This is a genomic window from Thalassotalea montiporae, from assembly GCF_053485855.1.
The window spans coordinates 403,700-634,385 of the sequence record NZ_JBQRUO010000002.1; the positions used below are offsets into that span (position 1 = coordinate 403,700).

Here is a 230,686-nt window from a genome sequence, read left to right on the forward strand (position 1 = left end):
CGAAAAGCCCGTTAGCTCCGGCCCATAAATGGCGAATACTGGTAAGATCATAAACAAGCCCAGCATGCGCAGGCCAAAGACGGTAGCTAATGAAAAAGCCGCCTTTTTTTCAAGAGAATTTAATCCAGAAGCACTCATAAATCTGTTAGCGAAAGTTGGCAGGTAAAAGGGTTAATAAGGCGGCAGATTCTAGCACGGGGTTAGCTTCCAAACCACCTCAGGATACAGCTTGTTACCTTCTTGATAAGTCATCCATACGGATGGCCTATCAACAACAGATTTATGCAAGTGAAGATAAATCTAAGCAAAGATAAATCGAGTGTTAATTTGATAAAAACTTCGGTGGCTGACGGTGCTTGGTTGCTTGCTCATAAGCAAATGCCGCTTCGATCAACACGGGTTCCGTTAATTGCGTGCTGAACATAGATAAACCAACCGGTAAGCCACTAACATACCCCATAGGCAACGTGATATGCGGATAGCCAGACACAGCAGCAGGCGAAGTAGCAGAGCCAGAGAAGTTATCGCCGTTGATCAAATCTGTTTTCCACGCTGGCCCAGTTGTTGGCGCAATTAATAAATCGAGCTGGTTATCGCCAAGCAATTTATCAATACCTTGACTTTGGCTCATTTTTTTCGCATGTGCTAACGCATCAAGGTAGGCTTTATCGGTTAAATCACCTTTGCTCTGCGCACTGATAAAAATTTCTTGACCAAAATACGGCATGGCTCGGTCGCTATGTTGCTCGTTATATGCAATAAGCTCAGCTAGCGTCTTAGGTAGGCTTTTGTCAGTACCCGCAAGGTATTTGTTTATACCCTCTTTAAATTCATATAGCAGCACTTCATATTCTTGCGCTCCCCAACTTACCCCGTCATCAAAGGCAAGGTCATCCACGATAATTGCGCCCTGCTGCTGTAACTGCTCAATAGCCTCTGCTAGCAGCTGGTCAACGTCACGGTGATAACCACTTAACTGCCGCAATACACCAATGCGCTTGCCCTTTAAACCATCGGCTTTTAATGCACCGCTCAGCGCCGTTGGTTGCACTACCCTACCATTGCTAGCTTGATAATTAGCTTCAGTAGGGGCTGGGTCTTGCTCGTCATAAACACTAATAGCCGATAAAGTGATAACGGCATCGGTTAGGTTACGTGCCATCGGCCCGGCGGTGTCTTGACTAAACGCAATGGGAATAATGCCATGGCGACTAACCGTGCCTATGGTCGGTTTAATACCCACTAACCCGTTGATTGCCGCAGGACATGTAATTGAGCCGTCAGTTTCTGTGCCGATTGCCACCGTTGCCAGATTGGCAGCAATCGCCGCGCCCGAGCCAGAACTTGAACCACAGGGATTACGTGTTAAATCGTAAGGGTTCTTGGTTTGACCATACAAGCCCGTCCAGCCACTAGTTGATTTATCACTGCGAAAGTTAGCCCATTCACTTAAATTTGTTTTACCCAGAATAATCGCCCCTGCGCGCTTTAATTGACTGACGAGGAAGGCATCTTGCGCAGGGAAGTTATTTGCGAGAGCAATCGAACCTGCGGTATTAGCCATGCCATCTGTAGTGTCAATATTGTCTTTGAGCAAAACAGGAATACCATGTAAAACACCTTTTAGTCCTTTGGTTTTAACACTGAGATCGTAAGCTTTCGCTTGTGCGATGGCATTCGCGTTAAGCTGCACTACGCTGTTAATTGTTGGCCCGCTATCATCTATCGCTTCAATGCGCGCTAAGTAAAAGCGCACTAAAGCCTCACTTGTCAGCTCACCTGATTGCATTTTTTGATGGAGCTCAGGAATGGTTGCATGTTCAGTAAACGTTGCGAGATCAAGAGAATTGGGCGCTTCGGCAAGTGCCAAATTACTGAGAACTACCAAACTTACAGCAATGGGTTTTAGGCTAAAACGTTTGACAGAATGAAATAGTGAGATCATGTTATTGCTTGTTATTGTTATAAATTTGTTAACTACGTTTATAACGAGGCGCTCAATAAATGTCTAGTCTGTATCGCTATTGTAGCAAGTAATGCAACAAGTATTGCGGCAAGTAATGAAGCAAGGCATCACCTAAAAAATTCCCCTACACCGCAAGTTTTACATAGATTTCAGGTCAACATTGGCGTCTTTGTATGCAATAATGTGCGATTAAATTTTGGTTGTGGATTGGTTAATGCAAAACATTGAAGTAAGAGGCGCACGTACTCATAATCTCAAGAACATCAATTTAGAAATTCCTCGCGACAAACTCATTGTTATTACTGGCTTGTCAGGCTCAGGAAAATCGTCGCTAGCGTTTGATACCTTGTATGCCGAAGGTCAGCGTCGTTATGTTGAATCGCTATCAGCATATGCACGTCAATTCCTATCGTTAATGGAAAAACCTGATGTTGATCATATTGAAGGCTTGTCACCCGCAATTTCAATTGAGCAAAAATCCACTTCCCACAACCCGCGCTCGACGGTAGGCACGATCACCGAAATATACGACTACCTGCGTTTGCTTTATGCCCGCGTTGGCGAGCCACGTTGTCCAACGCATCACGAGCCACTGGCGGCCCAAACTGTGTCGCAAATGGTTGATAAAGTATTGGCGTTAGACGAAGGCACGAAAGTGATGATCCTCGCGCCTGTGCTTCAAAACCGTAAAGGTGAGCACGTTAAGTTATTGGATAACCTAGCGGCACAAGGCTACATTCGCGCCCGAATTGACGGTGAAGTTTGTGATCTTTCTGATCCACCAACGCTAGAACTACACAAAAAACACACCATCGAAGTAGTGGTTGATCGCTTAAAAGTGCGTGACGATATTCAACTGCGCTTGTCTGAATCATTTGAAACCGCATTAGAGCTGACTGCAGGCACAGCAAAAGTCGCCTTTATGGACGAGCCTGAGCGTGAAGAGCTCTTGTTCTCTGCGAACTTTGCCTGTCCACACTGTGGCTACAGTATGCAAGAACTAGAGCCACGCCTGTTTTCGTTCAATAACCCAGCCGGTGCTTGTCAAACTTGTGATGGTTTGGGCATTCAGCAGTTTTTTGACCCGAATCGAGTGATCACTAACCCTGAGCTAAGCCTTGCTGGTGGTGCGATTCGCGGCTGGGACAAACGTAACTTCTATTACTTCCAAATGCTACAAGCGCTGGCCGATCATTACCAATTTACGGTCGATACACCATTTGAAGAGCTACCAGAAAAAATTCGCAAGCTCGTGCTATACGGCAGTGGCAAAGAAAGCATTGAATTTAAATACATGAATGATCGCGGTGATATTGTTGTGCGCAATCACCCGTTCGAAGGTATTTTAAATAACATGCAGCGCCGCTACAAAGAAACTGAATCGAATGCAGTGCGCGAAGAGTTGGCGAAGTACCTTAACAGCCAACATTGTGGCGACTGTGGCGGCTCTCGTTTACGTCTTGAAGCGCGTAATGTTTTTGTTGGTGAACAGCCACTACAACATATTGCAGAGCTTTCCACTGCTGACGCCCTCGCCTTTTTCCAACAGCTTAATTTAACGGGTCAAAAAGGCGCAATTGCCGAAAAAATCTTAAAAGAAATTAATGACCGTTTAGGCTTCCTCGTTAACGTTGGCTTGAACTACCTAAACTTGTCGCGCAGTGCCGATACCCTATCTGGGGGTGAAGCCCAGCGTATTCGTTTAGCTAGCCAAATTGGTGCCGGCTTAGTGGGTGTTATGTACGTACTCGATGAACCTTCTATTGGTTTGCACCAGCGTGACAATGAACGCTTGCTAGGCACACTTACTCACCTGCGTGATTTAGGGAATACCGTAATTGTCGTCGAGCATGATGAAGACGCTATTCGCGAAGCGGATCATGTGATTGATATTGGCCCAGGTGCTGGTGTTCATGGTGGTGAAGTGATTGCCTCTGGCACACTCGAAGATATCGTAAATAGTGAGCACTCATTAACGGGTAAATACCTATCAGGTAAAGAGCTTATTGAAGTACCGAAAAAGCGTACCAAGTTCGATAAAAAGGCAGTGGTAGAACTTAAAGGTGCCAGTGGTAACAACCTAAAAGACGTTGATTTAACCATTCCTGTTGGCCTGATGACTTGTATTACCGGCGTATCGGGTTCAGGGAAATCAACGCTGATCAACGATACCTTATACAAAATCGCTCACACTGAACTAAACAATGCGACCACACAAGAGCCATCTCCTTATAAATCGATTGAAGGCTTAGATCAACTGGATAAAGTAATTGATATCGACCAAAGCCCAATTGGTCGCACGCCACGTTCGAACCCAGCAACCTACACAGGCATATTTACCGCGGTACGCGATATTTTTGCCGCCACGCAAGAGTCGCGCTCACGCGGTTACAAGCCAGGTCGCTTTAGCTTTAACGTTAAAGGTGGCCGCTGTGAAGCTTGTCAGGGTGACGGTGTGATTAAAGTTGAAATGCACTTCTTGCCAGATGTTTACGTGCCTTGTGACGAATGTAAAGGTAAGCGCTATAACCGCGAAACCTTGGAAGTGAAATACAAAGGGAAGAACATCAACGAAGTCTTGGATATGACGATTGAAGACGCGCTAGAGTTCTTTAACGCTATTCCTGCGGTTAAGCGCAAGCTGCAAACGCTAATGGATGTCGGTTTGAGCTACATTACTCTTGGGCAGTCAGCAACAACTCTTTCTGGTGGTGAGGCACAGCGAGTTAAACTGGCCAAAGAGCTATCGAAACGCGATACAGGGAAAACCTTGTATATTCTGGATGAGCCAACCACAGGCTTACATTTCCACGATATCAAACAGTTACTGCAAGTTATTCATCGATTGCGTGATCACGGCAATACCATCGTTGTGATTGAACATAACTTGGATGTGATTAAAACCGCAGACTGGATTGTTGACCTTGGCCCAGAAGGTGGCTCAGGTGGAGGTGAAATCTTAGTTACAGGCAGCCCAGAGCAAGTAGCTGAGCATGCACAATCGCACACTGCACGCTTCCTCAAGCCTTTGTTATAAAACAAATATACCCCTTCCTAAAGCAAACGCTGGCAGTTGGCTAATCGCTAGCCAGCGTTGTTTTTATCCAGTAGGATAAGCTAAGCCTCATCACTAATTAACAAGAGTGCATAATGACCTTAGCTTGGCAAAATCGACTTATTTACTTACTCGCCTTCTGTAGCGGCTTTTCCATCATGGGTGTGGAATTACTCGGCGGCCGCATTCTGGCTCCTTTTTTTGGCAGTAGTGTGCATATTTGGGGCAGTATTATTACTGTTTTTATGCTGAGCCTGTCGATTGGTTATTTATATGGCGGTAAGCTTTCCACCCAGAATGCTAACCTGACTCGCTATGGCATGATTTTTATTGTTGCCGGTGTATTAGTGCTTCCTATCGCCCTTTGGGCAAACCCCATTATGGAAACGATATTTGTCGCGATTGAAGACAGCCGCTATGGCTCGTTAGCAGCCGCAAGTGCCTTATTCCTGTTACCGACCATAGTGCTTGGAATGATTTCTCCTTACTCCGTACGTTTGCTGGTCACCAGTAAAGAGCAAAGCGGGCAAGTTGCTGGCATTTTATATTTTGTGAGCACTTTAGGCTCTGCCATGGGCACCATTTTTACCTCTTTCTATTTTGTCCTTTGGTTTGAAGTTAACACTATTATTGTCAGCTACAGCGCACTGCTCGTGGTATTAGGGGCAACGGCCATCACTTTTCAAAAATTGGCGAGTCAAACACAACTAGCGACAACAGAGGAAGTGGCTCATGAGAACTAATGTATACCTGCTCGCCACTTTGCTAGCCTTTAGTTTGTTTACAACCAGTGCTTTAGCTAAAGTTATTCATCAAGAACGGTCTATGTATCGCAATATTTTAGTGGAAGACACTGGAAATTTGCGCTGCTTAAAGTTCAATGTAAAAAGTAAGAAAACCAACCAAAGCTGCTTTTTAAAATCAGATCCTAATCGCTTAGTGTTCAATTACACCAAGTTAATGTTCTCAGGCATGATAGTGAATCCCAACCCTAGCCGCGTTTTAATTGTTGGCTTGGGTGGCGGCACCATGTCAAACACCCTGCACCAATTGCTGCCTGATGCGGAAATAGAAAATATTGAAATTGACCCAGCAGTGATCAAGGTTGCTCGCCAATATTTCAGCTTTTTTGAAAACGATAAAGTCACCAGTAAAGTGGTAGATGGGCGCATTTTTATTAAACGCGCACTACTGAAAAAACAGCATTACGACTGGATTATTCTTGACGCGTTTAACGGTGATTACATTCCCGAGCACTTAATGACCAAAGAATTCTTAGAAGAAACTAAAAAGTTATTGTCGAGTAACGGCGTATTAACCGCTAACACCTTTTCGATTAGCGATTTATACGAATATGAATCTTCCACTTATCAATCGGTTTTTGGCGACTTTTACCAGGTAAAAAGTAAGCGCCAAGAAAACCGAATTATTCTCGCAACGAAAAACGACCTACCGAGCAAAGCACAATTAAAAACAAATTTGGCGGCATTGCACGACCGTTTGCGCCCATATGATGTCAATATTCTCAAAGTATTTAACAGTTTTACCGACAAACAAGACTGGCCGGAAAACGCTCCGATACTGACAGATCAATTCTCGCCAGCGAATTTGTTGAATCAATAAAACGAGAAATTTATGTTTGCCAGTGAGGAGCAATAAGCTGCCAAACCAGCTGCTGGTGTTGATGAACTGGCAGCTCGCCGCACTCAGCTAACGGCCCAAAGCTAAAGTAGGGGCTCTTCATCGCTTGTTGAAGTTGCTCGCAAACATAAACATCTTCCTGCATAAAATCACCTGAGCCTAGCGGGTGCTTATCGCCTTGCTGGGTACTGTTCGCTTTCACCTTTCGCTGCCAATAAGCATACGACTTTGCCGCTTGTGACATAAATGCTAGCGACGAAGTGTTTTTTACTTTTGTTCGAATATTCACACGGGTTTTATCAGCCGCTAGGGGCACTGTATGAAACACAGACCAAGACGACTCTGTTTCTGCCAAGCCTACCCCGGGAAACAGCATAGGCACCCAAGTGCCCAGTTTAGGATCGGTTTTATCCATAAGCAGCGGCAAGGGGGCGTTAGTACTAATATCTTGCTGATAATCAGCGCTAAGTGGCTCCCAAAAATGAAAATGATGATCGGCAAAACCAAATTGCGCCCGTTTGTGATCATACATACTCAAGGTACCTGAATGCAGGTGAGCTAGATGGTAGTGGTCGATATAATTCTCCACTACAATTTTCCAATTGGCATTAATGTCTTGGCCAACAAAATCATCCGGTGATTCTATTAATGGCTCGACATCATAAGGTGCAAGCTGCTCCGCCATTGGCGCAAACCAATCGGCAAGCTCAATTGCATCTGGCTTGGCATGTACCCAAATCATGCCACGCCAAACACCGACTTTTGCGAGCTTTAAGCCGTAGCAGCTTTTCTCTAGCTGACTAAATTGGCGTTTATGCTCAGGCAACCCTAATAAGTTGCCCGCGAGATCATAGCTCCAGTTATGATAAGGGCACACAATCTTCACGCCGATATTACCTTTACCATCCAGTAACCGCGTACCGCGATGGCGACATGCATTGTGATAAGCACTTAACCGATTGTCTTGTCCTTTAATCACCAGAATATCCGCCAAGCCCGCCTTGGCGGTTAGATAGTCGCCCGGCGCTAATAGATCCTCCACTAAGCCTGCATACTGCCAATGTTCAGTAAATATATGGCGTTGCTCTAACTGGAAAAACTGTTCGCTGGTATACGCCTCTACGGGCAATATGGCATTAAGCATGCTCCCTCCTTACCACTGTGTTTACCAATATGGTGTGTGCGGATAAATAAAGCAGCTAGCCGCCACCAGAGCCCAAATCAGCATGGTAAACCAGTACATGCCCGGCTCATGCTCACGACGGTAGGCTTGCCAGATATAAGCTTGGCCACGCACCAAATCAATTAACAGCCAAATGACTAAGGCAAAGCCTAACCAATACGACCAAGGTAGTAAGTTCAACATTGAACTGCTCTCCCGAAAGTAAATTTTGAATTAAACATGTTTGCTCCTTCGTTGCTCTTGCTCGCACTTATGATTTGGCATATTTACTGCTCTGTATTTATCGCTCGTCATAGTTGAGCGTGCCGTCTAAATCTCTGTCTAAGGCGATCTGCCAGCCTTTACCCGGCACATGGCAAGTAAAGGTTAGGGAGTTGTTTGGCATCACAGCTAAGGCAAGTAAGTCTTCACTGCTGATCAGGGCGTCATTACCACTATCACTGCGATACATTGCTTCACTTGGAAGGTAGAAATAGCCGCGAGTTTGCTGCGCAATACTGCCTTGGGCAATTAAGTCACATTCGGTCACTTCACCACCTAGTAGTTTTGAGACAAAAGGAGTTTGCGCTCGTTGCTCAAATAGCTCAACGCGCTGCGCTGTCGCTTCACCAGTTGTGTGATTAACCGTAACTTGTTGGCCAACGATTGGGGCTAAATCGTTATCGAATTCCATCATGTAATCCACTAGCCCTTGTCGCGTCACTTCGTCTGGAATACCGATTTCACCCGCATTAAAATGACAGCCAAAGCGTGCGTCTGCCCCTTCTGGACAGCCGATTTCACCGTTATCAAATACGCCACCTTTAAGGAAATTCAGTAATTGATCGGTAGCGCCATCGTGTAAAAAGCCAAAACCACGAATTTGCTCACCTTGATGCTGCTTGGTATGCGATGGTAAGAAACCTTCGCGATCCGGCAAACCAAACATGCCAACACGGGTATATAAGTTGCGTAATTGTGGCACTTTAAAAATCTGAATTTCGCCGCCGTGAGCAATTTCACCTCGGCTGCCATAAAAGCCTTGGGCGTGGTCAACACCATGACAGCCTTCACAGTTAACACCATCAACTGAATCACCATTAAGTGGTGTATCTGTTGCTGCACCATCAGCACGGCGTTCACCGTGGAAAAAGTTAGCGCCTTGCTGCGCTGAAGCCGACAAGTCATTGTCTAGTGTGCGGATAGGGTTTGGCGGCAATGCCACACCCAGCATAAAGTCCGCAAATTTATCCATATCTTGCTCAAGCGCGATAACATCTGACGATTTCTCTGCTGCCTCAGCCGATGCTGGTAATTCAATGTCTAAACCGAGCAAGCCTTCAAACGCGACAATAAAGTTTTTGAACGACTGTTTTTCATCTAGCGTTTGATTGTGATCGTCACCAAAGTAGCCCACTGAACGATCACCTCGCCAATGCATATGGCCATGATGCTGCATGCCCCGCATGGTCTGTGTGCCCATTGGCCCTTTCATTGAGGCAAAAGTGCGTTTGTCACCATCTCCGTTAATCAGCTCCAATAGCTGACAACTTTCTTCGTCAGGGCCGACCAACAAACAACCGAGCTCAGAAAGGTTGTCTGTAGGGAATGGTTGTGGATTGCGAGCATTTCCAGCGTCAGGGTTACCTAAATTCCAGCTTAAGTGGTCGGTATCCCCAAAAATATGACAGCTTGCACACGAGGCTTCGCCGTTAGACGATGAACGTTGGCCGTCATAAAGCATAAAACGTCCTGCTGAAAAGCTTTCTGGCTCTAGCGTTGCTAACGCGATACGCTGCAATTCTTGGTGAGAATCTCGTTCAATGCGAACTAGGCTGTTATCAAATCGGGTGTAAACATAAAGCGCACTATGCTGGTGCGACAGCAGCAAGCCTGCTGGGCCACCGCTAACGTCTATATGCTTTTCATTGGCTGCTATCGCCGAATATTCTTGCTCGACACTGCCTTTACCATCCCAATATTTATCTTGTTCAAGTTGTGCCGCTGGAAAAACCGCGACTTTATTAGAGCCAATAACAGCATTGTATAGCCATTGCCCATCGTGGCTAACGGCTAGTTGAGTAGGAGTTGAAAGCGTATAAGCTTTTAACTCACCGTTCCCTTTTAGGTCGGCATAATCAATATGAGTGTTTAGCGGCCTAACGCTAACTTGTTGCCCTTCTGCCGCAAGCGGCGAAATCACCGAAATTTGACTGCGCGCAATATTGCCTTGCACGGTTGAGCCAGTATATTCACCTGCCCCTTCAAACCGTGTGGCGTTATTAGCCTCAGTATTGCTGACATATACCTGCCCACTTATCGGATTAACCGCCAAATTAAATAAAGTCGTTCCGACATGTGAATAACTCGCAGTTTCGGTTAATGACTCAGTATCAATGGCGAATACATCGGTATCTGGCAGTGCAAAACGAATACCGTTAGAAAAGTTACGCCCTTTGCTATCACGCCATTGGCCAGAAGCTTGGTCATACTTAACAATCATGCTGGTCCAAGGTTGTGGCTTACCTTCGCGGTTTGTACCCGGTGCTGTGCGCCCGCCGGGTAAGTAGCCGTCAGCCAAGCCATTTGGGCTAGAGATTTGGTCAAGCACTTGGCAAGGATAAGCGCCATACTCATCGTCTTCATAACCGTAACAAAGCACCGCCTCATGCACCGCCGTGGTTTGGTTACCAGAATTAAACACACCAGCATAAACCGTTTGCTCATCAGGTGTGACCGCGAGGCCTCGCAAAGTATCACCAAACACAGAAACAATTTTTAGTGGTTTGCCTCCTAAGCTTACACCTAGATTTTGCGTATCAAATACCCAAATATCGCCGCGCCCGACACCAGCGGTATGCAACTGAGCATCGCCAGCCCCTTCGACATCTGCTAACGCTGGATTCATTCGTTGCTGGCCACGGTGAGCAGTGGTAATAAACGCCTTTTGCCTAGCAATCACAATATCTTTAGGCTCATCACCAACAAGCAAGGTGCGCACAACCTTGGCAGGCGCGGCGGTTAAATCAATAATGCTGATGGAATCAGAAACATGATTCACCACCCAAGCCTGATTATTGGTGATCGCCACCGCGACAGGTTCAACGCCAACCGGCACAGATTCCGAAAAGCTCAATGCCCCTTGCTGATCAACATCGAAAATATCTAAGCTGTTGTTCGCGGTATTGGTGATGATGACACGGCGACCATCTGCCGTCTCGGCAATCGGCCTCACAGGTGCCGACTCAAAGCTGATAAAGCGCCCCTTTACACTTGGCGGCGTAATTTGAGGTGGCACCTGATCTGTTGGTGGCACAGGTTGCGGTGACGGTGATGGCTGAGGCATAACCACTTCATCTGAATGTGAACCATTACCACCACAGCCTGCTAACGCAACCACACTCATTGCACTAAAAGCAAACCCTATACTTCTGATAGCACTTTTCATTTGAGCCGATCCTTCCCATAAATTTTCAAACTGACAATTTATAAGATAACCAGCCGAATATTAAATTGTCAACGTGACAATTTAAATTTTCTTGATATAGTTCGATAAACACCCAAGCTCCAAAGCAACTAACCGCTATTCACGCAGGAGAAATATGGCTAGACCAAGCATGGCTGGCCAGCGCCGCGAAGAAATTCTTGATGCGCTGGAACTTTGTATTCTGGAAAAAGGCATACAAGCCACATCGTTAGAAAACATTGCTGAAAAGGCACAAATGAAGCGCACCATATTGCGGCATTATATTGGCAATCGCGATCAGATTATCATTGCCTTAAGTGAACGTTGGGCTCAGAAATACCAGCAAGAATGGCAAGAACTAATGCTCTGGTTACCGCCCAATAATCGCAGCGAAGCCTTACTTGATGCCCTATTTACCGTACATTCCAAGGAAATGGTCAACAATGCTGTGATCGGTGAAGCAATTTTTTCCGAAGCCAAACGACTGCCAGAGATTAAGGCGCACCAAGTGGCCATTATGGCTGAGTTTATTAGCCACGCTTACGCGACCTTCCAACAAGACTACCCAAACACAGCCCCAGACAAAATTGAGCTTGTCGCCCACGCCCTATACGCCAACTACTTGATGAGTGAATCACTGATCCCACTTAAAATGGTAGATGAAATTCATAAACTAAAACAAGCCTCTAGATTGCTTTGTCAAGTTTTGGAGACAAACTAGCCAATTTACAATTAGAAAAATCATTTATTTTCATTTTGACAATTTAAATTCAAATATTTAAGCTATGCTCATCTTTTAGCCTGGAGGGGATCATTACGTGGGCTTAGCAAATTCTTTAATTACCACGGCAATCATTACTGGTTTGGTATGGGCAGTTGCCATTTATCAGCCAAGTGCCAATGCCATTGAAAGTAAATCGTCAAATCTTGTGCTTGAGCAAGCAGCTGAAAAGCCGCCAAAGCAACAGACTTCAATCAAGGTTATAAAGCCAATAGCAGTCAGTTCAAGTAAGCAACAAAGCGAAAAAACAAAGGCACTGAATAACACGCCAGAAGTTATTCAAATTAGTGGCATTAGCATGCGCCTATCATTAGATAACACCGCACCTTTATGGCAAGCATTTGAACAAGCCACCGAGCTCCATAACCAATTGTCTAAACAGCCAAAACAGCTTTATGTCAGCTATGGTAATTTTGATAACGACTTTGACACAGCGACAGTCACCATAGGCTACAACGCAGCATTACTTAACTCAGCTTCAAAACTGCTTACGGTTTCACTCAGCCAATATAAAACTCTGCTGGTACGCAGCAATTACCGCAATGACGAGCTAAAAACAGGCTGGCAGAAAATTAACTATAACGCGGCACTAGACAGTGTTTTAGAAATTCACCAGCTTGACGGCCAAGGCCAATCGGTAGCGACTGAGCTACTGGTGGCCTATCGATAACAGCTTATCGAGAGCTATTTACCTAGAGTAAACACGAGGAAGATGTAATGGATTGGTTAACACAGATTTGGTCAGTTGATGATGTTTGGTGGCTAGAAACTTGGATTGATGACTGGTTTTTAGTAATTGCGCTGGCGTTCTTTGTGATTGAATTGCTTCGCTATGCTGTAAAAAAACAAGTTACCCGAAATTTATTGGGCGACAGCCTTGCTAACTTTGTCACTTTGGCTGCTTTTATTACCATAGTCGCGATTGTCGCAGCCGCTTATGTTGGCGTATTTTTCTACGCTTATGAATTTAGGCTCGTCGATTTGCCGATTTCCCTATGGACCATACTGTGCTGCATTGTACTTGCCGATCTTGCCTACTATTGGGAGCACCGATTCCTGCATATGAATGGCTTTGGTTGGGCAACTCATACCGTGCACCACAGCTCACCGCATTTTAATATTTCGGTCGCTTATCGCCATGGCCCAATGGACTGGTTTTTCCCATTGTTTTTCTATTTGCCGCTAGCGTTAATGGGCTTTCATCCATTTGTGATCTTTTTAGCGGAAGTGGTGGTGCAGGTTTATCAAACCTTGCTACATACAGAAACAGTGAAGAAGTTGCCACGCCCGATTGAAGCGATTTTCAATACGCCATCGCACCACCGTGTACACCATGCCACTAACAAAGAGTATTTAGATAAGAACTATGCCGGCATATTGATTATTTGGGACAAAATGTTTGGCACCTTTGCCGAAGAAAAAACGACGGTGCGCTACGGTGTTTTCCCAAGAATTAATAGTGTCAATCCAGTCAAAGTCTTCTTTAGCGGCTATATGACTTTATCGAAGCGATTGTGGCAAGCGCCATCTTGGGGATATCGTTGGAATTTACTGGTGAAGTCGCCAACATGGGCATGGCAGCAGGAGCAAGCCACTAAACCCAAAGCTTAAGTTGGCTCCTTTAAACTGAATAAATCTAACTTGCTTTGTCAGAGTTGATAAGATGCTGCCAACTCTGACTGTCACATGTGTGCCAAACTCGGCCGTTCAACAACTAATGATCTTAAATTTAATTACGATAGGTGATGTTCAACCGACTCATTTCAAGGCAGAGTCTTGTTGGGTAAGAAAGCCTGTTGCAGCTTGATGTGGCAATTAGAGCAAGCTAATTGCTGCCCCATATAAATAGCACTTCATCTAATTTACACCGTTACATTTTTAATTTGGGGATTTCTTCTCCGTATACCCACTTATCAAAGAAAGATGTAAGAGAAGTTGCAGTTGTTTTCTCGAAAGAAGATTTTAGATCTTGGGTAGTTACTGAACCATCTTTGTGTTTAACCGTATACTCTTTAAGAGCTTTCCAAAATAACTCTTCCCCTAATTTTTCTCTAAGCATATAGAATATGATTGCGCCTTTGCTGTATGCCATTGTGTGATTAATCTCTTGTTCTCTAATCACTTTACTGAATGCAACAGGGGCAATACGATTTTCATTTACAGCTATTTCTACACGTTTTACGGCTACGCTTATTTCGTTTTTATAAGCGGTATCACCAAACAAATGTTGTTTGTAAGCTGCTACTAAAAATACGACTAATCCTTCATTTAACCAGAAATGTGAAAAATTTGAGCTAGTGACACTATTACCCCACCATTCATGTGCTAGTTCATGAGCAATAAACCAATTTTCATTTTTGTTCTTCAAAACAGTGTGAACAAACTTTTCACCCACCAAGCTAAAACCAGAAGCTTCTTGTGCCATATAGCCATCTACAACAACATAACGATAACCATGTTCATTAAGCGAAAATCCAGCTTTACTCTCAAAAAAACTCAACATATCAGCAACATCTTTAAAGGCTAATTTTAACAAAGGCGAAGTTAAGTCAGATTTTTCAGCTCTTCTATACAAAACAGAAATATCAGTTCTACTGGAATCCAATAGTAAAGTTTCAAAAAAACCCAGAGCAAAACCAAAAGTATATATCGGAATTGGAATATCCTGCTTCCAATGAGAAATGGTTGTCTTTTGGCCAGTCTCGTAGCGAGATATTAACTGTCCATTACCCACTGATTCCAAACCTGTTTCATGTTCTAATAAAAGTTCAAATGTTGCTTTATCTGATATATCACCATGAGAAATAAGCCAATTCTTTGTATGATATACAGTAAACAGGTGATCTTCATAAAACTTCATACCTCTCTCTGGTGCAGCGGTATATTCAACTTTTAAAGAGTAGGCTTTACCTGATTTTAAATTATCTTCAAACTGAACTATTAATTGCTCATTTATTAAATCGTAGTTAATAGCCTTTCCACCAAATCGGACAGATTTCACTTGTTTATATTTAGAAGAAAACTTTAACTGACGCAGGTTTTGAATCACTGGGACGAATTTTATTGTAACAGCGGCAGACAAAGATTTGCTTTCAAAGTTAGGTTCAATTTCTGCTCGGTAATGCACGTAATCTACTTCTGAAACCTTAACTTCATCAACCTTTGCATGCCCTATATTTGGTATTGTTAGGATGAAGAAGCACAGAATTGATAGATGAATGAACTTCATATTCAACTTACCCTTTATGGCGTTTAAGCCAGTTTTTTACTGGTATTAACCATTCTTTTCTTGGCTTAAAAAACGCTCCATGTTCTTTACCAGTCGATATTGAAATTTCTTCGAAAGAACTAACAGTATCATCTCTTCTTGCGACTACATCGCTACATGAACCAACTGAATCTGAGGTTTCGTAGACTGAAAATAAGTGTCCATAAATTGCTATTTCTTTTCTCTTAGCTAAACCGCTTGTACATGCAGCTAAAATAACAAAATTAATATTTTTGTTTTTTAGATAACTTGATGTAATTGCCGTAATAAACCCACCACGGGAAAAACCAACCAAAGAAATATTTTTCGCTGGCACACCGTTTTCGATTAATTTATTCACTTGTGCTGCTAACTTCTCTGCATATTTAAAAGGGTGAGTTTTAGCTGGTCGGTGAGTAGCAATTAGGTGGTAGCTAGAATCGGTTAGTTGCGCCTTAACGGCTGGAAAGTCATATTGTCCCCAACGCTCATGAATAGGGGTTGGGTTTTCGCCTTCCACAATATAGCCATGAGAATAAAATACGTACCTTGCATTCTTATCTATAACCTCAGGAAATGCATAATTTTCGTTTGCGAAAGCTGAACTACTAAATGTTAAAACTCCAAGTAGAAGTAATAATAATTTCATATAGATATCCCTATACTTAACGTTCAAAATGATGCAAACCCTACACTAATAACATTCCTGATATCAAACGGTTTTATACCAACACGTAAATTGTCGCTGCCGTTATTTGAATGTCCGCTTGTAGAGTTGAGTCAATAACATCAACTGACTGTGACCACCGTCGTTTGATCGCTCATAGCAGACGTTGGGTGCATCAACTGCTAATCTTGTTTAAACTGGCGAGTGAAAGTGAAACCTTGCCTTGGACTTGTTGAAACACTAGCCGCGGTTAACAGTTTATTTCCTATTTTTCTTGTTGCTTGTGTTTTCCTTTCTTACCAACCATTTTTCGAGCGTCGTTTCTTTACCACGGAAAAATTGCACATAAGTCCACAGCGAAAAGCCTTCAATCAGTTGAGCAATAACAACTGCAATGACAAACAATATGCCAAGTACCTCCATGAAAAACTCCTTTTAGCACTAAAATACATACTTGTTAGATACCCAATTCTGATTAACTTTCCAAGCCAAGTATTACTTACCAAGCCCCAACGAAAGGCGCTCCATAATGGCGAGTAGTTGCAGCGCATCAGGGCTATTGCTGCTCATTAACCCTTTCACTGTACCCAGTTGATCCGCTTGGCTGCGATGTTGGCCTAACTTGGCTTTGGCTTCAACACGGTCGATATCAATACGAAAACCGATAATACCTTTTGCGAGTTTTTGCTGATAATCCAATGGCATGGTGGGTTGAGGATCAGCGCTCTTTGCTTTTTCAGTTAATGCTTGTTCATTTAACTCTTGCTCATGTAGCTCTTGTTCGAGCAATAACGCAGGCTGATATTTTTGAACTAGTTGCTGAACGGCATCAATTGTTTGCGCTTCATCAAGCCAGTGTAGGCTGCCGTGAACATGCACTGCCACATAATTCCATGTGGGTACGGCCGGCATACCTTGATACCAAGTCGGATCAATATAGTCGTGTGGGCCATGGAATATCGCCAGTACATCAGAATTTTCAGCCACTTTTTTATGATGATTATTACGCGCGATATGGCCAATCAAGCAGTTTTTCGCTTGATCGTAAATCAGTGGCACATGCGTGGCATCTAGGCTTGGCGAAACAACCGTTGCAAAGCTGTAACGGTTAATAATATCGGCAATTTGTGCTGGCTCTTTAATTCGCCATTTTTCTGGGACGTGCATACAGCTCCTAATCCGTTAGTTATGTTAGATAAAACCTCTAATCACTAAAGCTAACGGATAAGGCACTGATTGTTAATTTATTTTCAGCAGAAACTTAATGAATAACAAATCGGCTACATTAGGGAAGTAGCTTTACAATTTTCTACGTTATTACTTTTTCCGTCCGAGTGATAAACGCTTTTTATTACCTGAATCGTTCCCTGTATCGCTCACTTCCTTGCCAGTTTTTTTAGTGCCTTTAGCGTTAGGGTTATCGATACGGTAGGTTTTGCTTTTATTTGGTTTTTCGGCACGAGCTTTTCTCGGCTGTTCACTCTCGCGAGCAGGTTTAGCTGATTGATTATCTCGATTACCATTGTATTTAGCACTGCGCTTGTCGTTTTTGCGATTTGAATTCGCTACTGAGTGGTTCTCGCGACGTTTTTCATTGTCTCGCTTGTTATGTGGCTTATTTTGCGACTTGTTTTGTGGCTTTTTAGCCGCTTCATCATTTTTCGCATGGCGAGCGTTTGAACGACTTTTATCATTTCTTTTGTTGTCATTTTCTGCCTGCTCAGCTTTAAGTGACGTTTTGCGTGAGTCTTTTACTGCGCTATTAATTTGCGTTAATTCGTCTTTGGTTAAGTTACGCCACTGCCCTGGCTTTAAGCCAGTTAAATCAACATTCATAATACGCACGCGCTTTAGCTTAGTCACTTCATAGCCAAGGTATTCACACATACGGCGAATTTGTCGGTTTAGGCCTTGAGTTAACGTGATTTTGAACACGAAACGACTGACAGGTTCAACGCGACAGGGGTTAGTGATCGTCCCTAGTATAGGCACACCGCGTGACATGCGCTCAACAAAGCGTTCACTGATCGGCTTATCTACGGTGACGATATATTCTTTATCATGAGCATTTTCGGCACGAAGAATTTTATTAACGATATCACCGTCACTGGTTAGAAAAATCAGCCCTTCCGAGGGTTTATCTAAACGGCCAATCGGGAAAATACGCTCTTTATGACCAATGGCATCAACAATATTACCGCGCACTTGGCGCTCAGTCGTACATATCACACCTATTGGCTTGTGATAAGCAATATAGATTCGATCCGATTTATTCTCGGCGCTGGCTGCAATAGGCTTGCCATCGACCTCCACTTGGTCGCCATCTTGCACTTTTGTGCCAAGCTCAGGCAACTTGCCATTAATCGTCACCCGCTGGCGTTCAATTAATTTATCTGCTTCACGGCGCGAGCAAAAACCCGATTCACTAATAAATTTATTAAGGCGCTTTCCGGTGCTAGCGTTTTGAGCAGGCTGTTGAGCTGGTTTGTGCGTTGGCAAGGTGAGGTTCTCTGAGCAGTTAACTTGGCGGCGATCATAGCCTAAATTGACCAAAAACGCTGTAGCTAATCTACAGCAAGCTAGTAACCAAAAACGTGGTGGCGAAGGCGTTTGACAAAAAGCATCGGTTATTTAGACATTTACCAAAAAAAGCAGTATGTTATTTCAGCAAAATAAGCACAGCACACACGTTTTAGTGCTGTGCTAAAACTAGCTGTCGATAAGGGAATATCCGCAATATCATGTTCACAATCAAGTTCAATATTAGCTGTTTTACTTGGCTGCTCATCACAATAACTCTGGTGTTCTCTGTTAGCACACCAGCAGAAGAAAGCGTGTATCGCTACCACTCGAAAGATGGCGTATTGTCTTTTTCTGACATCGAGCCAATAGATACCTACTATGAAACCGTGAAATTTGGTTGCTACGCCTGTGGCGTTTATTCTGAAATTGACTGGTTAGAAACAAAGCTTTATCCCGACAGCTATCGCAAAGAAATTGAAGGTATGGCCGATTATTACCAAGTAGACGCCAACCTAGTGCGTGCCATTATTCATGCCGAATCGCACTTTCGCAAAGATGTTATCTCCAAACAAGGTGCACAGGGGCTTATGCAGTTAATGCCAGCAACAGCGCGCGAACTTGGAGTAGTCAATCCTTTTGATCCTCAGCAAAATATTCGTGGTGGCGTAAAACACCTCGCCAAATTAATGAAGAAATACTATGGCAATATTCGACTAGTTGCGGCAGCTTATAATGCAGGTGAGGGATCCGTTCGAAAATACCAAGGCATTCCCCCTTTCCCCGAAACTCAAGTCTATATCGAGCGGGTTGAAATCCTACATAAACGCTATAGCAAAATCATTTAGGCGCTAAAACACAGCGCCTAACTAAAGCACTTAACCAAAGCGCTTAACTAAGGCGTTTAAAAACTGATCTCTTCATTATTAATGACTGATAGCAAGAATGGCGTAAAGCCGACCATGCCAATAATCATCAATATTGTTAACACTAATAAAACAGAACTTGTCGCTATCTTCCAGTAGCTATGCCTAATTGCCTGTGAGTGTTTTTCTGTTGCAAAGAAGTACAGCTGTAAAACGGCTAACGGCAGTAAATAACATCCAAACGTCCAAAGCGAGAAAAACAAATCACCGAAAGCAGGCTTGGTACCTAATAGATTTCCCGTAATTAAATAGCTAAACGTGCCAACTCTTAATGTCCATTGGGCATTTGAGACAACAAATAAACGCAACGCCCATTTTCGGTGTGTTTTGATGTCTTTGTTAATCGCATTACGCACCGCAAAATAGGCAAATAACAAAATTAAAAAACCATTAATCGTAGTGCCAATACCCGATGAGTCTATCGGATCAGGATCTCGAATCCAGACTAAGTAAAAGCCTGAAATTGCCAAACAAAATACCGTTATTAAATACACATAGCCGTTAATTTTATGAAATCGAGGAAAGGTACTACGCAATTTAGGTATAAGCTGTAATATGCCGCCAAAAGCAACAATACCTGCACCTATTGCGTGTGCAGCGAAGGCAAGGTTACCGGAGAAATCTCCAACGTGATAAGGCTTAGCCCCCATCGCCTCCCAGCGATTCCAGATTTCCATATTGTCGTTAATCACTGAAAAGCCGTAAAACGCAAATATGTAGTAGAAGAAAAACCATTGGCCCAAAAGAATGCTGATAAACCAAAAAACTGACGAGTATTTTAAAGCTCGATCGGCAATTTTGTCAGGCGACACTTTTGTCACATTATTGGTGTCGGTAAGTTTTATTGAAGAGCTTGAATCGTGACTGCGCGTATTTTCCATTATTAAGTTCTCTTTTTCTAACGTCATTCAAGCGAATAATGGAAAAAAAAGCCGCAGATATCGTCCAAATAGGCCTATTTGCACGTTTTATTGCAAGAAAATTAGGCTATTTCAGAGGAATATATGAATTTTGTCGAATAAATCATCACTTCTATTTAAAGCACTAAGTAGAGTAATTCAACCAGAGAGATGATGGATACTTAGAAATAGTTAGCCAGAGATAATAACAATAGTGCCATTGATATTATCTCTGGCCTATCTAGTGCTTATTTTCTTGTAGGAGGTTTCGGTATTCCGATGGGCTATGTCCGACTATTTTTTTAAAGGCATTATTAAATGTTGATTTCGAGTTGAAGCCGACATCAAACGCAATGCTCGTCACCAATTTCTTGCGATCATGTAAGGCTTTTTTCGCCTCTTCAATGCGATAACTATTCACAAATTGGAAAAAATTCGTTTGTAAATGCTGCGACAGCGTTTCAGAAATATGATTTTCTGTTTCAGTGATGGCTTGAGACAACATATTCAATGACAAGTCTTCTTGTAAAAACAATTTTTCCTCGTTCATTGCGTGCGCTAATTTAGCCGCTATCAATTGCATTTTGTCAGGGCTAAGAATGGCTGTTCTTTTTTGGCTGACGCGAGGTACGCCTTTATCTGCTGTCGTAAGCACTTTTTGTGCTAACGCTTTTTGAATAAAAATAGCGAGAGCGATGACTTCCAGCACGGGTAAAACAATGCCACTGCCAAACCAGCGCCAGCCAAGTGCGTTTAAACAGAACTCAACAGCAAAAGCCAACCAAGTGATTCCCCAAATAATGAGAATGGTTTTAAACCAGTTTACAGAGCGTTGTTCAATATCAGAAAAGCGCTCTTGCAACTGCTGGCAGTGAGCATTGTGTAGGCGAAAAGCAAAACCTAAGAAAGTAAGTGTGAATGCAATAAAAACTAACGCGCTAAACAAACAGGTTAACAATGCAATTTTCCATTGTTCAGGGTCACGTGTTAGCGGATTGGCTAATGCCAACTTATCTTCTGAACTAATCAAAAAGATAAACGGCATCATCGCGGCTAATACGAGCACTGGCCCCGAGATGGCCAAAGCCCACAAACGTTTGTCGGCCGCTTTTTCAGGCGACATTGTAGCGTGGGCATAGAAATAAAGGGCTGGCCCTAACAATACTCTAAACGGCAATTGCGCGCCTGCCAGCGCCGGCGCATAAACATAAGCACCTGAATAAATAAAAAGCTCACCTGCTAAATGTGTTAACAACAGCAGCAACAAGCCTTTTAAAAAAACCGTCTGCCTATCATTTGGCCTTTTAAAAACATCCAGCAATGCCAGAATTGTCATTCCCACCATGCAGGAATACAAAATTGTCGGGAAAAGTTGGACCATAGTAAACTTCGCGTGACTTGGCAGTATGACCTTACGTTTAATTAGCTACATGTTTTACCTGAATAGCAAAAATGTCAAATGCTGGGTAAGCGAACTTATTCGCTAGGCACGAAGCACCAATTAATACTAAGAAACTTGTTAGCTACCCTTTTCACTTATCACCCAACTATTCAAGCATTAGCTTACTTGCTTTTGTTATTGGGGGATATCTTGGTTAAGCCACGATTCGGGCAAAATGTGTAGTTATTGTCTTGATTACTTTTCTTTCCCTGACCAACTACCCAGCGGAATGTAAGGCAATGATTGGGGTCATCAAGCTCGATTATTTCAATTTTCGTTGGTCGACGTGATGGATAAGTACGCACTTCACCTTGCCGCCAATAACCCAGCGGGAACTTACTTCCTAATCCGTCGTATTTTCTACCCCCCCACTTTTGTCGTTTATCATAAATTCTCACCAGTCCATCTTTTGAGTCATTGATGGTAAAAAACGATATAACTTCACCGCGATGTGGAATAGTAAAGGTTCTTCGGTAATAGGAAATTTCACTACCCGCCCACTTTATTTGAGTATTATTTTCTGCGGTTTTAAATGGCCCTGAAATATAGAAGTTACTACAAGGCCTGCCATCATATGGGGCGCAAGTTGTCGTGGATACGGGTTTTAGCGTTAATTGATGAGTCCCGTCCCATTTCGCTCCGGTAAAAAGCTCCACAGGAATAAAACGCTTTTGTTGTGAATCGTTAGCACAGGCAGTCTGAATCGACACAGCTAATAAAAAGAGTAATAAATAAATTTGTTGAGAGGGCTTCATCACATTCCTTTTTAATTAGATACTCAATTAAGTCGCTATTTAAAAAGCAAAGGTTTAAATCTGGGAGAGTTTGCTCGCTATGAATTGTGCGTGTGTAGATGCGATCAACTTATCAGTTGTTATATAGAAAAGTTCACTGCAGGTGATGAACTTTTCAATGCCCGAAGTTTTTAAGTATTTATTTATCGAACGACTACATAAATCGCTTAGTTTTACTGGTCGCTTGAGCATTGGCTGGATCATCTGGCCAATAATGTTTTGGGTATCTGCCTTTCATTTCTTTTTGCACTTGCTGGTAACTTCCTTGCCAAAATCCAGCAAGATCTTGGGTCACTTGTAGTGGCCGGCCGGCTGGCGATAACAATTCCAATGTTAAATTTATACCTTTACCTTGAGCACTATTACCGACCTGCGGGGATGCTGATAGCCCATACAATTCTTGCATGGGCAGCGATACTATCGGTGACTTTCCAGCTAGCTCACTCTTTGCACCACTTGGGTAACGAATAGGGCATTTGCGCCCAGTTGGGCCAATAAAAACCGTTGGTGCCTTTTGTTCCAGCGCTTGCTGCTGCGGATAATCCAATACTGAATGCAGCATAGTGGCGAAGTCTAATGCCAATAATTCTGATTTTTTCTTAATATCACCGACATATGGGTCAAACCAATCGGCTAAATTTGCCATCAACCAATCATTGTCCATTACAGGTAAAGCGAGTTCTGGCTGGTTAAGCGCCAGCCAACAAATACGTGAGCGCAGGTTTTCAACGTCATCAGAAAGTTTTAACCAAGTAAGTCCTTTTTTCGCCAGTTGCTGATGCCACATATCGACAACCAAAGCCGCTGTAAGCCCTGCATTACTTGGCTGCTCTGCAAGCACAATCGCGCCTAAATAACGTTTTTTGCTCGCAGTGATCGCATCTTTTTGTTCGTCATAGGTCAGGGAATCTTGTTCGTTAATTGCTAGCACTTGCCACGTTTCCAATGCCGCTAAACTCACTGGTGCAGCCAGCGATATGCGCTGCTGATTGCCTAATTTGATGGTACTGGCTGCAACAATCAAAGACTCTTCATTGAGTGGGTCGGTGTCAGCCAGCGATAAGCCTTTACCTGCTGAAGAAAGATAACTTGCCTGCTGACCTCGCTTTTTCGCAATACGCTCTGGATAAGCCAACGCCAAGAGTAAACCACAATAATCACGGCTGATATTGGCTTGCCAGTTACTATCAAAATGCCAACCTAGCTGACGGGCAAGCTGTTTAGCCTGCTGCACTATACGAGCAATAGCACCACTAGCCTTACCCGCTTTTTCTCTACTAATTACCATATCAACGCGAATGCCGATGTCAGCATTATCTCGACTAGCTTCTCGACTTAAAATATCACGCTCTTCGAGCAGTGCTGCCAGCAAACACCCAAGATTCAGTATTTTCGCGTCGTCTACCTGTGCTGCAATATGTTGTGCGGCCACCAGCATATGAGCAAACCTAGGATGGCAGCTAAGCTTAGCGACTTGTTGGCCATGCTTGGTGAGCTTGTGCTGCTCATCAACAATTTTGAGCTTAGCTAATGATTGCCAGCCTTGGCTGGTAAGCACCTCATTTGGCTGGTCAAGCAAGGGTAAGTCAGCCAAGGAGGACACTCCCCACCTTGCCGCTTCCATTAATACGGGTAGTAAATCAGTTTGTAATATGGCTGGCGTTGCTTGCTCTGGACGGCGCTGAAAATCTTCTTCACCGTACAAGCGAATACAATGGCCTGGTGCTAGTCGCCCTGCTCGTCCAGCCCGTTGAATCGCCGATGCTTTACTTATCGCTTGTTGGCTAAGCTGATTGGTCATGGTATGCACGTCATAACGTGCAACTTTTTCAAAACCGGCATCAATGACTAAGGTAATACCATCGATAGTTAAACTGGTTTCGGCGATATTCGTCGCTAACACAATTTTTCGTTGCCCTTGCACTGCTTTCATTGCCCGTTGCTGCTCTGCCAGTGATTGCTCACCAAAAAGCGGCGCTATCCTTAGGTCATCTGGCAGATCATTTGACTGGTCAGTTAGCTGCTCAGTTAATTGCTCTGCTAAATAGCGAATATCTGCCACACCAGGTAAAAACACCAAGGTTGAGCCACTATGATTAACAGCAAATTGTCGTATCACTTTTAACGCATGTTCACGCCAAAAAAATTGATTGGGCACCGCCAAATACTGTGAATCAACAGGGTAACTTCGACCTTCAGAATGCAAACTAAACGCATCAGGTAGTTGTGTGAGCAGTTCCTCTGTTGCCAACGTTGCCGACATTAATACTAAGGTTAAATCATCTCGCAGCCCTTGCTGACAATCTCGCGCTAGGGCAAAAGCAACATCGCCTTGTACTGAGCGCTCATGAAATTCATCAAACAAAATAAGGCTCGCCTCAGAGAGCTCAGGATCTTCCTGCAACAGCTGAGTTAGTATCCCCTCAGTAATCACTTCCAGTTTAGTCTTCGAAGACACCTTGCTGTCGTTTCTTAAGCGATAGCCAACGGTTTGGCCGACGGGCTCACCTAACTGGCTCGCCAGATAGGTAGCAATATTCTTGGCGGCAACACGTCTTGGCTGTAACAAGTAGATCGTTTTTTCTGCTTTTGCAGTGTCAAGTAACCACAGCGGCAGTACCGTGGATTTTCCGGCGCCCGGTGGAGCCGACAGCACTAGGGTTTGTTGTGTTGCTAATGCAGATAAAAAATCCGCTTTGATCTGTTCGATAGGAAATGAAGACAAGGGTTTGCTCTACTTACTTAAATTTTCGGGGCACACGTTACTTAGGCATCGCTGCTTGGGCATAGCTGCTTAGGCATAGCTATTTGGCCATTTTTACCGATTAAAACCACAACACTCGAGTGCCGATCTTTGTGACTAAACACCTACTCATTGTAACCATTTGTCACTCAAGCAGTTGATCTATGACAAAAAATGACCAACTTCTCCATTTTTCATCAAGGGTTGCCCTGTTATAATCCAATCAAAGGCTTATTTATTGCGTTCATATACTGTAGTTTACAGCTAAGCGATCCTACTCACAGCAATACACATTAGCGATGAAAAAGCGCGGCTCATTGATGCCAAATATTGTAACGATTCCCTGAAATTAAGGAAGCTAAACCCCATGTTTTATAGCTTTACAGCCATATTATTTACTGGCTTTTGCTATCTTCTACCACTAGTTGTTCGGCCTATCAGCGCCAGGCAAGCTAGCTTCGCTCGCACTGGGGGCTTGAATAATCAGAGCTTTTTGTTGGCAAATTTTGCTAATAAGCAGACGAGAATAAATTGGGAACTAGGTAAGAAAAACAGCTTCAGAGTGCAACGTCTTAAACCTAGCGCTTTGCTAATCACTTGCTTCATACTAAGTTTTATCGTGTTTAGCATGAGCAATACAGCACATGCAGAGCAAGCTTTCACAGAGCATGCAATTCCGGAGCAAACAGTAGCTAGCAGCAACTTAGATGCCCACCAAATTCGCAAACTTACCGAAGAATTAAAATATTTAGATGAAGTGCTGACCGCTTCAGTACTGACCTATATTTTTACGGGCGAACCCAAATGGTTGGAACGTTACCAAGCGCATGAACCAAAGCTAAACGCATTGCTTGAAGCACTTGCAACCAATCGAAATAGTGCAAATGCTGATTTTATCAACCAGATTGACACAGCCAATAAGCGTCTATTAGCAACCGAAACCATTGCTATCAAACTAAGCCAGCAAGGGCAGCGCGACCAGGCAATGAAGCTACTTAGTGACGATGTTTACTTAAACAGCAAAGAGCGCTACATCAGTGCGACATCGGCATTGTTGTCGAGTTTGAAAAGTCATGCGCATCACCGCCCTTTACCTAAAATCATTCACACACCTGGGCCAATTGAGCTTTCATCAACAGAGCAAGCATGGCTTGAAAGCAACACTATAACGGTTGGTGTGGAGCATTGGCCGCCGATTATTTTTGAACGAGCCAATGGCGAAATTGGTGGCGTTGCGGGCGGCTTGTTGACCCAAATTTCAAAACGCACAGGCTTAAAGTTTGAAATTGTATCAGGTCAGTGGAATGAGCTGCTTCAACAAGTTCAACAAGGCAACATTGATCTATTACCAGACACTTATGTCACTGAATCTCGTGCAAAGTTTGGCTTATTTTCGCAGCCTTATTATCAAATGCAGGAAAAGCTCTTTGTTTTAAAAGCAAATAAGCACCTGCGTACCCTTGAAGACATCCAAAATAGCACCGTTGCCATCCCCAAAGGTTACACGTCAATAGAGCAACTAAAAGCACGTTTTCCAGACGTTACCGTGCTCGAAACAGAAAGTATTGACGATTCAATCAATGCCGTCATCAATGGTCAGGCTGATGCCTTATTAGATGCAGAGGTCGTCGTTAAAAGTCGTATTAAAAGCGCTAAGCTAACCTCGTTAGTGATGATTGACGAGCATGTGATTCCACCTGAATCGCTACACTTTTTTATTGCCAAGCAAAACCCAGAGTTGCTGAATATCATCAACAAAGGACTAGAAACCATCAACGTTGATAGCTTAGTCAGTGCCAATAAAGACTTACTTGATGCCAGCGATGTTACTAAAATTCAAAAGCTTACCCAAAGTTCACAAACAGAAATTTACTACCTAGCCGCCGGCCTTGTGCTTGTGCTGATTTTATTTGGACTGGGCATCAGTATGGTGCTCTCAACCAACAACGAAGAAAAGCTTGCAGAGCGGTTTGGCTCAAAACGTTTTCAACACACGTTGTTAATTGGGCTTGTTGGCCTAGCGATTATTTTAGTGTCTTTAGCCTTTGTTATTATTAACAACGCAGAAAACAAGATTAACCAAGTGTTGAGCTACAACATGACAAATATCATGAGCTCAACGCACAACCGCTTAACCAACTGGGTAGATGGCGAGTTTTCAACACTTAATGAATTAGTTAAAGAGCCGGAATTAATTAACACTGTTGAGCAGTTATTGCTGGTGCGTCGTGAAGCCACAGCGCTCAACAACGCCCAAGCACAACAAGCACTTGGTCAATTTATTAATGAACGCCTGCCTAACATGGCACAGCAAGGCTACTTTGTAATTTCACCCGACATGATAAACCTTGCCAGTAGCGAGGAAGCGCAAATTGGCATCCAAAACTTAGCCAGCCGCGCCCATCGGCAGCTATTCAATAGTGTGCTCGCTGGAGACAGCAAATTTATCCCGCCTATCACTTCACAGGCAGGAAGTAATCAAGCACCTGATTTAGCGACAAGCGAACAAACTCAGCTCATCTTTGCAGTGCCAATTTATGATAAGGATGCTCATATTATTGCGATTTTAGCGGTCACTAGCGCTCCAGATGAGCAGTTTTCACGCATTTTCTCTACTGGTTTTGTTGGCAAAAGTGGCCAAAGCTACGCCTTTAATAGCCAAGGGCAATTGCTTTCGCAAATTCGCTTTGAAAATCAATTAAAAACACTTGGCTTAGTTGCTGCCGATCAATCAGCTATTTTGAACATGCGCCTGAGCAATCCAGGCAAAAACTTACTCAAACACTCCTTTACGCCAGAAGAGCAAGCAAACTGGCCATTAACGACAATGGCTGATAGCGCCACGCGAGGTTTTACTAATACCAACCTTGAGGGCTATAACGGATTTTTAGGGGTGAAAGTGGTTGGCTCTTGGCTGTGGGACGACAAGCTCAACATTGGCATTGCTGCTGAAGTAGATTTTGACGAGACGGTCGAAATATTGGTTGTTTTCAGGTACACCATTCTCGGCATCATCTGCGTTGCTTTAGCCCTGATATTTGGCTGTACTTTGTTCACTTTAAAACTCGGAACGCGCGCAACACAGGCGCTAACCCGCTCACATACTGAGCTTGAATGTATTGTTGCCGAGCGAACTCGCGAGCTGCAAAGTAGTATTGACCGAACCCGCACGATTATCAGCAATGCCTCTGACGCCATTATCATCGTTGATGACCAAGGCATTATTGACAGTTTTGGGCCTTCCGCAGAGCAAATGTTTGGTTACAGCAAAGAAGAAATGATCGGTCAGCCGGTGAAGCTGTTGATGGAAAAACCATTCAATCAAATTGAACGCTCGGCAATGGCCAATGGTCATGTTGTTGAGCAAAAAGGCATTCGCTCAGACGGTTCAATTTTTGACATTGGTATTTCTGTTAGTGATTTTACCTTTGACGATGATCATTTCTATACGGGTGCTGTACGTGATATTACGGTACGCAAAGAAGCGCAACGGGCGCTTGAGGAAGCGAAAAACTCGGCAGTTGAAGCAACCAAAGCGAAAAGTGACTTTTTGGCAAATATGAGTCATGAAATTCGCACGCCAATGAACGCGATTATTGGCATGAGCTATTTAACGCTGCAAACCCAGTTAACCGATAAACAGCAAGACTATCTCAACAAAATTCACAGTTCAGCCGACGCTTTGCTTGGCATTATTAACGATATTCTCGATTTTTCGAAAATTGAAGCTGGCAAGCTAACGCTAGAACATGTGCCATTTAATTTAACTGAAACCCTTGATCATGTCGTTGAAGTTATTGCGCTGAAAAGCCAACAAAAAGGCATTGAATTACTGATTGATCTACCAGCTAATTTACCGACCTGTCTAGTTGGCGATTCACTAAGGCTTGGGCAAATTCTGGTTAATTTAGCGACTAACGCGGTCAAGTTTACCGATCACGGTGAAATCATCATCAAGGTTGAGGCGATTGAAGAAGCTGATCAAGAGCTCACCTTGCAATTCTCTGTCAGTGATACCGGCATAGGTTTGACCGAAGCACATATGCAAAACCTATTTAAGTCATTTAGCCAAGCCGATGCCTCTACGACGCGCAAATATGGTGGTACTGGGCTAGGACTGACTATCTGTAAAACGCTCACTGAGATGATGGGCGGTAAAATATGGGTAGAAAGTGAATACCAAAAAGGCAGCACCTTTAGCTTCACCGCTCGCTTAGGAAAAGCTGGCCAAGCAATTAGCAATCCGCAACTGGCAATTGCTGATGCAGCCGACATCAAAATATTGATCGTCGATGACAGTGTTGCGGCTCGTGAGATTTTACACACGATTGCTCAAAGTATTGGCTTTACCAGTGTTATTGCTGAGTCAGCCGATCATGCATTACAGCAAATTGAAAATGCACAGGCTAAGCAAAGTACGTTTGACATTGTACTGACCGATTGGCGCATGCCACACAAAAATGGGTCGACATTGATCAAAGAAATTTTGGCGCTTGGCCTGCCTACGCCACCTAAATTTATTATGCTCACCGCTTATGATCGCGACGATATGATCGCCGCATCAAAAGGTTTGCCTATCAGCGCGTATCTAACCAAGCCAATTACCGCCTCAACACTACTTGATGCTAATTTAAAAGCGCTAGGGCGAAGTGATAAAGTGACCCGTCGAAAAAATACCGCCAAGCTAGATGTGAGCTCGACAGAAGCCATTCAAGGCGCCAATATCCTGCTGGTTGAAGACAACGAAATTAACCAACAAATTGCTGTTGAGCTACTCGAAATGGCTCATTTCAATGTTGATATCGCTGAAGATGGTCAGCAAGCCGTTACCAAAGTATTTAACAATTACGCGAATGCAGAAGCTGAAACACGCTTCGACGCCGTGTTAATGGACATTCAAATGCCCGTGATGGATGGTTATCAGGCAACAGCCGAAATACGCGAAAAAATCAGCGTAGATGAGCTCCCAATAATCGCCATGACCGCTAATGCCATGGCAGGTGATCGCGAACGCTGCTTGCAAGCAGGTATGAACGACCACCTGACAAAACCTATTTCACCGAGTGAAGTATTTAACACCCTAGCAGAATGGATCAGCCCCAAACAACACCTCGGCAAGCCCGCTATTCAAATTGATGAAACAACAAACACACAGCATAATTTGCCAGCAATCCCACTGTTAGATACGCACACTGCACTTGCGCGTATCGCCGGTAATGTGCCTTTATACTTGAGTTTGCTGGATAAATTTGTCCACAACCACGGCCAATCTTTGGTCGCAATTAGTGACTTAATCGAACAAGGCGATAACGAGCAAGCAACCCGTATGGCTCATACGCTAAAAGGTGTAGCTGCGAGCATAGGGGCTGAAGAGTTTTCAGCGAATGTCGCTAGGCTCGAACAGGCACTTGTAAACGAGCAAAACGCGACACAACTCATCGAAGAATTACACCAACAGTTGCTAGCGATTGTTGGCGCCATCAATTCAGTTGAATTACCAAACGAATTGCGACAAGAAGATAGCCAAGTATCAACTGAATTAGACGGCGAAGCATTAGATAAACTGCATACTCAGTTATGCAGTGAAATTGCCGACTTTGACGCCGAGGCACAAGAAACGTGGCGCGCAATGCGTAAACAATTAAATAGTCATTTAGCACCCGATGTAGATGCTTGCCTTTCCAATGCCTTAAATGAATATGACTTTGAACAGGCTGAGCAGTATTTACCTGCTATAGAACAAACCATTAGGTCGTTAAACACAGTTGATCTTAAAGGCTGACATCAGAGCCTGACATTAAAGGCTAACCCAGACTCAAAGCGCTTTAGGTATAAAGCGCTTCACTTAGCTTTCTGTCTATGATACTCAACCTAATACTACTGCGGCTAACAACAGGCATTCCCTTGTAATTGGCTAATTCTCTTAACTGGCTATTTTTAGAAAGTAGAACACATCTAAAGCACGGATTGCTCACCACATTTTAATCGCTCACTAATAACTTACTCATAGCTTACTAATTACACCATCACAGCTCATTCATATCTTGGCCATAGTTCGGTAGTAGCTCGGTCATGCGACCGTAACAGCATAGTCACGACAATGTCACCGCATGGTCACAAATTTGTCAGATTGGCACTCTAGCGTATTGGCTTGAAATTTAAGCAGCTCCTTTCAAATACAAAAACAATACCTACAAAACAATACGGAAATCTGATAATGCATAACAAACAGAAACTTAATCTAAAAGCTTCGCTACTTAGCGCAGCACTATTATTAGCGCTAACAGGCTGTGACGGCGACGACGGTGCAACAGGCGCAAATGGTCCACAAGGTGCTCAAGGCCCTGCAGGTCAAGATGGTACAAATGGCCAAGATGCGCCAACACGCATAAGTACAAAGCTAGTAGCTCGTGGCGTCCTTAACGCTGAATCACCTGAGGGAGCTGCAGAAATCGTTCAATATCATCAGGCAAGCGGCATGATTTACGCCATTAATAGCTCTGGCGATACCGCAACTGTTGAACTCCTCGATTTAAATGGTGCTGATCCAGCTGCATTAACAGCTGATGCCGAAGGTGTTATCAACAATACCAATTTGACCATCGCCACGACGTTGTCGTTATCAGAAAACACCCCAGGTGATGCCAACAGCATCAGCATTTCACAATCATTAAACCTGCTCGCTGTTGCCATGGCAGCAGACGAAGTGGACAAAAATGGTTACATTGCATTTTACGATATTAGCGGCGCTGCACCGAGCTTTGTTAAAAATGTCGAAGTCGGCGTATTACCTGATATGGTGACTTTTACCCCTGATGGCAGCAAAGTCATTGTCGCCAATGAAGGTGAACCAAGTGGCGATTACACCACAGATCCTGAAGGTTCAATTTCAATCATCAATATTGCTGATGGCGTTGTTAGTGACACTTCAGTTTCACTGACATTTACAAGCTTTAATAACCAGCAGGCCATGCTGGAAAGCCAAGGGATGATGTTCCCTAACCCAAGTGGCCGCACTATCAATGGCCAACTGATTAACACCACAGTGGCGATGGATTTAGAGCCAGAATACGTTGCCGTGAGCAGTGATTCGAAAACCGCCTTTGTTAGCTTGCAAGAAAACAATGGCCTTGTCATTGTCGATTTAGACGCCATGGAAATTAGTGGTATTACCGGCTTAGGTTTTAAAGACTGGAGCCAGTTATCGCTTGATGCCTCTGACAAAGATGGCGGCGTCAACTTTAAACAGTACAACAATCTATACGGCATGTACCAACCAGACACTATCGCCACTTTCGAGTGGAACGGCGCAACATTTGTCGTTACCGCTAATGAAGGTGATGGCCGTGAATATTTCTTTGATGTTGCCGACGAAGCTGCTTGCAGTGCCGCAGGTGGCCTAGATTACGACGAGGATGATGGCTGTTTAAGCTATACCGATGAATCACGTGCTGAAGACTTAAGCTTGGATGCCAACGCATTTGCTGACATCAATAATGATGATAACGATTTAGGGCGTTTAAAAGTCAGTATCGAGCGCGGTGATACCGACAATGATGGTGACTTTGAGCAGTTATTTACCTATGGCGCTCGTTCATTTTCAATTTGGGATGCACAAGGTAATTTAGTATTCGACTCGGGTGACGACATGGAGCGTATTACTGCCGCTATTTATGGGCCAGCCTTTAACAATGAAGAAGATGAAAACGAAGGTGACACGCGCTCTGATGCGAAAGGCCCTGAGCCGGAAGCATTAGCCGTTGGTAAAGTGGGTGAGCGTACCTTTGCATTTATTGGCTTAGAGCGCATGGGCGGCGTTATGGTTTACGATGTTACCAACCCATTTAATGTTACCTTTGTTGATTACTTCAATAATCGAGGTGTCGTAGAAGGTGCAGATATTACCGGAGATCTTGCGCCAGAGGGGATGGCATTTATCCCAGCAACCGATAGTGCGCCGGCAAAGCTTATTGTTGGTCATGAAATTTCCGGCTCAGTAAGTGTTTGGGAGATTACCGAACAGTAATACCTGCGGAGTAAAGTACGATTACTTTCTGTCTATAAATACTTTCGAGCCACAAAATCGGCTAACATCAAGTGAATTGATTATAAACTTGGTGGTGCCTTTAAGGTATAAGCTCCCCTGTGGCTCGTTATTTTTATGCACTCGACCTTTGCTCGGCTGATCGCCAAGCGTTAGTAGCAATTCAACATAGCCTCCTGCCAACTTTGGCAAAATCAGTAACATCTTCGGCATCAGCCAAGCAATATAAAGTACCTCGTCTAACCAAGCCTGAAAACCTGCATTTAACACTTACCTTTCTCAGTCAAGCATCACAGGCACAGCTCTCAGCAATAAATAAAGCGGCAAGACAAGCAGCCTATATCGTTGCAAATGAAACACAGCCAACATTCCAGCTCATTGCGGATCATCTGGCAGTTTTTCCCAATGCTAAGGTGCTTTATGTTGGCCTTGCCCATACACCACAATGGCTGCAATATCTTGAACAAGCATTAACTAAAACGGCAGAAAATAACGATGTAAAACTCGTTGAACGAGCTTTTACACCACATATTACGCTGAGCCGAAAAGTAAGCTTTTTACCAAGCGAGATAGGCTTAACGTTTTCGTCTCCCCTCACACTAAACATAACCAGTTTTAGCTTGTATCGCTCAGATTCCACTCCAAACGGTGTTTGCTACCAAGCCATAGAACGCTTTAGCTTAACTTGAGCTCTTCATGTTGAGAGCCTATTAGAAAATCAACTGCGCCAACCAGTTAACCATATGATTTTTAAAACATATAAAAACTTGTAACTTGGCAAAAATCTGCTTACTTGGCAAAGCGAGTAAAGCCTGTTACTTATATGTTCCGGCAAAAAATGGATTCGGTATGATGAATAGGCAGCTCCATTCTCATTATGACATCACCAAAAAAGATAATATTTTGTTGGTCGATGCCAAACGCATCTTCGATGAAGATAGTATTGAGCAATATCATCAAGACATGCTCGATTTGACCTTGGAAATGAAGCACCAACCTTGGGCATCGTTAATCTGCTATGAAGGCAGTGGTGTTTTTACACCAGAAGTTGAACAGCACATTATCGACATCACTAAATTTCGTGTTAAGAACAATATGGTGGCCAACGCGACAGTGCTGCTCAATACCGCACATGCCGATATTCAACAAATGCAGCTACGTCGTATCTACAATAGCTGCCAACTACCATTCTTTGTTTTTAGCGACAGAGACAGCGCCGAAGCTTGGCTACAAGACTACTTGAAGGAACAAACGCAAGTCGTCTAACTCATCATTGCTACCTCACTACCGTCCCTTAGAAAGTTGTAGTTAGTTCAAAAAAATAGGCTAGACATCAAAATGATGTCTAGCCTAATAATGATTTTCAAAGGCGACTAAACTACAGCCGTAATTTAGCCTTATTCAAAATGCTAACGTATCAGCGTCGCGATGGTCTCAATGGAAATACCGGTTGCACCAACTGCCCAGCATTCATTCGCCTTACCGTTATATGCCGCTGCAATATCAAAGTGCAACCAGCCTTTACCCTGATTTGGCACAAAGCGACTCAAAAAGCCTGCTGCATTGCTTGCACCGCCAGGGCCACCGCCAGGGATAGGGCGACTATTGGCGGTATCGGCAAATGCTGACGGACATTTACTTTGATGCCATTGCTCAAGTGGCAATTGCCAAATTGGCTCATTCACTTGTTTCGCCGCTGCTATTGCTTGATCTGCCGCTTGCTGATCTAAGGCAAATAACGCAGTGTAATCACCACCGGTTGCACTAACCGCAGCTCCCGTTAACGTTGCTGCATCAATGATAAGTGGCGCACCAGTCTCGCCGGCCGCTAACAGGCCGTCTGCTAGCACAATTCGCCCTTCGGCATCTGTGTTAGCGACTTCCATGGTTACGCCGTTTTTGTAGCGAATCACATCGCCAAGTTTATAAGCATGACCACTGATCATGTTTTCTGCGCAGCACAAAAATAGTTTTACTCGTTTTTCTAAGCCACTTTCAATCGCTAGTGCTAATGCGCCCGCAACAACGGCTGCCCCGCCCATATCGCATTTCATGTCGAACATGCCAGCGTTTGATTTAATTGAATAGCCACCGCTATCAAAAGTGATCCCTTTACCGACTAAACAAGCAGCAACAGGAGCGTTTGCATCTCCGCTTGGGTTGTAATCCACTTCTAATAAGCACGGCGGATTGATACTCGCTTTACCAACGTTGTATATGCCGAGCCAACCCTGTTCAACTAACGCTTCGCCCGATGTCACCACAGTCGTGATTTTGTCACCCGCGAGCTCTGATAGGTAGTTAATTGTTTTTTCTGCAATTGACGCTGGGTATAGCTCTGCAGGTGTTTGATTGGTTAAGTCTCTCGCCCATGCATAAACCGCGAGCTTTTTCGCGAGCTCTGCTTGTTGATCACCACAAAAATCAACACTGGTAAGCTTACCAACACTGGTAAAACCAAGCGCAACCGCCCACTGTTGTTCGGCCGACCAGTTGTCGCCTACAAAGTTAATATGTTTAACACCTAAACCATCAAGTTTACGGCCTGCTCGTTGTAAATCGCGCAGTGGATATAAACTGTCAGGTTCAACATAGAGATGAACTTGCTCATCAATTATTTGAACTAGGTTGTTGCTTTGCCAGCCTGCTGAAGGGGCTTCATTGGAAAGAAAAATAGAAGTTATGGTCGTCATTGCTAACCTCAAAAATGTCATTGTTATAACAATATTATATTCTGAAAATGAAGAGTATTGGCGAATTGGGCGTTAATTATTGATTAGCATACGATAACTTAGTGTTAAGAGATAAAAACACTTCCTCAATGCTAACTGAGGTATCTAATGGCTTAAAAAGCCAACCTAAAACAAAAACTAGTGTTCAGCTAGCACAGCAGCTCTAGCTGCAGCTAAGTCGCGCCAAAAACCATCAACTTGCATTTGATGCGCTTGATAAAACTGTTTACTAACAGGGATATGTACATATTTATCAATTAAGGCTTCGCCAGCCGCTTCCACCTGCTGCTCTAAGCTAAGCCTAGCAAGTGCATGCTGCCCTGATGCCTGTTCCACCACATAGGCATCAAGCCGCCCTGCCGCAACCATTTTTAAGCCATTATCCAAGCTGTAATCATAAGCCGATAGCAGCTTCATGTCGGCCAACATCTGATAGGCAATATACTCCCGAGGCGCACTAATGCCATGCCCTGCTTGCCGTTGATATTCACTTAGACGAAAAGGCTGATCTTTTTTGACAAAAAATGGGTAACGAAGGCGCATCAAATACAAGGCTGGTTTATCTTGCTCTGCTCCTTTGGGAAACACCATCAAGTCAGCGCGCTCAGCGTTGTAAATAACGGCCATAGCGGCATCTACGCGATTATCGATAAGCTTAGCTAAACAACGCGCCCAGCTTTTACGTTGGATTTCAATCAATAAACTATTGTTCGCGGCACTCCTGCGAACAAGCTCAATCACTTTGCCATCGGATCGCATGCTATTGTCTTTATCGAAATAGGGGATATAAAGTTGATCGTCAATACAGACACGCATACTTGTTGGTTGCGCATGGCTGGGTAACGTAGTTAAAAGCAGTAAAACTATGGAAAAGCAGAGGGGATAAAATAAAGTACCAATGATGTTAGCTATCACTCTATACCTCCCATTTTGTCCGCTTGCTGATTAGCTATTTTGTTGTATGAGCTTTTTATTTACTGCCTTATCCGTAAAGACTTTGATAAATACACACTAACGCTTAGGTTGTTTTTTTAATGCTGCACGAGCACTGGCAATACCTTGTTTCGCAAATTCCGCCATTTGTTCAGCGCTGTGTTTAGGTAAGGCTTTTGACGCATCAAACCAAACTAACTCAGGGGGCTTAGTTTGTTCTTCGTGCTGACCAAGCACTGCTTGAATAAACTCAGGTACACTTGGTGGAAACTTCCCCCCTTGCGTGCGAAAGAAGTTAAGTGCATTTCTTAAATTCGACTCATCAATACGATCACGAATGCTGTACAACCCTTTGGTAAGCTCAGCTTTGTAGCGATTAGTTTTCTCGGTATCTCTCAAGCCAGAGAACTGATACATACCGTCAATCGCTTCAACCACTTTGTTGATTTTGATCTGTAAGTCGGCAGGCACATCGGCACTACCACGCTGAGCTAAGTTATGATTAGCATTGCCCTGCTGTTGGTATTGCTGCCTAAAATCAGACATCGCCGAAGACATATTTTGCGGCGACTTAGTCTGTAGCGAATAGTTTTGTAGCGAACTGCCTTGCGACGGGTAGTTTGGTCTTAACATTTGTTGCGTATTTTGTTTGTTTTGTATAGTGCGCTTATTCATTGACTATAACCCTTCCAAATCAATATCGTCAGCCCAAGAAGTATCGCTATGATCAACTTTCTGATAACCACTGCGAGGTTTGTAATTTTGTTTTTGCTGATCTTTGACTTCGTTTTGGCGCCATGTATTTACAAACACTGAAAAACCATTTTCTAGTTGATAGCTGTTTTTAAGTGGAATTTGCTTTTCATAAGACTTGCGAATAAAGCAATTCCAAACAAAGTCTAAGGAAGCTTGCAGGCCATTAGAGTCAACCTTATAAACGAATTCCGGTGGCATCTTGTCAATGTACCCAAGCCAAGCTTCCACCGCTTGTTCGCGCTTCTCGGCTGTTTGATTATAGGTTTGCTGATAACGCCTATTACCATGTGCTAAGTTCATTTGTACTTTGTTAGCGTACGCAATAAAACGTTTTTTGATCAGATCCATACGTGCCGGAGGCTGTTCACCGTTCGCGTCCATTGATGAGGCAAACGTATGCCATATCTCAAAGAAGTGGTTTTGATCGTATCCGTGTTTGGCCACTAACTTAGCAACTGACTCGGCAATAAATTCTTGGTTCACATCTGACCATAATCGCTTGCTCGCAGGCTCTACTTGCTGACCATTGACAAACGCCTGTGCTTGCTGGCTCACCGAATGATTGGCTGGCGCTGGCGTTTCAACGGGAATGTCGTTTACCGTAAACCAATAAGTATTACTTTGATCTTGCTTTTGCAGAATTAAGCCAAGCTCTTTCATCCGGTACAGAGTACGAAGTAATTTGCCTTTTTCAATGAAGGGAAATAAATCGACTAACCCTTGCTCGGTAATTTTTAGCCAGTAAGTATTGTTGATAAGGTGCTGATTAAGCGTTTGATTATAATGTAGAAGCTCTCGAAATTTTTGCAGAATAACAGCAATTTCCATGCTGTTATATCTGACGGCTTCTTCACTATAAAAATGCTGTAACATCAACTTTCCTGACCAATAATTTTAGCCAAGATTATATCTTATTTTCTATCGCCATGGGGTGAAAAAAACACAAGGGCGTTCAACCATTGGCTAAACACTACCTATCAAGCAAGCTATGACTTAGTAGCCACTGGAAAATGTCTTCGTCATACGGTTCATAGCGCGGATCATAAGTCGCTTCTTGGCTCCCCCCGACAAGCGCCGATAAATCGTAAACGGCATGGTGAATATGATGTCTCGCCTGAAGAACTAGCGATAGCTTGGGAATAACCCTAGGCTGACATAAATCGACAATCGCATTGTAAGCACGAATAGAGCGAACAAACGGCGTGATTTGATCACCCGTGCCGTGGAACAGCCACACAGGAACCTGTTCAATATTACAGAAGTCATCAGGTAAGTCTTCAATCTCGGTGGCTAAGCCAGATGCAATAGGCGCAATAGCGGCAATTTTTTCAGGAAAATCGACAGCGTAAGCTGAACTTAAATAACCACCGCTACTCCAACCCGTTAAATACACGCGATTAACGTCAATATCGTAGGTGTGGATCGCATAATCGACAAAAGCATCAAGGCGGTCTTTAAAGCCTACGCCTGGAATAGTGCCCAAATGCGGTGCCACAACAACGAATGGTAAGTCATTGTTCCACTCTCGGTCATCAATAAGTCGAGGCACACCGTAGTTTTCCAAAACAGCGTCAAGTGAGGTAACCGGATCTGTGTCTGTCGTAAATTCCAAATTGCCACCACTGCCATGCAGATAAATTAATAGCGGCGGCTTTTGCTGAACTTGTTCACCATAGTTTGTAGGTAAATGTTCAAAATAACCGAAATTTGCGGCCGTTGTGCCAAGTGGTCTGCGTGTTAAGTGCTGAGCGCTGTTGTCAATTACGCGAATAACGCGTGCCTGCTCAATTGCCGCTTGTCCATCGCTATCAGTGACAGCATAACGCACTAGATAGTCACCAACACGACTGGTATCAACATCACCGGTAATGACGATTTGCTCAGAAATGTCACCATCTTGCTCATCTGCCGCCAGTGCACCTTCTTCAAGATAAAATTCGCCCACTGAAAAAACTTGAGTACGCTCACCAAGTAATGAAATAACCGGGCGATCGGGGTTTTCGCTAAAGTCAGGAAGGGGGGCATCCCACCACACCTCGACAGGTGGCGGTATCTCGACCAGGCAATCATCAATGTTGCGCTCACAGGGGCGCACTTGCGAACCGCCGCAGCTGCTCAACAGCAAAGTTACTATCAGCACAGTTATTGCACCTAATAACCTTTTTAATGAAGCTTGCTCTGGCAAACTTGTTTTGGCTAACACCATCATTTTTACAACCTTATTATTTTTGTTTGAGGCTAGTAAAAAATAGCAGTCGCGCTGATTTAGCGACAGGATAGGTTGACTAGCGGCTTGTTTATAGTGATTAACGGCAAAGTCGTTGTATAGCCAGCTCACCACTCTAGCGCGGTTGTTGGAGTCTTTCTATTGAACAACAAACAACATACAATCAAGGCTGCAATCACATCAGAATTTAACCAGCGGAATAAAAACTGAGCCGTATCATGCAGTTGTCATTAAAAAAAGCCACGCTTATCAAACGCTACAAGCGCTTTCTTGCCGATGTTACCTTGGCTGATGGCAGCGAAACCACGCTTCACGTTGCCAACACAGGAGCCATGACAGGCTGTGCAGAGCCAGGTGACAGTGTTTGGTACAGTACCTCTGACAACCCAAAACGCAAATATCCCTTTAGTTGGGAACTAACCGAAACTCAGCAAGCAGGCGATTTTATTTGTGTTAATACCGCCCGCGCTAATCAATTGGCAGAGCAAGCCATTAACGCAGGGTTAATTCCAGAGCTTGCGGGCTACCAAACGCTCCAAAGAGAAGTAAAGTACGGTGAAGAAAATAGCAAAATTGATATTTTGCTGTCACAAGGGCAACAAGCTGATGCCTACGTTGAAGTGAAAAGTGTCACCCTATTAGATGCCCAAGCTTATACACATTCAGAAAAACAAGGACATGGCTATTTTCCTGATGCAGTAACAACACGTGGACAAAAGCATTTACGCGAACTGATGCATATTGCCGCGCAAGGACAACGAGCTGTGCTACTCTTTGCGGTATTACATTCCGGAATCACCAGTTTCGCCGCCGCTGCCCATATTGACCCAACGTATGCGCAGCTACTCAATGAAGCCATTGCTGCAGGGGTTGAAGTGCTGGTTTATAAAGCCGAAATTTCACCTGAGGGTATGGTTTTAAAACACCCACTTACGATAAGAAAGCTCTAGTCGCGATAAACGCCAATGACTGACAAACTAATATGTCAATGAACTAGCGATCTATTGGGGCAAAAACATAATATTTAGCGCCTGCATAGTTAACCATTAGACCAGCCAGCACGCCTCCAGCAAAGGCAATAGGCAACCAAGTTAGCTGGTTGAGCCAATAAAAGCTGGCGATGTTAACACAGCCAGCAAGGTGCGCACTTGCGAAAGCCTTAAGCCACTGAGCAAATTTTGGCGCGTTCCGCGCTATTGATGTAGGCTCACAAAAGGTAAATTGGCGATTACCCCACCAAACAAATGTTGCAGCTACCCAGAAAGCCAATACCCTCGCCAGCAGCTCGATATCTAATATTTTAGTCAATATTAAGTAGTTGTTTTCAGTTAAGGCCGCGTTTACAAAACGGCTCTCTAAAAAGCTTCTCTCTACAAAAGTAAAGTCTAACAAACTGTAAAAACAAAAGAATGCGGCGACATCGATGAGAAAACCGGCAGCACCTACCGAGCAAAAACGTATAAACACTACTTCCTCCAAGCATCAGCAAAAACACGATTTAAAATAAACGCACAGCGCACAAGTGAAGCCCGTTTATTGTCTGTGATATCCAGTCTAAAAAATGTCACCCTCAGTTGTTGTCTACCTGCGTGACATTTTTTCGACATAACCACCGCTAGAATGCCGATAAATTCTTGAAAAGGTGTCGATATGAAGCTTACCAATTTCGTTAGTCCCGCTTTAGTTAGCAGCAAAGAACCCAATTCCCCCACGCTCAGCATTATTGTACCCGTGTATAACGAGCAAGAGGTGTTAGAGCTGTTTCATTACCAAGTGGCCAAAGTGCTGGCTAGCATGACAATTGGCGCCATTGAACTTGTCTATGTAAACGACGGCAGCACCGATAATAGCTGGCCGCTACTTAAACAGCTTGAAAGCTATCACTGTGATATCAAGCTAGTAAATTTGAGCCGAAACTTTGGCAAAGAGGCAGCTGTTACCGCCGGATTGGAGCATGCCAGTGGTCTCGCAGTGATTTTATTAGATGCCGATCTGCAAGATCCGCCTGAGTTGATCCCAGAAATGATCGCGGCTTGGCAAGCTGGTGCTGATGTCGTTAATATGAAGCGCTCTGAACGCCAAGGAGAATCCGCATTTAAGCGCGCGAGCGCCTTTGTTTTCTATCGCTTTTTTGATTGGTTGTCCGATGTTCCAATCGAAAAAGATGTCGGCGACTTTCGATTGTTAAGCCGCCGCGTGGTAGATCATATCAATCAATTGCCAGAACGAACGCGTTACATGAAAGGCATCATGTCATGGCCAGGCTTCAAACAAACGACTCTAACCTTTGTTCGCCCTGAACGCGCAGCAGGGGAAACTAAATGGTCATTTGTCCAATTAGTTCGACTAGCTTTGTCGGGTATCACGGCTTTTAGTGTTAAGCCTTTAAAACTCGCTACTTGGGGGGGCGGGCTCATATCGTTAAGTGCCTTTGTATATGGACTATGGATAGCATTAAAAACCTTATTCTTTGGTGAAGCTGTCGCCGGTTACCCCAGCTTAATGTTGATTCAATTGTTTTTAGGGGGCGTGCAACTATTAGCCATTGGCATTTTAGGTGAGTACGTTGGCAGAATATTCACCGAAACCAAACAGCGTCCAATATACATTGCGATGGATGTTCAAACAGCGCCGATGAAAACCATGGAGTTAAAACATCATGGTTAACGCGAAAAATCTCCCACAATTAGCTTTAAGCTGTGCTTTGGCATTGCTAGTAGTGCGATTGATATCTCTGGGTATGTATCCGTTGTTCGATACCACGGAAGCGCGCTATGGTGAAATGGCACGTTTGATGGTTGAAACTGGCAATTGGGTGACGCCGCTGTTTGACTACAACGTACCATTTTGGGGCAAGCCACCGGGACATACTTGGATAAGTGCAGTATCGATGGCAACGATCGGTATTAATGAATTCGCTGCCAGATTACCTCATTTTGTTTGTGGCTTACTAACCCTGTGGCTGACCTACCGATTTGTTTGCACAATCGGGTCAAGCAGGGCTGCAAAACACTCAGTATTGGTATTGGCCACCAGCCTTGGCTTTATTGTTGCTACCGGAATGGTGATGACTGACACCGCCTTATTGCTGTCACTAACGCTAGTGATGACAAGCTACTGGTATTGTTTTCAAGGCATTAATAACAAACTTCACGGCCATTTGTTTTTCGTTGGTATTGCTTTGGGCATGCTTATTAAAGGGCCGGTAGCGGTTGTTATTGCGGGCATAGCATTGTTTTCTTGGTTCATGAGCGCTTGGCTAGTTGGCCAACCCCAGTGGCGCCACGCACTAACTTGCCTGCCTTGGCACTCAGGTATTGGATTGTGCTTATTGCTGACACTGCCTTGGTATGTAATGGCTGAAGCAGCAACGCCAGGCTTTCTTGAATACTTTATTATTGGTGAGCATTTTCAACGTTTTCTGGTGGCTGGCTGGCAAGGAGATCTGTATGGCAGTGCCCACGATGAGATCAAAGGCACAATTTGGCTATTTTGGTTAGCTTGCGCCTTCCCTTGGTCATTTTGGCTAGTTAAGCATTGGCTCACTGCATTAATACAAAAGGTGAGAAATACTGTAAATTACGATTCGACTGCACATCATAGCGAGAGCATCACGTCAGCCAACACTACACAATTAAACTATTTTATTTGCTGGATGTTAGCGCCAATGTGGTTATTTACCCTAGCTGGTAACATTCTTCCTGCTTATGTTTTGCCTGGGTTTTCTGCCATGGCTGTTTATTTTGCCTTGAGCCTTCCAATTAGCCGCGCTCAACTATACTTGGCCATAGCATCTAGTACTGTCGTCATATTGGTCTTGGTTGCGTTAAGTAATGATCTGCTAATCAAATCAAGCGATAAACTTTTATGGCAAAGCGATGTCAATAAAGAGCATACGGTTTACTACTGGCAAAAGCGTCCTTTTTCTGCACAATTTTATTCGCTTGGGCAAGCAGTAAAACTCGATGAACAAGCCCAGCTAATCAGTTTGCTGGCGCATAGCGCCCCTTTTTATTTGGTCGTACGTGAGAAAGATTATGCGAAACTATCAACCGTTATCTCGGGAGAATGCCAGCAAGCAACGCAATACCCCAACAAGGCACTGTATTTATGTAATTAGTGTCATGATTATCTAATGTCGTATGCAACGAATATCGTTTGTTAGTAGATTTAAGCCGCTAAATTTGCACTATTAATACACCAGGTATGCCAATGAATAATAACGTTAAGGCGACAACTTGCTCGAAAAAGAGCAAAGTCATTCATTTACTTGTCGTTGAAGATTGCCAGCAGGTCGCAGGTGTTTTATTCGATTATTTCGAATCAACGCCAGATGATATCCACTATGAGATCGATTATGCAGCAACTGGCACGCTTGGGCTGAAGTTGGCTCAAGAGCATCACTTTGATTGTATTATCTTGGATATCATGCTACCTGGTGTAGATGGTCTAACGGTCTGCAAAACCTTGCGTGAAGCAGGAAATAGCGCTCCGATCGTTATGCTGACCGCGCGTGATACGAATAGCGACACGCTAGATGGGCTGACATCGGGTGCCGATGATTACATCGTTAAACCGTTTGATTTGGAGCTTTTAGAAGCTCGAATCCACGCCGTATTGCGGCGCAGCGCACAACACTCGTATAGCCATACGTTATCTGCCAATTCAATTAAAATAGACACCAAAACCTTACAAGTATGGCGCTATGACTGTGAGGTTAAGCTCAACCCTAGCTGCTTTAAAATTTTAAAATTGCTGGTTGAGCGCTTCCCCAATGCGGTATCAAAACAGCAAATAGAAGAGACGCTTTGGCCTAACGCTATGCCTGAGCAGGATGTTTTGCGAAAGCATATTTATCAATTACGTCAAAAATTAGATAAACCGTTCGAGTCCGAACTTTTGAAAACCATTCCAAAGCTAGGGTACCGCATCGCCAATGAAGAAAGTTAAGCCGCCTTTAATACCACTTAAAACACAAATTATTCGCGCCTATTTGCTTGGTACTGGACTGCTGTTGGCATTTTACACCTTAATGTTTTATCAACTGACTATCCACACCGAAAGCACCACAGGGTTAAACCGTTTGGCACTTATCGCTCCCCACCATTTTGCCCGTTTTGAGCAAGGAGAACAGGGTAAAATAGTTATAGACCCTTTACTGTCGATATACGACCGCTACGAATTGCTGCCAACTGCGTTGCAAAAAACCTTTTCGCCAGAATGGCGCGGCCAAGAAAACTGGGTAACAGAGCAAGACGAAAGCGATTTTGGTGTATTGACCAGTGAACAAGTTATCAACGACCAATTAACAACACTTTACGCGGTTGAAGACCTGGGCGCCTACGAGTGGAGCGAAGGCCTCGACTTTAATTTATTCCAATTACTATTATTCGCATTAGGCTCAATAATCTGCGTAATTGCCGTTTTTTTGATGATCAAAGCTGCTCAGCGCATTGCCTCACCACTAGCATCGCTAGTAGAGCAGCTAGAACAGTCACTCGACACTGACTTTTCGCCCATTTTAATTGAGCCAGATGCAGCCAAGCAGGGAAAGGTTAGTCAAGCACTGCCGCTTGAAGTCGACCGCACTTTAGCGGCTATCAACCAATATCGCGACCGCATTAAACAACTGGTCGAAAGAGAAAAAACCTTTACCCGTTATGTTAGCCATGAACTGCGCACTCCCATGACAGTTATTACTGGCAGTCTGAGTATCTTGCGTAGGCTGTCAAACGACATTGTCGATAAGCAAACTGCTAGAATTAAACATGCAGTCACTAACATGGAACAGTTAACTGCTACTTTTTTATTGCTGGCGCGTGACCAAGCCACGAGTAAGAGTTTATTTGTGAATGAAGAGTACCTGACATCAATGATTGAAATGGTCAGTGAAACTGCAAAACAAAATCAGGTCACATTAACGTCACAGTTAAAAGCTCCATTCGCGTTAGATGTTGAACCTCAGCTGTTCTCAGCGGTAATCCAAAATTTACTAAACAACGCCATCAATTGCTCGGTTGATGGTAGCGTCAGTTTATTTGTCAGCGACCAATATATAGATGTTATTGACACAGGCGTCGGTTTAGATGCAAAACCAAGAGGCTACGAAGGCTTTGGCATAGGTTTGCAGCTCGTAAACGACATTTGCCAAAAATATCGATGGCAGTTTTTGTTACAAAACAACGCTAAGCAAGGCTGTACCGCGACAGTTAAATTGTGCAATAGTGATCAGTAAAGTGATTCAACAATTGATAATCGTGCGCTTTGATCCAGATCCCATCCTATGGGAACCAAGTACACAAAAAGATTGACTAAACCTAGTAAATATTGCTAAAAGAGCTTGCTTGTTGAGAAATGGACAGCAACTAAGTGTAACTTAATGGATTAACTTATTGAATTTATTGCTTTACCTTATTTATTCGTAACTTTCTCTTGAAAACCATAGCTCGAAGCACAATATAGCCTTGATAGTAAAATGGTGACTAGGTCGTAAGACCTGATTTTGGCAATTGAAGTCAGATGGCTTAGCAAGTGAGTAACATTACTCCCCATACTGGACTAGTAGCATTAGGAGATTCAGCATGCCAGACAAACAAAAAGCATTAGGCATTCTCGCGTTAGCTGGCGTAGCGCCATACCAGGAAAAAGCTGGTGAAGAGTACATGAACGCTGACCAGCTAGAGCATTTTAAAAAGATTTTAGAAGCTTGGCGTAACCAATTGCGTGAAGAAGTTGATCGCACAGTAACTCACATGCAAGACGAAGCAGCAAACTTTCCTGATCCAGTTGACCGTGCAGCGCAAGAAGAAGAGTTCAGCTTAGAATTACGTACCCGTGACCGCGAGCGTAAACTGATCAAGAAAATCGAGAAAACACTACAGCTAATCGAAGAAGACGATTTTGGTTTCTGTAATTCATGTGGCATTGAAATTGGTATTCGCCGCTTAGAAGCGCGCCCTACTGCCGATTTATGCATTGAATGTAAAACGCTAGCAGAAATCAAAGAACGCCAAATGGCGGGCTAACGCGCTAAGCGAGCTACCAACAATCGATGGCGTTTTCGCTAATACAGCGGCCAAGTACCCAATATCGCGGCCGCTTTGCTCCCTCTCCCTCTGGTTTACTTCATTTTGGTTCTTTATTAACGGCGCTGGCTAGCTATTTAGACGCTAAGGCCAACAATGGCCTGTGGTTAGTGCGCATTGAAGATATTGATCCACCACGTGAACAAGCAGGTGCAGCCGACGAAATACTGCGTACCCTTGAAGACTATGGTCTGCATTGGGATGAACAAGTACGTTATCAAAGCCAGCAATCTGCCCTTTATGAACAAGTATTAAGTGAACTTGCAACGCATAACTTAACCTATGCCTGTGCCTGTACTCGTGCGCAAATAAAGGCTAGCGGCGGTATTTATAGCGGTCACTGCCAACACTTACACTTGCCTTATCCTGCACATGCCGTTCGCATTCGCAATCAATGTAAAGCAGACAACTACCAAGATTTAATTCAAGGTAAGGTGCAATGCGACCCAGCACTTGCTGGTGAAGACTTTATTATCAAGCGCAAAGACGGCTTGTACGCCTACCAATTGGCTGTGGTCAGTGACGACATCGATCAGGGCATTACCCATATAGTACGCGGCTGTGATTTGCTTGAGCCAACCGCTCGACAGCTTACGCTTTATCAAACCTTTGGTGTCGCTGCGCCGCAATATGCGCATGTGCCGCTGATCACTACACATGATGGCTATAAGCTAAGTAAGCAAAATAAGGCGCCAGCAATTGATCGCAAAGCGCCACAAGCCAGTATCATCAGTGCGTTAGACTTTTTAGGCCAGCAGCCCCCAGCGCAGCTAAACGATGGTACACCAGAAGAAATACTCGCGTGGGCAGTCGAACACTGGCAATTAACGAATGTGCCTAAACAAGCAAGCATCGCATTGCCTGCATAGCATTCATTGTATTAGAACTTTTATTCTAATTGCCGATAGTTTTCATTCTCTTTTGTTGGTGGCTAGGTTAAAATTGCGCCGTTTTGAGACTTGCGTCTTAGACGTTCTTTGTATTCCGAGGTTGTTATTATTAAACGCGTTATCAATTTGTGTAAAAAAGTACTGAGTCGAGACAAAGCTAAGCAAGAAAGTGCTAGTGCGGCTGATCAGTCATTTCCTATTGTCATTGCTCGTGACCAGCACACAGTGTCACGTAAATTTATTAGCGATAATGCGCTAAAGGTACTCTATCGCCTGAAAAAAGGGGGTTATGACGCCTACCTTGTCGGCGGTGGTGTGCGTGACATGTTGCTCGGCATCGAGCCCAAAGATTTTGATATCGCCACGAACGCAACACCAGAGCAAATTAAAGCGTTATTTCGCAATTGTCGCTTAATTGGTAGACGCTTTCGCTTAGCTCATATTGTTTTTGGCCGCGATATTATCGAAGTTGCCACTTTCCGTGGTCACCACGACAGCGCGAGTGACAAGCAAAAAGAGTGTAAGAAAACATCCAAGCAAAGTGCTGATGGTATGCTTCTTCGCGACAATATTTACGGCTCGATTGATGAAGATGCCGAGCGTCGCGACTTTACCATCAATGCCCTGTACTACAGCGTAGAAAACTTCAACATTTACGATTTTGCTGGTGGTGTTGCGGATATTGAACAGCGTTTAATTCGTTTAATTGGCGACCCTGAAACACGCTACCGCGAAGACCCTGTGCGAATGCTGCGCGCAGTGCGTTTTGCCACTAAATTAGATATGGAAATTGGCGAAGAAACGGCTCAGCCCATTAAGCCTCTGGCTAATTTGCTGCTCAATATTCCACCAGCACGTATGTTTGAAGAGTTCCTAAAGCTATTTGTTTCAGGCAAAGCATTAGCGAATTTTCACATGCTTAGAGACTACGGACTTTTTGAGTACCTATTCCCAATTGTTGAACAAAGCTTAATAGCTGAACAAGCGCAGGCTGAAGACCATATGTCGCGCTTTATTCAACTAGCAATGAGCAACACAGATCAGCGCATTAATACCAACCAAAGAGTAACGCCAGCATTTTTACTCGCTGCCTTCTTATGGTACCCATTGTCTCGCCAAGTCACACAGTTGAGACAAACAACGCAATTAACGCCGCAAGACGCATTTTTCGCTGCGCTACACGAAGTAATGTCGGAGCAGCAACGCAGCATTGCCGTGCCGAAACGCTTCCAAGCGCCAATGAAAGATATTTGGATACTGCAAGACAAGCTTGCTCGTCGTGAAGGCAAGCGCGCTTACAAAGCGTTTGAGCACCCTAAATTTAGAGCCGGTTATGACTTCTTGCTATTGCGCGGTGAAATTGAAGGCGGTGAAACAGCCCAGCTCGCCAAATGGTGGACCGATTTCCAAGAAGCGTCACCAGAATCACAACAAATGATGATTAAGTCGGTTGCTGGCAGCCGCCCGGCACGCCGTTCCGTGCGAAAACGCCGCAAGCCGCGTAAAGCAAGTGCTGGCAAGGCTGAATAGGCATGGCAACCGCGTATATTGGTTTAGGCAGTAACCTTGCAGAGCCCGCAAAGCAAATTCAACAAGCGGTTGATGCGATCAGCACAATAGAGCGCTCGCGTATTGCTGCACTTTCAAGCCTATTCTTTAGTCGTCCTATGGGCCCTCAAGACCAGCCAGATTATATGAACGCAGTGCTGGCACTTGATACAGAGCTGACGCCAATTGAATTACTGGATGCACTACAGGCGATAGAAAAGCAAGCCGGTCGCGTGCGTAAAGGCGATCGCTGGGGTCCGCGTATTCTCGACTTGGATATCATCTTATTCGACCAACAAATTATTAATAATGAGCGCTTAATCATTCCGCATTACGGTATGAAAGAGCGCGAATTTGTACTACGCCCTTTGGCAGAAATTGCCCCTCAACTTGTGTTACCTGATGGTGATCTCGTTAGTGAATTAAGTAAAGCGATTGCAACTAACGGGTTAAAAATTTATGGTAAGTTGCAACTTAACTAGCTGAGCAAGCTAGTGTTAACCGTTAGCTATGCTAGTGGTTTGATTGACTAAGGTGCAACGTCACTTACTCGGAAAAAATTATGGCTAAAATTACAACATCTAAGCTATTAAAAATGAAACAAAATGGTGAGAAAATTTCCACCATCACCGCCTACGATGCCAGCTTTGCTAAGCTTTTCGATCAAGCGGGTATTCACGCTATTCTTATTGGTGATTCACTCGGAATGGTATTACAAGGTAACGACGATACCTTGCCTGTAACCGTCGAAGATATGGCTTACCACACACGCTGTGTTAAAGCTGGCGTTGAAAACACGCTGATTATTAGTGACTTGTCATTTATGAGCTATGCCACCAAAGAACAAGCTTTTGAAAACGCTACTAAGTTAATGCAAGCGGGCGCTTCAATTGTCAAAATGGAAGGCGGTAGCTGGTTGGTTGATACCATTAAAGGCTTAGTAGAGCGCGGTATTCCAGTATGTGGTCACTTAGGCCTTACACCGCAGTCAGTGAATGTATTTGGTGGCTTTAAAGTACAAGGGCGTGAACAAGCGCAAGCACAGGCTATGATTAAAGAAGCTAAAGCATTGGAAGCGGCAGGCATTCAATTACTCGTACTTGAGTGCATTCCAGAAAGCCTCGGCAAAGCGATTAGTGAAGCGGTCAGTATTCCAACCATCGGCATTGGCGCAGGTCGCCATACTGATGGCCAAATCTTAGTAATGCACGACGCATTAGGTATTTCGTGCAGCTACATGCCAAAATTCTCACGCAACTTCCTCAAAGATACAGGCGATATTAAGCAAGCTATCGAACTTTATATCGATGAAGTGGCAAATGGTAACTTCCCTGGCGAAGACCACATTTTTAGCTAGGTAAGGGCAGAGTTTCAATGCAAGTTGTTAGTGATATTCAGTCGTTACGCACGCAAATAAAAGCGTGGCAAAAACAAGGTTTAACCATTGGTTTTGTGCCGACCATGGGTAATTTACACCAAGGCCACTTAGCCTTAGTTAAAGCAGCCAAGCAACGCGCCGACAAAGTAGTGGCGAGTATTTTTGTCAATCCAATGCAATTTGGTGCGGGGGAAGATATCGATAATTACCCGCGCACGATGGAAGCCGATCAAGAGAAACTAACGGCAGAAGGCACAGATCTACTCTTTACACCAACACCTGATATTGTCTATCCGAAAGGATTAGATAAGCAAAGCTATGTTGAAGTATTACAAGTGTCTGACGGTTACTGCGGTGAAAGTCGCCCTGGCCATTTTCGCGGCGTAGCAACGGTTGTCTGTAAACTCTTTAACTTAGTACAGCCTGACATTGCTTGCTTTGGCTTAAAAGACTATCAGCAAGTGCAAGTGATTCAGACCATGGTTGAAGACTTGAACATGCCGATTGACATTGTGCCAGTCCCAACCAAACGCGAAGACAGTGGCCTTGCCATGAGCTCTCGCAACGGCTACCTAACGGCAGAAGAAAAAGCTAATGCGCCTGCGCTTTACCAAAACATGCAGTGGCTTGCCGAGCAAATTCAAAATAACGACGACTTTATTGGCCTAGCCAAACAAGCCGAAGCGAAAATCAATGCCGCCGGCATGCAAGTTGACTACCTCAATATTGTTCATGCCCGCACCCTGCAACCTGCCAGCGAAGACGATAACGAGCTTGTTATTTTAGCTGCTGCATACTGCGGTAAAGCCAGATTGATTGATAATTTGCAGGTCACCATTAGCAAGTGATGTAGCAAGTAATATAACAAATCATATAGCAAGTAATGAATCATCAAACCTCATTGTTTTGATGCCGACTTGTTACTTGATAACCACAAATTATTAAATTATCACCAAAGCGTTAGTGTTCGTAAAAACGAAACTAACGCTTTTCTTCTTTCACTCGGTAAAGTTGAAAGCTCCCATCAATCCACGAATGGGTTTTGGCAGTGTGAAAGGCATAACCATTTAATGCATTTTCATACATTGGCACCAGCAATAACTGATTGGCAAAGCTAGGGTGCGATGTTTGGATACGATAGGCGCCATTTTCTTTCACCAACTGCTGTGGTTCAAAGCTGGTTTCATTGGTGATACCCATGCCCAAAAAGAATTTGGTAAGCGTGCTTGGCTGATCTGGATAAACAGCTAAGCTCAACAACTCAACTTTATCGTCTTTCCTAATAGTACCTACCCATAACCCATAGATACCCTGCTCAGGTAGCGCTAACAGTTTGTCGATGGTTTCTCGATATTTACTCCAATATTCACGAATAGTTGAGCGATTTTTCTGATAACTTAGTTGATATGCTCTGGAAACCATAGGCTCTCCCGCTCGGCTTTTAGTTTGTTCGAACACCATAACGTTCGACGAATCCTCGTATTCTGGCGCTAAGCTGAGGTAATCAATATAGTCCGTACCTTCAGTATCAAACGTGATAAGGCATCGCAGTTGGTCACAGTGTATATTTTGCTCACTAAAATCCCGTTGTTTTCCATGCTGAAAGGCACTTGGAATGTTCATTTTGAAGATCTTGTGATTGCCGTTCTCGTTTAACTGCAGCAAGACAAATTCATGCTCGCTAATGCCTTCATATAACCCCGGCTTTAGCGACACATCTTTTGCCATCACATAACCTATTGATACGGCCTGAAGTAAAAGTGATAACAAAATTGCTATTTTTCTCAATGAAAACTCCTTTAATGAATTGAGTAACCTAAGTTCAAACACCTTACGCTAACTAATTCACAATAGAAAATAAACGTTAGCATGTCTCTAATTGTGTAATTAACGACAAATATTTATCGTTTTTCGATAACTTATTATTGAAAAATAAATTTTTAATGTCTACATTATCACCAAAAGGAGGTTTCTATGATTGCATTTCAAAAGCTTTGCCAGCTAAATCAAGGCAAGATAATGGGCTTTACTATTTTTATGGGCATTATGACCCTAATGAGCTTGGTTGGAGGCATTGCCATTATCAGTAAAAAAGGAGTGGCAGAGTTTGCTAGCGATCCAGTTTTCTTTAATCTTATGATCACCGTTCCCACTTCATTTGTTTTCCTCTTGTTGGTGCACAAAATCTTCAACTTATACATTCAAGGGGAGTTTTTTACCGCTAACGTACTTAACGTATTTAAAACCATCGCTAAGCTAGCCATTTCATATGGGCTTATTATCAAGCCTGGCATAATGATCACAACGGAATACTTAGTACTCGCTAATCAAGGTGAAGATTTTAGCTTTACAACGCTTTATCTTGGCTCTGCGGATTTTGTGGTCGCCGTTATTGGCTATTGCCTGCACCTTGCCGCTGCCGTTACCAAAATTTCACGAGAGTTAGAAGAAGAGCAGGAGTTAACCATTTAATTATGCCTGTTATTGTTAATTTAGACGTAGTGCTTGCGCAGCGGAAAATGAAGCTAAATGACCTAGCGGCGGCGATTGGCATTACCCCGCAAAATTTGAGCGTGCTAAAAGCTGGGCGCGCCAAGGCAATCCGCTTTAGTACGCTAGAAGCCATATGTCAGCACTTAAACTGCCAACCGGGCGATATTCTTGCTTTTGAAGAAGACTCTAGCTCACCCAGTCATGTGGAAAAGGAAGCCTAATGTTAAGCTTTGATTTTACCTATCAAGAACACCAAATTCGTTATACCGTTGATTTTATGGGCCGTGAAAAGGTTTATTTAAATGAGGACCTGATTGCAAAGCCAACACAGTGGTTTAAGTCCGTTAACTCACTAACCATTAACATTAATAACGAAACGCTGAATTTGCATCGTACTATTTCATCATGGAGCAGTGGTGAATATCAAATTACGCTGACCAACAATAAGCGAATTATCGAAAAACAAAGTCAATTTTTCTTCGATAAGCGATTGGGGGATCATGATGAAAAACTTATTTTCAAAGGTCACGAAAGCCAATGGGTAGAAGAAATTAAACCACCGCAGCGCACGCTAAAACTCGCGTTCTTGTTTTATATGCTAAGTGTTTTGTACTCATTAACCGAAGGGATCTTTGAGCAGAACTGGGCTTTACCTCTCATATTAGCTGCAGGAGGGATAATTCTTGGCTATTCAGTCTTTGATTTTATCCGAAGCGCGATCAGTGCTTTATTCTCGTAAGATAAAGGCCGTGAAAATATAGCAGCTTTCAAAGCGCAAAATTAAGCTAAGTATTTATGCTACTAAAAAGCCGCGAATAAACGCGGCTTTTTGATATCAATGAGGTATTAAGTACTAATTGAATTAATCTAATTCGAGTTGCTAATTTTTGCCAATAGCTCTGGCAAAAATTTAATACTACTTTGTGCAACTTCTACTTGCTCAGTAAGCACATCATGCAATATCTCTTCCGTAGTCAACGGGTTTGCCAGTACTACACGGAATACGAGCACTTTCTCACCACCGTATTTTTGAACTTCAATACGCGTACGCGAAACGAACGACTTACCCGCTTCACGTTGTGTTTTTTGAATATGCTTGGTGAGTTTATCAATGACTTTGTTTATCGCTTGATTGGTTTCAACGTCAGCACCCGCCATAAACGCTTGCACTTGAGATGGCACATAACGATAAGTAAGCAAACACAGCTCAGGCTCTGTCACTAATTCAAATTCGCTGTGTTCACGAATGATCTTGGCAAAGTACTTTGCTTTTTCAATCGCTTGATTGATCAAAAGCTCATAACCCGGGCGACTAATAATATGCAAGCTGGCATAAACTAACATTGCCATACCCGGGCGTGAACCCTCTAACGTATGACTACCTAAGTCTTTTGAGCCTTTACGCAGAATATATTCAGCATGATGCTCAATGGCCGCGACCGATGATGGGTTTTTAAAGACCACTAAGCCAGCGCCCATTGGCACATACATTTGCTTATGAGCATCAATCGTTACTGAGTCGGCTTGCTCTATACCCGCAAGTAAATCACGGTATTTGTTCGACAGTAGAGTTGCTCCGCCCCAAGCCGCGTCGACGTGGAAGTGACACTTAAATTGCTGAGCAATTGCGGCCATATCAGCGAGTGGGTCAATATTGCCGGTTTCCGTAGTACCCGCAACACCAACAATGCTTAGCACACGAATATTTTTGTCAGTTAGCTCCTGACATTTCGCCGCCAATTGCTGGCAGTCAATGCGATTGTATTCATCGGTTGGAATCGCGATCACGCTATCTTGGCCCAAGCCCAGTACATCTGCAGACTTCTTCAACGAGTAGTGACCGCGATCAGATACTAAGATTGCTAAACCATCGTAACCATAGTGCTTAAGTGCATTAAATAAGCCTTCACGGGCAACGCCTTTAAAGTCGCCATCAGCTTTTAGCATGTTATTGCGGGCAACCCACAAGGCCGTCAGGTTTGCTACTGTACCACCAGAGCAAAACGCGCCGAGTGAGTGATTGGCGCTGTGCATCCACGACTGATAAAAGTCATCAGAATCGAGATACACTAGGCGATGCATCATGCCTAAAACTTGGCGCTCTAATGGCGTGAAGGCCTTGGAGGTTTCAATTTTTACCAAGTTTTGGTTCAAACCTACCATCAGCTTTGATAATGGCAACAAGAAATGCGGCAAAGCTGAGGTCATATGACCAATAAAGCTTGGGCTTGAAGTATGAACCGAGCGCGACACTAGCTTATCAAGCAAGTGATGGGTGTGATCAGATACAAATGCTGGTTGCTCAGGAATACTAGAGCCTGCAAAGTCCTTTTCGATCTCGGTGAGTGCTTGCTCCGTAGCAACGATATGATTACCTAAAAAGCCCGCCAGATTTTCTGAGATCTCTTTCTCAATTCGACCTAAAGTCGAGTCTGGGGCTTCAGGAATTGTAAAGATACGGTGCATCGACTCTAATGATACTTCCGCCGCGCGTTTACCTGCCGTCATACATTACCGTTAAATAAAGCTTTTCTATGTTCAAAACGAATGCGGCAGTTTAATCAAAATCGTCGAAAATGTCTCGTTTCTTTGTGTTATTGCCACCATAGCGTTGAGCTACGAGGGTGTTACGAAGGCGCTACCCGATATAGATCAGGCAGGCTTGAGAAAGGGTAATTAAAACAAATGCTTTAGTTAGTACATCTTTTTTGATGGTGTTAGACATTGAGTTCTCCTTGCATTGAACAAGGAGTCCATCAATATTTACGCCAACTCTATAACTCTATGGTTATATTGGCTTTTTATGAAAAAGCTAAAATATAAACAAACAGTATTAGTATTTTTAACAAGTAAAATTAGTGAAAATCACTAGCTTATGGTTAATTGCCAACATTGCTGACCGCTGTTAATAAACTTAGCTTCAAATGGTGTAATTGGCGTATCGCCCTCGGCTAATTTGATCTCAGTGATCTGCCCTTCTCGGCCAGCCAGCTTAGCTGCGATTAAAAACTCTTCCAAATACAGGCGCCAGTTACTGCGTAGCTCAATGGTTTCGCCAATTTGGATTATGCTAGGAAAGACTGCTGCACCATGCCAGCGACGCTGAATATGTTTAGCTTTAGGCCAAGGATTTGGGTACAAAATATTGTGCTTGGCGATCGGCCAGTTTGCTTTTGCCACTAAACGGTAAAAGTCATTCAGGTCGGCGCGAATAATTTCAAAGTTAGTCACGCCAGCTAAATCTACCGGAAAGTGTTCTTCGACATTGCGGTTTACGCGGTGCGCAGACTTATCCACGCCAATAACTATCGCGTTAGGGTTTTGCTTGGCAAGTAAACGGGTACTTTGCCCAACGCCGCAGCAGGCATCAAGAATAACATCACCCCCCCATGCTCTCACTTTCGCATCAAGCGCTTCAAAAGCGGTCAGGGTGTGCTGTTGAAAAGGTTTCTCAAAGCGGTGCGATAAGTGCTTTTGCACTATCTGCGCTAGCTTTTCGTGTACCCCATCTTGATTAGTAACAATCGCTTTGGAGTCGCCACTAAGCGCATCATTTTGGTTATTTTGATCAGGCATAATTTGCTCAGACATTAGCTTGTTCGCCATTAACTTCTTAGGCATTAGCTTCTTAGGCCAATGCCTTTGCGAATCAAGTACATCGCCGTTGACCATAATCCAACGATGAAAACACCCAACACTGCGAAAGCAACGGTTAGGTCAATATCGCTAATGCCTAAAAAGCCGTAGCGAAACGCATTAACCATATACACAATAGGGTTCAGTTGCGAAACACCTTGCCAGAATTCAGGCAACAAGCTTATTGAGTAAAACACGCCGCCTAAGTAAGTTAACGGTGTTAAAACAAAAGTTGGAATAATTGAAATATCATCAAAGCTGCCGGCAAATACTGCGTTGATTAAGCCACCAAGGGCAAACACCGCAGAAGTTAACGCCACTGTGATAATAATCACGGCAAAGTTATGAATTTGAATGTTAGTAAAGAACATAGCAATACAAGTGACAATAGCGCCCACTAAAATACCACGCGCCATACCGCCGCCAACATAGCCAGCAACAATCACCCAGTTTGGCACTGGTGCCACCAACATTTCTTCGACATTTCGCTGCCATTTTGCGCTAAAAAACGACGAGGCCACATTTGAGTAGGAGTTTGTAATCACACTCATCATGATCAGACCCGGCACAATAAACGACATATAATCAAAGCCGCCCATTTCACCAATACGTGAGCCAATCAGCGAGCCAAATATAACGAAATATAAGCTAATCGTGATCGCCGGTGGTACTAAGGTTTGCACCCAAATTCGCATAAAACGATGCACTTCTTTGTGCATAATACTTTTTAATGCAATAAAGTTGGTAGTTGAGCTCATCTGTTTCTCCTTATGCCTCTGCTTCGTTATTAGCAACGAGTCGCACGAAAAGCTCTTCTAATCGGTTTGACTTATTACGCATACTTAATACTTGTACGCCCTGCTCTGAAAGCTGGGCAAATACGCCGTTTAGCCCTTGTGTTTTTTTAACGTCCACTTCAAGCGTATGGTCATCAATGACACGATAGGTAAAATCTTGCAGGCTAGGTTTAACGCTATTGGCTGGCAAATCTAAGACAAAAGTTTCAATATCTAAGGTTGCCAATAACTGCTTCATGCTAGTATTTTCAACAATCTGACCACTGTCGATAATGGCAATATTGCGACACAGCATTTCAGCTTCTTCTAAGTAGTGAGTGGTCAAAATAATGGTGATTCCCTGAGCGTTCAGCTCGCGCAGAAACTCCCACATTGAGCGACGTAGCTCAATATCGACACCTGCCGTTGGCTCGTCCAGAATAAGCACTTTTGGCTCATGCATTAAGGCACGAGCGATCATTAAACGGCGCTTCATACCACCCGAGAGCATACGGGCAGCGTTGTCACGCTTTTCCCATAAATCCAGTTGCTTTAGGTACTTTTCCGCACGCTCTACTGCCACACTGCGCTCAACCCCATAATAACCCGCTTGGTTGACCAGAATACGCATTAAAGATTCAAACTGGTTAAAGTTAAATTCCTGTGGCACTAAGCCGATAAAGCTTTTCGCTTTTTCTAACTCTTTATCAATATCGTGGCCAAACACTTTAACGGTGCCAGAGGTTTTATTCACTAACGATGTGATCACGCCGATTGAAGTGGATTTACCCGCTCCATTAGGGCCAAGCAAGGCAAAAAAGTCGCCCTGTTCAACCGACAAGCTAATACCTTTTAGGGCGTGAAAGTCGCCTTTATATATTTTTTGTAAATCTTTGATTTCTAATGCGGGGGTCATGAACGCAACCTTAACTTTAACTATGGAGAGCTTAACGTTATCGAACTAGTAATTATGAGGTCAAAGCTGTGCTTTTCAACTCAGCTAATACCGAAATTAGTGCGAAAATTAGCGCTAAAAAAAGCTCGCCGTAGCGAGCTTTTATCACGTTTGGTTAGCTGTAACGCTAAGTTACTTACCAGCGCGAGAGACGTATTCGCCGCTACGGGTATCACACTTAACCACTTCGCCAATTTGTACAAATAATGGTACGCGTACAACAGCGCCTGTGCTTAACGTAGCTGGTTTACCACCAGTACCCGCTGTGTCACCTTTTAAGCCAGGATCTGTTTCAGTCACTTCTAACTCAACGAAGTTAGGTGGCGCAACTGAAATAGGGTTGCCATTCCAGAAAGTGATCGTACAAATGTCACCTTCTACTAACCATTTCGCATTGTCGCCAATCGCTTTTTCGTCAGCAGCAACTTGCTCAAAAGTTTCGTTATTCATAAAATGCCAGAATTCGCCGTCGGCATATAAATAACCAAGATCTGAATCCATTACATCAGCACCTTCAACAGATTCACCTGACTTGAAGGTTTTCTCTAGTACTTTACCAGAGATTAATTTACGGATTTTAACGCGGTTAAATGCTTGGCCTTTACCTGGTTTAACGATTTCGTTTTCAAGAATGTTACAAGGCTCGCCGTCGATCATTAATTTCAGACCAGCTTTAAATTGGTTTGTACTAAAAGAAGCCATAAATACTCGCTTAACTTTCGAGAGATTAGATTAACAAATGCCGCAGATAATAACTCAAATTCAACCAGATTTGCACACTTCTTGGCAAAAAGAGTTGGCTGATGTCGTAACCGATCCCCGTGAGCTACTTGAGTTGTTAGCCATAGACCCTGAGCAATATCTTGAACACTTTAACGCCCGTAAGTTATTTCCCGTGCGTGTGCCAAGGCCATTTATCTCGCGGATGCAACTGGGCGATATTAACGACCCGCTGTTAAAGCAAGTGATGCCAGTAAGTGATGAGTTTATTGAACTTGACGGCTTTGTCAGTGATCCGCTCGGCGAGCATGAAACGGCTGCCGAAGGGTTACTGCATAAATACAAACATCGGGTGTTGATGATTGTTAAAAGTGGCTGCGCGGTAAATTGTCGCTACTGCTTTCGTCGCCATTTTCCATACCAAGATAACAGCCCGAATAAAGCCCGCTGGCAACAAGCACTGGACTATATTGCCGAGCGCAATGAAATAAACGAAGTGATTTTTAGCGGTGGCGATCCATTAATGGCTAACGATCAACATTTGCAATGGCTAGTTGAGCAAATATCGGCAATTGCGCATGTCACCAGATTGCGTATACACACCCGCCTACCTGTGGTGATCCCAGCGCGTATCACCGACAGCTTAGTTAACATGCTCTCCAACACTCGCCTTAAAGCCACTATGGTATTTCATATTAATCACCCGAATGAAATCGACCAAGAGGTTGAACAAGCTATTGAAAAACTGCGTGCTGAACGCATTCCGTTGTTTAACCAAAACGTCTTGCTCAAAGGGATCAATGATGACGCGCGCACATTAGCTCAATTGAGTGAGCGCCTGTTTGATAGCGGCATTCAACCTTATTACTTGTTTTTGTTAGACAAAGTAAAAGGTGCAACGCATTTTGATATTAGCGAAGCGCGTGCCATTAGCATTGTAAATGAATTAATGACCATATTGCCGGGCTACCTAATGCCCAAACTGGTACGGGAAATTGCGGGCGAACCTAACAAAACCCCGATTAATTTGCGATAATAACGCCAACTATTCCCACTACTTCATTTGTTATGTCTGACGCTGTAAACCAACAACTGATTGATAATATTTCGATTATTTTAAAGAAATCTTTGGCTGCTGACGCCACCCTTGCGCAACTGCGCGAAGAGAAAAAAGCGGGCTTTTCAGCAATTTTCACTGCAGATGCAGGCTTTAAGTCATCTGCAAATACCTTCCAACCTTATGTCGAAGAAGTCGCTGACGACCTTTTGCAATGGCAACAATCGCAAAATAAAGAGTTACTGGTCGCGCTGGTAAAGAAAATTGAACAACTTTTTACCGTGCTGGCAAACTTCGAACAATCTTACACATAGTCGTTCTTACACATACAGGTTATTGGCAAACGAGCTGATCTCGGCCAGCTCGTTTTGCTTGATACAAGCGTTGATCTGCCACATTAATAAGCTCATTTAGCGATTCAGCTTTTTCATCAGCAAAGCAAGTGCCGGCACTCACCGTGATGGATGCTTGCTCAGGCGCACTATAGCTCACTAGGCAAGATTGAATCTCCTTATAAATACTGCGCACACCCTCACGGCAACAAATAGTTTCATCAAGACCATCAATTAATACCGCAAATTCTTCCCCGCCATACCGATAAACCACCGCTCCGTTTGGCATGGTTTGACTAAATACCTGCGCCCCATCTCGCAAGACCTTGTCGCCAGCAACGTGACCAAACTTATCGTTAAATACCTTAAAATGATCAATATCGATAAACATCAAGGCAAAGTTTTGATTGTGTAGTGTAAATTTTTGCCATAACTTGCGAATATCAGCATCAAAACTTCGTCGATTCTGAATGCCAGTTAGGCCGTCTTCTAATGAAGCTTGCAATAATTGTTGATTAACGCGCGTAAGCTTTTCAGTTTGCAGTTCTACCTGCAACGCCAACTCTTTATTTAAGTGGAAATCGCGTAACTTTTTATAAGCCAAAAACATGACTAGAAATAGTAATGTAAGTGCTGCAAATAAATAGCGCTCTTCAACTGTTTTATTTCGATTCAACTCTGCCTGATAGGCTTTTTGTTGCTGCACAACCTCAAGTTTTTGCTGCAATTGAAGTGCTTCAGACTCTGCCAGCATAGTATTTAACTCAGTATTAAACCGATTGCGCTCTAGCGCCTGATAAGCTTGCTCAGCAGCAATTGCTTTTTCTGGCTGCTCGAGTGCTGCTTCAATTAGTGCATTGAGAATGAATAGTGAAGCGAGCGATGACTGGTAATCTAGTTCATCCGCGAGTTTTAAGCCCTCGCGCAAATAAAGCTGCGCTTGCAAGGCATCGCCACGCCAATACCAGGCTTTTGCCAGCACCTGCAAGTTACCAACTAGCGCTTTATTGTGATCACTTGCTCGACTATGGCTTACCCCTTGCTCAGCGTAAGCTTGTGCCTTAATAGGCAGTTTCATTAACAAGTAAACCTCAGCAATGTTGTGCAACGCCGCAGCTAAGTTATAACTTTCTTCTTTTTGCTGGTAATAGGACAGCGAAGCCTGTAAACGAGCCAACGCATCCGGAAAATTTCCGGCGTATTTCAGTGCAACACCTAAATCAGCCTGTGCTCTTGCTAAGTCATTGTCATGACCATGCTTTTGATAATACGTCACTGCGCTTTCAAGCATAGCGATCGCTTGGTCGAAGCGACGCAACGAAATATACAAGCCCGCAATATTTGCCCGAACATCGACAGCATCGTATTCAGAGCCATGCTTTAAATACAGAGGCTCTGCTTTTAGATAACTAGCGAGTGCCGCTTGTGAATGCCCTTGGGCGCTTTGTGCCAACGCTACATTATTGAGCACATTTGCCTGCTGCACTTTGTTGCCCGACTGTTCATAGTAAGCCAGCGCTTGCTGGTAGTAGATCAAGGCATTATTAAGATCGCCTTGGTAATAATAAATAATACCGAGCAGTTTCTCGGTTGCAGCCTGTGGCTCGGCAAGTTGGTGCTGCTGGGTATGCAGGTAGGTAATTTGCCCTTGCAGAAGCGCATTGCTAAGCTCACTTTGCCTAAAATAATACATGGTGAAGGCATTAAGTGCTTCGAAGCGTTGCTGAGGAGATAACGACGGTTGCGCTAGCAATTGCTCAAATTGTGCTAACTGATCCGCTTTGTCGAGTTGTTGAATGCTTGCCAATCGTCCTTGAAAATCGAAGGCAAATACCTGAAAAGAAACAAGGGAAAAACATAAGAATAATGATAAAAACTGCATTGTTTGCCAATAAATGAAAGTGCAACACAGTTTATATATCATTCTATCAAAAAATAATTAACTACTTTTAAGTAGTTGTTTATTAATTATTTGTTGTTGACTGATTAGGTTTTCTGAAGTTGTGCGGCAAACGTTTTGTTAAACCAGTCTTCCAACATACGCTTTTCATACCCTAGCGACTCGGTGCTCGAACGCGTTTTGATATGGTGTAAAAAGTTCATATCTTTAAGCGAAACCTGCTCAGCAGCCAGTGCTTGCTGGTTTGCATCAAGCAATTGGTAATCAAAGTCTATCTTAGGAAAATGAATTTGACGCACAATGCGAATTTGTTGAGTTCGGCCAAATTCTACATTGCCAGCTAAATCCAAATTGGTCACGTTTAATTTAAGCTCAAACCCTTCTGGTAATTTAGCGGCGAGCTTAGTCACAAATGTTTCAAGCTCTTTAAACGTGCGCTGCTTAAACCGTTCACGGGATTCATTGGCCGGTCGAATATCGCGATAGTCGTCAGGATTCGTCCATTCAACTTTTGCCGTACCCGCATGAGCAGAAGTCATACTGGCTGAGACTAACAAGGCAAATAAGCTATAAGTGATAGATTTCATGTGCTGTACTCCTATATATAAAACTGAAGAGCATGGCTCAAGTTAGAATTTACTAACAATTTCTTTATCAAACCAATCTTCAAGCATTTGTTTTTCATAAGCAAATGGCTTCATACGATGACTCTGATGCTGACTGCCAGCCAAAAAAGCTTTCCCTTTAACTTGCGCTTGCTGCTCAGCAATTATCTGGCCACTTGCATTTTTCAATTGGTAGCTAAACGCCATATTAGGATAGTCGATATCTTTGATAATTCGTACTTGTTGGCCTCTGACAAAAGTAATTCGCCCCGCCAAATCAACTTGAGTAACATCCATATTCAATTGATAGCCCTTTGGTAGCGACTGAGATAGCTCCTTTAAATACGCTGAGATTTCTTTAAAGAAACGTTGCTGAAAATTCCGCTTAGTTTCGGTAGTTGAGCGCAAATCACGGTACTTTTCAGCATTAGTCCAATTGACTTCTACCTTATTGGGCTGCGCTGAAAAGGCCAATGATGAAAAACTTAACGTCGTACCGACTATTGCTGCCATCACAACTAATTTTGTATGTTTCATTTTTCTACCTACTGCTCTGTTGTATTAATTGTGACCAATAAAAAAGCCGCTGGTTCAGCGGCTTTACAATTAATAACAAAGATTTATTCAGATTCTGAAGGCATAAAGGTTTCAGCATACCATTGGTCAATCATTTGCTTTTCATAACCTAAGGTTTTGTCTTTATAAATATTGGCCGTTGTGGCAATAAAGTCAGGCTTTTTCAAATACGCACCACCCGCTTTAATCACCTGACCAGCTTCATCATATAGCTTGTAAGTAAACTTCATACGTGGGAAGTAAGTGCTAGAAATAAAGCGACGTCGTTGTGTTTTGCTGTCAACATTCACATAGCCAGCTAAATCTAGGTCTCTAACAACTATTTTAAGTGTTTGCGAATCAGGCAGCGACTTCGCGAGTTCACCAAAATTACGCTCTAGGTCCGCAAAGGTCGTTGCTCTAAATTGTTCACGACTATTACCACCGGGGTGAATATCACGATAGTTATCAGGCTCGCGCCATTCTACTTCTACTGATGCCGCCAATAACTGACTAGACATGGTTGAGAACAAAATTGCCATCACCATCGCGGCACGAGTACAACGCTGAAAACATGAAGTGAACACAGGGATAAATTGCATCATAGTAAATATAAACGACTGATAAATTGTTATTTCATGCTGAGAAACGATGAAAGAACTGAGTTGACGACGGTAACGGCACGTTGCTCTCGCTGCGCAGGGCTAAAATCTTGATGAACAAAGCCTTGCACTGCACCGCGCCAGATACGCTGATTAGTAATATTATCTTCAATATAGATAAGAAAACTGCCTTTTTCCAAACGTTCAGCACTGCTCAAACCAGGTAATACACCAAACTCTTCACTGATTTTGCTATCAGGGAGGTCTTGCTGTAATGCTAAGCCATAAACAACTGTAAACTCACCTTGTCCATTATCACTTGGCTGATAGCCTGCGGCTAGTAGCGCTTGATTAATAGCTTTACTGTAGCTCTCGTAAATGCTGGCCTGCTCTGCTTGACTAAACGAAGCATTAATAAATTTGGGCGACAACGAAAACTTAGCGCCCTTTGCATAGCTGATGGGCATATCTCGAACTGATGAAATCGCGAGTTGAGATTGCCTAACTTGATCTTTATCTGTTGGCTGAACTGTCTGCACGCAAGCGGAAACAAGTAAAGTACAAAAAAGCATAAGTGGGTAGCACAATTTATTCATATAACTTCACCAACCCTTTAGTAAAGGCTATCGCACAGCGGAATAATAAAAAGCACTAGCGGATTAGCATTGATCACACTGGCATTTGCTGCTTAATTAATGCGCGGCATTGTACTGATAATCGTCAAGATTTTCATATTATTTTTGCAACATTATGTACGATTAATGACTCATGCTAGCAATAAGTTAATTAGTTGGTTTTGAAACGTTAAGTTGTGATTTACATCAAATGTCTATGGTCAAGCTCGTTGTATGTACAAAAAAGGATTGAAAGGAAAGCAATTGAAATAAATGTCAGGCCGCCAAAACAAGTATTAATAGTATCGAAGACATTGGTTTGTGAGCGAAGTAACAATGCCGCAATCTAAATTTCAGGCACAAATTTTTGGTAATAAAAAACCCGCCGAAGCGGGCTTTATTAATTAGGTTTTGGCACATTTTGCGCAGGATAAGACGTTTAGTACAAGGCGTTATGAGCGGCGCATACGCTTGTTTGTATGTAATCGAAGTAACAACGCCATAATCAAGATCACAGGCACAAATTCAAGGCAATAAAAAACCCGCCGAAGCGGGCTTTATCAAATAGGTTTTAGCACATTTTGCGCAGGATAAAACGTTTAGTACAAGGCGTTATGAGCGTCGCATACGTTTGTTTGTATGTGAGCGAAATAACAACGCTGTAATCAACGTTTTAGACCAGCAAAATTACATCATGCCAGGCATTCCGCCCATACCACCCATACCGCCCATATCAGGCATAGCAGGAGCAGCTGCATCTTTTTGCGGAGCGTCAGTAACCATAGCTTCAGTCGTTAGCATTAAGCCTGCAACAGAAGCGGCGAATTGCAATGCAGAGCGCGTTACTTTCGCTGGGTCTAGAATACCCATTTCTAACATGTCGCCGTATGAGCCGTTACCAGCGTTGTAACCGAAGTTACCTTCGCCGTTGCGTACTTCGTTAAGTACGACAGACGCTTCGTCACCGCAGTTAGCAACGATTTGACGTAATGGTGATTCCATTGCGCGAATTGCTACATTGATACCGTGGTTTTGGTCTTCGTTGTCGCCTTTAAGTTCTTTGATCTTGTCAGCAACACGTACTAGCGCAACACCACCACCAGCAACTACACCTTCTTCAACTGCAGCGCGAGTTGCGTGAAGTGCGTCGTCAACGCGGTCTTTCTTCTCTTTCATTTCAACTTCAGTTGCAGCACCCACTTTGATCACTGCTACACCGCCAGCCAGCTTTGCTAGGCGTTCTTGAAGTTTTTCTTTGTCGTAATCTGAAGTTGTTTCTTCGATTTGACCGCGAATTTGTGCAACACGACCTTGGATGTCTGCTTCTTCGCCGATACCGTCGATGATGGTTGTGTTGTCTTTCGAGATCACAACTTTCTTCGCTTGACCTAAGTCTTCTAGAGTCGCTTTTTCAAGCTCCATACCGATTTCTTCAGAAATCACAGTACCAGCTGTTAAGATTGCGATGTCTTGAAGCATTGCTTTACGACGATCACCAAAACCAGGTGCTTTAACCGCTGCTACTTTAACGATGCCGCGCATGTTGTTAACTACAAGTGTTGCTAACGCTTCACCTTCAACATCTTCAGCAATGATAAGTAGTGGCTTACCAGCTTTTGCAACGCCTTCTAATGTTGTTAGCAATTCACGGATGTTTGATACTTTTTTATCAACTAATAAAATGAATGGGTTTTCTAATTCAACCGCACCACTTTCTTGGTTGTTGATGAAGTAAGGTGATAGGTAACCGCGATCGAATTGCATACCTTCAACCACGTCTAATTCGTTTTCTAACGATTGACCTTCTTCAACCGTGATAACGCCTTCAGTGCCTACTTTGTCCATTGCCGTAGCAATGATTTCACCAACGCTAGTGTCAGCGTTTGCAGAAATAGTACCTACTTGCTCGATCGCTTTATTATCAGCACATGGAGTAGAAATCGCTTTTAACTCTTCTACAGCTGCAGCAACCGCTTTGTCGATACCGCGCTTAAGATCCATTGGGTTCATACCCGCAGCGATTGATTTTAAGCCTTCGTTAACGATTGATTGCGCAAGCACTGTTGCAGTTGTTGTACCGTCACCAGCTTCGTCATTTGCTTTAGACGCTACTTCTTTGACCATTTGAGCGCCCATGTTCTCGAACTTGTCTTCAAGTTCGATTTCTTTTGCCACAGAAACACCATCTTTAGTGATTGATGGGCCGCCAAATGACTTGTCTAATACTACGTTACGGCCCTTTGGACCTAAGGTAACTTTTACCGCATCTGCTAAAACGTTAACACCGTTAAGCATCTTAGCGCGAGCGTCATTACCGAATAATACGTCTTTTGCCATGATATTAATTCCTATCTTTTATCGTCTTATCGCCCTTGGTTGCTGCATGTTGTGCTACAGCAGATATGGCAATAGTTTATTCACCACTCATTGCTGCATGTTGTGCTACAGCAAGCGCGGTAATAATTCGTTAACTTTGCTCGTTATTCTACGATGGCTAAGATGTCGCCTTCGCTAAGAATAAGTACTTCTTCACCGTCGATTTTTTCAGTTTTTACGCCGTAACCTTCGCTAAAGATAACTTGATCGCCAACTTTAACGTCTAAAGCACGCACTTCACCGTTTTCAAGGATGCGGCCGTTGCCAACAGCAACAACTTCACCACGCGTTGATTTCTCAGCAGCGCTACCCGTTAATACGATACCGCCAGCAGATTTCGACTCTACTTCTTTACGTTTGATGATTACGCGATCGTGTAATGGACGAATGCTCATGAATGTTCTCTCCTGAGAATAGTGTTTATGTAAATTGTTGAAGAATTAAATAGGGCCGTATTTTGCCAATACAACCCTGGTAATTAAATTTTTTAGTCCTTGCGCTCAAACTCGCCTTCAATGGTGTTACCTTGCTCAACGTTACCTGTTTTAGTTCGCGCTTTGTCAAAAGGATCAGTGTGTTGTTCAAAGCCATGTGGTTGGCCTGAAGCATGATGGCTTTGCTGGCGATAGGTAAAGCTTGCACCGCCCATACCTTGCATTCCCTGAACAGTTTGCGTTGCTAGGTGCTGCTGCACACTTGCCACTAAACCACTACGCACTTGTGGAATAAGCAGAGATAGGCCAAAGGCGTCAGTCACAAAGCCAGGGGTGACTAACAATACGCCGGCAACTAGTAGCAATAAGCCAGCAACAATTTCTTGTGATGGCTCTTCACCCACCGCCATTTTAGTCTGCAAGTTTTGAATAGTCGCGATTCCTTGCGCTTTAACATTCTTTGCCCCCAACCAGGCAGTGATAACCACTATCGCCACTGTTGGCCATGCGCCAATCAGTGAGCCCACTTGCATTAACACTGCAATTTCAATGATGGGAACAATAACAAAAAGAATAAATAAAACTCGGAACATATATACTCGTGCTAATTCAAAGTGCTTGTTTCAGTTGGAATTAAAAGCGATTTAGGCAAGGCATTGATGATAAAGAATGGTGTCTCATAGTTAGCATCAATAACGCAGCATAAATCGCTTTTAAACCAACCCTTCTCTACCTAATAACAATGGGGGCGCTTCACAGGAACTCAATCTCTGTGTTGCACCTTATTGAAAGGGAATACCATTACTGCCAAGCTGCGCCTTGATATTGAGCCCCTGTGAAAGCGCTGAAATCATGCATCTTGAAATAGCACGAGTATTCATACCTTTTAAATTAGATGAAACTTATATGAGGGTTGTCGGGTCATTTTCAACCACACGATATACTTGTAGGCAACATTGCTTAGCTTTCGACTTGTTGAGCGGTGCATTGTTGGCCTAAACATGGTAAAAATAGCCCACTATTTTTGCCCGCACTAAATGCTGAAAACTAATGTATCAAGTCGTATTGTGTAATTGCCCAAGCCGTATCGTTGCCGAGCAAATCGCAGAGCAACTCATCACTGAGCAACTCGCTGCTTGTGTGAATCTGATGCCAGGTATCACCTCAGTTTATCAGTGGCAGGGTAATATTGAACAAGAGGATGAAGTGATGCTGCTCATAAAAACGTCAGCAGAGTTCTTTGAAGAGCTGTCGGCTCGTATCGAAACACTTCACCCTTACGAAGTACCGGAAGTTATTGCCCTAGATATCCAGCAAGGCAATAACGCATATTTAGACTGGATTGCAGGTTCGTTAAAGTAGTTTATGAAACAGTTCGCTTTACTCATACTGACATGGTTTGTGCTTTCACTAGCACCAACTTATGTTAACGCACAAGACAGTATTTTTGACACTTCATCGTCTAGCTTATTTAGCAGTGACAATGAATTCCTAAAAGTTGACGAAGCTTTTGTCTTTGACTTTCATCAAAACAAAGACAAGTTACTCGTTAGTTTTAACGTTAAAGAAGGCTACTACTTATATCGCCACCAATTTCGCTTCACTAGCGAAGGGGCAACGCTAGCAGAAGTTGAATTACCTGCTGGTAAAGAGCACGAAGACGAATTCTTTGGCGTTCAACAAATTTTCAATAAAGACGTAGAGTTTACGCTGCCAATTATTGAAGCAGCCGACGGCTCAAGTGTCACCATTCGCTACCAAGGCTGTGCGGAAAAGGGCCTTTGCTACCCACCAACCACCAAAACGGTTGATTTAAATGAGGTTAAAGCGAGCGATACCAGCAACGTATTAGCGGCGTTAAATAGCTCAGCCAATAATGTGCCAGCCGAGCAAGCGACTTCAACGTCAGCAACTGGCGCAAGCAGCGAGCAGTTTGAATTATTATCACTGTTGCAAAACGAAAGCTTGCTAGTGACTTTAATCGCCTTCTTTACGGGTGGTTTACTGTTGTCATTCACCCCTTGTGTTTTCCCTATGTACCCAATTTTAACGGGTATTATTGTTGGCCAAGGCGATAACTTATCAACGAAACGCGCCTTTAGCCTATCGTTTTTCTATGTGCAAGGTATGGCGATTACCTACACGATTTTAGGTGTTGTTGTAGCCCTCGCTGGCGCCCAATTCCAAGCCATGTTCCAACACCCCGCGGTATTAATTGTCTTGAGTGTGCTATTCGTATTCTTGGCACTTTCTATGTTCGGCATGTTTAACCTAGCGCTACCTGCAAGCTGGCAGAACAAGCTAAACGAAATGAGCAACAAGCAAGAAGGTGGTTCATACACAGGCGTAACGTCAATGGGCGCAATCTCAGGTTTAGTGGCTTCACCTTGTACCACTGCACCATTAACTGGCGCCTTAATCTATATCTCGCAAACTGGCGATATCGTCTTAGGTGCAGCAGCGCTATACGCGCTAAGTATTGGTATGGGCTTACCATTGTTAGTATTAGGTAGCTCTGGTGGTAAATTACTACCAAAAGCCGGCGCTTGGATGAACATCATCAAGAACATCTTTGGTATATTGCTACTAGCTGTGCCAATTTTCTTATTGGAGCGCTTCTTACCGGTAAGCATTTCTGGTGCGCTATGGTCGCTACTTATTCTAGGTGCCGCAACTTACTTCTATGTAGCGAATCAAAATACCAATAAAAACTTCTGGTATGGTGCGCGTAGCTTAGTGATTTTCTTAGCGCTATTCGTAGGAGCAAACCAGCTTTACAAGCAAGTATTCCCACAACCAGCCGTTGCTGCCAGCAGCCATGAATCTGATGTTAAACACTTTGTTCGCGTGGCAAACCTTGCAGAATTAGAAACGACGATTGCTGAGGCAAATCAGCGCGGTGAAACCGTCATGCTAGATTTGTACGCTGATTGGTGTATCGCTTGTAAAGAATTTGAAGAGTACACATTCCCGAAACCAGAAGTGCAGAAAGCGTTAGCCGATACACTTTTGGTTCAAATTGATTTAACGGATACAGGCGCTGATAGCTCAGTGGAATTAATGGAACACTTTGATGTGTTCGGCTTACCTTCGATTCTGTTCTTTGATAAGCAAGGTGATGAAGTTAGCAACAAGCGTGTAACCGGTTTTATGGGCGCACCTGAATTTGCTGCTCATGTGAATTCAACATTTAATTAGTTTGAAAGTAACTTAAACGATTAATCGTTTAAAGCTTAATAATTCAAGTAATGAAAAACGCCGAGTTATTGCTAACTCGGCGTTTTTGTTTTGATGCAGACTAATGTCCTTAGGCTTAATTAAGCGAGTGTAGCTGTTAGGCTGCACCTGCCAAATTATATTTGCCACGCTATAACTGCCAATCTATACCTGCCACTGAATGGGCGTTTTACCCTGATTAACTAACAATTGATTCGCTTGTGAAAAATGACGGCAACCAAAAAAACCGCGGTGCGCTGATAGTGGCGATGGGTGCGGTGCTTTAAGCACATAATGCTTGCTGCTATCGATGGTTTTGCCTTTTTTCTGGGCATGTGAGCCCCACAGCAGAAACACAATCCCTTGCCCATGATCACTTAACGTTTGAATCACGCGATCAGTAAATTGTTCCCAGCCTAAGTGTTTATGCGAGTGTGCTTGCCCAGCTTCGACTGTCAGCACAGTATTAAGCAGCAGCACCCCCTGCTCTGCCCAAGGTTGCAGATAGCCATGACTAGGGATCTCGAAACCATCGATATCGGTAGCCAGCTCTTTGTACATATTCACCAACGACGGTGGCGGCTTGATCCCCGGCTTAACCGAAAAACATAGGCCATGTGCTTGATCAGGGCCGTGGTAAGGATCTTGCCCTAAAATGACCACTTTAATATGGTCAAACGCTGGAGTGCGAAACGCGTTAAAGACTTCGTCTTTCGGTGGATAAATAGTAATTCCTTCAGCACGACGCTGTTCAACATAGGCTAGGGTTTCTTGAAAGTAAGGCTGTTGCTTTTCTGCGGCGAGCAGATCAGACCAAGTTGTCATAGGTGTATTCTTATTTTGAAATTAATGCTGCTTTGCTTGGGTTTTCCAGTAACCATCAACTAAGCGCTCAGCCAAAAAGGATTTTAATTCAACTTCAGGCACAGGTTTGGAAAAGTAGTAGCCCTGAATAATATCACAGTCGTTCATGGTTAAACTACGCAGCTGGGCACCACTTTCAACGCCCTCGGCCACAACAGTAAGGCCAAGGTTTTTTACCATCGCAATGGTCGACATAATAATTTGATAATCAGAATGATTTTCTAACATGCCAAAAATAAAGCTTTTATCGATTTTAATGACATCGACAGGCATTTTTTTCAAATAGGCAAGTGAAGAATAACCTGTACCAAAATCGTCGATAGCGAAACTGAAGCCTATTTTTTTCAGACTGTTCATCACCCCAATCGCAGTATCAATATCAGAAACGAGCGTTTGCTCAGTCAATTCTAATTCGAAATGTTTCGCAGATAGGTTAAAGCGGCGCATTAGTTGGCGTAAATAATCACTCAAATGCGGGTCTAAAAACTGCATCGCAGATAAATTAATGGCAACACGCACATCAATCAGCCCATGCTCTAAAAATTCACTCACCAGTTCAAAGCAGCGACGCATCACCCAATAACCTAACTCAATCATGTATTCTGAGTTTTCTAGGATGGGAATGAATTCGTCTGGTGGAATCATTCCCCTTTCTGGATGGTGCCAGCGTAGTAGCGCTTCAAAACCAATCAGCTTCTTATCTTTCGCACTGAGTTGAGGTTGAAGGCTCAAACTAAACTGTTGCTTCAATAAGGCTTGGCGCACTTCGCCTTCAAGTTCAACGCGCTGTGCAACTCTCGTGAACATCTCAGGTTTGTATATATGGTATTGCGAGCCGCCACTTTTCTTCGCTTCGTACATGGCAATATCGGCAAAGCTTACTAAGTCTTCCGCTCGTATTGCTTCGTTATCGCTATAAACAATACCAATACTGGTTGAAACATAGAAAACACCAGAACCGACCTTAATGGGTAATTTAAAACGACCAAGTATTTCTTTTGCCACCGAAACCGCTTGCTCTATAGAAGCAATTTGCGGCAAGACAATAACAAACTCATCACCACCAAAACGACATGCCAGATCTGCTTTGTTAATACTGGTGCGAATACGATTGGCTGCTTCTTCAAGTAAACGATCACCTTCACCATGACCATGGCTATCATTGACCTTTTTGAAATCATCTAAATCAAGGAAAAGTACACCGATACCTTCACTACTGCGATGTAAACTGGCCACCAGCTTATGCAGCTGAAGATTCAACATATTGCGATTAGGAAGGCCAGTAAGCAGATCATACATCGCAATATTCTCAAGCTCTTGCGTTTTTTGCTCGACTTCCATATTCAATTGCTCAAGCTCAAAACTTAAGTCTTGTGCAGCATTGGCTACAATATCTAGCTCGTCCACAAAAAAGCTACGTCGCTTTAACGGTACTTTCCTGAACTCATTAAATTCTCTTCGCGACAGCATTGGCAGTGCATTAGCAAGGTTAATAAGACGGCGTGCAAATGGGCTTGTCACGAAGAAGACCAAGAGTGCCAACGTAATAAAGATAAATAGCTCAGTCACTAAGAAATAATTGCGATAATTCTCATTTTTTTGTTTAAAGTCACTGACATCATCAATAAGCACTAAAAAATATTCGCGTGTCGACGTTGTCGCGAGCGGCATAAAATTTAACAAATAATGTGAATGGTTTTGACTAAGCTGAATGCCTTCATCCATCACCTGCGCGAGTGGAAGTTGCTCTGGATGCTGGGCAAACAATTTTTTAAGTTGCGCTTGATTTGAAGCCGAAATAAAAGACACTTGTTGCAAAGACAGGGTTTGGCCAGACGGCAAGCTGATCACCGCAACGTTACTATTCAAACTTTGATGCAGCGAAAAGATAATGTCGATTAACGATGCCGACATTGTGACCACCGCGATTTTGCCATTTTCGTTGATCACCGGAACGCTAGTAAAAAGCTGACAATCAACTTGGCAGTCTATAGTACTAAGCGGCTCTTGCATTCGTAATACTTCGTTAGCGTGCTCGCGAACAAGCCTTGGCGTGATCTCTGGTGATAACCAAAGGGTTTGCAAATTTTCGTCAATCAACCATAGATTTTCTACGTTTAAATGTAATTGTAAAGCATAGAACTGCTCAGCAACCGCATTCGTTAACGCATCAAAGTTTGGTCTTTCATTAACACCAACAATATCAGAGAAAGACTCTACCCAAATACGAAGTTGGTTATCGAGGCGTGCTTTCTCAACACTAAACTGCGCACTGCCCAAGTTCAGCTTGTCACGCTGAAATTGAGTAAATTCTTGTTCCAGCCGCCACAAAGAAAGGCTTGAAAAGCCGGCACTCACCAGCAGCAAGGTACCAACAATTAATGCCAGTAGTTTTAATGGAACACTAATAAACGTGCGATTCATTTTAGAACCAATACATCAGTTGAGCAGACCAAAGTTGCCAGTGCTTGTCGTTGTTTATCGCGGTATTAGGCACAACGACAGGGGTTAACCGAGCCGTTCCCTCAAACCAGTGGTGTTCTAATTGCAACTCTAAGTGTTCAGCTAGGCGTATCGACAGCCCCACCACAGTATCATGCTGATAGCCAAAATAATGAGGTATTTGTCCACCCGTATTTGCCGTCAACTGGTTTCCTCTTCGATCATCTTTATTCGCATAAAAGCGCTCTAACCTCACTAATAAGCGCGTATTTTCATTGAGTAAGTAGCGAGATTGAACAAAGAATCCTTGTCCGAAATTATCTTGTCGAAAGTTTTCACTATAGAATCCTTCCAGTAAAAACCGCTCTTGCATAATTTCGCCGCTAAATTCCCACAATTCACCTTCATAACGGCCATTGAGTAAATAACGCTGCAAAATAATGGTCGCATCACGAAAGCTATCGCTTTGACCTTGATCGTAAGTAAACTCGCTGTCGAGTGCGGCGATACCAAAGCGCCATTGACTATTTTGAGGCTGCCAGAAAATGCTACCTTGATAATCAAGGTCATGATTCATTCGCCCCGTCGCCAGCTCGCTTAAAATAATTTCAGTCTGTTTATCCGAGATACTTGATGTGCCATAACTGAGGTTAAAGTCAAAATCGCCCCAAGTTGCATGGTTTTGTTTATAGGAAAGTGCTACGCCGTCACCACCTACAGCAATATCGCGAAAACCATCAAAGTAAATAGCCTGTGGCAACACAATGCTCGGTCTGGTCATAGGTACATCGCGCGTACTTGAATAGAGCCAGTGATAATTTTTATAGCGCCCTAAATAAAGGTTTAATTGGCTTTCTGGCGTCTGAAATACTGACCAATCAAATAGGGCATAATCAATTCTGCCACCTTCTGCTAGTCGGTTGCCTGCGTTCAAATAAACAGCTTGGCCTGCAAATCTGAGTTGCTCATTTATTTGGTAGGAAATATTGAAACCAATTTCGGTTAATTCTGCTGACACATCTTGATCATCATTAACAAAATCACTACCCTGCGATTTTGCGATGCCTTGAGCGATAAACCCATGAAATTGCACATTTTGTTGTTCATCAGCCCAACTGTTTGCAGTTACTAAGGCTAGGCTTAGCGCCAACATCTTTCGGGCTTTAATTAATGATTTCAATAACATGCAAGCCTCCTTGTTCTGCAATGTTTTCGCCATAGCCAATGGCGCCTGGTGTATTTTTTACCTCAGCGAGTAAGGTTTCGAGATCTTTCACTACAATTGGCGCACTCCCAACGCCGGAAAAGATCATCTTGTTCCAAATTCTGTCTAACTGATAAGGAAATATCTTTAATATTTCTTTTGAGAATCGCTGGTGAACTGGATTATTGCTGGCGAGCACAAATACCACGATCGGCTGACCATCAGGCCAACGAGTGATACGCTTTGAAAAAATCCTTCTAAGCTCAAGCTTAGACAGCTTAGTGTGTTCAACTGATGGATTCACCACAGCTGAAACGTCTGCTGCTAACGAAGAAGCAGAAAATAAAGCGAGGAAAACAACGAGGATAAATAACTTGTTAATAACAACGTCCTTGTGTACTTCACTATTTTAACGGGATAGCAAAAACGCTACACGTACTGCTCCACAATTGGTTGATAATCAAACAATTAAATGCGAGCAATTAAGCTAATTGTAGTTAATTTACACGACCGCGCAAAGCGTTTTGTATACTTCAGTGATTAGACCAGTATTTTGCTGCTATATTCGGCGAAATCACTATAATGTGACGAAAATTAATTTTTAAGGTGATTTTTTGTTCAACCCTGTTTTCATCTTAAATGCTTTGTGACAATATCAACACATAGCAACAATTTACGGCAAATTTAAGAAAGATGAATGCAAAATTTAATATTTTGGTACTAAACGGCCCTAATTTGAACATGCTAGGTAAGCGTGAGCCCGATGTGTACGGCCATGAAACGCTAGCAGAAATTATGGCAAGTTTAACCCAAGCAGCCGAACAAAAAGACATTAACCTTACGCACTTTCAGTCAAATGCTGAAGGTGACTTGATTGATAGAATTCACCAGTCATTCGAAAAAATTGATTTCATCATTATTAACCCTGCAGCTTATACCCATACAAGTGTTGCGCTGCGCGATGCGCTTTTATCAGTGAGTATTCCTTTTATTGAAGTACACCTGTCAAATGTCCATCAGCGTGAAGTATTTAGACACCACTCTTACTTTTCCGATATTGCCGTTGGTGTGATATGTGGATTGGGTAGCCAGGGATATTTTTATGCGCTTGAAAGCGCGAATAAACAATTACTTAAGTCAGCATCAAATTAACTACTTAGGCGCTGGCGATACACAAGAATCCACACGCGACAACAAGGTGTAAACATGGATATTAGAAAAATCAAAAAACTGATCGAACTCGTTGAAGAATCAGGTATTAATGAAATTGAAATTTCTGAAGGCGAAGAATCTATTCGCATTAACAAAGGCGGCACTATGGTGGCAGCCCCAGTTATGCAAGCTGCGCCAATGGCAGCGCCTGCGCCAGTAGCACCAGCTGCTGCACCAGCTGCTGCACCAGCCACGGCGCCTGCAGAAGCTGCAAGTGCACCGGCGGCTCTTTCTGGTCACATCGTACGCTCACCTATGGTAGGTACTTTCTATGCTTCTCCATCACCAGATGCACCGTCATTTGTTGAAGTAGGCCAACATGTTAACGCTGGCGATACGCTATGTATTGTTGAAGCAATGAAAATGATGAACCAAATTGAAGCAGATAAGTCTGGTGTCATTAAAGAGATCTTAGCGCAGAACGAAGACGCTATTGAATTTGACCAACCGCTATTCATCATTGAATAAGCCCAACCATTAAGGGTAATTTCATGTTAGAAAAAGTTGTTATCGCCAACCGAGGAGAAATTGCACTGCGTATTTTGCGTGCGTGTAAAGAACTCGGTATTAAAACGGTAGCGGTGCATTCAACAGCAGATCGTAATCTAAAGCACGTTCTACTCGCTGATGAAACCATTTGTATTGGTAAAGCACCTGCAACTGAAAGCTACTTAGATATTCCAAGCATTATCACGGCCGCAGAAGTCACCAACGCCGTAGCAATTCACCCAGGCTATGGTTTCTTGGCGGAAAACGCTGACTTTGCCGAGCAGGTTGAACAATCAGGCTTCACCTTTATTGGCCCGAAAGCAGAAAGCATTCGCATCATGGGTGATAAAGTGGCCGCCATTCGCGCCATGAAAGCTGCTGGCGTCCCTTGCGTACCAGGTTCCGATGGCCCATTAACTGACGATAATGAAGCTAACCTTGCTCATGGTAAACGCATCGGTTACCCAGTGATCATCAAAGCCTCTGGTGGTGGTGGTGGCCGTGGTATGCGTGTAGTTCGCGAAGAATCTGAACTACTTGATGCCATTCAATTAACCAAAACTGAAGCACGCCAAGCATTCAACAACGACATGGTTTACATGGAGAAATTCCTTGAAAACCCACGTCACGTTGAAATTCAAGTGATCGCTGATGGCCAAGGCAATGCGATTCATTTAGGTGAGCGTGACTGTTCAATGCAGCGTCGCCACCAGAAGGTTGTCGAAGAAGCACCTGCACCTGGTATTACGCCAGAAATGCGCGCCAAAATTGGTGAACGTTGCTGCAATGCTTGTATCGAAATTGATTACCGCGGTGCAGGTACATTCGAATTCCTATACGAAAATGGCGAGTTCTACTTTATTGAAATGAATACCCGTATTCAGGTAGAGCACCCTGTAACTGAAATGATCACAGGTGTTGACTTGATCAAAGAGCAACTGCGCGTTGCTGCAGGTCAGCCGCTTTCATACACCCAAGACGATATCAAAATTGCGGGTCATGCAATTGAATGTCGTATCAATGCTGAAGACCCACGCACTTTTATTCCTTCACCGGGTAAAATCACTCGCTTCCACCCGCCAGGTGGCTTAGGCGTTCGTTGGGACTCTCACATTTACGCTGACTATTCAGTGCCGCCACATTACGATTCGATGGTCGGCAAATTGATCACTTATGGTGACAACCGCGCTGTGGCAATTGCTCGTATGCGCAATGCATTAAACGAGTTAGTGGTAGATGGCATTAAAACTAACATTGCACTTCACCAAGACATTTTAAGTGATGAAGGCTTCGTTAATGGCGGTGCGAATATTCACTACCTTGAGAAGAAATTGGCTGAGCAAGAATAACGCTCATTCATTGTTTCTCAATAAAAAAACGCTAACTTAGGTTAGCGTTTTTTGTTAATGAAGCGCAGGGTAATATTACGTATACTGCTTGCCTACCCAGAATGAGTGCCAAGAATGCCTGAAGTAACCACTGTGCAACTTATGCAAGAACAATTAGAAAAGCCAATCCCGCCAGCAGATGACGACTGTTGTGGTGGCGGTGCCTGTTGCCCTTGTGTTTGGGATGAGTACTACGAAAAGTTACAAAAGTGGCGTATTCAGCAGGCTCAGCTTAGAGCAAAAGAAACCGAAGGCTAAACCTCCTCGCTTATACTTATATGATCATGTAGTCCTTTTCAGTGTCATTAAGTAAGTATTTACTTTATCTCAAACGACAACCTAGACTGGACATTATTATTTGGTTCCACTACCGATTGGCAATGAATAATACGTTCTGCGTTTACCCCTAATGTTGCAATTAAATGCTCGGTAAACAGATCCAGTCGGGACTCTCCCAATGCCAATAATTGCGTTTTTTGCTCACCGCTTAATGTTGCTTCGTCCTCAACTGCAATATCATGTTTAATCACTTTCGGGCAAATCACAACCTGCGCATCTTTTTGCTGTGTTAGCACGGCAGCAAGTTGTTTCGCGTATGCTAGCTGAGGGGCTAATAACTCCGATTGCCCTGCTTGATAGGGCAAATCCTCCATTGAGATTTCAAATAAGCTATCACTAGCTAGCATAGCGACAGTGATGATATTAGCGTAAGGCAAAAAGGTTTGAATCATATAATTCTTCGCCCCTTGTTTTAACGCTTTTTCCGTGATTAAGGAAATCAAGCCGCCGATACCTAAATTCGGCTGATTAATATCACCGGTTAATGGAAAAGTCAGTTCAATATTTCCTTGGCTATCGGTTAACTGGCTGATGGCGGCATTGATTGGGATAATACTACCACTCGCTTTACTCTTTTCTTCGTTAGAACCTTGTTTATTAGGTGCTTGCGCCAGCTCCATCGCTTTAAGCAAGGTCGTCACTTCGCCGTCGATTTGTTGATCTTTTAAATTAAATGCGAAGTCGGCAGTGAGCTGCCCTTGGGTAATTCTATGATCGATTGCATCCACTACATAAGGTGAATATTGCGCCAAATTAACCGCTGACATCTTGCCTTTTACGTTTAAATCGCCGTGTTCAGTGAATGGGTAAATATCACCCGCAATTTCAATGCTCGAACGTTTACCCAACTGACTATTTAACAAAAATGAGCTAGCGGATTGCGGCTGGCTTGAATCTATATTTTTTAACCAAAGTTCGTTTAAGGTTAAACGCTGAATAACGGGTTCGCTGGGCGTGTAATCAAACATAATAATCGCACCTTCACCTGTAACAGCAATATGCCCAATACGAATCGCAGGGCTCTTATCTTGGTTAGAAGCTTGCTCACGGATAACGGTTTGCTCATCGTCAGACGGATGCTCAGCAACAGTTGACGACTGATCAACGTCAACCTGCTCACTCTGCGCAGCCTGCCCACTACTTATTTGAGCTTCTTGGGCTTTTGCTTCTGTTTGCTCTGGTTTGCTTGGTTTGCTTGATTTATTTGGCTCAGCTAGCACCCAGTTTTCCGCCGCCAAGACATTACTTTTGTAAACCGAGGCTTGGGTTAAGTTAATGGCGATATCCGCAATATTTACTTCTTCTGGGGTTAACGCTATCGCCGTAATATCGAGCATCTCAAAAATAGCTAAAGCATTAGGTTGCGCGGCGTTTAATTCAATGGAATGTAACTTTTGCGCCTGAGAGATAATGCCGTCAGTCAGGCTTAGTGAGGCAAGCTGAAATGATTGTTCAGGCAACACAGCTTTAGCATCGCTAGCGATTATTGATGCTATCGTCGCTAGAGTGTCGCCATTGGTTAGCTGCCAGTCGAGCTCCTCGATAGCCAGCTGGGCTAACACTTCCCCAGTTAGGTTATTGATATCGAATACATTGCTATCAGTGCTATCAGCTTCTAGCTGTACAACATTGAGTTCGTCAGTAGAGATAGCTAGATCTATCTTGCCTAGCTTTAGCGTGGAGTTTTCAAGAGCGACCGGCTCACTGACAGGTACAGCGATATGCAAATCGTTAGCCGCGAGTTGACTTGTTAAGTCAACAAATTGCCAGTTGGTTTGTGTCTGCTCACTGGACTTATTGAGTTTGGCCTGTGCCGTGAATTCAACTTGCCCTGACAATTGCAATTCCTGAGGCAACCACTCACTAAAATCATCGAGTTGAGCAGCAAGTTGCAACTTGTTAAGGGTTAATTGCGTGTTATCTGCACTATGAACTAGGGCGATACTCAGGTTCACAGGCTGCTGGTTTAACTGACTTTCTAATTGCAGTTTTAAGGCGATTTCTTGGTCATGCTTATTTGCGTTTGGCTTAACAGTAACTTCTGATAACACCAGTTTGTTGATGTGCCAGTTGTGTTGACGCTTAGCTTGTAGCGTAAAAGTGAAATCTTCCAGCATTAGACTGTCGCCGCGCATCAGCCAAGGTTGGCTATTCTCACCACTTGATGCAGATTCTGATTCATCACTGTCGCCTGCCGCTTGTGGCTGCCAACCTGCAAACGAGAGTTCTTGCTCAATCAGCTCGCTTTGCACACCAATGCCATTTAAATCGACAGATTCAATATGGATCTCGCCACTAAAAAGCCGCCAAGCATCTAGGTTTAACCCTAAGTGCTGCAATGACAGCAATAATTGAGCATTAGCTGCTGTTTCTTCATCATTGGTAGGCTGATGATTAAGAGAAAGTTGCTCAACTTCGATGGAAAAAGTAAACGGATTAAACCTTAACTGTTTGATCTCAAGCTCAAGGTATTGCTCAGCCAGCTCTTTATTAGCAAAGTAAGTTACCAGTGGTGCACTGGCATACATGAGTAACAGCAGAAAGACAATGAAAGTTATACCTAGGGTTGACCACTTATTAACGATTTTCATTGCGTTCCTGCTACTAATCAATACTGTGAATAATAGTTAGCTAGCCAAGGGCTAACTAACTCTTAATCAATAGCTTAGCGCAAAAACCAAGCAGATTAAAATTTCTGCGCAGGCAATCAGGCGGTAGCCTTAAGCCATTGCCAGTACTTGCTTCACCAGCTTGCCAATACCGTCAGCGGCCTCTGAGATATTACCCGCTAGCATATAGGCAGGCGTACTCACCACTTTATTAGCTTCATCAACCACAAACTCAGACACTGGGCATTCAATATGTTCGCCACCAAGCGCGGTAACGCCTGCTGCAGTATCTAGATCAGTGCCAATTGTCGCTTTTGCGCCTTGACCATAAACCATAGGGATCATTGCCGGCGAAATACAGATATAACCGGCTGGCTTACCTACCTTTGCAAAGCTTTGACAAGCAGCTAACACATCGCTATTCATTGAAGCTTCACCGCCATTAATGGCAAAATCACATAAATTTTTCGCTGCGCCAAAGCCGCCCGGTAATAGCAAGGCATCAAAGTCGTCAGCATTCAGCTCCGTCACAGGCTTAATTTCGCCACGGGCAATGCGGGCAGCTTCAACAAGCACATTACGAGACTCTTGCTCAGCAACTTCGCCAGTTAAATGATTAACCACGTGCATTTGCGTGACATCAGGGGCAAAACACTGGTACTGGGCACCATTTTGCTCAACCGATAACATGGTGATCACCGCCTCGTGAATTTCACTGCCGTCAAATACGCCACAGCCGCTTAAAATAATTGCTATTTTTTTCATTGTTGTTTCCTTATTCATTGATCTAAGCCATTCAGTTCAGTCAGGCTTAGTTACTATTGCTGAGCCGTTTTATCCACAACATTTCTTTCACCAAGAAAGCGCGGCAGTTGCACAAGCAAGACGACAAGCACTGATAACCACATCAGCAAACTAAACGGCATCGCAGAGCCATCATAAAAGAAGGCTAAAATTGGCCCCGCTAAACCGCCAATACCAAAACGTAATACGCCAATCACTGCCGTGGCAGTGCCTGATTGTTCAGCAAATTTTTGCAGAATAATGGCATCTGCATTAACCGCTATCATGGAAATACTGCCCATCAATGGCAATACAGACGCGATTGTATAGGCAATGGGCAATTGCCAGTAGTTAACTATCACTAAGCTGCTTGATGAAACCACCGCCACTAATAGCCCATAGCCAAGCATAGTGCGCGAGCCTTTGCGCACGACTAAACGAGTGTTAATAAAGTGCGCTGTCATTAAGGCAGCAACAGTCGCAGCGAACAGCACACTAAAGGTAAACTCACTGACTTGAAATACCGTCATATAAACAAATGGCACCGCAGTGATATAAGCGAAAAATGCCAGTGATATCATCATAGAGGCTATCAGCTCTAAGCGTGCTGGCTTATTGCCTAAGACAATTTTATAACGGCCTAGAAAACTAGGAGTTGTGGTCTGCGGCGCGGCTTGCTGCTCACTTTCCTTATTTTTTGTGGGCTCTGCGCGATTAGGTAATTGTTTAAAGGCAAACAGTAAGATCAAACAGGCATAAAAGGCGAGTGCGAAGAAGATCGCCTGCCAACTGTGCAACGCCAAAATCACACTACCAATACTGGGCGCAATCATCGGGGCGAGCATCATAATCATACTGACATAGGATAGGCCTTTAGCTGTGTTTTTCTGATAGATCTCACGAATGGTGCCCGGCACGACAACAGTGGCCGCGCTGCTGATAAAGGCCTGCACAAAACGAATGCCGGTAAAAGCTTCAATGCTGGCGGCAAATGGCAGCGCCAAGGTGGCCAGCATAAAGCCAATGAGGCCTATCATCACTAGGTTACGGCGTGGATATTTATCAGCCAAGGGGCCAAAAAACAATAAACCACACGCATAGCCAACTAAATAGATACTCAGCGTATTTTGTACGCTCGGCATGGTAGTAGCTAACTCATCCGCAATTTGCGGCATTGCAGGCAAATATAAATCAATTGCCAAGGGAGATAGCGCCATAATTGATGCCAGCAAAGGCAATAGGATTTTCTTCGAAATAGTGAAGGGATCTTTGGTCACAGTGCTCTCAAATTTATTTTTTTGATTTAAAGCTTATGGGCTTAATGGTGCTGATGTTGAGCAACTAATTGCCCCAAGGTTTTAATGGCTTGCTCGATATCTTGGTGCCACTGCACGCCAAAGCTAATGCGCATATAGTGCTGATATTTACCCGACGGCGAAAAAATCCCACCCGGTGCAAAACTTACCCCTTGAGCAATCGCTTCATGAAAAAAGTCACCAGTATTCACATGTGAACGACATCGCACCCAAAGCACACTGCCTCCTTGCGGCTTAGCAATACATACTTCGCAGGGAAAATACTCGGCGATTAACGCCCGCATACGCTCACAATTGTAGATCAGCTTTTTGCGCAGCACGGTCAAATGGCGATCATATTCACCCGACAGCAGATATTCGGTTAGTGTCCACTGCTGCAACATTGGGGTTGAACAGGATTGAGCGCGCTTGATCCGTTTCGCTTGTTCTTCAAAACGTCCCGGAATTAACCAACCAATTCGGTAGCCTGGTGCTGCCGTTTTCGAAAACGAAGAGCAAGTCAGCACCAACCCTTTTTCAGAATAAAGCTGGGCTGGCTTTGGCCGCTCGCCATCAAAATGCAAATCACCATAGGTATCATCTTCAATTAACGGCACATCGTAGCGCTCTAATAGCTCGACCATTTGCTGGCGGCGACTATCAGGCATCAGTGAACCCAAGGGGTTATTGATCGCCGTTGAAAATAGGCAAGCTTTTACCGGGTATTGATTGAGCGTTTTTTCCAGCTCGTCGAGGCACAAGCCATCTTCTGTGCAGGTGTACACTTCCAGCGCTTTCATCCCTAAGCTTTCAATCAGTTCGATTAAGCCAAAGAAACAGGGCGATTCAATGGCAATCACATCACCTTTTTCAGCAACACATTGCAGTGCGATCGACAAGGCTTCCTGACAGCCATTGGTGATCAGCATATCCTGATAATTGACCGCAGCCCCCAATTCTTGATAACGAAATGCCAACTGCATTCGCAATTTAGGGTCGCCATTCACCGGCCCATAACTCACCGCTTTTTCTGCCACTTTGCTGAGCACTGAGCGCATTAACCTCGCTAGTGCTTTATCTGGTGGATGAGTATTCACGGGATTTGAAATGCCTAGCGCTACCGTATTGGGTAAATGAACGGCATCATGCACTTGCTCAATTAAGCTACGACAATTGACTTCCACAGGCTTACTGCCCATCCATTTACTGCGGGTCGGTTGCAAGGTACGGACTTGCTCGGCTTGCAAGTAATAGCCCGACTGCGGGCGAGCACAAACCCGCCCCTGTTTTTCTAACTCTAAATACGCTTGCTTAACCGTAGGTACGCTAATTTCGAGCTGCTTACTCAGCTTGCGTAAACTTGGCAGCTTGTCACCTGCACGCAATAAGCCCTGCTGCTGTTGATCATCAATAAACTCAATAATTTGCTGATAGAGAAAATCAGACGACTGACGGTTAAGTAATTTCATCGCAAACTGTATAGGTTACATTTTCATTTTTCTGTATATGTTATTAAAACAAACACTCGCTACACTGTCTATCAAGCAATTTACTTTAGACATTACCTTTAAACACTTTTTTAGGCATTGTTTTCGACACTGTTTCTGGCAGCACATCTAAAATAAGGTCAGTGGAGTGAATAACAGTCAGTCGCGTATTTAAGAAATAATATTCAACACCCAATTGTGATAGGACATTCGATGAACAACACCATGCTTTACATCCTAACCGTGCTGATTTGGGGCAGCACTTGGATAGCCATTAATTACCAATTAGGCGAAGTCGCGCCTGAAGCCTCGGTCGCATATCGTTTTGGTTTAGCCGCGACTGTTTTGTTTATCTATTGTTGGCTGCGAAAGTTGCCGCTGGCAATGAATGCTAAGCAGCATATGTGGTTAGCACTTTTTGGCATGGCGTTATTTGGCTGCAACTACTTTTTTCTCTATCAAGCACAGCAACACATTAACTCAGCGCTAACCTGTATAGCCTTTTCAACCTTGCTGCTGTTCAACATTATTAATGCCCGTATTTGGTATAAAACCCCCGTGAATTCACAAGTGGTTATCGGCGGTGCTCTAGGATTGATCGGCATTGTGATTTTGTTCTGGCCACAAGTGAATATCTTGAGTTTTACCGATATGACGTTATACGGCCTAGTGCTGTGCCTAATTGGCACCGCATCGGCATCAACCGGCAATATGATTTCGATTCGCAATCAAAACCATAAAATGCCAGTGGTTCAATCTAATGCGTGGGGCATGCTGTACGGCACTATTTTTATGAGTGTGTTAGCACTGGCACAGGGTAAGTCGTTTACCTTTGAGTGGTCTGCACCCTATATCGGCTCACTGTTATTTTTATCCATTTTTGGCTCTGTGATCGCCTTTGGCTGCTACTTGTCGTTGATGACGCGTATTGGCCCGCATAAAACTTCGTATGCCAATATTCTGTTTCCTGCGGTCGCCGTGGCTATTTCAACTGTGGTTGAAGGGTTTGTCTGGGATCAATACACGGTATTTGGCTTTATCGCCATTATGGTGGGTAACTTTGTCATGCTCTCAAAACCACGGGCGTTAAAGCGCGATAAAATGATAGTTAGTAATGACAAGGCTAGCAGCGAAAAGCATGGCACCATAAAACATGGCGCAGAAAAACCAAACAACATCGACACAGACGAAGTAACCGCTAACTAATCACTTTCATTAACACCAGTTTTGGCAACACAAAACGACTAGTTCAATCTATTTTTGTTGCCGCCGGCATGGCACTCCTTCCTGCCATGCCGTTTTTCTTTCCTTATTCGTTCTGAACCACCAAGCCCGATTCAGTTTAAATTTTGCACAATGCTTTTCGCTGTGCTATCAATATACGAAACTAGTCGTAAGTTGATACTCGTAAAACTTTATACTTTAAGCTCGACTTAAAAATAACAACAAAAACAAGGAAGAACGTAATGCATACTGTCAACAAAGCATTTCCTGTCATCTCACATAAAATGGTTAAGTTTAGTAGTTACCTAATGCTGGCGATACTTTGTGCGATATTGGGTACTATTTCGCTTTTATCACTGTCTGTTCGCGCAACAGAGATCAGCGCCTTAAACCCAATTGAAGAGCTGACCATTTCTTCTGAGTTAGTCGACGCCCCTGTTATTTACAACGTTACCCTACCCGCCAGTTATCAAACTAAATCTGACAAGCGTTATGTACTGTTATTTGATATTCACCCGCGCAGCCAGCCAATGCACGCAGGCATGCACGACTGGATGAGTCATAACGGTGCTTGGCCTTGGCTGGAAACCATTATTGTAACGCCAAAAAATTACAACGAAGCCTTTGCCGCTGTTTATGCTGAGTATGTGGAAGGAAAAAGCACCAAATTATTAGATTACTTTACTCAAGATTTACTGCCCAATATCGTCAAAAACTACCGACTTAATGGCTTTAAAATATTCAGCGGTTTTACCGGTAATGCCGCTGTTGGCTTAGGCTTGCTACTGGATAAACCTGATTTATTTAATGCTTATATTCTTGCCAGCCCGACACTCAAAAATCACCCGCTTAAGCTGGCAGAAAAAGTAGCGACACAGTTTAGTAAGTTATCCAACAAACCTCGCTACGTATCACTTTCGATGAGTGATAGCAGCTACGACAAGTCACACCTTGCGGCTTTTGAACAAGTCACCGCGCAGATGAAAATGCTAGCACCTGAGCATACCGAAGTCAGCGTTCGACGCTTTGACGGCAACTACTATATGACCCAGCCCGTGCTAGCAACTAGCTATGCCATTGAAGAAATATTTAACGATGTGCATCAAGCATTAACACCTGATTCTGCTATCGCCAAACAAGGCGCTGATGCCATTCTTGCCCACTATCAGTTTTTATCCAACGAAAAATACGGCTTTGAAGTCTCAGCGCTTAACTCATTAAAAGCACTCGCGAAGTCTAAGCTGGCCAATGAGCCTGAAAGTGCCATCGCAATTTTGCAAAAAGCCGTTAAGCAATATCCTGAATCCGCTTTTGCCCACGAAGCACTAGCCGCCAGCTACTTTCAATTGAAAGACTATAAACAGGCAGTGGCAAAACAAAAACTTGCGGTCGAGCACGCTAAAGATCTAGTGCCTTATTGGCAGCGCACCTATCAAGAAAAACTCAGCAAGTATCAGCAAACGCTTAACAATCACGCTGCGGAATAAAACGAAATGGGTGAGTGGGCATGACACTCACCTTCTTTCTCTAAAAAGTGAAGAACACAAAAACTGCAACTAGACGCAGAATACTGACTTGTCATCGTTTATCAGCAGCACACTTCCTCAATATTTTATAGCTTATTATTCAGCCAGTTAGATTATTGATACAAGGAAGAAGGTAAAAATCGTTATGTTGAAATTATTTAAGAAGACACGTCACATAACATTCGCAATAAATGTCGCTATAGTGTCTTTTTCATTACTAACTACAAGCGCATGGGCAGGCGAAACGGGAGATTTCGTTGAAAAACTGAGAGCCCACTATCAACCCACCAGATCAATTAACGCTTTTTCATTTAGCTACCATTTCTTAAACAAACAGTATCGATCTTATGATTATTGGGACCATCTAGCACCGAATCGTGTTTTGTCGGTCAGGATGGTCGAAGTGGATATGGCGAAAAAGCACTTTTACGACAATGACATTCTGTATTCTCCCGGCGGTCAAATACTTGATAGAGCGCAGTACCAAAACGATACCGAAAGTTATTACTACGAAAAAAACGGTAACTTTTTAGGCAAGCGGTATTTAAACAGAGGTATGGGGAATTTTGATCGCTTTATGAGTTTTATGGCAATGAATATCGACTTTCTGGCTGTAAGGCCGTTACTAGATGAAACTGATGTTAGCGGTAAAGTTACCCTTGCTCATGATAATCAATCAAATACAACTACCCTCACCCATGCAATTTCGGACAACAGCATTATTGACTATCAATTTAGTAACGCGCCTTTACAGCTGCTAAAACTAAACAATAAATCAAGGCAAGCGATCTACGTCTACGATGATTACCAAACAACCAGAGGTCTAACCTTCGCACGCTCGGTAAACAAGTTCTACAACGGCGATACCGTGCCTGCCTATATCAGTTTTAATGATAGATTCGATATCATCGAACAAGTCGATGCTTCCAAACTCAAACTTCCTGCAGGATATGGCCCTGAAGTTCAATGGGGTGACGGGGTGCTAGCGGCTACCGAAATAGCTAAAAATCTGTTTCTGGTAAGTGACTCTTCTGCATGGCGCAACAGCTTATTTAAAGTCAATGGCGATAAAATCATGGTCTTTGGCGCAAGTGGCTCGCCAGCACAAGCAAAGAAAATCATTGCACTTATTCGTGAGCAATTCCCCGAAAAAACAATTAATGCCATCCACGTTACTCATCCTCAGAAATCTGATATCGCTGGCCTTAATGTTTATGCGGAGCAAGGTATCGAGATATTGGCAGATAACTATACCATTGCGGCTATCAAAGCCTTTCCAGGCTTTGCAGACAATATCGATTCATTCAAATTCCGTACGATTGAGCATGAACAAGTTATTGATGGTGCTAGTTTTTATATTCTCGAAAGTATGCACGCTAAACGACAAAGCTTTGTGCACTTCAAAGAAAGTGAAATTATCTTCCAAGCAGACTTTCTTAATATCGCATTTGATAACACCATCCCGAAAGTGATACCAAATTACACCAGAACCTTTATTGATTTTGTCCGTAGCAAACAACTGAAACTAAAACGAATTGTCGGCAACTACAAAAACAACAATATTTCAGTCGAAGTGATGAATAAAACCTATAACGCCATGATGTAGACTTTGCCCTAATTAATGATAAGCCTGAGCTTTATCCCGTGAACATAGTCGACTAACTATGTTCACTGTTTATTGAAAGGTTTTATTAAAAGGGAATAGATAGAAAGCTCAGCATAAAAACACCATTGCTTTACAGTGTATTCGCTTGATAAGCCTTATTCATAACCGCCAGTGAAATATTTCTATTCCGGTTTTGCGCTACAATGCGCGTAACCTTGAGCTTCGAGTCTCGCACGAAATCAATAAATTGTTTGCTGTAGCTCGGTAGGATATTGGCAATGGTATTATCGCGAGCGATTTCAAGAAAATCTGACTGATAAATCGTTCCGCTTTCTGCAAAGTAGGCAAAGCTTTGGCGTTTTGAACGAGCGCTCTCAAGCACATAAAATTGCACACCATTGATCACCTGCTCATGGCTGATAGGTTCAAAAGAAAAGCTGTCAATCTTATCCGTAAAGCGCGGATAGGCTTTTATTGCCGCAATCGTATACTCATCAGCATATATTTTCGCCCCTTGTTCAACAAAAGGTAGAAGCCCTGCGATATGTTCACGGTAGGGGTGAGTGACATAAACACCACCAATTTGCTTGCTCGGGAATTGTTGCTTGATAGTTTTCAAAACGGATTCAGACAGGCGACTACTTCTTGGTGCGCCAAACACCATAATTTCACTGCCGTTTACCTTGAATAACGTATTGTGTTTTTGTGAAGCGTCGGTAACTAGGTAAAGATTTTCGGCAATTGTGGAAGCAGCTAAAGTTAAATCTTGCTCATCAGGTTCGATGCGATAACCATTGGGCAGTGTGAGCTTCCCAGGTGTTATCTGCTCAATCACCTCAAACTTCTCAATTCGGGTAATAAAGCTGGGAATCGCATCGCCGTTGTAATGCTTAATCAATGAATGTGCGAAGTGGTAGCCATTGCTTGTTCGGTAATCGCCATAGAGAAAAATGCGCTTTCTCGCTTTGTTATTGATGGATTCCAAACGCAGTGGCGTGAGATTAAACACATACTCTATTTCATTACCTTGAGCACCCTCAGCCTGTCGATGCACTAAGGTCACTTTTCCAGCTGCTTTGTCTGACTGAATGTCGATGGTCTCACTAATATCCTGACTAACACTAATTGCTTGAAGCAAAGGCCTAACCGCCAAGAAATCGAGATTCATTAAAGTTAAGTTTTTATAGCGTGAGAAACTATTCATGCGCTGCGCGATAGCACTTTTACCCAAGGGGATACCATTGCGTTCATAACGCAAACTCTCGCTATCATTTTGAAAGTGCACTTCATCTAAATACAAGCCACCAGTAAGGTGGTGCACAACATTTTGATAGTAGTGCTGCTTTTCCATATCAATATCTGTGACTTTAAACGCTTTGTAGCGGCTAGGCGCTTGATAGTCCCATGACTGGTATGGGTCACTGCGCCCAAAGTAGCTGTGAGTTAGTGAAAATGCGTTAATTGATGAAGTTTGCTGGTAGTGCTTTTGCAGTAGCTCAATAAATGCCTTTGCTTCACTCGCGTATGCACTTGAAGTCACTCCTAGGTAAAGCAGCGCAAGCAGTATGAATGTGATTATTCTCAAAATAAATTCCCTTTTAAATTCAGTGAAATTAGTTTTTCAAATCCTTGACTGCTAACTAAGGTAAAAAAGTGAAAGTGTTAATTAAATTTTATTATTAATGCGAAACCCCACATGCTCAGTTACCGATTTAAGCTCGATTGAATAATCTTACCGGCCAGCTCTTTTGTCAGCTTTGCCGCAACTTGCGCTGTAATGCCGTCGATATCGCGATTAGGATTAAATTCCACGACATCAGCGCCGACAAGTGGCGCATCAATTTGATGGATAAGGTTAATCACTTCACGTGTCGTTAAGCCGCCCGGTTCTCGGTGCGATACGCCCGGTGCAAAAGCTGGGTCAATACCATCAATATCTAGCGATAGATATACAGGTGTTTCAAATGACAATGGCTTAGCCAGCGGCCAGTGGCGCATTTCATACATTTCTACCGAAAACTTTTGTGCTTGTGCAATCTGGTGAGCATTTAACGTGCGAATACCTACCTGTACCAAACGCTGACATAGCCCGTCCTCCATTACCCGTGCAAACGGGCAAGCATTCGAATACGGATTGCCTTTAAAGCTGTCGTATAAATCTGAATGGGCATCAATATGCAGTATGGTCAGCGCAGGAAAATACTGAGCGTAGGCTTTTAACAGCGGATAGGAAACACTGTGATCGCCACCGAGCGACAAGCATAAATTGCCTACAGCAAGCTGTGCTAATGCTGCCTGCTCGATATCGTGATTAAACCCATATGGCATCGACTTGTCTGCTGAAAAACTTACATCGTCCGCAATTTGCCACTGGGGGTTATCGGCAAGATTGACCCCAAGCTCAGTGCCCTTGTTAAGCGAGCCATGCGCCAGCACGTTTTTGATCACGGCTGGCGCTTTGGCTGGGCCTCGTTCAAACGATGAATTATCGTCAAACGGAACACCCAGCAATGCTAGCGAATGAAACTCGCTTAACAAGCTCTCAGCTTGCATCAGCTTATTCATGACCAATCGGTGAGCCCGGCGGCAGCACAATGCTTGATGCCGGAGTGACGCGCTTGCCTTGCGCTAAGCTAAAGTCGATTTGCTCAGCCAATAAAGTAAACTGCGCTTTCATACCTTGGTGTTTACGTGATTTACGGTTGTCATCTAACCAGTCACCTAAATCTTTTAGCGCGATATAAAGCTCTGCTCTAACTTCCGTCACCACTTTATCGCTATGCCACAGGGTAAGTAAGTGCTCAACTACTTGTTGGTTAACGCGCTGCTGAACAAGCAAGCCTAGGCCCTTTTCACTGTTTTGTTTAATGGTGCTTTCTAGCAGCATATCTAACAGTTTTTCCACTGATGGAATATCTTTGCCCATTAGCGATTGCTGTTGTAATCGCGCTAAACGCTCGGCATTTAACAACAGCCCAACCGTATGTTTCGCTGCCGCTTCTGCGGCGCTGACCGGATCAAAAGTTAGCCCAGTATTGGCTTTAAAACTTTCACGATTACGCTGATAGCCGTAGGCTTTCGGTGGAATTAAACCGATTAATTCATCACTAAGAGTGAGCGTTTTCGGTGTTAAGGTCGCCAGTAAGGCATCTAGCGCTTGGTATTGGCTATCACCGGCCACGGCTGAAACGCCAACCACTTCACCTTGACCTTTAACTTCGTAGCTGTAATCAACGCCAGCCACTAGTTTTACTGCCGCTTCCACTTGATAGCGATGGAAGTTATAGATTGGCACTAATACCTGCTCGATTTCCGACAGCGGCGTACCATTGGCAATTGAGTTAATACCAAAATCTTGCAATGCTTTTTCACGCACCGCTAATACACGCGTCAACTCAGTAGCGGCGTTTTTGCCGTTATCCCATAAATGCCCTGTCGCATGACCGCCAGATTTTGGTCTAGCATCGGGATCCGACATATATTGCAAGCCTTGGCTTTTCGCCTGAGCAATCAAACCCGCAAGTGCTTCATCTTCAAGTTCAGGGGCAATATCACTGTAGCCATAGGCGATCACGTATTTGTCCCACGCGCCTATATCTGTGTCGTACGCGTTGGATAAATCAATTTCACCGTTATTAAGTGTGATGTATGGGTGTGGGTAATCCATCACCGAGGCGCGATTATTAACACTTGCGGCGAAGTTATGGGCAATACCTAATGTATGACCGACTTCGTGAGCGGATAACTGGCGAATACGTGCTAATGCCATTTCCTGCTGCTTGCTGGTATCCGTTTGTTCGCCACTCTCTTCGTTCATATCGAATGGTGAAGTTAAACCAAGGGCAATCAAGTAGTCTTGGCGAACACGCAATGAGCCTAAGGTAACATGACCTTTGATAATTTCACCTGTACGCGGGTCAATAACCGACGCGCCATAGCTCCAACCGCGTGTCGCACGATGTACCCACTGGATCACGTTGTAACGCACATCCATAGGATCAGCATCTGCTGGTAACATTTTCACCTGAAACGCATCTTGGTAGCCAATCGCTTCAAACGCTTGATTCCACCATCGCGCACCGTCTAACAAGGCACTTTTTACTGGCTCTGGTACACCAGCATCTAGGTAATAAACAATCGGTTCGACTGCCGGTGAAACAGCTGCCTCAGGATTTTGCTTTGCTAAACGATGACGCGGAATAACACGTTGAATCAGTGGTTCATCAATTTTAGTGGCGTAGTCGGCATGGCTAATTGCCCAGTAGCCGCTGTAAGGGTGGAATGCACGTTGTTGGTAGTTATCGTCTGGCAGTTCAATTAAAGAATGATGGAAGTTAACGGTTACCGCTGAGTTTTCTGGCGTCACTGATTTTAAGTAAGTTCCTGCGCCCGAACCTTTAAATGTGATAGTTGCTTCAAATTCGGTATTTTTAGGAAAAGCTTTGGTGCGCTTCGCGTACAAGCCACTGCGCGTAGCATCTACTTTAAAGCTACCTTGTTTGCGCTGTTTTAAACGTTCACCGACACCGTGAATATCGGAAAGTAGAAACGGCGTGTAATCCACCACAACTTTGCCATTTTTGCTCGCTTTAGCCACTTTAAAGCCCCAAATAATTGAGCTGGCAAAGGCTTCATCAATGGCTTGGCGCTCAAGCTCATTATCGCTATTCGCGCGGTAGTAAGTATTAAGTTGGCGCAAAAACACCTTGTCACCAACACGCTCAAACTGCACTAAACGAGTACCACCAAGTTGACCGCGATCTAAGCCTATATCGTTAGAGCCAATGCCGTGTGGCATACTGCTTTGAAATAAAAACGGCTGCTCAAAGTTGTCAATTTCTAGGTAAACCTTGCCGCTATTTTCATCGTGATAAAACGAAAAGTAGCCTGACTGGTATTGCTTGTCTTTGCTAAATTCTGCGAAGTCAGCAGGCTCTGCCCACGCGCTGGAAAGCCAGCTTAGGCAAAGTAAAAGCACGGTTAACAGACGATTTAATTTCATCCTAATTCCTTATTATTTTTACTAAAAACGGTCACAAAATTGAGTTATAATCGGCTAAAAGTTAGAGTGAAAACTTTCAATAAATTGATCACCCGTGCCAATAGCGAAATGCATGACTTAACTAGCTTTTTGGCAACCGAGAAATTTTGCTCTTCCTAAAATATACAGTTGGTGAAAGCGGATCAAATAGAAATCGACCAGCCAACAATAACTTGCCATCAACCACAAGCAATTAGGTAACCCTATGCAACGACTAGCGCCAGCATTACGCGAAGACGACGTACCTTTAGACTTAATCTCGTTAATTAAAACCATTCTTGCCGCCACCAAAGAAATTTCATTCCGCGTCAGCCAAGCACAGTTAGGTGGCTTAATGGGTTCGACTTTGGATGAAAACATTCAAGGTGAAGTACAGAAAAAGTTAGACGTGGTTTCTAACGAATTAATTAAAGATATTTTGCTGGAATCGGGCTTTGTTCGCGCCATTTCGTCAGAGGAAGAAGATACCTCAGTGGCTGGCGACCCTAACGGCAAGTTCTTAGTGTCGTTTGACCCACTCGATGGCAGTTCAAATATTGATATTAACTCGCTGATTGGCACGATTTTCTCAATCCACGAAGCCATTCCTGAGCTAGCGGCTGACGATCCTAAGCAATTCCAGCAGCCTGGCCACAAACAAGTCTGTGCCGGTTATGTACTTTATGGCCCATCAACCATGTTGGTCATGACCACAGGTAAAGGCACACATTTTTACGTACTCGACAGAACCCACGGCGGCTACTTGTTGGTTGAGCGCAATGTACAAGTACCTGCCGACACCCGCGAGTTCGCGATTAATATGTCGAACCAACGTTTCTGGCAAGCACCAATGCAAAACTATATTAGTGATTTAGTTGCTGGTAGTGATGGCCCGCGTGGTGTGAACTTCAATATGCGCTGGATTGCCGCTATGGTTGGCGATATTCACCGTGTACTGACGCGTGGCGGTATTTTCACTTACCCTGCTGATAACAAAAATCCAGAAAAGCCTTACAAGTTACGCTTAATGTATGAAGCGAACCCGATGAGCTATTTAGTTGAACAAGCGGGTGGATTAGCGATGACCAGTGAAGGGCCGATAATGGATATTGAGCCAAATGATATTCACCAACGTGTGGAAGTGATCATGGGTTCTAAAAACGAAGTTGAGAAATGCTTAAGCTACTATAACTAGTTAGCGATACACTGTTTTAAAACGCTATAAAAGCTCATTCATAGCTTGGTAAATGCCGCATGAAATTCGAGGTTACTCGAATAAGACTGCGGCTTTTTTTTATCCACCAAAAACTGCTAGAATACGCGCCAATTAATGTTATTCGCTTGGAGAATTATCAATGCCAGCTTACGCGGTCGGACACAAGGTGCCAGATTCTGATTCAGTTTGTTCAGCAATCGCCCTATCGTACCTAAAAAACCAAATTGGTGAAGACGTAAAACCAGCACGTTTAGGCGAGCTATCACCAGAAACTTTATTTATCTTAGACAAGTTTGGTTTTGAGCAACCTGAATTAAAAATGACGTTTGCTGATACTGACGGCATTTACGTAGTTGATCATTCAGATCGCATCCAAGGCCCAGACGATATCGACGACACCACAGTTTTAGGTATTATCGACCACCACAAACTAGGTGATATCACGACATCAACACCACTTGAGTGTTGGATTCGCCCAGTAGGTTGTACTAATACCATTATTAAAATGATGTACGATTTCCACAGTGTTGAAATTCCAAAAGACATCGCTGGCGCTATGATGTGTGCAATCTTATCTGACACCGTGATCTTCAAATCACCAACCTGTACCACTGCCGATATCAAGTGTGTTGAAGCACTCGCGGAAATCGCAGGTGTAGAAGACTACAAAGCACTTGGCATGGAAATGTTTGAAGTAAAATCAGCGGTTGCTGGCACGCCAGTACGTGACCTAGTGATGCGTGACTTTAAAGACTTCAACATGCACGGTAACAAAGTAGGTATCGGTCAGTTAGAGCTGATCAACTTAGGCCTAGTTGACGACATGAAAGCTGACTTACAAGTCGATATCGCGGCATTAAAAGCCGAAGGTGACTACCACAGCGTATTGTTGGTATTGACCGACATTATGAAAGAAGGCTCAGAAGTACTCGTTGTCAGCAACAACGACGACTTAACAGAAAAAGCCTACGGCGCTGCATCTATTGACGGTAAAGTGTGGATCGACGGCATTATGAGCCGTAAGAAGCAAGTCGTACCGCCACTACAAGATTCATTAGCTTAATCTTCAAGCTTCTCTAAATGCTTAAAACCCAGCGTTAACGCTGGGTTTTTTATTCCTTGCATTTAAACCCTGCTATAAATGAATCAATATCGACGCTTGGTCTTTTTTGGTCATTTTTGAGACCACTAGCTTAAACGAATTATCTATCATCCGCTCAATTTCACCCGCAGGTACAGAGCCATCTAAAATCACCGTATTCCACAGCGCGCGATTCATATGGTAGCCGGGGATCACGCTAGGAAATATATCACGCAGCATAACCGCTTCTTCGGGGTCACATTTTAAGTTCATGCAGTAATGACCCTCTAGCTTACCGTCAGTGCCTTTTTCGTTGCCCTTACCCAAGGATAAGGTGGCGAACATCTTGCCTTTTACTTTGTAAACTTCAACATCTTCGCCAAATGGAAAATCTTTAATTGTTTCAGGCTTAGCAAGTAAATATGCCCTTACTTCTTGCTCGTTCATCTTTAAATCCTAATTAGAATAACAACTTAGTTGTAAGCGCTAGTATAAACAGCACGCTTAGAAAAGTGATCTTTGTCATGCTTTTCTACACTCGTTTACATTTCGACAAAGCTACGACATCAGTCGCACACACTCTTTTGCTAAAAATACAGTCAAGCAAAACGGAATTGCTTTTATGGTGACAGCAGTATGACCTTGTCTACTCATTAGCGCATTGCAGTAGCAATACAGTAACAAGGAACACCAAGTTTTAAAAACGGAACAATGTGAATACTTAGCTAGCGCTTGGTATCAAATGCTTAGCCATTGTCTTGGCTAACAATATTAGTTTAGGAGAGAACAATGAAACATAAATTACTCGCTGGTATCGCCGTAAGCGCCATTGTTGCAGGCTCATATGCGCCAGCTAGCTTCGCACAGACATATAAATTTGTCGCCACTGACGGTTCGCATGAAACCCGCCTATGCGTTAGAACAGGTAATAACGACGTAAAAGGTGTTAAAAGCACATTGCGTAAAATGGGCATTCATGATCGCAAGGTAAACATCAATACGATTCGCTGTAACGACTTAGCACCCGCCAAGTTTGCTTATAAGTATCAAGCAGATAACACGTTCAACTTTTTGAACAAATACAGTATTGGTAAGAACAAGGTTAATGCATCTGTAACCATTCGCGACGTTGCTAAAACAAATCAAGAGCCAAAAATCATCTATGTCTCTGCGGCTAACTAGCCTGTGATATTGCTAAATATCGCACGCCATTGCCATTCAAAAAGTAATTGCAACAAACAGAATAATCAGACAAGTAGCTATTTGCTGCTTGTCGCTTATTCTCTCACCTCCCATTCGAATAACCTCAAATAAAACCAATTATCGCGGTGAAAAATCATTGCACCATACTGGTAGCCATGACAGCATAGCTCGCTAACTATTCGTATCTGCAAAACACCTCATGACTGCAAAAACAATCGTTTATTTAGCCAGTGCTGCAATTTTACTTATTGGCTCAGCTTTTCAACCCGCTTACGCACTTGGCAAACTTGGTCACCAGCTAGTGTGCGATCTCGCTTACCAAGCATTAACCCCCGACGCTAAAAGCCAAGTTGACAATTTACTCGCTAGCCTTAATAAAACAGAGCGAAAGCGCATTAATCAATACAACTTTGCCAAGAAAAATAGCCCTATCACTTTAGGTAAAGCCTGCACATGGCCTGACGCCATTAAAAAGCTTGATCATTACGATAAATATAAGCCGTGGCATTACGTTAACCTTGGCCGTGATGAGCAAGAGTTAACCCACAGCACTTGCCAAAAAGACTGCATTACTCAAGCTATTCCTTATCATGCCAAGCAAGTCACACAAGGTAAAAATGTTAAACAGCGCGCTGAAGCACTGATGTTTTTAGGCCATTGGCTGGGGGATATTCATCAGCCACTGCACGTCAGTTTTGCAAGCGACTGGGGTGGGAATAAAACGAAAATTGAAGCCCAAGGCGTGAAATGTTCAAGCATGCATTGGTTATGGGATGAGTGCTTATTGACTCGCCAGACAAAACACAAAAAGTTAGCAGAGCAATACCAACAAATGTTCAGCCTACTGGCTAAGCAACTTACAAAAACACCAAGTGCTGATATGGTTAAGTGGCAAAACGCCTCAGTGATTGATTGGGCGAACGAATCTTTTGCCATCGCGCGTTCGCCAGCAACTATGTATTGCCAGTCTAACTCAAGCCATAACTGCCAAGAGCGTAATTTGCCAGTGAAGCTGACCAGCAAAGAGTTAGATCTCATGTCACAGCAAATTAACCTTCGTATGTTGATGGCAAGTGTTCGACTTGCCCACCAGCTCAACGCAAGCTTCAACTAAGACAAACTATACTAAGCGCCGCGATACTTTTTACAACGACATTTAGCTCAGCGACACTTTGCTCGAAAAGCGTTGAGCTTTCATACTGTTAGCTAGTGAGCTGATTTTTAGCCGCTATCCACTGCGACATATATTGGGTACTTTTGTGGCTGTGATGGTTTAGCATTAAGCCGATGAAGTTCTTTTGGCGATGCATTGTTAGCTGATTGACGATGCACGTTAGCTGCTCGCTAAATTGTTCAACAAACGGCTGGCTAGTAAACAGTAGCTTGCGATTTCGCTCAGCAAGTTCACTGGCAATTTGCCACTGTTCTTCATTTTGATAAAGCACAATAGCTGCTTGTGCTATTTCGTTGACGTCATCAGAGACTACCCCAGGCCAAGCTAAATCAGTAGTCATTCCCTCTGCGCCAATTGCGGTAGTAACTGACGGTGTACTGCACAGCATAGCATCGCTTAACTTGCCTTTAATACCAGCACCAAAGCGCAGTGGTGCCAAGCACACTTTAGCTTTCGCCATTACCTCAAAAGCATCTTCTGCCCAACCTTTGACTAGAAAACCGGATTTTTCACAATGTAAATCAGTCGCTTTTTTCGGCGGATAAGCACCGTAAATATGCAGCTCAGCTTGCGGCAACGCCTTACGAATTTGCGGCCAAATTTGCTGCTTAAGCCACAGCACAGAATCCCAATTAGGTGCATGGCGAAAATTTCCTATGGCAATAAAATTATCACGCTGAGCATAGGGCAAGCTGGGTTTTGCTAATGCCTCCTCATCATATAGAAACGGCAAGTAACAAAGGTGTGAGGCAGGCACTTGGTAATGCTCAACCAATAGCGCTATTTCCACTGGCGAAATCATAATGGTTAAATCACAGCGATAAATGGCCGCGACTTCGCGAATCGCAAGCTCTGTATTTAGCTCCGTATTTTCAAGATGGCCATCTTTTTTATAAGCTTGATGACGAGCGTTGCGCAGGCTCTGCAAGTCTTCTGTGTCGAGAATTTGCAATGCATTAGGACAGTTTTTGGCAACGCGCCAACCAAATTGCTCTTCCACCATATATCTGTCATACATCACTGCATCAGGCGCTAACTCGCTGACAAAGGCATCAAAGCTATCGCAATTCAGTGTGATTTCCTGCGTAGCAACATCGAGCGCTGCCAAGTCAATCATATGATCACTTTTATTTGCCGCGCTAACAAAAGTTACTTGGTAATCCAACGTTTGAAATAAACGAATAAGCTGAACCATGCGGCTGCCAGCGGCAGAAGAGTTAGGCTCAGGCCAAACCCAACCAATAATAAGCAAAGATTTCATAGAAAATAGCGGAAAAGGAGAATCTAGCTATTTTACGATAGGTACATGGTCTATCGCCACAGTTTAAAAGCTTACTCATATCGCAAAGTAAACCGGATATACCTAATTTTTTATAAAAAAAGCCAGCAAGTGATGCTGGCTTTAAGTAACAAGAACTGGCAGAAAATTACTGAGCTGCTGCTTCCGCTTGCTCACCTACTTCTGGTGCTGGCTCTGGTTTTTGAATTTCTAATAATTCAATTTCGAAATTCAATACTGAGTTACCAGGAATGCGTGGTGGGTTACCCATAGGGCCGTAAGCAAGATCTGAAGGAATGGTGAACTTGTACTTCGCACCTACCGACATTAACTGAACGCCTTCAGTCCAACCGCGAATTACGCGATTTAGTGGGAATACCGCAGGCTGGCCTCGATCTACTGAGCTATCGAATTTCTCACCGTTAATCAAAGTACCTGTGTAGTGTACTTTTACAGTGTCAGTTGCGGTTGGCTTTTCGCCCTCAGCTGGGGTAATGATCTCGTACTGAATACCAGATTCAGTGGTCATCACACCTTCGCGCTTAGCATTTTCATCAAGGTACTTTTGACCTTCTGCTAACGCATCTTCTGCTTGCTTAGCAATTTGCGCTTGCTGCTTTTCTTTCATTTGCTGATCAAGCGACATTAATAAAGCTTGAATTTCTTCTTGTGGTAATTGTGATTTGCCTTCTAAGCTTTCTACAAAACCTTTTACGATCAGCTCTTTATCTAACGCTAAACCTAACTTCTCATGTTCTGCTAGGTTACGCTCCATGTACATACCAATTGACGCGCCTAAACCATAAGCTTGCTTGTCAATTTCTGCTTCCAATACTGGCGCTTGCGCTACAACAGGCTCTTCTTTTTTAGCTTCCTGACAGCCAAATACAGACACCATCGCAATTGCAACCAAAGTCGGTTTAAACAATTTCATTTAATACTCCAAAGTTGAACATAACAAAGACCACGGTGATTTTTATTATTTTTGTTCAATCGCGTGAAAAAACACTTATACTAACGGCTATTGTGGTCAGAAAAAAGTATTAAATATTGATGTCGCTTAATCGATTGTTTTCACTCTGTAAAATTGCCGTTTTGCCATGGTTTTTAAGCGCTTGTCAACCGAGTGATTCACAACCAATTGAACGCTGGCGACACGCTGCTGAAGGTGCGAGAGCAGCCGATATTTCCAATGATGGAAAATTAAGTGTTGTGTCATCAATTCATCATGGCATCAGCGTTTGGGATATCGATAAAAATGCGCTGAAATTTACTTGGTCACAACAACAAGACAACGCCGATAACTTAGTACTGGCTATCGATATTGCCGACAACAACTCACATGTGGTCACCGCCAACAGCGAGGCTTTCTCGCTGTGGAACGCAGAAACTGGTGAATCAGAAGGCTTTTATCAAGTCAGTGAATCACGCATTCGCGATATCGCTATTGCTAACAACGGTAATTATCTACTTATTGGTAAGTCCAACGGCAAAGTGGCTCACGTCACAATGGCAAATGGGCGACGCCTCGAGTTCTTAGGTCATAGCGAGAAAATCAATACTGTTGATATGCTGCCCAATGGCCGCGTTGCCATCTCTGGTGGTAACGATTTTGTCGCCTACGTTTGGGACACCCAGTCAGGGCAAGTGATCTACCAATTTAACCATCCTAGCCGTGTCACTAAAGTCGCGCTTGACCCACAAGGTCGTTATGCCTTTACCGCGGATAGCAAAAAAGATGCGCATATTTGGAACTTAAAAACTGGCAAACTGGTTAACAGCTTAAAATATACCAATCGCCAAGAGGTGTTTAGCTCAGTGCGATTCTCACCCGACGGCACACAACTGCTCACCGGCGCTCCAACGCGTAAAGTCAGTCTGTGGAATATTGGCACTGGACAACGTATCGCCAGTTGGCGCGTAACGCCACGTGAAGACATTCGCCCTGCCGGCGCCGTTGTTTACAGCGCCGCTTTTCGCGATAATAACCACTTTATTACCGAAAGCTCGTCTGGATTTGCCGAATTATGGCCTCTACCCCAATAACCGCTGATAATCCCAGCGATACAAATCAAGCAATAAGTACGTTAGAACAACGTATTGAAACCTTGGAAGCAAAAAACGCTTTTCAGGAAGATTTAATCGAACAATTAAATCGAGAAATTACTATTCATCAGGCGACATTGGCTGAAATGAAAGAGCATTTGCACCTCGTGGCACAACGCGTAAAAGACATGGCGCCAAGTAATGTAATGAAAGCGGAAGATGAGCCACCGCCGCCACATTATTAATGGAACACGCGAGCGATTTGTCACAATAAGTGTTTAGTAAGCCAGCGATCGTGCTGGCTTTTTATTAGCTGATACTAGGGCGTGTTGATCTTTCGAGGTTGAATTTTGTTCATGCTAAACGCTTTCTGATCGCGGCGCTCGCTTTGTCGCATAGTCGTTCTATGTAAAAAGCGAGCAACAATGAGCAGGAAGCGTTTAGGTGAACCCGCAGGGCAGCGTCTGTTTGAATTTTCTACTGTGTTGGCACTTATTTATGGAGAATGACTACACTGCACAAGTGCCGCCTTGTATAAAACCCAAACAGACTGCTGCAAAAACAACCCTGAAAGATCAACACGCCCTAGTGGCCGCTACTCGGGTTTAAATATACCTATCATTTGCTCGCTCTCGCGCACTTGCTTCTCAACATGCGCTTCAGGCTGAGTCATTTGCTCACCACAGCTCACACAGGTCACTTTTTCAATACCATTTTCTTTGGTGAGTGCCATGGTATCCATCGCCTTACAGCTCGGGCAAACTGCGCCCGCAATAAATCGTTTTTTCACATTCGTTCTCTTTATTGTGCTTCTTACTAAACTTCTTACCTTACTTAGCCAGCATTTTAACTTGAAAGCCACTAGGGGTAAAAGCGACAATAGCGCCAATTTTATAAAGTAGTACTAATTGGAACGCGCACTTGATCACTGCCCAAGACTTAGATGTTTACCGAGGCTCAAAAGCCTTAATTACCAATGCCACCTTTACCGTGCACGCCAAGCACAAAGTTGGCTTAGTTGGCGCCAACGGTTGCGGTAAATCATCACTATTTTCTGTTTTTCTCGGTGGCCTAGCACCTGATAAAGGTGAGCTCAAAATGCCCGCCAAATGGCGTATAGCCACGGTAAAACAAGAAACACCAGCGCTTGATTCTAGCGCACTTGATTATGTGATTGATGGCGACACCGAATATCGCACCATTGAAGCAGAGCTTGAAAAGGCGCGACAAGCAGAAAACGGCACCTTAGAAGCCACCTTGCTAAACCAATTAGAAACCATTGATGGCTACAGCTTGCCAGCACGTGCTGGTGAACTTTTGCATGGGTTAGGCTTTAGCCAAGCCGAACTTTCGCAGCCAGTTAAAAGCTTTTCTGGTGGTTGGCGCATGCGCTTGAATTTAGCGCAAGCGCTGATTAGCCGAGCCGACTTATTGCTGCTGGATGAGCCAACCAACCACTTAGATCTTGATGCGGTTATTTGGTTACAGCGCTGGTTAAAACGCTTTGATGGCACCCTAGTGTTAATTTCTCACGATCGCGACTTTCTTGATGATGTTGTCGGTCAAATTCTGCATATTGAGCGCCAAAGTGCCAAACTGTACTCTGGCAACTACACCGCGTTTGAGCGACAGCGCGCTGAACATTTAGCGCAGCAAGATGCCGCTTACCAAAAACAGCAACGCGAAGTCGCGCACTTAACCAAGTTTGTTGACCGTTTCCGCGCAAAAGCGAGTAAAGCAAAGCAAGCGCAAAGCCGTTTGAAGCGATTACAAAAGCTACCTGATTTAGCGCCTGCTCATGTTGATAGTCAGTTTACTTTTAGTTTCGAGCAACCTGAGCATTTGCCTTATCCACTGCTGTCCATTACCGATACCGACTGTGGTTATGGCGAAACCCGAATTCTAGCGCAAGCCAATATCACCCTAGTTCCTGGCACACGTTTGGGGTTATTGGGGCGAAATGGCGCGGGTAAATCAACGTTAATCAAATCGTTAGCCGGTGAGCTTGCCTTGTTGAGCGGCGAGCGTTTTTGTGCACAAGACTTAAATATTGGCTATTTCTCTCAACATCAGCTAGAGCAACTTCATGGCAACTCGACAGCGCTTGAACATATATTGCGTGATGCACCGCATTTTGGGGAGTTAGATGCTCGCAACTATTTAGGGCGTTTCGGTTTTAGCGGCGATCAAGCATTAGCACAAGCCAGTACGATGTCAGGTGGGGAAAAAGCACGACTAGTACTCGCACTGATTGTATTGGCAAAACCACAACTTCTGCTGTTGGATGAACCGACAAACCATTTAGATTTAGAGATGCGCCAAGCCTTAGTGATGGCGCTACAAGATTTCCAAGGGGCGATAATCCTTATTGCCCATGATCGCTATTTACTAGAATCCTGTGTTGACGAATTTTTATTGGTCGGGCAAGGCAAAGTCACTAGCTTTGACGGAGATATCGACGATTACCAGCAATGGTTAAATGACGATAAAAAACTCAGCAAAGCACAATCAGCAGAGCCCAAAGAAGCCCAAAATTCAGGTGTAGATAAAAAACAGCAACGCCAGCAACAAGCTGAGTTGCGAAAACAAGCTGCGCCACTAAAAAAGCAAGTCGATAAACTCAACAAACAAATGGAGAAATGGCAAACAGAACTCGACGAGGTTGAGGCCATTCTTGCCGATGGTGAAATTTATCAATCAGACGATAAAGCCAAATTATCTAGCCTGCTTAAACAGCAAGCGAGCTTGAGCGAGCAAATCAGCGAAGCTGAGATGGAATGGCTTGATTTAGAAGAAAAAATTGACGCGATCATGAATCCAATCGGATAAGATAATTATAAAGCGATGATCTGTAACGTGAATTCTAGTAGTTTTACGCACTTTTAATGCACTTTGCTAAACTATCAATAACACGTTCATTTACGACAAGAGAGTTATTATGAACAAACTTACCCTTGCTAGCCTAACCTTGGCGTTATCTTTAAGCTCGTTATCTGGCGTCGCCGCCGATTTAAAATCTGGCATTTATGAACTTAACCGCGGCCAATTTAAAGCCGCGATGGCAGAGTTTCAACCTCTGTTAGAAGAAGGCTACGCTCCTGCCCAGTACCAAGTGGCTATGATGTATAAGAATGGCTGGGGAATGCGTAAGAGCCTGCAAAAGTCTTATGAATTATTGTCACTTGCTGCCGATCAAAACTACCCTGATGCTCAGTTTGAACTCGCCTTGATGTATACCGAAGGCGAACCGGTCGAAAAAAATTCGAAAAAAGCGTTTGAGCTGACTAAAAAAGCAGCAGAAAAAGGCCTTGCCAGCGCACAATTTAATTTGGGCGTAATGTATGCAGAAGGCACTGGAACCTATCGCGACAATCGCAAAGCGGTGCGCGAATACGAAAAAGCCGCCAAACAAAATTACGCGTTGGCTCAGTTCAATCTTGCCTTAATGCACTTTGAAGGCAAAGGCACAGAGAAAGACATTATTCAGTCATACATTTGGAATACCATAGCGTCACGCAATGGCTATCAACCCGCCGAAAGCAGCCGCGTGCTAGATGAGCGAAAGCTTCCTGTTGAAGAAATTAAAAAAGCACGAGAAGAAGCTGACAGTCTCTACCGAAACTTGCTTGCTCAAGCCGAAATCAGAGCAAAGAACAGTCAATAATTAGTCAACTTTAACTGGCATTATTGATCTATATCACTATGCCGTTTTGCTCCTTATTTACAATGGTCGTCAGTAACAAATAAGGAGCATGTCATGGACATTCTAAAATCTTTCTTTAACGATCCTGTATTCTGGTTCTCGTTTGGTGGCTTGACTATCGTATTGGCTATTTGTGCTTACTACGTTTACTTCTTTATGAAGAACATTGCTGAAGACAAGTAGCACCAATTAATTTTATCAGCCGAAACATAGAGTTATTTATTGTCTTCATGGTTGGTTAACAAGCATAAATTTCACGTACAATTTTTAAACATTTTCTGCGCTAGCTTTGCTATAATGGAGCATAACTCAGATAATATGGTGTCGTCGTTATGATCTCTGTTAACCAACAATCTACTTCTCTCAGTTTTATTGAGCAGCAACGCCAACGTCAAGACGAAGAGCGCGAGCAACTTTCTTCTGCACGACGTATCAATCGTGCTGCCGATGACCCTGCTGGTCTACAAATATCTGAACGTCTTACTTCTCAAATTAATGCGAGCAGTCAGCTTAGCGTCAACGCTCAAGATCAAATCAATTTAAATAACGTTCAAGAAGCCAGCCTTACAGCTATCTCTGACAGCCTACAACGCGCCAATGAGCTTTCAGTTCAATCTGGCAGTGCTTTCAACGATCCAAATGCTATTCAAGGCGAATTAGATCAGTTAACGGAACAAGTAAACGCTATTGCAGGCGAAGCATTAGGCGATCCAAACTTCTTATCTGGTTTAGATGCAAACGACCCAGCGGCAACACAAGCAGCACTTGAAACCGCATTTGAAAGTGTTAGTCAGCAAGCAACAGCACTAGGTGCAGACAGCAATAGCTTGGGCAGCCAAGTGAGTACCTATGAAACCTCTGTGGTAAACGTTAGTGCATCACGCTCACGTATCCAAGACACAGACTTCGCTTCTGCCAGTTCAGAACAAGAACAAGCTGAAGCTCAGTTGCAAGCTGCCATTATTACGCGCCGTGAAGAAGACTCTCGTCGTGGTTTGTTAGTGAATCAGTTGGTTTAGTTCAATTGCCTGTAAAGCAGATGCCTTAATACAAACACAACAGTTCTATCTCAGACTAATATCCGTATAATCAAGCCTACCCTATGAGTGTCATGGGGTAGGCTTTTTCTTTTCATAACTTATTTTCAAAAATACAGCCAAAATGATAATCAACAGCTCATTTAAACCAGCGTGGTGGCTTAGCAACGCTCATTTGCAAACTATTTTGGCTAAATATTTTCGCAAACATCAGCGTATCGCACTGCACAAATCAAGCCTTGAAACGCCCGACGATGACTTTATCGATTTAGCGTGGACAGAATTGCCCGAGCGAAATAGTGCAAAACCGATTGTGGTTGTATTGCATGGCCTTGAAGGGTCAGCGGATAGCCATTATGCGAAAGGCATGTTAACCGCAATTAAGAATGCGGGTTGGATAGGTGTGCTGATGCATTTTCGCGGCTGCAGTGGGCGCCCTAATCGCCATGGACGTTCTTATCACTCAGGTGATACTCGTGATATCAACTTTTTATCTAATTGGCTGCAAAATCTTTACCCACAGGCGCCAAAAGCAGCCGTTGGCTTTTCATTAGGCGGGAATGTGTTAACCCGTTACTTAGCCGAGCACCAAGATCACCCTTATCAAGCTGCAACAGTTATCTGTGCGCCACTAGATTTAACCAGTTGCAGCCGTCGTATTGCCAAAGGTAGTTCACGTATCTATCAGAAGTACTTGGTCGATATGTTAAAGGCCAGCACCTTAGTTAAAGTTGAACAGCAATTGTTACCTGAAATCAATCCAAGCCGACTGGAAAAAGTCAAAGAGCTATGGGATTTTGATCATATGGTTACCGCTCCCGTAAATGGTTTTGCAAGCGCTGAAGACTACTATCAACGTGCCAGTGGTAAGCCCGTGATGGCCAAAATTAATGTTCCTTGTTTATTTATTCATGCCGCTGACGATCCGTTTTTAGATCATCAGCATATCGTGCCAGACCAACCACTGCCTGAGCATATAGATTTTGAGATTAGTGAAAAAGGTGGGCATGTCGGTTTTATTGCGGGCAAAAACCCGTTAAACCCAATTTATTGGTTAGAACAACGCGCACCTGCCTATTTGAGTCAGTTTTTATGATTATTCCCCATCAAGAAATACAGCCCGAGACATTAACAAAGCTAATCCAAGAATTTGTACTGCGAGAAGGTACCGATTACGGTTTAGAAGATGTTGAACTCACGCAAAAAATTGCGCAAGTAAAGCAACAATTAGCGAGCGGAGAAGCCGTGATCGTCTATTCAGAGCTCTATGAAACGGTCAATATCATCCCTCATACGGAAGTTGAGCAATATTTGTCAGCATCAGAGTAAAGCACTTTTGCCAATCAGTATGAGAGCTATTCAAGCGTCAGCTGCATATGACGTTCGGTAAAGTGGTTTGAGAATACCGCCAGCTTGTTACCTGCTTGCTCAACTAAGCTCACCTTGCGCGGCAGATAGCAGGCTTTATTAAAGTGTGCTGTCACTTTTTGATAAGACTTGTCAGTATTCACTAGCGCCCAATGCATCTGATACATACCGTGTATCACACAAGCATGCATTCCTAACATTTTAGCCAGCCAAGGTTGCAAATGAATGGGGTTATAGTCGCCTGATAGCTTGGCATATTTGCGCGCTAACACTGGCGTCAGTGGTTGATAAGCCACCGCTGAAAGTGCATTCGCTACATCGAACTGCCGCCTTCTTTCACCCCGTTGATAATCTTTAAATTTATCTAACAACTGATGTTCGCTAACAAGACAAACATTGTTGTTTTGCAGCATCTCAATTCGAATACGGTAAACCAAGCCTTTGTCGCTTGCCTGGCTGCCTATTAGGCTCAATATCAAGTCAAACGGCTGTTGCCAACTTACTGGCTGTTGTTCCTCAAAACTAGCACTGATATGGATCAAGCCAAGCAGACCACTCGGTAGCTTAGCCTGCAATAACAACTGCCCAAGATAGCGATAGCTTTCTATAAACAAGTAGCTTATTGGTAAGGTTTGGCAATTAAAGAGTTGCTTAAAGCTTTGTTGGCGTGAATTATCAGCTGCTAATCCATTAAGTCGAATGGCGAGCGGCGCAAAGCTATTACTCGGCAAGTAAGCAGATAAATCACTTTGCTGATTAACGAGCTTGTTATTCGCCAGTTCACAGCTGCTAACATGTTTTTTTAGTTGTGCTCGGCTTATCAATAAATTGCCGAGTAATCTCGTTAGCAACCGAAACTTCGGTGCCGGTGTCTGAAGTAATGGCGTCATGATAAATTTTATTATTGTTATTTTTTAATTGAAGCCGTGACCATCTGATCACATAGAGACATCCTGTCTATATCATCTTTAGTTTCATTAAAGTGGCATACCGTAAGTCCTATACCTCACCACTCATTGACGTCCTGTCTCTCTAGCGTCCACCAGTGCGGCATATCGTATGTCCTATACTTCGCCACTCATTGACGTCCTGTCACCGTGGCATACCGTATGTCCTATACATAAAAGCCAACATTACGTTGGCTTTTAGAACATTTATTAGCCACTTGAGCTATTATTGCCCAGAAGTGATTGTAATTTCACCTATTTTATTATTTTCAATGTCTTCTTCAGTAAAGCGAAGTGGTCTTAATTGCGGCTGCTGAGAATACAGCATGGTTTGATCTAAATTATGATCCGCCCCAAACGCATGCGACTGCGAATAACTTAACAAGCCACGAGCCACTGGTCCTTCATCAGTAAAGTTCACCACTGTCATCCAGCTACTACCATAATTAATATGGTAGCCTTCACCTTCGACACTCATCATGGTATTTGGCAGTGTTGGGTATGTATGGCGTGGCAATAAGGTGCCATTATTGCTGGTAGCAGCTCTAAAGACATTAAAACCACCTTCAATATTATGCGCCCCAGCCCATGGAATTTTCACGCCGGTTGCTTGCCCATCCGGTGTACTGCGCTCAACAAACTGAACCGTACCTAGCACCTCATCCAATGCTATGCCTGCTGATTCTACCGTCATAATTGCCCGTGCAAACTGAGTTAACACCTCAGGGGTTGCAGCCAATGTATTTGGTGTTGTGATAGGATTAGCCGGATCGAAATCATTTTGCCATTGCGGCGCTAGATTAAATTGAAAAGCAAACTCACGGAATAAGTGACCAGCACTACTGTTAAGATTCATTGTGCCATCCCATTGCGCCAAGGCACTGCAGCCTGCGCTAATATCGACATTTTGGCCATCAACATTAACAGGTGTGTTGCCCTGATTTTGGCACATTGCTAATAAGTCACTGAGTACTGCTTCACCCAAATAATTGCGATTACCGAGCAGTGCTTGTTCCACTTCTTCAGGCGTAAACAAACCATCACTGCCAGCCGCGTCTGCCAACAATTTATGCGCCATACGTGAACGCAAAGATTGTTGATTATCCACTTGCCCATAAAGCGGCGAAACACCAGTAATTGGGGCTTGTGCATTCGTTAGCCAAAAGCTGTCGTTAGAGTTTTGCACATAGTCAGTGCCTGAATATTTCGGTGCTTGTTCATAAGGAACCGGTCGGTCAAAATCAAACGCCGAAATAAAGGCTGGCAAAATGGTAAAGCCAGCTTGTTGTTTAGCACCGATCAATAACGGATTGGTTGTTAACTCAGTTATCGCAGTGGCGGTTAAAAACGGTACGGTTGAATCATCAATGTAAAATACATTACCTTCACGATCTGCCGCCATGGTATTGTTAAAAATAACACCGTCATGATCTCTAAACGCTTGCTTAAATTCGTCCATATTAGTGGCAAGGTTCATCGCCAGCCAGTGATCAACGATATCTAAATTGGCGGTATTGGCATCTTTAATTGCGTATGCATCGCCATCTGGTCCCCATTCAAAAGCGCCGGGCACAACAACCATAGGCCCTTGATGAGTTGAGTAACTGTTTTTCGCTAGTTGAATGGTTTGCCCCGGTGCCACTGCCACATCAATCACTAATTCGCGGCGAGTAATCGGGCGATTTACCCCATCAACAACTTGTGACAACTGACTAGGGTCGCCATCGTTTAATGTTAACTGATACAAGACAAAATGCTCAGCGGTAGAAAACGTATGTGTCCAAGCAACATTTTCATTAAAACCAATATTCACAACCCCTGGCACGCCCATCAGCGAGCCACCCATGACATTCATATAGCCAGGGATAGTCGAGTGAAATTGCCAGAATCTGAGATTGCCTGTATGAGGAAAATGAGGGTTTGCCAAAACCATACCTTTACCGTTCGCGGTTTTGTCTTTACCTAGCCCCCAGCCATTTGAGCCAAGTTCTTGCTCGTTTATCTCTGGCATCGTCACTTTCGGGTTAACTTGAAAAGGCAGCTCTACAGCAGCTGCTTTCGCCGCTTTACTCCCTTTTGGAAAGGGTAAAAATGATTCACCTTCAGGCGCGGCAGCAAACATTGCGCCTAAGAAGTTCGCAGCACCAGGTAAATGCGCGATCCCCAAGGAGTAAGTTAACATGTCAAGGTCACTGATTGGCTGTACCCACGGCTGGCCAGCGCACGCAGGGTCAATATTATCTGTGCCAGTATCTGCAAGATACTTGTTGTAACCTTGCGCATAGCCTGACAGCATCGCCTGCGAATTAGCCGACATGCCGCGAATACTATTTTGAGCGATATTTCGAATATCTAGAGTAAGGAAACCAAAATCACTAATTAAGTGCTCGGAATCGCCAGATCCAGGCACCATATCAGGGCCATAATATTTAGCGCGCTCAGAGTTATATTTAAGAATTTGATCCGCCAGAATGCAGATGTTATCTCTGGCAAACGCATAACCAACACCATAAGCCAAGCTCTCTAAGCTATCGGCTTTAACATGTGGCACACCAAAGTCTGTCCAACGAATATTAGCGCTAAGCTGACCGTCAGGTGCAAATGCAGGTACGACATCAACTGGCATTGGCGGCTGTGGAATTTCTGGCGTCGGCGGTTCAAAACTTGGTTGACTATTATATTTAAAATCGCCATTTCCACAGGCGCTCAATAAAATTGAAAAAGACAGTAATGAGATGGGTTTAAGCAGCCTGAGCTTACCCAAACCTTTTACAGGTGAGTTTAGTGATATCAAAGTACGTTCCTCTTTTGCTTATGCCTTGTTGTATGTCTTTGTATATATTTATTTTTTTAGATTGATGCAGACATTTCCACAAATGCCATACATGAATTATTTTGTAGCATAGCGAATTGAATTGCTCAAATAAGCATCACTAATAGCTAACTATTCGCCTTCTGAACGAAAGTTGTCATCAAAACAGCTATGAAAAATAAGAGGTTCTTTAAAAAACGCCCAAAACTCTGGGCTAACTATAATTCGAAAGATAAATAATGTGGCTTATTGGATTTACTTCAAAAGGCAAATGGCGCTAATTAATTTATTTGAACTAGATTGCCATTAAGTTGCAGCTCTTCACCTGTTTTATCACTTTCGCTATGAATCCCCTATACTGGTTGAATAATCTTAGCAAGGAGTGCTTTTACGTTGCCAAGCCAAACAACACTCTCTAAAAAACTAAGAAAACGCGCTCAAATTGAACTGTTCATTGCTCTCTTTTTAGTGTCGGGGTTAACACTATTAACCTTAATATCGGAAATTGAAGCCTTTGAATTGTTATTTGAATTTACTCGAGCGCATGAAGATTGGGATCTCGACGAAATATTGCTCTTTGTGTTTTATTTGGGCGCAGTCGGCAGTATCTATACATTCAGACGTATGCAAGACATCAAAAAGCTGAATCGAGAAATAACAAATCTTGCTTTTTTCGACGGAGTAACTCATTTACCAAATCGCGCCCTTGCGACAGACAGGCTTGCGGTATTACTGAAAAACTATGAAAAGACCAGTAATAAGTTGGCAGTTGCCTTTGTTGATTTTGATAATTTTAAAGTCATCAACGACACGTATGGCCATGCTTTAGGGGATTCATTACTAAAACAAGTTGGTAACCGATTACGTCGATGTGTTGGGGCTGATGATACGGTTGGCCGACTAGGGGGAGATGAATTCTTACTGCTCATCAATTATAAGGAATTGGCTCAGTTAGAGGCTATCACCAATAAATTGTGCCAAGTGCAGCAACAGCCCTATTTGCTCGATTTAAATGAAGTCAAAGTGACATTTAGCATTGGTATCGCGCTTTACCCAAAAGATGCAACATGCCAAGCTGAGTTGCTAAAAGCTGCTGACTCTGCAATGTATCATGCGAAAAAGCTAAGAAAGGGAGACATTACCTTCTACGATGAGCAAATACTTGAACAACTAACACAACGCTATAACATAGAAACAGGCTTAAAAAGGGCAATTGGTCAGCATGAGTTTCATATTCAATACCAACCTCAAGCTAGCCTGAAAACAGGTAAGTTAATAGGTTATGAAGCATTATTGCGTTGGCAAACAGCTGGACAGTTTATTTCGCCCGATGACTTTATTCATGTTGCCGAAGAATCTGGCCAAATTGAGCAAATCGGCCTATGGGTGCTAAAGCAAGCACTATCTGAAATGCAGCCTATACTCGCTAGTGACCAATCGTTATCAATAAACCTTTCTCCGCGCCAGTTTCACCAAAATAATCTAGTTCCCGTCATTAGTAACTTACTCAACAAGCTGCACTTTCCAGCCAATCAGCTTGAGCTTGAAATTACAGAATCCGCTATAGTGAGCAACTTTGAAAGAGCGATAGCCCAAATATCTGAGCTTAAAAAGCTTGGTATTAAAATTGCCATCGACGACTTTGGCACTGGATACTCTTCTTTAATTCGCTTACGCGAGCTGCAGGCTGACCGTCTAAAAATAGACAAACACTTTATCAATCAACTCAATAAATCCGACAAAGACAAGCAACTGGTCGAATATATTTTAATGCTAGCGAAAAACATGGACCTTAGTGTTGTTGCAGAAGGTGTTGAAACGCAAGTTCAATTAAGCAAGCTACGAGAACTAGGCTGCGATGCAATACAAGGTTATGTATACGCTCACCCAATGCCAATTGAAAAGGTGTTAAAAAGCGAACATAGTGTTTTATTTTGCCCGCTTGCTGAAGCTAAACATGGTTAATAGGTAGTGAAGAATGAGAACTTTGCGCTTCGCTAAATTAACCTCAGGTTTAGTTAAGAAATAGTGAATAACAAATTAATTCCGATAGTTATGTTCATCATTACCTTCTGGCGAGAAATTTTTGCTGACATCAAGGTAAGTTTGCGCGTCAGTAGCTGGTCTATTGCAAGTAAATTTAAAGCTGGTAGCAGTAAAAATAGCCGCTAGAGGCACATTAGTTATCCAGAGCTGAGGTTAAATTACTTTGTTTGGTATTCGAATAATAAATTAAAGGTGACGGGGACCGCATTACTTATATTGCTAAGACCTGCGATTGTTCTGAGCTTTTCAACACCTGCCGCCAAATTGTATTGGTTGGCATTCATTATTAATGGCTTTACCGTGTTAACGACAAAACGGTTTCTCGCAAGCTTAATCAGCTGTACTTTCATCGTCACTGCTTGCTTGTTGCCATGAAGGTGAATATGCCCAGATAACGGTAAGTACTTCACTTGCCCAGCTGGCAAAGCTTCAATAAAGCGAATATCAACCTCACCGATAAAGTCTGCGCTAGTAAAAGTATCAAGCTTGAATAAATACTTCTGCATGCGTTCATCGCGGATAGGGATGTCAGTATTGACACTTGCTAGACTGACCTTAAAGCTTACTTGCCCTTGTTTATTGATATCGCCAGTCAGATTTTCAAAGCTGTGAACTTCTGCGACTTCGCTATTTTTCGTGGTAACAAAACTTAGCTGAGACTCGCTACTGTTGAGCTGCCAGCCGGCAAACACCGGCAGCGAGAACAGCAAACTCAAGCAATGAACTAATACAGTGAGAATAAGTAAACGTCGCATAACTCTTCCTTGGATTTAATTATCGCTATTGCTTGGATATATGACTTGCTCTAGCTACACAATAGCGACCGTTAAAACTCGCGATCTGCGCGATGTGGTTTAATGATCTGTTGCCAAGGAAACTCACCAGCCCCCAAGCTTAAAAAGTCAGGATTCATTAATGAGTGGCGTTCATTGTAGCTAAGTGACTGAAATTCGCTGTCAATAATAGTGCCACCCGCTTGCTCCAAAATACACTGGCTGGCACCTGTGTCCCACTCACCTGTAGGCCCAATTCGCAAATAGCAGTCGGCGCCGCCTTCAGCAATTAAGCAATTTTTTAATGAGCAGCTACCAAGGGCAATATACTCAAAGTCAAAATCAGTATTTAAATATTGCCCCATCAAGCTTAATTCTTGGCGGCGGCTAATCGCTACTTTAACGGGGCGTTTTTCATCGTAACGAGCAACGTGAATTTGCTTGCTCGACTGACCATTATCTTTGAACGCCCCCACACCTTTTTCGGCATAATAAGTTAAATGATGATCCGGCGCATGAATTACCCCAATCACTGGCCAGCCATTTTCCACTAGCGCTATATTTACCGCAAAGTCGCCACTGCCAATAATAAACTCACCGGTGCCATCAATCGGATCAAGTAACCAATAGCGCTGCCATTTGCCACGTTGCTCCAACGGCAGTGGGCCGACTTCTTCAGAAATAATGGGAATATCCGGCGTTAAACGCTGAAGCTCTGCCATGATCGTTTCATTGGCAGCCAGGTCAGCACTAGTGACTGGGCTGTCATCAGCTTTGATCTCTGACGTAAAATTTCGCTGTCGATAAAATGACATGACTTGCTCGCCCGCCAATTTTGCAGTGTCGATAGCAATTTTTAACAGTGGGCTTAGCGAGTGTGATTCGGTCATTTTAACTCCTGTTGCTGCGCTAATTGGTCACACACTAGCATCAATGCGGCAATCGAGCGAGCTTCATTAAAGTCAGGTTGGCTTAACAGGTTTTGGTAGTCGGCAATTGGCCAAGGCACCACTTCCAAAGGCTCTGGCTCGTCACCTTCTAATTGAGAAGGGTATAAACCTGTAGCGAGATAGATTTTCATATGAGCATTAAAAAACGCGGGCGCCATGGCAACATCGTGAATATGCTGTAACTGCTCAGTTGCGTAGCCGACTTCTTCCTGCAATTCGCGATTAGCTGCTTGCTCGCCTGTTTCACCCGGATCAATTAGGCCTTTAGGAAAGCCCAATTCATAACTGTGGGTGCCAGCGCAATATTCTCGCACGAGTAACATAGTCTCTTGATCAAGCATAGGTACCACCATCACAGCTCCTCGGCCACTACCCGCCATGCGCTCATATTCACGCGTTTGCCCATTGCTAAAGGCAAGATCAATTTGCTCAATCGCAAAAAAGCGACTTTTGGCCACCATGCGGCTATCGGTAATTTGAGGTAAGCGGTTTTTCAACGTAGTCACACCTAATAAGCGAAGCTCAGAGAAAGTTGGTTATGTAGACAAACTATTATCGTTATAATGCCATAATAAGATGTTTTCTTGGAATAAATCTATGCTGGATTGGTCAGAAATTTCCACTGTGCTGCTCGATATGGACGGTACGATTTTGGATCTTCACTACGACAATCGCTTTTGGTTAGAACATTTGCCAATGCGCTACGGTGAAAGTGTTGGCATTTCAACTGAAGCTGCGCGCGAAAAACTTACCGCACATTACCAAAAAGTTCACGGCACTATTGCTTGGTATTGCCTTGATTATTGGGCTGAACAAACCCAACTGCCGATTACCGAATTAAAACGTGAACTAATGCATTTAATTGCCTTGCGACAAGATGCCGATGAGTTTTTACAAGCGTTAAGAATCAGTGGTCGTCGGGTGGTGATGGTGACTAACGCGCACCCGGGTAGTTTGTCGTTAAAAATTGAGCGAACTCAGCTCGATAAGTACTTTGACAAGCTTTACTCAACCCATGAGTTTGGTGTTAGTAAAGAGTCACAGTCGCTTTGGCAACAACTGCATGCCGTGGAAAAATTTGATTGCCAAAAAACGCTTTTCGTCGACGACAGCTTGCCGATTTTAGATTCGGCAAAAACGTTTGGTATTAAGCACTTGCTGGCGGTCGCAAACCCTGACAGTCAACAACCTGCGCGTGAAATCACGGGTTACCCAGCAATTACAGATTATCGCGTGATGACTGCAGAAATATTAGCGACAGCTCCTAAAATTTAAGTTCGTAGCGCCCTTGGGCGTCAGGGTTACCAATAAATGGCAGCGTGTCGCGCAGCTGTGCCGGAAAGTTATTACCCGGCGTTAGGTAACCTTGACCACTAACGCGGCCATCTAAGCCAAGCAACGCGGTGTACTGTAAACCCAGTCGATTATCTGGCAAAATTTTCACAGCCAACTTCCCTTGCTGGCAAGAAATTTCGCCCTTAAAGCTCCCTAACTCAATACTTTGTTCAAACGCGTTAACTGCAGCGCGTTGCCACGTTAATCGCCCTTTCGCACTAACACACTGATTACCAGCTAAGGTTAGCTCATCAATGGCAAGCTCAGCTTGACCAAAAGCATCAAGTTCGATTGGCAGTGGCAGTAATGGCGCAATTTCGCCTGCAGGCATTTGCACGCTAAAATCGCTGATTTCTACCTTGTCTTGGCTTAAAGAAAGGTATCCTTGTCCTTCAGGTCCATCGCTTAAACGGCTGCCGAATTTCACCTCTGCCGCAAGTGATAACGCTAATAACGACCACGGCGACACGTCGGCACTAATTTGATTAACTGTTACCCCTTGGTAGCGAACCGCACTAATCTGCGGAGACCAAATAGTTTCGCTTACTTCACCTAGGGCTAACCCTTTCGGAAGTTTACTATGCTCCACGAGTAGTGCTGCCGGTGTTAAGGCAATAACAAAAACAAGGTAGGCTGCAACAAGTACAGCGGCCAATGCTATTTTGATTTTTAACGTCATATGTCTCGTGGTCTATCGTTGGCGTGTTAATTCTCGATGGTCGTTAACAGCTCAATGTTTTACGAATTATTTTTTACTGCTTTAGGTTAATGCTTGAAGTTTAAAGGCTTAGCGTTTATCGACTAAGCGTTAAGCGGCGAATTTTTACCGTACCTGCGCTATTACCAGTTGTCACATCAATATTACTCACCACTAAGCCGTGTTGTTGGGTCAAAGCATTCAACAAGCGAAGCAATTGTTCAAACGGGATTTCATCAATCCACACTTGCACCCCTTGATCACCTTGCGGCTGCATACGAGCAATTGAGATTTGATATTGGCCAGCAACGCGATTCACTAACCCCGAAAGGCTGCCACCTCGGCTTGGTTGGCGAACACTTGCGGTACTGCTATTTATTTTTGCGGTATTGGTTTTAACGTATTGATAAAGCTCTTGTGTGCGGGCGAGCTTTTTCTCTGCTTTGTCAGCACCTTGATGAATCGGCTGCCATACCCCTTGAAACAGGATAAATACTAAGAGCACACCTGCCATCGCCAAAATCAATTGCTGCTCTCTGCTTTGTAGTTGTTGCCACCACTGTTTCATTACGACTCCTTAATACTAAAGGAACCGGTGACACGGTTACCCTGATTGTTCTGAGCGCCCTGCGTAACGGCTAGGCGAGACTTTTCAAGCGCACTTTTAAACTTATCAAATGCTTGGTAGCTATTTGCCTCTGCTTGCAGTCGTAATTCATTGCGTTTGCCGTCATAACGTAATGAGCTCGTTTGCAGTTCAGGAACTGACGCAAATGCGCTTTCTAATTTGGCAAGCATTGGCAGAAAATCTCCTTCGCTGGCACTGCCACTTGCCTCAGCGATTTTGCGTTTTAACTGCGATCGAATAGTCGCGATACGCACGCGTTTGGTATTTGGAAAAGCTTGCTTATAGGTTGCAATAATCTCTTGTTCCAACTGCTCAGTAGACTGATTCAATTGATACCATTGACTGCCCTTAACACCAAGCTGCAACAATAAAGTAAAGGCAGCAAGTGAAGCCGCAACTGCCCAGTATTTAATTGCTGGTGAGCGTTGAGTTTTAACCGCAAAGTCACCTTGTAACAAGTTAATATCGCGCTGTTGTTGAGCGGCAAACAAGGCCAAAGGTAATTCTGCCGGCGCTTCTTCACATGCTATGCTTACTGGCAATGATGGAATTGGCGAATAGTTCACAAAACTTGGCATTGGGTCTAGCTGCTGCCAATGTTGCGTCATAAACTGCCACTGGCTTTCATCTAAGCTCGCTCCTTGCCATGCGCCTTGACGCACTATCAGTTGCCCTTGATGCGCAATAACACTCCATTTATCCACCACAAGTGGCATAAGTAAAGTTTCTGGCACCATCACACGACAGGTAATGCTAGCGTCGCTCAATTGTGCTTGCCAACGTTGGATAAGCTGACGCTCAATAATAGCGACATGGCAGTTATGCTCGCTACCTGCTGGTGCTCGCTCGGCAAAGGCGAAAAATAGTTCATCAACGTCTTGCGCAAGCTCGTCTTCGAGCATGTAAGGTACCGCTTGGCGCATTGCTTTTGCATTTTTAGCTGGCACAGTTAACGCTTTCAATAATACATCGCTGCCCGGTGCAATCGCGATAACTTGGCGTTGACGCGCTTTGTCGCTAATCGTAGCTAGTGCCTGTGCATCCGGTAATTCGCCGCTCGCAATGATTTCTTGCTGGCCAGTCGACCAGACCAACCAAGCAATAGGCTGCTCAGGTTTGCTGGCGAGACGAATGTATAATATTTCGCTCATTTAAAAACGTCCTATGGTGCGACTCACAACGTTTACTTTTTCGTTGTCAATCACTTGCAAGATTGAAGTTAAGTTAAAATAACTGCTATTGAATTCAGCACTGGCCTTTAGTGTAAAGTATTCACTATCAACAACAAACTGTTGTTTTAGTGGCTCGCTGATATTGAGCTGGGTTACTTCTGGTAAGTTGTAAAATTCGGCTAATTCGTCAAAACCTTTTTCATCACGGGCACGAATAATATTGTTTGCTTCGTCTTGGCTGATATCGAGCATTGCAGACAATAAAATTGCCTGTTCATCGGTTAAGGTATTGATATTAATTTTGTGGCTTTCATTTTGCGGTAAAACACAAACATAAGGCGAAATTGCCGCGATAATCGCTGGCGTAAAGTGCTCAATCACACGTAATTCACTGACACTGGCAAGGTAATGGTTAGCGGCAAAATATGGATATTCGCGTCCAGCATAATCATTATCTTCAGCACCACCACTGCTCACTAGGCGGTCATCTTCATCGAGCCAATCGGTTAAGGCATCTGCCATGTATTCCGCTTCAAAATCACCAACCCCTTCAATATTTAATTTAACTAATAAGCGTTCTAGGGTTTGTCGCTGAGGTGATTTATTTTCTCCGTCGCCAGCATTGTCAGTGCCTTCACTGCGCAGCGCGTTCAAATTCAAGCATGCGTGTAAGTCATAAATCGCACCAGTTATTTGGCCATTATCAACTGGATAAGTGTTTTCGCCACGCGCCCATTGCTGGCTTAAATGGGTGACGTCTTCATCTTGCTCGTTATCAAGCTGTAATACCCGTTTTGCCAATGCTTCGGCACTCATCGCATACCAGTATGCCTGCTGATTAAACTGAATATTGGCGCTACGCTGCAACTGCACTTGTAGGCGGGCGCTCATTTCCGTTGCCAAAATAGCGGCTAGTGCAACAACCAACAACACAGTGATCAACGCAACACCACGGGCGTTAACTAAGGGATTCTTGCTAAGTGAATGTTTAGGTAAGGAATTGTTAGCCATTGGCGTCTCCTCCCCCTTCTTCGTTTTCGCCATTTTGTGCTTCATCACCAGCAATAAGGAACTGGCGGCGAATCTCACCTAAGTCTTGTGTTTGAATAATAACTGCCATGGCTTGTGGAAGACTGTCGCCGTTAATTTCTTTTTGCCATTTTCCCGCTTGGTAAAACTCAAATTTAACATCATCAACTTGCGTGATCAGCGGCCTAACTTTCGGCTCCTTGCCAACCACAGGATCAACAAAAGTAAAGTGTAACCGGTTAAGCGTGTTATCACTGAGTTGATAAGCCACCGACTGCAAATCACTGCGAGGTAATAGTAAATTAGGGTTTGCCCAACCAGAGCGAATAAAAGCTAAGGCATTGGTTTCAGAGAAAAAGCCTTGATCGTCTAAATGAATAAAACGGCTACTAGGTGCTTCGCCATTGATGCGCATTGTGCGGCGAGTCAGTTGCAGCATGTCGCGTTCAATCACAATAAACGCGCGGTTAAGTTCATTAATACGCTCATTCTTAATGCGTGACTGTTCGTCGCTGCGAAATACAGTATCAAATATGGTAAAACTGGCTAGACTCACCATCGCAAAAATCGCCATGGCAATGAGCACTTCAATTAGCGTAAAACCTTGCGCTTGGTAAGCCTTGTTGCGCCTATTCAATTGAGTTGATAACTGCACTGAACGCGATTTCATTATTTGGCCGTCCTTGCCAAAAAGGTGGTTAGCTCGGAAAGTGGCTGTTCATCACTGGCTTGCTGGCGCACTTCAATCGTTACTTGGCGCAAATTAGCATCTTGAGTACGAACAACTTTCTGCTGCCAATACCAAGTGGCTCCAGCCATTTCCACTTGCCCTTTGCGATTGTTGCGCGGCGGCCAAGTTTGCGTATCTAAACTAGCTGCAGTCAATTGATTAGCAGCCACCCAATTGGCCACCGTTTTCTGCTCAAGACGAGATAAGTTGTCAAAGTTACTTTGTGCTGCGCCTAAAAGCGCAACACAGGCAATGGCAAAGACCGCCATGGCAAGCATCACTTCAATCAGGGTAAAGCCACGTTTGCTTGCTGGTCGCTTTCGGAAAAACGCTGACTTATCGAAACGCATAGCTAGCATTACCTATCCTGCCCGTTGATTGGGCCTTCAATCATCAGCGGCGTATGGTATAGCCCTGTCACCTTGTACTCGATGTCAGAGTCGGCAAATTCATCAAGAAAATAAAACGACACACTAAATGGCGTGATATCGCCACCCGATAGCATCAGCACTTGTGGCTGTGGTGGCAGGTCTTCACCTTCTTTAAAGTCATCTTGCTCCGCTAACACTAACTGCAATTCGGTTAACAACGAAGGTTCGACTGGCAGTTCATCAAGCGTGAGTGACAGCCCCATGTTTTCAGGTAATTCTACAGGTACTAGGGCTTCCGTATCGCTCAGCTCAACCCATTGCTTACCATCGAATGCCAAAAACTGATAGCTTTGTTCTTCAATATACAGGCCAAGCTCAATGTTGTTTAGCATGCCATATTCACTGGCTAACTCGAACATACCAGCAAAACGCTGGCTTTCTTTTGCTAACTGTTTATCGCTTTGATTACCACGAAAAGTGAATTGAATTGCTGAGGCAAGAATACCCACCACCACAATCACCATCATCATTTCAATTAGCGTAAAGCCAGTTGAGCGTGATGAAGGAGTACGATTTAACATGATGATGGCAAGCTATGACTGATAAGTTGATAATACTAAACAAATTGAGTTTGCAAGCACTAAGCTAACCTTTTAAGCCTAGTGCTTGTTGGCGCTGATGGTTATTGAAAGTCTGTTAAGTTCCAGTTACCAATATCGTCATCTGTGCCTGCTTCACCGTCAGGCCCCATTGAGAAAATATCAATTTTACCGTTTTCACCTGGGTTCAATAGCTGGTACTCGTTCCCCCAAGGATCACTTGGTAGACGCGTGATGTAACCTTCTTCTGGGAAGCGGCGCGGTAACGGTTCAACGTCTGTTTGGGTAACTAAGGCTTCTAGGCCTTGTTCGGTTGTTGGATAGTTGTAGTTATCCATTTTGTACATTTTCAAGTTAGTTTCTAGTGACGTAATGTCGGCAACGGCTTTTTGCACATTAGCGCGATCTTGGCTGCCAATAATGTTCGGTACGACCATAGTGGCAATAAGGCCGATAATAACGATAACCACCATGACTTCTAGAATAGTAAAACCCGCGTGTTTGCTTGTTTTTGTGGCACGAATTTGTGATTGTTTTGCTGAATGCATATCTAATTTCCTACTAACGTATTTAGCTGTAATATCGGCTGTAATATCGCCATTACAATAAAGAGTACAACGCCTGCCATGGTGACCATCAATGCAGGCTCAAACGCCTTGATAGAAATATTCATCAAGGCTTCAAATTCTCTGTCTTGGTTGTCAGCGGCGCGGCCAAGCATTTGCTCTAGCTCACCACTTTTTTCACCACTGGCTATCATATGAAGCATCATTGGCGGAAAAAGTTTCGTTTGCTCAAGCGAAACTCGCAAACTGGTACCTTCACGCACCATGTCAGCTGACTCTTTGATTTTTTGTTTAATATACAGATTGTCTAGCACTTCGCCCGCTATACGCATACTTTCCAGTAGCGGCACAGCGCTGGCAGTTAAAATGCTTAGCGTTCGTGCAAAGCGCGCTGTATTAAGACCGCGAGATACTTTTCCGATCATTGGCAGAGCAATTAGTCGCTGATGAAAACCAAAACGAAATTTCGGCTTTTTCAACAATTGACTAAACCCTAGCATCATCAACGAGAACATCAGTAATATGGCTAAACCATAGTTACTCAGAAAATCACTGGCGCTGATCAAAAACTGTGTGGTGCCAGGTAAACCTTGCCCCATACGTTCGAACTGCCCCACGATTTTGGGCACAACCACGGTTAACAATACCGCGACCACGGCAATGGCAACAAAGGTCATAATCACCGGATAAACTAAGGCTTGAGTCATTTGCGAGCGCAATTGCTGACGCTGCTCGGTGTAATCGGCAAGGCGATTTAACACGTTGTCTAAATGACCTGACTTTTCACCCGCTGCGACCATAGCGCGATAAAGATGTGAGAATACTTGCGGAAACTCTGCCATGCTCTCAGCGAGGCTATAGCCTTCGGTTACCTTAGTGCGCACCGCCATAATCATGCTTTTCTGACGGTTTTTCTCGCTCTGTTCGGCAACCGCCATTAACGATTCTTCTAGCGGTAGGCCAGATTCGACGAGGGTTGCTAGCTGGCGAGTCAATAAGGCTAAATCGGCTGCAGAAACTTTGTCTCTGCGGTTTGTTTTACCTTCACTGCGATCTGATTTTTTACCAAGACTGGCATTAATCTCGATTGGCATTAAGCCTTGTTCGCGCAACAAACTGCGGGCATGGCGCGGGGTATCTCCCTCAATCACGCCTTTAACGTTTTTCCCTTTAGCATTTACGGCTAAATAATCGAATGCGGCCATAAATAAATTCCGTTAATCTTCACGCGTCACGCGCAGCACTTCTTCTAACGTGGTAATGCCCGCTAACACTTTGTCGAAGCCGTCGCGGCGAATACTTGGTGTGCTTTGGCGAATGTATTTTTCAATCACCTGCTCACCTTGACCGTTGTGAATAAGTTCACGCACTTTGTCATCAACAAACAACAATTCGTGAATACCAGTACGGCCTTTGTAACCTTTAAAATTACACTCACTACAACCCACGGCGCGATAAATTTGGGTTTGTTTGTCGCTGATACCCAGTAAATTGCATTCTTCGTCATCTGCCAAATGAGCTTCTTTACAATGTGGGCAAAGCGTTCGTACCAGTCGCTGTGCTAACACCCCAAGTAAACTTGAAGATAATAAGAAAGGCTCAACCCCCATATCTTCCATACGAGTAATGGCACCCGCAGCGGTATTTGTGTGCAACGTCGATAGCACTAAGTGACCGGTTAAACTGGCTTGCACGCCAATTTGTGCGGTTTCTAAATCACGAATTTCACCAACCATCACCACATCAGGGTCTTGACGAAGAATTGCGCGTAAACCACGGGCAAAGGTCATATCAACCTTAGTGTTCACTTGGGTTTGACCAATACCTTCAATGGCATATTCAATGGGATCTTCAACCGTTAATACATTGCGTTGATGGTTATCAATTTGGCTAAGGCCTGCATACAGGGTGGTTGATTTACCGGAGCCAGTTGGACCGGTCACCAAAATAATGCCGTGCGGTTTGTCAATTAGCTCGGCAAAACGCTGTCGGTTTAGATCTGTCATGCCCAAGTCTTGTAGGTCAAGACGGGCGGCATTTTTGTCTAATAAACGCAGTACAACGCGCTCACCATGACCCGTTGGCATAGTCGAAACTCGCACATCAACGGCACGGCCAGCAATACGCAGGGAAATACGACCATCTTGCGGAATGCGCTTCTCAGCAATATCGAGTTTCGCCATGACTTTGATACGCGACACTAATAGCGACGCCAGTTTGCGGTTTGGCTTTAGCACCTCACGCAATACGCCATCGATACGAAAGCGAATTTGCAATACTTGCTCAAAGGTTTCAATGTGAATATCAGACGCGTTTTCTTTGATCGCTTCACTCAGCATAGCGTTGATTAGTTTGATAATCGGCGCGTCGTCTTCGTTTTCGAGCAGGTCTTCGGTTTCGGTCATTTCATCGGCAAGCGAGTATAAATCGACTTCGTTGCCAATATCTTCCATCATCTGTTTCGCTTCAGATGAGTCGCGCTGATACGCTTCGGTTAATAGCTGCTCAAAGTCTTCAGGAGATTGAACAATCACCTCATAGGGCTCAGCTAAAAAGCGGCGCACTTCCATTAACACTTCAGGTTCAGTGCTGGCAATGCAGTACAGTTGGTAACCTTGCTCAGCGCTCACCAACAAAGCGTGATGGCGCTTGGCAAAACCAAACGGCAATTGCTTAGTACTCACAGCAAGTGCAGTCTCGTCACTTATTTCAGTACTCATGTCAGCACTCATTCCTGCACCTAGCTCGTCAGTTGCGTCACTAGACGATGATTCAAGCGTTTGCGACATAGCTAGTTAACACCACCATCAGAGCCATTTTCAGACTCGTTTTTGTCTTGTTCACGCTGCTTCATATATTCTTCGTAGCTTGGCGGCAGTGATAATTGATCATTCCACTCAGGCAAAATAGGTAGCTTACTGCCGTCCATTAAGCTCAAGCCTTCCTCTTGCTTGCGAATTTCGTCGGCACGAATGTAGTTGTATTTCGCTTTGGTCACTTCATTCATCAAGGTACCATCGCGAATAATGGTTGGGCGTAAAAATACCATCAAGTTGCGCTTGCGCACCGTATTACTGGTTGATTTAAACAAGTGACCCAGCACTGGAATATCGCCAAGCAGCGGTACTTTTTGTTCGCTTTCTTGCACATCTTCGTCAATCAAGCCCCCTAAAATCACGGTGTCGCCATTATCTGCCATGATCGTGGTTTTAATTTCACGCTTGTTGATCGAGATATCAACGCCGGTTGCACCACTAACTGATGAGACTTCTTGCTCAATTGTTAGTTGCACACCGGAGCCTTCATTGACCTGCGGCGTAACTTTTAGCTTAATCCCAACTTCTTGGCGCTCAACCGTTTGGAATGGGTTTGAGTTGTTATTACCGGTTGTGGAGCCAGTAATGATCGGCACTTCCTGACCAACAATGAAAAAGGCTTCTTCATTATCTAGTGTGGTAATACTTGGTGTTGCCAAAATATTGGAGTTAGTATCAGCACTCACCGCTTGCACAATAGCGCCCCAATTGTCATCAACCACACCAAACATCATACCGTTAACTGAGCCCAATAGTTGCGCTAGTAAGGTGTAATCGCCATCGGTATCTGGGTTAGTCGTGGTCACTGGGTTGCCGTTACCATCAATGGTGGTCACAGTCGTGCCATCTTCGCCACGGGCATTAATTGCCGCAGCGCCAGCTGCACTAATTGGCACAGGGCCATTGGTAAACTGAGTAAAGCCGGCATTTTCGTGATACCACTGCACGCCTAAATTAACACCGTCACTTTCAAACACTTCCACGATAATCGCTTCAACCAGCACTTGCGCTCTGCGCACATCAAGTTGGCGAATGACTGCTTCAAGTGAACGCAACATATCTGGCTGAGCAGTAATCACTAAGGTGTTAGTATCTTCATGAGCGTCAATGCTGACATTGCGTTTTTGGCTACGCGATTTAGTGGTTTTCGCGCTATTTTCTTCCGCTTCAATTGATTTACTAACCCCTTCAAGCACATCAACTAACTCTTCTGCCTTGGCATATTTCAGGTAGTAAACACGGGTATTACCACTGGTTTCTAACTCACTGTCCAAGCGTGAAACCAATTTTGTAATGCGCTCACGCGCTTGTGATTCACCACTGACAATTACACTGTTAGTGCGATCATCAGCGACAATTTTAGGAATAAGGAAGGTTGGCGTACCTGCTTTAGCACCTGCTTTAGGTTTATTCATCGCTTCGATGATACGAACCATTTCACCCGCAGATGCATATTTAAGTTTAATAATTTGTACGTCTTGGTCGCCTGCGCGGTCAACACGTTCAATAATTTTTACTAAACGATTCACAACCGCAGCAGAACCGGTGATCATTATCACGTTGGCAGGGTCATAGTTGGTCACATTACCGCCACCAGCTTGGTCTGAGAGTTGACGAAGCAATGGTACAAGCTCACGTACCGTGACGTTTTTAACTTCAACAATGCGGGTAACCATTTCGTCACCGACAAATTCACCAGCGCCGCCAACGACAGGAATTGCTGAAGTTTTCGCATCTTTATTACGGATAACTTTAATAATGTTGTTATCCATTTTAACCGCCGAGAAGCCATACACTTCCAAAACATTGAGGAAGAATTGGTAATACTGCTCTTCGGTTAATAAATCGTAGCTTCGTACATTAATTTTACCGCGCACATTTGGGTCAACAATCATGGTTTTTTGGAGATTGCGGCCCACAATATTAACGAACTCATCAATATTGGTGTCTTTAAAATTCGGTGAAAACTGCGCAGCAAAAGCGGTACTGCTCATCGGCGCTTGGCTAAGCGCCAATGCCATCGCTAAAGGGGTAAATACACGCTTCAATTTGTTTAGCTTATATTTGTTTGACTGAGTGGCTTGTTGCCATAGTGAACGACGGTTATTTTTATTTCTTAATATCATGGTGCAATGCTAAACAGTATTTCTGTTAACTCCCCGTTGCGATCAACTAATAATGCCAGATCACTGGTTTCTCGTAATAACTTTAATGCTTGTGCTGACTCACTTGGTATCGATAAATCCAAGCCATTCATTTGCACGGCGACATCGCCAGATTTCAATCCAGACGCCCTAAAAAATGCGGGATCTTTACCAGGCATCAAGCGATAGCCTTGTATTTTTCCTTGCGCGCGCTTGGGTGATATTTTCAAATAATCACTCAATTTACCTGGATTTGAAGCAATATCCGTTTTTAATGCTTTCATCGCTTTGCTCAGCTCAGCATTATTACGCTGATCTACCGCTTGCCCTCGCTTGACTGTACTTCGATTAGGGCGACTTTTAGTTGATGACGCGCGGTTTTTATCACGATTAGATGAAGCTTTGATGACACTTGGCTTTGGCTGCTTGTTATAGTCAAAACCGTCTAACATCAAGGTTTCGACACGACCAGATTGCTTTAATATCACCCGATCAGCGTACACTTGATGAAGCTGTGCTCGTGTATTAATTATCTTATCGCCAACACCATAAGTTTGCTGCTTGCCATTATGCTCAATAATGGCTGCGGCTTTTTTAGGGTCACTAGCTGCGACCACCCCAGACAGCGTTAAGTTCAATTTAGTTTCGGGTGCATCTTGCACTTCTGGCAGTGTTTCAACGACTTGTTCAGTGTTGTATTGGCCAAAAATGTTCAGAGAGATAAAGCGTTCAACATTAAATCGAGACGATGAAGACGAGCTTTGGGAAGACGGTGAGTCTTGAATAGATATTGTCGGTGTTTGCTCAATAGGCACAAGTTGCCACGTAATTTGCGCCAGCAAATAAGCGATATAAAGAAGAATAATGAGGCTTATCGCTTTTGCGATCTGCACTTGCGGTAGTTTATTGAAATACTCGCTAAATGACACCAAGTTGTCAGGCAACTGCATGGTAAAACATATTATTTTAGTTCCATATTAGCAGTGATGATACTTGAGCAAAGGCAAAGCAACAAGAGAGCCTAGACACTTTTATTGTATATACGAGTAAATATCATTCTTATTACAGTAAAATTCGTAGTTATATGTAACCTAGCGCTGATATTTTGTTATTCAAGCCCCCTACTTCGTAGCTAAAAATTAGATTTTGTGGTAAATTTCAACCAATTTTTTCGGTAAATATTTGTGTCTTTTATGGCCGCTAAACAGCAAACTTCATCGCAATCTGGTGCAACGCGATTAGACAAATGGTTATGGGCTGCACGCTTTTATAAAACCCGTGCTATCGCTAAGCAAATGATCGACGGTGGTAAAGTGTATTACAACGGCCAGCGTACCAAGTCAGGTAAAGCCGTAGCCGTTGGCGATCGCGTTAAAGTTCGCCAAGGGTTCGATGAAAAAGAAGTCATTATTGTTGAGCTCGCAGATAAGCGCCGCGATGCAACTTTTGCACAAACGCTATATCAAGAAACAGATGCGAGTATCGAAACTCGCGAGCGCAACACCCTTGCCAGAAAGCAAGGTGCTTACTTTAGCCCAGCAACAGAGACAAAACCGGATAAGAAACAACGCCGACAAATCCGTCAATTCAAAGAAAGGATATAAAAGCTCATGCCCAATCAAGATGTGTTAAATCGCTATTTATTTGACGATAAGCATGCGCGCGGTGAATTAGTGCAAATTCACCAAGCTTACCAAGACATTCTTGCCAATCACCAATACCCTGATGGAGTAAAAACATTACTGGGTGAATTGTTAGCGGCAACGTGTCTATTAACCGCCACCTTAAAGTTTGAAGGTGAAATTGCTGTGCAGTTACAAGGTAGCAGCGATGCGCCAATCAACTATATGGCAATCAATGGTAACGACCAGCAAGAAATGCGCGGCGTTGCCAAACTGCAAGCTGAAACAAATGCGACTTCGTTACAAGAGCTTATTGGCAAAGGCATTATGGTGATCACTATTCGCCCAAATAAAGGTGAACCTTACCAAGGTGTCGTGCCACTAGAGCAGCCAACGCTCGCCGAGTGTTTAGCGCACTATTTTGAAACTTCAGATCAAATACCAACCACAGTATGGTTATTTACTGATTTAGCGGCGAAAAAAGCGGCAGGTAGCCTAGTGCAATTGCTGCCAGACAGTGAAGATAAAGCTAAGCAGCACGAAGATTACGAACACCTTTGTCATTTAACCAGCACGATTAAAGCAGAGGAAATCTTTAATTTACCAGCACAAGACTTACTGCACCGCCTTTACCACGAAGAGCAAGTGCGTATTTTCGAACCACAGCAAGTGACTTACCGCTGCTCATGCTCACAAGAGAAGTGTTTAAACGCTATTACTCAACTAGGCACGAGCGAAATTAAAAGCATTATCGCTGAACAAGGTAGTGTGAGCATGACTTGTGACTATTGTTTAACCACTTATGCCTTTGATGAGCAGCAACTTTCACCCTACATAAGTGAAGTAAAACACTAGTTAATCATTAATTTAAACTCAGGGCGCTAATAAGCGCCCTTTTTTATTGCTCACGCCTTATATTTACTGCACTTATAGCGAACATAAATTTATATCAATTTACCTTTTTGTCGTTTTATTACATAAAAAAACTGCTGATTAAGGCACTTAATGTAATAAAAGATGAAAACTTTCATTCACAATAATTTTTTCCTTTTTTTTTAGCCGACTATCACCTATTATCGATGGCCTCAGAGCGACTCTGAGCAACCCCATAACCTAATTGCTTTACACTGGAGAAATAAAGCCATGGCTGCTTTGCAAGACAAGATTGATCTATCTCAATACGGTATCACTGATGTTGCGGAGATTGTTTACAATCCTTCTTATGAGTTTTTATTTGAAGAAGAAACAAAAGCAGAGCTCTCAGGTTATGACAAAGGCGTTGTCACTGAGTCAGGTGCCGTAGCGGTAGATACGGGTATTTTCACTGGCCGCTCACCAAAAGATAAGTACATTGTGCGCGACGATACTACACGCGATACCGTGTGGTGGGCTGACCAAGGTAAGAACGACAACAAGCCGATGACTACTGAAACGTGGAACTCATTAAAAGGCTTAGTGACCACGCAATTATCTGGCAAGCGTTTATTTGTTGTTGATACTTTCTGTGGTGCCAACGAAGACACGCGTTTAAAAGTGCGCTTCATTACCGAAGTTGCGTGGCAAGCACACTTTGTGAAAAACATGTTTATCCGCCCAACTGACGAGCAACTTGCCGATTACGAACCAGATTTTGTGGTTATGAATGGTGCTAAAACCACTAACCCTAACTGGCAAGAGCAAGGATTAAATTCAGAAAATTTCGTTGCCTTTAACTTAACTGAAAAAATGCAGTTAATTGGCGGCACTTGGTACGGCGGCGAAATGAAAAAAGGTATGTTCTCAATGATGAACTACCTATTACCACTGAAAGGCATTGCCTCTATGCACTGTAGTGCTAACGTCGGCAAAGATGGCGATGTTGCGGTATTCTTCGGCCTATCAGGTACAGGTAAAACAACACTTTCAACTGATCCTAAGCGCGAGCTAATCGGTGACGATGAGCACGGTTGGGATGACAACGGCGTATTTAACTTTGAAGGTGGTTGTTACGCAAAAACCATCAACCTAAGCAAAGAAAACGAACCAGACATTTACAATGCCATTCGCCGTGACGCATTACTTGAAAACGTAACGGTAGATGAAAACGGTAAAATTGATTACGACGATAACTCAAAAACTGAGAACACGCGTGTTTCTTACCCAATCCATCACATTGATAACATTGTTAAGCCAGTGTCTCGTGCCGGCCATGCCAAGAAAGTTATTTTCTTAACGGCTGATGCGTTTGGTGTACTACCACCAGTTGCGAAATTAACGCCAGAGCAAACAGAATACTACTTCCTGTCTGGTTTCACGGCGAAGTTAGCAGGTACTGAGCGCGGTATTACTGAGCCAACACCAACTTTCTCAAGCTGTTTTGGTGCGGCGTTCTTAAGCTTACACCCAACGCAATACGCTGACGTTTTGCGCAAGCGTATGGAAGCGGTAGGCGCAGAAGCTTACCTTGTTAACACAGGTTGGAATGGCACAGGTAAACGTATTTCAATTAAAGATACTCGTGCGATTATTGATGCCATTCTTGACGGCTCAATTGAAGATGCAGAAATGGTTGAGCTACCGCTATTTAACTTAAGCGTACCAACAGCATTGCACGACTGTGATAGCAACATTTTAGACCCACGCAACACTTATGCTGATGCAGCTGATTGGGAAGTAAAAGCAAAAGACTTAGCGGGTCGTTTTGTTAACAACTTTGACAAGTTCACTGATACTGAACACGGTCAATCGCTAGTTGCTTCTGGTCCTCAGCTTTAGTAAGCACTCGTACATAGTAAAACACAGAAAGGCCGCTAGCGTTAGCGGCCTTTTTTATTGTTGAACAACAGAGGTTATTGAACTTTCACCTTTAGCATCACATGCCTGCTAAATAGAAAACTTCAACTGGCAAGTCGCAAATCGAAAACCGTAAATTACAGCCAGATATTTTAAGTAACCTCAGGTTTGGATAAGAAATAGTGAATAACAAATTAATTCAGATAGTTATGCTCATCATTATCTTCTGGCGAGAAATTTTTGCAGATATCAAGGCAAATTTGCGCGTCAATAGCTGGCCTATTGCAAGTAAATTTAACGCAGGTAGCAGTAAAAATAGCCGCTAGAAGCACATTAGTTATCCAGAGCTGAGGTTAAGTAAATACACCTCTTACCTGTTTGCTATTATCGCTAATTATCAACTAAAGTTTACTTGTTCAAAGCATAATTTAAAGGAGTAAATATGCTCTACATATTGCTAATAAAGTTCACCTTGTTTCTTTTACTTTGTGCATGGCTAACCAAACGAAATAATGTTGCGGTAAAAACTTGGAGCGACGAGCAACTTATCAGTGGCTTACCCCATTACCTAAAATTGAAAAAACAAACCCGTCCGCATCGCTTAACCACGCGCTTTCTAGATGTTGATAAGCGTATTAGCCAGATAAAATCAGAAACAGCTCAGCGATTTTCACCGACTTCAATCAAGATGTCGCAGCTGAATTTAGCAAGCCGAAAAGCGCTAGTCCGCCGTTTGCTGAATAAACGCCAACAGGCCAAGCTCAATGGCAATTCGTTTGCGCATAAGTTGCTTGAGCAGCAAATTGAAAAGGTAGTTTTTCGTCATAGCTAGCCGCCCAAACATCACAGTTCCTAAATCTTGATTCCCATATGATCAATGGCTGCGCTACTGGGCTATTTCTCGGTCTGACTTCTTCTCTACTTCGATTTATGACTAAGAGGGAGCAAGACTTTCGCCTGTAAGCCACCGGTATCACGATTTATTAACTGCACCTTGCCGCCGTGAGTATCAACAATCCGTTTAATAATCGCTAAACCAAGGCCACTGCCTTCTGTACCGCGTGCTTTATCGCCTTGAGTAAATGGCTGAAATAAGCGTTCCATATCAGCCTCAGGAATACCAGCACCTTCGTCACAGACACTGATATGAGCGTAGTGTTTGCCTTCAACGCCTGTGCAAACTTGAATATTGCCATGAGTATAGCGAATCGCATTTTGAATTAAATTAGCCACCGCCCGTTTTATTGCAACATAACGGAGCGGTAGTTGCGGCACTTCACCCGCCATAAAGGTCACTTGTCGATCACTAGGTGTTTCAGCGTGAACCACGTCATCCACTAAAACATTCAGATCGGTGAGTTCCGCTTTGTCTTTACTGTCGTGGCGAATGTAATCAATGAATTGATCGATTATGGCGTTCATATCATCAATATCACCTTCGATGCCGTCTTTCAGATAATCGTCCTGCTCTGACATCATTTCCGCACTCAAACGAATACGTGTTAGCGGTGTGCGTAAGTCGTGCGAAATACCCGCCATCAGTAAGTTACGATCGTCTTCTAACTGTTTGATGCCCTTCGACATATGATTAAATGCCTGAGTTACCGCCATTATTTCAGTGGTACCTTCTTCTTCCAAAGGCTCTGGAAAGTCACCCCGACCGACATCTTCAGCCGCGTGTTGCAACGCACGCAATGGTCTATTCAAGTTGCGCACAAACAACCAGCCAGCAGCAACCGATAACACACCTAAAATGACAAGGAAAAAGAATAAAGGCACAAAATTAGATTGCTCTAAACCAGTAAAGGGAATCTTTACCCATAAACTTGGGGCTTGTGGGGGGCGAATCCAAAATAAGTATTCATCACCTTGGGTGATGCGAACTTCTGCTGGGCCATCAAGTAACTCTGACATTTGCGCAGAACGAAATTCTAAGTACACCGCATCAGCAAGGCCAAGGCGCATCGCATCTTTTTCTCGATACACACCGATGCCAGTCTCTCGCTGAAAGGCCTCGGCCATGGCCGGACTGAGTTCGGAGTCTTTAATATCAATAAATACCACGCGAATTTGCTTGGCAAGTAATTCATTCACTTGCTGGAAATTGGGTTGAATAATGTAGAGTGTTATCGATACATACGACACCACTTGATTAATCAACAACAAAAAGCCAATAAGTAAAACCGTTTGCCCAAAAGCACTGCGCGGCAATATTTTCATATAGAGAGTATCAACTAGTTGTCAAAGCATAGTTAAAGCAAGGCGAAAACTGGAGTGCAAAAGAAGCCTAAGCAGCTTCTTGTCCATCTGGCACGAATACGTAGCCTAAGCCCCAAACCGTCTGAATATAGCGAGGTTTTGCTGGATCTTCCTCTAACATGCGACGCAGGCGACTCACTTGCACATCAATACTACGCTCTAACGCTGAATAGTCTCGACCACGTGCCAAATTCATTAACTTGTCACGAGAAAGCGGCTCACGTGGGTGAGTAACTAGCGCTTTTAATACCGCGAATTCACCACTGGTCAGCGGCATATTAATGTCGCCTTTGACCATTTCTCGCGTTGCCAGATTTAACGTATATTCACCGAACGAAATGACATTTTCTTCCAATGACGGAGCACCTGGCGCTTCTTGAATTTTTCGACGTAAAACCGCTTTAATACGTGCTAACAATTCACGAGGGTTAAACGGCTTAGGCATATAATCGTCTGCTCCCAGCTCTAAACCTATAATGCGATCAACTTCGTCGCCTTTTGCCGTTAGCATCACAATTGGGATGTTATTCCCATTTTGGCGTAAACGACGACAGATAGATAAACCATCTTCACCTGGCAGCATTAAATCCAACACTAATAAATGGAAGTTCTCACGCTCAAGCAGGCGATCCATTTGCTCAGAGTTTGCGGCTGAACGCACTACAAACCCTTGTTCAACCAAATAGCGTTCTAGCAGCGCGCGTAAACGCATATCGTCATCAACTACCAGTATTTTTTGAGTTTCCTGTCCCATAGTTTTGGCCTCAATAGCTGTCGTAATAGCTTCACTATAAGTGATATTGATCGGTGTGAAAAACGGAGAATGTTACAAAGTATTAAGTTTTAGCTATATCTAGGCAAAACAAATATAACTAAAAGTAATTAATGTGAAACATTTAAGCCATTAAGTGATAAGCACTGATAACTCAACACCAACAACGTAGAGAATTTGCAATTAAAAGTCTTTAGAAAATATGGGGCTTGAAGTAGGGTATATTTGGAATGCGCTGTTAATTTTTAAAATACCAATTGGCCTAATTTCTTTTAAAACAAAAAACCTACAACGCAATGAGCAGCGCAATCATCTGAGCGATTATTTAATATATTTGATCGCCTGCTCGGTGACACATTTAGTAAAACTTTTTTGTCGTTGTTCTCGCGATAATCGACTAATCGCATTTTCAACAAGTGCCATTCGTTTTTCGCGATCAGCATCACTTAGCTTCGCAAATTGATCGTGAAAGCAGCCAACTAAGCCGAAATTAAGGGCAGTGTCAGATTGTGCATTTTCACCCTGCAAACAGGTGCTGAGCTTTTCCGCCAGTAAGCCCTTGTCCATCTGCTCGATTATCTGGCCCAATTGGTAGGGAACAGGATCAATTTTGCGCTTGAGGTTACAACCAAAAAACATATCAGCCACAGCAACCTTTGGAATAAGCGCTTGGTGTTTGGGTGCAAATTCTTTCATTAACCACGCTTTGTGCTCTTCAGTCATTTCAGATTGTGCATAGCCATTGTTTGCAAATAATAATGCTGAGCAAGAGATAAAAATTTTAAACGAACGAAAAGCCATAGAAAACAATACCTAAGATTGAAGTAAGCAGGTGTAAGTATAACGAATAAAGTGCAGTATTGGATGTGCTAATTTATTATGACTTTTGTAATGAATAGGCGGTATTATTCCCTGCCATCGTCACCCAATAGCCATCCCTCCTCACCGAAGTATCTGTATAATCTGAGCTATGAATTAAACTGCCAAACCACAAGTTGGTTATTCGCGGGCATATCAATATTAATCACTAATTTCATTCCTGCCTGTTTGGCAAGATCATCAACGGCTTCAAAATCGCGAATAGCACTTTGCGAGTCCCTTTCTTTTAACCAAATGTCGAATTCGGCGTTACTTTCACTGGAGTAATTGCCAGCAAAGTTGAATGGCCCGTAGGCAATAAATAAAGTGCCAGACTTGACCGATACCGACATATTCGCGAAACATGCAATCACGTGCTGCCAGCTCATAATGTGTAAGGTATTTGCCGTATAGATTACGTCAAATGAGTTTTTAGGCCAGTGCAAAGCATCGGCAACATCTAGCTCAATTGGTGAAAGCATGTTCCCACTACCGTGAGCTTTGATGTTGGCCGTTAATGGCGGAAGGTTAGGTGCTATATCGCTGCACTGCCAGCTAAGCTGAGGTAATTGTCCGCTAAAATAACAGGCATGCTGACCACTTAAGCTACCAATTTCGAGTAATGATTGTTTGTCAGCTAAATAAGGCTTTATCGTTTGCCATATAACGGCTTTGTTGCGTTCACAGCTTGGGGCAAAATTCTGCCACGCTTGCTCTAATTCGTTCATTTTGAATCTATTTAATTGTGACTATTAGTATTCACTAGTGTTAAGTAAGGTATTTTAGCGGATAGCTCCTGAACTTAAACGATAATCAACCATTTCCAAGCCGCAAAGGCGGCTAGCCCAGCAACCACGGTAAGCAACATATTTTTGCGCCAAAAGCTAATAACAACAGCAACGATTGCGCCAACGATATAGGGGTTTTCAATACTGGCGTAGAACTCCCCTTTCGGCAGAAAAACAGCAGGAAAAATAATCGCTGTTAATACTGCAATAGGAACATAGTTAAGTGCCCGCTTAAGCTTGTCAGGGAATTCAATGTTATCTGCTACCGCAAACAGCACGTAACGAATACCAAAAGTAACAACAAACATACCAAAAATCAGTAAAACTTCGTTCATTTGTTCGCTCCTTCACTGAAGTCAGCATCTGATTGTTCGTCGGGTTGCGTTCCACCCTGTTTAGCTTCTAAATACATCGCCACCAAAATGGCGACTACCGCAGAGAACAATAGTCCTGTTTTATGTGGCCAGTCATAAGTAATTAACGACAAAACGCCCGCGGTTAAGGCACATGCTAACGTTGCACGATTGTGCAAACAGGGCACCACGATACCAATAAAGGCCACCACCATGGCCATATCTAAGCCCCAATTCGCCATGTCTGGAATACTTTGACCGATAAACAAACCCACCAAGGTACATACTTGCCAATTAATATACATAAACAGCGCAGCACCAAAATAATACCAATGGAAGTTGGCTTGTTTACCGTGGTCAGTTAAGTAATTACTGGCTACCGCAAAGCTCTCGTCTGTTAGCAGGAATGCCATAGGAGCGCGAATTGCTTGAGAATAAGGTTTTACATGCGGCAGTAAATTTGCCGAATACAACAGATGGCGGAAGTTAACAAAAAAAGTCGTCAGCACGATCACCGGCCAAGCAGCACCGCCAGCCAGTAACCCCACAGCGATAAACTGTGACGAGCCAGCAAAAACAAATACTGACATGGCTATCACAGCCCAAGCAGAAAGCTCAGTGCTTTGGCCAAGCGCACCGTAAATAATGCCAAACGGGATCGCCGCCAAAATCAGCGGAGCGCAGTCTTTCATGCCGAGGGTGAATAATTTTGAGCGGGTATATTGCACAAGCCTTGCTGCAGATTTGATAAGTCCTATCAATTACATAGGGGTTAACAATTGTTATTCAACCACATACATAATTAATGTTCGTGATATTGCCTATAAACAAGCTACCCCAATGTTTACAATTAACAGCAGGGTAACTTGCTTCGAGAATGCTGTTGGCTTTGACTAATGAACGCTAGCCTATGACCGTTGGCCGTTGAGACAGGCCGAAACAGCTTATTCCGATGCTGGAATAAGATGCACATCTCGTTGTGGGTATGGAATTGTAATACCCGCTTCATCAAAGGCTATTTTTATTGCCTCGTGGCTGTCAAAAAACACGGGCCAGTAATCATCCGACTTCACCCATGGGCGCACTAAAAAGTTCACTGAACTGTCGGCATGGGCAGAAACAAAAATATCAACCACAGGATCTTTCAGCACGCGAGGGTCTTTATCCATTACTTCCTGTAAAACTGCTTTGGCTTTTCTAACATCGTCGTCGTAGCTAATGCCAAAAGTCATATCGACACGGCGAGTTTCTTCGACAAAAACGTTTTTCACACAACCGTTAGACAACAAGCCGTTAGGAATAATCACTCGCTGATTATCTAGGGTGCGCAATATAGTGTTAAATATTTGAATTTCGACAACATGGCCAACATAGCCTTGGGCATCAATCACATCGCCTGCTTTAAATGGACGGAAGAAGAGAATTAGAATACCGCCTGCAAAATTTGCCAAACTACCTTGCAATGCTAACCCTATTGCTAACCCCGCAGCACCTAGCATAGCAATAAGCGACGCCGTTTCTACACCAATCATAGAGGCGAAAATAATCACTAATACCGCTTTGAAGGTAATATTAAAAATACTGACAAGGAATTGATGCAGAGTGACTTCCACCTGCTTTTTGGTCATCGCGACATCAAGTAATTTGACAATACGGCCAATGATCCAAGAACCGATAATCCAAACTATTATCGCCAGTACTAGCTTAGTACCAAAGGTAATCCCCATTTCGCCAATCAGCTGCATATAGTGCTCAACCTGATTCACGTCGATATTCATCGCTTGCGCTGTTTCATCAATCACAGCACTGACTTCGCTGCCCTGCTCACTGCTTTGTGTAGTCATAACCTTCCCCTAATTGTTGATCTTTTCGTTGGTTTTAGAAAACTATCAACAGTTAAGTGTAGAAAGAATTGGGCGATTATTAAAACTTTGAGCGGCAAGCCAAATAATTGAGCTAATGCTCTGCTGGGTTACCTAACTTTGGACTTGGGCTTGGACTCGCCAGAACTCAATGACCGAGCCAGCACTTGCCAAGATTTTGCGAAAGGCTGCAAATAAATTCCGCGCAGCGTTTGATGCTCTGCATATTCGTCACCAATACCAATACTCAAGGTTTTTACACTTGATGCTCGTACCAAAGTGCCAAACAAGCGATCCCAAATAGCTAACGCAGATCCTAAATTCACATCAAATAGCTTAGGGCTGTCGCTGTGGTGGATTTGGTGTTGAGCAGGCGAGATAAACCAGTTTTCTACTTTATCTCCCCAACTTAACCAAATATGACTATGGCGTAAGTTCGAGCCCATAATATTAAAGGCAAACACAAATAAATTGGCGCCAACAATATCAATCATTTTCAGTGTTGGGCCAAATAAGAAATAACATAAACCAACCACTGTGCCTTGTGTTAATGCCATGCGACACGCATATAAATAGCTTTCCACCGGATGCGAGCGATAAATGGTAAAGGGTGTCAGCACTTTTGCCGAGTGATGCACCTTGTGAAATTCCCACATAAACGGAATTTTATGCAACATGTAATGCAATAAAAAACGGGTAAAGTCATCAACAATAAACAGCAAAACCGTAAATACCATCATGGTCGCGGTGGCAGACAACTGAATATGTTCAATCACCCCAAACACACTTTCTAGCGCCGATGAAATCCCAAGTGCGATGGGCACCATAGTGATCACCACCAATGGAAATAATGCCGCCTTTAGTAACTTATTGAGCACAAACAGCGCATAATCGTTTTTAGCTGATTGGCTAAAGTAGATGGATGCAGGAAAAAGGAAATGCCAAAAGCGTCTAAGCGCAGATTTTCCAGCAAGTTGCTCTGCATTGAAATGGGATTCGGCTAGAGGCGAGGTTTGACGCTGTTTGCCAACACGCCAAAAAACAAAAGCAGCAAGCGCTATAGAAGAAAGGACATAGCCCCAATAAATGCGTTTGTTCGCGTCAAACACATATAGGGATAATTCTTTAAAATTGCTTAGAAAAAAATCTAACATTTCTCAATTCCAATACTGGCGCTGCTCCTTGTTATCACTATACTCTCGCCACTATCAATCTCTCGCCAGTATCAATACGCACATTAGCCGTAATAAAATTTGGCTAATGGCCAAGAATATAGCCTCTTGTGTCATGCTAGAGGCTGAGTGTTTTAGCGCTACTATTCAGTTAAAAAGCCGACTAGTAGCGCATCTTTAAAGCTTAATTAATCAACACTTTATAAAAGGCATGATCAAAAGCTTGATAACAACTTAGAAGCTGTATTGATAACCAACAATCGCTTGTTGCGGTTTCGTTGGGCGTGCACCAAACGGGCGACGACTAACAATTTCTTGTTTATCAAACACATTGTCTAGTTTTAGGTAAACACTACCATAGTCACCAAAGTCGTAGCTTGCCGACATATCAACCACAGTTAATGACTCTGTTGTCACACCTGATAGCACCACACCGTCACCAGAGGCTTCTAGCATTTCATCAATGTAACGAGCCACTAAGCTAACTTCCCAGTCGTTGCTGGCTAAACCTAAGCTGACAGAAAGCTGGTTTTCAGGCAGGTAAGGCAGTGCGTCGCCTTCTTCAACAGCGCCCCACATCGGGAAGTCAGAAACAAAGCTCGTATCAAACTCACCGTCTATGTAGGTGTAGGTAATTGAAGTTGGTACATCAATACCCCAATCCGTTGCAAAAGTGTGCGAGGCCGCTAATTCTAGCCCCAGTACACTGGCTTCACCACTGTTAAACTCGGCATCTAAGTTACCACCACAGGCAGATGCCGCTGAGAATGAGCAGCTTTCTTTCAAGCTGTCGAAGTCGTTGAAAAAGACAACCGCTTCTAACTGAGAATTACCGTTGTGATAGCGGGTACCAACTTCATAGTTCACACTGTTTTCAATATCAACTTCTGGGCTTTCTTGTGGGCGAGTCGGTACAAAACCTTCGTGTACACCCGCAAAGAAGCCTAACTCATCAGAGTATTTGTAGAATACACTCGCACTTGGTAACCAGATTCTTGAATCTTTATTCAGGTAGTCGCCTTCACTGCCCGGTGCTTCATTCTGATATTCAGAATCAATAAACTCACCGCGAATACCTAAGGTAAATTCAAAGTCATTCACGTAAATCGTATCTTTCAAGAATACCGCTAGTGCTTCGCTTGTTTCGCGGTTACTGGTTGTCGCAACTTGTGGCGAGCCATCAGACACTAAGTTACCAGAGCGCATAAAGAAGGCATCTTCAGTATGGCGACGGCGAATTTGGTCTTTGTGAAAGCGGAAACCCGCGTTAACTTGGTGCTTAAGGCCAGCTAGCTCAACATTGTAGTAAAGCTCTGATTGAATACCTTGTGAGTAGAATTCGCGGTAATTATCACCCACTAACAGCTTTTCAAATTCTTGTACTGAGTCTTGTTCGCCAGTCAAAATGCGATAAAAACGCGCATTCACTTCATCTTCAGGATTCGCCAGAATCTCTTGCAGGTCGCGATTAACTAAGCCACCTTTGAAGCTATTAAGCTTAAACCAAGAGCGGTCAAAGTCGTTGTGATAAACACGTGTTGTCAAATCAAAGGTATCGTTGCCGATAAAGTGGGTAAACATAAACTGTTTATGTTCCCAGTCCATCAATGCCAGTTGGTCGGCAGCGTAGCGACGATTCGGGTTTTCAGCAAAATCTGCATCCGTTAAACCTAAGTAGGTTTCATTAGATTCTTCATCAGCATAGGCAAGCTTTAATTCGATAATTTGACTGTAACCACCGCCAGAAAGGTCGTAGTTAAACTTCGCCATAATATCGTTTTTCTCAAAACCAGTATCACCACCACCATCAAGTTCTTTAAAGCCATCAGAGCGTAAGTGAACACCTTCAACCACATAACCAAAGTCGCCATTAGTGCTGCCAAAGTAGGCTTTGGCACGACCAAAACCATCACTACCTGCCGCTAAATCAATCGAACCTTCTTGGGCCTGAGGTACTTGGCGAGTCACTAAGTTAATGGCACCCGCAACAGTATTGGGGCCATACTTGGTAGCCGCAGGGCCTTTTGATACTTCAACCGAAGTGATTTTACTCATCATCGGGAAGTAGTAGGCTGCTGGCGCTGAATAAGGTGCTGGGCCAATCAGAATACCGTCTTCCATCACGGTTATTTTCTGACTACGCTCAGGGGTTGCACCACGAAAACCAATATTTGGACGCAAGCCAAAGCCGTCTTCTTCACGAATATTGACACCTGGTACGCTGTAAAGCACACGGTTAATATCGTTAAATTTGAACTTCTCTAGCTCAGCTTCTCCAATTACCGTAGTTGAACCAGGTTCAGTACGTAAGCGATTGTCGTTGCCTAATATTTGAATGCGTTCGTAATATTCAGCAGGCTTGTCATCATCTGGGTTTTCATCAGCAAAAGCTGGCATAGCAACAGACGAAAGCGCTGTCGCGACCGCTAAGGCAAGCGTAGTTCGGTTGATTGTTTTATTGTTATTTGTCAAAACAGCCATGATTAATCGTTATCCCCTGCTGAAGTTTGCGGTAATTCAAGCGCTAAACTATTAATAAAATCAGCTTTCAGCGTATCGGTAACGGCTTTCACGCGCGCGTGACTTTCTGTCACTTGTGCTTCGTTATCCTCCAACGTTTGCGCTAAGGTTTGCTGATAAGCTTGAATGTTACTGATCGCCGCTTCAACGTCAGTCGTCATCGTTGTGGCCGTTCCAGAATCGCCTTGATCAATCAGGAAGTCAGTAAAACCAATACCTTCACCACCTGTTAACAGCTTTTGGAATGCCAACAAGTTGTTTTCAATATTGTCGAGTGAGTTATTCGCATAGACTGACTCAACCGCTTCAGGACATGCCTCTGCACCACAAACATTGGAGAATAACCCAAGTGGTGCCGCCAGCTTGCCATCTTTAGTTGCGGTGTCGATGTAGAACAGTGCGTCACTAATACGGTTAATTGCTTCAAGCTCTGTACTAAATTGATTTCCCGACGTTCCCGCTTGTTTCAATTCACCAGCAAACCCGTTGTCGCCATTCCATTCATTAACTAACTCCTGCGCACTGGTGCTTAAATCGCGTGAAACTTCCGCTGCAAACATACAACGTGCCTCTTTGCGAGCTTGATCAGTTTCGCTATTCCAACCTTCTGGTTGAGCGCCAACAGTACAGCTGTGATCTAGGTTCTCATTAAACAATAAGTACTCTAGCGCAGCTAAACCTCGTCGACTGGCAGCACGGTTAGCAATGTCATAAGGCTGGCCATTGATACTACCTGTGCGAAAGTTAATAACTTCAAAGTCTACGTTACAAGAGTTTGCTAAAGGCCAGACATAAATTTTATTACGCAAAAAACCACCGTTGCTTACCAAAGGCCCTACTTGCATAACTTCTGCTTGTTGCCAAATATTCATACTGGTGCGCCAGCTTGCTTGTGCCGCCGTTAAAGCGGTATCTACTTGCTCACTAGTTGCGTTACCTTGCCCAGCAGCCACTTCCACTTGACAGTAGCTTTCCACTGCAGACACTTGTGCGCCAGTAGCTTGGACAAATTGTTCGAACGTTGGACTAATCACGTTATCAGCTAGGTTTTCTAATAGCGCTTTTTGTTCAAAACTCGGATTAGGAGTCGTTGGTGGTGTCGTAGGAGGCGTTGTTGGTGGTGTAGTTGGAGGTGTTGAACCGCCATTAAAATCGGGGCCCGCGTCACTGCTAGTGCTTTCACCACAGGCGCTAAGAACAAGCGCACTGGCTATGGCCACTGGTAATAGCGCGCGTTTAGTATGAACAGACATATGTAAACCTTTTTGTAAATTACCACTTATTTCTATCGCCCACAGTACTCATATTTTTTAGGGCAATAAAAACAAAACAAGCCTTGGGTCCTAAGAGCCAAGGCTTAAATTACTTTAACTTATTGATTATTGGTGTTTTACCAGTTCTCAACATTTTCCGCGTCAAATTCGTATGCTGCTTGAAAGATATCACGAGCTTTATCTAAATCAGCAATGTAAGCATTTACAGCTGTCATATCTGTTGAACCATTAGCAAGTAATACTGGCTTGATTCCCATGTAGCTGTGAACTTCAGCAAACTGAGCTTCAGTTAACGGAGAGTTCTCATTAAACTGCAAACCAAGTGCAAAACCTTTCATTTCTGAGAAGTGCTTAGCAACATCACCAGAGTTGTAGTCAGCGGTACCTGATTTTTCTAAGTCATTGGTTACATCATTAATGTAATGAACAACCGTTGCTGCAATTGCTTTTTCCCAAGCCATTGTTGATTGGCTAACATACGTTTCAATCATGGTTTGTTGATCATCGCTGATCGTTGTATTTGTGCGCATAATTTCACGTGCTGCAATGAACGCTTCCATAGCATCTTTTGTGAAATCAGTTGGGTTAGTGTTACCCGCTGTAGCACGGTCACGTTTAGCTGCATTTACTGACGCGCTAAAGTTGTACTCTGAAAGCAAGTTAATTTTACCGTCGCCATCAGTGTCGTGCTTACCTTGGTAATCATCACGACCACCTTTTTGCGCAATTTCGTCATCGCTATATTCGATGTAGTCACGTGCTGCACCGAAGTAACCGAAGCCTTCGTCATAACCGTGCTCTAACAATGTATCTGTACCACCCGAGCTACGAGCCTGTGTGTTATCACGATCTTGGCCAATACCTTCGTCTAAGTAGTCATCAGTACCTTGAGAGAAGTTAACACCCATTAATAGGAATTTTTGGATAAGTTGTTTTAAATCAGTACCGTTAGTATTGATATAAACAGTGTTAATCACTTCATCCGTAGCTTCATCACGACGTAGGTCACCACTTAGTACCATGTCTGCGTTGTCAGCTAGTTGCTTGAAGAACTCAGCCACTAAGTTGGTTGGCGTCATACCGTCAGTCCAACCAGCAAAGCTTGAACCATCGTTCCAATCTTTGTGCATACGAGAAGCGTCGTTACCTGCAAGCTTACCGCGTAAATCTTTATGGCTGCCAGAGATCGCACCAATCGTTGGTTGTAATGCGTCGCTTTCGAATGTTACTTGTAAGCCAGCACCAATGTTTGCTTGGTTAGTATCGTAGTGGTATAGCGTGTAGTCTTGACCTAAGCCGTCAGTTGCTGATGAGTCTAAGCCATCATCGGCACTGCTTAAGTGGAAGAAAGAGTAAAGTTTATTGATAACGTCTTGACGAGTTCTTAGTGGACCATTTGTGGCGTCAAGTTCACTTTGTAAATCGTTTGCAATGTAGTGGTTAAGCTGAGCAATTTGTGCCTGGCGTGCAGTTTGACCGCTGTAGTTTACACCTGACTCACCGCTAACAAACTTACTTTCAAATGTGTAAGCGTCTAATACGTCGTTCACGTTAATGGTTAATTCTTCTGAATAAGTTGCGCCATCTGAGTCAGCAACCGTTACATTAACTGTTAACGATTCGTTTTGCTCGAAGTTTGCAGCAACACCGTCAGCAAGTTTTAGATCGTCACCATCAATTGCGAACACATCGCTATCAACGGTAAACGTCATAGCACCACCTTCAGCATCAGTAGCTGACAGCTTACCTACTACAGCACCCGTTGCGTTTTCATCAACACTGCTGTTATCAATAGCGATATCAGTTGGAGCAGTATTTGGCGTTGGCGTAGGGGTTACTGGATCTGTATCGTCAGAACCGCCGCTGCTACCGCCACAGGCAGATAAAGTTAACGACGCTAAAATAGCTGTAGTAATTAGAGACTTTTTCATTTTCGAGATTAACCTTGTTGTTAGTATTGAGCGCATCCCCATAAGTTATAGGTTATTAAATGCTCATGCGTAAAGTTATGTAAATTTTGTAAAGCATACTAGCACAAAGATAAATGCAAATGCGAATAAATATCATCAATAACTTTATGTTTGTTGTTTATGATCAATATTCGATTTTTGATTCTAAAAATATTAAGGGGTATCGCGCGACGACTATTCGACTATGATGTCAGCAGACTGCGCCGTATTATCGCGTGCATTGTCGCACTTAACATTGAGTTCCATCAAAGAAAATAACTGTTGATTCACTCGATTAACATCGAAGTAAGTTTCGACAAATTCTCGACTCTTTTGAGCCATCACAGGCCATTCATCGCTGTTTTCAATAAACCAAAGCATAGCGTTGGCAAGCGCATCCACACTTTTGCTTGGCACTAACTTGCCATTCTCGCCGTTAATTACAGTATCGCGACACCCTGGAACATCGGTTGTTAAAATGGGGCGGCCTATGGCCATTGCTTCCAGCACAGTTCTGGGCAAACCTTCATGATAAGAAGGTAGTGTATAAATATGACATTGTTCGATAAATGGGCGCACATCCTTTTGTTCACCCAAATAATCAATGTACTCTCGCCATTGTCCAACATCATCGGATTTAAGCCCGTCAGGTGAGGGGTCAAAAGGACCTACAAGCTGAAAATTTACTTCAGGATATTTAGCTTTAACTTGTTGCGCAGCTTGGGCGTATTCTCTGATGCCTTTGTCACCCAATAATCGGGCGATCAAAAGAAAAGTTATAGGCTTTTCAGGCAACGGTTGTTGAACATAGTCGGTAAGCGATACGCCTGAACCATGAACTCGGCCAGTTTTTTCAATATTTACTAACTTTTCATCAATAAATATCTGCTTGTTTTCGTTATTCTGGAAAATCACTTTGCTCGCTGAACATAAGCTAAAACGATATAAACATTTAACCAAGCCTCGTATTAGTCGCCTTTTAAACGAGCCTTTTTCAAACGCATAACCTAAGCCAGTTATCATCGCATAGAACTGAGTTCTGGCAATTAGCTTGGCCGCAATGCCTCCCCAAATAATTGGCTTGATAGTATATGCGAGGATCTTGTCAGGCTGCTCAGCACGAAACAGTTTTAACAATTGCCAGAATGTTGTGAGATCCGCCAAGGGATTTAGGCCATTACGCTCAACCTTATAGCCAACAAAACGAGCGCCTATAGCCTCTACCTGCTCAACAATATCGCTAGTGGCATATGCCGTTGATACCACAACATCATGCCCTTGAAGCACTAATTGCTCAATTAAGACACCGCGAAATTTAATAATGGAATCAGGAAAGGCGCCAAGAATCATTACTTTCATTTACTTAACACCTCTCACTTCTGCCCTAACAAACACATTGTTCAAAATACCTTTAATCCATTGTTTTTCCTGTTTATTGATGAATAACCAATAAATCAGAACCAAATAACCCATAAGAAAAAGAAGGCACTGGCAGATTAAGCCAAACCAGCCACTAAACTCAGGTATAATGAACGCAGAGCCTACAATGGCAATACTTAGTACTGGCAACATAAGAACAGCGGTTTCATAGTAAAAGCGCTTGATTTCTATACCTAAGCTGGCTAGGTAGCGGCTAATTAATAAAACTTCACCGATAAGTAAGGTCGCTGCAGTACCAATCGCGGCGCCAACCAGCCCATAAATATTAACTAAGAACACCGAGAACATGACATTTAGGCATGCAGTAGCCAGTAAAATAAGACTTTTTGTTTTGTGTTTATTCATTCCGTGCAGTAATGCATTACTAGCACTGAGCGTTAGTACAAGGGTGAAAGGTATCATAGGAAGTAATGCGACCCAGTAAGCTAATTGAAACTCTGAACCAACAAATAGTTGGATAAATTGCTGTCCAAATAGAATAAAAATACCGAGTACAAACGCCAGAACGATCAACTGCATTCGACCGACTTTAATAAGCTCATCGGTTAATTGTGTCATCGTTGCTTTCGCTGTCACCATGCTGATTATTTTCGGTGCGAAAACGTTTGAAATCGTACTGGCAAAGGCAATAAAACATAGAATAAGCTGAATACCAACGCTAAAAATAGCTACCGCTTCGCTGCCTTGCATGTAGCCAATAATAAGGTTATCAACACGCCAGTTTATTTGATTAACAATCACAGCAAGTGCTACAAACCCACTAAAAACAGCTACCTCTTTCAAAGCTGTAAAATTAAAGCCTTGGAATGAAACTTTGAACTTAAGTTTCCAGAAAACAAAATAGATACGCATCAAGGCTTGGCAAACATTAATAACAAGGTCTATTAACGCAATTTCGATCACGCCGTAACCAAGCAATAATGCACCAACAACCAGCGAGCAGCGGAGCAAAAAGAATGAAATTTGAGAGCTTTGCTCAAAGACAAACTTTTCGTGCGCAGTAATAATGCCAGTAAAGCTGTTACTCATTAGAGTCACAATCACACTAAGTAGCAATAGCGCATAGCTTTGTTTGAGTAGGCTTACTTCCTCTAAGGTCAAGCTCTCAGCAAACATGCTGGGTAAATGCCACCAGATATAGCTGCCCACCGCAAAGACAAGCATTGCAATTAACGTGTAGATAAACAGTACATTACCCAAAAACTGATGTTGGGCCGGTACGTCATTTTCCGCACGATATTTCGAAATAAAACGAATAGTTGTATTTGATAAGCCAAGCTCAAGTATGACGAGATAAAGTGCTAATGAAGAAACTAGGCTGTAGATCCCGTATTCACTGATCCCCAAATGATGAATCATAAAAGGGATCAGCAATAAACCAAGAATATTTCTTAGCGTAATAGATAAGTAGCCTAACGCCACACCTAGGCTGCGCTGTTTAGCGTCATTCATGTTTGGCTCGGCAGGTATTTAAGATAATCATTAGTAACAACAAGTAGCTGGTATATTTACCTAAGTTCTGTAAGCTCAAGCAATATAGACTGAAGACAATAAGCGGTAACAAACTGATCGCATAAATTTGCTGAGTCGAGGTTCGAATTTTTTCAGCTTTAAAGCACAGATAAAAAAAATAAAGAAAGATAAAACTGCCAAGCAGACCAAAACTGACAAGCAACTCGATATAGGTATTGTGGGGGCCAACGATTTCAGTAAATACGTTATTGTTCAAGAAGAAATGGTTATAGTAACCAAGGTAACCATTGATTCCTGCACCAAAGAGCAGAAAACTTAAATCTAACTGCGTAAACAGGGTTAAGTATTCCACAAAAATAGTACTGCGAGCTCCAGTCAGATCGGCGGCATTATCGCTAGAGAAACGCTCAAAAATTGCCAGCTCAGTAGTCGCACCATGCCAATAGAGTACAAAGCCTACTGCCACTAAAACTGCAAAAAATACAACACTTCGATAGACCATTTCCCCGATAGCGGTGCGAAAATACAAAACAAAGTAAAGCAACAAGCTAAAACTCGTGACCAAGAAAAAACTTCTAGAAACAGTTATTGCCCCAACTCCTAATAATGCCGCACAAAGCGCCAATTGGGAGATTGAAATCTGCTCTCTAGGCTGACTGGGTAAATAAAAAAATACCAATAACAAGCAAAATAACCCGAAATTGTTTGGGTCGCCGGCAGCGCCAGAAAAGCGTTGTATAACGTTAGTGTTATATACCACTTCGGGATGAAATACCTGACTAAGCAGGCCAAATAAAGTCGAAAATACAAAGCCAAGTAGAAATGCAAACCGCAATTGTGCAAAACTGGCATATTTTCTCTTGTCAAAGATCAGCATGACCACCAACAAAAATAGTAATAGCCAACGAATAGTTTTGCTCGAGAACACCACTGGATTGTAGATGATATGCAGCAATTCAAAGCCAATCAGTACAAGTGCAGCAACAATGCCAGGAAGGTAGTATTGGCTCCTTCCGCCTTCAGTTAGCAGGTAACGCCCTAACACAGCTAAATAAATCAAAGTGGCTAGAGATACAGGCAAATAAGGATTTGTCGAAAACGGTGCCAAGCATGGGATCAAGAAAATTATCAATTGAATACTGCGAGAGAAAGGCAACAAGCCTGCAACAGCAACCCCAATAGCGACTACGGCTAACATTAGAAAAGCTTGTTGCGTGATCGCTAAAAGTAAAAAAATAAAGCCTATTAGCATAAGCTCGATGGGAAATTTCTTTACTGACCCCAAAGTTAACTTCATTGGATTTGATAAATACCGATAAGCTTATCGACGACGTCATCAATGGAGTAACCATGACGTGAAAAACACGCCTGCGCCTCGCTATCTAATGCTTTGGGTGTCATAAGGTTTAATTGTTCAGTCCAGCGATTAGGCTCTGACAATGACAGAAATTTCAAGCTGCCCATTCCCATGTCTACTTCTTTTGCGACAGTGTTTGACACTAAACATGGAAGATTACTTGCCTGCGCTTCTAGCAGAGCAACTGAAACACCCTCAAAAACTGACGGCATAATAAAAGCGTCAGCGATGGCCATAAGCTTAGCAATCTCATTATTTGACGCCAGCAGGGAAAAACGCTGATGAAGATTAGCAGACTCAATTTGCTTCGCGACTTCTGTTTTTAACGGGCCATCACCTACGCAAACAAAATGAATATCGTTGTCTAAATTCTTATCTTGCGCCAAGGCTAGCAAAAACTGATGGTTTTTTACCTTAGAAAATCGGCCGACATGTAAAACCAAATGTTTGTGCTTAGGTAGCTGATATTTCTCGTAAAGTGCTTTTCGGCTATCGTCGGACAAATTGGGCAGGTTATATTTTTTTACGTCGATAGCATTATTTAATTGTTCAAAGCGACGTTGACCAAATAAGAAGCTTCCAGCTTCTTGACCACAAGCAACATATTGATTGCTAGCTGCTCTCGTTAACTGCTTAATCACCCCAAATAACGGTCGTAGCCATTTTGCCTCTAAACCTGCAGTATGAGAATGGCAAACTCTTACTGGTACATTGGCGAGCTTTGCTTGCCATAACATGACCACATTCTTAAAGCTGTTGTGCACGTGAATGGCTTGATAGCGTGTGCCATTATTTAGTATTTTTCGAAATGCAGCCATATAATTGAGCGGTTGCTGCCTAAAAGTGGGAAGAATAAAAACACAGCCGCCTAAAGCAGTAATTTCCTGCGCTAGCGGGCCGTCATTAAAGCTAATAAAGTCAAACTGCACAAGGTTTCTATCTAGCGCTCGATACCAGTTCATGACCACAGAGGAAATGCCGCCTAACGCTAAGCTGGGGATAACCTGTAATATATGATGCTTAGCCATGAGCGTTATATGCGCGAATCAAAGTAGAACGGGTTTGTTCTAATGTATAACCTCGCTGCTTAAGCTGGTTATCAATTCGGTGTTTGGGTAAAACAGGAATATTTGCCGCCTTTTCGATGGCAACTTGCCAATCACTTATCGGCCTCTTCAAATCAATAAATTGGCACATTCCTAGACCAATATCAGCTTCTTCTGGTAAGCCTGTCGACAATACACAGGGCAAACCTGCGGCCTGAGCCTCCAAAGCAAATACACCAAGCCCTTCGTTAAAACTGGTCATCAAAGCAACATCAAACATGCCCAAAATATCTGCAATGTCGTTGCGCTTTCCCCAGAACCTTACTTTACCTTGAAGTTCATGGGCAGACACTTTGCGTTCCATTTTATTACGCAATTCTCCGTCCCCGATCAAATGCAAACATACCGCTTTACCAGCTATCTTAAGGTTTCGCTCAGTTATAAATTGCAGCAATTCAACTAAAAACTGATGGTTTTTAACTGGGGAAAATCGAGCAATACAAACTAGGTTCAACGTATTAGTGGGCAAACCAAGGCGACGCTTATCTGAGTCGCTAAAGTTTGTTCGATGTTGAACTTGCTCAAAGTTGAAAGCATTGGGAAGACAATCATATTGGCTTTTATGACCGAATAAGAAGCGCCCTGCATCGTTTGAAATCGCAAACTTATGGGTCGCACAAATATTTGCTAAGGTGCGTCCAAGAGCAAACATGGCTTTAGTTTTGAAGCTAATTTCGTTAGTACTTTTATTGCGCGCATGAACAACGCGTACTTTTAGACCTGCTAACCACGCAATGAAAACCGCTATACCAGAGTAGTATGAAGTATGGGCATGCAACACATCATATTGGGGCGCACATTTTAGTAGACGATATAAGCCTAACAAATTAGACAGCAGGCCATGCCTAGGATTAGGAATGTGATGAATTGTGCCTCCAGAGGTTAAAATTTCGTCGCTAAAGTAACAGACTTCATCGGTCATAATCACAAACTCGTTGACAACCCCTGTGCCTTCTTGCGTACGATATATATCCATCATACGACTTTCTGCGCCACCTAAGTTAAGGTTGGCGAATAAATGCAACACTCTAATCATGCGCTCACAACTCGTCGCGCAGGTATTCCCACCACCGTAGTGTTTGACTCCACGTCCGAAAGCACAACCGAGTTAGCGCCAATTTTAGCGCCATCGCCAATCGTCACGGGTCCAAGTATTACAGCACCAGCGCCGATGAATACCCCTTTACCTATAGTTGGCACACCGTTTTCGTCTCCTGTTTTACCATTGCCACCTATTGTGACATTTTGATAGATCAAACAGTCATCCCCTATTTGCGCATCACGGTGAATTACAACACCTAAGCCATTGTGAAAGAAGCCAACATTTTTGCCAATATCAGCGGTATATTTAAGATCACAGGCAAAAATAATTCGGCTAAGTTTATAAATAATCTGGGGAATTAAAGGAATGCGTTTGAGATAAAGATACCGCGCCAAGTAATACCAGCGAACAACTGCGTGCATAGAGGAATAAGTTTTTTGATTTTTATTATGTAATCAATTTACTATGGTTGAAAATTAAAATAAAGCACTCTAGTGCTGAACTCAAAATAAGAATAATAATGATAAAAAGACTATTTGATTGCACTATCGCAGTCTCTGTTTTGCTGCTTTTATCACCTTTGATAATCCTTGTCGCAATACTAGTTCGCATCAATTTAGGCAGCCCGATTCTCTTTAAACAACCAAGACCTGGCTTGCACGGTAAGACCTTTCATATGGTCAAGTTTCGTTCAATGACCAGTGAAACAGATGCTGAAGGGAGCCTTCTGCCAGATGCAGAGCGGTTAACTCGATTTGGTAAATTTCTACGTGCATCAAGCATGGACGAACTACCGGGTCTTTGGAATGTATTAATCGGCAACATGAGTTTAGTGGGGCCAAGGCCCTTATTGGTTGAATACTTGCCACTTTATTCACAAGAACAAGCCCGTCGTCACGACGTTAAACCCGGAATTACAGGTTGGGCGCAGGTAAATGGCCGCAATGCGCTGAGCTGGCAAGAGAAGTTTGACCTAGACATTTGGTATGTAGATAACCAATCATTTTGGCTCGATATTAAAATTCTGTTTTTAACCGTTTACAAAGTGTTAAAACGCAGTGATATATCAGCGCAAGGTCAAGCCACTATGACCAAATTTACCGGAAATAGCTGATGACTAAGCTAATGATTATTGGCGCAGGGGGTCATGGCCGTGTGGTTGCCGATTGTGCTGAGACAATGAACAAATATGATGAGATTGTATTTGCTGACGCAATTTACCCTAAAGAGACAATAAATAGCCGTTGGCCAACCGTTACAAGTGACAAAGATTGGTCAAAATATCTAAAGCATTACGAATTTATTGTTGCCGTCGGAAACAGCGACACTCGGCTTGCAATAACACAAAACATTGCTAACACCGGTGGACGATTAGCAACACTTATCCACCCTAGAGCTATAGTCAGTCCTTACTCAACGATTGGTCAAGGCTCAGTAGTGTTTGCCAATGCTGTTATTGGTATTGACAGCCTAATCGGGGTGGCCTGCATTATTAACCACAATGCGACCGTAGACCACGACTGTCAGCTCGGCGACGCCTGTCATATCGCTCCTGGTGCAAATATTTCTGGCGAAGCCACGTTAGGTAACAAAGTTTGGGCTGGTGTAGGTTGCAGCGTTATTCAGTGCTGCAAACTAGCAGATAACGTTTACCTAGGTGCAGGTACGGTTGTTATTAAAGATATTGAGCAAGCTGGCACCTATGTCGGTAATCCAGCACGAAAGTTATAAGGTTTTACGTGTTAAATACTAAATTTTCCCCATGGCCGAGCTTTAGCCAAGAAGAAGCGGATGCGGCATCAAAGGTATTATTATCCAACAAAGTCAATTACTGGACAGGACAAGAAGGCCGTAAGTTTGAGCAAGAGTTTGCGCAGTTTGCCGATTGCCAACATGCCGTTGCTGTTGCTAATGGTACGCTAGCGCTTGATTTAGCCCTGCATGCGCTCGATATTGGCGAAGGCGATGAAGTTATCGTCACCCCTCGTACCTTTATTGCATCAATTAGCTGTGTCATTAATGCAGGCGCAACACCTGTATTTGCTGATGTTGATTTAACCAGCCAAAACATTACACCTCAAACCATTAAGCCAGTCATTTCAGACAAAACTAAAGCAATCATATGTGTGCATTTGGCGGGTTGGCCATGCGATATGGATGAAATTATGGCATTGGCAAGTGACCACAAGTTATTTGTTATCGAAGATTGTGCCCAGGCGCATGGCGCCAAATACAAAGGCCGCTCAGTCGGTAGTATTGGGGACATTGGCTGTTGGTCATTCTGCCAAGATAAGATTATGACCACAGGTGGTGAAGGCGGCATGCTCACCACGAACAACGAAGCCTTGTGGCGCAAAGCCTGGGCCTTTAAAGATCATGGCAAATCTTACAATGCCGTATATGAACGAGAACATCCACCCGGTTATCGTTGGTTGCATGAAAGTTTTGGTACTAACTGGCGTATCACTGAAATGCAATCTGCTATTGGTCGTATTCAATTGACACGCATGCCTGCGTGGCAGCAAGCTCGACAAGCTAATGCAGAAAAAATTCTAGCCGAGTGTGAGCGTCAACCTTGGCTTACCGTGGTAAAACCGCCAAACGATTATCAGCACGCCTACTACAAATGCTATGTGACAATCGCACAGGAGAAATTACCTCAGGGCTGGTCAAGAGACAAAGTTATTCAGGCGATAAGCCAGCTGGACGTCCCTTGTTATTCAGGCAGCTGCTCCGAAGTTTATAAAGAAAAAGCATTTGATAACACGCACTTTCGCCCAGCAAGCCCCCTCAACAATGCCAAATCGCTTGGCGAAACTAGCTTGATGTTTCTTGTTCATCCAACCTTAACAGAGGCGGAAATTGAGCAAACTTGTTTCGCGATCAGGCAACTTGGTGAGCAACTTGCGGAACAAAGCAACAAAAAGGTTACCAAATTGTAAATATTTGTAATGACAAGTTAATTTAATATTGTCATCATGGTTCAAAAGGATACACCCCAAAACGGAAGTACAAAAATAATAAAAAGGTGTATAACCCATGAGTAGACGTATCGATCTGATCCCAAGCCAGATCAAGCTTGTTATTGCCCTAAGTTATGATTTAGGAGCGCTGAGCATCGCTTTTTTCCTATCGTATTTCTTGCGTTTAGGGGGCGATATGCATGTATTCACGCTTGCTGAGCTCTCCGTATTTGTCTTAACCGCAGGCTTTACATTGAGTTGTTTTTACCTGCTCGATGTCTACTCTTCCATCGTTCGTTACTTTAATGCCAAAGCCTCGCTTAAAATCACTGGCATTTTAGTTGGTGCCGCGTGTGTCTGTTATCTTTCTTCGCAAGTGATCGACGCGTTTGTACCACGCTCTATTCCTTTCTCTTTTCTCGTACTATCAACTTTGCTTATTGCAGGGGCTCGCGCCTTGGTGGGAATTACCGTGGGGGAACGCTTATTTGAAGAGCGTGACCAAGTAGTCATCTATGGTGCTGGTAGCACTGGCAGGCAACTGTCAACCGCACTAAACCAAAGTAACAAATACCATGTATTAGCGATTGTTGACGAAAAAACCCGCTACAAAGGCCGTAATCTGCACGGCACAAAAATCTATGGCCTAGATCAGTTAGAACAGCTTATTAAAAAATACGGTCAATTTAAGGTGCTGATCGCAGTCTCGCAAGTAAACCCTGAACGGATGAAAGAAATCGTTAACGCTTTTGAACCCTACGCGCTAGAGCTACTCACTGTGCCGTCAATGCACGATATGGTTTCGGGAAAGCATAAAATTGACGAGTTACGAGAAGTCTCGGTTGATGAACTACTCGGGCGTGAGCCAGTAGAGCCAATTCCAGAGTTGCTTAGCGACAATATAAAAGAGAAAGTAGTTTTGGTCTCAGGCGCAGGCGGCTCAATCGGTAAAGAACTTTGTCGTCAAATCATTAGCCAAACCCCAAGCAAGCTCATTCTATTGGATGTCAGCGAAGCGTTTTTATACGAGATAAATCAAGAGCTTAATGAATTTCAACAAAGCCACAACACAAGCATTGAGCTTGTTCCAACGATTGGTAACGTGCAAAACGGCATGCTGATGACCCGTATTATTCGCACTCATCAGGTACAAACCATATATCACGCGGCGGCCTACAAGCATGTCCCTATGGTAGAAAATAATGTTATTGCAGGCATTACCAATAATGTTTTAGGCACTTATGAAATTGCCCAAGCGGCAGTTTTTTGTGAAGTTGAAACCTTTGTTTTAATTTCCACTGACAAAGCGGTACGCCCGACCAATGTTATGGGGGCTACTAAACGAATGGCTGAGCTCGTGTTACAAGGGCTCGCCAAGCGCGATCATCAAACACGCTTTGTGATGGTGCGATTTGGCAATGTCTTAGGATCGTCGGGCTCCGTTGTTCCTTTGTTTAAAAAGCAAATTCGCAGCGGTGGCCCAATTACCGTGACTCACCCAGATATCATTCGCTATTTTATGACCATCCCTGAAGCCGCTCAGTTAGTGATTCAAGCAGGCGCTATGGGTAAAGGTGGCGATGTATTTGTGCTAGATATGGGTAAACCGGTAAAAATTGTCGATTTAGCCGTGAAAATGACCCATATGATGGGCTTTACCGTTAAAGACCAAAACAACCCTGCTGGCGATATTGCAATACAATACAGCGGCTTGCGCCCCGGTGAAAAGCTTTACGAGGAGCTGTTAATTGATGACCATGCACAGGCAACTGACCATCAGCGTATTCTTACTGCAAACGAGCGCTCAATTAGTTGGGCGGAAGTGATGGTACTGCTTAATAAAATCACTGAAGCAATGAAAGATGACAACATCGACGAAATTCGTCAATTGTTGATCGAAGCACCATTAGGATTTGTCCCCGCAGAGCACAGCGCTCATAACCTTGAGCCTGCAGCTCAAGCAACTGACCAAGCGGCTGATAAAACAGAAAGTGTTGATCATGTTCAAACAGCGAGCACAAGCGCTGACAACCCAATACAGCCAGTTTCGTCTACGCCGCTGCTTGTTTGATGCCAATTAATTCGATAAAAAGTTAGGCTAGAAAAGGCTTCCATGCATATTCGGGCAGCATATGCATACCAGCGTTAAAATTATCACTGTCAGAAAACATATGCTTAACGCCGGCAGCCATCAGTGCCAGCGAGACATCAAAGGCATTTAAACTATCACCGTAGCCAGCCGTTAAGTTAAACATTGCACCATTTGATAGCGCATAAAAGTAACGCTCACCCCGGCGGTATTCGAAAATTTCCGGCATCAGTTCATTCACTTGATAATCGGTTAAAGCATCGAGCCTGATTTCATGGCTAACATGGCCAACATTCATCACAAACGCTCCATCTTTTAACTGATTTAACAGTTCACCAGAAAGCACACCAGCAACGCCTGTTGCGGTTACTATCACATCGGCTTGCAAAGCTGCGTCATGTAGTGACTGACAGTGCCAACCGTCATAGGCGGCAAGTAATGCTCGTGACGGATCGTTTTCTGCAATAATCACTTGGCCACCAAATGCTTTGGCGGCAGCAGCGCAGCCTTGCCCAACTAAACCATAGCCGACAATAAGCACTTTCTTTTCATGTAACGACAAATGGGTTCGCTCCATAAAGGCTTGCCATGCGGTTAACCCCACCATATGACGATTATGCAAACCTTCTTTAGCATCTAGATCATCCCAGTTAAACACTGGATGTTTAAGTGATAAATCTTTTAGCGCTGAGACCCCAGAGCCCGTACCTTCGAGGCTAGCAATCACACTTTCGCCAGCACCTTGATGATAAATACTACCGAGTTGCGCGCCAAATTCGCACAAGTAGTGTGGCTGCCAATCCAGCGCGTCATGCAGTGATTGTTGCCAGTCTTGATCAGACATATTTTTCCATGCCTTGGCTTCAGCACCAAGCGACACCAAGTATTCGACCACTTCATTGCGCACTGTGGTTGGATTGCACGTGGTGACAAACAATTCACCACCTTGGCGCAAATACCCTTCGTAGAACGCCAGCATTTTAATATCTAGATGGGTACTCACTGCCATGCGCTTGCCTGAGCAATCACCTAATTGCTTAACAACATTGGCGGTACGCACCATATGGCGATTATTCCACGCCAGCTCTTGGGTAAAATTCATGGATAACTCCGTTTAACTGTTTAGGGACGCCCCAGATTTGAAAGAGGGAAACAAATAATGAGGTTAACTAAGTTTTGCCAGTCGGTCATACATCACGATGCTACCAGCAACCGACACATTAAGGCTGTAATCACCCGGCAATTGCACTAATCGATGACACTTCTCCAGCGCTTGCGGTGGTAGACCAGATTGTTCATTGCCAAGTAAATACACGCAACGATGAGGGTGTTCAAACCGGGTAATATCGTGCGCATTTTCGTCTAACTCTACGCCAATCAAGGGCGTGTCGTAAGGTAAATTTGCGACCAACTCATCAATAGAGTTGTAGTGATACAAGGGAATTTTCTGCCACGCGTTAACCACATCGGTGGTTTGCTTTTTGTACTTTTTATCAACGGTAAAAATAAATGCTGCGCCCAAAATATAAGCAGAGCGCCAAAGGGTGCCAATATTGATTTCGTCAACATTATTCATAATGCCAATGCCAAAGAAGCCATTTTGAGCATAAGTTTGTTTTAAGCGAGCCATAGTTTACGTGTGTTATTTATTAGTTTTTTTAAGAAGAATCCAAACATCTGCATAGTCGGGGAAATGTTTATTGGCAGCATAGTAGTCTTGCCAGCCGCGGTAGCTCCCTGCGAGCAAATCTAACTGGAATAGATTATTGTCAAACGCACCGCCCTCGTCAGCCAAAATAGCTAAGCGAGCTTCAGAGTTAATGCTTTGAGTGGTGTTATCACGAACGTTATAGTTAAGCAACATCAGCTTACCTAAGCCTAACTGCCTGACGTTACCCGCTAAGCTAACTTGCGGTTTGATCGCAATTTTATTCGGCAAATCTTGCCCATACCCGAGAATACTTGGCACTTCCGCGAAATACCAATAACGCGCTTGTTCGCGCTTGCCGATATGATAGTCATAAGCAATACCATTATTGCGGTGAACGTTAAAATAGCGCGTATTTCCATCGACCTGCAACACGCCCGTGCCTTGCAAAAGCACATCGTGTAAAGCTTCTTCGGTCATCCAAACAAGTGGTTTGGCAAGCTTGCCTGCTAGCAAAGCACCTTTTATCACCTCTTGTCGCGTGTACTTATAGCGAGTGAGCTGATCTTTTTTCAGCTCTGCAGCTTGCTTAGAGAGCCCTTTTTCGTCAAACGGGAGTTGGTAAAGCGCCTGATCAAACCTTGCAGTTCGAACGCTGCTGCCATCGAGCAACTTGGCATAATACTTAGTTAGAAATAACTGCTGCTCAGGGATATTATTCAGTAATCGCGACTTCACTTCATTCGTGCTACTGCTGGCAATCTTAGTCGCAGTTGGTTTATCTGGAAACCAACGAACAAAATCAAAGTTCGCTTTAACAAAGGCGTTATCATGTAATCGACTCGGTCGCCCTGCTCTGACGTCGCTGCGGTAGGTCTCGCACAAAAATGCCAAGGTTTCGTTAACCCGCTTAAGGGAAACGTTATTGCCAATCACCGCACCACGGTGCACCGCTTTTTCGTCATCAGGGTTTTGCGCAATGTATTGCTGCGTATTGTCAGCAACGATACACAATTCACTGCCCTTAAAGCCTTTTAGTTGGCCAAAATCAGGTTGATGGTCAACTTCAAAAGACGCTGTTGCAAACACCTTAACCGAGCTTGTTATAAACACACTAATTACTAGTGCAATCGCGGTATGAGCGCTTGAATGCGGAAATTGGAGCAAATTTTTCATTAAAGAATGCAGGTGTGGTAGCTAAGAAGAATCAAGATCTTATCAAGATTTGTGTCAAGAATAACAGTATTAAATACCCTGTTACATTTCGACATTCATGTTAACGACAGTCTTCATTAAACTATTTTCAACACGGATTATATATTAAGTATTAAGGATATTAGGATGAATACTGCACCATCAATACTTTCGTCTGTCAGTAAAATACTGCTATGTAGCTCTTTCACTATTTTACTGCTGTCGAGCCCTAACAGTTACGCACTGTCAAATAATAGCGACCTTATTGCTGTTGAAACCTATCAAAAAGACATTGAAAAAGCGATCGCCCTTTACAAAAAAAAGGACTACCAAAATGCCTTACCTGCCTTAGAGGAAATGGCTAAGAGAGGAGACAAGAAAGCACAGTATATGGTTGGCGTAATGTACCTCAGTAGTCAAGGTACGCCACAGGACTTAATGAAGAGCTATGCTTGGCTCATTGTCGCCAATGAACAAAAAACCAAGGCATGGCGAAAGCCGCTAAACTGGCTTAAGGAAAATTTAGATGAAGATTACTTAGCACTAGCCACAAAAGAAGCTTCATTATATGTCGATAAATATGGCGTAAAAGCACAAAAATTAAAGTGCCGACCGCTAAAAACACTTGGTACAAATAGGTCGATACACAATTGTACAAAGTCTGAAGTCAAGCCTGGTTACTACTACCTTGCACAAAACCGTTAATACCGCCATATCTGCCAAGTGCAACACGAAAATAAACTTCACATCACTATTTCAATTAGTGACTATGGTGATGTGAGGTAGATATTCCGCTAAATCCCTGGTTGATCATCTTCGCTAGAAACGGGTTATTTTCGTTGTCGCCGACATCCGCATAGTCAGTTGTTGGCAATGCGTCCCACTTGGCAAACTGTTGATGAGCAGCTTGCTTAGCCGCTACTTTATCGTTTTCGAGTTTAGTTAGCTGCAAACGGTTTATTTGTCCATTGTGTTTATTCGTCACGATAAGCTCTTGCGGTAACTCCACAGCAGGTAACCATTTAAGCTGATACTTGTGTGTTGCTGTTTCTAATGCATAGTGTTTCACTTTCTGACAGCCTTGCTCACTTGTTTGTTCGAGGCTCATGCGTGTTAATAAATCTTGCTTGATCAAACTGCGAACATAGTGCCACTGACTCGGAGCTTTCAGTTCATCCGATTGATACTCAATACCTTGTTGGTACTGTTCGAAAACACGGGTTAGCTGCTGTTGATTGTGCTTACTTAAATACCAGATATTAACAATTTGGTGTTTTGGATTGTAATGAGCTATCCGTTGGCCCTTGCGAACAAGTACTAACTCCTGAGCATTTTTTTGAGCACTTTCATGAGCATTGCGATTGCTATGCGCTTCAGCTTGGAAAACATGTTCTTTGGCATGATGCTTCGCATACATATTTGAATCACCAAAGCTTTGCTCAAAATGCGCGACTAAATATTCAGCATTGCATGATTGCGACTCTGAATCTGCCTTATCATTCTCACCCGCTAATACTAAAGCTGGCAAGCTTGTTAACAGTAAAATAAAACTCACTGATTTTGTCATTTTCATAATTGAAGATAGAGGGCGCATAGCGCCCTCAATTCCTTTTATTACTTATCTTTTGTTACTTTCTTGAACTACTTTCATGTGTAACTTTCTTGTCAGGCTGAGCTTTAGTTATTCCAAAAACTCAACGCTTACGTACTGCTACTCTAATGCTTCGTCCGCTTGTGCAACAAAGTCGGCAGCATGATTCATAACATGGAAGATTAAGCTTTGCTCATTAGTCCCTGTCACTAAATGCGCACCTGGCCCCATGGCATAGACACCAACATCTTCACCCGCATGCGTTTCAGAGCTTAACGGGATCAAAGCTTCTTGATGGTAGCCTGAAGACTCGGTGTTAACAGTCGTTAGATCTTGACGTTCATTGACGACTTCCATGCTGTAGGCAACATCGGCATCGGTTTCATTCCCCAAGTCTTTAAAGCCTCGACCATTAGTGTACCCCACAGTGGTGTATGGTAAGCCGTCTGCCGCAAGGCTTGGCTCTTCATTACCAACACTTACCACTTTACCCAAAATTGGGTTTCCACGTTTCGGGTAGCCAGCAATGGTAAAGACATGGCTGTGATCAGCGGTGACAATAATTAATGTGTCTTCTGGGTTCGTTGCTTTAACCGCTGCATCAACTGCTTTAGCAAACTCTATGGTATCGGTTAACGCGTTATAGGCACTGCCTGCGTGGTGGCCATGGTCGATGCGACCCGACTCAACCATTAAGAAGAAGCCTTCATCATTGTTGTCCAACACATCAATTGCTTTCGCAGTCATTTCAGTGAGCGATGGCTCGCCCAGTGCGTCTTCACTGCGGTTTGCTTCATAGCGCATGTGCGACTCGTTAAACAAACCGAAAACACGCTCTGTCGTGGCAGGATTGATGGCATCAAAGCCAGCTTGGTCGATAACATATTGACCAGCACTGTATTTACCTTGCCACTCAGCAGTTAGGTCACGGCCATCGGTACGATCGCCTTCTACACTGCTTACCGCGTCACCAGTATTGAACGCTGCATCTTTTGGCAAGAAGTGACGACGACCACCACCGAACATCACCTCAATACCGTCAACATCTAAGCCTGCAAAACGGGCTTCTAGATTGCTCTCAAAATTCACAAGTTGCGAAGCAATGTCTTCACAGCCAGCGGCAACTGCATCGGCAGGCATGTCGGAAACATCTTCCCAGTTGCGATCTGCTGATTTTGCATAAGTTGCCGCGGGCGTTGCATGGGTAATACGAGCCGTTGAGATAACCCCCGTTGATTTGCCAACAATTTCGGCCATTTCAAGCGCAGTAACCAACTCTTGGCCAGCGACTGAGGCACAATCACTGCGCGATATCCCCTCAGCAACACCAATCACGCCAACATCAGTTTTAACACCTGACATCATCGCTGTCATCGTACCCGCAGAATCTGGTGTTTGAGCATCAACATTGTAAGTTTTAACAAAGCCAGAATAGGGGAATTTATCAAAACTTAGCTCGTACTCTTCACCCGCTAAGCCGGCCTGCTGCCCCGCCATAATTCGCGCTGCGGTAATGGTTGAAATGCCTAAGCCATCGCCGACAAATAAGATCACGTTTTTCGCTTGGCCTTTGGCAATTTCAATTGCCTCAGCACGATTTTGTGCAATTTCAATGCGACGTTTAGCTTGGGTAAACCAAGTATTGGTGCTGGTAACATCAGCAGCACCACCGCTCGCATTAGTGATGGTTGGTGCACAAACAAATTGCGTGGCATCAACTTCGTCAGCATCAAGCGCATTATTGCCGTTGTCATCTAAACCCGAATCAATTTGAACGCCGCCGTTTAAGCAATTGGCGTTACCCACCGCTAGCGGTGTTTGCAGCACTAAACTGTTTAAACCATTGGCACCATTAGTGCCGTTTGTACCATCGCTACCATCATCACCGCCACAGCCCGTTAGTGCGACCAAAATTGACAACGACAAAATTTTTAAAGTTTTCATGTCACTACTCCTAGTCGTTCAGTAAGCCAAGGGATTGATTAATTAAATGAAATACAACATTTTGCTCAACAACACCTTGGGCTAAATGTGCACCTGGACCTTTGGCATGAAGTGAAATATCTTCACCAGCATGGGTTTCAGAGCTTAACGGAATAGTGGCTTCTTGGTGGAAACCTGGGGCTGTGGTATCAACCGCGGAAATATCTTTACGACCCGCATTTGGGTCAATGCCGTAAATAGCGTCAGCATTCGTTTCACTGCCTAAATCAGCAAAACCACGACCATTTGTATAACCAAGTGTGGTGTAGGGCATGCCGTCAGAGGCTAAACTTGGCTCGTCGCTGCCTACTGAGACCACTTTCCCTAAAATTGGATTACCACGTTTAGGGTAACCGGCAATGGTAAATACATGGCTGTGATCCGCTGTTACCAAAATCAAGGTTTCTTCAGGGTCTGTCGCGTCAGCTGCCGCTTGCACAGCTTTGGCGAACTCAACAGTATCGTAAAGTGCGTTATAAGCATTACCTGCGTGGTGACCATGATCTATACGGCCTGACTCAACCACTAACAAATAACCTTTGTCATTGTTGTCTAAGATATCAATCGCCTTGCTGGTCATTTCAGAAAGTGAAGGCTCACCGGCAATATCGTTAGCGCGATCGGCTTCATATTGCATATGTGATTCATTAAATAAGCCCAGTACTTTCGTTGCGGTTGAAGCGTCAATTGCATCAAAACCCGCTTTGTCCATAACGTAGGTGCCGCTGCTGTACGTGGCTTGCCATTCGGCAGTCAGGTCACGCTCGTCGGTGCGATCGCCTTCTACTTCACTGCGTGCATCAGCACTGTTAAATGCCGCATCTTTAGGTAAGAAATGACGACGGCCACCGCCCATGGCAACTTCAATACCGTCTACATCAATACCAGGAAAGCGCATTTCTAAATTCTTTTCGAAATTAACGAGCTGAGAGGCGATATCTTCACACCCGCCAGCAACAGCGGACTCTGGCATGTCTGACACATCTTCCCAATTGCGATCAGCTGATTTTGCGTAGGTAGCTGCTGGTGTTGCGTGCGTAATACGAGCAGTCGAAACCACACCCGTTGATAGACCACGAATTTCTGCAAGCTCAACTGCGCTGACTAGCTCATTACCTTTAACGGTTGCGCAATTGCCACGTTCGATATCTTCGTCAACACCGATAACTCCAACATCGGTTTTTACTCCAGAAATCATTGCCGTCATGGTGCCCGCAGAATCAGGAGTTTGCGCGTCAACATTGTAAGTTTTAACCTGCGCAGAATAAGGGAAAGTTTCAAACGACAAATAACCTTCTTCGCCTGATTGCCCTGCCAATTGCCCTTGTAAAATACGTGCTGCCGTTAAGGTAGAAATTCCCATACCGTCACCGACAAATAAAATGACATTTTTTGCTTTGTCTTTGGTTTTTTGCCCTAGCTTGTTTGTGATCACTTGCTCTGCATTGCTGTACCAGCTACTTGATTTTTGCACATCTGGTAGCACTGCAGCCTGTGCGCTCGTTGCTAGTGCCGAAGCAATTAGCGAGCGAAGAATCCATCGAGAATGCATGTCTCGTTCCTCTGAAGTTTGTTTTTAGTTTGAAGTTGCTTTTAAGGGCTCTTTTTATTCTTCTTTGCCGCAGAAGTTGCCCAACAGCGAACTGAATATAGGTGAGAAAAATGACAGCTAGGTGGCGTGTTTATGACTGGCGTATGAACAATTGTTGACACTAGACCAACAAGTGTCACACAGGTGTCATTTTGTGAATGACGACTAAAAATGGCGGCTTTTCCCACCAGAAGCATTTGCATTTATATGATAACTAGATGATTATCAGATTTAATTTATTCAGCAATTGCATAAATAGGGCTATTTATGACAACAGATAACACCCCCACAAGTAATACCGTAGAGTTTCGTTTTCTGGCTGAGCCAACTGATGTTAATTTTGGTGGCAAAGTACACGGCGGTATGGTGATGAAGTGGATAGATCAAGCTTCCTATGCATGTGCTGCTCAGTGGAGTAAACACTACTGTGTAACGGTGTCGGCTAACGCGATACGGTTTATTCGACCAATTCTTGTCGGCCAGTTGATTAGCATTGAAGCGCGAATTGTTCATACCGGAAAATCGAGTATGCATATCTATGTAGTTGTGCGCGCTGGCGACCCCAAAACAGGTAAACAAGCGGTTACCAACCGGTGTTTCATTACTTTTATGGCGGTCGATGATACTGGCTATCCAACGCCAGTTCCTGCGTATACGGCGATTAGCGACGAAGACAAGCAGCTTGAAAAAGTGGCAATTCAAGCGAAAGACTTTGCTAAAAAGCTCGATAATGATTTTGAAGAAAAATTAGGGTGGAAATAACACCACCCTAAACCTTAACGGTAAACTTAAACAGTGCAGCACTGGGCTGCAAACTGCCTAATATTTGTCGTTGCAAAAGCGTTATACGCGACGACGAGCAATTAAGCCTATACCTAAGATTAACATCAGCCAAGTTGTCGGTAATGGCACCGCAACCGCAGGCTGGTTGTTAGATAAGCTGCCACCAAAGGCCGCAGTTAAGCCACTCGTGTCTGTAAAATTAAGTGACAGCGTATTCCAACCATCGGCAGTACCTGCAAACGTAGACGCTGAAATTTCAGTCAATACATAAAATGACTGGCCATTGTCGATATTAAATGACAAGCTGCTTGGGACGTCCTGCTCACCAAGCTCAATGCCTACTTGTTCAATACCCACTTGCTCAAAGTTTCCACCCAGTTCATCGTATAGATACTCAATATCAAACGGATCCCAGCGTAAAAAGCGATCACTTGGGCCAGTTAATACCGCGACAGAAGCCGTGAGATAATTAGTAACATCAACTCCAGAAGGTGACACAACACCATGCAAGTTGAAATTTAAATCTACGGTGTGATCATCACTTCCTTGGTAGGTGTAATGCTGCACCGCAAATGCTCGAGCGATACTGTTTTCACCAAATTCAGAACTTGCGTAGACTTTTAAGGTTGGCAAAAAGCCAAAGCCGTCAAGATTTGCATAGGCTCTAGACTCACCAAAATCACTGTATCCGCCCACTGAGCCTGAGCTGTGGTGTTGACCACCTTCTTCATCGTAGGCAATGATATTAGGAAAGAAGTCACTATTCACACTACAGCTACTATGGCCGCAGTCTCCAACAACTTGCGAGTTAACATACACCCCCCAACCATCAATTAAAGAAGCCGAGGCTTGTTGTGAGAAAATTAGTACAGAAGAGAGAAAGGCTAGTCCTAGTTTTTGTTTTTTAAGCATTTATTGCTCCTTGCTACTTGATAAAACGTGCTTTAGTAAGCAAAGGTAGTACCAGATGAAATTTACCTAATTATTTCAATTACTTAAAAACATCAACATTTCAAGTGAGTATGTACATGTAAAAATCCCCGACGACTTACTGTATATTTTTCAAACACTTATGGTTATGAAAGAAAAATAATGAAAAACTGAAATAAAACGCCTGCTGCATCGTACTTTTATCTGTAGCGTCAAATCGAGTACTCAACCAATTTATGCAATTAATGATTTTTTCATTTAAGTACTGTTGGTTACCTCAAATACTTGGCACAATGAATTTAATTAGAAGCAATGGAAGTCTTAATGAAGGTATTAATTACTCTGCTGTTAATCTTCAGCCCACTTTTCTCTGTGTTTAAGCTGTCGGCAGCTGAACAAGCGGGCACAATTTTTAAACAGTTAGCACCATCACTATACCAAATCCGGCTAATTGATAAGGCCAGTGGTGAAAAATCAACAATTGGCTCAGGTTTTCAAATTACCGCCGACGGATTAATCGCAACTAACTATCACGTTATTTCAGGCCATGCCCAGTACCCTGAGAAATATCACATTCAATATTTAGATCATCAAGGCAATAAAGGCGAGCTAAGCTTAGCCAGTGTTGATGTTATCAATGATCTGGCCTTGGTTAAGCGCGAAGTGCCTGCGCCAATGGCATTTTTCTCGATTGCAGAGAACGCGCCAACCAAAGGTGAAAAACTCTTTTCGTTAGGTAACCCGCATGATCTTGGAATGATTGTGGTTCCCGGTACCTACAACGGTCTAAAAAAAGAATCCTTTACTGACAAAATCCATTTTACGGGTTCAGTGAACTCTGGCATGAGTGGCGGCCCAGTGGTTAACAAAGCAGAGCAAGTCGTTGGTATAAATGTTGCCACTTCGGGTAATCAGATCGGGTTTTTAGTGCCTCATGACAAGCTAGCTAAGCTGTTTAAAGGCTATAAAAGCTCGCCTCCTGAAACCATAGAGCAACAAATGGCGGAGCAACTTATTGCCAATCAAAAAGCCATGGTCGATACCCTGTTGACCAGCCAGTGGCAGCCCAAAATGCTAGGCTACGGTATAATTCCAACCATCGATGTACCTTTTATCCGCTGTTGGGGTGAGTCGAATACCGATAAGCAAGATGCGCTTATTCAATCAGTTGTCGCCAATTGTGCAATGGATGAAGACACTTTTATCGATAACAACTTTTTTACTGGTGGCATCGAAATGCAGTTCCAATATATGGAAACCAGTAAAATTAGCGATTTTAAGTTTTATCATTTATATCAGCGCCAAGTCGCACGTGCAGTTGCAAGTAACAAAGCGACGAAAGACGATGTTACCGAATTTGCCTGCCATCACGACATTGTGATGCCAGCATCTAGCAAAATTAACAACAAAAGTATTTTGTGCACACGCAACTATAAAAAGTTTCCCGACTTATTTGATGTACTTTATCTAGGTTTATCGGTTGACCGTGATACGCAAGCCTTAATCAGCCACTTCACCATTGCAGGCGTCGAAAAGAACATGGCATTGGCCTTTACTAAGCAGTTTATGGAGTCAGTATCATGGAAATAATTATCGAAGAGCTGAGCAAAGGCCATAAGCTTATCAGCCGCCAAAAGTATAATAATGGCTCGGTAAAAATTGGCCGAGCCTACACTAACGACGTTATTGTTAGCGACCCTCATGTTTGCCCTGAGCACTTGTCGGTTAATTACAATGGCGAAGACTGGGTAGTTGAAGATGACAATAGCCTTAATGGCTCTTTTTTAGGGCAAAGTAAACAAACAGCTCATGGTCACATTGTTAAATCAGGCGATGTGATTGCCCTTGGCAACAGCCAAATCCGCCTGCTATTTCCACAACACCCCGTATCAGAGAGTGTGCCATTTAGTGCCTTTGAAACGCTAATCAATCTTGCTCGCAACCCAATGGTCATTGGTTTAAGCATTGTGCTCTTTACACTCGCCTCCGGTTGGTTAACTTACCTTGATAAAGGCAAAGAAGTTAATTTTACCCAGTTGCTTGTGCCTGCCATTGGCATGGCCTTGGTATTTAGCATATGGCCAGCACTCGTTTCCTTGGTGTCGCATTTGACCAAGAACGACGCCAGAGTAATGCATCAAATCGGCACATGTTTTGTATTCTTCTTGCTACTGATGCTCACCGATATAGTGCAAGCCTTGGTTAGTTTTAATACTTCCAGCAATTGGCCTATCGCATGGCTCACCTATGCTTTGCCTATTGGCGTGGCATTTACTCTATTTTGGCTAAACTGCTATATCGGTTTTCATATGAGTGAGCGTCGACGTATGGCTGCGGCAGCAACCTTAACGTTAATATTCTTTGGTGGTGGAGCTTTAGTGCATTTCAGCAGACAGCCAGAATTCAATCCTAGACCACAATACGATGCCACCATCATGCCACCGAGCTATTTATACTCGAGCAGCAGTGATGTAGATGGCTTCCTCGACGATGCTGAGAAGTTATTTGAGAAAACACGCCAGCAATCGTTAACGGATAAATAACCTGCACAGTTATTAAGATCAAAAAAGCGAGCCTTGAGAACCAAGACTCGCTTTTTTATTTGTGTGATTTTTATTGTTTAATTCTTCATTATTTAAACAATAGGATGGGCAGACTATTGTTCGGCAGTCTATTGCTGGGCAGACTAGGGCTTAGCAACAAAGCCAATCGCGTCGTATACCTTAGTTAACACCTTGCTTGCATGAGCAGAAGCTTTTTCCGCGCCGTCGCGCATCACTTGCTCTAAGAATGCTTGGTCTTCACGGTATTGATTGTAACGTGTTTGAATTGGTTCAAGTAAAGCGACTACTGCTTCAGCAACATCACCTTTTAAATGACCATACATTTTATCTTCATAGTCAGGCACTAGGCTCTCAACCGTCTTACCCGTTGCACATGATAGCAATGACAACAAGTTAGACACACCTGGCTTTTCTGCCACATCAAAGTAAATACGCGCTTGCTCATCAGAGTCTGTTACCGCACGCTTAATTTTTTTCGTGATCTTTTTAGTGTCTTCTAGCAAACCGATGAAGTTGTTCGCATTATCGTCTGATTTTGACATTTTCTTCAGTGGATCTTGCAAGCTCATAATACGCGCACCAAATTCTGGAATATGTGGATCAGGTACTGTAAAGATATCGCCATACAAGTTGTTAAAACGTGTTGCAATGTCACGTGCCAATTCTAGGTGCTGTTTTTGGTCGTCACCGACAGGTACACGATCTGCGCTGTAAAGTAAGATATCAGCCGCCATTAGCACCGGATAGGTAAACAAACCAGAATTCATATTAGCTTCTGATTTTTGCGACTTATCTTTGTACTGTGTCATGCGGTTTAACTCACCCATCTGAGTGTAACAGTTAAGTACCCAGCTAAGCTGTGCATGCTCTGGCACGTGTGACTGAATAAAGATGGTGCTCTTTTGTGGGTCAACACCACATGCAAGGTACAGTGCTAAACCATCTAAAGTCGCTTTTCTAAGCGCCGCGGGGTCTGGACGAACAGTAATGGCATGTTGATCAACAAGCATGTAATAACACTCGTGATCGTCTTGCATATTAACCCACTGCTTCAGTGCGCCTAGGTAGTTTCCTATCGTCAATTCGCCAGATGGCTGACAGCCACTTAATACAATTGGTTTACTCATTTTGCTCTCTTATTTCTAAATTACTTAGTAGTTGCTGACTAAATCAACACGCTCTAGCTTAAATACTGGATTATTTGCTGGTTACCGATGCGAGTTCAGCGCGCATTTGCTCAATCACCGTGCGGTAATCAGGTTGTGAAAATATTGCTGAACCAGCGACAAACATATCTGCGCCTGCTTCCGCAATTTCAGCGATGTTATCCACTTTAACACCGCCATCAATTTCTAAACGAATATCACGACCGCTTGCTAAAATACGCTGTTTCACTGCGCGAAGCTTATCCAGCGTTGTCGGAATAAATGATTGCCCACCAAAGCCCGGATTTACCGACATGAGTAAAATAACGTCAAGGCGATGCATCACATGGTCAAGTATGTTCAATGGCGTTGCAGGGTTTAGCACTAAGCCAGCCTTACAGCCATGATCTTTAATTAACTGCAATGTGCGATCAACATGATCGGTTGCTTCTGGATGAAAGGTAATAATGTCAGCCCCTGCTTTCGCAAACTCAGGCACTAAGCTATCAACAGGCTTAACCATTAAGTGCACATCAATTGGTGCGGTAATACCATAGTCACGCAACGATTGGCATACCATAGGACCAAAGGTTAAGTTTGGGACATAGTGGTTATCCATCACATCAAAGTGAACCACATCAGCTCCCGCTGCTAACACGCGAGCGACATCATCGCCAAGTCTGGCAAAATCAGCTGAAAGAATAGACGGTGCAATTAAAAACGAAGACATACATGTACCCTAGCAGAAAATCTGCGCTACTTTACCTAAACCACAGTCAATATTGAAGCGAAAGCCACAACAAACGTTCGATTTTTATGCACTCATTTGGACACACTTCGCGTTCATCTGCACTATTTATGAGCAACTTTCAACTCTACGGTAAGTAAAACCTTATTCACATTAACAATAAACCACTGTTATTATTAGAAATAAATGATTTTCAAGCAATTACTCAAATTAGGCACTTGCTTTGCTATATCTTTAGCAACAATAAAAACATAGAGAGTATACACATGAAAAAAGTACTAATGGGAATGGCGGTTGCTTCAAGCTTAGCAACTATGGTGGTAGTACCTAATCAAGCACAAGCGGCTGTCGAGGCTAATATTGGTGCAACAAGCAACTACTTATGGCGTGGCGTAAGCCAGAGCTCTGACTCTGCTTCAGTATCGGGCGGTATCGATTACAGCAATGACAGTGGCTTTTATGCCGGTACATGGGTTGGTTCATTAGGCGACGGTAACGGTGCAGAAACTGACTTCTATCTAGGTTATGGTGGTGAAGCAGGTGATTTTGGCTACGACGTTGGCTACATTTTATACCACTATGCAGACTTAGATGACGGTGACTTTGGTGAAATTTACTTAAATGGTAGTTACGCTGACTTCAGCTTTGGTGTTGCTTACACTGTAAACAGCCAAGTTGACGATGGTTCACTATTCGACACAGGTGACATCTACTACAGCGTTGGCTACGGCTTTGAAGTTGCGAAAGAATACAGCGTAGGCCTTACCTATGGCTACTACGACTTTGATGCCGGTAGCGATAGCGATTACGGTCACTTCCAGTTAGATGTGAGCAAAGGTGATTTTACCTTTACGGTATCACGAGCTGATGAAGACTCTGGCGATGATGACACCAAATTTGTTGTGAGCTGGGGTACAACTTTCTAAGCGAAGCCATACTGAGCTAAGCTAAACCAAGCACAACAAAACTTAATACTAGGCACTTACATGACTTCATGTAAGTGCCTTTTCTTTTGTATTATTTAGCCAACCCCAACGTTATTGTCATTTTTTATACAATTTTGCATACTCATAGCAAGCAATCGTCGCATTGGCGAGGGATAAAAAAATGCGTGATAATGAAAAAGACCTAAGCTGGTGGCAAACGTTTAAAAGTGTTGGCGCGGCATTTTTTGGTGTGCAAAGCAGTACCAACCACAAACAAGATTTCAATAAAGGGAAACCACTCCAGTTTATCTTAGTTGGGCTTGTCGCCGTGATCTTATTTGTGATGAGTCTAGTGTTGGCCGTTACCTTTGTCATGCCGGCCTAAATGGGGCGGCTACCTATAAAGCGCCATTAATTCGCCCACTTTTTTGCGGTTAGTTGCTTTTTGACTAATGGTACGCGCCACATTTAGTTTGCGAATGCGATGAGCGTGCTGGTAAATTTTGCGTGTCCAAATTGTGTCGTGATTGCTGATCAGCACACTCGTCCCTTTCACTTCTGCGACAGTTTCCTCCGCAGCATTAGCCAAATCCGCTTGCTCATCAAGACCAAACCCGTTACCAGCATAGGAAGTAAAACTAGCGGTTTTACTTAGTGGTACATATGGCGGATCACAATAAATCACATCCCCTTGCTGAGCCCTAGCAAAAGTATCTCGATAGTTTTCACAAACGAACGTCGCCCGTTGCGCTTTTTCAGCAAATACCTGAAGCTCTTTTTCAGGAAAATACGGCTTTTTATATTTACCAAAAGGCACATTGTAACCACCTGACTTGTTATAACGACAAAGACCGTTATAACCGTGACGGTTTAGGTAAAGGAATAGCAGTGAGCGCTGATAGATATCGTCAGTTTCATTAAATGCTTTACGCAAGTCATAATAAGCGTCGGCCTGATTATTTTGCTCAATAAACAACTTGGCGGCGTCATTAATATATTGCTCTGGCGTATCTTTAAGAATTTGATACAGATTAATCAAATCGCGATTGATATCGTTTAAGATATAGCGTGAAAAGTTGCTATTTAGGAAGACTGAACCTGCACCAACAAAAGGCTCAATTAAGCACTCACCTTTGGGGAGCATTTTGTTGATGACGTCACACAACGTGTACTTGCCACCCGCCCACTTTAAAAATGCTCTGTTTTTATTGGTCATTCAGCCAACAGTTCCACTACTACCATTAAATCGACTGGGGATTGTAGCTTGAATCCCTGCTAAGACCAATGTTTTTTAAGGGCTAACGGTTGCTTGCGGCCATTTCGGTAGCAATGGTTTTTGTTGATTTAATCCAAATACCTGACTGTTGCAATTCTTCACTTAATTGTTTCATTGCACTTACCGCCGCAGCACGTTGTGCATAAGTCATGGAAGTCACTACCACGTAAGGCTGGCTGTTCAAGAGACGCGTGTAGTACTGGTATTGCGTTAGTTGATATCGTTGGGCAAAGCTCGCTGCCAAGCTTTCCGCTTGCTGCTTAGTACTTTCTTGATTATCGCTAACATTTGTTAATGCTAAGTTTGCAAATTGAATAACAACACCTTCAATTCCTGTATCAAAATATTTGGAATCATATGCCAGTTGCTCGTTATTACTTGCTGAATCGTCGTTGGTATTGTACTCATCCAGTACCTTAGTAGCAGCTGCTGTTGGTACTGCAAGAAGCTCTTTAGCATCACCCTTTAGCTCCGATTCTGTTTCAACAGAGGCTAATGCTGATAACACATCAATAGGCGCCGCTGGACCTGCATTAACAATTACCTCGCCCGCTGACATATCTTGTGTCGTATTTAAAGATGTTTCTGGTGATGTTCCGAATGACAATAACGCAGTTAAAATCTCTTGTGGGTTTGCAACTTGTGGTTCAACTTGCAGGCTTTGAGCGCCAACAAGAGCCTCGCCAATATACTCAGCCGTTGCAGCTTCTGCAGACTGTTCTTTGCTAGCTCCACTAGAAGCAATCAATTCATTGGCTTTGACAACAGTCGCTGTGTCTGCACTCAATTCATTTTGTTCAGGTAGTTGACTAAACGTCATGGCATCACGTTGATACAAGACATAAAGCGTAACAAAGGTCAGTGCCAGTAACACAACTAGCCCAATCACTAGTTTATTAAACGGTGTTAAGGTTAAAAAGCTGACCTTTGATTTGAAGAGTTCGGCATTTACTGAGATCAATTGCCCATTGGCCGCAGAGATCATCGACAGTTTTTTATTGAATAAGCTGTAGTTTGTAACGACCAGCTTGCCCAAAGCCGTCTGGCCTAACAATACAACGGCAATATCTCGGCCTGATTTTTTTGCAAGCTCTGACAATAACGTCAGTTCGTGTACTATTTGCAGAGACAAATGATGGGCATGTTCAATGACAATCGCGATCGGTAATTGTTGGTTGATATAGTGTTCAACAACGCTTTGCGTAAGCGATATTTCGGGATCGAATGCTTCACCCGGGAAGAGTTGTTCGTTGATGCGAGCTCGCACTTGTACATCATTCAATTTGCTAGAGACAGGTACAAGGGCTGCATTAGTTTGTTCAGAAAGGGATTCTAGGTAAGTGCCGGAAATGGAACCAAAACCAGATTGCTGATCGTCTAGCACCACCACCATATGGCGGGAAAACTTCAAAATGTAGTCAATGCGAGCATTGGTGCTTATTGACATAACATTCTTATCCGTTGTTTGATTTTCGCTGGTTGCTAGAGCCATCATGGAGCCATCCGTACTGAGCAGCCTCAGTCACTTAATTAATCCAAAAGTTGCTTTAGCTCCTCAATCGTCACATCACCCACAACTTCACTGCTACCAATACCGGTAGGCAGGACAAATCGCAATTGACCAGCAATATTTTTCTTATCCCGTTTCATATGCTTTAGATAAGCATCAAGCCCCATATCGGATGGAGATGTTGTCGGTAAATCAAAATATGCAATCAATTGCTCTATGCGACGTAGTTCTGGCGCTAACAGCAAACCTCGTTCTACTGAAAGTGTCGAAGCAATAACCATACCAGCGGCTACAGCTTCACCGTGTAACCAAACCCCGTAGCCTTGCTCAGCTTCAATGGCGTGACCAAAAGTATGGCCTAAATTAAGCAAAGCACGCTTACCCGCTTCTTTCTCATCTTCGGCAACAATATCTGCTTTACATTGACAGCAGCGAGCAATAACTTGCTGCAAGAGCTCTGGTTCTTGTGCTTTGATTCCTGCTTTATGCTCTTCAAGCCAGGCAAAAAACTCGGCATCGCCTAAAATACCGTATTTGATAACTTCCGCCATACCTGCAGCAAATTCACGAGCAGGTAGTGTATTTAAAGATGTAATATCAATCAGTACAGCGTTAGGCTGGTAAAATGCACCGACCATATTCTTGCCAAGCGGGTGGTTAATCGCAGTTTTACCACCTACCGAAGAATCTACTTGCGATAGCAGCGTAGTAGGTATTTGGATAAAATCGACACCACGTTGATAACAAGCAGCTGCAAAGCCTGTAATGTCACCGATAACTCCACCACCGAGCGCAATCAAGGTTGAGTCTCGACCATGACCATGCTCTAGCATGTGGCTCATGATACGATCGAAGTTGGCCAAGCTTTTTTCTTGCTCACCATCAGGTAATACCAAGTAATCAACTTGAAAATCGGTTAGTGCAGCGAGCAGCTTCTCGACGTATAGGGGAAATACAATGTCGTTTGAGATAACGCAAACGCGCTTTGATTTGATGTGTTGAGCGAGCGGACTGCTTTGCTCAAGTAGTCTCGGCGCAATATATATTGGGTAACTACGCTCACCCAGCTCAACACGTAAGGTAGCCATTAAAAATCTAAACGTTCAACAATCTTATGAGCAACAACTTTAGCGCTTTGATCGTCAGTTTGGATGATCACGTCAGCAATTTCTTCATAAAGCGGATTGCGCTCTACTGCCAAGTTTTCAAGTACTACGCGAGGGTCTTCAGACGTTTGTAATAAAGGACGACGACGATCGCGCTGAGTGCGAGCTACTTGCTTGTCGATAGTTGTTTCAAGGTAAACCACAATACCGCGAGCCGATAGACGGTTTCTAACTTGTGGACTAATAACCGAACCGCCACCTGTAGCTAACACAATACCTTGCATTTCGGTAAGGTCATCAATGACAGTTTCTTCTCTTTTACGGAAGCCTTCTTCGCCTTCTAAGTCAAAAACCCAAGAGATGTCAGCACCTGTACGACGTTCAATTTCTTGATCTGAATCGAAAAACTCTAAGTGAAGCTTATCTGCTAATTCTCGACCGATAGTGCTTTTACCAGCGCCCATCGGGCCTACTAGGAAAATATTACGTTTTTCTGCCATTAGACTTACTTAATTCTCGTAAAAATAGTGTAAATAGGTAAGAGGAAACTCCTCTCAAAAATTTCAAGGGCGTAATTATCGCAATTGTTGACGGGAGAATGCAAGTAAGTGACCAAAAATTACGCCACTTACTTGATTTTTGAGGGCTTTTTAAAAGTGTTCAGTAACGATGCGGGGCGTCACAAAAATAAGTAACTCTTTCTTTTCATTAAAGTTATTAGTATTTCTGAACATCCAACCAAAGTATGGGATATCACCTAATACTGGCACTTTTGATACCGCACTGATAATTGACTGCTGGTAAATACCACCTAAAACAATCGTTTCACCATTTTTAACCAGTACTTGTGTGCCAATACGCTGTGTATCAATCGCTGGCGCTTGACCGCTGGTAACATCCGAAACCGTATCTTGTGTCACACCTAGATCTAGAATGATGTTGTCATCTGGGGTAATTTGCGGTGTAACCGTTAAGCTCAATACCGCCTTTTTAAATTGAGTTGACGTCGCACCACTAGATGCAGCCTCTTGATAAGGAATCTCAACACCCTGTTCAATAAAGGCTTCTTTTTGGTTAGCTGTCGTAATACGTGGGCTAGCAATGATTTCACCTTTATTCTCTTGCTCAAGCGCACTTAACTCTAAATCCAGAATCGTACCATCAGCTAAACGCGCAATTTGGAACGCAATGCTACCAGCTGGGTTAGGCACCGGAAGGTTAACGTTAAGGCGATCAGCAATATCAGGTACGACACCACCACCGGCTGAATCTGCGCCAGTTAAGCTGCCTGATGTAGAATATTCGCCGTCAGTATCCGTGATACCCCAACGAATACCTAATTGCTCGTTGATATCGTCAGTTACCGTTACCATACGTGCTTCAATCACGACCTGGCGCACTGGAATATCTAAAATATCGATCATTCGTTTGATATCTTCAATACTCTTAGCGGTATCTCTAACCAGCAGGGTATTTGTACGTTCATCAACCGACACGGTTCCGCGTCCAGATAGGATACTAGTGTCTTCATTCTTGATTAAATTAGCCAATTCAGATGCTTTGGCATAATTAATCTGCAGATATTCCGAGTACAATGGCGCCAGCTCTTCTACCTGCTGCTGTGCCTGTAAGTTCTTAGCCTCACGCGCGGCAAGCTCATCGCTAGGCGCAACCATTAAGATGTTACCCTGCATGCGCTTATCAAGACCCTTAACTTTCAAGATAATATCAAGCGCTTGATCCCAAGGCACACCATCTAAACGCAGGGTAATGTTACCTGTTACCGTATCACTCGTAATTAAGTTGAATTCGTTATAGTCAGCAATAATCTGCAACACGGTACGTACCGAGATATCTTGGAAGTTTAATGCGATAGTGCGACCACTGAAGTCTTCTTCAGCTCCCAAATAGCCGACTGGCTTTTCTTCTTTGCGCACATTAACCAAGAAAACGTTTTCTTGTTGGTCATGTTCAAAAGTGAAGTTGCCATCAACCTCAATCGCTAATTTAGCATTGCGACCTTCACGGAAAGTCTCGATACCCGTAACAATGGTAGCAAAGTCTGTAACGTCCAACTTATACAGCATATCTTCAAGGATTTGCGTGTTGTAGAACTCAACAACAACTTTACCCAATTGATCTGATACGTCAGCAGCAACAACGCTATCACCAAGCTCAATAATGACTTGTCCTTCGCCTTCTATTTCACCACGACGGAAGTCAATGGCTTGAATGCTGTTAATAAATTCTTCACCAGCAGGTGCGACTTGTTCAACAACTTCAGCAGCTTGACCATATGTTAACGTGATAGCGTATTGGTCGCCTTCGATAGACACATCAAAAACGGTCAATTTGTCCAAGTTAATGGTTGCGACCATGTCGCCATCAACTCGACTGAGTAAAATAGTTTCTACACCAGCATGATCAACAATGGTTTCAGCGTAATCTTCTTCAAATTCAGGGTTACCAAAGTTGACTTCTATCACTGCCGGATTTAGCGACGTTTTGACTGCCGGTTGCCCTAAAATTTCTTCCGAGAAAGAGAAAACCACTTCAATTTGATCATTGTGAATCGTGTTATATGCAATACCGATAAGATCTGAGGCATTGGCGGTCGTAGAGCTAATGAGGTAAAAGCACATAGCAATAACAATTTTTGCCCGTTTAGCAAGGGCAAAAACCTTATTAATTATTGTTGTATTAAATAGCATCACTACTTCCTTTACCTTTGACTGTCCAGTTCTATCATTTCAATTTCGGTTTCACGTTCTACCCAACAGCCTGCGCCATCAGGGGTTAATTCGATAACTTTTACACTTTGAGAATCGACTTCTGTAATTCTGCCATTGTATAAACCGACATAGTTACCAATCGAAACTCTGTGTAAGGTACTATCTGAGGCTTCAACTAAAGCCCAAGTAACACCACCTTCACCTAAGGTACCACGCATCACTAAGTCACCCAGTGCAAACTTTTCCAGAGGCTGTTTACGGCGGCGAGGATCAGGGCTTAAACAGCCAGAAATTTGTTGTAATTTTTCTTGAATGACTTCAGGGCGCGGTGCGACAAAGGGACTTCTTAGGTCAACTGCCGCATACTCGAAGTGGTTGAAAGTCGGAACTTCTGGCATCGGCTCAATGTAGCTTTTCGCATTGGCTTTAACCTTAGCAATGTGAATTTTTAAATCGCTGGTATCATCAAAACAACCGGTAAGCACTAACAGCGATAATAAGGCTAATCTTTTCATTACTGACCGGCCTCCTGATAACGATAAGTTTTTGCTTGTAGTTTTAAGTTAAGCGTTTCGTTACTGACTTGTGCAATATTTATTGTAAAGTCATGTAGCGTTACAATTCGCGGTAAGCCCGCGATTTTGCTCACAAAGCTACCAAATTCATGGTACGCGCCAATAACCTCAATATCGATAGGCAATTCGATATAAATCTCTTTGGTGATTTCAGGCTGCCAGTTTAATTTGACAAAATCTAAGCCACTAGTGGTACCAACAAAGGTAATATCGTCAAGTAAGCCCGGTGTTTCATGACTTTCTGGCAAGCTACGTAATTGATTTGCGAAAATACTTTCTGCCTCCGCCATTTGTTGCTGGAACAACTCAAGGTTAGCAGCAACATGATATTTAGACTCATATTCTTGCTTCAACGTAGCTTCTTCCGCTCGGACACGATCTAGCGTCGTTATTTTATCGCTGACCAAGGCAACATAAGTTAATGCCGAAACCACGATAGCCGTAAAGATAGTCAACACCACTTTAGCTGCAACCGGCCATTCGCCGATATTATCCAGTTCAAGGTTATCAAACTGTTCGGCAAAATTGCGAAAATCAAATTCCATTAATTGCCTCCTTGAAATGCTTGGTCGACTGCGGCATCAAGGTCACCCACAAGGCCTTTGATGGTCACGCGCATTTTAAAGTCACTAAGTAACTTCGTTGCTTCTTCATCGGTAATAATGGATTCGGGTGTTGCATCGGTGAACAAGTCAGATAAATCAATCTCACGAATCATATTCGCTAAATGGTTGTTTGATTCACTCTTACCAGTTAAGTGAATAATATTGCCTTGCTTTTCCAGTTTCGTCAGATAAATCCCGTTAGGAATAATCTTAGCAATTTCGTCAAGCACTTGCGTACCAACGTTTCGGCTACGTTGCAGCTGTTCGATTACACTGATACGTTTTTGTAGGGCATCCTTTTTCTCGTTCAGAGTTTTGATTTCAGCGATACGAACATCAAGAATTTGAATTTCATTTTTAAGAAATTGATTACGAGCCAACTGGCCATCAACTTGTGCTTGATAGTAGCTGCTGATCGCAAAAACAATTAAAAACATAAAAAGCCCGACAAAGGCTAATATGCTGATAAATTCTTTTTTCCTCGCCTGCTGCGCTTCTTCGCGCCAAGGCAGAAGGTTTATATATGCCACGGCGTAAAACTCCTTAACGCTAATCCTGCTGCTACCATTAACTGAGGCGCGACTTGTTTTAACTCACCCTCATTCACATTACTTCCCACATCTAAGCCTTCAAATGGGTTAGCAACAACAGTGAAAATACCCAATTCCTCGGTAAGCAATTCTTGAACACCCTCAACCAAGGCAGTGCCGCCAGAAATAATTAAATAATCAACTTTTTCATGACCGCTAGAGGTTAAGAACATTTGAATGGCACGACGTATTTGCTGCACCAAAATGGTATGAAATGGTGCTAACACTTCAAATCGGTAGTTAGGTGGCAACTTGCCTTTTACTTTTGCTGATTCAGCCTCTTCAAAAGACTGATTGTAGTATGAGACAATTGACCGAGTGTACTGTTCACCACCGAAAATTTGGTCACGACTATAAACATGCTCGCCTTGATTAGTTGCTGAGAACAAAGTCATCGTCGCGCCTAGGTCAACCATGGCAACCATTTTCTTATCTGCATCTTCTGGCAACTGTGCCATACACAAATCAAACGTTCGGCTAATCGCGTAAGATTCAACGTCAACAACTTTTGTCGCAAAACCGCCAGCTTCGAGCGCGGCAACTCTCGCTTCAACTGATTCTGTACGGGCGGCGCTAAGTAGCACATTAATTTTGCTAGGATCTGACTCGTTAACCGCTAGTTTTTCGAAATCTAAACTAACTTCATCAAGGGGGTATGGAATTAGGCTGTCAGCTTCAACTTCAATTTGGCCAGCGAGTTCATCATCGCTTAGCGCAACATCCATATAAATGACTTTGGTAATTACCGTTTGACCAGAAACAGCAACAGCAGCTTGTTTGACAGAAGAGGAAATTTGTTTGCGAATTTTGGCAATAACTTTGCCAACAGCTTCAATATCTTGGATTTCGCGGTCAATGATAGCGCCGCGAGGCATAGGTTCAATAGCGTAGTCTTCTAAGGTGTAGCCATCATCTCCTTGACTCAATAGCACCGCCTTGACAGCGTGAGAACCGATATCGATCCCAACCATCATTGATGCTTTCTTTTTCCATAAGTTGCTTAGCATAACTTCCTACTAAATCTATAGTTGTAATTATTTTAGTCATAATATACGCATAAATACATTTATTACATGGTTTTACACGATATACTAGCCCTAACCTATAAAATTTTGTCAATTTTTGAGCTTTTTCTGTGTTTTCATTTAAAAATTTAGCGAAAGTCGCTGTTGCGCTAAGTGCCATAGGGGCTGTATCTCTTTTTGCCCTATATTGGTCAATGAAAGATGACTTGCCAAGCGTTGATTCGCTTAAAGATATGCGCTGGCAAACACCTATGCAGATATTCAGCCAAGACGGTGAATTGATTTCACAATTTGGTGAAAAAAAGCGTATTCCCTTGTCGCTTGATGAATTTCCTAAACAGCTAGTTGAAGCGATTTTAGCCACAGAAGACGACCGTTTCTATAACCACTTTGGTGTTGACCCCATCGGCATGGGCCGAGCCATAGTGGGTAAACTTATGGGTCAAAATAAAGGTGGTGCAAGCACCATCACCATGCAAGTTGCTCGCAACTTCTTTTTGACCCGAGAAGTTACCTACACGCGTAAGATCCGAGAAATATTTATTTCTTTTCATATCGAGAGCTTGCTCACCAAAGACGAGATCCTCGAGCTTTACATGAATAAAATTGAGCTCGGTCATCGAGCGTTTGGTTTTGGCGCTGCCGCACAGGTTTATTACGGTAAAGAGGTCAATGACTTAACGTTAGCGCAAATTGCGGTATTAGCAGGCTTACCTAAAGCCCCGTCGACACTTAACCCAATTAGCCGACCTGAACGTGCCAAAAATCGTCGCGCCGTGGTCCTACAGCGCATGCTAGTAAGCGGCTATATCAATGAACAGGAATACCAAATTGCTAAATCTGCACCGATTACCGCTAAAAAGCACGGGGCAGAAATTACATTAGACGCACCGTATATTGCTGAAATGGCGCACCAAGAAATGGTCACCCGTTTTGGCAAAGAAGAAGCCTACACAGGTGGCTACAAAGTTTATTTAACCATTCCTGCTAAACTGCAAAAGGCAGCACAACACGCGGTACAAAGTAACTTACTAAGTTATGATCAGCGTCATGGCTATCGCGGCCCTATTAAAGCATTGCGCCCACGTTTAGATGAAGAAGAAAACACGCTAACCGAAGAACAGCTTGCACAGCTCAATACCCCACTTTCTGAATTAGAAATTCAAGAGGCATTGGCGAGTGTTACTAGCTACCAAAACTTACAACCTGCGGTTGTGATTGGTGTGCTCGAGCAAAGCGCTATTGCCGTTTTGAGTTCTGGTAATTCTATTGAGCTGCCATGGCAAGGACTATCCTGGGCTCGCGAATTTATTAGCGATCAGAAACAAGGCCCAGCACCTAAACTAGCCAGTGAGGTCGTTAATGTCGGTGATCTTGTCTATGTTGTTGAGCAGTCAGGTACATACCGTTTAAGCCAACTACCACAAGTTAGTAGCGCATTGGTGGCATTGTCACCTGACAATGGTGCAATTCAAGCCGTTGTTGGGGGCTTCAGCTTCAAACAAAGTCAATTTAATCGTGTTACACAAGCAAAACGTCAAGTGGGCTCAAACATTAAGCCATTTGTGTATTCAGCGGCGCTTGAAAACGATCACACACTTGCTACCCTAGTCAATGATGCACCAATCAATCAGTGGGATCGTCGTTCAGGTGTTGTTTGGCGACCTAAAAACTCACCAGCCGAATATAACGGTCCAATTAGAGTTAAGCGCGCTTTAGCACAGTCTAAGAACGTTATTTCCGTGCGCTTGTTAAGAGATGTGGGTCTTGGCAAGATAATTGACCACTTGTCTGGCTTTGGCTTCGTTCCTGACGAGCTGCCCGAAAACGAGTCATTAGCGTTAGGCTCAGCATCGCTAACACCGCTTGAAGTGGCAACTGGCTTTGCGACTTTCGCCAATGGTGGCTTTTTAATTGAACCATACTTTATCGAACGTATTGAAGATTCTTTTGGCCATATTATTTATCAAGCTAACCCAGCTCTAGCCTGTGATCTACCTTGTCATGAATTCGCCAACCCAGCTTCGCCTGGAACGATTGCAACTGAGATGATAGACGATGTCGAACGCCCCACGGCAATACAAGCTATTGATACAGACTTAGCAGCAGAGCAGCCATTGCAAACCGCCGAGCGCGTTATTAGTAAACAAAATGCGTTTTTAGTTACACAAGCACTCAACAGCGCTGTATGGGGTGCAGATTGGTCTGTAACACCGGGCTGGCAAGGCACAGGTTGGCGCGCAAGAGCGCTTAAACGTAGAGATATTGCTGGTAAAACGGGAACGACAAATGAAGCGAAAGACGCATGGTTCTCAGGTTTTAGTCGCCGCATTGTGGCAACTTCGTGGATTGGCTTTGACGATCATACCCGTAACTTAGGTAAAACCCGCTACAACAATAATTTAGGCAAAAACCAAATTACAGGTACCGAAGCAGGTGCAAAGTCAGCACAGCCAGCTTGGATCACATTTATGAAAGCTGCGCTTGCTGATAAGCCAATTGAACCTTTTGAGCCTCCAGAAGATATTGTCTCTGTACGTATTGATAAGCAGTCAGGCATGCTGACCACCAAAACAGATAAGAGCAGCATATTCGAATACTTTGAAGTCGGCACAGCACCAACCGAGTATATCAAGGTTGACGATAGCAGTATTATTCTTGATGGCGACGAAACCGCTGAGCAAGAAATATTCTAGCGTTAATTTAACGGCAGTATAAAAAGCGAATACGCTTCTTGGTCAGAGCTGGTAATTAAGGTTTTGTTATCAGCTTGGCTTAATAACGCTAGAATTCAATAAGCGAGAAAAGCCTAGTTTACTTGCAGTACCTTTGAGTCGATGTGCTTCTGCTAAGCTTCTCTGCTATTTATCTTATCTCTTCTATACCTTTCTTATACGCCTCTCTGCTAAGCCTTTCTTGTGTGCCTTTCTGCTATGCCTTTCTAATGTTTTTCTCTAATTGTGCTTAGAAAACTAGTTTGTTAACAAATTCCAATACTCTGTTTGTGCAATGCGATTTACCAGCACCAAACTGGTGCTGCACAACATTAGTGCAAAGGAGTGTTGTTTGTTGATATCCACTCTTTTTAAAAAAGTATGTAACCATCTGTTTATAAAAGACAAACCCGTTATTAGGCCGCTTGGCATAAAGCTTGTTAGTATATTTACAACTGTGAGAAATCTATCAGGCTCCAATGCTTAGCAACTTTATTGAGCAATACCAACTACCAGCGAGTTTTGAGCAAACAGCTCGGCTGCACTTTATGCCACTTGCCAAGCAACTAACGGATAAAGTTACAAACTCACCCAAGCCATTTTTTTTAGGTATTAATGGCTGCCAAGGCTCAGGTAAATCAACCTTAGCGTCATTTCTATTCCACTACTTAACCGAGCAAGCACAACTCTCAGTTGTGAATTTATCGCTAGATGATTTTTATTTTGACCAAATCACTCGACAACAATTAGCAAGCGACATTCATCCGTTATTAGCAACACGTGGCGTCCCCGGCACGCACGATATCACCTTACTCGCCAAAACGCTGCACGCCCTAAAAACGGGCAAACAAACATTACTTCCTAGCTTTAATAAGGCACAAGATAATCCTGCACCAAAGACAGACTGGTTGGAATCACCAGGAAATACTGATGTCGTTATTTTTGAAGGTTGGTGCTGGGGCGTTACCGCGCAAGCTATGGCAGAACTTGCGTCAGCAATTAACTCACTTGAAGCAAAGTCAGATGCGACAGCTACGTGGCGTAACTATGTGAATGAGCAACTTGCTAGCTATTATCAACCGCTTTATCCGCTTGTCGATAGCTGGCTGATGCTCAAAGCACCTAGCTTTGATTGTGTCGCCCAGTGGCGCTGGCAACAAGAGCAAAAATTGGCAGCCCAACAAGCTATCGTTAATACTAAGGAAACGGCAAACAAGGTAATGTCTAAGCCACAAGTGATGGACTTTATCGCGTACTTTCAACGCTTAACAGAGCACGCCTTAGCAACATTACCCGAACGCTGCGATCTCGTGTTCGAGTTAGACCAAGAGCGAAATATTAACGCTACCGTAGGACGGATTTAAGATGACAATAACGGCGAATAATGCCTTGCCTATGGTATTCACTGACCTTGATGGCACCTTGCTCGACCATCACAACTACAGTTTCGCTGCGGCAGAGCCGACACTGGAAAAGCTTAAAGCGCATCAAATTCCAGTCATTGCAACAACCAGCAAAACAGTGCAGGAAGTCACACATTTGTATGAAGCAATGGCCATTAATGGCCCCTTTATTGTTGAGAATGGTGCGGCCGTTTATATCCCAAAATCCTTGTTTACTAAGCAACCTGATAACTGCGAGTCACAACCGCCTTTTTGGGTAAAAACCTTTAGTTCTCCGCGCTCAAATTACATTGCAATAGCAGAGCAACTAAAGACAGAGTTTGGTCAATATTTTACCCATTTTGCAGCAATGAGCATTGAAGAAATTGCCAAGGTCACAGGGCTAAGTCTTGCCGATGCGCAACTGGCAAATCAGCGCCAATATGGCGAGCCTGTACTCTGGCGTGGCGGCGAAAATGAAAAGCACGCTTTTATCAATGCCGCTCAAGCGTTAGGCGCCAATATTCTCTTGGGTGGCCGCTTTATTCATCTGTGTGATGCTTGTGATAAGGGTAAAGCCATGAACTGGCTAGCAGGCGAATATCAACACCAGCTTCAGCTGGCGAATGTGAATGTGATTGCTCTTGGTGATAGTGGCAACGATACTGCGATGCTAGAGGCGGCAGATATCGCTGTACAAATTAAATCACCGACTCACACCTACCCGCTACTAAACACCAGTAAAATAAATTTTATCTACCAAACTCAAGGCTATGGGCCAATCGGTTGGAGTGAAGCATTAAACTTCATCATCGACTTTTCAGCGCTTGCCACCCCCCCCACAATACCAACGGGAGAACTTTCTCATGGCTGATTTCTATCAAAATGGCAGTGTTACTACGTTACACAATCTAGGCCAACGCTCATACGAAGACATGGAAAAAGAGCTTGTCAGTTTTAATCAAACACGCCCATTAGGTCTATTATTACCCTCTTTATTTTCCGAATTAGAAGGACCAGCGCTGGCAAAAATTATCGATAAAATAGCGCAAGTGCCTTATTTATCAGAGGTCGTTATCGGACTAGATCGCGCCGATGAAGCCCAATATCGCTTCGCCTTAGAGTTTTTTGACAAACTGCCACAACACCACCGTGTACTATGGAATGATGGCCCAAGATTAAAAGCGATTGATGCCAAGCTGCAAGCTTTAGGTCTGGCGCCAACAGAGCTCGGCAAAGGGCGTAATGTTTGGTACTGCATGGGGTATATCTTGGCATCTAATCGCGCCGAATCTGTTGCCTTGCACGACTGCGACATTTTAACCTACGAAAAAGACTTACTCGCCCGTTTGCTCTATCCAGTTGCACACCCTCAGTTTAACTATGAATTCAGCAAAGGCTTCTATGCTCGCGTTGCCGATGGCAAAATAAACGGTCGCGTTTCTCGCTTATTGGTTACGCCACTTATTCGCGCACTAAAACGCGTTGTTGGCCCAAATGAATATCTCGACTATATGGACTGTTTTCGTTACCCATTAGCGGGCGAATTCTCATTCCGTCGCGACGTGCTAAATGACCTCAGAATCCCTAGTGATTGGGGCCTAGAAATTGGTGTATTAAGCGAAATGCACCGCAATTACGCCACCAACCGTATCTGTCAGGTTGATATCGCGGATGTTTATGATCACAAGCATCAAGACTTGTCACTGGATAACGCTGAAGCTGGCCTGTCAAAAATGTCGATCGATATTACCAAAGCGTTTTTCCGTAAGCTTGCTACTCAAGGTCATACTTTTAGTACTGAAACATTCCGCTCAATCAAAGCAACCTACTTCCGCATTGCGCTCGACTACGTAGAAACTTATCGCCACGATGCGCTAATGAACGGTTTATCGCTAGATATTCACAATGAAGAGGCAGCCGTAGAGATGTTCGCGAAAAACATTATGAATGCTGGCCAAACCTTCCTAGAGAACCCAATGGAAACGCCGTTTATTCCAACGTGGAACCGTGTGATCAGCGCAGAACCCAATATTTTAAATGAGCTCAAAGAAGCGGTAGAGCAAGACAATTTAGAATTTAGCCCGAAATAATGGGCTTTATTCAGTACTTAATTAACTTCTTAGTACAGTAAAAAGTAGGCAATAAAATGGCAGAGTGTACCAGCAGCACATTGGAGGTGTTAACTAACAAGCTAACGCAGCAACTAGCAGTAATTTACGCTGATGTTGAGCTCGATATCAGTTATCAATCGCTAGCCTTAAGTCTTATTCAAACCATGCGCTTGAGCGAGCAAGATAAGCCGCCGGCTCCCTACTCTAACCATTGGTCTGAACAAGATGTAGTGATGATCACCTATGGTGACTCATTACTCAAAGAAAATGAAAAACCATTGGTGACATTGCAACACTTTGCCGACCATTACCTACAAGATCACATCAATAGCATTCATATTTTGCCATTTTTCCCTTATAGCTCCGATGATGGTTTCTCTGTCATTGACTACTCATCAGTCAACGAAGCATTGGGAGACTGGGGAGATATCACTGCCATTGCCAATAAAAAGCGGTTAATGTCAGACTTGGTAATTAACCATTGTTCGTCACGCAGTTTGTGGTTTGACAACTTTGTCAAAGGTGAAGGACAGGGTCATGATTACTTCTTTACTGCTTCTCCGCATGACGAGCTAAGTCAGGTAGTTCGCCCGCGTACTTCCCAATTGTTACGCAAAACGGAAACTGCCAAAGGTGAACAATATGTTTGGTGTACCTTTAGTCACGATCAAGTGGATTTAGACTTTCGCAATCCTGAAGTTCTTAGCCAATTCGTTAAAATTATTCGCCTGTATTTAGACAATGGTGTGCGTATATTTCGTATGGATGCCGTTGCCTTTTTATGGAAAATTGCAGGCACACCTTCGATTAATTTACCGCAAACCCATGAAGTCGTGCGTTTACTGCGCACGCTAATCGAACATGCGCAACCCGATGCGGTAATTATTACCGAAACCAACATCCCAAATACCCAAAACCTAACCTATTTTGGCAATGCTAACGAAGCTCACTGCATCTACAATTTCTCATTGCCACCACTGTTGATTAATACCTTGATCACAGGCAACTGCTTGTACTTAAAGCGTTGGTTAATGAGTATGCCACCCGCGCAAGATGGCACGACTTACTTCAACTTTATCGCTTCACACGACGGCATCGGCTTAAGACCCGCGGAAGGCTTATTGAGCGATCAAGAAATATCATTGCTAATCAATACTATGAAGAACTTTGGTGGTGCCATTTCATGGCGCACCAGTGAGTCGGGCGAGCAGAAAGCCTATGAGATGAATATTTCTTTGTTTGACGCACTGCAAGGCACAGTTAATGGCCCTGATAAGTGGGGCATGCAGCGCTTTATTTGTGCGCATTCAATTATGCTTGGTTTAGAAGGTATTCCAGGTATTTATATTCACAGCTTGTTGGGTACGCGTAACGATTATGAAAAACTAAAAAACACCCATCATAATCGCGCCATTAATCGCCACCGTTGGGATTATGAGGCGTTAGAACAACAACTCGCCGATGAAACAAATCCGCATGCCAATGTACTAAAACAAATGCTAACGTTAATTGATATTCGCACCGCACAAAAGGCGTTTCATCCGAATGCGACGCAGTTTACGCTGCATTTAGGGCTCAACTTATTTGGTTTTTGGCGTCAAAGCCAAGATCGTCGACAAAGCATCTTCTGCATCACTAATGTGACCGATCAGCTACAAGAATTACCTATTTCAGAACTGAACTTGATTATCACAGAGCGCTGGGTCGATTTGATTTCAGGGCAAAGTTTTGATGATCTCACTCAAGCAATCGAGTTAGCACCATACCAAACAGTGTGGATAAGCAATCGCGGAGACTAGAAAACCACTACCTGTAACAGTTTATATTGGTACTTCTTGTGGTCATTAGCCACGCCAAATCTACTTGCTAATCCTTATCCAATATAATTGAATCACTTAGAGTTTTGACCTTAAAAAAGCCGAATAGATTACTCTATTCGGCTTACATCAATTATAGAGTGGCATTAGAAAGTTACTTTTGAACGCTTCGTTTACGCATAATTCCTAATCCTATTAATGCACTCGCTAATAGACCGATCGGGGCAGGCTCTGGTACATCGACAGGTGCATTTCTAACGAGTAAGTTAGCAACAGCGAAGTGTCTTTCACTAATTGTACTTGTTGTTGCACTGCTTCTAAGACCAAATTCAGCGCCATCATTTTCAGCGATATAGCCAACACCAGCGTGGTTTAGCGGATCAAAAATAGAGCTAAAAATATTGCCCGTTAGAATGTTTTGGCTGGCTGGAAGACCCACTGTGCTAGAGGGATCTTTGGCATCCGAGTAGGCTCTAACCTGCCCTTGGCACGTGCGAGCAGAATCATCACTACAGGCGTTCGTTGCACCATAGTTAAACCAGGCTATTTGTGCATCATTAAAGTTGTTACTGAATATTGATTTAGTACCAAAATTTTCAGCAAACCAAGTAGCACCGTAGAAATTGCTCACACTGTACCCATCGACTAATCCACCTGACAGTGAATTCAATAGCGTGTTGGTTTCTTGACGTGTTGCAAAACGCCAGTCATCAGCTTGCCAAATAGCACCGTTATTATCAGTCCACGATTGGTTTTCAATATCCAAACGCGCAATACCAAAGGTACTATCAAGTGATAACCACTCTAGCTCTTGTAGCTCAACTTGTTGAGCTTGGCCAAAATCGTTTTGAAACTCATGTGTTCCAGAGATAAGTCCAGCATTTGCCGTTGTCACAATTGTAGAAAAAACAAGGGGAAGCGCTAACTTAGTAAATTTATTCATAAGGAAATCCTACCTTAACTGCTTATTAAATTTTCCATCGTTCTAAGAAGCTCAATTAAGCGCAGAATCAGGGGTACAGTAAATTTGTGAGGGGCTGTCATAGACCACAATGCACAATACCACTATCTTTGTTCGCAACTTAATGACACTTATCGCTGCTTTTAGTTAGCACTTTTAATTAGAATTGACGCTGAAAAGCAACATCGCTTGTATAGCAAATATAGTGCCTAAAAGGTATACATTTAGAAATGAAAAAGGCTGCGTAAAGCAGCCCTATTAAATTGTTACCGCGTTAAGTGTTTTATTATCAACAAGCTTCTTTAATGTTTGTAATCAATCTATTAACCTTAAAGATGCTCTCAAAGAGCCGTAAAAATAATAATAAAGGATATATAGATGAATAAGTTAAGCTATGTTTTACTTGCTAGCACGGCAATGTTTTCACTATCAGCTGTTGCAGGAACTGAAGTGACCAGCACATTAGAGAAGTTTTATATCAACAAATCAGGAACTGTGCTTTTCAAACTAAACAGTGTGGAACCTGAAGAGTGTGTAGATAAAAATTGGCCTTTAGGTTTTAAAATAACCGACACTTCGGGAAAGCAATGGTTCGACATGTTACATCAAGCAAAATTACAAAATCGACAAATAGGGATCGGCTTTGAAGAAAATAGCCCATCTAGATGCAGCGTATCTTATATTTACTATAAAGATTAAGCTGAGTCTCAATCGAGTTTAAAAAATAAAAGTTAGTGAAAGAGTATTAAAACTCTTTCACCAACACCTTAGACTTACGCTGGTAGTTATACATCTGCTTTTTCTCTTCCGGTAATTCATCAATACTGGTTTCAATAAAGCCCTGCTCTCTAAACCAATGGCCACTGACCGTAGTAAGCACAAATAATTGCTCCAGTTTTTGCCGCTTGGCAAAGGCTTCAACGGCAGCGATCAGTCGCTCACCTCTATTACCTTTGCGGTAATCTGGGTGAATGACCACACAGGCTAACTCACCCGCTTTAGCTTCTGGGTAAGGATATAGCGCGGCGCAGGCAATAATCACTTCTTCTTTTTTCAAGACGATAAAGCGATCAATTTCTGTTTCTAGTAGCTTACGCGAGCGGCGTACAAGTACGCCCTCTTCTTCAAGTGGCTGGATAAGTTCTAAAATTCCGCCAACATCATCAATTGAGGCGGTAGCAATGTGCTCTTTGTGATCTTTGGCAATCAAGGTGCCTGCACCATCACGGGTAAACAGCTCTTGCAGCAGCGCCGTATCACTTTGATACGACACACAGTGACAACGTTCTACGCCGTTTTCACCACTTTGAATGATGGCACGTAGCAACAACTGGCGAACATGATCTACTTCTTGCTTACCATAAGCGTCCAATAACTCTTTGACTTTACCGACACTACAGCTGCGGATCAGTGAGCCATCGGTATCCAGTAAGCCATCATCTTCGGTAAAAGTAATAAGCTTATCCGCACCTAATGAAATCGCAGTTTGTGTAGCAACATCTTCCAGTGCCAAATTAAACACCTCACCTGTGGTGGAATAACCAACAGGTGAAAGCAAGACAATGGAGCCATAGTCTAATTGACGATTAATCGCTTCCGTATCGATACGACGCACAAGCCCCGTGTGCTGATAATCCACCCCCTCTTTGACGCCAATCGGGCGAGCAATCACAAAATTACCTGTACTGACTCGAATTTGCGCACCATGCATTGGCGAGTTTGCTAAGCCTGTGGTTAGCAGGGCTTCAATATGAACGCGCAGTGAACCTGTTGCATCTTTAACCGCCATAAGCGTTTTCGGATCGGTAATACGCAGATGCTGTTCAAACTGCTGATCAACACCGAGTAAGTCAGCACGCTCGGCGATTTGCGGGCGCGCACCGTGCACTATTACCAGCTTTACGCCAAGGCTTCGCAGTAATGCGATATCATGAATAATATTGGCAAAGTTTGGGTGCAGCACCGCCTCACCACCAAACATTAACACCACAGTTTTACCACGATGGGCGTTAATGTAAGGAGCGGCGTTTCTAAACCACTTTACGTAGTCTTGGTTTTTTTCGCTCTTTTCAGTATTAGCGTTCTGACTTAATTGCTGACGCGTGTGTGAAGCTGGCACTAAAGACTTTTCCTATCCAATTCAATCGATAACAAACGTGAGCTAGCTCGCTACGCGGCACACTTGATAAGCCATAGCAATCTCATCTTCTGGATGACGATTTGGGCTTGGCTCGCTATCTTCAATGATGTAATCCGCCAGAGTCGACTTATCAATGGTGCTAAAGCCTAACTTAGTGAAATAATCCGGAATGTAAGTCAGTACAATAATGGTTTCGAGTTCCATCATATGGGCAAACTCCAGCAAGTATTGTGTCAGAGCCTGCCCTTGTCCTTGACCGTGCCAGCTATCATCAACCACGATACTGCGAATTTCAGCCAGCCCCGGTTCATAAATATACAGCGAGGCACAGCCAACTACTTGCCCTTCCACTTCAGCGACAACAAAGTTCTGAATATCGTGAATAATATTTTCGCGAGTACGACTTAAGATTTCACCTTTATCCGCCCAGTAAGCAACTTGTTGGTGAATTTTGTCGATATCTGACATCCGTGCTCGACGGACCGAGAAAGCTTCCGCTTTTTGCGCATTTAAGCGTTGCTGCACTTGTTTAAGCGCCAGCTTAGTTTGTTGTTTACCTGGCGCACCGACCACTTGCTCATTCAGAATATCGGTTTGTACCGTTTGGCCTTTTTGCATTTGAGCAATCGCCTTTTGTACCTGCGAGCGTGAAGTGCCACCCAGCGCTTCACGCTTATCTAGCGTCGATTCAATTGATAAGTGTTGGTAGACATCTTGCTCAATTTTGTCGCTAAATGCTTGTAACTGAGTTAACGTCAGATCTTCCAACGGCACACCTTTATCAATTGCCGCTAATACCACTTCACCAACAATATGATGCGCTTCACGGAATGGAATATCTTTGCTAACCAGATAGTCAGCAAGCTCAGTGGCATTAGCATAACCTTGCTGCGCAGCCGCTAAGGTTCTAGCACTGTTCACTTTTAGCCCTTCAACCACTAGCGTTGCCATTTCCGCGCATTCTTGCCACGTATCTAAGGCATCGAACAAGCCTTCTTTGTCTTCCTGCATATCTTTATTGTACGCAAGAGCCAAGGCTTTCATCGTAGTTAACATGCCCGTGAGTGAGCCAAAGACACGCCCCGCTTTACCACGGATCAGTTCACAGGCATCTGGGTTTTTCTTTTGCGGCATTAAACTTGAGCCTGAGCTAACCAAGTCAGACATTTCAACAAAGCCTGCTTCACCCGAGTTGTAGAAGATTAAGTCTTCGGCGAAGCGCGACAGGTGCATCATGCTAATACTGGCAGTCGACAGCAGCTCAATGACATGGTCACGGTCTGAAACTGCATCCAAGCTGTTTAATGTCGCGGCACGAAAGCCTAAGTTGTGTGCGAGCTTATCGCGGTCAATCGGGTAGGCCGTACCCGCTAGCGCACCTGAGCCCAATGGTGAAACATCTAAACGATAGAGCGAGTCTTTTAAGCGACCAATATCGCGATCGAACATTTCAACATAGGCCAAACACCAGTGACCAAAAGTCACTGGCTGAGCACGTTGTAAATGGGTATAACCCGGCAGTACCGTATTAGATTCGCGCTCGGCGAGGTTCATTAGCGCTTGTTGTAAGTTGACTAAGGCAATAAGTAGCTCACCGCCCGTTTCTTTACACCAAAGCTTTAGATCAGTCGCTACTTGGTCATTACGGCTGCGGCCTGTGTGCAGCTTTTTACCTAAGTCACCGGTTTTTTCAATCAGTTGAACTTCTACCCAACTGTGAATATCTTCCGCGTCAGACAATAAAATCTGTTTCGGATTTTCTTCAACCGATGCTTTAAGCTCCAATAGTGCTGACTCAAGGCGTGCTACTTCGTCATCAGACAACACGCCGACTTGATTGAGCGCCCCAGCCCAAGCAATCGAGCCAACAATATCTTGCACCGCCATGCGGTAATCAACCGGCAATGAGTCGTTAAATTTCTTAAATTGTACGCTCGCCTTTTCTTTAAACCGGCCGCCCCACAATGCCATAGTCTTTCTCCTAACCTTATCTTTAACTGTCGCTGCTACTTATATCTTGTCTAGTTACTTGTCTTTTTGGTTCATGGCAGTAATTCTGCTCGATAAACTAAACAAGCGAATAAAGCCCTCTGCGTGCTGTTGGTCGTAAACCTCGTCAGCACCGAAGGTCGCAAACTCTTCTGAGTATAAGCTGTTTGGTGAACGACGTTGGGTTACCGTCGCGGTGCCTTTGTAAAGTTTCACGACCACATCACCCGTCACTTTTTCGGATAGGGATGCTGCAGCAGCTAGTTGTGCTTTTGCCAGCGGCGTAAACCAGCGACCATCGTAAATCACGTGTGAGAATTCAAGACCAATTGATTCTCTAAACTTCAGCGATTCTTTATCTAGAATCAGGGTTTCCAAGCCTTTGTAAGCGGCCATTAATACCGTACCACCCGGCGTTTCATAACAGCCGCGTGACTTCATACCGACTAAGCGGTTTTCAACGATATCAATACGACCAACACCGTGTGCAGCAGCTTTATCATTTAGGTAAACCAGTGCTTCATACGCTGAAAGGGCTTTGCCATCAACGGCCGTAAGTTCACCTTGGTCAAAGCTTAATTGCACTGTCTCTGGCGTGTCAGGTGCATCCATCGGATCTACCGTCATGGTCCATACTTCTTTTGACGGCTCACACCAAGGGTCTTCTAACTCACCACCTTCGTGTGAAATATGCCATGCATTCGCATCACGGCTGTAGATTTTGGTCAGTGACGCTGAGCATGGAATATCACGCTCATCCAGATAATTAAGCAGGTCTTCACGCGAAACCATGTCCCACTCACGCCATGGCGCAATCACAGTAAGCTCTGGCGCAAGCGCCGCGAAACAAGACTCGAAACGCACTTGGTCATTACCTTTACCGGTACAGCCATGACAAACCGCATCAGCCCCCACTTTTAGCGCCACTTCTACGTGCGCTTTGGCAATGACAGGGCGCGCCATTGATGTGCCTAATAAATATTGGCCTTCGTAAACTGAACCCGTTTTTAAAATTGGGTAGATGTAGTCTTTAACAAACTCTTCTTTGAGATCAACCACGTGACATTCAGAGGCACCTGAGGCAATCGCCTTTTCTTTAATGCCTTCAAGCTCTTCATCACCTTGACCAACATCGGCACAGAAGGCGACGACTTCACAGCCGTCGTAGTTTTCTTTTAACCACGGAATAATTGCCGAGGTGTCTAAGCCACCTGAATATGCTAATACCACTTTTTTGATTTGTTTTTTCTTTGCTAATGCCATGTTCGTTACCTAAAAATTCTTTATTGATCTGTGTTTACTGAATTTGTATTTAATCTGTTCGTCGAAATACTGTGTTACTGGTTCGCAAATAGTGTGACCAACACCGCCATTTGCGCCCACATCCGGTTTTCCGCTTGCTCAAAAACAATCGCGTACTTTTCATCGTCAAATAGCGCAGTGGTGATTTCATGCTCTAAATGTGCAGGTTGGCAATGTAATACCTTAGTTGCACCTGTGGTTTCCATCATGGCGTGATTGACCTGAAACGGCATAAAGCTCGCTTCAATATCGGCAAATTTTGTATCGTCGCCCATAGACACCCAAGTATCAGTATAGATAACATCTTGCGCGCCAATAGCTGAAGCATCGTGGGTTAATACTAGCTTGCTGCCTGATTGCTCAGCGAGTGCTTGTGCCTTGGCAAACATCTCGCTATTTGGGCCATAACCCTCTGGGCAAGCAAGGGTGAAATCAACGCCTAAAATGGCCGCCACGAACATCAAAGAGTTAGAGACATTATTGCCATCCCCCACATAAGCCAGCTTGACCTGAGTCAAATCATCAAACTGTTCGGCTAGCGTGACAAAATCAGCTAGTGCCTGACACGGGTGATATAAATCACACAGCGCGTTAATAACCGGCACGCTAGCATGTTCGGCAAGACCAGTAATTGACTGGTGGGAAAATACGCGTGCAACAATCGCATCGGCGTAACAAGATAGGTTTTTCGCATAGTCACTGACGCGTTCACGCTCACCCAATTTACCGTTTTGCTGGCCCAAATACAGGGCGTGGCCACCGAGCTTGGCAATGCCAATATCGAAACTCACATGGGTACGCAGCGATGGTTTTTCGAAAATCATCGCTACTGATTTGCCCGCTAGCGCTTGGCTGTATTCAGCAGGGTCGCTTTTGATGGTTTTAGCGAGTGCGATTAGATCTAAAATTTGCGACTTGCTTTGCAAATCGTCGGCTAAAAAGTGTGAAATTGTCATCTTAAATTCCTAACGCGGCACTGAGTAAAAGCGCCCTAAAAAAGTATCAAATATTCGTAGTTAGCTGCTGTTTTCTGGCTCGTTTGCCTAGCGGCTAACTGAGTAAGAGGCTGCGATACATTGCTTGGGTAACAGTGTTCTAACTAAGCAGCGTTGCTGGGAATAATGCGGGTACCAATAGCTGCGCCAGAAAGCAAAGTTAAAATCTGCTCTGGTGCTTGCCAGCTGGCGACCGCGATACTTCGTCGTAATTGATTGGCAGCATAGAAAGCCGCATTGACTTTAGCGGTCATACCGCCGGAGATAACCCCAGCTTCAATTAATTTTGAAGCTTGGTTTTCAGTGAGGTCAGCAAGGTAACTACCTGTGTCGTCCATTACGCCATTGACATCGGTTAGTAACAGTAATTCGGCATTGAGTAACTGACAAATGACCACGGCCGCATCGTCGGCATTCACATTGACTAGCTCGCCAGCGTGCGCTTCACTGTCAGCATCGGCATCAGCCGTGCTAATGATACCAATGGAAGAAACGACTGGTAAAAATTCAGCCTTTAATAAGCTGTCTAGCAATTTACTGTGCTGTGCTTTTGGAATTCCGACAGCGCCAAGGCCATCAGGATTTAACGTGCAACTGACCATATTGCCATCAGCAAGTGATAGCCCAACCGCATTGAGGCCAACTTGGCTAGCTGTCGCGACAATTTGTTTATTCACGCTGCCCGCTAAAGCGCCGCTGATAATTGGCATTTGCTCAACTGGCGTCACCCGTAGACCATTTTTCTTTTCGCTGGCAAAGCCTGCTTGCTTGAGCATGTCATCAACCACACAGCCGCCACCGTGCACTAACACAACGGGTGTACTTTGTTGTTGCTGCAATTGGGCGATAACGGTCAGTAGTTGCGTTAGCGCATCGGCTTTTTCTAAAATCGCACCGCCAATTTTTATCACTAGGGGTTTCATGCATTCACTCCCGCTGATTGAGCAACTGTTGATTGAGCAATTAAAGAATAGCCAAGTGGTAAACCAAGTTTAGCATTTAAGCACTGTACCGCTTGTGACGCCGCGCCTTTAAGCAGGTTATCAATTGCCGTGGTCACGACCAGCACTTGCTTGCTTTCATCGTATTGCCAGAAAATATCGGCAAATGGTGTATGCGCAACATCATCAATTTGCGGGCATTGCTTTTTAATGCGCACTAACGGCTGGTCTTGGTAAGCATTAACAAAGGCTTGATCAACCATCTCGGCAGTGACATTGGCATTCAGGGTTAAAGTGACCGTTGCCAATAAGCCACGTTTAAATGGCGCAAGATGCGGGTTGAAAATCACTTGCGCGCCAGCTTCTTGGCTGATTTCCGGCTGATGACGGTGTTTAAGAATATTGTATGGGCGCAAGCTGACTTCATTAAAGCTAGTCGCTAACGAACCATTGCGACCAGCGCCGCTAACGCCACTAATGCCGTTAACAACAATCAAACTATCCTCAAGCTGCAAGTTATTGGTCATCACAGGTTTAAGCGACAGTAAACTCGCCGTTGGGTAACAGCCTGGCACCGCAACTAGCTCACTGTCGGTGAAATTTTCCGGCAACCATTCAGCAAGGCCATATTGCGCCTGCGCTAATGCACGTAAGCTCGTATGAGCGAAACCATAGAATGTCGGGTAATCGGCAGGCTCTTTTAAGCGAAAGCCACCAGAAAGATCGAAGACTTGAACGCCATGTTCAATAAACGATTGTGCCCACTCAACGCTAAATTCGTGAGGGGTAGCAAAAAAGACCGCATCTAGCTCATCAACAGCCGCTTCGAACCATTGCTTTGAAAAAGCCTGGAGGGGTACATCACAGATCCCCAGCCAGCGAGCATGTAACTCTGAAAATAATGATCCATTGGAAGTACTGTTTTCCGATACCACTAAATGCGAGATCGAAACTTTGTCGTGTTGTAGCAATAAACCAACCAGCTCAGCTCCAACATATCCGCTTGCGCCAATAACCGCGACTTTCATATCAAAACACCAAAATTGCAATTGTATTCATTTAACTTACAAAAAACTCAGTACAAAACTAACGCTAAACTTGTTTTCTTGACTACTTGGTACTGCGCAAACAGACAAAACATTCTCAATCTTGCAATGACCAACAGCGATAATTAGGTCATAGCTTGGTGCTTTATCGTCGGAGCTTTGAATACATGTTGATGTTTCCGTAGCCGGCTTCAATCAGGTTATTCACACTGTGACGAGAAAAGTAACACTGTATGAATTTTTATGCAACATTTCAACATAAATATTTTATGAATAATTTATTACTAAATCTGCACTTTGTTTTGCTTATTAATAGTTAACCTCAGCTCTGGATAACTAATGTGCTTCTAGCGGCTATTTATACTGCTACCAGCGTTAAATTTACTTGCAATAGACTAGCTATTGACGCGCAAATTTGCCTTGATATCAGCAAAAATCTCTCGCTAGAAGACAACGATTAACATAAGCATTTGAAATGATTTGTTATTCACTATTTCTTATCCAAACCTGAGGTTAGTTAGCCTAAAGAGATAGGCAATAACACTTAGTGAGCCGAATTTGAGCCCTGCTTAAGGGTGAGAATTTTTTGCTGAATAAAGCGCAGCTAGCAGTAGAAAATTACTATCTAAAGGCCATTTACGTATGAAAAGTTAGCGTTGAACACTCATGGCGAAGGAAAACTATTACCACGTTAATTTTACTGGCGAGCGTTAGCCTTTGTTCAAGCGAACTGTTAAGACGCTTTGTTCCAAAGCTTTTGATTGATGCGAATTGAAAAGTATTCTTTTGGGTGCCAACAACGTGGGATGAGATCGAGATCGGCACGTTCTTGATAATTCGACACGAGGTTTTCCAGTATTTCCTGCAAACGCGCTCGGCTCATATTGGCAAGTCGTTTAGCAGAATTAGCAAAATACAGGTTTTCACTTTTACGGATCAGAATATCCCCGCCATGGCTAATAAACGTGAGCTGTCGAGTGGCGACTCGGCAAATAGGCTCTTCAGGATCTTCAGGATAAAGCTGATTAACGATCGCGTATTCATAGCGTTCAAGGGAATTGCCTGCATCGTCAAGCGCTAGGTAAGTAATACCAAACCCTTGTGGAAACATGCCGGTAATTTTATATAAGCTGTCCACGACTTTTTCGCTACAAACACCGCGCTCAGCATTTTGATATAACGCCTGATAAACCTTGGGGATCAGTTTGTATTTATAGTTCTGCTTGGTTGACAACACAATTGAGCAGTAAATTTGCGGTACTTTAATCACATTCGCCAAGCTTTCTTTCGGATTGATCGCTTGTTTGAGAATGTTTTTGATAAACTTAAGTTTTCTCAACTCTTGGTGATGAAATATCTCGCGGTCTTTTTTTGAGTTACCAAAGTATTCACCAGCACCTAGCCCATCGACGAGAAACTTGATCGACTCTCGATAGTTAATTTGCAGTAACTGCTTGCGATCATCTACCGACAGCGTGCGATAAGGATCGCTATCTCCATCAGGGCCAAACAGAATCTGCTGAGCCTCAGGGTGATAGGTACCAATATCTTGAATCAAAGACGCCTTCATTAAGGGCATTTTTACTTGATCGCGAAAACGTTTATAGCCTTCTTCGTCAAGGCGAGCAAATTGAATAAACTGCTCACCACTGAATTCACCTAGAAATTCTTGAATATAGGCATCTTTGACCGCGCCATCAATAATCAGCCGATCAAGCAGGCGCAACATCAATACGGTTTTATATAAGGGTTTGTATTGCTCGTTTATTTTCGCAATGCCAGTTCCCTCGGTTGGCGTTAACAGTTGTACTGTTCCCAGTAGCTGCGCAGATTTCCGATTAGTTTCTTCATAAGACTCCCCTTCACACAGGTCGAGGATCTCTAGACACAAATTATCGAACCTTTCATGGCGAGCAATACGAGCAGAGCGCACTTGCTGTTGTTGATGTGTCGAATTAGCTTCCTGCTCAGCTCGCCTGCGATCTGATGCTGGACTATGGGCTTGCACCTGTTTGGTGTAGGTCTGTTTGTCTTTTTCTTCAAGTGCCGTGACAGCTTGATTAACCGCATGATCTTGTTCATAAAACTCAAGCGCACCATCTAAGATCGTGTCTTTCAATGGACTGGTTTTAAACATGCGGTCGAGTAAGTTAGTGACCTGAGCAGTTAATATGGATTGATTCGACTTTTTACTCATGCGACAAACGTGGCTGATTCTTGCGGAGCTATGTAGCTTTTCAGCTAACCATAAGTGAAAAGCACCTTAAACTCAAATCATGCTAGCTTAACGCAAAAAGGTTACCTAAATAGTAACCTTTTGTATGTGTTAGCAAATAAATATAAGGAAAAGTAAAAATCTACTTCGGACGAATTCCTAGCGTATGGCAAATTGCATAAGTAAGCTCGGCGCGATTTAGCGTGTAAAAGTGGAAGTCTTTCACCCCTTCTTTTTGCAATACCTTAACTTGCTCCATGGCAATGTTGGCGCCCACTAAGCGACGCGTCGTTTCGTCATCTTCCAAACCTTCGTACATTTTGGGCATCCAACTAGGCACATGAACATTAGTTAAACCAGCGAAGCGCTTTAACGTGTTGTAGTTAGTCACCGGTAATATGCCTGGAATAATTTCGACATCAATACCGACAGACGCGCAACGGTCTCTAAATCTTAGGTAAGACTCAATATCGAAGAAGAACTGGCTAATCGCGCGTGATGCGCCAGCATCTACTTTTCGTTTTAAATTTAACAAATCAAATTGCGGATTTGGCGCTTCTGGGTGCCCTTCAGGGTAAGCTGCCACTGAAATATCGAAATCTGCGACGGATTTTAACAATTCAACTAAATCGGCAGCATACATTGACGGCTTTTCACTGCTATCTGGCAAGTCACCACGTAATGCAACAATATGGCGAACACCACTGTCCCAATAATCTTTGGCAATTTGCACTAGCTCTTCACGGCCAGCATCAATACAGGTTAAGTGCGGCGCCGCCAACAGCGCAGTTTCTTTTTGAATGCGTTTAATTACATCATGCGTGCGGTCGCGCGTGCCGCTTCCAGCACCGTATGTCACTGAGACAAAGCTCGGCTTAAGTGGCGCTAAACGCTCAATCGAATTCCACAAAGTGGTTTCCATTGCAGGGGAATTTGGCGGGAAAAATTCAAATGACACATTAATATCACTGCTGATCTCACTCAAACTTTGATTCAGTGATTCTACTTGTCGCGCATGGCTATAAGTCATTAGTTTATCCCCTTTAATTTTACTTGATGTTGTTTACTCGAAAGCTGTTTACAAGCGTTGGCTAGATCTGAGTGCAAACCGCCTGCGGTGACTTCACGCCCTGCGCCAGGGCCACGAATAATAAGTGGGTTTTCTTGATACCACTCACTTACGATTTTAAAAATATTGTCGCAAGGCGTTAGACTTGCAAATGCATCGCTCAATGGTAGAGCTTCTAGACTCACCTCGGCACGACACTGACCGGCCGTTGCGCCAAACCTTGCCACATATCGAATACACTGACTTTGTTGCTGCGCTGCGTGTAAGCGCTGTGAAAACGGCTCATTTAGCTCTTCTGCTCTCTCGAAAAATTCCGCCAACGAAATACTGCGAAGCGATTCAGGCACCAAATTTTCACAGCTAATATCATCTAACGACAAGCTAAAACCCGCTAATCGCGCAAGAATTAATAGCTTGCGCTGAACATCTCGACCAGATAAATCTTCACGTGGATCTGGTTCAGTAATACCTTGCGCCAGTGCTTCTTTGAGTAAGCTAGCAAAGTCTTGCTTGCCATCATAATGCTCAAACAACCAAGATAACGTACCAGAGAATATCCCTGATATTTCAACAATGCGATCACCGCTTTGTTGTAGATCTTCAATTGCATAGTTAATCGGTAGCCCTGCCCCAACCGTAGTATTGCCTAACCATAAGGCTTGATGTTGCTGTGCCAAATCAAGCATTTCTTGGTAATCAGCAAGCGGTGCTGAGGCCGCCCATTTATTTGCGCCAATCACATGAATACCATGGCTAAACAATTGTGGATACAATTTACTAAACGCTTCGCTCGGCGTGATATCAACCACGATTAACTCATCGTATGGGTGGTTTGCTAGTTGCTCAACAACTTGGTCAAGTTGATATGGCTGCGCTGATTGCTCAAAACAAGTAACCGCCTGTTCAGGTTCAATACCATCTAATTGATATAAGCTTTTACGTGATGACAACAAACCGACCAAGTGCACATTCTCTAGCGCTTTAACACGCTCTAACTGCGTCGGTAAGCCCGCCAAAAATTGCTCACCAATATTGCCTAAACCAGCGACAACTAAGCCGATATGTTTGGCATCTTTAGTAACAGCTTGATGAACGCTATTAAGTAGTTCGCCACTGCACGCTTGTGGCAGCACAGCAACAATACTATCTAAGTGCAAACTATTATAAATCGCTATTGGTTTTTGTTGTTTCAATGCACGTTTAAAGCGCGCTTTAACATTGGCGCGCTTTGATGCTTGATGACCTACAACCGCCATTAGCGACACCGGCGTAAACTTAATTTCAGTACCGTAGCTGGCCAACCATTCACTGACGGCTTTTTGCTGCGATAGCTGGATCACTAATTCGCCAGCGGTAATATCGCCAGTAATGGCATTGAATTGCTCAAATGCCGATTGCCCTTGTTGACCGATTAAGCTTGGCGACTGCACAAGCAACAAATCGTTTAAATACGTCACCGACAACTCGCGCTGCGCAATATGACCAAAATCTCCAACTTCTGTGCCTGGCGTTGCTGGATCAAAGCTACTGGCAACATGCAAGTGGCTGCCAACTCTTTCCAACGGCTGAAGCGTCTTGGCGTGTAATACTGGGTTACCTAAACGACCGAGTTCTTTTGCAACGGTGCGCGGTACACGATGTAGCTTTCTTGATAGCGGTACAACTCTGGGGTCGGCACTATAGATGCCATCAACGTCTGTCCACAAAGTCACATTTTGCGCATCTGTTAATGCAGCCACTATAGTTGCGGAGTAATCGCTACCATTACGACCTAATGTGCAAGGGAAGCCTTGATTATCACGAGCAATATAGCCGGTGATCACCGTTAGTTGCTGACTATTTAATTGGTACTGCAAATTGTCACGGCTAAGCTTGTAATCTACTTGGCAATTAACGTCGTTGTCGACCACGAGAAATTCACGTGCATCTATCGCATAACTCGGGCAGACTCGCTCAGCTAATACTGCTGCAAGCAGCTTTGCCGACCAAACCTCGCCAAAAGCTAATAGTTCAGCTTCATGCGCTCGAATATCCAGCTGTAGCCATTTTGCCAGTAATGTAAAATCTTGCTCAATGGCAGTGGTTAATGGCTCAACACTTGATTCACTCAACAAACCTTGAGCTAAGGCTTGTTGTTTTTGCTTTAACGCGTCAATCGCTTGATGAAGCTGATCGCTGTTTTCAGTGGCAAGCTGAAATATTTCAATAAGATCGTCCGTGGTATCACCAGAAGCTGAGACCACAACGATGTCATCAAGCTGGCAATTGCGCTGAATAATTTCGATAACGCGATTAATACATTCAATAGATGCCAACGAACTACCACCAAACTTATGCACTTCAATAGCGCGTTTGGCTAATTTATTTTGCGGTAAGCTATTCTGCGCAAAGTTATTTTCCGGAAGGCTATCTTGCGGCAAGTGGGCTGGGACTAAAGTACTGCTCATGTTAATGCGCCCAAAGTTAAGCTTGCTGACTAGCGGCAAGGCCAGCGTCCAGATCGGCTAGAATATCGCTGATATCTTCAATGCCAACTGACAAGCGCACTAATGATTGGCTAATACCTGCCGCTTTTTGTGCTTCGATGTCCATTCCCGCATGCGTCATGGTAGATGGGTGACTGATCAAACTTTCAACTCCGCCCAAAGATTGCGCAAGCGTGAACAATGATAGATTATCAAATAGCGCTCGCACTGCTGGCTCACCACCTTTCACTTCAAAGCTTAACATCGCACCAAAGTCTTTTTGCTGACGTTTTGCCAACTCATGCTGAGGGTGGTCTGCCAAGCCAGGGAAGTACACTTGTTCAACTGCAGGATGATTGGCCAAGAAACTAGCAACTTGATTAGCATTTTCTTGATGTGCAGCCATTCTCAGCGGCAAGGTCTTTAAACCACGTAATGCTAGGAAGCTATCAAAGGCTGGGCCTGTAATGCCAATACAGTTTGCCCACCATGCAAGCTCCTCACCGAGAGCCTGTTCTTTAGTCACTAAAACGCCACCAACCACATCGCTATGACCGTTGATGTATTTCGTCGTAGAGTGGAAAACAATATCAGCACCCAGTGATAATGGCTGCTGCAGAACTGGCGATAGGAAAGTGTTGTCAACCGCAACCAGTGCGCCAACGGCTTTACTTGCAGCAGCGATTTTTTCAATATCAACTAAGCGCAATAACGGGTTGCTTGGCGTTTCAATCAGTACCAATTTAGGCTGTTTTGCAAGCGCATCATTGAGTGCCTGCTCGTCGCTTTGATCAACAACAATAACATCAAATTGGCCGCGTTTTGCCAAGTGCACAAACAAGCGATAGCTACCGCCGTAACAGTCGTGTGGAATAACAACTTTATCGCCGACTGACAACAGCTGACAAATCAAGTGAACCGCTGCCATACCTGTGCCCGTGACAATACCTAGAGCACCACCCTCAAGGTCAGCAATAGCCTTACCAAAAGTCGCTCTTGTCGGGTTACCTGTGCGCGAGTAATCAAAATCACGCTTTTCGTTAAAACCCTTGAGTGAATATGTACTTGATAGGTGAATAGGCGCCACCACAGCACCATGATGTTTATCGCTGTTAATACCGGCGCGTGCTGCGATAGTAGCGGTTTTTTGCTTAGTCATACTATTCACCTAGTAATTACTGAGTTTAGCTAGCTTATTCAATTTAGATTTTGAGTAATAAAAATAAGTAAGCCATTAAATGGATGTTTAGACGTCTATAAATCTATCCGTTTTAAATTTTGTGGTCAAGAAGTTTTAGACATCTAAACTTCTACACATATAGGTTGACTGAAATATGCCACCTAGTACAATTTAACGTTAATATCTGGGTTGCATCAAAAAGACATTACAGCGCATTACAAAACGCTGACCATCACCCAACTAATAACAATGTATGAGGTACTTAAATGGCTGATTGGAATGGCGAATATATTAATCCTTACGCAGAGCATGGAAAAAAAAGCGAACAAGTAAAGAAAATCACCGTTTCTATCCCACTTCGGGTACTCAAAGTACTAACTGACGAGCGCACTAGACGCCAAGTTAACAACTTACGTCACGCCACCAATAGTGAACTGCTATGTGAAGCTTTCTTACACGCTTTCACTGGTCAACCCTTGCCTAACGATAACGATCTGGCCAAGGATAATGAGCACCGATTACCAGAAGCCGTTCGTGAAGCCTTGATTGCACAAGGTATTACTGACTTTTCTGAATTCGAAGCAGATGACGAAGAGTAAATCGCTCGAAAAACGCTGCACATAAATTCGAATCAAAAGGCGCAAAATGCGCCTTTTTTAATGCAATTATTGCAATCGCTAATTCATTACTAAATTAGCCACCTTAGCTTGTCATCTTAACTTTTCATATAGTTCTCAGGCAGTGGCAGCGCCGCCACCCCAGACTCAACAGCCGCTTCGGCAACCGCTTTAGCAACTCTTGCTTTCAGGCGACTATCCATAGGTTTAGGAATAATATAATCGCGACCAAAAGTTAAGCTCTTATCACCGCTTGCTTTAAGCACTTCAGCTGGCACTTCTTCTTTCGCCAATTGTCGAATAGCATGTACCGCAGCAACCTTCATTTCATCGTTAATGGCTTTTGCACGCACGTCTAATGCACCACGGAAAATAAACGGGAAACAAAGTACATTGTTCACTTGGTTCGGGTAATCAGAACGCCCTGTGGCAATAATCACATCATCACGCGTTGCTTTAGCCAATTCTGGCTTAATTTCTGGATCTGGGTTTGAACAGGCAAAGACGACAGGGTTAGGTGCCATCAACGCTAAATGATCAGCCGACAATAAATCAGGCCCAGATACGCCAACAAAAACATCAGCGCCTTTGATAGCATCTTCCAATGTACGCTTGTCGGTGTTGTTAGCGAAAAGTTTTTTGTATTCATTTAAATCGTCTCGACGAGTATGAATCACACCCTTGCGATCTAACATGTAGATTTTTTCACGCTGCGCGCCGCATTTGATTAATAGCTCCATACAAGCGATTGCCGCTGCACCTGCGCCCATACACACAATATTCGCCGCTTGAATATCTTTGCCTTGAATATCCAAAGCATTAAGCATACCGGCAGCAGTAACGATCGCAGTACCATGTTGATCATCGTGAAAAACAGGAATACGACAACGCTCGACCAACGCACGTTCAATTTCAAAGCACTCAGGCGCTTTGATATCTTCTAAATTTATGCCGCCGAATGAGTCTGCAATATTGGCGACAGTATTAACAAATTCTTCAACCGTATGGTGTTTGACTTCAATATCAAACGAATCAATGTCAGCAAAGCGTTTAAAAAGTAATGCTTTGCCTTCCATTACGGGTTTTGATGCCATTGGCCCCAAATCACCTAGTCCCAAAATAGCCGTACCATTTGAAATTACCGCTACGGTGTTACCTTTCGCTGTGTATTTATAAACATTGTTTGGATCTTCAGCGATTGCTCGCACGGGTTCTGCGACCCCTGGGCTATAGGCCAATGCCAGATCTTTACTGGTTTCTGCGGGAGTTGTCAGGGCAATACTGATCTTGCCCGGATTTGGCAGCGCATGATAATCCAATGCCTGCTGTTTTAAATCTGTCATCGTCGTTCCTTTGCATGAACATGGTGTTAACTTGATGGATATAACTGTATTTGTAAATCAGATACTTATTATGTTTATTATTATTATAGTTTATATGGTATTTGAATTAAGATGATGCTGACAAGGCTATTTTTTCAAAGAAACTTGCTACAAGTCATATATTTAATGATGCTACGCCTACTCGGATTTTGACTTAAAATCTCGATAATGCGCTAAATTTGCAAAGAAAACTTCATTTTATTGTACAAATTTTGACATAGCTTGAATCTATGCACGGTTCAAAGATTACTATAGCGTTAATGGCGGACTGAACGGGCCTTAGCAATGGATAACTGTTATACCAAATTGAATAATTATTTGATCACTCAGCGAGAATTTAAAGGCTTATAGACAAGGCTTGGCATGCAGAGAATGGTTATTCCCCCTTTTTTGAACGAAAAGCAAACGCCATAACGCAGTATATGAGCCTTTAAAACTCGCCCTTGGGAATGCATAAGCAGCATTATAACTGCACAAAATTCACTTGATGTAGAACGACTATATCGTCATAAATTTCGTTTGTTCTAATACTGCTTATGTCATTCTGAGAGGCTAAATAATTAATCAAATTGGTATTAAGTGCGCTTTTTATAGAGAGGTTAAAGTTAGGAGCTAAGGCGTTAGCGAAAAACCATTATTCTCAGGCACTATTCAAAGGTACTATTCACAAGCACAAAAAAACCAGCCATAAGGCTGGTTTTTAAAACTGTTATACAACAAAACTTAAGACAACGAATTACTCGTCGAATGGATTAACCAAAATCATCGTTTCGTTACGATCAGGGCCTGTTGATACGATATCAATTGGTACACCCGTCACTTCTTCTAAACGTTTGATATAAGCAACAGCGTTTGCTGGTAGCTCATCAAAAGAGGTTGCACCTACCGTTGATTCATCCCAACCTGGCATAGATTCATAAACAGGTGTAATTTGCTCATAACCTTCTGCTGCTGTTGGTGGTACAGTAATCACATCACCATTAGCTGTTTTGTAGCCAGTACAGATTTTTAGCTCTTTTAAGCCATCTAGCACGTCAAGCTTAGTCAAACAGAAGCCTGAAATACTGTTAATTTGCACGGCACGGTGCATAGCTACCGCATCAAACCAACCACAACGGCGCTCACGACCTGTAGTAGCACCAAACTCGTGGCCTACGGTACCTAAATGGTTGCCGATCTCATCGTTTAATTCTGTTGGGAATGGACCTGAACCTACACGTGTGGTGTAAGCCTTTGTAATACCTAATACGTAATCTAGGTAACGCGGACCAAAACCACAACCTGTCGCAACACCGCCCACAGTGGTATTTGAAGACGTTACGTATGGATACGTACCGTGGTCAATATCAAGTAAGGTACCTTGAGCACCTTCAAACATGATTGACTCACCGTTTTTGCGCGCTTGATCAAGAAGCTCTGCAATGTCAGCAACCATACCTTTAATCACATCAGCAACAGCCATTGCGTCTGCTAACACTTCTTCATAGCTAACTGGCTCAGCTTTGTAGTAGTTCACTAATGCGAAGTTATGGTATTCAACGATTTCTTTTAATTTCGCAGCAAAAGAATCAGCACAGAATAGATCGCCAACACGTAAACCACGACGCGCTACTTTGTCTTCGTATGCAGGGCCAATACCGCGACCTGTTGTACCAATTGCTTTGCTACCACGTGCTTTTTCACGTGCTGCATCAAGTGCATTGTGGTACGGAAGAATTAACGGACATGCGTCAGAGATAAGTAAGCGTTCACGCACTGGCACGCCGCGCTCTTCTAACATGGTGATTTCAGCCATCAGGGCTTTTGGACACAGCACAACACCGTTACCAATCAAACATTTTACATTGTCACGTAAAACGCCAGATGGAATAAGATGAAGAACGGTTTTTTCACCATTGATTACTAGTGTGTGGCCTGCGTTATGACCGCCTTGATAACGTACTACGTACTTTGCTTTGTCTGTGAGTAAGTCAACAACTTTACCCTTACCCTCGTCACCCCATTGGGTGCCCAGAACTACAACGTTTTTTCCCATGATTACATGTTGGTAAGAAAATTAGGCGGCGATTCTACCAGAGATCAAAATTGAGTCCAAGTTTTATTGGTTAATTTTACAGCATAAAGGGGAAAGGTTTGCCGCTCAGTACGCACAATACCTAAGCTAATTTTGCAATTAAGCAGCTCAATCAATTAGTTGAGATAAACCATGTGAACTCAACATGGGATAGAAGTTTGTGACCCGCAAGCGCTGACCTGACCATTAATCGAATTATACAACACCCCGAGCTGAGCTGCGGTTCTTCCTGCCGTATCGCCATTTGCTCGGTAGACGAAAGAGCAAGATGTATTGCCACTATGCCGAAAACTTTGAAAGTCTTCAGAAGTATCAGCATCAGCTCTCGAACCATCAATTAATAAATAATTCCACAGCGAATGGCATCCTGCATTACCTCGGCCGATATTATCATTGGCATTTCCTTTGTTAATCCCAATGGGCCAGCCATTAGTACTCATATCCAAAGTGCCATCACCAAAATCTGGCATATTTTGAATGCGCCCAGGTTCACCAGATATTTGCCAGCGCAAATGAGCATCGTCCACCGCTTTTTCAAAGTTGGCTGCAAGCGTACGAATCACCGCTAAATTTGCATCATCCGTTAGGTCAATAAATCGAGGTATTGCCGTTACGGAAATAATGCCAAGAATAACGATAACAACAATAAGCTCAATCAGTGTAAAGCCACTGCTTTTATTACCGTCCATTATTCTACTACTCATATAAATAAATCCTTTTGCGCATAAATTAGGTTAAAGCAATAAGAGCTTGAAGAATACAACCCCCAATTCAGATGATAGCAAAGCTCTTGATGTAATAAGCGACAAGCAATAAAAAAGGCCACATATTTTGTGACCTTTTAGGCAAATTAAGTAACTAACTTATTCGTAAGTTTTAACCTTAAGTTATTTGCCTTGTTTACCATTTTTCAGGTAATTGAAGAAGTCACTGTCAGGTTTAACAACCATGATATCGCTTTTGTTGTTAAAGCTGTTTTCGTAAGCTTCTAAACTACGGAAGAATGAGTAGAACTCTGCGTCTTTGCTGTATGCATCAGCGTAAACTTTTGCTGCAGTCGCATCGCCATCACCGCGAATTTGCTGCGCATTTTTCTGTGCATCAGCCAACATTACCGTGACTTTAGCATCAATTTCAGCACGAATGATTTCTGACTGCTCTTGACCTTTCGAACGGTGTTCTTTGGCTACCGCATTACGTTCAGCACGCATGCGTTCAAAGATTGAGTTACTCACCTCATTAGGTAAGTTAATCGCTTTTACACGTACGTCAATCACTTCAATACCTAAGTCGTCACGGCTGCTCTCAGCACTCTCACGCGCTTTCGCCATCAAGCCGTCACGGTCACCCGAGACAATTTCTTGAATAGTGCGAGTACCAAACTCAGTGCGCAGGCCGTTGTTTACTTTCTGCTTCAAGAGGATAGAAGCTTGATCAAAGCTACCTGAAGTACGTAAGTAAAATCTTGAAAAGTCAACAATGCGCCACTTCACGTATGAATCGACCATCAAATCTTTTTTCTCAGCAGTAACAAAGCGATCTGGCGCTTCATCTAGCGTTTGAATACGAGCATCTAAGCGTTTTACATTTTCAATTAAAGGAATTTTGAAGTGTAAACCGGGCTCGTAAATACGCATTTCGCCAGTAGCAGCGTCTCGCTTAATTTTTGAGAATTGGAAAACAATACCACGTTGGCCTTCAGGCACCACGAACACAGACGACACAACCAAAATAAACAGTAGTGCAATTGCTGTCACAATAAAGTTTTTCATTGCTTAGTTTCTCCCACTGTTGAATCGGTCATTGCGACCAGAGTTACTGGTTGGTGACGAGTTTTTACCCGTATTAGCAGGCACACTGCTTACTGATGACGGAACGATACGTGTGGGTGCGGCTTGCTGCTGCATGATTTTGTCCAGTGGTAGGTACATCATGTTATTACCACCTTCAACATCAACCATTACCTTGCTGGTATTACCGTATACTTTTTCCATACTTGCCAAATACATACGCTGACGAGTCACGTCTGGCGCAGCCTGATATTCAGGTAAAATTTTCTCAAAACGAGCAACAGCACCTTCTGCTTCAAGCACGGTTTGTTCTTTGTACGCAAGCGCCTCTTGCTCCATACGGTTTACACGACCACGCGCTCGTGGCTCGATACTACGCGCATAAGCTTCAGCTTCTTGAATAAAACGTTCTTCGTCGGCTTGTGCCGCAATAGCATCATCAAATGCTTCTTTGACTTCTTCTGGTGGACGCGCATCTTTAAAGTTAACGTCAACCACCAGTAAACCTAAGTTGTATGACTCGATAATACCGTCAAGTTCTTCACGTACTTTCTGACGCACTACTTCACGACCACTGGTTAACACGTCATCCATTTTCGCGTGACCAACAACGTAGCGAAGAGCACTATCAAGCGCGTCACTCAAACTGTTGTCAGCATTAGTTACGCTGAACACGTAATCACGCGGGTTAATGACGCGGTATTGAATTTCCATTTCAACACGTACCACGTTTTCATCCTGCGTCAGCATAAAGCCTTCGGCACGAATATCGCGAGTCGTTTGTACATCCACTGGAATGATGTTTTCAATGAAGGTCCACTTCCAGCTCAAACCTGGCTCAACCACACCAACATATTCACCAAAGCGCAATTTAATGCCACGTTCAGCTTCTTTAATGGTGTAAACACAAGTGAATAGGTAAGCGACTAACGCAATAATTAGCGCTAAGGTGACAGCAATGCCTGAAAAATTATTACCTGCACCGCCAGCGCTAGCTCCGCCGCCTGATTTTCCACCAAACAGGCCATTGAATTTATTGCCTAAGTCTTTAAATAAATCGTCTAAATCTGGTGGCCCTTGGTTGTTACCACCTTTGTTTTTCCAGGGATCTTTATCGTTATTCCCCGGCTCATTCCACGCCATGACGCACTCCGCAACAATGTGACTTTGATATTAAAATTATAAAGAAAGCCAATAATATATCAGCCTGTTAACTTTCGATAAAGCGTTCCACGCTTGCTTTGTCTTGTTTAATCAACCGATTCCACTCTCGCACAGGCAATTTTATATCGACTAAGCAGTTGCCCTGCTCGTCATAATCTTCATGTGAAATACAATTGAGTTGGTACAAGGCACCGAGCAATTTGCCTGCAGTAGGGGGGATTTTGAGACTGTGTTTGACCACTTGGCGTCCCATGCGCTCTGCCAATGCTTCAAATAACAAGTCAACGCCGATATTCGCTTGCGCTGACAACCACACCCTAATTGGCTGACCGTTTTCATCTCTGTCGATACGAGGCTGACAGTCAGTTAGTTTATCTATTTTGTTACAAATTAATAACTGTGGAACATCACCCGCTTCTATTTCATCCAGCACACTTTGCACTTCATGGATGTTCTCAGAGCGCCTTTCATCAGCTATATCGATAACATGCAGTAAAAGTTCAGCTTCTCTGGTTTCGGTTAATGTTGCTTTAAAGGCAGCGACTAAGTCATGGGGTAAATGGCGAATAAAACCAACCGTATCCGCCAAAATCGCACGGCCAACATCTTCGATTTCAATTTTTCGAAGTGTCGGATCAAGCGTGGCAAATAATTGATCAGCAGCGTATACATTAGCTTGAGTGATCAAATTGAACAGAGTGGACTTTCCAGCATTGGTATAGCCAACCAATGATAGTGTTGGAATTTCAGCTCTGACCCGTGAGCGACGGCCTTGCTGACGTTGTTTTTCAACTTTTTCAAGGCGCTTACCAATATTATTCATGCGCTCACGCAATAAACGTCTATCCGTTTCAAGCTGAGTTTCACCCGGGCCACGTAAACCAATACCACCTTTTTGGCGCTCTAAGTGAGTCCAACCGCGGATCAAGCGGGTGCTGATATGTCTGAGTTGAGCAAGCTCAACTTGTAACTTACCCTCATGGGTTCGGGCTCTTTGCGCAAAAATATCGAGAATAAGCGTTGTCCGGTCAATAACGCGACACTGACATAAAGCTTCAATATTTTTTTCTTGGGAAGGTGAGAGTGCATGATTAAACAGCACAACATTTGCTTGATAGAGGTTTACTGCATCAGCAATTTCTTCTGCTTTACCGCTACCAACAAAATATTTCGGGTGAGGCGAATTACGCTTACCAGTAACCACTGATAGCGCATTGACGCCAGCAGATGAGACTAACATTTTGAATTCTTGTAGGTCTTCTCTGCTGCTTTCGTCGGGAAAGTCTACATGAACAAGTATTGCCTGCTCACCTGCTTGATAGCGATCAAACAAATGAGCAACTCCATACAATACCGAATGCAATCATGGAAATTAACTGTCCTGATTAAAGTCAGGCTGCCCTTGAGGTGCTGTATTTACTGCGCGAGCAGGAACTACGGTGGAAATAGCGTGTTTGTATACCATTTGACTCACGGTATTTTTAAGTAAGATAACAAATTGGTCAAACGACTCAACTTGCCCTTGTAATTTAATACCGTTAACTAAGTAAATTGCTACAGGAATGCGATCACGACGAAGCGCATTTAAAAATGGGTCTTGTAAAGATTGCCCCTTTGCCATTCTTTGGCCCCTTTTGTTATTGTTAGATAAATTAAGCTAAAAAGTTTTTATTAATCAAATAGTCAGTAACAAGCTTAGTATAATACAAAGATTAAAGTTTGCTCACTGCCGACAATACTTGTTGTAGGTTAGTACTATCTTCCATGTCTAACCGATGTAAATTTGGCCAACTCCTTAACCAAGTTAGCTGTCTTTTTGCCAGCTGTCTAGTGGCACAGACGCCACGGAACACCATTTCTTCGAAATCGCACTCACCATTAAGATGTTGCCACATTTGACGATACCCTACACATCGAATTGATGGTAAGTCTTCGTGCAAATCTCCCCGAGATTTAAGCTTAACCACTTCTTGCTTGAAATCTTGTTCAATCATTTGATTGAAACGCAGTTCAATACGCTGATGCAAGGCTGCGCGATCTGCAGGCGCTATCGCAAATTGTAAAACATCTCCCTGTAGGGTATCACCTTTTATTGCCGTTAATTGTGTCAAAGTGTTTCCCGTCAAACGGAATACTTCTAATGCACGCGTTAACCGCTGCGGGTCATTAGGGTGAATACGCTCAGCCGAAACAGGATCGACTTGCTTAAGCTCATCATGCAAATATTCCCAACCGTGAATTTGCGCTTGCTGATTAATTTCGGCGCGCACTGCTGGCGATGCCTCTGGCAATGGCGATATGCCATCAATCAGACTTTTAAAGTACATCATAGTTCCACCAACAAGCAGTGGAATTTTACCCTGTGCACGAATATCTGCGATTTCACGTAGTGCATCACGACAAAAATCTGCAGCAGAATAGCTTTCACTCGGATCGATAATATCAATCAAGCGATGCGGGTACTGTGCTTGTTCTTCCGCCGTTGGTTTAGCGGTGCCAATATCCATTCCTTGATAAACTAGCGCCGAATCAACACTAATGATCTCGCACGGTAAGGCATCATAAAGCGCCATTGCAAGTGCCGTTTTGCCAGAAGCCGTGGGGCCCATTAAACAAATTACGGGAGGTTGTTTATCAAGGTTTGTCATATCTTTCTAGTGTAGTTGAGATATCGCAGAAGTAAGGTCAACCGCGACGGATTTCAAGTCACACACTTGATTTAATTGCTCGCCTAGCACGGTTTCTGCTTGCAACCACAATTGCTTGGCACTGGCAGTATTAAAGTTTTTCGGCGTCATCAAAGCGGCAAATTGTTGTCTAAATGCATTGCTAAGCTCTGCGTCTGAAGGGTGGGAGCCGCTTGTGTAATCAAGCATTTGATCGATTAGTGTTTGCATGCAACTGGCAACATCGTGCTCGCGTAACATGGCTGGAAATTGACGAATTTGCACCCTTTTACCCGCCTGAATCTGCACGCCAATACCCGCTTGTTCGATTAATGCCATATGGCTATTCAGCCAACTAACCGCTTGCTCACTCATGTTCAGTACAATTGGCAACAGCAATGGTTGGCTGGTTAGCCCTTGCTGCCACCGTTGCTCCACCAACACTTGGTTAACGGACATGGCGACATCAGCAAGCTTAACCACCGCCAACGCTTGGTTACGATTAATTAAGGCGACTTGCTCATCAACTAGATGCAAAAATTGTGGATGCTCAATTACAGGCTGAGCGCCCGGCGAGTTTTCGGCTGCCTTATGTTCGACGGCTTGATTTTCAATGGCTGTGCTTTCGACAGTTTTAGGCGTCATCAATGCTTGATAACTCTGCGCGGCTTGGCGAATATCTGCACTATGGGATGAATGAGAGGCTTGATGGCCTGATGAATTCGTGTACGAGCTTCCTGATAACTGAGGAGAGGAGTGGGCTGGCTGATAGCCCAACGGCGAAGCTTCACCCACGTGCTCTGCCCGTCTTAGCGGCGCAACATAGTCTCGCGAGCCATCATTCGCACTAGCGCTCTGCTCGTGTGCTGATGGAGTAAAACCTTGCTCTGCATCTGCTTGAATAAAGGTTCCGTCACCAGCTAGAGGTGCTTGCTGCGATAGCGCTTGCTGTAAAGCTTGCTGGCAAACAGTGTAAATAAAATCATGGACATAGCGCCCTTGATGGAAGCGCACTTCGTGTTTGGCTGGGTGAACATTCACGTCCACTTCTTTGTGATCTAAATTTAAGAACAGTACGAATGCTGGATAACTATCGTTAGGGATCCAATCAGAAAATGCTTGGCGAATACCGTGATTAATCAGCTTATCGCGCATCATGCGTCCGTTGACGTAGCTGTAACATAAGTCATTTTGACTTCGATGTTGCTCAGGATGCGCTAGCCAGCCCCACAAGTGCAATCCATCATGCTGGCAATCAACAGTAACCGCTTGCTCGATAAACTTTTGCCCACAAATCATACCAACACGTTTAGCATACTGCGCCGAGTTTTTTATTGCGCGGTATTGGCGAATCATTTTGCCATTGTGAGTGAGCGAGAAGCTCACATCGAAACGCGCTAGCGCGATTCGGCGCAACACTTCATCAATGTGAGTAAACTCGGTTTTTTCGGTCCGCAAAAACTTACGGCGTGCAGGGGTGTTAAAGAATAGATCATTCACTTCAATGGTGGTGCCATTGGGGTGCGCGGCGGGTTGCACCGTCACTGCCATATCTCGGCCAGTTGCGAAAGCTTGCCACGCATTTTCCTGCTCTGCTGGTTTTGAAGTTAAGGTTAAGCGTGCAACTGAGCTAATACTCGCCAGCGCTTCACCGCGAAAGCCAAGGCTTGCAATTGCTTCCAAGTCATCAAGATCTTTAATTTTACTGGTTGCATGACGACTTAAAGCTAACGTCAGCTCGTCTTTCGCAATACCCTTGCCATTGTCTGCAATCCGGATCAGCTTAGCCCCGCCTTTTTCGATGTCGATGGCAATCTTGGTCGCGCCAGCATCCAAGCTATTTTCTATTAACTCTTTAACGACTGATGCCGGACGCTCAACCACTTCACCCGCGGCAATTTGGTTTGCCAAGCGGGCTGGTAAAATCTCAATCGCCATTGTTAAGCTCGAGGAATTTTTAGGGTTTGCCCAATACGTACTGTATTGCTGCTAAGATTATTTGCTGATTTTAGCTGACCAACAGAGACCTTATAACGCTGCGCAAGTACCGACAGCGATTCTCCCTTGGCAACACGGTGCTTTTTATAGCCTGTTGACGCGTATAATGTGCCAGTTGGGGGTGCATCCATAAAGTAATTATGGACCGCGGTTAAAATGGCTTTTGCCAATTTTTGCTGGTGTTTGTCACTATTTAAATTGCGCTCTTCCGCAGGGTTAGAGATAAAGCCCGTTTCAATTAGCACCGAAGGGATGTCTGAAGACTTTAAGACGGCAAGGCTCAAGCCTTCAGGACGCTTCTTATGCATTCTGGTCACTTTCTTCAGCTCTTTAACCGCTTGTTCAGCAAAGTCATAGCTGCTTGCCATGGTGTGCTCTTTTTTCATATCAGCAAGCGTGAGCGCTAAGTTTTTGTCTTTGGTTTTTCTAATGGTATCGCCTGCACCGCCAAGCAGCTCAGACTCTTTCTGGCGATTAGCAATCCACTTGGCAAATTCAGAGTTTGCCCGACGCGGATCTTGCACCAGCACAGATGCGCCTCTTGGCTGCGGTGAAGTAAAGGCGTCAGCGTGAATAGAAATAAGTAAATCAGCTTTGTATTTGCGGGCTAGCTGAGTTTTACGATTATGGTTAATGTAGTAGTCGCCAGTTCGAATAAGCTTAGCGCTCAAGCCTTTTTTACTGTTAATCAGTTTGGCTAACTTTTTTGAGATGCTGAGTGTAACGTGTTTTTCATACGTTCCCCGCGGACCAATTGAGCCGGGATCTTCACCACCATGGCCAGCAACAATGGCAATCACAATGTCGCGCTTCTTCTTGCTTTCAACACGAACCGTGCGCTTTTCTAGTGATTTTTTATCGTATAAATCAACGACAAGACGGTTTCCGTATTGGCCAGCAGGGGCTAATGGAAAAATCGTAGTTTGATAGCTCTGCGCTAATTCCATGACGACGCGAGTGGCGCCTTTATGCTTGGCTTTACTCGTACGTATTTTTAAAATGCGCTTATCATTTTTGGCCAGCTTGCTTAATTCAACGGCATTTGCACTATTTTTAAAGTCGATAACTAAACGGTTAGGGCCCGATAAACTGAAATAGCTGTAATCTGGTTTTTTTGATAAATCAAAAACGACACGGGTATTTTCCGGTGCAGGCCAAACCCGAACACCATTAATTTTGTTACTGGCTAGAACGTTTAAGCTCACTAACCAAAGGGTTAGCAGTAATGCATACATCCAGCTTGAGCGCTGCCCAATCATCTATTCGTCAGTACCTTGTAAATGAGCTGCTAAGGTGGCGAGTACTTGATTGCCCAACTCAGATTGACTAGTTAGGCTAACAGTACGTTGTTCCTCTTGATAAGCTAAATCAATAATAAGATCTGGCCCTGCCAGCAGCCCTTGGCCTTTTTCTGGCCACTCAATAAAACTACAACTATTGTCGCTAAAATAATCTCTTATCCCCATAAACTCAAGTTCTTCAGGGTCAGCTAATCGATAAAGATCAAAGTGATAGACTTGCCAAGGTGATAATTCATAGGGCTCAACTAAGGTGTAAGTCGGGCTTTTAACATTCCCTTGGTGGCCCATACCGCGCACAAAACCTCTGGTTAACGTTGTTTTGCCTGCGCCCAAGTCACCGTTTAAATAAACGGTAATACCTTTTTGGATATCGCGTTTAACGACTTCTGCTAATGCTGTACCTAAGCCTACCGTTGCCGCTTCATCAGCAAGGAAATATTGTTTTTTCATAGAGTTAATATTGGTTTACTAATTGTCTTATCGGCTCAAATAAGTCGCTGGCTAGCAAGCCGCGCATACCGATGTTTTGAGTAACGAGTTCTGCAGCTTGACCATGAATGCTAACCGCAAGCCTTGTTGCGTCCATCATCGAGCCTGTTTGTAATATCAATGCCGCTATTATGCCTGATAATACATCGCCCATGCCACCCGATGCCATACCCGCATTGCCAGTGGTGTTTACAATCACTTTCTGACCATCGCCAATTAAACTACCCGCGCCTTTCAACACGCAAATACCACCATATTTTTGCGCTATAGCGGTTACAGCACCAAAGCGATCTGCTTCAATTGTCGCAATATCACAGTCGAGTAAAAAGGCCGCTTCGCCTGGGTGAGGCGTTAGCACCCAATTATTACTGAAGGCGCGAAGTGATTTCATCGCGAACAAAGCATCTGCATCGACAACCATTGGCTTGTCGGCTTTGAGCGCTGCCTGCATCAGCTGATTTGCCCAAGCATCACGACCCAAACCAGGACCGATCAAAATGACTTTCGCTTTCTCAACAAAAGAAGAGGAGATCAAGCGCTCAGGCTCACTTGGTGCCAGCATTAGCTCCGGTCGTCCTTGAACCACAATCGCTTGGTTTTCTTGATGACAAGCCACGGCTACCAGAGAGGCACCTGTTCTAAGTGATGATTCGGCGGCCATACGTATCGCACCAGGCATTCCTAAGTTTCCGCCCATTGCCAGTACCAAACCAATACTGCCTTTGTGAATGGTTGGACGTCTTGGTGTAATAGCTGGCAGCCCAGATGTTCCTTGAGCAAATGCCTGCGCAGGAATGGTTTGCACAAACTCAGTTTGCACGTCCAAGGTTGCGAGCCATAAATCACCAATATAATTCGCGGCTTTACCTGTGAGTAACCCTTGCTTTAAGACAATAAAGGTCACTGTAAAATCGGCTGCGACAGCCACATTTTCGACATGCCCTGTGGTCGCACAAAGACCTGATGGAATATCGAGACTAATAATTTGGCTGTAGTGCTCATTGATCGTCGTCAGCAGTTGCTGCCATGCGCGAGTAAGTTTCCCCTTTAACCCAATGCCAAAAATGGCATCGACTAGCCAATCTCCTTCAAACGCTGCGATCATCTTGTTCGCTTTCGCCAAATCCGGTTCAAACCTGAGGTTAACACTGTCTGGATCAAGCATTGTCAAGGCTTTAGCTGCATCTCCGGTGATCTTCTCTTCGTCAGCAAGGACTAATAAAGACACCATAAAACCTGCCGCTGCACAATGACGGGCAAGCACATAGCCATCACCACCATTGTTGCCTTTGCCCGCCACAATCAGCACAGAGCTTGCTTGTTCAGCCTGCTGGCTTAACAGCTCAAAAGCTGCTCGCCCTGCCGACTTCATCAATTCAAAGAGTGGAACGCCCTTAGCGTCGGCTGCAGCTGCTTCATTCGAAAGGACCTGATTCGCACTGTAAACTGGCTGTGGTAAACTAGCCGTCAACTTCATTACTTCCATTTTTTACTCGCCATTGATGACTGTCGCTATCAACTATCAAGATCTTGCAGAAAAAATCAAGCTTTGGGGAGAATCATTAGGTTTTGCACAAATAGGCATTGCCGATATTGATCTCAAAGCCCATGAGCCACACTTGCAAGCTTGGCTGGACAATCAATACCATGGTTCGATGGAATACATGGCACGTCATGGCATGATGCGCGCACGCCCGCAAGAGCTTGAGCCGGGCACGGTGCGGGTCATTAGTGCCCGTTTAAACTACCTGCCACCAAATGCAAAATTTGCACAAACCCTTAAAAACAAAAAACTTGGTTATGTAAGTCGATACGCATTAGGGCGTGATTACCACAAGTTAATGCGCAAGCGTTTGCAGCAATTAGGTAAAAAAATTCAAGACTATTGTAGTGAATTCAACTTTCGCCCATTTGTTGATTCTGCGCCAGTGCTAGAACGGCCGCTAGCTGAAAAGGCAGGACTTGGTTGGGTTGGCAAACATAGTTTGTTAATCAACCAACAAGCTGGCTCTTGGTTTTTCTTAGGCGAACTACTGGTGAATTTGCCGTTGCCAGTCGACAGTGCTCGCGAAAATCAATGTGGCAGTTGTGTCGCTTGCATAAAAATATGCCCAACAAACGCGATAGTCGCACCATATGTTGTCGATGCCAAGCGCTGTATTTCCTATTTAACCATTGAAAACCAAGGTGCTATTCCGCTTGAGTTTCGCAAAGCATTGGGGAACCGAATATATGGCTGTGACGACTGCCAATTAATCTGCCCATGGAATAAATTCGGCTCGATTACGCAGGAAGCCGATTTTCATCCTCGCCAGCAACTCGATGCCAGTAAATTAGTGAACCTATTCACTTGGCAAGAGAACGAATTCTTAACGCGCACCGAAGGTAGCCCAATCAGGCGAATAGGTTACCAAAGTTGGTTGCGCAATATAGCGGTAGCACTTGGAAATGCACCTTATGAGGAACAAATCGTTGAAGTACTTGCGGCGAAAAAGCAGCAAGCCGATTTGACTAGTGACACTGAACTTTCGGCAATGGTTATTGAACATATTGACTGGGCACTTGCTGAGCAACTAAGTAAGGCAAAAGCAATTACTGTTGAACTAGCGACTAATGATTCAACCATCACTGATAGTGACAAAAAAACTGATAGTGACAAAAAAGCTCAACGCTTAAATGAGCGCTTAATTCGCTCTATCGAAAAAGGCTTGCCCAGAGACGCATAATAAACAAGGGCAAATACGTATTACAAAGACTTAGCGCTGGTTAACCAGGATCGGCGCTATGCGAATCACTTATATCGCGCGTCGCTAATTGCGCCATAATCGCTTGGCGTTGCTCGTCACTATACGACCGCCAACTAACGATTTCATCAAGATGGCGCTTACACCCCAAGCAATAATCGACCTGATTCAAACAACAATTGCGCACACAAGGGCTAGCCATCTCGTAATTAGTCACGTTATGTGCCTCGCTATCAATAGCTTCGCCACTGGCTTTTTCACTGATTTTATTCGTAGGCTTGGTAAGCATAGACAATTTACTATATCGCCTCTGCATTTTGTTTTATCAGCAAGATCTCTTGCTTCATTTGTTCGAGCAATCGCTTGGTATTGGCACTGATAATGCCACTTGTAGAAGCAATCGCGTTATTTTTTAACACATGTTCGAATTGCAAGGCTAATTGGCTTAACCCTTGAGCTGACATTATGTTGGCGACCACACCAACCTCTTTCAACGTCCCCAATATCGCTTGCTCATCTGCATACTTCAATTGTTCAGTAAGCATACGAGCGTGGCCTATGAGTTCATTAACATAATCATCCAACATAAAGGCTGCAAGCTCAGCCGAACCTTGATTTTTTGCATAGACGTCAATATCAAAAGCAGCAGGTAATAGCTCATTAAATTGGCTAGTAGAAGCTAATGCTGAAAAGAATAAATGCTGACTTGCCCCTACTTTGCTCGACACCAACCAAGGTGACAGCCTTTGTAGCCATGCTTCCAGCTCAAATACAGCAGGCACCGTATTAACTTGCCAAGCGCTGATATGCTGTGGCGCTTCGCCTTCGTTTTGACAAGTACCTTTTGGAGTGTTCGTTTCATCCTGATCGCTTAGTTCACCTTTAATACTAAAAATACCGCGGCTAATACCTTTGCCGGCGAGCAATTCAATGACTGGCGAAGCACTAAATTCATTGATAAGCACTAAAAATCGCCCTAAACGCCATTGATTAAGCATTGAAGTTGCATCAACTACCACAGTAACTTTAAAGCCAAGCCAATGAAGTAGACTTAGCAATGCATGATGCTGGTCAACTTGCTTTACTGCCAAGAGTAACTCAACACTGGTGTGCGTAAATTGGTACTGGCTTATCGCATTAGATGAGACAAACTGATTGCTACTTTGTTTTTGCTTAAGACCTTTGCTGATAGCATGAACAAGCGAATCTCTTGTCAACCAAGCATCCGCTAGAGAAAACAAGCCGATTTTAGCTAAATCGTCTTGCTGCTTGTGGATCATGGTTAATGTCGGACGCCTTTTGTCAGGTAACAGGGCAAGGGAGTTTTGAATTGCGTGATGATGCGCGGAAAAATCGCCACCAACGACTACCGCATCAATCGCTTTTTGCTTAATTGCAGACTCACTGCACTGCGCTTTAAGCGTATCAATATTATCAACCAAACGACACTCAGCTTTAGCTGATGTTAAGTACTGAGCAATACGTTCCCCTTGAGCAAAGCTTGAAGTTAATACCAGTACCTGAGTATGGGAAAGGCTAGCATCAACTTGGTGTTTAGTTGCATTTTCGATGATGGCAACAGGAAAGCTTAACACCAATTCCAACGCAGGCTTGCTGGCCTTAATCGTTTTGCTAATGCTCTTAGTAGGGTCTGGATCTGCACTCTGCATTTGGCCTTGATTAATCGCCACTAACCGGCCATGTAGAGCACGCAAAAGCTTCTGACAATACGCAGTGTCATGGCTGTTTTCGCTAGCAAGGTCTTCCATTAATTCAGCAATAGGTGATTGATCAAAATTGGCGTGTTCAGTGCCAAAACCATCAAAATCGAGTAGTGAAAAACTCAATTGCCAGGTTTGTTGGCCTCTTGCTTGATCGGCAATGCCCAACGCAATAAATAGCTCTTGCTTATGAAGACCAGCCAACATTAAGTTGCAAAAACCTTCAATTAGGCGGCTGTAAAGGCCGGTATCAAGGTGAACCTTGTGCCAAACATTAGTCGTTTGACAAATCACCACGGTATTTTTACGTGCAGCATTTTCGCGCGCTAAATTACCATTAATTGCTGCATTTAGCTGAGAAATGTTGATATCTTGAGGCACCCTTACCCGTTGCTCGGTGGCTAACTGTGCCATGATTTGCAATTCGTTTAGCCGCTTCAAAGCACGGTTTATGGCTTTATCGTATGATGGCAGGTGCGGTGGCTGGTGTGACGTTTGGTGCTGAGGGAGAGGATGAACGTGAGTTTCACTCAGCATACTATTTTGTGATTGCAGTAGCCCTTGAATAAGCATTTTGCTTAATACCTGATAATCGCTGTGTGAGCCTTTAAGCGTAGAGCTTCGCTGTTGTTCCAGTGATTGCTTTTGCACACTTATTTGAGCTCTAAGCTGGTTTATTTCACGCTGCACTGTCGAGCAATCGGTGCACGTACCTGACCACTTGCCGCTTTCTTTACATATGGCGACATCAACAAAAAGCTCTTCGCCAAAGGTCAGCAATACATTTTCAACTGGACTTACCTGGTTTTGCTCATTTACTTCTTGCGATTCAATCTTTCTTACTGATGAGGCAAGAGCATGAAAATTTTGTTTACCAACTAAACGGCGTAAAGCAAACTTAGATAACGAGTGTTCAGGAATAATTTCTGAAGCAAACAGCGCTGCACTATCTATGTGCTCTGATATCGAGATAAGCCCATTTTCAAAAGACCATTGCCAAGTCGCAGCGCATTGCGCTAGTTCTCGCCATTGCTTTTGCTGCGCAGTTATCAGGTTTTCAACAAATGGTGCAGAGTAGGTGTTATTCAGCCTTGCGGTAATGGCTTTTGCCACTTCCTGCTGCCGCTCTGATACTGCGTTGTGCTTGCTTTCTTCTATCGCTCTTTGTAAATAGGTACCGTCGTTATCAGCAAGCACTTTCGTGGTAAAACTCACCAGTTGATCTAACCTAGCGTGGTGACGACGATGGAGGCGATAAAGCAACAAGGTAGCAGTGACGAAAAATAACAATGCAGCCGTCATCAACCACACAACCAACTCTGGCTGTGACGGTATTGAAACTGAATACCCCGCCACAGAAAAAGTCATACTATTGCTGTTGTTAACGCTTTTCATCGTCAATGCTGCTTGTTTGGTTAGCTGCGCTTGGTATTGATTAAGCTCGACTATTGCAGCATCTACTTGCTGTTGGAATAGTGAATAAAGCCGCTGTTGACCCTGCCATTTACCCAACAACGCATGCTCTGTAGTAAAGATGCCGACCACCAATTTCACGGCATTCGTTAACAATTCATCTGAACTACTCGTTTGATTCTCTGTTTGCAGGAAAAGCCATTGGGATAGCTGTTCAACTTGCGCCTTAATTGAGCTCTGCGTAGCAGGAAAAGATTGATCAATAGTGTCTTGCAGCGATGCTTTTAATAGCAACAAAGCAGAATTAAGCGCCATGTTGGGTTGCAATGTTCGATTCGCAAGCATGGTCAAGGCAACATCTATTCGCTCTGTTGCCAATTGGGTGAGTTTAATATTGCGGTTGGCATTGTCAGTTAATCGAGTAAGCGTCGCTTTTTCATAATTGACTAATGCGCTCAGCTTTGGAAATTTTTGACCACTTTGCAGCAACGACTTCATTGCTGGCTCTGCAACAGTCAACCACGCTTGATGCTGCTCTACAATTTGGGAAGATGGACTGTGGCGATTGAGCGAATTGAAAGCAACTAACAGCTGGTTTGAAATGATTAATTGATCGTTTGTTCGATATACGTTGGGTAAATGCTGCTCACGCAGTTGGTCTGAGCTATGCTGATGAATAACAAATGACGCTGCGATTAGCCCTATACTTAACAGCACAAAAAACAACGCGATTAGCCAAAGTGAATTGAGTTTTTTAGCAGTGATTGGCTTCGTATAAGCTATTTCAGTCATGTTAATTAACCCAATCATCCCTTACTTATTGTTACGGCCATTGCTGCTACTTTGCTTTAGTTTTAGTTTTAGTTTTTGCTAGCGCTGTAAAATAAAGCCTCACACATAAACTACTGGCTCACAGACACTGTTAGACGAACAGTACGCGAGTAGGTTTTAGTGTAAGGCAAATTCACTTAGCCATAATCATGCAAGATGCAGGAATTCGTGTAAAGAGCCTAGGCTCTTTACCGCATATAAAGGATGGTTTACTTGCGCTTTTTAGGTACCCAAGCCCAATTCATTAAACACTCAATAGGCTCTTGTCCTGACTCATCCGTAATAGTCACTGGTACCAGCATGTCACCTTTCTCTTCACTATTAATGGTTGCTATTTGCGCTTCACTCAGCTGAGCTTTAGCGGTCAGCCCACCTTGCATGCGGCGATTGTAATTGACCGTCATGGATTTCAATAAAGGTAAGTGGCTGTCTGGCACATTCATACCAAATAAGGTACCCGTTGCCGACTCAGCCAATAACGAAGCAGCAATTGCGTGAACACCGCCAATATGATTCTGCACGCGCTTAATGTTAGCAATCGTCAGTACCACTTCCTGATTAGAAACTTTTTGCAGTTTAATGCGTGAAGTACCTGCATATTTTACTTGTGTGCAGAATAGTTTGGTGAGCAAGTAACCATGACAAAACTCAGGTAACTTGTATATTGCCGCTACCGCTTTACTAAATTTATTTGCCATCTGTTATCCTTGTTATTGTCATTTTATCGCGTAAATGAATATTAAAAACTTATTGTTGTTGATACTGGTCAGACCTGCAAGTTTTTTTCTTAAGCCACTTTTATTGTTTGTTCACTAAATAGACACATTTTTGTCAAGCAACGGTCATATTAGCCATCTAGATTAGCGGTATGACGGTATTAAACGACATGTATCAATACGATTTACGCATCTTACGTTGGTGTGTTAAATCGCGTTACCATCAAAAGTTTATTAGCTGTGTTCGCGCCGTATCGCGCACAGGTGATGGCTATATGCAGGTTTTACTGCCTGTTTTTATTGCCATTGGCAGTCAAAGCCTAAACTTCTTTTTATTAGCGCTATTTGCGTTTGCTATTGAGCGTCCTATTTACTTTATTTTAAAGAATATTCTCAAGCGCCGCCGTCCACCAGATATCGTGCCAAACTTTTCGTGTTTAGTACAACCATCAGACAAGTTCAGCTTTCCGTCAGGCCATACCATGGCGGCATTTTTGCTGGCAGGGCTGGTGGTTTCAGAACTTGGTTTAATTGCCTTACCTATATACTTTTGGGCCAGTGCGGTTGGCGCTTCACGGGTTATTTTAGGCGTTCACTTTCCATCGGATATTCTAGCCGGAGCAACGTTAGGCTCGGTCATTTTACTCGGAGTAATTTAAGTCGTATGAAAATACTGTTCGGTATTCAAGGAACAGGTAATGGTCACATCTCAAGAGCAAGAATCTTAGCAAAATACCTCACAGAACATGGTGTCGACGTTACCTATCTCACCTCAGGTCGAGAAAGAGAAAAGCTGTTTGATATGGAAGTCTTTGGTGACTTTATGCACCGCAAAGGGCTCACCTTTATTACCAAGAACGGTAAAATTGACTATGTCAGTACCTTTTTGGAAAACAGTTTATTGGGTTTTTATCGTGATATCCGCGCCCTTTCACTTGCAGAATATGATTTAGTGATCACCGATTTTGAGCCGGTCACCGCTTGGGCAGGAAAATTACAAGGCAAACCCGTTCTAGGTATTGGCCATCAATATGCATTTGGCGAAAATACGCCTCTGGCTGGCGAGTCCATGATGGCTAAGTGGATCATGCGTAACTTTGCGCCCGCAACTAACGCTATTGGCTTACACTGGCATCCATACAGTGACAATGTACTGCCACCGATCATCGATACCACATTACAAGCAACAGACGATAGCGATCATATCGTCGTCTATCTGCCATTTGAAAATCAGCAACAAGTCAGCGCGGTACTCAATCAACTGCCATATTATCGGTTTGTGCAATATTCACCAGAGCTTGAAAACGGTGAGCAAGGCAATGTTAGCCTGAGAAAAACGAGCTATCAGGCGTTTAAGCAAGATTTAGCCGGTGCTAAAGCCGTCATTTGCAATAGTGGGTTCGAACTAATTAGTGAGTGCTTACACCTGGGAAAGCCCATACTAACCAAACCGCTTAATGGCCAAATGGAACAACACTCCAATGCGCTAGCACTTGAACAATTAAATTATGCGACGGTAATAGATAAAATCACCACCACCAAAGTTGGTGACTGGTTAGCTATAGCTAAGCAAAATGAAGCAAAGCCATTACCCAATGTCGCTAAACATATTGTCGAATGGCTTTTAAAAGGAGACTGGCAGCAGCACCAGCAACTTGGTAAAGCGCTTTGGGCTAATGGCTCTAAATCTTAAAAGGCTAAGGTTTAGACGGCCAATTTTTGAAGGCACCGACGCCCAATTAGCAATCAATAGCTAAAGAAAAAGCGACGTGAGCCAGTTTCTCCCTGGCATAAGTCGCTTTTTTGAATTTTTCTGCGCTACTTGGTCGCGTATTAATTGGATGCGCAATAATTAGGTAAGTTTAGCGATTAAAGCTTAAAGAAATTTGCTTTATAAACTTTTAGCTCTTCAATAGATTCGCGAATATCATCAAGTGCTAAATGCGCCCCTGTTTTCTCAACCTTATCCAACACTTCAGGTTTCCAGCGACGTGCTAGCTCTTTTACGGTACTGACATCTAAGTTGCGGTAGTGGAAGTAATCTTCAAACTCCGGCATGTACTTGTTAATAAAGCGACGATCTTGGCCAATGCTGTTACCACACATCGGCGATTTGCCTTTAGGTACATATTGGCTAATAAATTCAATGGTTGCGGCACTTGCTGTCGCCAAATCAGTCGTACTTTGGCGACAGCGCTCGGTTAAACCAGATTTGCCGTGATGCTCAATACACCACTCGCTCATATTATCGAGCACATCATCACTTTGATGGATCGCAAATACTGGCCCTTCCGCTAATACATTGAGCTGGCTGTCGGTCACTATGGTGGCAATTTCTAAAATTACGTCATGCTCAGGCTCAAGCCCTGTCATTTCCAGATCCAACCACACTAAATTCGTTTCATTTACGCTCATCAAAGTCTCTTTTTTGTCATTCGCTAACAGGGCGTTATTAATCACAACGCTTATGTATTAGTGCCATGATTGCCCAAAGATTAGCTGATTAGCCGATAAGTCAGTATAATACGTGACAATTACCGATATTGAAAAGCTGATGTGAAGACCATGGCTTTAATAACAGCGAAATAACGTGGCAAAAGCAAAAAAACTGACCAAAGGGCAAGCGCGCCGAATTCGAGCCAATCAGGCAAAAAAACTTCGCAATAAAGCGGAAGAAGTACAGTGGCAAGATGAAGAACTAGGCGCACCAGAGCAAGGCGTTGTGATCAGTCGTTTTGGCCAACACGCTGATATTGAAAATAGCGAGGGCAATACCTTTCGCTGCAATATACGTCGCGGCGTTGATTCATTAGTGTGTGGCGATAAAGTGATGTTTCGTCAAGGTAAATCATCAGAGCATACCGTCTCTGGCGTG

At 43.6% G+C, this 230,686-nt stretch carries 203 protein-coding genes (2 of these 203 cut by a window edge); 75 read left to right on the forward strand and 128 right to left on the reverse strand.

Annotation, left to right across the window (positions count from 1 at the left end):
- A protein-coding gene (locus tag ACSLUR_RS08325) for an MFS transporter (protein ID WP_448553552.1) crosses the window boundary here: on the reverse strand, positions 1-138 show its beginning. It extends 1,227 nt beyond the left edge of the window; 138 of the gene's 1,365 nt are visible here — the first part of the coding sequence; the start codon lies at positions 136-138; its stop codon lies off the left edge, out of view.
- Positions 139-322: 184 nt separating this feature from the next.
- Entirely contained in the window at positions 323-1,945 is a 1,623-nt protein-coding gene (locus ACSLUR_RS08330; protein ID WP_448553554.1) for an amidase, read from the reverse strand.
- A gap of 235 nt (positions 1,946-2,180) precedes the next feature.
- Between ACSLUR_RS08330 and uvrA the strand changes: the two genes are divergently transcribed.
- The 3 genes from uvrA to ACSLUR_RS08345 all read left to right on the forward strand — a co-directional run bounded on the left by uvrA (position 2,181) and on the right by ACSLUR_RS08345 (position 6,644).
- Positions 2,181-5,003 (forward strand): excinuclease ABC subunit UvrA, encoded by a 2,823-nt coding sequence (uvrA, locus tag ACSLUR_RS08335; protein ID WP_448553556.1) that lies wholly within the window; start codon positions 2,181-2,183, stop codon positions 5,001-5,003.
- A 113-nt stretch (positions 5,004-5,116) separates the two neighbouring features.
- Complete coding sequence (locus ACSLUR_RS08340) at positions 5,117-5,764, forward strand: fused MFS/spermidine synthase (protein WP_448553558.1); 648 nt, start codon at positions 5,117-5,119, stop codon at positions 5,762-5,764.
- Positions 5,754-6,644 (forward strand): spermidine synthase, encoded by an 891-nt coding sequence (locus tag ACSLUR_RS08345; RefSeq protein WP_448553560.1) that lies wholly within the window; start codon positions 5,754-5,756, stop codon positions 6,642-6,644. The genes ACSLUR_RS08340 and ACSLUR_RS08345 overlap by 11 nt, the downstream gene beginning before the upstream one ends.
- Positions 6,645-6,654: 10 nt before the next feature.
- Here ACSLUR_RS08345 and ACSLUR_RS08350 read toward each other — a convergent pair whose 3' ends face one another.
- The 3 genes from ACSLUR_RS08350 to ACSLUR_RS08360 all read right to left on the reverse strand — a co-directional run bounded on the left by ACSLUR_RS08350 (position 6,655) and on the right by ACSLUR_RS08360 (position 11,272).
- The gene (locus ACSLUR_RS08350) at positions 6,655-7,806 is read right to left on the reverse strand and encodes an aromatic ring-hydroxylating oxygenase subunit alpha (RefSeq protein ID WP_448553562.1); all 1,152 of its coding nucleotides are present in this window, start codon (positions 7,804-7,806) and stop codon (positions 6,655-6,657) included.
- A 21-nt stretch (positions 7,807-7,827) separates the two neighbouring features.
- Positions 7,828-8,028, reverse strand: coding sequence for a hypothetical protein (locus ACSLUR_RS08355; protein ID WP_448553564.1), 201 nt, complete (start codon positions 8,026-8,028; stop codon positions 7,828-7,830).
- 97 nt (positions 8,029-8,125) lie between these two features.
- A complete protein-coding gene (locus tag ACSLUR_RS08360) occupies positions 8,126-11,272 on the reverse strand; it encodes a YncE family protein (RefSeq protein WP_448553566.1) in 3,147 nt (1,048 codons plus the stop codon).
- Positions 11,273-11,426: 154 nt separating this feature from the next.
- On the opposite strand from ACSLUR_RS08360, the gene ACSLUR_RS08365 reads away from it, so the two are divergent.
- From ACSLUR_RS08365 to ACSLUR_RS08375, 3 genes are all read left to right on the forward strand, one after another.
- Entirely contained in the window at positions 11,427-12,011 is a 585-nt protein-coding gene (locus ACSLUR_RS08365; RefSeq protein ID WP_448553568.1) for a TetR/AcrR family transcriptional regulator, read from the forward strand.
- A 97-nt stretch (positions 12,012-12,108) separates the two neighbouring features.
- Positions 12,109-12,741 carry a hypothetical protein gene (locus ACSLUR_RS08370; RefSeq protein ID WP_448553570.1) on the forward strand — a complete coding sequence of 211 codons (633 nt, stop codon included), beginning with the start codon at positions 12,109-12,111 and terminating at the stop codon, positions 12,739-12,741.
- A gap of 47 nt (positions 12,742-12,788) precedes the next feature.
- Positions 12,789-13,682 (forward strand): sterol desaturase family protein, encoded by an 894-nt coding sequence (locus ACSLUR_RS08375; protein WP_448553572.1) that lies wholly within the window; start codon positions 12,789-12,791, stop codon positions 13,680-13,682.
- A 259-nt stretch (positions 13,683-13,941) separates the two neighbouring features.
- On the opposite strand, the gene ACSLUR_RS08380 is transcribed toward ACSLUR_RS08375, so the two are convergent.
- From ACSLUR_RS08380 to rluF, 5 genes are all read right to left on the reverse strand, one after another.
- Entirely contained in the window at positions 13,942-15,300 is a 1,359-nt protein-coding gene (locus ACSLUR_RS08380; protein ID WP_448553574.1) for a M1 family aminopeptidase, read from the reverse strand.
- Positions 15,301-15,307: 7 nt separating this feature from the next.
- Positions 15,308-15,967, reverse strand: a complete 660-nt coding sequence (locus tag ACSLUR_RS08385) for an alpha/beta hydrolase (RefSeq protein WP_116016684.1) — start codon at positions 15,965-15,967, stop codon at positions 15,308-15,310.
- Positions 15,968-16,243: 276 nt separating this feature from the next.
- Positions 16,244-16,408 carry a hypothetical protein gene (locus ACSLUR_RS08390; protein ID WP_448553576.1) on the reverse strand — a complete coding sequence of 55 codons (165 nt, stop codon included), beginning with the start codon at positions 16,406-16,408 and terminating at the stop codon, positions 16,244-16,246.
- 72 nt (positions 16,409-16,480) lie between these two features.
- Positions 16,481-17,152 (reverse strand): FMN-binding negative transcriptional regulator, encoded by a 672-nt coding sequence (locus ACSLUR_RS08395; RefSeq protein ID WP_448553578.1) that lies wholly within the window; start codon positions 17,150-17,152, stop codon positions 16,481-16,483.
- A gap of 150 nt (positions 17,153-17,302) precedes the next feature.
- The gene (rluF, locus tag ACSLUR_RS08400; protein WP_448554351.1) at positions 17,303-18,415 is read right to left on the reverse strand and encodes a 23S rRNA pseudouridine(2604) synthase RluF; all 1,113 of its coding nucleotides are present in this window, start codon (positions 18,413-18,415) and stop codon (positions 17,303-17,305) included.
- Between the two features lie 311 nt (positions 18,416-18,726).
- Here rluF and ACSLUR_RS08405 point away from each other — a divergent pair, with 311 nt between their 5' ends.
- Positions 18,727-19,353: a lytic transglycosylase domain-containing protein gene (locus ACSLUR_RS08405; protein WP_448553580.1), complete on the forward strand. Its 627-nt coding sequence runs from the start codon at positions 18,727-18,729 to the stop codon at positions 19,351-19,353.
- A gap of 56 nt (positions 19,354-19,409) precedes the next feature.
- On the opposite strand, the gene ACSLUR_RS08410 is transcribed toward ACSLUR_RS08405, so the two are convergent.
- The 4 genes from ACSLUR_RS08410 to hrpB form a co-directional block, all read right to left on the reverse strand.
- Positions 19,410-20,312: a DUF2306 domain-containing protein gene (locus tag ACSLUR_RS08410; protein WP_448553582.1), complete on the reverse strand. Its 903-nt coding sequence runs from the start codon at positions 20,310-20,312 to the stop codon at positions 19,410-19,412.
- Positions 20,313-20,571: 259 nt separating this feature from the next.
- On the reverse strand, positions 20,572-21,585 hold the full coding sequence (locus tag ACSLUR_RS08415; RefSeq protein WP_448553584.1) for a helix-turn-helix domain-containing protein: 1,014 nt from the start codon (positions 21,583-21,585) through the stop codon (positions 20,572-20,574).
- Positions 21,586-21,893: 308 nt separating this feature from the next.
- Positions 21,894-22,529: a hypothetical protein gene (locus ACSLUR_RS08420; protein WP_448553586.1), complete on the reverse strand. Its 636-nt coding sequence runs from the start codon at positions 22,527-22,529 to the stop codon at positions 21,894-21,896.
- 190 nt (positions 22,530-22,719) lie between these two features.
- On the reverse strand, positions 22,720-25,290 hold the full coding sequence (hrpB, locus tag ACSLUR_RS08425) for an ATP-dependent helicase HrpB (protein ID WP_448553588.1): 2,571 nt from the start codon (positions 25,288-25,290) through the stop codon (positions 22,720-22,722).
- A 646-nt stretch (positions 25,291-25,936) separates the two neighbouring features.
- Between hrpB and ACSLUR_RS08430 the strand changes: the two genes are divergently transcribed.
- From ACSLUR_RS08430 to ACSLUR_RS08445, 4 genes are all read left to right on the forward strand, one after another.
- On the forward strand, positions 25,937-31,090 hold the full coding sequence (locus ACSLUR_RS08430; protein WP_448553590.1) for a response regulator: 5,154 nt from the start codon (positions 25,937-25,939) through the stop codon (positions 31,088-31,090).
- Between the two features lie 435 nt (positions 31,091-31,525).
- Positions 31,526-33,334 (forward strand): choice-of-anchor I family protein, encoded by a 1,809-nt coding sequence (locus tag ACSLUR_RS08435; RefSeq protein WP_448553592.1) that lies wholly within the window; start codon positions 31,526-31,528, stop codon positions 33,332-33,334.
- A 119-nt stretch (positions 33,335-33,453) separates the two neighbouring features.
- Positions 33,454-34,041 carry an RNA 2',3'-cyclic phosphodiesterase gene (gene thpR / locus ACSLUR_RS08440; protein WP_448553594.1) on the forward strand — a complete coding sequence of 196 codons (588 nt, stop codon included), beginning with the start codon at positions 33,454-33,456 and terminating at the stop codon, positions 34,039-34,041.
- A gap of 160 nt (positions 34,042-34,201) precedes the next feature.
- The gene (locus ACSLUR_RS08445) at positions 34,202-34,618 is read left to right on the forward strand and encodes a hypothetical protein (protein ID WP_245961515.1); all 417 of its coding nucleotides are present in this window, start codon (positions 34,202-34,204) and stop codon (positions 34,616-34,618) included.
- Between the two features lie 143 nt (positions 34,619-34,761).
- Here ACSLUR_RS08445 and pepB read toward each other — a convergent pair whose 3' ends face one another.
- From pepB to ACSLUR_RS08470, 5 genes are all read right to left on the reverse strand, one after another.
- Entirely contained in the window at positions 34,762-36,045 is a 1,284-nt protein-coding gene (gene pepB / locus ACSLUR_RS08450; protein WP_448553597.1) for an aminopeptidase PepB, read from the reverse strand.
- 177 nt (positions 36,046-36,222) lie between these two features.
- The gene (locus ACSLUR_RS08455; protein ID WP_448553599.1) at positions 36,223-36,999 is read right to left on the reverse strand and encodes a substrate-binding periplasmic protein; all 777 of its coding nucleotides are present in this window, start codon (positions 36,997-36,999) and stop codon (positions 36,223-36,225) included.
- Positions 37,000-37,095: 96 nt separating this feature from the next.
- On the reverse strand, positions 37,096-37,692 hold the full coding sequence (locus ACSLUR_RS08460; RefSeq protein WP_448553601.1) for a hypothetical protein: 597 nt from the start codon (positions 37,690-37,692) through the stop codon (positions 37,096-37,098).
- A gap of 3 nt (positions 37,693-37,695) precedes the next feature.
- Positions 37,696-38,646 carry a hypothetical protein gene (locus tag ACSLUR_RS08465; RefSeq protein ID WP_448553603.1) on the reverse strand — a complete coding sequence of 317 codons (951 nt, stop codon included), beginning with the start codon at positions 38,644-38,646 and terminating at the stop codon, positions 37,696-37,698.
- A 97-nt stretch (positions 38,647-38,743) separates the two neighbouring features.
- Entirely contained in the window at positions 38,744-39,982 is a 1,239-nt protein-coding gene (locus tag ACSLUR_RS08470) for an immunoglobulin-like domain-containing protein (RefSeq protein WP_448553605.1), read from the reverse strand.
- Positions 39,983-40,218: 236 nt separating this feature from the next.
- Between ACSLUR_RS08470 and sfsA the strand changes: the two genes are divergently transcribed.
- Positions 40,219-40,950 carry a DNA/RNA nuclease SfsA gene (sfsA, locus tag ACSLUR_RS08475; RefSeq protein WP_448553607.1) on the forward strand — a complete coding sequence of 244 codons (732 nt, stop codon included), beginning with the start codon at positions 40,219-40,221 and terminating at the stop codon, positions 40,948-40,950.
- Positions 40,951-40,993: 43 nt separating this feature from the next.
- Here sfsA and ACSLUR_RS08480 read toward each other — a convergent pair whose 3' ends face one another.
- On the reverse strand, positions 40,994-41,467 hold the full coding sequence (locus tag ACSLUR_RS08480) for a GtrA family protein (RefSeq protein WP_448553609.1): 474 nt from the start codon (positions 41,465-41,467) through the stop codon (positions 40,994-40,996).
- Positions 41,468-41,650: 183 nt separating this feature from the next.
- Between ACSLUR_RS08480 and ACSLUR_RS08485 the strand changes: the two genes are divergently transcribed.
- From ACSLUR_RS08485 to panC, 10 genes are all read left to right on the forward strand, one after another.
- Positions 41,651-42,667: a glycosyltransferase family 2 protein gene (locus ACSLUR_RS08485; protein ID WP_448553611.1), complete on the forward strand. Its 1,017-nt coding sequence runs from the start codon at positions 41,651-41,653 to the stop codon at positions 42,665-42,667.
- A gap of 52 nt (positions 42,668-42,719) precedes the next feature.
- Complete coding sequence (locus ACSLUR_RS08490) at positions 42,720-44,120, forward strand: ArnT family glycosyltransferase (RefSeq protein WP_448553613.1); 1,401 nt, start codon at positions 42,720-42,722, stop codon at positions 44,118-44,120.
- A gap of 92 nt (positions 44,121-44,212) precedes the next feature.
- The gene (locus tag ACSLUR_RS08495) at positions 44,213-44,950 is read left to right on the forward strand and encodes a response regulator transcription factor (protein ID WP_448553615.1); all 738 of its coding nucleotides are present in this window, start codon (positions 44,213-44,215) and stop codon (positions 44,948-44,950) included.
- Positions 44,937-46,235 (forward strand): sensor histidine kinase, encoded by a 1,299-nt coding sequence (locus tag ACSLUR_RS08500; RefSeq protein WP_448553617.1) that lies wholly within the window; start codon positions 44,937-44,939, stop codon positions 46,233-46,235. The genes ACSLUR_RS08495 and ACSLUR_RS08500 overlap by 14 nt, the downstream gene beginning before the upstream one ends.
- A gap of 346 nt (positions 46,236-46,581) precedes the next feature.
- On the forward strand, positions 46,582-47,025 hold the full coding sequence (dksA, locus tag ACSLUR_RS08505) for an RNA polymerase-binding protein DksA (protein ID WP_116001843.1): 444 nt from the start codon (positions 46,582-46,584) through the stop codon (positions 47,023-47,025).
- Between the two features lie 26 nt (positions 47,026-47,051).
- A complete protein-coding gene (gluQRS, locus tag ACSLUR_RS08510) occupies positions 47,052-47,954 on the forward strand; it encodes a tRNA glutamyl-Q(34) synthetase GluQRS (protein ID WP_448553620.1) in 903 nt (300 codons plus the stop codon).
- Between the two features lie 225 nt (positions 47,955-48,179).
- Positions 48,180-49,505, forward strand: a complete 1,326-nt coding sequence (gene pcnB, locus ACSLUR_RS08515) for a polynucleotide adenylyltransferase PcnB (RefSeq protein ID WP_448554353.1) — start codon at positions 48,180-48,182, stop codon at positions 49,503-49,505.
- Between the two features lie 2 nt (positions 49,506-49,507).
- Positions 49,508-50,005, forward strand: coding sequence for a 2-amino-4-hydroxy-6-hydroxymethyldihydropteridine diphosphokinase (folK, locus tag ACSLUR_RS08520; RefSeq protein ID WP_448553622.1), 498 nt, complete (start codon positions 49,508-49,510; stop codon positions 50,003-50,005).
- An 80-nt stretch (positions 50,006-50,085) separates the two neighbouring features.
- Positions 50,086-50,880 (forward strand): 3-methyl-2-oxobutanoate hydroxymethyltransferase, encoded by a 795-nt coding sequence (panB, locus tag ACSLUR_RS08525; RefSeq protein WP_448553624.1) that lies wholly within the window; start codon positions 50,086-50,088, stop codon positions 50,878-50,880.
- A gap of 17 nt (positions 50,881-50,897) precedes the next feature.
- The gene (panC, locus tag ACSLUR_RS08530; protein WP_448553626.1) at positions 50,898-51,749 is read left to right on the forward strand and encodes a pantoate--beta-alanine ligase; all 852 of its coding nucleotides are present in this window, start codon (positions 50,898-50,900) and stop codon (positions 51,747-51,749) included.
- Between the two features lie 133 nt (positions 51,750-51,882).
- On the opposite strand, the gene ACSLUR_RS08535 is transcribed toward panC, so the two are convergent.
- On the reverse strand, positions 51,883-52,689 hold the full coding sequence (locus ACSLUR_RS08535; RefSeq protein WP_448553628.1) for a hypothetical protein: 807 nt from the start codon (positions 52,687-52,689) through the stop codon (positions 51,883-51,885).
- A gap of 186 nt (positions 52,690-52,875) precedes the next feature.
- Between ACSLUR_RS08535 and ACSLUR_RS08540 the strand changes: the two genes are divergently transcribed.
- Genes ACSLUR_RS08540 through ACSLUR_RS08550 form a run of 3 tightly spaced genes read left to right on the forward strand, consistent with a single transcriptional unit; the run spans position 52,876 to position 54,133 of the window.
- On the forward strand, positions 52,876-53,373 hold the full coding sequence (locus ACSLUR_RS08540) for a DUF2975 domain-containing protein (protein WP_448553630.1): 498 nt from the start codon (positions 52,876-52,878) through the stop codon (positions 53,371-53,373).
- A gap of 2 nt (positions 53,374-53,375) precedes the next feature.
- Complete coding sequence (locus ACSLUR_RS08545; protein ID WP_448553632.1) at positions 53,376-53,615, forward strand: helix-turn-helix domain-containing protein; 240 nt, start codon at positions 53,376-53,378, stop codon at positions 53,613-53,615.
- Positions 53,615-54,133, forward strand: a complete 519-nt coding sequence (locus tag ACSLUR_RS08550) for a hypothetical protein (protein ID WP_448553634.1) — start codon at positions 53,615-53,617, stop codon at positions 54,131-54,133. Before ACSLUR_RS08545 ends, ACSLUR_RS08550 begins: the two co-directional genes overlap by 1 nt.
- A 128-nt stretch (positions 54,134-54,261) precedes the next feature.
- Here the strand turns inward: ACSLUR_RS08550 and panP are convergent, their stop codons facing one another.
- The 5 genes from panP to efp form a co-directional block, all read right to left on the reverse strand.
- The gene (gene panP / locus ACSLUR_RS08555; RefSeq protein ID WP_448553636.1) at positions 54,262-55,902 is read right to left on the reverse strand and encodes a pyridoxal-dependent aspartate 1-decarboxylase PanP; all 1,641 of its coding nucleotides are present in this window, start codon (positions 55,900-55,902) and stop codon (positions 54,262-54,264) included.
- 360 nt (positions 55,903-56,262) lie between these two features.
- Positions 56,263-56,970 carry a tRNA (guanine(46)-N(7))-methyltransferase TrmB gene (gene trmB / locus ACSLUR_RS08560; RefSeq protein ID WP_448554356.1) on the reverse strand — a complete coding sequence of 236 codons (708 nt, stop codon included), beginning with the start codon at positions 56,968-56,970 and terminating at the stop codon, positions 56,263-56,265.
- A 44-nt stretch (positions 56,971-57,014) separates the two neighbouring features.
- Positions 57,015-57,788: an ABC transporter permease gene (locus ACSLUR_RS08565; RefSeq protein ID WP_448553638.1), complete on the reverse strand. Its 774-nt coding sequence runs from the start codon at positions 57,786-57,788 to the stop codon at positions 57,015-57,017.
- A gap of 10 nt (positions 57,789-57,798) precedes the next feature.
- Positions 57,799-58,722, reverse strand: a complete 924-nt coding sequence (locus ACSLUR_RS08570) for an ABC transporter ATP-binding protein (protein WP_448553640.1) — start codon at positions 58,720-58,722, stop codon at positions 57,799-57,801.
- Between the two features lie 171 nt (positions 58,723-58,893).
- The gene (efp, locus tag ACSLUR_RS08575) at positions 58,894-59,463 is read right to left on the reverse strand and encodes an elongation factor P (RefSeq protein WP_116001866.1); all 570 of its coding nucleotides are present in this window, start codon (positions 59,461-59,463) and stop codon (positions 58,894-58,896) included.
- Between the two features lie 37 nt (positions 59,464-59,500).
- Here efp and epmB point away from each other — a divergent pair, with 37 nt between their 5' ends.
- Both epmB and ACSLUR_RS08585 read left to right on the forward strand, forming a co-directional pair.
- Entirely contained in the window at positions 59,501-60,517 is a 1,017-nt protein-coding gene (gene epmB, locus ACSLUR_RS08580; RefSeq protein ID WP_448553642.1) for an EF-P beta-lysylation protein EpmB, read from the forward strand.
- Between the two features lie 32 nt (positions 60,518-60,549).
- On the forward strand, positions 60,550-60,852 hold the full coding sequence (locus ACSLUR_RS08585; RefSeq protein WP_116001868.1) for a hypothetical protein: 303 nt from the start codon (positions 60,550-60,552) through the stop codon (positions 60,850-60,852).
- A 19-nt stretch (positions 60,853-60,871) separates the two neighbouring features.
- Here ACSLUR_RS08585 and ACSLUR_RS08590 read toward each other — a convergent pair whose 3' ends face one another.
- From ACSLUR_RS08590 to ACSLUR_RS08625, 8 genes are all read right to left on the reverse strand, one after another.
- On the reverse strand, positions 60,872-62,752 hold the full coding sequence (locus ACSLUR_RS08590; RefSeq protein WP_448553644.1) for a GGDEF domain-containing protein: 1,881 nt from the start codon (positions 62,750-62,752) through the stop codon (positions 60,872-60,874).
- Between the two features lie 104 nt (positions 62,753-62,856).
- The gene (locus ACSLUR_RS08595; protein WP_448553646.1) at positions 62,857-63,357 is read right to left on the reverse strand and encodes a DUF3016 domain-containing protein; all 501 of its coding nucleotides are present in this window, start codon (positions 63,355-63,357) and stop codon (positions 62,857-62,859) included.
- 42 nt (positions 63,358-63,399) lie between these two features.
- On the reverse strand, positions 63,400-63,912 hold the full coding sequence (locus tag ACSLUR_RS08600) for a DUF3016 domain-containing protein (protein ID WP_448553648.1): 513 nt from the start codon (positions 63,910-63,912) through the stop codon (positions 63,400-63,402).
- Between the two features lie 83 nt (positions 63,913-63,995).
- Complete coding sequence (locus tag ACSLUR_RS08605; RefSeq protein ID WP_448553650.1) at positions 63,996-64,535, reverse strand: DUF3016 domain-containing protein; 540 nt, start codon at positions 64,533-64,535, stop codon at positions 63,996-63,998.
- Positions 64,536-64,561: 26 nt separating this feature from the next.
- Positions 64,562-65,128, reverse strand: coding sequence for a DUF4136 domain-containing protein (locus tag ACSLUR_RS08610; RefSeq protein WP_448553652.1), 567 nt, complete (start codon positions 65,126-65,128; stop codon positions 64,562-64,564).
- 705 nt (positions 65,129-65,833) lie between these two features.
- On the reverse strand, positions 65,834-67,486 hold the full coding sequence (gene groL / locus ACSLUR_RS08615) for a chaperonin GroEL (protein ID WP_448554358.1): 1,653 nt from the start codon (positions 67,484-67,486) through the stop codon (positions 65,834-65,836).
- Between the two features lie 140 nt (positions 67,487-67,626).
- A complete protein-coding gene (locus ACSLUR_RS08620; protein WP_116001882.1) occupies positions 67,627-67,917 on the reverse strand; it encodes a co-chaperone GroES in 291 nt (96 codons plus the stop codon).
- A 92-nt stretch (positions 67,918-68,009) separates the two neighbouring features.
- Positions 68,010-68,549: an FxsA family protein gene (locus tag ACSLUR_RS08625; RefSeq protein WP_448553655.1), complete on the reverse strand. Its 540-nt coding sequence runs from the start codon at positions 68,547-68,549 to the stop codon at positions 68,010-68,012.
- 457 nt (positions 68,550-69,006) lie between these two features.
- On the opposite strand from ACSLUR_RS08625, the gene cutA reads away from it, so the two are divergent.
- Together cutA and ACSLUR_RS08635 are read left to right on the forward strand one after the other, a co-directional pair.
- The gene (gene cutA, locus ACSLUR_RS08630) at positions 69,007-69,318 is read left to right on the forward strand and encodes a divalent-cation tolerance protein CutA (protein ID WP_448553657.1); all 312 of its coding nucleotides are present in this window, start codon (positions 69,007-69,009) and stop codon (positions 69,316-69,318) included.
- Positions 69,319-69,321: 3 nt separating this feature from the next.
- Complete coding sequence (locus ACSLUR_RS08635; protein ID WP_448553659.1) at positions 69,322-71,154, forward strand: protein-disulfide reductase DsbD; 1,833 nt, start codon at positions 69,322-69,324, stop codon at positions 71,152-71,154.
- Positions 71,155-71,337: 183 nt separating this feature from the next.
- On the opposite strand, the gene ung is transcribed toward ACSLUR_RS08635, so the two are convergent.
- From ung to ACSLUR_RS08655, 4 genes are read right to left on the reverse strand one after another with little or no spacing between them, the layout of a single operon-like run.
- On the reverse strand, positions 71,338-71,997 hold the full coding sequence (gene ung / locus ACSLUR_RS08640; protein ID WP_448553661.1) for a uracil-DNA glycosylase: 660 nt from the start codon (positions 71,995-71,997) through the stop codon (positions 71,338-71,340).
- Between the two features lie 21 nt (positions 71,998-72,018).
- Positions 72,019-74,460, reverse strand: a complete 2,442-nt coding sequence (locus tag ACSLUR_RS08645) for a bifunctional diguanylate cyclase/phosphodiesterase (protein ID WP_448553663.1) — start codon at positions 74,458-74,460, stop codon at positions 72,019-72,021.
- Position 74,461: 1 nt separating this feature from the next.
- Complete coding sequence (locus ACSLUR_RS08650) at positions 74,462-75,664, reverse strand: hypothetical protein (protein ID WP_448553665.1); 1,203 nt, start codon at positions 75,662-75,664, stop codon at positions 74,462-74,464.
- Positions 75,642-75,989 (reverse strand): hypothetical protein, encoded by a 348-nt coding sequence (locus tag ACSLUR_RS08655; RefSeq protein ID WP_448553667.1) that lies wholly within the window; start codon positions 75,987-75,989, stop codon positions 75,642-75,644. The genes ACSLUR_RS08650 and ACSLUR_RS08655 overlap by 23 nt, the downstream gene beginning before the upstream one ends.
- Positions 75,990-76,375: 386 nt before the next feature.
- Between ACSLUR_RS08655 and aroQ the strand changes: the two genes are divergently transcribed.
- The 4 genes from aroQ (at position 76,376) to ACSLUR_RS08675 (ending at position 79,029) form a co-directional block, all read left to right on the forward strand.
- On the forward strand, positions 76,376-76,834 hold the full coding sequence (gene aroQ / locus ACSLUR_RS08660) for a type II 3-dehydroquinate dehydratase (protein ID WP_448553669.1): 459 nt from the start codon (positions 76,376-76,378) through the stop codon (positions 76,832-76,834).
- Between the two features lie 54 nt (positions 76,835-76,888).
- A complete protein-coding gene (gene accB / locus ACSLUR_RS08665; protein ID WP_448553671.1) occupies positions 76,889-77,362 on the forward strand; it encodes an acetyl-CoA carboxylase biotin carboxyl carrier protein in 474 nt (157 codons plus the stop codon).
- Positions 77,363-77,385: 23 nt separating this feature from the next.
- Positions 77,386-78,732, forward strand: coding sequence for an acetyl-CoA carboxylase biotin carboxylase subunit (accC, locus tag ACSLUR_RS08670; protein WP_116001901.1), 1,347 nt, complete (start codon positions 77,386-77,388; stop codon positions 78,730-78,732).
- Between the two features lie 141 nt (positions 78,733-78,873).
- Positions 78,874-79,029: an oxidoreductase-like domain-containing protein gene (locus ACSLUR_RS08675; RefSeq protein ID WP_448554360.1), complete on the forward strand. Its 156-nt coding sequence runs from the start codon at positions 78,874-78,876 to the stop codon at positions 79,027-79,029.
- Between the two features lie 59 nt (positions 79,030-79,088).
- Here ACSLUR_RS08675 and ACSLUR_RS08680 read toward each other — a convergent pair whose 3' ends face one another.
- The 4 genes from ACSLUR_RS08680 to ACSLUR_RS08695 form a co-directional block, all read right to left on the reverse strand.
- Entirely contained in the window at positions 79,089-81,701 is a 2,613-nt protein-coding gene (locus ACSLUR_RS08680; protein WP_448553674.1) for a DUF748 domain-containing protein, read from the reverse strand.
- 129 nt (positions 81,702-81,830) lie between these two features.
- The gene (gene elbB, locus ACSLUR_RS08685) at positions 81,831-82,484 is read right to left on the reverse strand and encodes an isoprenoid biosynthesis glyoxalase ElbB (protein WP_448553676.1); all 654 of its coding nucleotides are present in this window, start codon (positions 82,482-82,484) and stop codon (positions 81,831-81,833) included.
- A 53-nt stretch (positions 82,485-82,537) separates the two neighbouring features.
- Positions 82,538-83,779, reverse strand: coding sequence for a multidrug effflux MFS transporter (locus tag ACSLUR_RS08690; RefSeq protein ID WP_448553678.1), 1,242 nt, complete (start codon positions 83,777-83,779; stop codon positions 82,538-82,540).
- Between the two features lie 41 nt (positions 83,780-83,820).
- Positions 83,821-85,266 (reverse strand): aminotransferase-like domain-containing protein, encoded by a 1,446-nt coding sequence (locus ACSLUR_RS08695; RefSeq protein WP_448553680.1) that lies wholly within the window; start codon positions 85,264-85,266, stop codon positions 83,821-83,823.
- Positions 85,267-85,497: 231 nt separating this feature from the next.
- On the opposite strand from ACSLUR_RS08695, the gene ACSLUR_RS08700 reads away from it, so the two are divergent.
- From ACSLUR_RS08700 to ACSLUR_RS08710, 3 genes are all read left to right on the forward strand, one after another.
- The gene (locus tag ACSLUR_RS08700; RefSeq protein WP_448553683.1) at positions 85,498-86,490 is read left to right on the forward strand and encodes a DMT family transporter; all 993 of its coding nucleotides are present in this window, start codon (positions 85,498-85,500) and stop codon (positions 86,488-86,490) included.
- Between the two features lie 260 nt (positions 86,491-86,750).
- Positions 86,751-87,995, forward strand: coding sequence for a hypothetical protein (locus ACSLUR_RS08705; protein ID WP_448553685.1), 1,245 nt, complete (start codon positions 86,751-86,753; stop codon positions 87,993-87,995).
- A gap of 448 nt (positions 87,996-88,443) precedes the next feature.
- Positions 88,444-89,640 (forward strand): hypothetical protein, encoded by a 1,197-nt coding sequence (locus ACSLUR_RS08710; RefSeq protein ID WP_448553687.1) that lies wholly within the window; start codon positions 88,444-88,446, stop codon positions 89,638-89,640.
- Between the two features lie 130 nt (positions 89,641-89,770).
- On the opposite strand, the gene ACSLUR_RS08715 is transcribed toward ACSLUR_RS08710, so the two are convergent.
- The 3 genes from ACSLUR_RS08715 to ACSLUR_RS08725 all read right to left on the reverse strand — a co-directional run bounded on the left by ACSLUR_RS08715 (position 89,771) and on the right by ACSLUR_RS08725 (position 94,642).
- Positions 89,771-91,225 (reverse strand): hypothetical protein, encoded by a 1,455-nt coding sequence (locus ACSLUR_RS08715; protein ID WP_448553689.1) that lies wholly within the window; start codon positions 91,223-91,225, stop codon positions 89,771-89,773.
- Between the two features lie 119 nt (positions 91,226-91,344).
- A complete protein-coding gene (speB, locus tag ACSLUR_RS08720) occupies positions 91,345-92,205 on the reverse strand; it encodes an agmatinase (RefSeq protein WP_448553691.1) in 861 nt (286 codons plus the stop codon).
- Positions 92,198-94,642: a zinc-dependent metalloprotease gene (locus tag ACSLUR_RS08725; RefSeq protein WP_448553693.1), complete on the reverse strand. Its 2,445-nt coding sequence runs from the start codon at positions 94,640-94,642 to the stop codon at positions 92,198-92,200. Before ACSLUR_RS08725 ends, speB begins: the two co-directional genes overlap by 8 nt.
- A 244-nt stretch (positions 94,643-94,886) precedes the next feature.
- On the opposite strand from ACSLUR_RS08725, the gene ACSLUR_RS08730 reads away from it, so the two are divergent.
- Entirely contained in the window at positions 94,887-95,855 is a 969-nt protein-coding gene (locus tag ACSLUR_RS08730; protein WP_448553695.1) for a class 1 fructose-bisphosphatase, read from the forward strand.
- Between the two features lie 160 nt (positions 95,856-96,015).
- Positions 96,016-96,939 carry a manganese-dependent inorganic pyrophosphatase gene (locus ACSLUR_RS08735; RefSeq protein ID WP_448553697.1) on the forward strand — a complete coding sequence of 308 codons (924 nt, stop codon included), beginning with the start codon at positions 96,016-96,018 and terminating at the stop codon, positions 96,937-96,939.
- 72 nt (positions 96,940-97,011) lie between these two features.
- On the opposite strand, the gene ACSLUR_RS08740 is transcribed toward ACSLUR_RS08735, so the two are convergent.
- Positions 97,012-97,404 carry an MmcQ/YjbR family DNA-binding protein gene (locus ACSLUR_RS08740; RefSeq protein ID WP_448553699.1) on the reverse strand — a complete coding sequence of 131 codons (393 nt, stop codon included), beginning with the start codon at positions 97,402-97,404 and terminating at the stop codon, positions 97,012-97,014.
- A gap of 342 nt (positions 97,405-97,746) precedes the next feature.
- Between ACSLUR_RS08740 and ACSLUR_RS08745 the strand changes: the two genes are divergently transcribed.
- Positions 97,747-98,139, forward strand: a complete 393-nt coding sequence (locus tag ACSLUR_RS08745; RefSeq protein WP_448553701.1) for a DUF3718 domain-containing protein — start codon at positions 97,747-97,749, stop codon at positions 98,137-98,139.
- Between the two features lie 220 nt (positions 98,140-98,359).
- Positions 98,360-99,274: a S1/P1 nuclease gene (locus tag ACSLUR_RS08750; protein ID WP_448553703.1), complete on the forward strand. Its 915-nt coding sequence runs from the start codon at positions 98,360-98,362 to the stop codon at positions 99,272-99,274.
- An 88-nt stretch (positions 99,275-99,362) separates the two neighbouring features.
- Here ACSLUR_RS08750 and ACSLUR_RS08755 read toward each other — a convergent pair whose 3' ends face one another.
- Both ACSLUR_RS08755 and fkpA read right to left on the reverse strand, forming a co-directional pair.
- Positions 99,363-100,595: a glycosyltransferase gene (locus tag ACSLUR_RS08755; RefSeq protein ID WP_448553705.1), complete on the reverse strand. Its 1,233-nt coding sequence runs from the start codon at positions 100,593-100,595 to the stop codon at positions 99,363-99,365.
- A 166-nt stretch (positions 100,596-100,761) separates the two neighbouring features.
- Positions 100,762-101,547: an FKBP-type peptidyl-prolyl cis-trans isomerase gene (fkpA, locus tag ACSLUR_RS08760; RefSeq protein WP_116001932.1), complete on the reverse strand. Its 786-nt coding sequence runs from the start codon at positions 101,545-101,547 to the stop codon at positions 100,762-100,764.
- A 119-nt stretch (positions 101,548-101,666) separates the two neighbouring features.
- Between fkpA and ACSLUR_RS08765 the strand changes: the two genes are divergently transcribed.
- Positions 101,667-102,659, forward strand: a complete 993-nt coding sequence (locus ACSLUR_RS08765; protein ID WP_448553708.1) for a WD40 repeat domain-containing protein — start codon at positions 101,667-101,669, stop codon at positions 102,657-102,659.
- A complete protein-coding gene (locus ACSLUR_RS08770) occupies positions 102,641-102,904 on the forward strand; it encodes a SlyX family protein (protein ID WP_448553710.1) in 264 nt (87 codons plus the stop codon). Before ACSLUR_RS08765 ends, ACSLUR_RS08770 begins: the two co-directional genes overlap by 19 nt.
- A 350-nt stretch (positions 102,905-103,254) precedes the next feature.
- On the opposite strand, the gene ACSLUR_RS08775 is transcribed toward ACSLUR_RS08770, so the two are convergent.
- Positions 103,255-103,449, reverse strand: coding sequence for a YheV family putative zinc ribbon protein (locus ACSLUR_RS08775; protein ID WP_116001935.1), 195 nt, complete (start codon positions 103,447-103,449; stop codon positions 103,255-103,257).
- A gap of 131 nt (positions 103,450-103,580) precedes the next feature.
- On the opposite strand from ACSLUR_RS08775, the gene ACSLUR_RS08780 reads away from it, so the two are divergent.
- From ACSLUR_RS08780 to ACSLUR_RS08805, 6 genes are all read left to right on the forward strand, one after another.
- Positions 103,581-105,488 (forward strand): ATP-binding cassette domain-containing protein, encoded by a 1,908-nt coding sequence (locus ACSLUR_RS08780; RefSeq protein ID WP_448553712.1) that lies wholly within the window; start codon positions 103,581-103,583, stop codon positions 105,486-105,488.
- Between the two features lie 109 nt (positions 105,489-105,597).
- Positions 105,598-106,323: a tetratricopeptide repeat protein gene (locus ACSLUR_RS08785; protein ID WP_245961519.1), complete on the forward strand. Its 726-nt coding sequence runs from the start codon at positions 105,598-105,600 to the stop codon at positions 106,321-106,323.
- 93 nt (positions 106,324-106,416) lie between these two features.
- Entirely contained in the window at positions 106,417-106,545 is a 129-nt protein-coding gene (locus ACSLUR_RS08790; protein WP_258872166.1) for a hypothetical protein, read from the forward strand.
- Between the two features lie 149 nt (positions 106,546-106,694).
- Entirely contained in the window at positions 106,695-107,381 is a 687-nt protein-coding gene (locus ACSLUR_RS08795) for a flagellin (RefSeq protein WP_116001938.1), read from the forward strand.
- A 142-nt stretch (positions 107,382-107,523) separates the two neighbouring features.
- The gene (locus ACSLUR_RS08800) at positions 107,524-108,495 is read left to right on the forward strand and encodes a hydrolase (RefSeq protein ID WP_448553715.1); all 972 of its coding nucleotides are present in this window, start codon (positions 107,524-107,526) and stop codon (positions 108,493-108,495) included.
- Positions 108,492-108,728 carry a YheU family protein gene (locus tag ACSLUR_RS08805; protein ID WP_116001939.1) on the forward strand — a complete coding sequence of 79 codons (237 nt, stop codon included), beginning with the start codon at positions 108,492-108,494 and terminating at the stop codon, positions 108,726-108,728. Before ACSLUR_RS08800 ends, ACSLUR_RS08805 begins: the two co-directional genes overlap by 4 nt.
- Positions 108,729-108,754: 26 nt before the next feature.
- Here the strand turns inward: ACSLUR_RS08805 and ACSLUR_RS08810 are convergent, their stop codons facing one another.
- The gene (locus tag ACSLUR_RS08810) at positions 108,755-109,657 is read right to left on the reverse strand and encodes a MaoC/PaaZ C-terminal domain-containing protein (RefSeq protein ID WP_448553717.1); all 903 of its coding nucleotides are present in this window, start codon (positions 109,655-109,657) and stop codon (positions 108,755-108,757) included.
- A 283-nt stretch (positions 109,658-109,940) separates the two neighbouring features.
- The gene (locus tag ACSLUR_RS08815) at positions 109,941-112,478 is read right to left on the reverse strand and encodes an acylase (protein ID WP_448554362.1); all 2,538 of its coding nucleotides are present in this window, start codon (positions 112,476-112,478) and stop codon (positions 109,941-109,943) included.
- A 441-nt stretch (positions 112,479-112,919) separates the two neighbouring features.
- Between ACSLUR_RS08815 and ACSLUR_RS08820 the strand changes: the two genes are divergently transcribed.
- Positions 112,920-114,491 (forward strand): putative bifunctional diguanylate cyclase/phosphodiesterase, encoded by a 1,572-nt coding sequence (locus ACSLUR_RS08820; RefSeq protein WP_448553719.1) that lies wholly within the window; start codon positions 112,920-112,922, stop codon positions 114,489-114,491.
- A gap of 239 nt (positions 114,492-114,730) precedes the next feature.
- Here the strand turns inward: ACSLUR_RS08820 and ACSLUR_RS08825 are convergent, their stop codons facing one another.
- The 3 genes from ACSLUR_RS08825 to nudE all read right to left on the reverse strand — a co-directional run bounded on the left by ACSLUR_RS08825 (position 114,731) and on the right by nudE (position 116,792).
- A complete protein-coding gene (locus tag ACSLUR_RS08825; protein ID WP_448553721.1) occupies positions 114,731-115,327 on the reverse strand; it encodes a YceI family protein in 597 nt (198 codons plus the stop codon).
- A 71-nt stretch (positions 115,328-115,398) separates the two neighbouring features.
- Entirely contained in the window at positions 115,399-116,235 is an 837-nt protein-coding gene (gene cysQ, locus ACSLUR_RS08830; protein ID WP_448553723.1) for a 3'(2'),5'-bisphosphate nucleotidase CysQ, read from the reverse strand.
- The gene (nudE, locus tag ACSLUR_RS08835; RefSeq protein ID WP_448553726.1) at positions 116,232-116,792 is read right to left on the reverse strand and encodes an ADP compounds hydrolase NudE; all 561 of its coding nucleotides are present in this window, start codon (positions 116,790-116,792) and stop codon (positions 116,232-116,234) included. Before nudE ends, cysQ begins: the two co-directional genes overlap by 4 nt.
- A 100-nt stretch (positions 116,793-116,892) precedes the next feature.
- Between nudE and yrfG the strand changes: the two genes are divergently transcribed.
- The gene (gene yrfG, locus ACSLUR_RS08840) at positions 116,893-117,570 is read left to right on the forward strand and encodes a GMP/IMP nucleotidase (RefSeq protein ID WP_448553728.1); all 678 of its coding nucleotides are present in this window, start codon (positions 116,893-116,895) and stop codon (positions 117,568-117,570) included.
- Here the strand turns inward: yrfG and gspN are convergent.
- The 12 genes from gspN to gspC form a co-directional block, all read right to left on the reverse strand.
- Positions 117,560-118,309, reverse strand: a complete 750-nt coding sequence (gene gspN / locus ACSLUR_RS08845; protein WP_448553730.1) for a type II secretion system protein N — start codon at positions 118,307-118,309, stop codon at positions 117,560-117,562. The genes yrfG and gspN overlap by 11 nt on opposite strands.
- A gap of 115 nt (positions 118,310-118,424) precedes the next feature.
- Positions 118,425-118,895 carry a type II secretion system protein M gene (locus tag ACSLUR_RS08850; RefSeq protein ID WP_448553732.1) on the reverse strand — a complete coding sequence of 157 codons (471 nt, stop codon included), beginning with the start codon at positions 118,893-118,895 and terminating at the stop codon, positions 118,425-118,427.
- The gene (gspL, locus tag ACSLUR_RS08855; protein ID WP_448553734.1) at positions 118,895-120,106 is read right to left on the reverse strand and encodes a type II secretion system protein GspL; all 1,212 of its coding nucleotides are present in this window, start codon (positions 120,104-120,106) and stop codon (positions 118,895-118,897) included. The genes ACSLUR_RS08850 and gspL overlap by 1 nt, the downstream gene beginning before the upstream one ends.
- Positions 120,107-121,138, reverse strand: coding sequence for a type II secretion system minor pseudopilin GspK (gene gspK, locus ACSLUR_RS08860; RefSeq protein ID WP_448553736.1), 1,032 nt, complete (start codon positions 121,136-121,138; stop codon positions 120,107-120,109).
- Positions 121,131-121,826 (reverse strand): type II secretion system minor pseudopilin GspJ, encoded by a 696-nt coding sequence (gspJ, locus tag ACSLUR_RS08865; RefSeq protein ID WP_448553738.1) that lies wholly within the window; start codon positions 121,824-121,826, stop codon positions 121,131-121,133. The genes gspK and gspJ overlap by 8 nt, the downstream gene beginning before the upstream one ends.
- On the reverse strand, positions 121,826-122,245 hold the full coding sequence (gene gspI, locus ACSLUR_RS08870; protein WP_448553740.1) for a type II secretion system minor pseudopilin GspI: 420 nt from the start codon (positions 122,243-122,245) through the stop codon (positions 121,826-121,828). The genes gspJ and gspI overlap by 1 nt, the downstream gene beginning before the upstream one ends.
- A complete protein-coding gene (gene gspH, locus ACSLUR_RS08875; protein ID WP_448553742.1) occupies positions 122,245-122,838 on the reverse strand; it encodes a type II secretion system minor pseudopilin GspH in 594 nt (197 codons plus the stop codon). The genes gspI and gspH overlap by 1 nt, the downstream gene beginning before the upstream one ends.
- Positions 122,839-122,939: 101 nt before the next feature.
- Entirely contained in the window at positions 122,940-123,404 is a 465-nt protein-coding gene (gspG, locus tag ACSLUR_RS08880) for a type II secretion system major pseudopilin GspG (RefSeq protein WP_448553744.1), read from the reverse strand.
- Positions 123,405-123,406: 2 nt separating this feature from the next.
- The gene (gene gspF / locus ACSLUR_RS08885) at positions 123,407-124,627 is read right to left on the reverse strand and encodes a type II secretion system inner membrane protein GspF (RefSeq protein WP_448553746.1); all 1,221 of its coding nucleotides are present in this window, start codon (positions 124,625-124,627) and stop codon (positions 123,407-123,409) included.
- A 12-nt stretch (positions 124,628-124,639) separates the two neighbouring features.
- Positions 124,640-126,154, reverse strand: coding sequence for a type II secretion system ATPase GspE (gene gspE, locus ACSLUR_RS08890; RefSeq protein ID WP_448554364.1), 1,515 nt, complete (start codon positions 126,152-126,154; stop codon positions 124,640-124,642).
- 59 nt (positions 126,155-126,213) lie between these two features.
- A complete protein-coding gene (gene gspD, locus ACSLUR_RS08895; protein ID WP_448554366.1) occupies positions 126,214-128,259 on the reverse strand; it encodes a type II secretion system secretin GspD in 2,046 nt (681 codons plus the stop codon).
- 101 nt (positions 128,260-128,360) lie between these two features.
- Positions 128,361-129,332: a type II secretion system protein GspC gene (gspC, locus tag ACSLUR_RS08900; RefSeq protein WP_448553748.1), complete on the reverse strand. Its 972-nt coding sequence runs from the start codon at positions 129,330-129,332 to the stop codon at positions 128,361-128,363.
- A gap of 243 nt (positions 129,333-129,575) precedes the next feature.
- Here gspC and hslR point away from each other — a divergent pair, with 243 nt between their 5' ends.
- The 4 genes from hslR (at position 129,576) to ACSLUR_RS08920 (ending at position 133,608) form a co-directional block, all read left to right on the forward strand.
- Positions 129,576-129,986, forward strand: coding sequence for an Hsp15 family ribosome-associated heat shock protein (gene hslR, locus ACSLUR_RS08905; RefSeq protein ID WP_448553750.1), 411 nt, complete (start codon positions 129,576-129,578; stop codon positions 129,984-129,986).
- Positions 129,987-129,992: 6 nt separating this feature from the next.
- Positions 129,993-130,859, forward strand: a complete 867-nt coding sequence (gene hslO / locus ACSLUR_RS08910; RefSeq protein WP_448553752.1) for an Hsp33 family molecular chaperone HslO — start codon at positions 129,993-129,995, stop codon at positions 130,857-130,859.
- A 288-nt stretch (positions 130,860-131,147) separates the two neighbouring features.
- Positions 131,148-132,758, forward strand: a complete 1,611-nt coding sequence (gene pckA, locus ACSLUR_RS08915) for a phosphoenolpyruvate carboxykinase (ATP) (RefSeq protein WP_448553754.1) — start codon at positions 131,148-131,150, stop codon at positions 132,756-132,758.
- A 460-nt stretch (positions 132,759-133,218) separates the two neighbouring features.
- Positions 133,219-133,608 carry a hypothetical protein gene (locus tag ACSLUR_RS08920; RefSeq protein ID WP_116001959.1) on the forward strand — a complete coding sequence of 130 codons (390 nt, stop codon included), beginning with the start codon at positions 133,219-133,221 and terminating at the stop codon, positions 133,606-133,608.
- An 86-nt stretch (positions 133,609-133,694) separates the two neighbouring features.
- Here the strand turns inward: ACSLUR_RS08920 and envZ are convergent, their stop codons facing one another.
- From envZ to ACSLUR_RS09005, 17 genes are all read right to left on the reverse strand, one after another.
- Positions 133,695-134,996, reverse strand: coding sequence for a two-component system sensor histidine kinase EnvZ (gene envZ, locus ACSLUR_RS08925; RefSeq protein WP_448553756.1), 1,302 nt, complete (start codon positions 134,994-134,996; stop codon positions 133,695-133,697).
- Between the two features lie 67 nt (positions 134,997-135,063).
- Positions 135,064-135,789, reverse strand: coding sequence for an osmolarity response regulator transcription factor OmpR (gene ompR, locus ACSLUR_RS08930; RefSeq protein WP_116001961.1), 726 nt, complete (start codon positions 135,787-135,789; stop codon positions 135,064-135,066).
- Positions 135,790-136,128: 339 nt separating this feature from the next.
- The gene (locus ACSLUR_RS08935) at positions 136,129-136,608 is read right to left on the reverse strand and encodes a hypothetical protein (protein ID WP_448553759.1); all 480 of its coding nucleotides are present in this window, start codon (positions 136,606-136,608) and stop codon (positions 136,129-136,131) included.
- 167 nt (positions 136,609-136,775) lie between these two features.
- A complete protein-coding gene (locus tag ACSLUR_RS08940; RefSeq protein WP_448553761.1) occupies positions 136,776-137,393 on the reverse strand; it encodes a DUF938 domain-containing protein in 618 nt (205 codons plus the stop codon).
- Positions 137,394-137,467: 74 nt separating this feature from the next.
- On the reverse strand, positions 137,468-137,788 hold the full coding sequence (locus ACSLUR_RS08945; RefSeq protein WP_448553763.1) for a branched-chain amino acid transport AzlD family protein: 321 nt from the start codon (positions 137,786-137,788) through the stop codon (positions 137,468-137,470).
- On the reverse strand, positions 137,785-138,534 hold the full coding sequence (locus ACSLUR_RS08950) for an AzlC family ABC transporter permease (RefSeq protein ID WP_448553765.1): 750 nt from the start codon (positions 138,532-138,534) through the stop codon (positions 137,785-137,787). The genes ACSLUR_RS08945 and ACSLUR_RS08950 overlap by 4 nt, the downstream gene beginning before the upstream one ends.
- 216 nt (positions 138,535-138,750) lie before the next feature.
- Positions 138,751-139,584, reverse strand: a complete 834-nt coding sequence (locus ACSLUR_RS08955) for a mechanosensitive ion channel family protein (RefSeq protein WP_116002504.1) — start codon at positions 139,582-139,584, stop codon at positions 138,751-138,753.
- A gap of 194 nt (positions 139,585-139,778) precedes the next feature.
- Positions 139,779-140,822, reverse strand: coding sequence for a sterol desaturase family protein (locus ACSLUR_RS08960; protein ID WP_448553767.1), 1,044 nt, complete (start codon positions 140,820-140,822; stop codon positions 139,779-139,781).
- A 252-nt stretch (positions 140,823-141,074) separates the two neighbouring features.
- Positions 141,075-143,321: a TonB-dependent receptor family protein gene (locus ACSLUR_RS08965; protein ID WP_448553769.1), complete on the reverse strand. Its 2,247-nt coding sequence runs from the start codon at positions 143,319-143,321 to the stop codon at positions 141,075-141,077.
- A 2-nt stretch (positions 143,322-143,323) separates the two neighbouring features.
- Entirely contained in the window at positions 143,324-144,613 is a 1,290-nt protein-coding gene (locus ACSLUR_RS08970; RefSeq protein WP_448553771.1) for an imelysin family protein, read from the reverse strand.
- Between the two features lie 137 nt (positions 144,614-144,750).
- A complete protein-coding gene (locus tag ACSLUR_RS08975) occupies positions 144,751-146,565 on the reverse strand; it encodes a DUF4856 domain-containing protein (protein ID WP_448553773.1) in 1,815 nt (604 codons plus the stop codon).
- Between the two features lie 213 nt (positions 146,566-146,778).
- Positions 146,779-147,942: a glycosyltransferase family 4 protein gene (locus tag ACSLUR_RS08980; RefSeq protein ID WP_448553775.1), complete on the reverse strand. Its 1,164-nt coding sequence runs from the start codon at positions 147,940-147,942 to the stop codon at positions 146,779-146,781.
- Positions 147,943-149,475, reverse strand: a complete 1,533-nt coding sequence (locus ACSLUR_RS08985) for an oligosaccharide flippase family protein (RefSeq protein ID WP_448553778.1) — start codon at positions 149,473-149,475, stop codon at positions 147,943-147,945.
- Complete coding sequence (locus ACSLUR_RS08990; RefSeq protein WP_448553780.1) at positions 149,468-150,694, reverse strand: O-antigen ligase family protein; 1,227 nt, start codon at positions 150,692-150,694, stop codon at positions 149,468-149,470. Before ACSLUR_RS08990 ends, ACSLUR_RS08985 begins: the two co-directional genes overlap by 8 nt.
- Before the next feature lie 95 nt (positions 150,695-150,789).
- Positions 150,790-151,881 carry a glycosyltransferase gene (locus ACSLUR_RS08995; protein ID WP_448553786.1) on the reverse strand — a complete coding sequence of 364 codons (1,092 nt, stop codon included), beginning with the start codon at positions 151,879-151,881 and terminating at the stop codon, positions 150,790-150,792.
- Complete coding sequence (locus ACSLUR_RS09000) at positions 151,874-152,995, reverse strand: glycosyltransferase (RefSeq protein ID WP_448553788.1); 1,122 nt, start codon at positions 152,993-152,995, stop codon at positions 151,874-151,876. Before ACSLUR_RS09000 ends, ACSLUR_RS08995 begins: the two co-directional genes overlap by 8 nt.
- Positions 152,992-153,423 carry a serine O-acetyltransferase gene (locus ACSLUR_RS09005; RefSeq protein WP_448553790.1) on the reverse strand — a complete coding sequence of 144 codons (432 nt, stop codon included), beginning with the start codon at positions 153,421-153,423 and terminating at the stop codon, positions 152,992-152,994. Before ACSLUR_RS09005 ends, ACSLUR_RS09000 begins: the two co-directional genes overlap by 4 nt.
- 98 nt (positions 153,424-153,521) lie before the next feature.
- Between ACSLUR_RS09005 and ACSLUR_RS09010 the strand changes: the two genes are divergently transcribed.
- The 4 genes from ACSLUR_RS09010 (at position 153,522) to ACSLUR_RS09025 (ending at position 158,035) form a co-directional block, all read left to right on the forward strand.
- Positions 153,522-154,115, forward strand: coding sequence for a sugar transferase (locus ACSLUR_RS09010; RefSeq protein WP_448553792.1), 594 nt, complete (start codon positions 153,522-153,524; stop codon positions 154,113-154,115).
- Positions 154,115-154,732 (forward strand): acetyltransferase, encoded by a 618-nt coding sequence (locus tag ACSLUR_RS09015; RefSeq protein WP_448553794.1) that lies wholly within the window; start codon positions 154,115-154,117, stop codon positions 154,730-154,732. Before ACSLUR_RS09010 ends, ACSLUR_RS09015 begins: the two co-directional genes overlap by 1 nt.
- An 8-nt stretch (positions 154,733-154,740) precedes the next feature.
- Positions 154,741-155,943: a DegT/DnrJ/EryC1/StrS family aminotransferase gene (locus tag ACSLUR_RS09020; RefSeq protein WP_448553796.1), complete on the forward strand. Its 1,203-nt coding sequence runs from the start codon at positions 154,741-154,743 to the stop codon at positions 155,941-155,943.
- 97 nt (positions 155,944-156,040) lie between these two features.
- Positions 156,041-158,035 (forward strand): polysaccharide biosynthesis protein, encoded by a 1,995-nt coding sequence (locus tag ACSLUR_RS09025; protein WP_448553798.1) that lies wholly within the window; start codon positions 156,041-156,043, stop codon positions 158,033-158,035.
- A 22-nt stretch (positions 158,036-158,057) separates the two neighbouring features.
- Here ACSLUR_RS09025 and ACSLUR_RS09030 read toward each other — a convergent pair whose 3' ends face one another.
- From ACSLUR_RS09030 to ACSLUR_RS09040, 3 genes are all read right to left on the reverse strand, one after another.
- A complete protein-coding gene (locus tag ACSLUR_RS09030; protein WP_448553800.1) occupies positions 158,058-159,155 on the reverse strand; it encodes an NAD(P)-dependent oxidoreductase in 1,098 nt (365 codons plus the stop codon).
- A gap of 63 nt (positions 159,156-159,218) precedes the next feature.
- Entirely contained in the window at positions 159,219-159,683 is a 465-nt protein-coding gene (locus tag ACSLUR_RS09035; protein ID WP_116016484.1) for an RNA methyltransferase, read from the reverse strand.
- 12 nt (positions 159,684-159,695) lie between these two features.
- Positions 159,696-160,877: an MltA domain-containing protein gene (locus tag ACSLUR_RS09040; protein ID WP_448553803.1), complete on the reverse strand. Its 1,182-nt coding sequence runs from the start codon at positions 160,875-160,877 to the stop codon at positions 159,696-159,698.
- Between the two features lie 165 nt (positions 160,878-161,042).
- Between ACSLUR_RS09040 and ACSLUR_RS09045 the strand changes: the two genes are divergently transcribed.
- A complete protein-coding gene (locus tag ACSLUR_RS09045; RefSeq protein WP_448553805.1) occupies positions 161,043-161,600 on the forward strand; it encodes an SEL1-like repeat protein in 558 nt (185 codons plus the stop codon).
- 55 nt (positions 161,601-161,655) lie between these two features.
- Here the strand turns inward: ACSLUR_RS09045 and ACSLUR_RS09050 are convergent, their stop codons facing one another.
- From ACSLUR_RS09050 to ACSLUR_RS09060, 3 genes are all read right to left on the reverse strand, one after another.
- Positions 161,656-162,489 (reverse strand): hypothetical protein, encoded by an 834-nt coding sequence (locus ACSLUR_RS09050; protein WP_448553806.1) that lies wholly within the window; start codon positions 162,487-162,489, stop codon positions 161,656-161,658.
- 117 nt (positions 162,490-162,606) lie between these two features.
- Positions 162,607-164,430, reverse strand: coding sequence for an alkaline phosphatase (locus tag ACSLUR_RS09055; protein WP_448553808.1), 1,824 nt, complete (start codon positions 164,428-164,430; stop codon positions 162,607-162,609).
- A 10-nt stretch (positions 164,431-164,440) separates the two neighbouring features.
- On the reverse strand, positions 164,441-166,021 hold the full coding sequence (locus ACSLUR_RS09060; protein WP_448553810.1) for an alkaline phosphatase: 1,581 nt from the start codon (positions 166,019-166,021) through the stop codon (positions 164,441-164,443).
- A gap of 306 nt (positions 166,022-166,327) precedes the next feature.
- On the opposite strand from ACSLUR_RS09060, the gene ACSLUR_RS09065 reads away from it, so the two are divergent.
- Positions 166,328-166,822 (forward strand): acyl-CoA thioesterase, encoded by a 495-nt coding sequence (locus ACSLUR_RS09065; protein ID WP_116001986.1) that lies wholly within the window; start codon positions 166,328-166,330, stop codon positions 166,820-166,822.
- Positions 166,823-166,903: 81 nt separating this feature from the next.
- Here the strand turns inward: ACSLUR_RS09065 and ACSLUR_RS09070 are convergent, their stop codons facing one another.
- Positions 166,904-167,755, reverse strand: a complete 852-nt coding sequence (locus tag ACSLUR_RS09070) for a hypothetical protein (protein WP_448553812.1) — start codon at positions 167,753-167,755, stop codon at positions 166,904-166,906.
- Between the two features lie 342 nt (positions 167,756-168,097).
- Between ACSLUR_RS09070 and ACSLUR_RS09075 the strand changes: the two genes are divergently transcribed.
- Together ACSLUR_RS09075 and ACSLUR_RS09080 are read left to right on the forward strand one after the other, a co-directional pair.
- On the forward strand, positions 168,098-169,363 hold the full coding sequence (locus ACSLUR_RS09075; protein ID WP_448553814.1) for a S1 family peptidase: 1,266 nt from the start codon (positions 168,098-168,100) through the stop codon (positions 169,361-169,363).
- Complete coding sequence (locus ACSLUR_RS09080) at positions 169,354-170,316, forward strand: FHA domain-containing protein (protein ID WP_448553816.1); 963 nt, start codon at positions 169,354-169,356, stop codon at positions 170,314-170,316. Before ACSLUR_RS09075 ends, ACSLUR_RS09080 begins: the two co-directional genes overlap by 10 nt.
- A gap of 143 nt (positions 170,317-170,459) precedes the next feature.
- On the opposite strand, the gene trpS is transcribed toward ACSLUR_RS09080, so the two are convergent.
- On the reverse strand, positions 170,460-171,464 hold the full coding sequence (trpS, locus tag ACSLUR_RS09085) for a tryptophan--tRNA ligase (RefSeq protein ID WP_448553818.1): 1,005 nt from the start codon (positions 171,462-171,464) through the stop codon (positions 170,460-170,462).
- 70 nt (positions 171,465-171,534) lie between these two features.
- Entirely contained in the window at positions 171,535-172,212 is a 678-nt protein-coding gene (rpe, locus tag ACSLUR_RS09090; RefSeq protein WP_448553820.1) for a ribulose-phosphate 3-epimerase, read from the reverse strand.
- 284 nt (positions 172,213-172,496) lie between these two features.
- Between rpe and ACSLUR_RS09095 the strand changes: the two genes are divergently transcribed.
- Both ACSLUR_RS09095 and ACSLUR_RS09100 read left to right on the forward strand, forming a co-directional pair.
- Positions 172,497-173,156, forward strand: a complete 660-nt coding sequence (locus tag ACSLUR_RS09095) for a TorF family putative porin (RefSeq protein ID WP_448553822.1) — start codon at positions 172,497-172,499, stop codon at positions 173,154-173,156.
- A 181-nt stretch (positions 173,157-173,337) separates the two neighbouring features.
- A complete protein-coding gene (locus ACSLUR_RS09100; protein ID WP_448553824.1) occupies positions 173,338-173,541 on the forward strand; it encodes a DUF2970 domain-containing protein in 204 nt (67 codons plus the stop codon).
- 9 nt (positions 173,542-173,550) lie between these two features.
- On the opposite strand, the gene ACSLUR_RS09105 is transcribed toward ACSLUR_RS09100, so the two are convergent.
- The 9 genes from ACSLUR_RS09105 to pilM form a co-directional block, all read right to left on the reverse strand.
- Positions 173,551-174,372 carry a Dam family site-specific DNA-(adenine-N6)-methyltransferase gene (locus ACSLUR_RS09105; RefSeq protein ID WP_448553826.1) on the reverse strand — a complete coding sequence of 274 codons (822 nt, stop codon included), beginning with the start codon at positions 174,370-174,372 and terminating at the stop codon, positions 173,551-173,553.
- An 82-nt stretch (positions 174,373-174,454) separates the two neighbouring features.
- A complete protein-coding gene (locus tag ACSLUR_RS09110; RefSeq protein WP_448553828.1) occupies positions 174,455-175,927 on the reverse strand; it encodes a hypothetical protein in 1,473 nt (490 codons plus the stop codon).
- 35 nt (positions 175,928-175,962) lie between these two features.
- Complete coding sequence (gene aroB, locus ACSLUR_RS09115; protein ID WP_448553830.1) at positions 175,963-177,030, reverse strand: 3-dehydroquinate synthase; 1,068 nt, start codon at positions 177,028-177,030, stop codon at positions 175,963-175,965.
- A complete protein-coding gene (gene aroK, locus ACSLUR_RS09120; RefSeq protein ID WP_116016454.1) occupies positions 177,030-177,548 on the reverse strand; it encodes a shikimate kinase AroK in 519 nt (172 codons plus the stop codon). The genes aroB and aroK overlap by 1 nt, the downstream gene beginning before the upstream one ends.
- A gap of 150 nt (positions 177,549-177,698) precedes the next feature.
- Positions 177,699-179,759 (reverse strand): type IV pilus secretin PilQ, encoded by a 2,061-nt coding sequence (locus ACSLUR_RS09125; protein WP_448553832.1) that lies wholly within the window; start codon positions 179,757-179,759, stop codon positions 177,699-177,701.
- 11 nt (positions 179,760-179,770) lie between these two features.
- Complete coding sequence (locus tag ACSLUR_RS09130) at positions 179,771-180,295, reverse strand: pilus assembly protein PilP (RefSeq protein ID WP_448553834.1); 525 nt, start codon at positions 180,293-180,295, stop codon at positions 179,771-179,773.
- Complete coding sequence (gene pilO / locus ACSLUR_RS09135) at positions 180,295-180,900, reverse strand: type IV pilus inner membrane component PilO (RefSeq protein WP_448553835.1); 606 nt, start codon at positions 180,898-180,900, stop codon at positions 180,295-180,297. Before pilO ends, ACSLUR_RS09130 begins: the two co-directional genes overlap by 1 nt.
- Entirely contained in the window at positions 180,900-181,490 is a 591-nt protein-coding gene (locus ACSLUR_RS09140; RefSeq protein WP_116002001.1) for a PilN domain-containing protein, read from the reverse strand. The genes pilO and ACSLUR_RS09140 overlap by 1 nt, the downstream gene beginning before the upstream one ends.
- Positions 181,478-182,557 carry a pilus assembly protein PilM gene (gene pilM / locus ACSLUR_RS09145; protein ID WP_116002002.1) on the reverse strand — a complete coding sequence of 360 codons (1,080 nt, stop codon included), beginning with the start codon at positions 182,555-182,557 and terminating at the stop codon, positions 181,478-181,480. The genes ACSLUR_RS09140 and pilM overlap by 13 nt, the downstream gene beginning before the upstream one ends.
- A gap of 128 nt (positions 182,558-182,685) precedes the next feature.
- Between pilM and ACSLUR_RS09150 the strand changes: the two genes are divergently transcribed.
- From ACSLUR_RS09150 to ACSLUR_RS09170, 5 genes are all read left to right on the forward strand, one after another.
- Positions 182,686-185,271, forward strand: coding sequence for a penicillin-binding protein 1A (locus tag ACSLUR_RS09150; protein WP_448553838.1), 2,586 nt, complete (start codon positions 182,686-182,688; stop codon positions 185,269-185,271).
- Positions 185,272-185,768: 497 nt separating this feature from the next.
- On the forward strand, positions 185,769-186,653 hold the full coding sequence (locus ACSLUR_RS09155) for a P-loop NTPase fold protein (protein WP_448553840.1): 885 nt from the start codon (positions 185,769-185,771) through the stop codon (positions 186,651-186,653).
- Between the two features lies 1 nt (position 186,654).
- Positions 186,655-187,545 (forward strand): HAD-IIB family hydrolase, encoded by an 891-nt coding sequence (locus tag ACSLUR_RS09160; RefSeq protein ID WP_448553842.1) that lies wholly within the window; start codon positions 186,655-186,657, stop codon positions 187,543-187,545.
- A complete protein-coding gene (locus ACSLUR_RS09165) occupies positions 187,538-188,764 on the forward strand; it encodes a glycosyltransferase family protein (protein WP_448553844.1) in 1,227 nt (408 codons plus the stop codon). The genes ACSLUR_RS09160 and ACSLUR_RS09165 overlap by 8 nt, the downstream gene beginning before the upstream one ends.
- Positions 188,765-188,820: 56 nt before the next feature.
- Entirely contained in the window at positions 188,821-190,584 is a 1,764-nt protein-coding gene (locus ACSLUR_RS09170) for an alpha-amylase family glycosyl hydrolase (protein WP_448553846.1), read from the forward strand.
- A gap of 172 nt (positions 190,585-190,756) precedes the next feature.
- On the opposite strand, the gene ACSLUR_RS09175 is transcribed toward ACSLUR_RS09170, so the two are convergent.
- Positions 190,757-191,545, reverse strand: a complete 789-nt coding sequence (locus ACSLUR_RS09175; protein WP_448553848.1) for a PEP-CTERM sorting domain-containing protein — start codon at positions 191,543-191,545, stop codon at positions 190,757-190,759.
- A 396-nt stretch (positions 191,546-191,941) separates the two neighbouring features.
- On the opposite strand from ACSLUR_RS09175, the gene ACSLUR_RS09180 reads away from it, so the two are divergent.
- On the forward strand, positions 191,942-192,262 hold the full coding sequence (locus ACSLUR_RS09180) for a hypothetical protein (protein WP_448553850.1): 321 nt from the start codon (positions 191,942-191,944) through the stop codon (positions 192,260-192,262).
- Positions 192,263-192,308: 46 nt separating this feature from the next.
- Here ACSLUR_RS09180 and argA read toward each other — a convergent pair whose 3' ends face one another.
- The 10 genes from argA to metB all read right to left on the reverse strand — a co-directional run bounded on the left by argA (position 192,309) and on the right by metB (position 206,884).
- Positions 192,309-193,682 carry an amino-acid N-acetyltransferase gene (argA, locus tag ACSLUR_RS09185; RefSeq protein ID WP_448553852.1) on the reverse strand — a complete coding sequence of 458 codons (1,374 nt, stop codon included), beginning with the start codon at positions 193,680-193,682 and terminating at the stop codon, positions 192,309-192,311.
- Positions 193,683-193,724: 42 nt separating this feature from the next.
- Positions 193,725-195,674 (reverse strand): argininosuccinate lyase, encoded by a 1,950-nt coding sequence (gene argH, locus ACSLUR_RS09190; RefSeq protein ID WP_448553854.1) that lies wholly within the window; start codon positions 195,672-195,674, stop codon positions 193,725-193,727.
- Positions 195,675-195,728: 54 nt separating this feature from the next.
- Entirely contained in the window at positions 195,729-196,955 is a 1,227-nt protein-coding gene (locus tag ACSLUR_RS09195) for an argininosuccinate synthase (protein WP_116002009.1), read from the reverse strand.
- 74 nt (positions 196,956-197,029) lie between these two features.
- On the reverse strand, positions 197,030-197,944 hold the full coding sequence (locus tag ACSLUR_RS09200; protein WP_448554369.1) for an ornithine carbamoyltransferase: 915 nt from the start codon (positions 197,942-197,944) through the stop codon (positions 197,030-197,032).
- Positions 197,945-198,093: 149 nt separating this feature from the next.
- A complete protein-coding gene (gene argB / locus ACSLUR_RS09205; protein WP_448553856.1) occupies positions 198,094-198,912 on the reverse strand; it encodes an acetylglutamate kinase in 819 nt (272 codons plus the stop codon).
- Positions 198,909-199,958: an N-acetyl-gamma-glutamyl-phosphate reductase gene (gene argC, locus ACSLUR_RS09210; RefSeq protein ID WP_448553858.1), complete on the reverse strand. Its 1,050-nt coding sequence runs from the start codon at positions 199,956-199,958 to the stop codon at positions 198,909-198,911. Before argC ends, argB begins: the two co-directional genes overlap by 4 nt.
- 751 nt (positions 199,959-200,709) lie before the next feature.
- The gene (locus tag ACSLUR_RS09215) at positions 200,710-202,173 is read right to left on the reverse strand and encodes a hypothetical protein (RefSeq protein WP_448553860.1); all 1,464 of its coding nucleotides are present in this window, start codon (positions 202,171-202,173) and stop codon (positions 200,710-200,712) included.
- A 160-nt stretch (positions 202,174-202,333) separates the two neighbouring features.
- Entirely contained in the window at positions 202,334-203,221 is an 888-nt protein-coding gene (metF, locus tag ACSLUR_RS09220; protein ID WP_448553862.1) for a methylenetetrahydrofolate reductase, read from the reverse strand.
- Positions 203,221-205,707, reverse strand: a complete 2,487-nt coding sequence (gene metL / locus ACSLUR_RS09225; RefSeq protein WP_448553864.1) for a bifunctional aspartate kinase/homoserine dehydrogenase II — start codon at positions 205,705-205,707, stop codon at positions 203,221-203,223. Before metL ends, metF begins: the two co-directional genes overlap by 1 nt.
- 16 nt (positions 205,708-205,723) lie before the next feature.
- On the reverse strand, positions 205,724-206,884 hold the full coding sequence (gene metB, locus ACSLUR_RS09230) for a cystathionine gamma-synthase (protein ID WP_448553866.1): 1,161 nt from the start codon (positions 206,882-206,884) through the stop codon (positions 205,724-205,726).
- A gap of 287 nt (positions 206,885-207,171) precedes the next feature.
- On the opposite strand from metB, the gene metJ reads away from it, so the two are divergent.
- On the forward strand, positions 207,172-207,504 hold the full coding sequence (metJ, locus tag ACSLUR_RS09235; RefSeq protein WP_116002016.1) for a met regulon transcriptional regulator MetJ: 333 nt from the start codon (positions 207,172-207,174) through the stop codon (positions 207,502-207,504).
- A gap of 116 nt (positions 207,505-207,620) precedes the next feature.
- Here metJ and ACSLUR_RS09240 read toward each other — a convergent pair whose 3' ends face one another.
- From ACSLUR_RS09240 to ACSLUR_RS09295, 12 genes are all read right to left on the reverse strand, one after another.
- Positions 207,621-208,865 (reverse strand): malic enzyme-like NAD(P)-binding protein, encoded by a 1,245-nt coding sequence (locus ACSLUR_RS09240; protein WP_448553868.1) that lies wholly within the window; start codon positions 208,863-208,865, stop codon positions 207,621-207,623.
- Positions 208,866-209,640: 775 nt separating this feature from the next.
- The gene (locus ACSLUR_RS09245; RefSeq protein ID WP_116002018.1) at positions 209,641-210,939 is read right to left on the reverse strand and encodes an adenylosuccinate synthase; all 1,299 of its coding nucleotides are present in this window, start codon (positions 210,937-210,939) and stop codon (positions 209,641-209,643) included.
- A 179-nt stretch (positions 210,940-211,118) separates the two neighbouring features.
- Entirely contained in the window at positions 211,119-211,682 is a 564-nt protein-coding gene (locus ACSLUR_RS09250; protein ID WP_448553870.1) for a prepilin-type N-terminal cleavage/methylation domain-containing protein, read from the reverse strand.
- Between the two features lie 183 nt (positions 211,683-211,865).
- Positions 211,866-212,750 (reverse strand): protease modulator HflC, encoded by an 885-nt coding sequence (hflC, locus tag ACSLUR_RS09255; RefSeq protein WP_116016411.1) that lies wholly within the window; start codon positions 212,748-212,750, stop codon positions 211,866-211,868.
- Positions 212,751-212,753: 3 nt separating this feature from the next.
- Positions 212,754-213,911, reverse strand: coding sequence for an FtsH protease activity modulator HflK (gene hflK / locus ACSLUR_RS09260; protein ID WP_448553873.1), 1,158 nt, complete (start codon positions 213,909-213,911; stop codon positions 212,754-212,756).
- A 67-nt stretch (positions 213,912-213,978) separates the two neighbouring features.
- The gene (hflX, locus tag ACSLUR_RS09265) at positions 213,979-215,265 is read right to left on the reverse strand and encodes a ribosome rescue GTPase HflX (RefSeq protein WP_448553875.1); all 1,287 of its coding nucleotides are present in this window, start codon (positions 215,263-215,265) and stop codon (positions 213,979-213,981) included.
- A 39-nt stretch (positions 215,266-215,304) separates the two neighbouring features.
- Positions 215,305-215,553, reverse strand: coding sequence for an RNA chaperone Hfq (hfq, locus tag ACSLUR_RS09270; RefSeq protein WP_116002023.1), 249 nt, complete (start codon positions 215,551-215,553; stop codon positions 215,305-215,307).
- 91 nt (positions 215,554-215,644) lie between these two features.
- Entirely contained in the window at positions 215,645-216,580 is a 936-nt protein-coding gene (miaA, locus tag ACSLUR_RS09275; RefSeq protein ID WP_448553877.1) for a tRNA (adenosine(37)-N6)-dimethylallyltransferase MiaA, read from the reverse strand.
- A 6-nt stretch (positions 216,581-216,586) separates the two neighbouring features.
- Positions 216,587-218,536 carry a DNA mismatch repair endonuclease MutL gene (gene mutL, locus ACSLUR_RS09280; protein ID WP_448553879.1) on the reverse strand — a complete coding sequence of 650 codons (1,950 nt, stop codon included), beginning with the start codon at positions 218,534-218,536 and terminating at the stop codon, positions 216,587-216,589.
- A 2-nt stretch (positions 218,537-218,538) separates the two neighbouring features.
- Positions 218,539-219,855, reverse strand: a complete 1,317-nt coding sequence (locus ACSLUR_RS09285) for an N-acetylmuramoyl-L-alanine amidase (protein WP_448553881.1) — start codon at positions 219,853-219,855, stop codon at positions 218,539-218,541.
- Positions 219,856-220,347, reverse strand: coding sequence for a tRNA (adenosine(37)-N6)-threonylcarbamoyltransferase complex ATPase subunit type 1 TsaE (gene tsaE / locus ACSLUR_RS09290; RefSeq protein WP_116016397.1), 492 nt, complete (start codon positions 220,345-220,347; stop codon positions 219,856-219,858).
- 4 nt (positions 220,348-220,351) lie between these two features.
- Positions 220,352-221,872: an NAD(P)H-hydrate dehydratase gene (locus ACSLUR_RS09295; RefSeq protein ID WP_448553884.1), complete on the reverse strand. Its 1,521-nt coding sequence runs from the start codon at positions 221,870-221,872 to the stop codon at positions 220,352-220,354.
- 16 nt (positions 221,873-221,888) lie between these two features.
- On the opposite strand from ACSLUR_RS09295, the gene queG reads away from it, so the two are divergent.
- A complete protein-coding gene (gene queG, locus ACSLUR_RS09300) occupies positions 221,889-223,112 on the forward strand; it encodes a tRNA epoxyqueuosine(34) reductase QueG (protein WP_448553886.1) in 1,224 nt (407 codons plus the stop codon).
- Positions 223,113-223,152: 40 nt separating this feature from the next.
- Here the strand turns inward: queG and ACSLUR_RS09305 are convergent, their stop codons facing one another.
- The 3 genes from ACSLUR_RS09305 to ACSLUR_RS09315 form a co-directional block, all read right to left on the reverse strand.
- Positions 223,153-223,332 carry a DUF1289 domain-containing protein gene (locus ACSLUR_RS09305; RefSeq protein ID WP_448554371.1) on the reverse strand — a complete coding sequence of 60 codons (180 nt, stop codon included), beginning with the start codon at positions 223,330-223,332 and terminating at the stop codon, positions 223,153-223,155.
- A 97-nt stretch (positions 223,333-223,429) separates the two neighbouring features.
- Positions 223,430-227,056, reverse strand: a complete 3,627-nt coding sequence (locus ACSLUR_RS09310; protein WP_448553888.1) for a hypothetical protein — start codon at positions 227,054-227,056, stop codon at positions 223,430-223,432.
- A 248-nt stretch (positions 227,057-227,304) separates the two neighbouring features.
- Entirely contained in the window at positions 227,305-227,793 is a 489-nt protein-coding gene (locus tag ACSLUR_RS09315; protein ID WP_116002031.1) for a DUF4442 domain-containing protein, read from the reverse strand.
- A 170-nt stretch (positions 227,794-227,963) separates the two neighbouring features.
- On the opposite strand from ACSLUR_RS09315, the gene ACSLUR_RS09320 reads away from it, so the two are divergent.
- Together ACSLUR_RS09320 and ACSLUR_RS09325 are read left to right on the forward strand one after the other, a co-directional pair.
- Positions 227,964-228,470 carry a phosphatase PAP2 family protein gene (locus ACSLUR_RS09320; protein WP_448553890.1) on the forward strand — a complete coding sequence of 169 codons (507 nt, stop codon included), beginning with the start codon at positions 227,964-227,966 and terminating at the stop codon, positions 228,468-228,470.
- 5 nt (positions 228,471-228,475) lie between these two features.
- Positions 228,476-229,504 carry an MJ1255/VC2487 family glycosyltransferase gene (locus tag ACSLUR_RS09325; RefSeq protein ID WP_448553892.1) on the forward strand — a complete coding sequence of 343 codons (1,029 nt, stop codon included), beginning with the start codon at positions 228,476-228,478 and terminating at the stop codon, positions 229,502-229,504.
- Positions 229,505-229,680: 176 nt separating this feature from the next.
- Here ACSLUR_RS09325 and orn read toward each other — a convergent pair whose 3' ends face one another.
- Positions 229,681-230,226, reverse strand: a complete 546-nt coding sequence (orn, locus tag ACSLUR_RS09330; protein ID WP_448553894.1) for an oligoribonuclease — start codon at positions 230,224-230,226, stop codon at positions 229,681-229,683.
- Between the two features lie 175 nt (positions 230,227-230,401).
- Between orn and rsgA the strand changes: the two genes are divergently transcribed.
- On the forward strand, positions 230,402-230,686 hold the 5' end (the start) of the coding sequence (rsgA, locus tag ACSLUR_RS09335) for a small ribosomal subunit biogenesis GTPase RsgA (RefSeq protein WP_448553896.1). The gene runs 753 nt beyond the window's last position; only the first 285 of its 1,038 coding nucleotides appear in the window; it begins with the start codon at positions 230,402-230,404; its stop codon lies off the right edge, out of view.

Bases quoted from the DNA above. Each gene is read 5' to 3' on its own strand.
- ACSLUR_RS08330 (WP_448553554.1), bottom strand. From the start codon at position 1,945: ATGATCTCACTATTTCATTCTGTCAAACGTTTTAGCCTAAAACCCATT.
- uvrA (WP_448553556.1), top strand. From the start codon at position 2,181: ATGCAAAACATTGAAGTAAGAGGCGCACGTACTCATAATCTCAAGAAC.
- ACSLUR_RS08340 (WP_448553558.1), top strand. From the start codon at position 5,117: ATGACCTTAGCTTGGCAAAATCGACTTATTTACTTACTCGCCTTCTGT.
- ACSLUR_RS08345 (WP_448553560.1), top strand. From the start codon at position 5,754: ATGAGAACTAATGTATACCTGCTCGCCACTTTGCTAGCCTTTAGTTTG.
- ACSLUR_RS08350 (WP_448553562.1), bottom strand. From the start codon at position 7,806: ATGCTTAATGCCATATTGCCCGTAGAGGCGTATACCAGCGAACAGTTT.
- ACSLUR_RS08355 (WP_448553564.1), bottom strand. From the start codon at position 8,028: ATGTTGAACTTACTACCTTGGTCGTATTGGTTAGGCTTTGCCTTAGTC.
- ACSLUR_RS08360 (WP_448553566.1), bottom strand. From the start codon at position 11,272: ATGAAAAGTGCTATCAGAAGTATAGGGTTTGCTTTTAGTGCAATGAGT.
- ACSLUR_RS08365 (WP_448553568.1), top strand. From the start codon at position 11,427: ATGGCTAGACCAAGCATGGCTGGCCAGCGCCGCGAAGAAATTCTTGAT.
- ACSLUR_RS08375 (WP_448553572.1), top strand. From the start codon at position 12,789: ATGGATTGGTTAACACAGATTTGGTCAGTTGATGATGTTTGGTGGCTA.
- ACSLUR_RS08380 (WP_448553574.1), bottom strand. From the start codon at position 15,300: ATGAAGTTCATTCATCTATCAATTCTGTGCTTCTTCATCCTAACAATA.
- ACSLUR_RS08385 (WP_116016684.1), bottom strand. From the start codon at position 15,967: ATGAAATTATTATTACTTCTACTTGGAGTTTTAACATTTAGTAGTTCA.
- ACSLUR_RS08390 (WP_448553576.1), bottom strand. From the start codon at position 16,408: ATGGAGGTACTTGGCATATTGTTTGTCATTGCAGTTGTTATTGCTCAA.
- ACSLUR_RS08395 (WP_448553578.1), bottom strand. From the start codon at position 17,152: ATGCACGTCCCAGAAAAATGGCGAATTAAAGAGCCAGCACAAATTGCC.
- ACSLUR_RS08405 (WP_448553580.1), top strand. From the start codon at position 18,727: ATGTTCACAATCAAGTTCAATATTAGCTGTTTTACTTGGCTGCTCATC.
- ACSLUR_RS08410 (WP_448553582.1), bottom strand. From the start codon at position 20,312: ATGGAAAATACGCGCAGTCACGATTCAAGCTCTTCAATAAAACTTACC.
- ACSLUR_RS08430 (WP_448553590.1), top strand. From the start codon at position 25,937: ATGAGCAATACAGCACATGCAGAGCAAGCTTTCACAGAGCATGCAATT.
- ACSLUR_RS08435 (WP_448553592.1), top strand. From the start codon at position 31,526: ATGCATAACAAACAGAAACTTAATCTAAAAGCTTCGCTACTTAGCGCA.
- ACSLUR_RS08445 (WP_245961515.1), top strand. From the start codon at position 34,202: ATGATGAATAGGCAGCTCCATTCTCATTATGACATCACCAAAAAAGAT.
- pepB (WP_448553597.1), bottom strand. From the start codon at position 36,045: ATGACGACCATAACTTCTATTTTTCTTTCCAATGAAGCCCCTTCAGCA.
- ACSLUR_RS08460 (WP_448553601.1), bottom strand. From the start codon at position 37,692: ATGAATAAGCGCACTATACAAAACAAACAAAATACGCAACAAATGTTA.
- ACSLUR_RS08465 (WP_448553603.1), bottom strand. From the start codon at position 38,646: ATGTTACAGCATTTTTATAGTGAAGAAGCCGTCAGATATAACAGCATG.
- ACSLUR_RS08470 (WP_448553605.1), bottom strand. From the start codon at position 39,982: ATGATGGTGTTAGCCAAAACAAGTTTGCCAGAGCAAGCTTCATTAAAA.
- sfsA (WP_448553607.1), top strand. From the start codon at position 40,219: ATGCAGTTGTCATTAAAAAAAGCCACGCTTATCAAACGCTACAAGCGC.
- ACSLUR_RS08485 (WP_448553611.1), top strand. From the start codon at position 41,651: ATGAAGCTTACCAATTTCGTTAGTCCCGCTTTAGTTAGCAGCAAAGAA.
- ACSLUR_RS08495 (WP_448553615.1), top strand. From the start codon at position 44,213: ATGAATAATAACGTTAAGGCGACAACTTGCTCGAAAAAGAGCAAAGTC.
- ACSLUR_RS08500 (WP_448553617.1), top strand. From the start codon at position 44,937: ATGAAGAAAGTTAAGCCGCCTTTAATACCACTTAAAACACAAATTATT.
- dksA (WP_116001843.1), top strand. From the start codon at position 46,582: ATGCCAGACAAACAAAAAGCATTAGGCATTCTCGCGTTAGCTGGCGTA.
- gluQRS (WP_448553620.1), top strand. From the start codon at position 47,052: ATGGCGTTTTCGCTAATACAGCGGCCAAGTACCCAATATCGCGGCCGC.
- folK (WP_448553622.1), top strand. From the start codon at position 49,508: ATGGCAACCGCGTATATTGGTTTAGGCAGTAACCTTGCAGAGCCCGCA.
- panB (WP_448553624.1), top strand. From the start codon at position 50,086: ATGGCTAAAATTACAACATCTAAGCTATTAAAAATGAAACAAAATGGT.
- panC (WP_448553626.1), top strand. From the start codon at position 50,898: ATGCAAGTTGTTAGTGATATTCAGTCGTTACGCACGCAAATAAAAGCG.
- ACSLUR_RS08540 (WP_448553630.1), top strand. From the start codon at position 52,876: ATGATTGCATTTCAAAAGCTTTGCCAGCTAAATCAAGGCAAGATAATG.
- ACSLUR_RS08545 (WP_448553632.1), top strand. From the start codon at position 53,376: ATGCCTGTTATTGTTAATTTAGACGTAGTGCTTGCGCAGCGGAAAATG.
- ACSLUR_RS08550 (WP_448553634.1), top strand. From the start codon at position 53,615: ATGTTAAGCTTTGATTTTACCTATCAAGAACACCAAATTCGTTATACC.
- panP (WP_448553636.1), bottom strand. From the start codon at position 55,902: ATGACGGCAGGTAAACGCGCGGCGGAAGTATCATTAGAGTCGATGCAC.
- trmB (WP_448554356.1), bottom strand. From the start codon at position 56,970: ATGCCTGATCAAAATAACCAAAATGATGCGCTTAGTGGCGACTCCAAA.
- ACSLUR_RS08565 (WP_448553638.1), bottom strand. From the start codon at position 57,788: ATGAGCTCAACTACCAACTTTATTGCATTAAAAAGTATTATGCACAAA.
- ACSLUR_RS08570 (WP_448553640.1), bottom strand. From the start codon at position 58,722: ATGACCCCCGCATTAGAAATCAAAGATTTACAAAAAATATATAAAGGC.
- efp (WP_116001866.1), bottom strand. From the start codon at position 59,463: ATGGCTTCTTTTAGTACAAACCAATTTAAAGCTGGTCTGAAATTAATG.
- epmB (WP_448553642.1), top strand. From the start codon at position 59,501: ATGCCGCAGATAATAACTCAAATTCAACCAGATTTGCACACTTCTTGG.
- ACSLUR_RS08585 (WP_116001868.1), top strand. From the start codon at position 60,550: ATGTCTGACGCTGTAAACCAACAACTGATTGATAATATTTCGATTATT.
- ACSLUR_RS08590 (WP_448553644.1), bottom strand. From the start codon at position 62,752: ATGCAGTTTTTATCATTATTCTTATGTTTTTCCCTTGTTTCTTTTCAG.
- ACSLUR_RS08595 (WP_448553646.1), bottom strand. From the start codon at position 63,357: ATGAAATCTATCACTTATAGCTTATTTGCCTTGTTAGTCTCAGCCAGT.
- ACSLUR_RS08600 (WP_448553648.1), bottom strand. From the start codon at position 63,912: ATGAAACATACAAAATTAGTTGTGATGGCAGCAATAGTCGGTACGACG.
- ACSLUR_RS08605 (WP_448553650.1), bottom strand. From the start codon at position 64,535: ATGATGCAATTTATCCCTGTGTTCACTTCATGTTTTCAGCGTTGTACT.
- ACSLUR_RS08610 (WP_448553652.1), bottom strand. From the start codon at position 65,128: ATGAATAAATTGTGCTACCCACTTATGCTTTTTTGTACTTTACTTGTT.
- ACSLUR_RS08620 (WP_116001882.1), bottom strand. From the start codon at position 67,917: ATGAGCATTCGTCCATTACACGATCGCGTAATCATCAAACGTAAAGAA.
- ACSLUR_RS08625 (WP_448553655.1), bottom strand. From the start codon at position 68,549: ATGTTCCGAGTTTTATTTATTCTTTTTGTTATTGTTCCCATCATTGAA.
- cutA (WP_448553657.1), top strand. From the start codon at position 69,007: ATGTATCAAGTCGTATTGTGTAATTGCCCAAGCCGTATCGTTGCCGAG.
- ACSLUR_RS08635 (WP_448553659.1), top strand. From the start codon at position 69,322: ATGAAACAGTTCGCTTTACTCATACTGACATGGTTTGTGCTTTCACTA.
- ung (WP_448553661.1), bottom strand. From the start codon at position 71,997: ATGACAACTTGGTCTGATCTGCTCGCCGCAGAAAAGCAACAGCCTTAC.
- ACSLUR_RS08645 (WP_448553663.1), bottom strand. From the start codon at position 74,460: ATGAATCGCACGTTTATTAGTGTTCCATTAAAACTACTGGCATTAATT.
- ACSLUR_RS08650 (WP_448553665.1), bottom strand. From the start codon at position 75,664: ATGTTATTGAAATCATTAATTAAAGCCCGAAAGATGTTGGCGCTAAGC.
- aroQ (WP_448553669.1), top strand. From the start codon at position 76,376: ATGAATGCAAAATTTAATATTTTGGTACTAAACGGCCCTAATTTGAAC.
- accB (WP_448553671.1), top strand. From the start codon at position 76,889: ATGGATATTAGAAAAATCAAAAAACTGATCGAACTCGTTGAAGAATCA.
- accC (WP_116001901.1), top strand. From the start codon at position 77,386: ATGTTAGAAAAAGTTGTTATCGCCAACCGAGGAGAAATTGCACTGCGT.
- ACSLUR_RS08675 (WP_448554360.1), top strand. From the start codon at position 78,874: ATGCAAGAACAATTAGAAAAGCCAATCCCGCCAGCAGATGACGACTGT.
- ACSLUR_RS08680 (WP_448553674.1), bottom strand. From the start codon at position 81,701: ATGAAAATCGTTAATAAGTGGTCAACCCTAGGTATAACTTTCATTGTC.
- elbB (WP_448553676.1), bottom strand. From the start codon at position 82,484: ATGAAAAAAATAGCAATTATTTTAAGCGGCTGTGGCGTATTTGACGGC.
- ACSLUR_RS08695 (WP_448553680.1), bottom strand. From the start codon at position 85,266: ATGAAATTACTTAACCGTCAGTCGTCTGATTTTCTCTATCAGCAAATT.
- ACSLUR_RS08700 (WP_448553683.1), top strand. From the start codon at position 85,498: ATGAACAACACCATGCTTTACATCCTAACCGTGCTGATTTGGGGCAGC.
- ACSLUR_RS08705 (WP_448553685.1), top strand. From the start codon at position 86,751: ATGCATACTGTCAACAAAGCATTTCCTGTCATCTCACATAAAATGGTT.
- ACSLUR_RS08710 (WP_448553687.1), top strand. From the start codon at position 88,444: ATGGCGAAAAAGCACTTTTACGACAATGACATTCTGTATTCTCCCGGC.
- speB (WP_448553691.1), bottom strand. From the start codon at position 92,205: ATGAATAAGCTGATGCAAGCTGAGAGCTTGTTAAGCGAGTTTCATTCG.
- ACSLUR_RS08725 (WP_448553693.1), bottom strand. From the start codon at position 94,642: ATGAAATTAAATCGTCTGTTAACCGTGCTTTTACTTTGCCTAAGCTGG.
- ACSLUR_RS08730 (WP_448553695.1), top strand. From the start codon at position 94,887: ATGCAACGACTAGCGCCAGCATTACGCGAAGACGACGTACCTTTAGAC.
- ACSLUR_RS08735 (WP_448553697.1), top strand. From the start codon at position 96,016: ATGCCAGCTTACGCGGTCGGACACAAGGTGCCAGATTCTGATTCAGTT.
- ACSLUR_RS08740 (WP_448553699.1), bottom strand. From the start codon at position 97,404: ATGAACGAGCAAGAAGTAAGGGCATATTTACTTGCTAAGCCTGAAACA.
- ACSLUR_RS08745 (WP_448553701.1), top strand. From the start codon at position 97,747: ATGAAACATAAATTACTCGCTGGTATCGCCGTAAGCGCCATTGTTGCA.
- ACSLUR_RS08750 (WP_448553703.1), top strand. From the start codon at position 98,360: ATGACTGCAAAAACAATCGTTTATTTAGCCAGTGCTGCAATTTTACTT.
- ACSLUR_RS08755 (WP_448553705.1), bottom strand. From the start codon at position 100,595: ATGAAATCTTTGCTTATTATTGGTTGGGTTTGGCCTGAGCCTAACTCT.
- fkpA (WP_116001932.1), bottom strand. From the start codon at position 101,547: ATGAAATTGTTTAAACCGACTTTGGTTGCAATTGCGATGGTGTCTGTA.
- ACSLUR_RS08765 (WP_448553708.1), top strand. From the start codon at position 101,667: ATGTCGCTTAATCGATTGTTTTCACTCTGTAAAATTGCCGTTTTGCCA.
- ACSLUR_RS08770 (WP_448553710.1), top strand. From the start codon at position 102,641: ATGGCCTCTACCCCAATAACCGCTGATAATCCCAGCGATACAAATCAA.
- ACSLUR_RS08785 (WP_245961519.1), top strand. From the start codon at position 105,598: ATGAACAAACTTACCCTTGCTAGCCTAACCTTGGCGTTATCTTTAAGC.
- ACSLUR_RS08790 (WP_258872166.1), top strand. From the start codon at position 106,417: ATGGACATTCTAAAATCTTTCTTTAACGATCCTGTATTCTGGTTCTCG.
- ACSLUR_RS08795 (WP_116001938.1), top strand. From the start codon at position 106,695: ATGATCTCTGTTAACCAACAATCTACTTCTCTCAGTTTTATTGAGCAG.
- ACSLUR_RS08800 (WP_448553715.1), top strand. From the start codon at position 107,524: ATGATAATCAACAGCTCATTTAAACCAGCGTGGTGGCTTAGCAACGCT.
- ACSLUR_RS08805 (WP_116001939.1), top strand. From the start codon at position 108,492: ATGATTATTCCCCATCAAGAAATACAGCCCGAGACATTAACAAAGCTA.
- ACSLUR_RS08810 (WP_448553717.1), bottom strand. From the start codon at position 109,657: ATGACGCCATTACTTCAGACACCGGCACCGAAGTTTCGGTTGCTAACG.
- ACSLUR_RS08825 (WP_448553721.1), bottom strand. From the start codon at position 115,327: ATGCGACGTTTACTTATTCTCACTGTATTAGTTCATTGCTTGAGTTTG.
- cysQ (WP_448553723.1), bottom strand. From the start codon at position 116,235: ATGACCGAATCACACTCGCTAAGCCCACTGTTAAAAATTGCTATCGAC.
- yrfG (WP_448553728.1), top strand. From the start codon at position 116,893: ATGCTGGATTGGTCAGAAATTTCCACTGTGCTGCTCGATATGGACGGT.
- gspN (WP_448553730.1), bottom strand. From the start codon at position 118,309: ATGACGTTAAAAATCAAAATAGCATTGGCCGCTGTACTTGTTGCAGCC.
- ACSLUR_RS08850 (WP_448553732.1), bottom strand. From the start codon at position 118,895: ATGAAACAGTGGTGGCAACAACTACAAAGCAGAGAGCAGCAATTGATT.
- gspL (WP_448553734.1), bottom strand. From the start codon at position 120,106: ATGAGCGAAATATTATACATTCGTCTCGCCAGCAAACCTGAGCAGCCT.
- gspK (WP_448553736.1), bottom strand. From the start codon at position 121,138: ATGGCTAACAATTCCTTACCTAAACATTCACTTAGCAAGAATCCCTTA.
- gspJ (WP_448553738.1), bottom strand. From the start codon at position 121,826: ATGAAATCGCGTTCAGTGCAGTTATCAACTCAATTGAATAGGCGCAAC.
- gspI (WP_448553740.1), bottom strand. From the start codon at position 122,245: ATGCTAGCTATGCGTTTCGATAAGTCAGCGTTTTTCCGAAAGCGACCA.
- gspH (WP_448553742.1), bottom strand. From the start codon at position 122,838: ATGTTAAATCGTACTCCTTCATCACGCTCAACTGGCTTTACGCTAATT.
- gspG (WP_448553744.1), bottom strand. From the start codon at position 123,404: ATGCATTCAGCAAAACAATCACAAATTCGTGCCACAAAAACAAGCAAA.
- gspF (WP_448553746.1), bottom strand. From the start codon at position 124,627: ATGGCCGCATTCGATTATTTAGCCGTAAATGCTAAAGGGAAAAACGTT.
- gspE (WP_448554364.1), bottom strand. From the start codon at position 126,154: ATGAGTGCTGACATGAGTACTGAAATAAGTGACGAGACTGCACTTGCT.
- gspD (WP_448554366.1), bottom strand. From the start codon at position 128,259: ATGGCATTGGCGCTTAGCCAAGCGCCGATGAGCAGTACCGCTTTTGCT.
- gspC (WP_448553748.1), bottom strand. From the start codon at position 129,332: ATGCAGTTGCCTGACAACTTGGTGTCATTTAGCGAGTATTTCAATAAA.
- hslR (WP_448553750.1), top strand. From the start codon at position 129,576: ATGGCCGCTAAACAGCAAACTTCATCGCAATCTGGTGCAACGCGATTA.
- hslO (WP_448553752.1), top strand. From the start codon at position 129,993: ATGCCCAATCAAGATGTGTTAAATCGCTATTTATTTGACGATAAGCAT.
- pckA (WP_448553754.1), top strand. From the start codon at position 131,148: ATGGCTGCTTTGCAAGACAAGATTGATCTATCTCAATACGGTATCACT.
- ACSLUR_RS08920 (WP_116001959.1), top strand. From the start codon at position 133,219: ATGCTCTACATATTGCTAATAAAGTTCACCTTGTTTCTTTTACTTTGT.
- envZ (WP_448553756.1), bottom strand. From the start codon at position 134,996: ATGAAAATATTGCCGCGCAGTGCTTTTGGGCAAACGGTTTTACTTATT.
- ompR (WP_116001961.1), bottom strand. From the start codon at position 135,789: ATGGGACAGGAAACTCAAAAAATACTGGTAGTTGATGACGATATGCGT.
- ACSLUR_RS08935 (WP_448553759.1), bottom strand. From the start codon at position 136,608: ATGGCTTTTCGTTCGTTTAAAATTTTTATCTCTTGCTCAGCATTATTA.
- ACSLUR_RS08940 (WP_448553761.1), bottom strand. From the start codon at position 137,393: ATGAACGAATTAGAGCAAGCGTGGCAGAATTTTGCCCCAAGCTGTGAA.
- ACSLUR_RS08945 (WP_448553763.1), bottom strand. From the start codon at position 137,788: ATGAACGAAGTTTTACTGATTTTTGGTATGTTTGTTGTTACTTTTGGT.
- ACSLUR_RS08955 (WP_116002504.1), bottom strand. From the start codon at position 139,584: ATGAATATCGACGTGAATCAGGTTGAGCACTATATGCAGCTGATTGGC.
- ACSLUR_RS08960 (WP_448553767.1), bottom strand. From the start codon at position 140,822: ATGTTAGATTTTTTTCTAAGCAATTTTAAAGAATTATCCCTATATGTG.
- ACSLUR_RS08965 (WP_448553769.1), bottom strand. From the start codon at position 143,321: ATGGCTGTTTTGACAAATAACAATAAAACAATCAACCGAACTACGCTT.
- ACSLUR_RS08970 (WP_448553771.1), bottom strand. From the start codon at position 144,613: ATGTCTGTTCATACTAAACGCGCGCTATTACCAGTGGCCATAGCCAGT.
- ACSLUR_RS08975 (WP_448553773.1), bottom strand. From the start codon at position 146,565: ATGAAAAAGTCTCTAATTACTACAGCTATTTTAGCGTCGTTAACTTTA.
- ACSLUR_RS08980 (WP_448553775.1), bottom strand. From the start codon at position 147,942: ATGAAAGTAATGATTCTTGGCGCCTTTCCTGATTCCATTATTAAATTT.
- ACSLUR_RS08985 (WP_448553778.1), bottom strand. From the start codon at position 149,475: ATGAATGACGCTAAACAGCGCAGCCTAGGTGTGGCGTTAGGCTACTTA.
- ACSLUR_RS08990 (WP_448553780.1), bottom strand. From the start codon at position 150,694: ATGTTAGCCGTAGTCGCTATTGGGGTTGCTGTTGCAGGCTTGTTGCCT.
- ACSLUR_RS08995 (WP_448553786.1), bottom strand. From the start codon at position 151,881: ATGGCTAAGCATCATATATTACAGGTTATCCCCAGCTTAGCGTTAGGC.
- ACSLUR_RS09000 (WP_448553788.1), bottom strand. From the start codon at position 152,995: ATGATTAGAGTGTTGCATTTATTCGCCAACCTTAACTTAGGTGGCGCA.
- ACSLUR_RS09005 (WP_448553790.1), bottom strand. From the start codon at position 153,423: ATGCACGCAGTTGTTCGCTGGTATTACTTGGCGCGGTATCTTTATCTC.
- ACSLUR_RS09010 (WP_448553792.1), top strand. From the start codon at position 153,522: ATGATAAAAAGACTATTTGATTGCACTATCGCAGTCTCTGTTTTGCTG.
- ACSLUR_RS09015 (WP_448553794.1), top strand. From the start codon at position 154,115: ATGACTAAGCTAATGATTATTGGCGCAGGGGGTCATGGCCGTGTGGTT.
- ACSLUR_RS09025 (WP_448553798.1), top strand. From the start codon at position 156,041: ATGAGTAGACGTATCGATCTGATCCCAAGCCAGATCAAGCTTGTTATT.
- ACSLUR_RS09030 (WP_448553800.1), bottom strand. From the start codon at position 159,155: ATGAATTTTACCCAAGAGCTGGCGTGGAATAATCGCCATATGGTGCGT.
- ACSLUR_RS09035 (WP_116016484.1), bottom strand. From the start codon at position 159,683: ATGGCTCGCTTAAAACAAACTTATGCTCAAAATGGCTTCTTTGGCATT.
- ACSLUR_RS09040 (WP_448553803.1), bottom strand. From the start codon at position 160,877: ATGAAAAATTTGCTCCAATTTCCGCATTCAAGCGCTCATACCGCGATT.
- ACSLUR_RS09045 (WP_448553805.1), top strand. From the start codon at position 161,043: ATGAATACTGCACCATCAATACTTTCGTCTGTCAGTAAAATACTGCTA.
- ACSLUR_RS09050 (WP_448553806.1), bottom strand. From the start codon at position 162,489: ATGCGCCCTCTATCTTCAATTATGAAAATGACAAAATCAGTGAGTTTT.
- ACSLUR_RS09055 (WP_448553808.1), bottom strand. From the start codon at position 164,430: ATGAAAACTTTAAAAATTTTGTCGTTGTCAATTTTGGTCGCACTAACG.
- ACSLUR_RS09060 (WP_448553810.1), bottom strand. From the start codon at position 166,021: ATGCATTCTCGATGGATTCTTCGCTCGCTAATTGCTTCGGCACTAGCA.
- ACSLUR_RS09065 (WP_116001986.1), top strand. From the start codon at position 166,328: ATGACAACAGATAACACCCCCACAAGTAATACCGTAGAGTTTCGTTTT.
- ACSLUR_RS09070 (WP_448553812.1), bottom strand. From the start codon at position 167,755: ATGCTTAAAAAACAAAAACTAGGACTAGCCTTTCTCTCTTCTGTACTA.
- ACSLUR_RS09075 (WP_448553814.1), top strand. From the start codon at position 168,098: ATGAAGGTATTAATTACTCTGCTGTTAATCTTCAGCCCACTTTTCTCT.
- ACSLUR_RS09080 (WP_448553816.1), top strand. From the start codon at position 169,354: ATGGAAATAATTATCGAAGAGCTGAGCAAAGGCCATAAGCTTATCAGC.
- trpS (WP_448553818.1), bottom strand. From the start codon at position 171,464: ATGAGTAAACCAATTGTATTAAGTGGCTGTCAGCCATCTGGCGAATTG.
- rpe (WP_448553820.1), bottom strand. From the start codon at position 172,212: ATGTCTTCGTTTTTAATTGCACCGTCTATTCTTTCAGCTGATTTTGCC.
- ACSLUR_RS09095 (WP_448553822.1), top strand. From the start codon at position 172,497: ATGAAAAAAGTACTAATGGGAATGGCGGTTGCTTCAAGCTTAGCAACT.
- ACSLUR_RS09100 (WP_448553824.1), top strand. From the start codon at position 173,338: ATGCGTGATAATGAAAAAGACCTAAGCTGGTGGCAAACGTTTAAAAGT.
- ACSLUR_RS09105 (WP_448553826.1), bottom strand. From the start codon at position 174,372: ATGACCAATAAAAACAGAGCATTTTTAAAGTGGGCGGGTGGCAAGTAC.
- ACSLUR_RS09110 (WP_448553828.1), bottom strand. From the start codon at position 175,927: ATGATGGCTCTAGCAACCAGCGAAAATCAAACAACGGATAAGAATGTT.
- aroB (WP_448553830.1), bottom strand. From the start codon at position 177,030: ATGGCTACCTTACGTGTTGAGCTGGGTGAGCGTAGTTACCCAATATAT.
- aroK (WP_116016454.1), bottom strand. From the start codon at position 177,548: ATGGCAGAAAAACGTAATATTTTCCTAGTAGGCCCGATGGGCGCTGGT.
- ACSLUR_RS09125 (WP_448553832.1), bottom strand. From the start codon at position 179,759: ATGCTATTTAATACAACAATAATTAATAAGGTTTTTGCCCTTGCTAAA.
- ACSLUR_RS09130 (WP_448553834.1), bottom strand. From the start codon at position 180,295: ATGAAAAGATTAGCCTTATTATCGCTGTTAGTGCTTACCGGTTGTTTT.
- pilO (WP_448553835.1), bottom strand. From the start codon at position 180,900: ATGGAATTTGATTTTCGCAATTTTGCCGAACAGTTTGATAACCTTGAA.
- pilM (WP_116002002.1), bottom strand. From the start codon at position 182,557: ATGCTAAGCAACTTATGGAAAAAGAAAGCATCAATGATGGTTGGGATC.
- ACSLUR_RS09155 (WP_448553840.1), top strand. From the start codon at position 185,769: ATGCTTAGCAACTTTATTGAGCAATACCAACTACCAGCGAGTTTTGAG.
- ACSLUR_RS09160 (WP_448553842.1), top strand. From the start codon at position 186,655: ATGACAATAACGGCGAATAATGCCTTGCCTATGGTATTCACTGACCTT.
- ACSLUR_RS09165 (WP_448553844.1), top strand. From the start codon at position 187,538: ATGGCTGATTTCTATCAAAATGGCAGTGTTACTACGTTACACAATCTA.
- ACSLUR_RS09170 (WP_448553846.1), top strand. From the start codon at position 188,821: ATGGCAGAGTGTACCAGCAGCACATTGGAGGTGTTAACTAACAAGCTA.
- ACSLUR_RS09175 (WP_448553848.1), bottom strand. From the start codon at position 191,545: ATGAATAAATTTACTAAGTTAGCGCTTCCCCTTGTTTTTTCTACAATT.
- ACSLUR_RS09180 (WP_448553850.1), top strand. From the start codon at position 191,942: ATGAATAAGTTAAGCTATGTTTTACTTGCTAGCACGGCAATGTTTTCA.
- argH (WP_448553854.1), bottom strand. From the start codon at position 195,674: ATGGCATTGTGGGGCGGCCGGTTTAAAGAAAAGGCGAGCGTACAATTT.
- ACSLUR_RS09195 (WP_116002009.1), bottom strand. From the start codon at position 196,955: ATGGCATTAGCAAAGAAAAAACAAATCAAAAAAGTGGTATTAGCATAT.
- argB (WP_448553856.1), bottom strand. From the start codon at position 198,912: ATGAAACCCCTAGTGATAAAAATTGGCGGTGCGATTTTAGAAAAAGCC.
- argC (WP_448553858.1), bottom strand. From the start codon at position 199,958: ATGAAAGTCGCGGTTATTGGCGCAAGCGGATATGTTGGAGCTGAGCTG.
- ACSLUR_RS09215 (WP_448553860.1), bottom strand. From the start codon at position 202,173: ATGAGTAAAAAGTCGAATCAATCCATATTAACTGCTCAGGTCACTAAC.
- metF (WP_448553862.1), bottom strand. From the start codon at position 203,221: ATGACTTATAGCCATGCGCGACAAGTAGAATCACTGAATCAAAGTTTG.
- metL (WP_448553864.1), bottom strand. From the start codon at position 205,707: ATGAGCAGTACTTTAGTCCCAGCCCACTTGCCGCAAGATAGCCTTCCG.
- metB (WP_448553866.1), bottom strand. From the start codon at position 206,884: ATGACTAAGCAAAAAACCGCTACTATCGCAGCACGCGCCGGTATTAAC.
- metJ (WP_116002016.1), top strand. From the start codon at position 207,172: ATGGCTGATTGGAATGGCGAATATATTAATCCTTACGCAGAGCATGGA.
- ACSLUR_RS09240 (WP_448553868.1), bottom strand. From the start codon at position 208,865: ATGACAGATTTAAAACAGCAGGCATTGGATTATCATGCGCTGCCAAAT.
- ACSLUR_RS09245 (WP_116002018.1), bottom strand. From the start codon at position 210,939: ATGGGAAAAAACGTTGTAGTTCTGGGCACCCAATGGGGTGACGAGGGT.
- ACSLUR_RS09250 (WP_448553870.1), bottom strand. From the start codon at position 211,682: ATGAGTAGTAGAATAATGGACGGTAATAAAAGCAGTGGCTTTACACTG.
- hflC (WP_116016411.1), bottom strand. From the start codon at position 212,750: ATGAAAAACTTTATTGTGACAGCAATTGCACTACTGTTTATTTTGGTT.
- hflK (WP_448553873.1), bottom strand. From the start codon at position 213,911: ATGGCGTGGAATGAGCCGGGGAATAACGATAAAGATCCCTGGAAAAAC.
- hfq (WP_116002023.1), bottom strand. From the start codon at position 215,553: ATGGCAAAGGGGCAATCTTTACAAGACCCATTTTTAAATGCGCTTCGT.
- miaA (WP_448553877.1), bottom strand. From the start codon at position 216,580: ATGACAAACCTTGATAAACAACCTCCCGTAATTTGTTTAATGGGCCCC.
- mutL (WP_448553879.1), bottom strand. From the start codon at position 218,536: ATGGCGATTGAGATTTTACCAGCCCGCTTGGCAAACCAAATTGCCGCG.
- ACSLUR_RS09285 (WP_448553881.1), bottom strand. From the start codon at position 219,855: ATGATTGGGCAGCGCTCAAGCTGGATGTATGCATTACTGCTAACCCTT.
- tsaE (WP_116016397.1), bottom strand. From the start codon at position 220,347: ATGAAAAAACAATATTTCCTTGCTGATGAAGCGGCAACGGTAGGCTTA.
- ACSLUR_RS09295 (WP_448553884.1), bottom strand. From the start codon at position 221,872: ATGGAAGTAATGAAGTTGACGGCTAGTTTACCACAGCCAGTTTACAGT.
- queG (WP_448553886.1), top strand. From the start codon at position 221,889: ATGACTGTCGCTATCAACTATCAAGATCTTGCAGAAAAAATCAAGCTT.
- ACSLUR_RS09305 (WP_448554371.1), bottom strand. From the start codon at position 223,332: ATGGCTAGCCCTTGTGTGCGCAATTGTTGTTTGAATCAGGTCGATTAT.
- ACSLUR_RS09310 (WP_448553888.1), bottom strand. From the start codon at position 227,056: ATGACTGAAATAGCTTATACGAAGCCAATCACTGCTAAAAAACTCAAT.
- ACSLUR_RS09315 (WP_116002031.1), bottom strand. From the start codon at position 227,793: ATGGCAAATAAATTTAGTAAAGCGGTAGCGGCAATATACAAGTTACCT.
- ACSLUR_RS09320 (WP_448553890.1), top strand. From the start codon at position 227,964: ATGACGGTATTAAACGACATGTATCAATACGATTTACGCATCTTACGT.
- ACSLUR_RS09325 (WP_448553892.1), top strand. From the start codon at position 228,476: ATGAAAATACTGTTCGGTATTCAAGGAACAGGTAATGGTCACATCTCA.
- orn (WP_448553894.1), bottom strand. From the start codon at position 230,226: ATGAGCGTAAATGAAACGAATTTAGTGTGGTTGGATCTGGAAATGACA.